General features: G+C 70.9%; 236 protein-coding genes and 7 tRNA genes (2 of these 243 cut by a window edge). 122 read left to right on the top strand and 121 right to left on the bottom strand.

Translation table 11 applies throughout. The features are described 5' to 3' along the window. The 4 genes from ACP7BP_RS07620 to ACP7BP_RS07605 form a co-directional block, all read left to right on the top strand. On the top strand, positions 1–109 hold the 3' portion of the coding sequence (locus ACP7BP_RS07620; RefSeq protein WP_426243970.1) for a GNAT family N-acetyltransferase. Its footprint begins 368 nt before the window's first position; only the last 109 of its 477 coding nucleotides appear in the window; its start codon lies off the left edge, out of view; the stop codon is at positions 107–109. An 82-nt stretch (positions 110–191) separates the two neighbouring features. After that, on the top strand, positions 192–1382 hold the full coding sequence (locus ACP7BP_RS07615; RefSeq protein ID WP_426243969.1) for a CE1758 family FMN-dependent luciferase-like monooxygenase: 1191 nt from the start codon (positions 192–194) through the stop codon (positions 1380–1382). Next, the gene (locus ACP7BP_RS07610) at positions 1379–1843 is read left to right on the top strand and encodes a MarR family winged helix-turn-helix transcriptional regulator (RefSeq protein WP_426243968.1); all 465 of its coding nucleotides are present in this window, start codon (positions 1379–1381) and stop codon (positions 1841–1843) included. The genes ACP7BP_RS07615 and ACP7BP_RS07610 overlap by 4 nt, the downstream gene beginning before the upstream one ends. Beyond that, positions 1840–2529, top strand: coding sequence for a CE1759 family FMN reductase (locus ACP7BP_RS07605; protein ID WP_426243967.1), 690 nt, complete (start codon positions 1840–1842; stop codon positions 2527–2529). The genes ACP7BP_RS07610 and ACP7BP_RS07605 overlap by 4 nt, the downstream gene beginning before the upstream one ends. 77 nt (positions 2530–2606) lie before the next feature. Here ACP7BP_RS07605 and ACP7BP_RS07600 read toward each other — a convergent pair. From ACP7BP_RS07600 to ACP7BP_RS07575, 6 genes are all read right to left on the bottom strand, one after another. Next, a tRNA-Glu gene (locus ACP7BP_RS07600) sits at positions 2607–2679 on the bottom strand. A gap of 101 nt (positions 2680–2780) precedes the next feature. Continuing rightward, positions 2781–2852: transfer RNA gene (locus ACP7BP_RS07595), tRNA-Gln, on the bottom strand. Between the two features lie 36 nt (positions 2853–2888). Beyond that, entirely contained in the window at positions 2889–3866 is a 978-nt protein-coding gene (locus ACP7BP_RS07590; protein ID WP_426243966.1) for a CPBP family intramembrane glutamic endopeptidase, read from the bottom strand. Next, a complete protein-coding gene (gene gltX, locus ACP7BP_RS07585; protein ID WP_426243965.1) occupies positions 3863–5314 on the bottom strand; it encodes a glutamate--tRNA ligase in 1452 nt (483 codons plus the stop codon). Before gltX ends, ACP7BP_RS07590 begins: the two co-directional genes overlap by 4 nt. A gap of 52 nt (positions 5315–5366) precedes the next feature. Continuing rightward, positions 5367–6176, bottom strand: coding sequence for a fumarylacetoacetate hydrolase family protein (locus ACP7BP_RS07580; protein WP_426243964.1), 810 nt, complete (start codon positions 6174–6176; stop codon positions 5367–5369). A 9-nt stretch (positions 6177–6185) separates the two neighbouring features. Then, entirely contained in the window at positions 6186–7550 is a 1365-nt protein-coding gene (locus ACP7BP_RS07575) for a pyridoxal phosphate-dependent decarboxylase family protein (RefSeq protein ID WP_426243963.1), read from the bottom strand. A gap of 55 nt (positions 7551–7605) precedes the next feature. Between ACP7BP_RS07575 and ACP7BP_RS07570 the strand changes: the two genes are divergently transcribed. Genes ACP7BP_RS07570 through ACP7BP_RS07545 form a run of 6 tightly spaced genes read left to right on the top strand, consistent with a single transcriptional unit; the run spans position 7606 to position 10858 of the window. Beyond that, on the top strand, positions 7606–8463 hold the full coding sequence (locus tag ACP7BP_RS07570) for a 3-methyladenine DNA glycosylase (protein ID WP_426243962.1): 858 nt from the start codon (positions 7606–7608) through the stop codon (positions 8461–8463). A 10-nt stretch (positions 8464–8473) separates the two neighbouring features. Continuing rightward, complete coding sequence (locus ACP7BP_RS07565; RefSeq protein ID WP_426243961.1) at positions 8474–9022, top strand: M23 family metallopeptidase; 549 nt, start codon at positions 8474–8476, stop codon at positions 9020–9022. Further along, complete coding sequence (locus tag ACP7BP_RS07560) at positions 9019–9306, top strand: DUF2087 domain-containing protein (protein WP_426243960.1); 288 nt, start codon at positions 9019–9021, stop codon at positions 9304–9306. Before ACP7BP_RS07565 ends, ACP7BP_RS07560 begins: the two co-directional genes overlap by 4 nt. Further along, positions 9299–9913 carry a pentapeptide repeat-containing protein gene (locus ACP7BP_RS07555; RefSeq protein WP_426243959.1) on the top strand — a complete coding sequence of 205 codons (615 nt, stop codon included), beginning with the start codon at positions 9299–9301 and terminating at the stop codon, positions 9911–9913. The genes ACP7BP_RS07560 and ACP7BP_RS07555 overlap by 8 nt, the downstream gene beginning before the upstream one ends. 24 nt (positions 9914–9937) lie before the next feature. Further along, positions 9938–10081, top strand: coding sequence for a hypothetical protein (locus ACP7BP_RS07550; RefSeq protein ID WP_426243958.1), 144 nt, complete (start codon positions 9938–9940; stop codon positions 10079–10081). 21 nt (positions 10082–10102) lie between these two features. Continuing rightward, complete coding sequence (locus ACP7BP_RS07545) at positions 10103–10858, top strand: aminoglycoside phosphotransferase family protein (protein ID WP_426243957.1); 756 nt, start codon at positions 10103–10105, stop codon at positions 10856–10858. Here the strand turns inward: ACP7BP_RS07545 and ACP7BP_RS07540 are convergent. Then, positions 10833–11417 carry a TetR/AcrR family transcriptional regulator C-terminal domain-containing protein gene (locus ACP7BP_RS07540; protein ID WP_426243956.1) on the bottom strand — a complete coding sequence of 195 codons (585 nt, stop codon included), beginning with the start codon at positions 11415–11417 and terminating at the stop codon, positions 10833–10835. The two genes, ACP7BP_RS07545 and ACP7BP_RS07540, sit on opposite strands and share 26 nt — an antisense overlap. A 107-nt stretch (positions 11418–11524) precedes the next feature. Here ACP7BP_RS07540 and ACP7BP_RS07535 point away from each other — a divergent pair, with 107 nt between their 5' ends. Genes ACP7BP_RS07535 through ACP7BP_RS07525 form a run of 3 tightly spaced genes read left to right on the top strand, consistent with a single transcriptional unit; the run spans position 11525 to position 13430 of the window. Beyond that, the gene (locus tag ACP7BP_RS07535; RefSeq protein WP_426243955.1) at positions 11525–12139 is read left to right on the top strand and encodes a biotin transporter BioY; all 615 of its coding nucleotides are present in this window, start codon (positions 11525–11527) and stop codon (positions 12137–12139) included. Beyond that, positions 12136–12825 (top strand): energy-coupling factor ABC transporter ATP-binding protein, encoded by a 690-nt coding sequence (locus ACP7BP_RS07530; protein ID WP_426243954.1) that lies wholly within the window; start codon positions 12136–12138, stop codon positions 12823–12825. Before ACP7BP_RS07535 ends, ACP7BP_RS07530 begins: the two co-directional genes overlap by 4 nt. Continuing rightward, on the top strand, positions 12822–13430 hold the full coding sequence (locus ACP7BP_RS07525; protein ID WP_426243953.1) for an energy-coupling factor transporter transmembrane component T family protein: 609 nt from the start codon (positions 12822–12824) through the stop codon (positions 13428–13430). The genes ACP7BP_RS07530 and ACP7BP_RS07525 overlap by 4 nt, the downstream gene beginning before the upstream one ends. 83 nt (positions 13431–13513) lie before the next feature. On the opposite strand, the gene ACP7BP_RS07520 is transcribed toward ACP7BP_RS07525, so the two are convergent. From ACP7BP_RS07520 to ACP7BP_RS07510, 3 genes are read right to left on the bottom strand one after another with little or no spacing between them, the layout of a single operon-like run. Further along, on the bottom strand, positions 13514–13906 hold the full coding sequence (locus ACP7BP_RS07520) for a VOC family protein (RefSeq protein WP_426243952.1): 393 nt from the start codon (positions 13904–13906) through the stop codon (positions 13514–13516). Positions 13907–13916: 10 nt separating this feature from the next. Further along, positions 13917–15317: an amidase gene (locus tag ACP7BP_RS07515; protein WP_426243951.1), complete on the bottom strand. Its 1401-nt coding sequence runs from the start codon at positions 15315–15317 to the stop codon at positions 13917–13919. Between the two features lie 37 nt (positions 15318–15354). Next, positions 15355–15894, bottom strand: a complete 540-nt coding sequence (locus ACP7BP_RS07510; RefSeq protein WP_426243950.1) for an NADPH-dependent FMN reductase — start codon at positions 15892–15894, stop codon at positions 15355–15357. Between the two features lie 102 nt (positions 15895–15996). On the opposite strand from ACP7BP_RS07510, the gene ACP7BP_RS07505 reads away from it, so the two are divergent. Both ACP7BP_RS07505 and ACP7BP_RS07500 read left to right on the top strand, forming a co-directional pair. Beyond that, positions 15997–16590: a TetR/AcrR family transcriptional regulator gene (locus tag ACP7BP_RS07505; RefSeq protein ID WP_426243949.1), complete on the top strand. Its 594-nt coding sequence runs from the start codon at positions 15997–15999 to the stop codon at positions 16588–16590. Beyond that, entirely contained in the window at positions 16583–17665 is a 1083-nt protein-coding gene (locus ACP7BP_RS07500; RefSeq protein ID WP_426243948.1) for a DNA glycosylase AlkZ-like family protein, read from the top strand. The genes ACP7BP_RS07505 and ACP7BP_RS07500 overlap by 8 nt, the downstream gene beginning before the upstream one ends. 381 nt (positions 17666–18046) lie before the next feature. Here the strand turns inward: ACP7BP_RS07500 and cimA are convergent, their stop codons facing one another. The 3 genes from cimA to ACP7BP_RS07485 form a co-directional block, all read right to left on the bottom strand. Continuing rightward, positions 18047–19636: a citramalate synthase gene (gene cimA, locus ACP7BP_RS07495; protein ID WP_426243947.1), complete on the bottom strand. Its 1590-nt coding sequence runs from the start codon at positions 19634–19636 to the stop codon at positions 18047–18049. Between the two features lie 199 nt (positions 19637–19835). Next, positions 19836–21389: a serine/threonine-protein kinase gene (locus ACP7BP_RS07490; RefSeq protein WP_426243946.1), complete on the bottom strand. Its 1554-nt coding sequence runs from the start codon at positions 21387–21389 to the stop codon at positions 19836–19838. A gap of 35 nt (positions 21390–21424) precedes the next feature. Beyond that, positions 21425–22498, bottom strand: coding sequence for a branched-chain amino acid aminotransferase (locus ACP7BP_RS07485; RefSeq protein WP_426243945.1), 1074 nt, complete (start codon positions 22496–22498; stop codon positions 21425–21427). A 136-nt stretch (positions 22499–22634) separates the two neighbouring features. Here ACP7BP_RS07485 and ACP7BP_RS07480 point away from each other — a divergent pair, with 136 nt between their 5' ends. After that, positions 22635–23012, top strand: coding sequence for a hypothetical protein (locus ACP7BP_RS07480; protein ID WP_426243944.1), 378 nt, complete (start codon positions 22635–22637; stop codon positions 23010–23012). A gap of 202 nt (positions 23013–23214) precedes the next feature. On the opposite strand, the gene ACP7BP_RS07475 is transcribed toward ACP7BP_RS07480, so the two are convergent. Both ACP7BP_RS07475 and ACP7BP_RS07470 read right to left on the bottom strand, forming a co-directional pair. Then, complete coding sequence (locus ACP7BP_RS07475; protein ID WP_426243943.1) at positions 23215–24288, bottom strand: 3-isopropylmalate dehydrogenase; 1074 nt, start codon at positions 24286–24288, stop codon at positions 23215–23217. A gap of 11 nt (positions 24289–24299) precedes the next feature. Next, positions 24300–24437 carry a hypothetical protein gene (locus tag ACP7BP_RS07470; protein WP_426243942.1) on the bottom strand — a complete coding sequence of 46 codons (138 nt, stop codon included), beginning with the start codon at positions 24435–24437 and terminating at the stop codon, positions 24300–24302. A gap of 242 nt (positions 24438–24679) precedes the next feature. Here ACP7BP_RS07470 and ACP7BP_RS07465 point away from each other — a divergent pair, with 242 nt between their 5' ends. Then, positions 24680–25246 carry an O-methyltransferase gene (locus ACP7BP_RS07465; protein WP_426243941.1) on the top strand — a complete coding sequence of 189 codons (567 nt, stop codon included), beginning with the start codon at positions 24680–24682 and terminating at the stop codon, positions 25244–25246. A 6-nt stretch (positions 25247–25252) separates the two neighbouring features. Here the strand turns inward: ACP7BP_RS07465 and ACP7BP_RS07460 are convergent, their stop codons facing one another. Continuing rightward, positions 25253–25939: a YczE/YyaS/YitT family protein gene (locus tag ACP7BP_RS07460; protein ID WP_426243940.1), complete on the bottom strand. Its 687-nt coding sequence runs from the start codon at positions 25937–25939 to the stop codon at positions 25253–25255. A 61-nt stretch (positions 25940–26000) separates the two neighbouring features. Between ACP7BP_RS07460 and ACP7BP_RS07455 the strand changes: the two genes are divergently transcribed. Beyond that, complete coding sequence (locus tag ACP7BP_RS07455) at positions 26001–27440, top strand: PLP-dependent aminotransferase family protein (protein WP_426243939.1); 1440 nt, start codon at positions 26001–26003, stop codon at positions 27438–27440. A 7-nt stretch (positions 27441–27447) separates the two neighbouring features. On the opposite strand, the gene serA is transcribed toward ACP7BP_RS07455, so the two are convergent. From serA to ACP7BP_RS07400, 11 genes are all read right to left on the bottom strand, one after another. Next, a complete protein-coding gene (gene serA, locus ACP7BP_RS07450) occupies positions 27448–29049 on the bottom strand; it encodes a phosphoglycerate dehydrogenase (protein WP_426243938.1) in 1602 nt (533 codons plus the stop codon). 60 nt (positions 29050–29109) lie between these two features. Next, positions 29110–30618 (bottom strand): purine-cytosine permease family protein, encoded by a 1509-nt coding sequence (locus ACP7BP_RS07445; RefSeq protein ID WP_426243937.1) that lies wholly within the window; start codon positions 30616–30618, stop codon positions 29110–29112. A gap of 76 nt (positions 30619–30694) precedes the next feature. Then, entirely contained in the window at positions 30695–31987 is a 1293-nt protein-coding gene (gene efeB / locus ACP7BP_RS07440) for an iron uptake transporter deferrochelatase/peroxidase subunit (protein WP_426243936.1), read from the bottom strand. A 10-nt stretch (positions 31988–31997) separates the two neighbouring features. Continuing rightward, entirely contained in the window at positions 31998–33170 is a 1173-nt protein-coding gene (gene efeO / locus ACP7BP_RS07435; protein WP_426243935.1) for an iron uptake system protein EfeO, read from the bottom strand. 26 nt (positions 33171–33196) lie between these two features. After that, on the bottom strand, positions 33197–34066 hold the full coding sequence (efeU, locus tag ACP7BP_RS07430; protein ID WP_426243934.1) for an iron uptake transporter permease EfeU: 870 nt from the start codon (positions 34064–34066) through the stop codon (positions 33197–33199). 66 nt (positions 34067–34132) lie between these two features. Beyond that, positions 34133–34843 carry a DsbA family oxidoreductase gene (locus tag ACP7BP_RS07425; protein ID WP_426243933.1) on the bottom strand — a complete coding sequence of 237 codons (711 nt, stop codon included), beginning with the start codon at positions 34841–34843 and terminating at the stop codon, positions 34133–34135. Between the two features lie 63 nt (positions 34844–34906). Continuing rightward, on the bottom strand, positions 34907–35938 hold the full coding sequence (ilvC, locus tag ACP7BP_RS07420; protein WP_426243932.1) for a ketol-acid reductoisomerase: 1032 nt from the start codon (positions 35936–35938) through the stop codon (positions 34907–34909). Positions 35939–36080: 142 nt separating this feature from the next. Beyond that, the gene (gene ilvN / locus ACP7BP_RS07415; RefSeq protein WP_426243931.1) at positions 36081–36617 is read right to left on the bottom strand and encodes an acetolactate synthase small subunit; all 537 of its coding nucleotides are present in this window, start codon (positions 36615–36617) and stop codon (positions 36081–36083) included. A gap of 82 nt (positions 36618–36699) precedes the next feature. Further along, positions 36700–38466 carry an acetolactate synthase large subunit gene (locus ACP7BP_RS07410; RefSeq protein WP_426243930.1) on the bottom strand — a complete coding sequence of 589 codons (1767 nt, stop codon included), beginning with the start codon at positions 38464–38466 and terminating at the stop codon, positions 36700–36702. A gap of 231 nt (positions 38467–38697) precedes the next feature. Beyond that, the gene (locus tag ACP7BP_RS07405; protein ID WP_426243929.1) at positions 38698–39366 is read right to left on the bottom strand and encodes a 4a-hydroxytetrahydrobiopterin dehydratase; all 669 of its coding nucleotides are present in this window, start codon (positions 39364–39366) and stop codon (positions 38698–38700) included. Beyond that, on the bottom strand, positions 39363–39782 hold the full coding sequence (locus tag ACP7BP_RS07400; RefSeq protein WP_426243928.1) for a VOC family protein: 420 nt from the start codon (positions 39780–39782) through the stop codon (positions 39363–39365). The genes ACP7BP_RS07405 and ACP7BP_RS07400 overlap by 4 nt, the downstream gene beginning before the upstream one ends. A gap of 79 nt (positions 39783–39861) precedes the next feature. Between ACP7BP_RS07400 and ACP7BP_RS07395 the strand changes: the two genes are divergently transcribed. Beyond that, complete coding sequence (locus tag ACP7BP_RS07395; RefSeq protein WP_426243927.1) at positions 39862–40308, top strand: DUF6973 domain-containing protein; 447 nt, start codon at positions 39862–39864, stop codon at positions 40306–40308. Here ACP7BP_RS07395 and ACP7BP_RS07390 read toward each other — a convergent pair. The 8 genes from ACP7BP_RS07390 to ACP7BP_RS07355 form a co-directional block, all read right to left on the bottom strand. Continuing rightward, positions 40280–40990: a GNAT family N-acetyltransferase gene (locus ACP7BP_RS07390; protein WP_426243926.1), complete on the bottom strand. Its 711-nt coding sequence runs from the start codon at positions 40988–40990 to the stop codon at positions 40280–40282. The two genes, ACP7BP_RS07395 and ACP7BP_RS07390, sit on opposite strands and share 29 nt — an antisense overlap. Continuing rightward, a complete protein-coding gene (locus tag ACP7BP_RS07385) occupies positions 40987–42003 on the bottom strand; it encodes a S66 family peptidase (protein WP_426243925.1) in 1017 nt (338 codons plus the stop codon). The genes ACP7BP_RS07390 and ACP7BP_RS07385 overlap by 4 nt, the downstream gene beginning before the upstream one ends. 53 nt (positions 42004–42056) lie before the next feature. After that, positions 42057–43298 carry a kynureninase gene (locus ACP7BP_RS07380; RefSeq protein ID WP_426243924.1) on the bottom strand — a complete coding sequence of 414 codons (1242 nt, stop codon included), beginning with the start codon at positions 43296–43298 and terminating at the stop codon, positions 42057–42059. Continuing rightward, the gene (locus tag ACP7BP_RS07375; protein WP_426243923.1) at positions 43295–44257 is read right to left on the bottom strand and encodes a hypothetical protein; all 963 of its coding nucleotides are present in this window, start codon (positions 44255–44257) and stop codon (positions 43295–43297) included. The genes ACP7BP_RS07380 and ACP7BP_RS07375 overlap by 4 nt, the downstream gene beginning before the upstream one ends. A 51-nt stretch (positions 44258–44308) precedes the next feature. Next, a complete protein-coding gene (locus ACP7BP_RS07370) occupies positions 44309–44872 on the bottom strand; it encodes a pyridoxamine 5'-phosphate oxidase family protein (protein WP_426243922.1) in 564 nt (187 codons plus the stop codon). A 13-nt stretch (positions 44873–44885) separates the two neighbouring features. Continuing rightward, a complete protein-coding gene (gene ilvD / locus ACP7BP_RS07365) occupies positions 44886–46586 on the bottom strand; it encodes a dihydroxy-acid dehydratase (RefSeq protein ID WP_426243921.1) in 1701 nt (566 codons plus the stop codon). 82 nt (positions 46587–46668) lie between these two features. After that, the gene (locus ACP7BP_RS07360; RefSeq protein WP_426243920.1) at positions 46669–47121 is read right to left on the bottom strand and encodes an SRPBCC family protein; all 453 of its coding nucleotides are present in this window, start codon (positions 47119–47121) and stop codon (positions 46669–46671) included. Positions 47122–47167: 46 nt separating this feature from the next. Next, positions 47168–48259 carry a WD40/YVTN/BNR-like repeat-containing protein gene (locus tag ACP7BP_RS07355; RefSeq protein ID WP_426243919.1) on the bottom strand — a complete coding sequence of 364 codons (1092 nt, stop codon included), beginning with the start codon at positions 48257–48259 and terminating at the stop codon, positions 47168–47170. Between the two features lie 63 nt (positions 48260–48322). Between ACP7BP_RS07355 and ACP7BP_RS07350 the strand changes: the two genes are divergently transcribed. The 3 genes from ACP7BP_RS07350 to ACP7BP_RS07340 all read left to right on the top strand — a co-directional run bounded on the left by ACP7BP_RS07350 (position 48323) and on the right by ACP7BP_RS07340 (position 51108). Beyond that, entirely contained in the window at positions 48323–48871 is a 549-nt protein-coding gene (locus ACP7BP_RS07350; protein WP_426243918.1) for a PadR family transcriptional regulator, read from the top strand. Then, complete coding sequence (locus tag ACP7BP_RS07345) at positions 48868–49716, top strand: EamA family transporter (RefSeq protein ID WP_426243917.1); 849 nt, start codon at positions 48868–48870, stop codon at positions 49714–49716. The genes ACP7BP_RS07350 and ACP7BP_RS07345 overlap by 4 nt, the downstream gene beginning before the upstream one ends. Positions 49717–49965: 249 nt before the next feature. Next, entirely contained in the window at positions 49966–51108 is a 1143-nt protein-coding gene (locus ACP7BP_RS07340; RefSeq protein WP_426243916.1) for a PQQ-dependent sugar dehydrogenase, read from the top strand. A 106-nt stretch (positions 51109–51214) separates the two neighbouring features. Here ACP7BP_RS07340 and ACP7BP_RS07335 read toward each other — a convergent pair whose 3' ends face one another. The 9 genes from ACP7BP_RS07335 to ACP7BP_RS07295 form a co-directional block, all read right to left on the bottom strand. After that, complete coding sequence (locus ACP7BP_RS07335) at positions 51215–52021, bottom strand: ECF transporter S component (RefSeq protein WP_426243915.1); 807 nt, start codon at positions 52019–52021, stop codon at positions 51215–51217. Further along, positions 52014–53624: an ABC transporter ATP-binding protein gene (locus ACP7BP_RS07330; protein ID WP_426243914.1), complete on the bottom strand. Its 1611-nt coding sequence runs from the start codon at positions 53622–53624 to the stop codon at positions 52014–52016. The genes ACP7BP_RS07335 and ACP7BP_RS07330 overlap by 8 nt, the downstream gene beginning before the upstream one ends. After that, positions 53621–54685, bottom strand: coding sequence for an energy-coupling factor transporter transmembrane component T (locus ACP7BP_RS07325; protein ID WP_426243913.1), 1065 nt, complete (start codon positions 54683–54685; stop codon positions 53621–53623). Before ACP7BP_RS07325 ends, ACP7BP_RS07330 begins: the two co-directional genes overlap by 4 nt. A 7-nt stretch (positions 54686–54692) precedes the next feature. Continuing rightward, complete coding sequence (locus tag ACP7BP_RS07320; protein WP_426243912.1) at positions 54693–55607, bottom strand: hypothetical protein; 915 nt, start codon at positions 55605–55607, stop codon at positions 54693–54695. A 6-nt stretch (positions 55608–55613) separates the two neighbouring features. Then, complete coding sequence (locus tag ACP7BP_RS07315) at positions 55614–56975, bottom strand: hypothetical protein (RefSeq protein WP_426243911.1); 1362 nt, start codon at positions 56973–56975, stop codon at positions 55614–55616. Between the two features lie 271 nt (positions 56976–57246). Then, complete coding sequence (gatB, locus tag ACP7BP_RS07310) at positions 57247–58740, bottom strand: Asp-tRNA(Asn)/Glu-tRNA(Gln) amidotransferase subunit GatB (RefSeq protein ID WP_426243910.1); 1494 nt, start codon at positions 58738–58740, stop codon at positions 57247–57249. Then, positions 58737–60257, bottom strand: a complete 1521-nt coding sequence (gene gatA, locus ACP7BP_RS07305; protein ID WP_426243909.1) for an Asp-tRNA(Asn)/Glu-tRNA(Gln) amidotransferase subunit GatA — start codon at positions 60255–60257, stop codon at positions 58737–58739. The genes gatB and gatA overlap by 4 nt, the downstream gene beginning before the upstream one ends. Continuing rightward, the gene (gene gatC, locus ACP7BP_RS07300; RefSeq protein WP_426243908.1) at positions 60257–60568 is read right to left on the bottom strand and encodes an Asp-tRNA(Asn)/Glu-tRNA(Gln) amidotransferase subunit GatC; all 312 of its coding nucleotides are present in this window, start codon (positions 60566–60568) and stop codon (positions 60257–60259) included. Before gatC ends, gatA begins: the two co-directional genes overlap by 1 nt. A gap of 183 nt (positions 60569–60751) precedes the next feature. Next, positions 60752–60946 carry a hypothetical protein gene (locus ACP7BP_RS07295; RefSeq protein WP_426243907.1) on the bottom strand — a complete coding sequence of 65 codons (195 nt, stop codon included), beginning with the start codon at positions 60944–60946 and terminating at the stop codon, positions 60752–60754. Positions 60947–61099: 153 nt separating this feature from the next. Between ACP7BP_RS07295 and ACP7BP_RS07290 the strand changes: the two genes are divergently transcribed. Beyond that, the gene (locus tag ACP7BP_RS07290; protein WP_426243906.1) at positions 61100–62008 is read left to right on the top strand and encodes an SGNH/GDSL hydrolase family protein; all 909 of its coding nucleotides are present in this window, start codon (positions 61100–61102) and stop codon (positions 62006–62008) included. 48 nt (positions 62009–62056) lie between these two features. On the opposite strand, the gene ligA is transcribed toward ACP7BP_RS07290, so the two are convergent. After that, complete coding sequence (gene ligA, locus ACP7BP_RS07285; protein WP_426243905.1) at positions 62057–64168, bottom strand: NAD-dependent DNA ligase LigA; 2112 nt, start codon at positions 64166–64168, stop codon at positions 62057–62059. Positions 64169–64372: 204 nt separating this feature from the next. Here ligA and ACP7BP_RS07280 point away from each other — a divergent pair, with 204 nt between their 5' ends. The 3 genes from ACP7BP_RS07280 (at position 64373) to ACP7BP_RS07270 (ending at position 67968) form a co-directional block, all read left to right on the top strand. Beyond that, positions 64373–65026, top strand: a complete 654-nt coding sequence (locus ACP7BP_RS07280) for a TetR/AcrR family transcriptional regulator C-terminal ligand-binding domain-containing protein (RefSeq protein WP_426243904.1) — start codon at positions 64373–64375, stop codon at positions 65024–65026. Beyond that, positions 65023–66681: an MFS transporter gene (locus ACP7BP_RS07275; RefSeq protein ID WP_426243903.1), complete on the top strand. Its 1659-nt coding sequence runs from the start codon at positions 65023–65025 to the stop codon at positions 66679–66681. Before ACP7BP_RS07280 ends, ACP7BP_RS07275 begins: the two co-directional genes overlap by 4 nt. Positions 66682–66891: 210 nt before the next feature. Next, on the top strand, positions 66892–67968 hold the full coding sequence (locus tag ACP7BP_RS07270; protein WP_426243902.1) for a M57 family metalloprotease: 1077 nt from the start codon (positions 66892–66894) through the stop codon (positions 67966–67968). Positions 67969–67993: 25 nt separating this feature from the next. On the opposite strand, the gene ACP7BP_RS07265 is transcribed toward ACP7BP_RS07270, so the two are convergent. The 11 genes from ACP7BP_RS07265 to ACP7BP_RS07215 all read right to left on the bottom strand — a co-directional run bounded on the left by ACP7BP_RS07265 (position 67994) and on the right by ACP7BP_RS07215 (position 81469). Continuing rightward, positions 67994–68986: a methionine synthase gene (locus tag ACP7BP_RS07265; protein WP_426243901.1), complete on the bottom strand. Its 993-nt coding sequence runs from the start codon at positions 68984–68986 to the stop codon at positions 67994–67996. After that, a complete protein-coding gene (gene mnmA / locus ACP7BP_RS07260) occupies positions 68983–70083 on the bottom strand; it encodes a tRNA 2-thiouridine(34) synthase MnmA (protein WP_426243900.1) in 1101 nt (366 codons plus the stop codon). Before mnmA ends, ACP7BP_RS07265 begins: the two co-directional genes overlap by 4 nt. Further along, positions 70080–71252 carry a cysteine desulfurase family protein gene (locus ACP7BP_RS07255; RefSeq protein WP_426243899.1) on the bottom strand — a complete coding sequence of 391 codons (1173 nt, stop codon included), beginning with the start codon at positions 71250–71252 and terminating at the stop codon, positions 70080–70082. Before ACP7BP_RS07255 ends, mnmA begins: the two co-directional genes overlap by 4 nt. A gap of 150 nt (positions 71253–71402) precedes the next feature. Next, positions 71403–72377, bottom strand: coding sequence for an endonuclease/exonuclease/phosphatase family protein (locus tag ACP7BP_RS07250; RefSeq protein WP_426243898.1), 975 nt, complete (start codon positions 72375–72377; stop codon positions 71403–71405). A 23-nt stretch (positions 72378–72400) separates the two neighbouring features. Next, complete coding sequence (locus tag ACP7BP_RS07245; protein WP_426243897.1) at positions 72401–73402, bottom strand: matrixin family metalloprotease; 1002 nt, start codon at positions 73400–73402, stop codon at positions 72401–72403. A gap of 101 nt (positions 73403–73503) precedes the next feature. Then, positions 73504–74619, bottom strand: coding sequence for a glutamate 5-kinase (gene proB / locus ACP7BP_RS07240; protein ID WP_426243896.1), 1116 nt, complete (start codon positions 74617–74619; stop codon positions 73504–73506). Then, a complete protein-coding gene (gene obgE / locus ACP7BP_RS07235) occupies positions 74616–76151 on the bottom strand; it encodes a GTPase ObgE (RefSeq protein ID WP_426243895.1) in 1536 nt (511 codons plus the stop codon). The genes proB and obgE overlap by 4 nt, the downstream gene beginning before the upstream one ends. A gap of 198 nt (positions 76152–76349) precedes the next feature. Beyond that, the gene (gene rpmA, locus ACP7BP_RS07230; RefSeq protein WP_426243894.1) at positions 76350–76604 is read right to left on the bottom strand and encodes a 50S ribosomal protein L27; all 255 of its coding nucleotides are present in this window, start codon (positions 76602–76604) and stop codon (positions 76350–76352) included. Between the two features lie 57 nt (positions 76605–76661). Continuing rightward, the gene (rplU, locus tag ACP7BP_RS07225; RefSeq protein WP_248582491.1) at positions 76662–76964 is read right to left on the bottom strand and encodes a 50S ribosomal protein L21; all 303 of its coding nucleotides are present in this window, start codon (positions 76962–76964) and stop codon (positions 76662–76664) included. Positions 76965–77170: 206 nt separating this feature from the next. After that, positions 77171–80365, bottom strand: coding sequence for an Rne/Rng family ribonuclease (locus ACP7BP_RS07220; protein ID WP_426243893.1), 3195 nt, complete (start codon positions 80363–80365; stop codon positions 77171–77173). Between the two features lie 390 nt (positions 80366–80755). After that, a complete protein-coding gene (locus ACP7BP_RS07215) occupies positions 80756–81469 on the bottom strand; it encodes a TIGR03936 family radical SAM-associated protein (RefSeq protein WP_426243892.1) in 714 nt (237 codons plus the stop codon). A 66-nt stretch (positions 81470–81535) separates the two neighbouring features. Between ACP7BP_RS07215 and ACP7BP_RS07210 the strand changes: the two genes are divergently transcribed. After that, the gene (locus tag ACP7BP_RS07210) at positions 81536–82219 is read left to right on the top strand and encodes a VOC family protein (protein WP_426243891.1); all 684 of its coding nucleotides are present in this window, start codon (positions 81536–81538) and stop codon (positions 82217–82219) included. A gap of 10 nt (positions 82220–82229) precedes the next feature. Here the strand turns inward: ACP7BP_RS07210 and ACP7BP_RS07205 are convergent, their stop codons facing one another. Together ACP7BP_RS07205 and ACP7BP_RS07200 are read right to left on the bottom strand one after the other, a co-directional pair. Next, complete coding sequence (locus tag ACP7BP_RS07205) at positions 82230–83417, bottom strand: winged helix DNA-binding domain-containing protein (RefSeq protein ID WP_426243890.1); 1188 nt, start codon at positions 83415–83417, stop codon at positions 82230–82232. Positions 83418–83463: 46 nt separating this feature from the next. Continuing rightward, complete coding sequence (locus ACP7BP_RS07200; RefSeq protein WP_426243889.1) at positions 83464–85443, bottom strand: TIGR03960 family B12-binding radical SAM protein; 1980 nt, start codon at positions 85441–85443, stop codon at positions 83464–83466. 165 nt (positions 85444–85608) lie between these two features. Here ACP7BP_RS07200 and ACP7BP_RS07195 point away from each other — a divergent pair, with 165 nt between their 5' ends. Beyond that, positions 85609–87696 carry an ATP-binding protein gene (locus tag ACP7BP_RS07195; protein ID WP_426243888.1) on the top strand — a complete coding sequence of 696 codons (2088 nt, stop codon included), beginning with the start codon at positions 85609–85611 and terminating at the stop codon, positions 87694–87696. Between the two features lie 25 nt (positions 87697–87721). Then, entirely contained in the window at positions 87722–88837 is a 1116-nt protein-coding gene (locus ACP7BP_RS07190; RefSeq protein WP_426243887.1) for a calcium:proton antiporter, read from the top strand. A gap of 23 nt (positions 88838–88860) precedes the next feature. Here ACP7BP_RS07190 and rodA read toward each other — a convergent pair whose 3' ends face one another. From rodA to ACP7BP_RS07140, 10 genes are all read right to left on the bottom strand, one after another. Beyond that, the gene (gene rodA, locus ACP7BP_RS07185) at positions 88861–90045 is read right to left on the bottom strand and encodes a rod shape-determining protein RodA (RefSeq protein WP_426243886.1); all 1185 of its coding nucleotides are present in this window, start codon (positions 90043–90045) and stop codon (positions 88861–88863) included. Beyond that, on the bottom strand, positions 90042–92174 hold the full coding sequence (mrdA, locus tag ACP7BP_RS07180) for a penicillin-binding protein 2 (RefSeq protein WP_426243885.1): 2133 nt from the start codon (positions 92172–92174) through the stop codon (positions 90042–90044). Before mrdA ends, rodA begins: the two co-directional genes overlap by 4 nt. Beyond that, positions 92174–92698, bottom strand: a complete 525-nt coding sequence (gene mreD / locus ACP7BP_RS07175; protein ID WP_426243884.1) for a rod shape-determining protein MreD — start codon at positions 92696–92698, stop codon at positions 92174–92176. The genes mrdA and mreD overlap by 1 nt, the downstream gene beginning before the upstream one ends. Next, positions 92695–93642, bottom strand: coding sequence for a rod shape-determining protein MreC (gene mreC / locus ACP7BP_RS07170; protein WP_426243883.1), 948 nt, complete (start codon positions 93640–93642; stop codon positions 92695–92697). Before mreC ends, mreD begins: the two co-directional genes overlap by 4 nt. Then, positions 93642–94670 carry a rod shape-determining protein gene (locus ACP7BP_RS07165; protein WP_426243882.1) on the bottom strand — a complete coding sequence of 343 codons (1029 nt, stop codon included), beginning with the start codon at positions 94668–94670 and terminating at the stop codon, positions 93642–93644. Before ACP7BP_RS07165 ends, mreC begins: the two co-directional genes overlap by 1 nt. 175 nt (positions 94671–94845) lie before the next feature. After that, positions 94846–95271, bottom strand: coding sequence for a nucleoside-diphosphate kinase (ndk, locus tag ACP7BP_RS07160; protein WP_426243881.1), 426 nt, complete (start codon positions 95269–95271; stop codon positions 94846–94848). A gap of 43 nt (positions 95272–95314) precedes the next feature. Next, positions 95315–95707, bottom strand: a complete 393-nt coding sequence (locus tag ACP7BP_RS07155) for a DUF4233 domain-containing protein (RefSeq protein WP_426243880.1) — start codon at positions 95705–95707, stop codon at positions 95315–95317. Continuing rightward, positions 95704–97074 (bottom strand): bifunctional folylpolyglutamate synthase/dihydrofolate synthase, encoded by a 1371-nt coding sequence (locus tag ACP7BP_RS07150; RefSeq protein WP_426243879.1) that lies wholly within the window; start codon positions 97072–97074, stop codon positions 95704–95706. Before ACP7BP_RS07150 ends, ACP7BP_RS07155 begins: the two co-directional genes overlap by 4 nt. 12 nt (positions 97075–97086) lie before the next feature. Continuing rightward, complete coding sequence (locus ACP7BP_RS07145; RefSeq protein WP_426243878.1) at positions 97087–97455, bottom strand: carboxymuconolactone decarboxylase family protein; 369 nt, start codon at positions 97453–97455, stop codon at positions 97087–97089. Between the two features lie 27 nt (positions 97456–97482). Further along, positions 97483–98385 carry a GNAT family N-acetyltransferase gene (locus tag ACP7BP_RS07140; RefSeq protein ID WP_426243877.1) on the bottom strand — a complete coding sequence of 301 codons (903 nt, stop codon included), beginning with the start codon at positions 98383–98385 and terminating at the stop codon, positions 97483–97485. Positions 98386–98469: 84 nt separating this feature from the next. Between ACP7BP_RS07140 and valS the strand changes: the two genes are divergently transcribed. Then, positions 98470–101091 (top strand): valine--tRNA ligase, encoded by a 2622-nt coding sequence (gene valS, locus ACP7BP_RS07135; RefSeq protein WP_426243876.1) that lies wholly within the window; start codon positions 98470–98472, stop codon positions 101089–101091. 13 nt (positions 101092–101104) lie between these two features. Here valS and ACP7BP_RS07130 read toward each other — a convergent pair whose 3' ends face one another. From ACP7BP_RS07130 to ACP7BP_RS07115, 4 genes are all read right to left on the bottom strand, one after another. After that, positions 101105–101881 (bottom strand): hypothetical protein, encoded by a 777-nt coding sequence (locus tag ACP7BP_RS07130; RefSeq protein ID WP_426243875.1) that lies wholly within the window; start codon positions 101879–101881, stop codon positions 101105–101107. Between the two features lie 128 nt (positions 101882–102009). Then, on the bottom strand, positions 102010–103293 hold the full coding sequence (gene clpX, locus ACP7BP_RS07125; protein WP_426243874.1) for an ATP-dependent Clp protease ATP-binding subunit ClpX: 1284 nt from the start codon (positions 103291–103293) through the stop codon (positions 102010–102012). A 149-nt stretch (positions 103294–103442) separates the two neighbouring features. Beyond that, positions 103443–104051: an ATP-dependent Clp protease proteolytic subunit gene (locus ACP7BP_RS07120; protein WP_426243873.1), complete on the bottom strand. Its 609-nt coding sequence runs from the start codon at positions 104049–104051 to the stop codon at positions 103443–103445. Positions 104052–104053: 2 nt separating this feature from the next. After that, entirely contained in the window at positions 104054–104683 is a 630-nt protein-coding gene (locus ACP7BP_RS07115; protein ID WP_426244775.1) for an ATP-dependent Clp protease proteolytic subunit, read from the bottom strand. A gap of 148 nt (positions 104684–104831) precedes the next feature. On the opposite strand from ACP7BP_RS07115, the gene ACP7BP_RS07110 reads away from it, so the two are divergent. After that, the gene (locus tag ACP7BP_RS07110) at positions 104832–105668 is read left to right on the top strand and encodes an aldo/keto reductase (RefSeq protein ID WP_426243872.1); all 837 of its coding nucleotides are present in this window, start codon (positions 104832–104834) and stop codon (positions 105666–105668) included. Between the two features lie 29 nt (positions 105669–105697). Next, positions 105698–106807, top strand: a complete 1110-nt coding sequence (locus ACP7BP_RS07105) for a sulfite oxidase (protein WP_426243871.1) — start codon at positions 105698–105700, stop codon at positions 106805–106807. A 63-nt stretch (positions 106808–106870) separates the two neighbouring features. On the opposite strand, the gene tig is transcribed toward ACP7BP_RS07105, so the two are convergent. The 8 genes from tig to ACP7BP_RS07065 all read right to left on the bottom strand — a co-directional run bounded on the left by tig (position 106871) and on the right by ACP7BP_RS07065 (position 112455). Further along, positions 106871–108265 carry a trigger factor gene (gene tig, locus ACP7BP_RS07100; protein ID WP_426243870.1) on the bottom strand — a complete coding sequence of 465 codons (1395 nt, stop codon included), beginning with the start codon at positions 108263–108265 and terminating at the stop codon, positions 106871–106873. A 57-nt stretch (positions 108266–108322) separates the two neighbouring features. Next, positions 108323–108395, bottom strand: a tRNA-Pro gene (locus ACP7BP_RS07095). Between the two features lie 33 nt (positions 108396–108428). Further along, positions 108429–108502, bottom strand: a tRNA-Gly gene (locus ACP7BP_RS07090). Positions 108503–108620: 118 nt separating this feature from the next. Continuing rightward, positions 108621–109712, bottom strand: coding sequence for a PP2C family protein-serine/threonine phosphatase (locus ACP7BP_RS07085; protein WP_426243869.1), 1092 nt, complete (start codon positions 109710–109712; stop codon positions 108621–108623). Then, complete coding sequence (locus ACP7BP_RS07080) at positions 109709–110572, bottom strand: Fpg/Nei family DNA glycosylase (protein WP_426243868.1); 864 nt, start codon at positions 110570–110572, stop codon at positions 109709–109711. Before ACP7BP_RS07080 ends, ACP7BP_RS07085 begins: the two co-directional genes overlap by 4 nt. Next, positions 110565–111080, bottom strand: a complete 516-nt coding sequence (locus ACP7BP_RS07075; RefSeq protein ID WP_426244774.1) for a ribose-5-phosphate isomerase — start codon at positions 111078–111080, stop codon at positions 110565–110567. The genes ACP7BP_RS07080 and ACP7BP_RS07075 overlap by 8 nt, the downstream gene beginning before the upstream one ends. Before the next feature lie 22 nt (positions 111081–111102). Next, positions 111103–111882 (bottom strand): MBL fold metallo-hydrolase, encoded by a 780-nt coding sequence (locus ACP7BP_RS07070; RefSeq protein ID WP_426243866.1) that lies wholly within the window; start codon positions 111880–111882, stop codon positions 111103–111105. A gap of 3 nt (positions 111883–111885) precedes the next feature. Continuing rightward, positions 111886–112455, bottom strand: coding sequence for a hypothetical protein (locus ACP7BP_RS07065; protein ID WP_426243864.1), 570 nt, complete (start codon positions 112453–112455; stop codon positions 111886–111888). A gap of 27 nt (positions 112456–112482) precedes the next feature. Here ACP7BP_RS07065 and ACP7BP_RS07060 point away from each other — a divergent pair, with 27 nt between their 5' ends. Next, positions 112483–112839 carry a DUF2568 domain-containing protein gene (locus ACP7BP_RS07060; protein WP_426243862.1) on the top strand — a complete coding sequence of 119 codons (357 nt, stop codon included), beginning with the start codon at positions 112483–112485 and terminating at the stop codon, positions 112837–112839. A 57-nt stretch (positions 112840–112896) separates the two neighbouring features. On the opposite strand, the gene ACP7BP_RS07055 is transcribed toward ACP7BP_RS07060, so the two are convergent. Together ACP7BP_RS07055 and metG are read right to left on the bottom strand one after the other, a co-directional pair. Further along, complete coding sequence (locus ACP7BP_RS07055) at positions 112897–113661, bottom strand: DUF3626 domain-containing protein (RefSeq protein ID WP_426243860.1); 765 nt, start codon at positions 113659–113661, stop codon at positions 112897–112899. Between the two features lie 3 nt (positions 113662–113664). Continuing rightward, a complete protein-coding gene (metG, locus tag ACP7BP_RS07050) occupies positions 113665–115458 on the bottom strand; it encodes a methionine--tRNA ligase (RefSeq protein ID WP_426243858.1) in 1794 nt (597 codons plus the stop codon). Between the two features lie 52 nt (positions 115459–115510). Between metG and ACP7BP_RS07045 the strand changes: the two genes are divergently transcribed. Beyond that, entirely contained in the window at positions 115511–116191 is a 681-nt protein-coding gene (locus tag ACP7BP_RS07045) for a GOLPH3/VPS74 family protein (protein ID WP_426243856.1), read from the top strand. Positions 116192–116278: 87 nt separating this feature from the next. Here the strand turns inward: ACP7BP_RS07045 and ACP7BP_RS07040 are convergent, their stop codons facing one another. Then, positions 116279–116878: a DsbA family protein gene (locus ACP7BP_RS07040; RefSeq protein WP_426243854.1), complete on the bottom strand. Its 600-nt coding sequence runs from the start codon at positions 116876–116878 to the stop codon at positions 116279–116281. A gap of 147 nt (positions 116879–117025) precedes the next feature. On the opposite strand from ACP7BP_RS07040, the gene pepN reads away from it, so the two are divergent. Next, on the top strand, positions 117026–119569 hold the full coding sequence (gene pepN, locus ACP7BP_RS07035) for an aminopeptidase N (protein WP_426243852.1): 2544 nt from the start codon (positions 117026–117028) through the stop codon (positions 119567–119569). Positions 119570–119572: 3 nt separating this feature from the next. Here pepN and ACP7BP_RS07030 read toward each other — a convergent pair whose 3' ends face one another. After that, positions 119573–119956, bottom strand: coding sequence for a DUF5130 family protein (locus ACP7BP_RS07030; RefSeq protein WP_426243850.1), 384 nt, complete (start codon positions 119954–119956; stop codon positions 119573–119575). Further along, the gene (locus ACP7BP_RS07025; protein ID WP_426243848.1) at positions 119943–120326 is read right to left on the bottom strand and encodes a hypothetical protein; all 384 of its coding nucleotides are present in this window, start codon (positions 120324–120326) and stop codon (positions 119943–119945) included. The genes ACP7BP_RS07030 and ACP7BP_RS07025 overlap by 14 nt, the downstream gene beginning before the upstream one ends. Before the next feature lie 130 nt (positions 120327–120456). On the opposite strand from ACP7BP_RS07025, the gene ACP7BP_RS07020 reads away from it, so the two are divergent. Both ACP7BP_RS07020 and ACP7BP_RS07015 read left to right on the top strand, forming a co-directional pair. Next, positions 120457–121512 (top strand): mechanosensitive ion channel family protein, encoded by a 1056-nt coding sequence (locus tag ACP7BP_RS07020; protein WP_426243846.1) that lies wholly within the window; start codon positions 120457–120459, stop codon positions 121510–121512. 27 nt (positions 121513–121539) lie between these two features. Then, positions 121540–121935, top strand: coding sequence for a globin (locus tag ACP7BP_RS07015; protein WP_426243844.1), 396 nt, complete (start codon positions 121540–121542; stop codon positions 121933–121935). Here ACP7BP_RS07015 and ACP7BP_RS07010 read toward each other — a convergent pair. After that, positions 121919–122761, bottom strand: coding sequence for an acyl-CoA thioesterase (locus ACP7BP_RS07010; RefSeq protein WP_426243842.1), 843 nt, complete (start codon positions 122759–122761; stop codon positions 121919–121921). The genes ACP7BP_RS07015 and ACP7BP_RS07010 overlap by 17 nt on opposite strands. A 166-nt stretch (positions 122762–122927) precedes the next feature. Here ACP7BP_RS07010 and ACP7BP_RS07005 point away from each other — a divergent pair, with 166 nt between their 5' ends. Both ACP7BP_RS07005 and ACP7BP_RS07000 read left to right on the top strand, forming a co-directional pair. After that, positions 122928–124142, top strand: a complete 1215-nt coding sequence (locus ACP7BP_RS07005; protein ID WP_426243840.1) for an acetyl-CoA C-acetyltransferase — start codon at positions 122928–122930, stop codon at positions 124140–124142. A 12-nt stretch (positions 124143–124154) separates the two neighbouring features. Beyond that, positions 124155–124700: a MarR family winged helix-turn-helix transcriptional regulator gene (locus tag ACP7BP_RS07000; RefSeq protein ID WP_426243838.1), complete on the top strand. Its 546-nt coding sequence runs from the start codon at positions 124155–124157 to the stop codon at positions 124698–124700. 94 nt (positions 124701–124794) lie between these two features. Here ACP7BP_RS07000 and ettA read toward each other — a convergent pair whose 3' ends face one another. Together ettA and ACP7BP_RS06990 are read right to left on the bottom strand one after the other, a co-directional pair. Continuing rightward, entirely contained in the window at positions 124795–126477 is a 1683-nt protein-coding gene (gene ettA / locus ACP7BP_RS06995) for an energy-dependent translational throttle protein EttA (protein ID WP_426243836.1), read from the bottom strand. A 51-nt stretch (positions 126478–126528) separates the two neighbouring features. Beyond that, complete coding sequence (locus ACP7BP_RS06990; protein ID WP_426243834.1) at positions 126529–128154, bottom strand: ABC-F family ATP-binding cassette domain-containing protein; 1626 nt, start codon at positions 128152–128154, stop codon at positions 126529–126531. 143 nt (positions 128155–128297) lie between these two features. On the opposite strand from ACP7BP_RS06990, the gene ACP7BP_RS06985 reads away from it, so the two are divergent. Next, positions 128298–128426: a hypothetical protein gene (locus ACP7BP_RS06985; RefSeq protein ID WP_426243832.1), complete on the top strand. Its 129-nt coding sequence runs from the start codon at positions 128298–128300 to the stop codon at positions 128424–128426. A 6-nt stretch (positions 128427–128432) separates the two neighbouring features. Here the strand turns inward: ACP7BP_RS06985 and ACP7BP_RS06980 are convergent, their stop codons facing one another. The 4 genes from ACP7BP_RS06980 to ACP7BP_RS06965 all read right to left on the bottom strand — a co-directional run bounded on the left by ACP7BP_RS06980 (position 128433) and on the right by ACP7BP_RS06965 (position 133637). Then, a complete protein-coding gene (locus ACP7BP_RS06980; RefSeq protein ID WP_426243830.1) occupies positions 128433–128831 on the bottom strand; it encodes a single-stranded DNA-binding protein in 399 nt (132 codons plus the stop codon). A 157-nt stretch (positions 128832–128988) separates the two neighbouring features. Beyond that, positions 128989–130644, bottom strand: a complete 1656-nt coding sequence (locus ACP7BP_RS06975) for a YfjP family GTPase (protein WP_426243828.1) — start codon at positions 130642–130644, stop codon at positions 128989–128991. Positions 130645–130734: 90 nt separating this feature from the next. Then, positions 130735–132507 carry a dynamin family protein gene (locus ACP7BP_RS06970; protein WP_426243826.1) on the bottom strand — a complete coding sequence of 591 codons (1773 nt, stop codon included), beginning with the start codon at positions 132505–132507 and terminating at the stop codon, positions 130735–130737. Then, positions 132504–133637 (bottom strand): PrsW family intramembrane metalloprotease, encoded by a 1134-nt coding sequence (locus ACP7BP_RS06965; RefSeq protein WP_426243824.1) that lies wholly within the window; start codon positions 133635–133637, stop codon positions 132504–132506. Before ACP7BP_RS06965 ends, ACP7BP_RS06970 begins: the two co-directional genes overlap by 4 nt. A gap of 49 nt (positions 133638–133686) precedes the next feature. Here ACP7BP_RS06965 and ACP7BP_RS06960 point away from each other — a divergent pair, with 49 nt between their 5' ends. From ACP7BP_RS06960 to ACP7BP_RS06950, 3 genes are all read left to right on the top strand, one after another. Continuing rightward, the gene (locus tag ACP7BP_RS06960; RefSeq protein WP_426243822.1) at positions 133687–135144 is read left to right on the top strand and encodes an aminopeptidase P family protein; all 1458 of its coding nucleotides are present in this window, start codon (positions 133687–133689) and stop codon (positions 135142–135144) included. A 3-nt stretch (positions 135145–135147) separates the two neighbouring features. After that, positions 135148–136266 (top strand): 23S rRNA (uracil(747)-C(5))-methyltransferase RlmC, encoded by a 1119-nt coding sequence (gene rlmC / locus ACP7BP_RS06955; protein WP_426243820.1) that lies wholly within the window; start codon positions 135148–135150, stop codon positions 136264–136266. A 224-nt stretch (positions 136267–136490) separates the two neighbouring features. Beyond that, on the top strand, positions 136491–137093 hold the full coding sequence (locus ACP7BP_RS06950; RefSeq protein ID WP_426243818.1) for a hypothetical protein: 603 nt from the start codon (positions 136491–136493) through the stop codon (positions 137091–137093). A gap of 192 nt (positions 137094–137285) precedes the next feature. Here the strand turns inward: ACP7BP_RS06950 and ACP7BP_RS06945 are convergent, their stop codons facing one another. Then, on the bottom strand, positions 137286–137702 hold the full coding sequence (locus tag ACP7BP_RS06945; protein WP_426243816.1) for a winged helix-turn-helix transcriptional regulator: 417 nt from the start codon (positions 137700–137702) through the stop codon (positions 137286–137288). Positions 137703–137796: 94 nt separating this feature from the next. On the opposite strand from ACP7BP_RS06945, the gene ACP7BP_RS06940 reads away from it, so the two are divergent. Continuing rightward, positions 137797–138513, top strand: coding sequence for a DsbA family oxidoreductase (locus tag ACP7BP_RS06940; RefSeq protein ID WP_426243814.1), 717 nt, complete (start codon positions 137797–137799; stop codon positions 138511–138513). Positions 138514–138733: 220 nt separating this feature from the next. On the opposite strand, the gene ACP7BP_RS06935 is transcribed toward ACP7BP_RS06940, so the two are convergent. The 6 genes from ACP7BP_RS06935 to ACP7BP_RS06910 form a co-directional block, all read right to left on the bottom strand. Continuing rightward, positions 138734–141544 carry an alkaline phosphatase family protein gene (locus ACP7BP_RS06935; RefSeq protein ID WP_426243812.1) on the bottom strand — a complete coding sequence of 937 codons (2811 nt, stop codon included), beginning with the start codon at positions 141542–141544 and terminating at the stop codon, positions 138734–138736. Positions 141545–141547: 3 nt separating this feature from the next. Beyond that, positions 141548–142903 (bottom strand): ABC transporter permease, encoded by a 1356-nt coding sequence (locus ACP7BP_RS06930; RefSeq protein WP_426243810.1) that lies wholly within the window; start codon positions 142901–142903, stop codon positions 141548–141550. After that, on the bottom strand, positions 142900–143862 hold the full coding sequence (locus ACP7BP_RS06925; RefSeq protein ID WP_426243808.1) for an ABC transporter ATP-binding protein: 963 nt from the start codon (positions 143860–143862) through the stop codon (positions 142900–142902). Before ACP7BP_RS06925 ends, ACP7BP_RS06930 begins: the two co-directional genes overlap by 4 nt. A 345-nt stretch (positions 143863–144207) precedes the next feature. Next, positions 144208–145365, bottom strand: a complete 1158-nt coding sequence (locus tag ACP7BP_RS06920) for a hypothetical protein (protein WP_426243806.1) — start codon at positions 145363–145365, stop codon at positions 144208–144210. Between the two features lie 71 nt (positions 145366–145436). Beyond that, positions 145437–145994: a tetratricopeptide repeat protein gene (locus tag ACP7BP_RS06915; RefSeq protein ID WP_426243804.1), complete on the bottom strand. Its 558-nt coding sequence runs from the start codon at positions 145992–145994 to the stop codon at positions 145437–145439. 5 nt (positions 145995–145999) lie between these two features. Continuing rightward, a complete protein-coding gene (locus ACP7BP_RS06910; protein ID WP_426243802.1) occupies positions 146000–147109 on the bottom strand; it encodes a glycosyltransferase in 1110 nt (369 codons plus the stop codon). A gap of 259 nt (positions 147110–147368) precedes the next feature. Between ACP7BP_RS06910 and ACP7BP_RS06905 the strand changes: the two genes are divergently transcribed. Continuing rightward, positions 147369–147445, top strand: a tRNA-Arg gene (locus ACP7BP_RS06905). A 395-nt stretch (positions 147446–147840) separates the two neighbouring features. On the opposite strand, the gene ACP7BP_RS06900 is transcribed toward ACP7BP_RS06905, so the two are convergent. Beyond that, positions 147841–148068, bottom strand: coding sequence for a hypothetical protein (locus ACP7BP_RS06900; RefSeq protein ID WP_426243800.1), 228 nt, complete (start codon positions 148066–148068; stop codon positions 147841–147843). Between the two features lie 57 nt (positions 148069–148125). Here ACP7BP_RS06900 and ACP7BP_RS06895 point away from each other — a divergent pair, with 57 nt between their 5' ends. Continuing rightward, positions 148126–148332 carry a hypothetical protein gene (locus tag ACP7BP_RS06895; RefSeq protein ID WP_426243798.1) on the top strand — a complete coding sequence of 69 codons (207 nt, stop codon included), beginning with the start codon at positions 148126–148128 and terminating at the stop codon, positions 148330–148332. Between the two features lie 12 nt (positions 148333–148344). Here the strand turns inward: ACP7BP_RS06895 and ACP7BP_RS06890 are convergent, their stop codons facing one another. Beyond that, the gene (locus ACP7BP_RS06890) at positions 148345–148623 is read right to left on the bottom strand and encodes a DUF6221 family protein (RefSeq protein ID WP_426243795.1); all 279 of its coding nucleotides are present in this window, start codon (positions 148621–148623) and stop codon (positions 148345–148347) included. A 250-nt stretch (positions 148624–148873) separates the two neighbouring features. Next, the gene (locus ACP7BP_RS06885) at positions 148874–149161 is read right to left on the bottom strand and encodes a hypothetical protein (RefSeq protein WP_426243793.1); all 288 of its coding nucleotides are present in this window, start codon (positions 149159–149161) and stop codon (positions 148874–148876) included. 296 nt (positions 149162–149457) lie between these two features. Between ACP7BP_RS06885 and ACP7BP_RS06880 the strand changes: the two genes are divergently transcribed. After that, positions 149458–150177: an ANTAR domain-containing protein gene (locus tag ACP7BP_RS06880; RefSeq protein WP_426243791.1), complete on the top strand. Its 720-nt coding sequence runs from the start codon at positions 149458–149460 to the stop codon at positions 150175–150177. Positions 150178–150186: 9 nt separating this feature from the next. On the opposite strand, the gene ACP7BP_RS06875 is transcribed toward ACP7BP_RS06880, so the two are convergent. Then, entirely contained in the window at positions 150187–150600 is a 414-nt protein-coding gene (locus ACP7BP_RS06875; RefSeq protein WP_426243789.1) for an ArsI/CadI family heavy metal resistance metalloenzyme, read from the bottom strand. A 75-nt stretch (positions 150601–150675) separates the two neighbouring features. Here ACP7BP_RS06875 and ACP7BP_RS06870 point away from each other — a divergent pair, with 75 nt between their 5' ends. From ACP7BP_RS06870 to ACP7BP_RS06850, 5 genes are all read left to right on the top strand, one after another. Then, complete coding sequence (locus tag ACP7BP_RS06870; protein ID WP_426243787.1) at positions 150676–151035, top strand: metalloregulator ArsR/SmtB family transcription factor; 360 nt, start codon at positions 150676–150678, stop codon at positions 151033–151035. Beyond that, a complete protein-coding gene (locus ACP7BP_RS06865; protein ID WP_426243785.1) occupies positions 151032–151727 on the top strand; it encodes an aquaporin in 696 nt (231 codons plus the stop codon). Before ACP7BP_RS06870 ends, ACP7BP_RS06865 begins: the two co-directional genes overlap by 4 nt. Next, positions 151724–152134, top strand: a complete 411-nt coding sequence (locus ACP7BP_RS06860) for an arsenate reductase ArsC (RefSeq protein WP_426243783.1) — start codon at positions 151724–151726, stop codon at positions 152132–152134. The genes ACP7BP_RS06865 and ACP7BP_RS06860 overlap by 4 nt, the downstream gene beginning before the upstream one ends. 343 nt (positions 152135–152477) lie before the next feature. Next, positions 152478–153722 (top strand): tyrosine-type recombinase/integrase, encoded by a 1245-nt coding sequence (locus ACP7BP_RS06855; protein WP_426243781.1) that lies wholly within the window; start codon positions 152478–152480, stop codon positions 153720–153722. 46 nt (positions 153723–153768) lie between these two features. Beyond that, positions 153769–154179, top strand: a complete 411-nt coding sequence (locus ACP7BP_RS06850; protein WP_426243779.1) for a hypothetical protein — start codon at positions 153769–153771, stop codon at positions 154177–154179. Between the two features lie 8 nt (positions 154180–154187). On the opposite strand, the gene ACP7BP_RS06845 is transcribed toward ACP7BP_RS06850, so the two are convergent. The 3 genes from ACP7BP_RS06845 to ACP7BP_RS06835 all read right to left on the bottom strand — a co-directional run bounded on the left by ACP7BP_RS06845 (position 154188) and on the right by ACP7BP_RS06835 (position 155564). Then, positions 154188–154700, bottom strand: coding sequence for a hypothetical protein (locus ACP7BP_RS06845; RefSeq protein WP_426243777.1), 513 nt, complete (start codon positions 154698–154700; stop codon positions 154188–154190). Between the two features lie 33 nt (positions 154701–154733). After that, positions 154734–155123 (bottom strand): hypothetical protein, encoded by a 390-nt coding sequence (locus ACP7BP_RS06840; protein WP_426243775.1) that lies wholly within the window; start codon positions 155121–155123, stop codon positions 154734–154736. A gap of 123 nt (positions 155124–155246) precedes the next feature. Next, complete coding sequence (locus ACP7BP_RS06835) at positions 155247–155564, bottom strand: hypothetical protein (protein WP_426243773.1); 318 nt, start codon at positions 155562–155564, stop codon at positions 155247–155249. A 254-nt stretch (positions 155565–155818) separates the two neighbouring features. On the opposite strand from ACP7BP_RS06835, the gene ACP7BP_RS06830 reads away from it, so the two are divergent. From ACP7BP_RS06830 to ACP7BP_RS06725, 22 genes are all read left to right on the top strand, one after another. Further along, positions 155819–156070 (top strand): helix-turn-helix domain-containing protein, encoded by a 252-nt coding sequence (locus ACP7BP_RS06830; RefSeq protein ID WP_426243771.1) that lies wholly within the window; start codon positions 155819–155821, stop codon positions 156068–156070. Next, entirely contained in the window at positions 156067–156279 is a 213-nt protein-coding gene (locus tag ACP7BP_RS06825) for a helix-turn-helix transcriptional regulator (RefSeq protein WP_426243769.1), read from the top strand. Before ACP7BP_RS06830 ends, ACP7BP_RS06825 begins: the two co-directional genes overlap by 4 nt. Positions 156280–156524: 245 nt before the next feature. After that, complete coding sequence (locus ACP7BP_RS06820) at positions 156525–156923, top strand: hypothetical protein (protein WP_426243767.1); 399 nt, start codon at positions 156525–156527, stop codon at positions 156921–156923. A gap of 84 nt (positions 156924–157007) precedes the next feature. Beyond that, complete coding sequence (locus tag ACP7BP_RS06815) at positions 157008–157340, top strand: hypothetical protein (protein WP_426243765.1); 333 nt, start codon at positions 157008–157010, stop codon at positions 157338–157340. Continuing rightward, positions 157337–157609, top strand: coding sequence for a hypothetical protein (locus ACP7BP_RS06810; RefSeq protein ID WP_426243763.1), 273 nt, complete (start codon positions 157337–157339; stop codon positions 157607–157609). Before ACP7BP_RS06815 ends, ACP7BP_RS06810 begins: the two co-directional genes overlap by 4 nt. Further along, positions 157606–157890 (top strand): hypothetical protein, encoded by a 285-nt coding sequence (locus ACP7BP_RS06805; protein WP_426243761.1) that lies wholly within the window; start codon positions 157606–157608, stop codon positions 157888–157890. The genes ACP7BP_RS06810 and ACP7BP_RS06805 overlap by 4 nt, the downstream gene beginning before the upstream one ends. A gap of 280 nt (positions 157891–158170) precedes the next feature. Further along, positions 158171–158533, top strand: a complete 363-nt coding sequence (locus ACP7BP_RS06800; RefSeq protein ID WP_426243759.1) for a hypothetical protein — start codon at positions 158171–158173, stop codon at positions 158531–158533. Further along, positions 158530–159981 (top strand): ParB/RepB/Spo0J family partition protein, encoded by a 1452-nt coding sequence (locus ACP7BP_RS06795; protein ID WP_426243757.1) that lies wholly within the window; start codon positions 158530–158532, stop codon positions 159979–159981. Before ACP7BP_RS06800 ends, ACP7BP_RS06795 begins: the two co-directional genes overlap by 4 nt. Continuing rightward, positions 159978–160235 carry a hypothetical protein gene (locus tag ACP7BP_RS06790; protein WP_426243755.1) on the top strand — a complete coding sequence of 86 codons (258 nt, stop codon included), beginning with the start codon at positions 159978–159980 and terminating at the stop codon, positions 160233–160235. Before ACP7BP_RS06795 ends, ACP7BP_RS06790 begins: the two co-directional genes overlap by 4 nt. Beyond that, a complete protein-coding gene (locus ACP7BP_RS06785) occupies positions 160222–160536 on the top strand; it encodes a hypothetical protein (protein ID WP_426243753.1) in 315 nt (104 codons plus the stop codon). The genes ACP7BP_RS06790 and ACP7BP_RS06785 overlap by 14 nt, the downstream gene beginning before the upstream one ends. After that, the gene (locus ACP7BP_RS06780; protein WP_426243752.1) at positions 160536–160922 is read left to right on the top strand and encodes a hypothetical protein; all 387 of its coding nucleotides are present in this window, start codon (positions 160536–160538) and stop codon (positions 160920–160922) included. Before ACP7BP_RS06785 ends, ACP7BP_RS06780 begins: the two co-directional genes overlap by 1 nt. 4 nt (positions 160923–160926) lie before the next feature. Then, complete coding sequence (locus ACP7BP_RS06775; protein WP_426243750.1) at positions 160927–161829, top strand: DUF2303 family protein; 903 nt, start codon at positions 160927–160929, stop codon at positions 161827–161829. A gap of 2 nt (positions 161830–161831) precedes the next feature. Then, entirely contained in the window at positions 161832–161981 is a 150-nt protein-coding gene (locus ACP7BP_RS06770) for a hypothetical protein (protein WP_426243748.1), read from the top strand. Continuing rightward, entirely contained in the window at positions 161974–162348 is a 375-nt protein-coding gene (locus ACP7BP_RS06765; RefSeq protein WP_426243746.1) for a hypothetical protein, read from the top strand. The genes ACP7BP_RS06770 and ACP7BP_RS06765 overlap by 8 nt, the downstream gene beginning before the upstream one ends. A gap of 174 nt (positions 162349–162522) precedes the next feature. Beyond that, positions 162523–164283 (top strand): ATP-binding protein, encoded by a 1761-nt coding sequence (locus ACP7BP_RS06760; RefSeq protein ID WP_426243744.1) that lies wholly within the window; start codon positions 162523–162525, stop codon positions 164281–164283. Further along, a complete protein-coding gene (locus ACP7BP_RS06755) occupies positions 164280–164552 on the top strand; it encodes a hypothetical protein (RefSeq protein ID WP_426243742.1) in 273 nt (90 codons plus the stop codon). Before ACP7BP_RS06760 ends, ACP7BP_RS06755 begins: the two co-directional genes overlap by 4 nt. Then, positions 164549–164947: a hypothetical protein gene (locus ACP7BP_RS06750; protein WP_426243740.1), complete on the top strand. Its 399-nt coding sequence runs from the start codon at positions 164549–164551 to the stop codon at positions 164945–164947. The genes ACP7BP_RS06755 and ACP7BP_RS06750 overlap by 4 nt, the downstream gene beginning before the upstream one ends. Next, complete coding sequence (locus tag ACP7BP_RS06745) at positions 164944–165435, top strand: hypothetical protein (RefSeq protein ID WP_426243738.1); 492 nt, start codon at positions 164944–164946, stop codon at positions 165433–165435. The genes ACP7BP_RS06750 and ACP7BP_RS06745 overlap by 4 nt, the downstream gene beginning before the upstream one ends. Positions 165436–165447: 12 nt before the next feature. Continuing rightward, positions 165448–165753, top strand: a complete 306-nt coding sequence (locus ACP7BP_RS06740; RefSeq protein WP_426243736.1) for a hypothetical protein — start codon at positions 165448–165450, stop codon at positions 165751–165753. 561 nt (positions 165754–166314) lie between these two features. After that, a complete protein-coding gene (locus ACP7BP_RS06735; RefSeq protein ID WP_426243735.1) occupies positions 166315–167082 on the top strand; it encodes a hypothetical protein in 768 nt (255 codons plus the stop codon). Then, positions 167079–167441, top strand: coding sequence for a hypothetical protein (locus ACP7BP_RS06730; protein WP_426243733.1), 363 nt, complete (start codon positions 167079–167081; stop codon positions 167439–167441). The genes ACP7BP_RS06735 and ACP7BP_RS06730 overlap by 4 nt, the downstream gene beginning before the upstream one ends. After that, complete coding sequence (locus tag ACP7BP_RS06725; RefSeq protein WP_426243731.1) at positions 167438–168241, top strand: hypothetical protein; 804 nt, start codon at positions 167438–167440, stop codon at positions 168239–168241. The genes ACP7BP_RS06730 and ACP7BP_RS06725 overlap by 4 nt, the downstream gene beginning before the upstream one ends. A 16-nt stretch (positions 168242–168257) precedes the next feature. Here the strand turns inward: ACP7BP_RS06725 and ACP7BP_RS06720 are convergent, their stop codons facing one another. Further along, on the bottom strand, positions 168258–168770 hold the full coding sequence (locus ACP7BP_RS06720) for a hypothetical protein (protein WP_426243730.1): 513 nt from the start codon (positions 168768–168770) through the stop codon (positions 168258–168260). A 59-nt stretch (positions 168771–168829) separates the two neighbouring features. On the opposite strand from ACP7BP_RS06720, the gene ACP7BP_RS06715 reads away from it, so the two are divergent. Genes ACP7BP_RS06715 through ACP7BP_RS06690 form a run of 6 tightly spaced genes read left to right on the top strand, consistent with a single transcriptional unit; the run spans position 168830 to position 172217 of the window. Further along, positions 168830–169129 (top strand): DUF4031 domain-containing protein, encoded by a 300-nt coding sequence (locus tag ACP7BP_RS06715; RefSeq protein ID WP_426243728.1) that lies wholly within the window; start codon positions 168830–168832, stop codon positions 169127–169129. 31 nt (positions 169130–169160) lie between these two features. After that, a complete protein-coding gene (locus ACP7BP_RS06710) occupies positions 169161–169550 on the top strand; it encodes a hypothetical protein (protein ID WP_426243727.1) in 390 nt (129 codons plus the stop codon). A gap of 36 nt (positions 169551–169586) precedes the next feature. Beyond that, positions 169587–170087, top strand: a complete 501-nt coding sequence (locus ACP7BP_RS06705) for a hypothetical protein (RefSeq protein WP_426243725.1) — start codon at positions 169587–169589, stop codon at positions 170085–170087. After that, entirely contained in the window at positions 170084–170506 is a 423-nt protein-coding gene (locus ACP7BP_RS06700) for a hypothetical protein (RefSeq protein ID WP_426243723.1), read from the top strand. Before ACP7BP_RS06705 ends, ACP7BP_RS06700 begins: the two co-directional genes overlap by 4 nt. Then, entirely contained in the window at positions 170506–171960 is a 1455-nt protein-coding gene (locus tag ACP7BP_RS06695; protein WP_426243721.1) for an RtcB family protein, read from the top strand. Before ACP7BP_RS06700 ends, ACP7BP_RS06695 begins: the two co-directional genes overlap by 1 nt. Before the next feature lie 41 nt (positions 171961–172001). Next, on the top strand, positions 172002–172217 hold the full coding sequence (locus tag ACP7BP_RS06690; RefSeq protein WP_426243719.1) for a hypothetical protein: 216 nt from the start codon (positions 172002–172004) through the stop codon (positions 172215–172217). Here ACP7BP_RS06690 and ACP7BP_RS06685 read toward each other — a convergent pair. After that, entirely contained in the window at positions 172214–172801 is a 588-nt protein-coding gene (locus tag ACP7BP_RS06685) for a hypothetical protein (RefSeq protein ID WP_426243717.1), read from the bottom strand. The genes ACP7BP_RS06690 and ACP7BP_RS06685 overlap by 4 nt on opposite strands. 214 nt (positions 172802–173015) lie before the next feature. Here ACP7BP_RS06685 and ACP7BP_RS06680 point away from each other — a divergent pair, with 214 nt between their 5' ends. From ACP7BP_RS06680 to ACP7BP_RS06505, 36 genes are all read left to right on the top strand, one after another. After that, positions 173016–173369, top strand: a complete 354-nt coding sequence (locus ACP7BP_RS06680; RefSeq protein ID WP_426243715.1) for a hypothetical protein — start codon at positions 173016–173018, stop codon at positions 173367–173369. A gap of 492 nt (positions 173370–173861) precedes the next feature. Then, positions 173862–174305: a hypothetical protein gene (locus tag ACP7BP_RS06675; protein WP_426243713.1), complete on the top strand. Its 444-nt coding sequence runs from the start codon at positions 173862–173864 to the stop codon at positions 174303–174305. Positions 174306–174308: 3 nt separating this feature from the next. Beyond that, positions 174309–175967: a hypothetical protein gene (locus ACP7BP_RS06670; protein ID WP_426243711.1), complete on the top strand. Its 1659-nt coding sequence runs from the start codon at positions 174309–174311 to the stop codon at positions 175965–175967. A 20-nt stretch (positions 175968–175987) separates the two neighbouring features. After that, on the top strand, positions 175988–176458 hold the full coding sequence (locus ACP7BP_RS06665; protein WP_426243709.1) for a hypothetical protein: 471 nt from the start codon (positions 175988–175990) through the stop codon (positions 176456–176458). A 269-nt stretch (positions 176459–176727) separates the two neighbouring features. Continuing rightward, entirely contained in the window at positions 176728–177423 is a 696-nt protein-coding gene (locus ACP7BP_RS06660; protein WP_426243708.1) for a hypothetical protein, read from the top strand. Further along, a complete protein-coding gene (locus ACP7BP_RS06655) occupies positions 177392–178954 on the top strand; it encodes a hypothetical protein (protein WP_426243707.1) in 1563 nt (520 codons plus the stop codon). The genes ACP7BP_RS06660 and ACP7BP_RS06655 overlap by 32 nt, the downstream gene beginning before the upstream one ends. A 4-nt stretch (positions 178955–178958) precedes the next feature. Then, a complete protein-coding gene (locus ACP7BP_RS06650) occupies positions 178959–179156 on the top strand; it encodes a hypothetical protein (protein ID WP_426243705.1) in 198 nt (65 codons plus the stop codon). 129 nt (positions 179157–179285) lie between these two features. Next, a complete protein-coding gene (locus tag ACP7BP_RS06645) occupies positions 179286–180086 on the top strand; it encodes a hypothetical protein (RefSeq protein WP_426243703.1) in 801 nt (266 codons plus the stop codon). 76 nt (positions 180087–180162) lie between these two features. Then, positions 180163–180849, top strand: coding sequence for a hypothetical protein (locus ACP7BP_RS06640; RefSeq protein WP_426243701.1), 687 nt, complete (start codon positions 180163–180165; stop codon positions 180847–180849). Positions 180850–180865: 16 nt separating this feature from the next. Continuing rightward, on the top strand, positions 180866–181888 hold the full coding sequence (locus ACP7BP_RS06635; RefSeq protein WP_426243699.1) for a major capsid protein: 1023 nt from the start codon (positions 180866–180868) through the stop codon (positions 181886–181888). Continuing rightward, complete coding sequence (locus ACP7BP_RS06630; RefSeq protein WP_426243697.1) at positions 181888–182292, top strand: hypothetical protein; 405 nt, start codon at positions 181888–181890, stop codon at positions 182290–182292. Before ACP7BP_RS06635 ends, ACP7BP_RS06630 begins: the two co-directional genes overlap by 1 nt. A gap of 2 nt (positions 182293–182294) precedes the next feature. After that, positions 182295–182666 (top strand): hypothetical protein, encoded by a 372-nt coding sequence (locus ACP7BP_RS06625; protein ID WP_426243695.1) that lies wholly within the window; start codon positions 182295–182297, stop codon positions 182664–182666. After that, complete coding sequence (locus ACP7BP_RS06620) at positions 182666–183076, top strand: DUF6093 family protein (protein ID WP_426243693.1); 411 nt, start codon at positions 182666–182668, stop codon at positions 183074–183076. Before ACP7BP_RS06625 ends, ACP7BP_RS06620 begins: the two co-directional genes overlap by 1 nt. 15 nt (positions 183077–183091) lie before the next feature. Continuing rightward, positions 183092–183487 (top strand): hypothetical protein, encoded by a 396-nt coding sequence (locus ACP7BP_RS06615; RefSeq protein WP_426243691.1) that lies wholly within the window; start codon positions 183092–183094, stop codon positions 183485–183487. Continuing rightward, positions 183484–183894 carry a hypothetical protein gene (locus ACP7BP_RS06610; protein WP_426243689.1) on the top strand — a complete coding sequence of 137 codons (411 nt, stop codon included), beginning with the start codon at positions 183484–183486 and terminating at the stop codon, positions 183892–183894. Before ACP7BP_RS06615 ends, ACP7BP_RS06610 begins: the two co-directional genes overlap by 4 nt. A 16-nt stretch (positions 183895–183910) precedes the next feature. Further along, the gene (locus tag ACP7BP_RS06605; protein WP_426243687.1) at positions 183911–184228 is read left to right on the top strand and encodes an SAP domain-containing protein; all 318 of its coding nucleotides are present in this window, start codon (positions 183911–183913) and stop codon (positions 184226–184228) included. Further along, entirely contained in the window at positions 184225–184761 is a 537-nt protein-coding gene (locus ACP7BP_RS06600; protein WP_426243686.1) for a hypothetical protein, read from the top strand. The genes ACP7BP_RS06605 and ACP7BP_RS06600 overlap by 4 nt, the downstream gene beginning before the upstream one ends. Positions 184762–184838: 77 nt before the next feature. Continuing rightward, positions 184839–185543 carry a hypothetical protein gene (locus ACP7BP_RS06595; protein WP_426243684.1) on the top strand — a complete coding sequence of 235 codons (705 nt, stop codon included), beginning with the start codon at positions 184839–184841 and terminating at the stop codon, positions 185541–185543. A gap of 86 nt (positions 185544–185629) precedes the next feature. Further along, positions 185630–186052, top strand: a complete 423-nt coding sequence (locus ACP7BP_RS06590; RefSeq protein ID WP_426243682.1) for a hypothetical protein — start codon at positions 185630–185632, stop codon at positions 186050–186052. A 55-nt stretch (positions 186053–186107) separates the two neighbouring features. Next, positions 186108–189872 (top strand): hypothetical protein, encoded by a 3765-nt coding sequence (locus tag ACP7BP_RS06585; RefSeq protein ID WP_426243680.1) that lies wholly within the window; start codon positions 186108–186110, stop codon positions 189870–189872. A 35-nt stretch (positions 189873–189907) separates the two neighbouring features. Further along, positions 189908–190726 (top strand): phage distal tail protein, encoded by an 819-nt coding sequence (locus ACP7BP_RS06580; RefSeq protein ID WP_426243679.1) that lies wholly within the window; start codon positions 189908–189910, stop codon positions 190724–190726. Positions 190727–190800: 74 nt separating this feature from the next. Beyond that, positions 190801–191832 (top strand): hypothetical protein, encoded by a 1032-nt coding sequence (locus ACP7BP_RS06575; RefSeq protein WP_426243677.1) that lies wholly within the window; start codon positions 190801–190803, stop codon positions 191830–191832. Next, a complete protein-coding gene (locus ACP7BP_RS06570; protein ID WP_426243675.1) occupies positions 191832–192449 on the top strand; it encodes a hypothetical protein in 618 nt (205 codons plus the stop codon). Before ACP7BP_RS06575 ends, ACP7BP_RS06570 begins: the two co-directional genes overlap by 1 nt. A 12-nt stretch (positions 192450–192461) precedes the next feature. Continuing rightward, positions 192462–192713 (top strand): hypothetical protein, encoded by a 252-nt coding sequence (locus tag ACP7BP_RS06565; protein WP_426243673.1) that lies wholly within the window; start codon positions 192462–192464, stop codon positions 192711–192713. Further along, a complete protein-coding gene (locus ACP7BP_RS06560) occupies positions 192713–193723 on the top strand; it encodes a hypothetical protein (RefSeq protein ID WP_426243672.1) in 1011 nt (336 codons plus the stop codon). The genes ACP7BP_RS06565 and ACP7BP_RS06560 overlap by 1 nt, the downstream gene beginning before the upstream one ends. A 170-nt stretch (positions 193724–193893) precedes the next feature. Further along, positions 193894–194157, top strand: a complete 264-nt coding sequence (locus ACP7BP_RS06555) for a hypothetical protein (protein ID WP_426243671.1) — start codon at positions 193894–193896, stop codon at positions 194155–194157. Then, positions 194154–194834, top strand: a complete 681-nt coding sequence (locus ACP7BP_RS06550) for a hypothetical protein (RefSeq protein WP_426243669.1) — start codon at positions 194154–194156, stop codon at positions 194832–194834. Before ACP7BP_RS06555 ends, ACP7BP_RS06550 begins: the two co-directional genes overlap by 4 nt. Positions 194835–195250: 416 nt before the next feature. Then, on the top strand, positions 195251–196048 hold the full coding sequence (locus ACP7BP_RS06545) for a hypothetical protein (protein ID WP_426243668.1): 798 nt from the start codon (positions 195251–195253) through the stop codon (positions 196046–196048). Between the two features lie 115 nt (positions 196049–196163). Next, positions 196164–196355, top strand: a complete 192-nt coding sequence (locus ACP7BP_RS06540) for a hypothetical protein (RefSeq protein WP_426243666.1) — start codon at positions 196164–196166, stop codon at positions 196353–196355. A gap of 3 nt (positions 196356–196358) precedes the next feature. Beyond that, complete coding sequence (locus ACP7BP_RS06535; protein ID WP_426243664.1) at positions 196359–197024, top strand: hypothetical protein; 666 nt, start codon at positions 196359–196361, stop codon at positions 197022–197024. Next, the gene (locus ACP7BP_RS06530) at positions 197021–198190 is read left to right on the top strand and encodes a hypothetical protein (protein ID WP_426243663.1); all 1170 of its coding nucleotides are present in this window, start codon (positions 197021–197023) and stop codon (positions 198188–198190) included. The genes ACP7BP_RS06535 and ACP7BP_RS06530 overlap by 4 nt, the downstream gene beginning before the upstream one ends. Before the next feature lie 107 nt (positions 198191–198297). Further along, entirely contained in the window at positions 198298–198726 is a 429-nt protein-coding gene (locus ACP7BP_RS06525) for a hypothetical protein (RefSeq protein WP_426243662.1), read from the top strand. A gap of 1 nt (position 198727) precedes the next feature. Then, positions 198728–199066 (top strand): hypothetical protein, encoded by a 339-nt coding sequence (locus ACP7BP_RS06520; RefSeq protein WP_426243660.1) that lies wholly within the window; start codon positions 198728–198730, stop codon positions 199064–199066. A gap of 35 nt (positions 199067–199101) precedes the next feature. Then, positions 199102–201930 carry a N,N-dimethylformamidase beta subunit family domain-containing protein gene (locus tag ACP7BP_RS06515; RefSeq protein ID WP_426243658.1) on the top strand — a complete coding sequence of 943 codons (2829 nt, stop codon included), beginning with the start codon at positions 199102–199104 and terminating at the stop codon, positions 201928–201930. After that, on the top strand, positions 201927–202229 hold the full coding sequence (locus tag ACP7BP_RS06510; RefSeq protein WP_426243656.1) for a hypothetical protein: 303 nt from the start codon (positions 201927–201929) through the stop codon (positions 202227–202229). Before ACP7BP_RS06515 ends, ACP7BP_RS06510 begins: the two co-directional genes overlap by 4 nt. A 232-nt stretch (positions 202230–202461) precedes the next feature. Further along, a complete protein-coding gene (locus tag ACP7BP_RS06505; protein ID WP_426243654.1) occupies positions 202462–202668 on the top strand; it encodes a hypothetical protein in 207 nt (68 codons plus the stop codon). 25 nt (positions 202669–202693) lie between these two features. On the opposite strand, the gene ACP7BP_RS06500 is transcribed toward ACP7BP_RS06505, so the two are convergent. The 3 genes from ACP7BP_RS06500 to ACP7BP_RS06490 all read right to left on the bottom strand — a co-directional run bounded on the left by ACP7BP_RS06500 (position 202694) and on the right by ACP7BP_RS06490 (position 204657). Further along, a complete protein-coding gene (locus ACP7BP_RS06500) occupies positions 202694–203044 on the bottom strand; it encodes a DUF3263 domain-containing protein (RefSeq protein WP_426243652.1) in 351 nt (116 codons plus the stop codon). 301 nt (positions 203045–203345) lie between these two features. Beyond that, positions 203346–204380, bottom strand: coding sequence for an adenosine deaminase (locus ACP7BP_RS06495; protein WP_426243651.1), 1035 nt, complete (start codon positions 204378–204380; stop codon positions 203346–203348). Between the two features lie 22 nt (positions 204381–204402). Next, complete coding sequence (locus ACP7BP_RS06490; RefSeq protein WP_426243649.1) at positions 204403–204657, bottom strand: hypothetical protein; 255 nt, start codon at positions 204655–204657, stop codon at positions 204403–204405. A 76-nt stretch (positions 204658–204733) separates the two neighbouring features. Between ACP7BP_RS06490 and orn the strand changes: the two genes are divergently transcribed. After that, positions 204734–205366, top strand: coding sequence for an oligoribonuclease (orn, locus tag ACP7BP_RS06485; RefSeq protein ID WP_426243648.1), 633 nt, complete (start codon positions 204734–204736; stop codon positions 205364–205366). Between the two features lie 47 nt (positions 205367–205413). Next, positions 205414–205489, top strand: a tRNA-His gene (locus tag ACP7BP_RS06480). Here the strand turns inward: ACP7BP_RS06480 and ACP7BP_RS06475 are convergent. Further along, a complete protein-coding gene (locus ACP7BP_RS06475; protein WP_426243646.1) occupies positions 205482–207626 on the bottom strand; it encodes an ATP-binding protein in 2145 nt (714 codons plus the stop codon). The two genes, ACP7BP_RS06480 and ACP7BP_RS06475, sit on opposite strands and share 8 nt — an antisense overlap. A 125-nt stretch (positions 207627–207751) precedes the next feature. Between ACP7BP_RS06475 and ACP7BP_RS06470 the strand changes: the two genes are divergently transcribed. Both ACP7BP_RS06470 and ACP7BP_RS06465 read left to right on the top strand, forming a co-directional pair. Continuing rightward, on the top strand, positions 207752–209326 hold the full coding sequence (locus ACP7BP_RS06470; RefSeq protein WP_426243644.1) for a phytoene desaturase family protein: 1575 nt from the start codon (positions 207752–207754) through the stop codon (positions 209324–209326). Between the two features lie 61 nt (positions 209327–209387). Then, positions 209388–209463: transfer RNA gene (locus ACP7BP_RS06465), tRNA-Lys, on the top strand. Between the two features lie 31 nt (positions 209464–209494). On the opposite strand, the gene ACP7BP_RS06460 is transcribed toward ACP7BP_RS06465, so the two are convergent. Continuing rightward, the gene (locus ACP7BP_RS06460) at positions 209495–210508 is read right to left on the bottom strand and encodes a class I SAM-dependent methyltransferase (RefSeq protein ID WP_426243642.1); all 1014 of its coding nucleotides are present in this window, start codon (positions 210506–210508) and stop codon (positions 209495–209497) included. 265 nt (positions 210509–210773) lie between these two features. On the opposite strand from ACP7BP_RS06460, the gene ACP7BP_RS06455 reads away from it, so the two are divergent. Then, entirely contained in the window at positions 210774–212867 is a 2094-nt protein-coding gene (locus ACP7BP_RS06455; RefSeq protein WP_426243640.1) for an ice-binding family protein, read from the top strand. 116 nt (positions 212868–212983) lie between these two features. After that, on the top strand, positions 212984–213886 hold the full coding sequence (locus ACP7BP_RS06450) for a LysR family transcriptional regulator (RefSeq protein ID WP_426243638.1): 903 nt from the start codon (positions 212984–212986) through the stop codon (positions 213884–213886). A 15-nt stretch (positions 213887–213901) separates the two neighbouring features. Here ACP7BP_RS06450 and ACP7BP_RS06445 read toward each other — a convergent pair whose 3' ends face one another. The 8 genes in view from ACP7BP_RS06445 to ACP7BP_RS06410 are tightly spaced (at most 21 nt apart) and all read right to left on the bottom strand, a layout consistent with a single transcriptional unit that may run on beyond the window. Next, on the bottom strand, positions 213902–214516 hold the full coding sequence (locus tag ACP7BP_RS06445; RefSeq protein ID WP_426243636.1) for a thiamine pyrophosphate-dependent enzyme: 615 nt from the start codon (positions 214514–214516) through the stop codon (positions 213902–213904). Next, the gene (locus tag ACP7BP_RS06440) at positions 214513–215061 is read right to left on the bottom strand and encodes a hypothetical protein (RefSeq protein ID WP_426243634.1); all 549 of its coding nucleotides are present in this window, start codon (positions 215059–215061) and stop codon (positions 214513–214515) included. Before ACP7BP_RS06440 ends, ACP7BP_RS06445 begins: the two co-directional genes overlap by 4 nt. Next, positions 215058–217439, bottom strand: a complete 2382-nt coding sequence (locus ACP7BP_RS06435; RefSeq protein ID WP_426243632.1) for a xanthine dehydrogenase family protein molybdopterin-binding subunit — start codon at positions 217437–217439, stop codon at positions 215058–215060. Before ACP7BP_RS06435 ends, ACP7BP_RS06440 begins: the two co-directional genes overlap by 4 nt. Further along, positions 217429–217911 (bottom strand): (2Fe-2S)-binding protein, encoded by a 483-nt coding sequence (locus tag ACP7BP_RS06430; protein ID WP_426243630.1) that lies wholly within the window; start codon positions 217909–217911, stop codon positions 217429–217431. The genes ACP7BP_RS06435 and ACP7BP_RS06430 overlap by 11 nt, the downstream gene beginning before the upstream one ends. Beyond that, entirely contained in the window at positions 217908–218780 is an 873-nt protein-coding gene (locus ACP7BP_RS06425) for an FAD binding domain-containing protein (protein WP_426243628.1), read from the bottom strand. Before ACP7BP_RS06425 ends, ACP7BP_RS06430 begins: the two co-directional genes overlap by 4 nt. Beyond that, positions 218777–219049: a hypothetical protein gene (locus ACP7BP_RS06420; RefSeq protein WP_426243626.1), complete on the bottom strand. Its 273-nt coding sequence runs from the start codon at positions 219047–219049 to the stop codon at positions 218777–218779. Before ACP7BP_RS06420 ends, ACP7BP_RS06425 begins: the two co-directional genes overlap by 4 nt. 21 nt (positions 219050–219070) lie before the next feature. Beyond that, positions 219071–219583: an aromatic-ring-hydroxylating dioxygenase subunit beta gene (locus ACP7BP_RS06415; protein ID WP_426243624.1), complete on the bottom strand. Its 513-nt coding sequence runs from the start codon at positions 219581–219583 to the stop codon at positions 219071–219073. A 1-nt stretch (position 219584) separates the two neighbouring features. Continuing rightward, positions 219585–219622 carry the 3' end of an aromatic ring-hydroxylating oxygenase subunit alpha gene (locus ACP7BP_RS06410; RefSeq protein ID WP_426243622.1) on the bottom strand. It continues 1309 nt past the right edge of the window, so only the last 38 of its 1347 coding nucleotides appear in the window; the start codon falls outside the window, past its right edge; it ends in the stop codon at positions 219585–219587.

The raw sequence follows: 219622 nt of genomic DNA, 5'->3' as shown, positions 1-219622 counted from the left end.
GCGAGCGATCGCGGCCTACGAGCGCGCGGGCTTCGTTGACCTCGGCGTCCCGGAGGGCCACGACGGACCGCCCGAGCACCGGATGGTCCATCGCGGGACCGCGGGATAGCACCAGGCCAGGGAATACTTGCGCAGTCAAGTTGTTTCACTCTTCGCGGCGTCCGTTCGACGCCCCACAGAGAGGAACGTCCATGCAGTTCGGAGTCTTCACCGTCGGTGACATCGCCCCCGACCCCACGACCGGCTACACCTACAGCGAGGCCGAGCGGATCCGAAACATGATCCAGGTCGCCCGGCGTGCCGACGAGGTAGGGCTCGACGTGTTCGCGCTGGGCGAGCACCACAACCCGCCGTTCGTCCCGTCGTCCCCGACGACCCTTCTCGGCCACATCGCGGCGCTGACGGACCGGATCATGCTGAGCACGTCGGTCACGCTGATGACCACCAACGACCCCGTCAAGGTGGCGGAGGACTACGCCATGCTGCAGCACGTGGCCGACGGCCGGCTGGACCTGATGGTGGGCCGGGGCAACACGGTTCCGGTCTACCCGTGGTTCGGCAAGGACATCCGCGACGGTGTCGCTCTGGCGTTGGAGAACTACAACCTGCTGCACCGGCTGTGGCGGGAGGACGTGGTCGACTGGGAGGGCCGTTTCAGGACCCCCCTCCAAGGCTTCACGTCCACCCCGCGACCGCTCGACGACGTGCCGCCGTTCGTCTGGCACGGCTCGATCCGCACGCCCGAGATCGCCGAGCAGGCCGCGTTCTACGGCAACGGCTTCTTCGCCAACCACATCCTGGCGCCCAACTTCCACTTCAAGCCGTTGGTCGACCTGTACCGGCAGCGGTTCGAGCACTACGGCCACGGCACCGCGGACCAGGCGATCGTGGGTCTGGGCGGCATGTCCTTCATCGCCAAGCGCTCCCAGGACGCCGTCGACGCGTTCCGGCCGTACTTCGAGAGCTACCCCGTGTTCCGGGGCATGCGGCTGGAGGACTACATGGCCGCCACCCCGCTGACGGTCGGCAGCCCACAGCAGGTGATCGACAAGGTGCTCACCTTCCAGGAGGGGTTCGGCGACTACCAACGGCAGCTGTTCGCCGTGGACGGTCTCGCCCTGCCCGTCGACGTCGCCCTGGAGCAGGTCGAGCTGCTCGGCACGGAGGTGGTGCCGGTCCTGCGCGCGGAGCTGGAGTCCCGGCGCGCCCCGAACGTGCCCGACGCCCCCACGCACGCCACGCTGGTCACCGCCAAGTACGGCGACGCCGAGCCGCGCCAGCCACGACCCAACCCGAACCGCGGCGACAACCTGTCGGGCACCTCGCCGTACCAGGACAGCGACCCGAGCGTCGAGGCCCGGCTCCCGACGGCGCTGCGATGAGCACGCCGAACGTCCGACTCGCCAACGAGGCGTGGGAGGTCTTCTTCCGGGCGCAGGCGACCCTGGCCCTGGAGTTCGAGCGAGACGGCGACTGGGGCGACCTGCTTCCGCGTGAGTACGGCGTTCTCTACGCCCTGTCCGGAGCCCCCGAGGGGCTGCGGATGTGCGACCTGCGTGACGACGTCCTGCTGACCCAGGCCGGGATCTCCCGCCTGGTGACGAGACTCGAGACCCGAGGCCTGGTGGAGCGCAGCGAAGACCCCGACGATGCACGGGCACAGCGGATCCGTCTGACCCCTCGGGGGGCCGACGAGCAGCGCAGGCGAGGCCACGCGCACGCCCGCCACGTCGCAACCGCCATGTCCCGGGCACTGGATCCAGCGCAGCTCGAGACCCTCGCCACGCTCAGCCGGGCACTCCTCGCCGGCAGTCCCGGCACCGCCGAGAGGACCAGATCATGAACGCCGTCACCCCCCTGTCCGCTGCAAGCCTGGTGGTGGTCAGCGCCGGCGTCAGCGACCCCTCGTCGACGCGGCTGCTCGCGGACCGCATCGCCCAGCAGGCCGTCGACACCCTCCGGGACTCCGGCGTCGAGACGACCCTGGGCGTGATCGACCTCAGCCCCATCGCCGTGGACATCGCCCGGTCCCTCGTCTCGGGCTTCCCCACCGAGAAGGTCCAAGAAGCGATCGAGCGGCTCGCATCCGCCGACGCGATCATCGCCAGCACGCCCGTCTACAAGGCAGGGATCAGCGGACTCTTCAAGTCGTTCGCCGACCTGATCGACGACGACCTGCTCATCGCCAAGCCGGTGATCCTCGCCGCGACCGGCGGGACCGCTCGGCACGCCATGGTGGTGGACGAGCAGCTGCGCCCCCTCTTCGCCTTCCTCCGTGCCATCGCGACCCCGACCTCGCTCTACGCCGCCCCCGAGGACTGGGGATCCGCGGACCTGGGCAAGCGCATCGCTCGCGCCGCCACCGAGCTCGCCCTGCTCCTGCGCAGCGGCGCACCTCGCGACATCGCCGCCGACAACTGGGACGGGTACCAGCACCGATTCGGCGGCAACGCGACGCGGGCACAGCGTTCAGTCGACGGCGTCGACTTCAGCAGCGAGCTGATGCGACTCGCCGCCGGCGGTTCGTGACGGACCGACCGGACGGTCCATCGCGGCACCGCGAGATGACGAAAGGCCCGGTCTGGTGACCGGGCCTTCGTGGTGCGTACCCCCGACCGGATTCGAACCGGCGCTACCGCCTTGAGAGGGCGGCGTGCTAGGCCGCTACACAACGGGGGCTTGCTGGTGGAGCAGTGCTGCAGACAGCGGACGAAACTCTAGCGAGAGCGGGAGTTTCGCACCAAATCCCGCCGCTGTGGCGGGACTGCGCTGGTAATTCGCTGGGATACAAGGACTCGAACCTTGACTAACTGGACCAGAACCAGTCGTGCTGCCAATTACACCATATCCCAATGGGGAGGCCTGTTCTGAGCGTCTTCGACGCGTGCTCAGGGGCCCTCCGGACGCAGGGGTGAACGATACACGCGGGGTCCGGGGGCCTCCAAAACGCCCCCCTCGGTGGTGCGTCGGAGCCCCATCCGCCTGGCGGCCGAGAGTGCCAGCGCGAGGTAGACGAGCGACTGCGTGAGGGTGCCCGGCAGGCTCCACCAGCTGCCGCCTGTGGGGTTGAGCGCGCTGCCCATGTCGCTGAACGCCAACGCCAGGCCGAACGCCAGGAAGTTGTTCAGGACGTGCATGGCGATGGCCGCCTCCAGTCCGCCGGTGAGGATCACCAGGGTGCCCGCCACCAGCCCGAACGCGAACCGGTCGACGAAGACCGGCAGGCTCTGCCCCACGCCGTGCGCGAGGCCGAACAGCAGCGCGGGCGCCACGACCGCGACCACCCGCGAGCCGAAGAGCCCACCGAACGCCTGGGTGAGGTAGCCGCGGAAGGCGTACTCCTCCCCCGCTGCCTGCAGCGGCGTCAGCAGGAGTACGACGAGCAGGAAGTCCCGCGTCGTCGACGTGAAGTCGTTGACCGTGCTGCTCACCTCCGTGCCGCCCTCCTGGGGCAGCACCGCCGTGACCGCGATGGTCGCGAACAACGCCAGTACCGAGAGGCCCAGGCACGCGAGGAAGAAGCGCCACCTGATCCGCGGGAGCACCGACGAGAGCCACCGCGGGCGCAGTCCGTGCAGCACCCGGCTCAGGAACCACGCGACCGGGATGGCCGAGGCCAGCACCACGTTGAGGAACGCCAGCGACATCGGCGTCGGGTCGCCGGTGTCGAGCAGCCGCTCCAGCGACGAGGCCACGGGCTCGCCCGCCGCGGCGTACCCGAGGGCGAAGAGCACCTGCCAGAGGAGCGGCGCGAGCAGGAAGACCCCGGCGAACAGCACCACGACGCCGAGCAGCGGACGCCACGCTCCGGAGCGCCCGCCGCGGTGCAGCTCGTGGTAGCCGAGCGGCTCCCCGCTCGGGCTCATTCGAAGAGGGCGTCGTGGAGCCGGGTCATGGAGCGCTCGCGGCCGAGCAGCTCCATCGACTCGAAGAGGGGCGGCGAGACCTTGCGGCCGGTGATGGCGATGCGCACCGGCCCGAACGCGTGCCGGGGCTTGAGGCCGCGCTCCTCGATCAGCTTGCCGCGCAACGCCTCCTCGATCGCGGCGGTGCTCCACTGCGGCAGCGCACCGAGGGCGTCGTACGCCGCCTGGACGACCTCGCGGCCGGCCCCGTCGAGGTCGTCGGTGCGGGCGAAGGAGGCCTCGTCGACGAACAGGAAGCCGAGCATGTCGACGGCCTCGGTCAGCTTGTTGATGCGCTCGCCGACCAGCGGCATGGCCAGCTCGAGCAGCTGCGCGTCGGCGTCGGACACCGGGTCGGAGACCACGCCGGCCTGCTTGAGGAACGGCAGCGCGCGGTGGGTGATGTCCTCGATCGACAGCATCCGCATGTGCGAGGCGTTGATGGCATCGGCCTTCTTGAGGTCGAAGCGCGCCGGGTTGGGGTTGACGTCCTTGATGTCGAACGCCGCCACCATCTCCTCGAGAGTGAACACGTCGCGGTCGGGCGCGATCGCCCAGCCGAGGAGCGCCAGGTAGTTGAGCAGCCCCTCGGGGAGGAAGCCCTGCTCGCGGTAGGCGAGCGCGTGCGCCTCGGGATCGCGCTTCGACAGCTTCTTGTTGCCCTGGCCCATGACGTAGGGCAGGTGGCCGTAGATCGGCGCTCCGGTGCCGATGCCGACATCCGCCAGCGCGGTGCACAGGGCGATCTGCCGCGGGGTGCTGGACAGCAGGTCCTCGCCGCGCAGCACGTGGGTGATCTCCATGAGCGCGTCGTCGACGGGGTTCACGAGGGTGTAGAGCGGGTCGCCGTTGGCCCGCGCCAGCGCGTAGTCGGGCACGTGGTCGCTGTGGAAGCTGACCCGGCCGCGGACGAGGTCGTCGAAGGCGATCTCGCCGTCAGGCATCCGGAACCGGATGACGGGGGTGCGGCCCTCGGCGACGAACGCCTCGACCTGCGCGTCGGTCAGGTCGCGGCAGAACCGGTCGTAGCCCATGTCCTTGGAGCCGCTCGCCTGGCGGCGCGCCGCGACCTCGTCGGTCGTGCAGTAGCACCGGTAGCTGTGCCCGCCCTCGGCCAGGCGGGCGAGGGCGTCGCGGTAGACGTCGCCGCGCTCCGACTGGCGGTACGGCGCGTGCGGGCCGCCGACGTCAGGGCCCTCGTCCCAGTCGAGCCCCAGCCAGTGGAAGAGGTCGAAGAGGCTGTCGTAGGACTCCTGGGTGTTGCGCGCCGTGTCGGTGTCCTCGATGCGGAGGACCAGGGTGCCGCCGTGGTGGCGCGCGAACGCCCAGTTGAAGAGGAACGAGCGGACGAGGCCGACGTGCGGGCTGCCGGTCGGGGACGGAGGGAAGCGGACGCGGACGTTGCTCATTCGGGGTCCCCGTTCGAAGCGGAGCGGAGCGAGCATTCGGATGGGGTGAGGATCAACGGGTTGCCACCTTGTTCGTGAGGGTGCCGATGCCGGCGATCGAGATCTCGACCTCGTCGTCGACCTGCATGGGGCCGACACCCTCGGGGGTGCCGGTGAGGATGACGTCGCCGGGGAGCAACGTCATCACGCTGGAGACGTAGGCAACAAGGGTCGGGATGTCGAAGATCAGGTCGGCGGTCGACCCGTCCTGCTTGAGGTCGCCGTTGAGGTGGGTCTGGAGGCGCACCCCGTCGGCGAACGCCTGCGGGTCGAGGTCGGTCTCGATCCACGGACCGAGCGGGCAGAAGGAGTCGAAGCCCTTGGCACGGGTGAACTGCACGTCGGACCTCTGCAGGTCGCGGGCCGTCACGTCGTTGGCGATCGTGTAGCCGTAGATGACGTCGGTCGCCTGCTCGGGGGGCACGTCGCGACAGATGCGGCCGATCACCAGGGCGAGCTCGCCCTCGTACTGGAGGTCCTGGGTCTGCGGCGGGTAGAAGATCGGGTCGCCCGGGCCGACCACCGACGTGTTGGGCTTGAGGAACATCAATGGCTCGGTCGGCAGGTCGTTGCCGAGCTCGGCGGCGTGAGCCGCGTAGTTGCGGCCGATGCCGACCACCTTGCTGCGCGGCAGCACCGGCGCAAGCAGGCGTACGTCGGCGAGCTGGTGCTCCTGCTGGAGCAGCTTGACCCCGACGTAGAGGGGGTCGCCGGCGAGCGCCACGATCACCGTGTCGTCGGCGGGCTGGCCGAACTCGTCGACGTCGCCGGTCACGACGCCGTAGAGGGGCTCTTCTCCTGTGGTGAATCTGGCGATGCGCACCGGCCGAGCCTATCCGGCGGCCACCGCCCGCAGCGCGGTGAGGCTGCGCTCCACGTCAGCCTCGGTGGTGGACCAGTTGCTCACCGAGACCCGGAGCACGGCGCGCTCGTGCCACCTCGATCCGCTCATCCAGGCCGTCCCGTCGTCGAGCAGCCCCGACACGACGCCGCGGGTGCGCTCGTCGTCGCCGAACGTCGCGCAGACCTGGGTGAACACCACGTCGTTGAGCACCTCGGATCCGTCGATCTCGCCGATCCCCTTCGCCATCGCCGCGGCGTGGGTGCAGAGCCGGTCGACCAGCTCGGCGACACCGTCGCGCCCCAGTGCGCGCAGCACCGCCCAGACGGGGATGGCCCGGCCCCGCCGGCTGATCTCCGGCACCTTGTCGAACGGCTCGCCCGCGGCGTCGTGGATCAGGTAGTCGCCGTGCATGCCCATCGCGGCGCGCAGTGCGCTGCGGTCACGGACGATCGCCAGGCCGCAGTCGTAGGGCACGTTGAGCGTCTTGTGCGCGTCGGTCGCCCACGAGTCGGCGAGCTCGTAGCCGGCCACGAGGTGCCGGCGTGCCGGGGAGGCTGCCGCGAAGAGGCCGAAGGCGCCGTCCACGTGCACCCACGCACCGTGCTTGTGCGCGAGTGGTATCGCCTCCTGGAAGGGGTCGAACGCCCCGGAGTGGACGTTGCCCGCCTGCAGCACGACCATCGTCGGCCGTCCGTCGCCCGACTCCAGCGCTGCCCGGAGAGCGTCGGTGACGACTCGCCCCTGCTCGTCGGCCGCGACGGCCTCGGGGCTGCCCAGACCGAGGTAACGCAGGGCCAGGTCGACCGTGTCGTGGCGCTCGGCGCCCACCAGGACCCGCACTCCGGGCGAGCCGACCAGCCCGTCGGCGGCGACGTCCCAGCCGGCGCGGCGGAGGACCTCGTCGCGACCGGCGGCGAGGCCGGTGAAGTTGGCCATCGTGCCGCCGGTGACGAAGCCGACTGCGCTGCCGATCGGCAGTCCCAGCAGGTCGACGAGCCAGGACTCGGTGACGTCCTCGACCGCACTGTGCGCCGGAGTGACCAGCCGCAGCCCGGCGTTCTGGTCCCAGGCGCTGGTGAGCCAGTCCGCGGCTAGGGCGGCGGGGTGAGTCCCGCCGATCACGAACCCGAAGAACCGACCCGACGGCATCGCCGTCAGGCCCGGCTCGCAGGCGGTCGCGAGCAGGTCGATCACGTCGACGGCGTCCTCGGGGCCGTCGGGGAGCGCCGTACCGAGCCTCGCCACGACGTCCTCGATCGACGCGGTCGCCGGCACCGCTCGCTCCCCGAGCGACGCCAGCCAGGCGAGGGCTTGTGCGTGGGCCCGGTCGAGGGCCGCCTCGTGATCGTCCATCCCTGCAGTGTGGCCGCACCCGGCCGTCCCGACCAGTGCTCGTAGGCTCGGGTTCGTGGATATCGACGTGCTCGACGAGGCGACGTGGCGGGCGCGCTCGCGGGCGCACGCCGACCGCGTCGACGCGTTCGTGGCCCCGCACCTCGCTAGGCGGGGGTCGCGCGTCAAGCATCCGGTCCACGACTTCCTGTTCACCTACTACTCTCAGCGGCCGGCCCAGCTGCGGCGCTGGCATCCGGGCTTCGGGGTCGCGCTGGACGGCGCGGACGAGTACGTCGGGCTGAAGGGCTACCGGGGCTCCCCCGCCGCCGTGTCCGCGGAGTACGTCGCGGCGCAGCGCCCGCTCGTCGAGTCGCTGCACGCGCTGCTCCTCGCCACCACCGGGCGCCCGGCCAACTTCGGCTGCTTCGGGCTGCACGAGTGGGCGATGGTCTACCGGCTCGGCGAGGACGAGACCCGGCACGCCGACTGGCCGCTGCGCCTCGGCGCGGGCGGCACCGACGCGGTCGTGGAGTCGCACCGGATCGGCTGCTCGCACTTCGACGCCTACCGGTTCTTCACCCCTCCCGCGCGGCCGCTCAACGTGCTGTCCCCCGGCCGCGACGACCGGGCGGCGTACGAGCAGCCGGCCTGCCTGCACGGCAACATGGACCTCTACAAGCACGCCTTCCGGCTCACCCCGATGATCAGCAGCGACCTGGTCGCCGACTGCTTCGAGCTCGCCCGCGACATCCGCGAGCTCGACATGCGCGCGGCGCCGTACGACCTGGCGGACCTGGGGTTCGAGCCGGTGCCCATCGAGACGCCCGAGGGCAAGCAGGCGTACGCCGCGTCGCAGCGCGCTTTCGCCGGGCGGGCCGCACCGTTGCGCGAGCGGCTTATCGACGAGTGCTCGAGGCTGCTCGCGATCTAGGGTGGGTCGCATGATGCGGATGCTCGGGCCGGTGGTGGCGCTGCTGCTCTCGGCGTCGCCGGTCGCGGCCGCCGAGGCCGACCCGCGCTGGGTGTTCTACTCGCGGGACACGACGGCCTACACCTCGCCGTGGTACCCGGGGGCGCACCGGACGATGATCGGCTACGGCTGCACACGCGCTCCCTACTACCCGCCCGACGGCCGGTGCGGTGGCGGGCACGGCTTCCACCACGGCATCGACGTCGCGCTGCCGTGCGGGACGCCGATCCGGGCCGGCAGGCGCGGCCGGGTGGTCAGCAGCGCTGCCTACGGACCGGCGTACGGCGTACGGCCGCTCGTGATCCGCAACCAACGGCTCGGCGTCGACATCCTCATCGCGCACGCGCGCACCCTCCTCGTCGAGGTGGGCGACCGCGTCGGCCGTGGCACGACCCTGGCGCTCGCGTCGGACTCGGGCGCACCCGACGGCTGCCACCTGCACTTCGAGGTGCGAGACGCCGGTGGCGGTCTCGACGACGCCCGTCGGCCTCTCGCGCTGCTCGACCGGGAGCCGGCATGAGCTCCCCCCTGAGCCCCGACGAGCAGCGGGTCGTCGCCAACTTCACCGGTGCCGACGGTCGCCTGCACACGATCCCGACCAAGCAGTCGAAGCTGATGGTGGTGCTCGACCATCTCGCCCAGCAGTTCGAGCCCGGCCGGACCTACCCCGAGGTCGAGGTCAACGAGATCCTGCAGCGCTTCCATCCCGACTTCGCCGCGCTGCGCCGCTACCTGGTGGAGGCGTTGTTCCTGGAGCGCGAGGACGGCGTCTACTGGCGCATCGGCGGCACGGTCGATGTCTGAAGCTGCCCCCTCGGTACGGCACGGCGAGTCGATCACCGGCGAGGACTGGTACGGCGACGACCTGGGCGCGGCGCGCTTCGTCGACTGCACCTTCTCCGACGTCGACCTGTCGGAGACGAGCACATCGGGAGCGAGCTTCGAGAGCTGCACGTTCCACGGGGGCCGGTTCAACGCGTCGACGCACGTAGCGACCGCATTCGTGGCGTGCGACTTCCGGCGTACGAACTTCTTCGACGCGACGCTCGACGGGTGCAAGCTCGTCGGATCGGTCTTCGCCGGGTGCACGCTGCGACCTGTCCGGGTGATCGGCGGCCGCTGGTCGGGGGTGACGATGCGGGGCGCCAACCTCAGCGGCCTCGACCTGAGCGGCGTCGACCTCAGCGAGGCCGACCTGTCGCTGGCGAACCTCACCGGCACCGTGCTCCGGGACGCGAACCTCGCCGGCGCCACCCTGCGCGAGACCGACCTGACGCGGACCGACCTGCGCGGCGCGTCACTCGACCGGGTCGACCTGACCGTGGCGACCCTCAAGGACACCAGGCTCGACCTGGCCGGGGGCGTGCTCCTCGCCGAGCTCGCCGGAGCCTTGGTCGACGTCGGCCGTTGAGCATGGGCAGCAGGGGGCGCGCCGGTGAGTGACGCACCTGATCTCGGTCCGGTGCCGGAGCGCGTGAGCGTCGATGCGGAGATGGTCCGGCGGCTCGTGGCCGAGCAGTTTCCCCGGTGGTCAGCCCTGGAGGTGCGGCCCGTGACCCACGGCGGCTGGGACAACTGAACCTTCCACCTCGGTTCGGAGATGTCGGCACGGCTGCCCAGCGCCTCGGCGTACGCCCTGGCGGTCGACAAGGAGCACCGGTGGCTGCCGGTGCTCGCTCCCCAGCTCCCACTACCCGTCCCGACGCCCCTGGGCAAGGGGGAGCCGGGCGCGGGATACCCGCATCCATGGTCGGTCTACACCTGGCTCGAGGGCCGCACGGCGAGTGCGGAGGAGATCGCCGACCCGGTCCGGTTCGCGGTCGCGCTGGCGGGCTTCCTGTCCGCGTTGCAAGGCATCGACCCCACCGGCGGCCCGACTCCGGGTCTGCACAACTGGTACCGGGGTGGGACGTTGCGCACCTACGACGCGCAGACCCGCGACGCCCTCGAGGCGTTGCGAAGCCATGTCGACGTCGACCTGGCCACAGAGATCTGGGAGCACGCCCTGACCGCGCGCTGGGACGGGACGGAGGTCTGGTTCCACGGCGACATGGCCCGGGGAAATCTGCTGCTGGAGGGCGGGGAGCTGGCCGCCGTGCTGGACTTCGGCACGTGCGGGGTCGGGGACCCCGCCTGCGACATGGCGGTCGCCTGGACCCTGTTGACCGACGCCGGTCGTGAGGCGTTCCGTGACCGGCTGTCCGTGGATGCGGCGACCTGGGCGCGCGGACGAGGCTGGGCTCTCTGGAAGGCGCTGGTCACCTGCTGGCGGGCCCTGGGCGACGACGACGAGGAGGTCGCGGCCCAGCTGCGCGTCCTGGACCAGATCCTCAGCGACCACCTGCGAGACGGCTGACGTCCTCGGCGGGGAGGTGCGTGCGGAGACCGTCGAGGATGAGACCGAGGCCGAGCCCGAAGTCGGCGGTGTCGCGGGGTCGACGGTCGATCGCCCCGGCGCTGTTGGCCTGCAGCGTCATCTGCTCGTCGTGGGCGTGGCCGAAGACGTAGTGCAACAGGGTGCGGGTGGCGACGGCGGCCAGACCCGGGTCGAGCCCGGCCTCGAGCAGGACCTCGTCGAGCTCCTCGGCCGGCCCAGCTGCGCCGAGGCCGAAGGCGTGCACCGTGGCGACGACGTCGGCCCCGTCGCGGTAGGCCAGCATCGCGTCGCGCAGCTCGGCGCATACCTCGCCGACCCGGCCGTCCCAGGTGGCCGCGCGGCGTGGCCTTCGGCCGCGGACCAGGATCGCGTCGGCGACCGCGGCCAGCAGGGTCTGCTTGTTGGCGACGTGGTGGTAGAGCGCGCTCGGCGCGACTCCCATGTCGGCCGCGAGCCGGCGCATGGACAGGTCGGCGAGTCCGTAGCGGTCGAGTACGTCGAGCGCGCGCTCGACGACGTCGCTGCGGTGATAGCGCACTGCACACCTCCGTTGACCGGCCCGGACCCATAACCTAACCTGAACACCGTTCACCTGGCCACCGTTCAGGTCGACGTGTCCCCCGCACCGAGCTGAGAGTCAGGCCCATGAGCATCCGCGCCTCCCGCAGCACCGCCACCGATGTCGCCCTGATCGCGGGCTTCGCCGCCCTGATCGCCGTCTGCGCGATCCTGCCCGCGCTCAACGTCGGCACACCGGTGCCGATCACCCTCCAGACGTTCGGGGTGCTGCTCAGCGGCGCCGTGCTGGGCATGCGCCGCGGCTTCCTGGCCGTGCTGCTCTACCTCGTCGTCGGGGCGGCCGGGCTGCCGGTCTTCTCCGGCGGCGCGTCGGGCCTGGCCGTCTTCAGCGGCCCGTCGGTCGGCTACCTCGTCGGCTTCCCGCTGGCCGCGGCGCTGTGCGGCTTCATCGTCGAGCGACTGCCGCGCCGGACCATCCAGACCAGCGTGCCGGTGATCACCGTCGCAGGGCTGGTGAGCAGCGCGGTGTTCATCCACACGTTCGGCATGGCCGGCATGGTGTGGCGCATCCCCACCGACTGGGCCGGCGCCTTCGACATCGACAAGGTCTTCTGGATCGGTGACGTCGTCAAGAACGTCGCGATGGCCCTGGTCGCCACCGCCGTGCACCGGGCCTTCCCCGACCTGCTCGACCGCCGCACCCCGGTCGCGGCGACCCGCGAGGAGACCGTCACCGCGTGAGCCGGATCGAGCTCCGGCAGGTCTCGGTCAGGGTGCCCGCCACCGACGGCGAGCACGAGATCCTGCACGAGACCACGCTGACCCTCACCGAGTCGCGCATCGCCCTGATCGGCGCCAACGGCTCCGGCAAGTCCACCCTCGCGCGCCTGGTCAACGGCCTGGTCGAGGCCAGCTCCGGGCGGGTGCTCGTCGACGGGCTCGACGTCGCCGAGGACGGTGCGGCGGTGCGCCGCCGGGTGGGGTTCGTCTTCACCGACCCCAGCGCCCAGCTGGTGATGCCCACGGTCGTGGAGGACGTCGCGCTGTCGCTGCGTCGTACGCACAAGGACAAGGGCGTACGCCGGGCGGCGGCCATGGCCGTGCTCGAGCGCCACGGACTCGCCGAGCTGGCCGACCGCAGTGTGCACACGCTGTCGGGGGGCCAGCGGCAGCTGCTCGCCCTGGCGGGGGTGCTGGCCACCGATCCCGACGTGCTGGTCGCCGACGAGCCGACCACGCTGCTGGACCTGCGCAACAGCCGGCTGATCGGCGACCTGCTCTGCGCCCTGCCCCAGCAGCTCGTCCTCGTCACGCACGACCTCGACCTGGCCGAGCGCTGCGAGCGCGGGATCGTGGTCGACGACGGCGCCGTGGTCTACGACGGGCCGGCCGCCGACGCGGTCGCGCACTACCGGGCGACCGTGTGAGCGCCTCGCTCCTGGGGATCTACCGCCCCGGCCACACGGTGCTCCACCGGCTGCCGGCCGGAGCCAAGCTGCTCACCCTGATGGCGGTCGCGATCGTGGTCGTGGTGGTCCGCGGACCCGTGAGCGCCGCCGCGTTCGTCGCCGCGGCGCTGACGCTGGCGGGCTGGTCGGGCATGGGCGTCCGTGCGACCCTGCGGGCCCTGCGGGGCATCCTGGTCGTGGCCGTCCTGATGGCGGCCTACCTCACCTGGCAGCAGACCTGGCAGCGCGCCGTCGAGTCGGTGCTCGACCTGGTCGCGCTGGTGCTGATGGCGACCGTGCTGACCGTGACGACGCCGATCGACCAGATGCTCGACACGATCACCCGGGCGCTGGGCCCGCTGCGCCGCGTCGGGGTCAACCCGGAGATGGTGGCGCTGGCGTTCTCGCTGATGATCCGTGCGGTGCCGACCACGATCGAGATCGCCGGCGAGACGCGGGACGCCGCCGTCGCCCGCGGGCTCCAGCGCGACCCCCGCGCGCGGCTCACGCCGCTGGTGGTCAGGGTGGTGGCCCATGCCCGCTCCACCGGGGAGGCGCTGCATGCCCGCGGGATCACCGACTGACGCCGTACTCGCGCGTCCATTGGGGTGGTAGTCCGGTGCAGAATCGGGCTCATTTGCCGGAATAACCCCTGAAATGCACCGGACTACCCCTCCGGCAGCGGGGTGTTGAGGAACCAGCGATGCCCGAAGGGGTCGCGGAAGACGGCCACCCGGCCAGCGGGGGGCGAGTCCTCCGGGCCGCGATCGATGCGCACACCGGTGGCGACCACCCGCTCGCACACGGCGTCCACGTCGGCGACCTGCAGGTGGAGCGAGACCGGGGAGCCCCGCGTCGTGTCGGGCGCGGCGACGCCGGCCGCCTCGAACTCGTCGGCCATCATCCAGCGCGCCCCGTCGACGGCGAGCTCCACGTGGCCGACCCGGCCGTCCTCCATCCGGATCGGCGGGTAGACCACCTCGGCGCCGAGCGCGTCGACGTACCAGGTGATCGCGCGGTCGGCCCCCGCGACACAGAGGTACGGCGTCAGCTCGGTCATGCTGTCCACTTCACCACACAGGCGGCTTGCGGTGAACCCACGGCGTCGCTTCCTCGACCCGTGCGGACACCGCCAGCAGCAGTTCCTCCTCGGCCGGGCGCGCGGCCAGCATCACCCCCACGGGCAGCCCGTCGTCGGTCCAGTGCAGTGGCAGCGAGATGGCCGGCATGCCGGTGACGTTCCAGGCCGAGGTCCACGGCGTGAACGCCTTCTGTGCCTCGAAGTCGGCAGCCGGGTCGTTGTCGTCGCGCAGCGCGCCGACGGGCAGCGGCGGGGCGGCGAGGGTGGGCGTCAGCACCAGGTCGTACGGCGCCAGCGCGGCGAGCGCGCCCGCGGCCAACCGGCGCATCTCGCCGATGGCCAGGCCGAACTCCGGCCCCGAGACCGCGTGGCCGCGCTCGCTGAGCCAGCGGGTGAGCGGCCGGAGATCGCCCTCGCGGCCGGGCGGGGCGGCGGAGAGCGCCGTGAGCACGGCCCAGCAGATCTCGAAGACGGGCACCGCCTCCGGAGGGAGCGGGACCGGCACGTCCTCCACGTCGTGGCCCATCGACTCGAGCAGCCGCGAGGCGTCGTCCCACGCCTGCACGCACGCCGGGTCGACCGGGCTGTCGGCGATGACGGGGGTGATGAAGCGAGCGACCCGGAGACGCCCCGGGTCCCGGTCGCAGGCGGCGAGGAACGAGCCCGTGGGAGACGGTGCCCACGACGGGTCACCCACGCTACGGCCGGCGAGCACGTCGAGGAAGGCGGCCGCGTCGCGCACGGTGCGCGCGAGCGGTCCGGACACGCTCAGCCCCACCGGGTCGCCGTACATCGGGGCGTCGGACACGCGACCCCGTGTCGGCTTGAGGCCGACGAGGCCGCAGCACGAGGCCGGGATGCGGATCGAACCACCGCCGTCGGAGCCGTGGGCGACCGGCACCAGCCCGGCGGCCACCGCCGCGCCGGCGCCGCCCGAGGAGCCGCCCGCCATCCGGGTGGTGTCCCAGGGGGTGACGGCCGGCGGGGCGACGTCGGGCTCGGTGTAGCAGGGCGAGCCGAACTCCGGCGTGCTCGTCTTCCCCAGGCTCACCATCCCGGCGGCCTCGATGGCCAGCGTCACCGCGTCCGACGCCTCCGGCACGTAGTCGGCGAAGGACGCCGAGCCGAACGTGGTGCGCACACCCGCGGTCAGGTTCAGGTCCTTGATGGCGGTCGGCACGCCGAACAGCGGTCCGAGCCCTGGTGAGCCGTCGTCCGGGGACGGCAGCGCCCGAGCTCGCTCCAGGGCGAGCTCGGGCGTGCGGGTGATGAAGGCGCCCACGCGGTCGGCCCGGGCCAGGTAGTGCCCGGCCAGCTCGGCCGGCGACACCTCGCCACGTCGTACGGCATCGCCCTGCTCGAGCGCGGTCAGGTCATGGAGTTCGGCCACGGCCTGACGCTAGCGGGTGCCGCAGCGGGACCTCGCGTCAGGCAGCGACCGGCTCGGCGACCAGGGCGGAGAGGGCGCCGACCAGGGTGGCCACGATCTGCTCGTCGGCGAGGATGTCGCCCCCCAGCGCGGGCTGCGACACGACGATGTCGTCACGCACCGCGGCGCCCGCGATCCCGGCCGAGCGCCGGGCGTCGTCGTGCGACCACTTGCCGCCGTACGGCGTCGGCGTGGCACCGACCACGGCGAACTGCTTGCCGGTGATGGCCCCGACGCCGTACGGGCGGGAGAGCCAGTCGATCGCGTTGTTCAGCACGGCGGGCATCGTGCCGTTGTACTCCGGGGTGACGGCCAGGACGCGGTCGGCGCCGGCGACCAGCTCGCGCAGCGACTGGGCGGCGGCGGGCACCTCGTGACCGTCGAGCTCCTCGTTGTAGAACGGGATGTCACCGAGACCCTCGGCGATCTCCACGGTGACTCCGACAGGCGCCTGGGCGCGCAGCGTCTCGGCGATCCGACGGTTCAGGGAGTCGGCGCGCAGGCTGCCGACGAGGACGACGACACGGGTGTCGGACACGGTGGGCTCCTCAAGCTGGGTGATGGTCATGCTCGGAGTAACCGGACCGCGGTCCGTTTAATTCCACTGAGAGCGGAGAACGTTGCGCCCTAGGCTGGGCCGGTGCCCATCAACCTGCCGCTGGCCGACGAGCCCGCACCCGAGCGCGCCGACGCGGCGCGCAACCGGGAGGCTCTCCTCGCCGCGGCCCAGCGCCTGGTCGACCTCTGCGGCGTCGACCACGTCACCATGGATGCGGTGGCCGCCGAGGCCCGCGTCGGCAAGGGCACCGTCTTCCGGAGGTTCGAGAGCCGCGAGGGACTCATGGGCGCACTGCTCAACCGGTCGGAGATAGCGTGGCAGGCCGCGGTGCTCTCCGGCCCCCCACCCCTGGGCCCGGGAGCGGCGCCGATGGACCGGCTGCTGGCCTTCGGGCGCTCGCGCATCGAGCTCAACCTCACCCACGCACGGCTGATCCGGGCGGCCGGCAGGTCGGGCGCACGGGCGTACGCCGCGGTCTCGTTCACCGCGATGCACGTGCGACACCTCCTCGACCAGCTGGGCGTCCGCGGTGACATCCCGATGCTCGCCACGGCGCTGATCGCGCCGCTGGAGGTCACGATCCTGACCCAGCAGACCGAGATCGAGCATGTCTCCGTCGGCCGGATCCAGGCCGGCTGGGACGACCTCGTACGTCGCGTGGTCGGGGATGCCTGACCGGGGCGTCGGTCGCGCGCACGTGCTTCGCTACCGCGTACACGCGCAGGGCCTCGACGCGAAGCAGGCCCGCCCGGACGCGTCGGTCCTCGACCTCGGAGTGCAGGACACCGGGCCGGACGGCTCGGCCTGGGCACTCGAGCTGCGCCGCTGCTCGCTCCCGGCAGACGACCTGTTCCTCGCCTGGACCCTGCGCGGCGCGCCCCATGCCTACCGTCGGTCGGAGGCTGCGGGAGTCGCGGCCGCGACCTGGCCGTGGAGCGACACCGACGCCGCCAAGCGGATCTTCGACGCGGCCACCCCGCTGCGCACGGCGGGGATCGGCATCCTCGACGCACTGAGCACGGTGGCCGGCGAGATGCGCGATGTCGTCCGGTCCCCCACGGTGAAGGGCGAGCTGTCGGCGGCGCTGACGGAGCGGCTGGAGGCGCCGTACCTGCGCTACTGCCGGGCCTGCGAGGCGACACACACCTACGAGCAGCCCTTCCGGATCGCCGGGCTGCACGCCGGCCTGGAGCTCGAGGCCGGCACGTCTCCCCCGGTGCTGCGGCGCCTCCCCGGCTGGCGCGGCCCGGCGAAGAAGGTGCCCGCCCATCTCGACCCGGTGCGTGCGACGCTGCACCTGCTGGGGCCGGCCACGCCGAAGCTCGTCGCCGGCTACCTCGACACCACCGTGAGAGAGGTCGCCGCCCACTGGCCCGACGACGTCGTGCCCGTGATCGTGGACGGCCAGGAGCTGCAGGTGCTGGCCGCCGACGAGCCGGCCCTGCGGGACCCGCCGGCCGCCGAGGGCGTCCTGCTGCTCGGCCCGTTCGACCTGTTCCTGCAGGGTCGCGACCGCGAGCTCGTCGTCCCCGACCCGGCCGCCCGCAAGGACCTCTGGCGCACCCTCGGCCGGCCCGGTGCGATCCTCGACGGCCACGACCTGGTCGGGTCGTGGCGGCCGCGCACCTTCGGAGCCAGGCTCAAGATCGAGGTGCGGATGTGGTCGGGCGGTGAGCCGCCGTCCGGTCTGGCGGAGCAGGCCGAGCGACTGGCCGACTTCCGTGGGAAGACCTTCGCCGGGCTCGCATGACGTGCTCGCCCGCCGGATCCTCTCCGCCTCGCCTGCAGGGAATGCACGTCGGCCCGGCCACGACGAGGAGGTCGGCCACGATGTGACCTGACCGGGCGCCACGACTTCGTGGAGCGAGGCCGTCGGCCCACCAGGCGCTCGAAGGCCGGGTTCGCGGCGAGGATCGTGCCGTCCTGGGCCACGAACGCGGCCGACACCGAGTCGCTCTCGGCCAGGAAGCCGTCCAGGGCGTCGTTGCCCGGCTGGGGTCAGGGGCGACTGCCCAGGGTGCGGCCATATCTCAGCATGCGCCCCTCCCGAAGATCCCGCTGGCTCCTTGGAGGAGGGCCGCACCCCAGCCGCAGCCGGGCGTCGCACCCGAGACGTGCCTCCCGCGCTCGCTCAGCCGCCGTCGGCGGCCTGGCGACGCAGGCCGAACGTGAGGCCGTCGACCAGCGCGTCCCACGACGCCTCGATGACGTTGTGCCCGACTCCGACGGTGACCCAGGTCGACTCGCCGTCCGAGGTCTCGATGAGCACCCGGGTGATCGCGTCGGTGCCGTGACCCTGGTCGAGGATGCGCACCTTGTAGTCGATCAGCTCGAACTTCGCGACCTCGGGGAACGCCTGCCCGATCGCCTCGCGCAGGGCGGCGTCGAGGGCGTTGACCGGACCGTTCCCCTCGCCGGTGACGACGTAGCGCACGCCGGCGGCGCGCAGCTTGACCGTCGCCTCCGAGGCCGCCTCCTCGCCGGGGCGGGTCTCGGTGATGACGCGCCAGGACTCGACGTCGAAGTACGCCGGCCGCTCGCCCTCGACCTCCTCGACGAGCAGCAGCTCGAACGAGGCGTCCGCCGCCTCGAACGTGTAGCCGCGCTGCTCGAGCCGCTTGACCCGGTCGGTCACGCGGGTCACGAGCTCCCGGTCACCTGAGAGGTCGAAGCCCAGCTCCCTGCCCTTGAGCTCGATCGAGGCGCGGCCGGCCATGTCGGAGACCAGCAGCCTCATGTCGTTGCCCACGCCGACGGGATCCATGTGCTGGTAGAGATCGGGGTCGACCTTGATCGCGCTGGCATGCAGCCCGGCCTTGTGGGTGAAGGCCGACGTGCCGACGTACGGCTGTCGCGACGCCGGCGGGAAGTTGGTGACCTCGGCGACCGCGTGCGCGATGCGGGTGGCGTCGCGCAGCAGGCCCGCGGGCAGCACCCGCCGGTCGAGCTTGAGCTCGAGGTTGGCCACGACGCTGACCAGGTCGGCGTTCCCCGTGCGCTCGCCGTAGCCGTTGATGGTGCCCTGCACGTGCGTCGCGCCGGCGTCGACTGCGGCCAGCGTGTTGGCGACGGCACAGCCGGTGTCGTTGTGGCAGTGGATGCCGACGCGCACGCCCGTGGTGTCGACGACGTCGTGGACCACGTCGGCCACCCAGCCGGGGAGCATCCCGCCGTTGGTGTCGCACAGCGCGATGACCTCGGCGCCCGCGTCGTACGCCGTCCGCAGCACCTCGAGTGCGTAGTCGCGGTTGTCGCGGTAGCCGTCGAAGAAGTGCTCGGCGTCGAGGAAGACGGTCTGCCCCTCCGCGCGCAGGTGGCTCACGGTGTCGCGGACCATCGCGAGGTTCTCCTGCAGGGTGGTGCGCAGCGCGAGGTCGACGTGCCGGTCGTGCGACTTGGCGACCAGCGTCACGACGCTCGCCCCGCTCTCGCGCAGGGCCGCGATGCCCGGGTCGTCGGCTGCCTTGACGCCCGCGCGGCGGGTGGCGCCGAAGGCCGTCAGGCGCGCGTTGGCGAGGTCGAGCTCGGTGCGCGCGCGCCGGAAGAACTCGGTGTCCTTCGGGTTGGCCCCCGGCCAGCCGCCCTCGATGTAGCCGACCCCCAGCCCGTCGAGGTGGCGGGCGATCGAGAGCTTGTCGGCGACGGAGAGGTTGAGCCCCTCCTGCTGGGCGCCGTCTCGCAGCGTCGTGTCGTAGACGTGGAAGTCACCTTGCAGGTCCATGGTCGTTCTCTCGTGTCGGGCTGGCAGGGGGTGTGTCCGGGCAACAAAAAGACCTCCCGTGGAACGAGAGGTCGGCGCGACGGGGTGTCCCGTCGCGCTAGCGAATGATGATGCTGGTGGTGAGGGGGTGCTGCATGTCGCCCATGCTGCCAGAGAGCGGGGCGGCGTTGGGCCGGGTCTCGTGATCCGGTCCGACGAGTCAGCCCAGGAACGAGAACGGCGCACCCGAGGCCGGCGCCCAGGCGCTGCCCCGGCTGGCCGCAAGCGACGCGAGGCCGGCGGCGAGGGCGAGCACGACGGCGGTCGCGACGAGCCAGCTGACCGGTCGCGCAGCGATCGGGTGTACGACGCGGCGGAGCGGCCGGCGTACGCGCGAGCCACCCGGGCCGAACCACAGCCCGAACGCGAACGCGGCCCCGCACAGGCCCAGCGCCAGGGCGGGTGAGGTGCCGGCGGCGAAGCACAGCAAGGCGACCGAGGCCGCGATGCCTCCCGCCCAGAGCGACAGCAGGAGCGTGCCGGGCACGCCGGCCATGACGTGCCACGGCGTGGCGAGCACGGTCTGCGGGCCGTCGTACCACCTGGCGCCGCGGAGCCGGCGCCGGTCACCCGCCGCCGACGCGGCCAGCGAGGCACTGCGCACGACCCAGGTGAGAAGCAGGAGGGCCAGCAAGGACAGGTACGGCGCGAACGCCACCGCGCCACCGCCGACAGCGGCCAGCGCCGCGAGGACGACGAAGCGGCGCAGGCGCTCGGCGAGCGGGGGCCGGCCCTGCACGGGGACCGGGTCGTCGGCCAGCCAGGCCGTCCCGCCCTCGGGAGGCTCGTGCTCGGTCGGGGTGTCGATCCGGGCCGAGGCGGCGACGGCCAGGGGCAGGGTGAACGGGTCTGCCTCGACCAGCCGGAGGGGTTCGGTGACCGGCTCGACGATGTCGCGGCTGCGCGGGTCCTCGAACCACGACACCAGCGCCGGCAGCGTCGGCCGTCCTGCCGGGTCGGGGTCGAGAGCGGCGACGAGCACCTCGCGCAGCGGGTCGTCGAGGTGGGCGAGGTCGTGCTCGCCGCGGCGGACGCGGTCCATGATCGCCATCGAGGGTCCGCGCCCGAACGGCGCCCGGCCAAGCCCCGCGAACGCGACGGTCGCCGCCCACGAGTGCACGTCCGACGCCGTGGTCGCGTCGTCGCCGTACAGGATCTCGGGCGCCAGGTATCCCGGCGTGCCGAGCAGCCACCCGGTGTGGGTGATCCTCGGGTCGTCGGCGACGCGGGCGAGGCCGAAGTCGATGAGGATCGGGGTACGGCCCTCCATCAGCACGTTGGAGGGCTTGATGTCGCGGTGCAGCACGCCCACGGCGTGCACGGCGGTCAGTGCCTCCGCCAAGCAGCGGCCCAGCCAAGTGAGGTCCTGCCCGCGGATCGGCCCGGACTCGTGGATCTCGTCGTGGAGCGAGAGTCCCGGAACGTAGCGGGTGGCGACGTAGGGGATGTCGCCCCACGGGTCGGCGTCGACGATCTCCGCCACTCGCCTGCTGCGGATCCGCGAGAGCGAGCCGACCTCGCGGGCCAGCCGCGCGCGGGACTCGTCGTCGCCGATGATGTGCGGCCGCAGGACCTTGAGCGCGACCCGGTCGCCACCGGGACGCTGGGCCAGGTGGACGACACCCATGCCACCCTCCCCCAGCCGGGTGAGGAGCGTGTAGCCGCCGACCGTCAGGCCCGACGGTGGCGTCTGCGGACGCGGGGAGGTCGTCACGAGCCGAGATTACCCGCGCATGGCCTCTCCGGCGGTCACGCCGAGCGGTGCATCCAGCCGAAGGTGTCCTCGGAGCGCCCGAACTGCACGTCGACCAGGTTCTGGCGGATCTGCATCGTGATGTCGGTGGAGGCCGGCGCGGGCACGTCGCCCTCGGCGGACTGGAGCGTGCCGACCGGGGTCACCACCGCGGCGGTGCCGCAAGCGAAGATCTCGGTGATCGCGCCGCTCGTCACGCCGTCGCGCCACTCGTCGATGGAGAACTTCCGCTCCTCGACCTGATGGCCGAGCTTGCCTGCGAGCTCGATGATCGAGGCGCGGGTGATGCCCTCGAGGATGGTGCCGGTCTCAGGGGTGACGATGTGTCCGTCGTCGAAGACGAAGTACATGTTCATGCCGCCCAGCTCCTCGACGTACCGCCCCTCCTGGGCGTCGAGGAAGACCACCTGGTCGCAGCCGTGACTGGTCGCCTCCTGCTGGGCGACGAGCGAGCTGGCGTAGTTGCCGCCGGTCTTGGCCGCACCCATGCCGCCCCGGCCGGCGCGGGTGTAGTCGCGGGTCAGCCACAGGGACACGGGCGTCACGCCGCCCTTGAAGTAGGCGCCCGCCGGCGACGCGATCACCATGAATGTGACGTGCCGGGCCGGGCGCACGCCCAGGAACGCCTCGGAGGCGAACATGAACGGCCGCAGGTAGAGGCTCTTCTCCCCCGCGCTCTCCGGCACCCAGCGCCGGTCGACCTCGACGAGGGCGTCGACGGCCTGGACGAAGTCGTCGACCGGCAGCTCGGGCAGTGCCAGCCGGGCACTGGAGCGGACCATCCGCTTGGCGTTCTCCTCGGGGCGGAAGGTCCACACCGAGCCGTCGGCGTGCCGGTAGGCCTTCATCCCCTCGAAGGTCTCCTGCGCGTAGTGCAGCGCCGCGGTCGCCGGGTCGAGCGAGAGCGGGCCGTACGGCGTGATCCGGGCGTGGTGCCAGCCCTCGTCGGGGGTCCACTCGATCGTGACCATGTGGTCGGTGAAGTGCTGGCCGAAGCCCGGGTTGGCGAGGATCTCCGCGAGCCGGGAGTCGTCGACCGGTGCCGTCGCGAGAGTGGTGCTGATGTCCATGTGGGCCACGGTATCCAACCCTTCTGGGAGTGCGGTCATGGAGCGGACTTTTGATTGGCCGAAACCGCCCTCGAAGTGATAGCAAGGTGGTCTCATCGGGGAGGGCTGGATGTCGGGAACGACGGAGAAGTGGTCAGTGTCGGACGTGACAGCGATGCAGGCCGAGATCGAGCGTCTGCGCCGCGAGAATGCCGACCTCCAGACCCGTCTCGGCCACGGCGACCGGCACGCCGCGATGCTGATGGCCGAGGCTCAGGAGGTCGCCGACAGCCTCATCGAGGAGTCGGTGCACCGCGTCGAGCGGATGATCAAGAACGCGCGCGCCACCCCGCCCTACGACGGCATCGACGAGATCCTGCAATTGAGCAAGAAGGCGCACGAGCAGCTCTCCAGCGCGACCGCGACCCTGGGCCGGCTGATCGAGAAGATCGAGCACCCCATGCACTACACCGAGCCTCGGCCCGACCCGCTGACCGACCGGGTGCCGTTCCAGAGGTTCCGCTCAGCGCGCTGAGGCAGGTGTCCATGCGGTTGTTGGAACGTTCGCACAAAGGTGTTTGCGCGAACGTTCCAACAACGGCGTGATCTCTGGTGCGAACGTTCCAGCAACGCCCGTTGCGCGAACGTTCCAACAACGGCCAGGCCTTCCCCCAGGGATGCCCGAACGCATGGACCATCCGTGCGTGGTCCAGCCGCGAGACGCCCGAGAGCCTCGCTCAGCTGAGCCGGGCCGCGACCGCGTCGCCCACAGCCGTCGTCGTCCGCGACTCCCCGGGCACCCGCGCGGCCAGCTCGGCGATGACCGCCTCCTCGACCGCGGCCGCGGCGTCGGCGTACCCGAGGTGGTCGAGCAGGAGGGCGGCCGACAGGATCGCTGCCGTGGGGTCCGCCTTCTGCTGACCTGCGATGTCGGGCGCCGAGCCGTGCACGGGCTCGAACATCGACGGGGCCGTGCGGTCGGGGTTGATGTTCCCCGAGGCAGCGAGCCCGATGCCGCCGGTGATGGCCGCGGCGAGGTCGGTGACGATGTCGCCGAAGAGGTTGTCGGTGACGATCACGTCGAAGCGCGCCGGGTCGGTCGCCAGGAAGATCATCGCCGCGTCGACGTGCATGTAGTCGACGGTGACGCCGGGGAAGTCGGCGGCGACCTTCTGGGTCAGCCGCCACCAGAGCGAGCCGGCGTGCACGAGCACGTTGGTCTTGTGGACCACGGTGAGCTTGCGGCGCGGACGCCGGTCGGCCCGTGCGAAGGCGTCGCGCAGCACCCGCTCCACGCCGTACGCCGTGTTGACGCTGACCTCGGTGGCGATCTCGGCAGGCGTGCCGACCCGCAGGGCGCCGCCGTTGCCCGTGTAGGGCCCCTCGGTGCCCTCACGGACCACCACGAAGTCGACCTCGCCGGGATCGGCCAGCGGTGAACTGGCCCCCGGGAAGATCCGGCTCGGTCGCAGGTTGACGTAGTGGTCGAGCTCGAAGCGCAGCCGCAGCAGCAGCCCGCGCTCCAGCAGTCCGGGCGGCAGGTTCGGGTCGTTCGGCTTCCCCCCGACGGCACCGAGCAGGATGGCGTCGTGCTCGCGGATCTCACCGAGCACGGAGTCGGGCAGCACCTCGCCTGTCGCGAGGTAGTGCTCGGCGCCCAGGTCGTAGCGGTTGGCCTCGACCTTGGCCGGCGCCACCGCCTCGAGCACCTTGAGGGCCTCAGCGGTGACCTCCGGCCCGATGCCGTCTCCGGCGATGACGGCGAGCCGGATGCTGGGTGCTGGGTCCGTGGGGCCCTGTGGTGTGCTCATGGACGGCGAGGCTAGTTGTCCTCGGGCGCCTGGCCGCCGTTGTCTCGCAGGTCAAGAGCAGCCTGGACGGCGCGGGTCGCTGCCTCGGCGCTGTAGGGGTTCTCGGGGCTGTGGCTGGCCGGTCCCCAGTCGGGGTACATGTCGTACATGGGAGTTCCTCGGAATCGCTCGGCGGGAGTCTGGAAGAGATCCGGGACCGCAACGCCGAACACCGCGGCGAGGTGGCCCCGGTGACAGCTCAGATCTGTCAGGCCTCGCCGCGGCAGCCGATAAGTACGAACACGCTCCGCATGATGGGTAGAACGCTACGCCGAGCCGACCCGGCCGTGCAGACAGATTCCCGAACCGGTCATATGTCGAGACACTCGTACCAAGATGAAAGACTCACCTCATGAGTGCTCCCCCTGAGCTGCCGGAGATCGTCGGCCGCGCGTTCGATGTCTGTCGCAAGGCGGGCTACGTGTCGTTCTGCCGCAACGAGACAGGCCGGCTGCTGGCCACCCTGGCCGCGACCCGGGGCGGCACGATGGCCGAGTTCGGCACCGGCTGCGGCGTCGGCACGGCCTGGCTGCGCTCCGGCGTCCGCGACGACGCGCGCATCGTCACCGCCGAGCTCGATCCGAGGCTGGCGACCGCGGCGGCCGAGATCTTCCAGAACGACCCCTCGGTCGACGTCCTCGCCGCCGACTGGTCGACGCTGCGCGACCAGGGGCCCTTCTCGCTGCTCTTCCTCGACTCCGGCGAACCCGACAGCGTCCAGGTGGACGTCGTCGCCGACCTCGTCGAGCCCGGCGGCCTGGTCGTGCTCGACGACTTCACCCCGTGCGAGATCTGGCCCCCGATCCACCGCGGCCGGGTCGACACCCTGCGCGAGGGCTGGCTGACCGACGAGCGGTTCACCGCGGTCGAGGTGATGGTCGCCTCCGACGCGGCCGCGATCATCGCCACCCGTCGCTAGCCACCTTCAGCTGGCGATCGGCCGGTCGACGTCGGGGTCCAGCACGCGCTCGTCGCCGGCGCCGATGTCGACCGTGCACCACGGCAGCATCGTGTGCACGAGCGGACCGATGGCCAGCGCGTAGACGACCGTGCCCAGCCCTACGGCTCCGCCGAGCAGCCAGCCGACGCTGAGCACGATCAGCTCCAGCGACGTGCGCACCAGCCGGACCGAGAGTCCCGTCCGACGTACCAGCCCGGTCATCAGCCCGTCTCGGGGTCCGGGGCCGAGCTGGGAGCCGATGTAGAGGGCGCCCGCCAGCCCGTTGAGCGCGACGCCGCCGAGCACCATGGCCAGCCGCGGCGCGAGCGCGTCGGGCGGCGTGATCAGCGCCAGCGACGCGTCGGTCGCCACGCCGATGACCACCGCGTTGGCGACGGTGCCGAGTCCGGGCATCTGCCGCAGCGGGATCCACAGGAGCAGCACGCCCAGGCCGACGACGATGACGATGGTCCCGAAGCTCCACCCGGTCTGCTCGACGAGCCCGGCGTGCAGGACGTCCCAGGGGTCGAGGCCGAGAGTGGCCTCGATCATCATGGCCATCGAGAACCCGTAGAGCAGCAGGCCGATCATCAGCTGCACCAGCCGTCGCGGGAGGCGCGGTGCCCGCAGCTGCTCGAGCGGGGTCAACTGGGCCAACGGAGTACGAGTCACGAGAATATTGTGGCCATCATTGGCCTTGGAATGAATAGCCAATCCTGGGATAGTGGCCTGCATGACCGCCGCGATCAGCTCTCAGCGCGTCGCCACTCTCGTCGGCGACTTCGACCGCTCCCCCGCGTACGCCGGACTGGCGGAGTCCCTGCGCCTGCTCATCGGCGACGGCCGGATCGCCCTGGGCACCAGGCTGCCCAGCGAGCGCGAGCTCACGGGCGCCCTCGCGGTCTCCCGCACCACCGTCACCCGGGCCTACGCCGCCCTGCGCGAGGTCGGCTATGCCGAGGCTCGGGTCGGTGCCGGCACGTTCACCCGCGTCCCGAGCGGCCGGACGCGCGCCCTCGACAGGACCCTGTTCCCCCGACCCGGTGACGCCGCAGCCATCGACCTGAGCTGCGCGGCCACCTCCGCCCCGGCGGGCGTCGGAGCGGCGTACGCCGCCGCAGCGGCAGAGCTGCCGGCGTACCTCTCCGGGCCGGGCTACTACGTGGCCGGCGTGCCCGAGCTCCAGCAGGCCATCGCCGAGACGTACGACGAGCGCGGGCTGCCCACCGACCCCGACCAGATCCTCGTGACGCCCGGCGCCCTGAGCGCCGCCTCCATCGTCGCGCAGGCGTTCACCGGGCCGGGAGACCGGGCGCTCGTGGAGTCGCCGTGCTATCCCAACGCGGTCGCCGCGATCCGGCACAGTGGAGCCCGGGTCGTGCCGTCACCTGTGGACCCGAGCGGCTGGGACCTCGACGCCACCGGCGCCGTGCTGCGGCAGACGTCACCGCGGCTCGCCTACCTGATCCCGGACTTCCAGAACCCCACCGGGCACCTGATGAGCGACGAGCAGCGGTCCACGCTGGCGCGGCACCTCGCCCGCACCCACACGATCGCCGTGGTCGACGAGGCCCACCAGGCGCTCTCGTTGGAGGGCCAGGAGATGCCGCTGCCCCTGGCGCACCACGCCCCCGGCGCGATCACCATCGGCAGTGCCAGCAAGACGTTCTGGGGTGGCCTGCGGCTGGGCTGGCTGCGGGCCCCGCACGAGCACGTCGAACGGCTCATCGAGGCCAGGCTCGGCCTCGATCTCGGCTCGCCGGTGCTGGAGCAGCTGGTGCTGGGCCGGCTGCTCGCAGATCGCTCGGCCGTCGTCGACGAGCACCGTGCCCAGCTGCGCGACCAGCGTGACGCGCTGGTCGCGGCGCTGCGCCGCGAGCTGCCCGAGTGGTCGTTCCACCTGCCGACCGGAGGGCTGGCGCTGTGGTGCCAGCTGCCCCGGTCGGGCGGCACCGACCTCGCCGTCGAGGCCGAGCGGCACGGCGTGATCGTCGCGCCGGGCCCGGTGTTCGCCGCCGAGGGCGGCCTCGACCGGTTCGTCCGGATCCCCTGGACCCGCCCCGCCGACGAGCTCGAGGAGGCGGTCCGCCGGTTGGCGGTCGCCTGGGAGATCGTGGTTTCCCACGCCGGCAGCGAGCCGGGCTCGCGCCGGGGCCGGGTGATGGTGGCCTGACCCCGGGTCAGGCCAGGTTGACCGCGCGCACCTTCACGGCGTCGATGGCGCTCTCGATGTCGGCCAGCGTCTCCGTCGGGATCGCCGAGTCGACCGACAGCGCCACCAGGGCGGAGCCGCCCTTGGCGTCCCGGGCGACCTGCATGCCCGCGATGTTGACGCCGGCGTCGCCGAGGATGCCGCCGACGGTGCCGACCATGCCCGGGCGGTCCTCGTAGTTGAAGAACGCCAGGTGGTCGGTGGGCTCGATGTCGACGTCGAAGCCGTTGACCTCGACCAGCCGCTCGCGCTGCCCGAGGCCCACGAGCGTGCCGCTGACCGACACCTGCGACCCGTCGGCGAGGGTGCCGCGGATGGTGATCAGGTTGCGGTGGTCGGGGCTCTCGGGGTCGGCGATGAGCCGCACCGACGTACCCCGCTCGGCGGCGAGCAGCGGCGCGTTGACGTAGGAGACCTGGTCCTCGACGACGTCGGTGAAGACGCCCTTGAGGGCGGCCAGTTCCAGCACCTTGACGTCGAACTCCGTGATCTCGCCGCGCACCTCCACGTCGATCTGCTGGGCGACCTCGCCGGCCAGGGCGGTGAAGACCCGGCCGAGCTTCTCGGTGAGCGGGATGCCGGGACGGACGTCCTCGGCGATGACGCCACCCTGGACGTTGACGGCGTCGGGCACGAGCTCACCGGAGAGCGCGAGTCGGACCGAGCGGGCGACGGCGATGCCGGCCTTCTCCTGCGCCTCGTCGGTCGACGCGCCGAGGTGCGGCGTGGCCACGACGTTCTCGAGCTCGAAGAGCGGGCTGTCGGTGCAGGGCTCCTTGGCGAAGACGTCGAGGCCGGCGGCGGCGATGCGGCCGGTCTTGAGGGCGTCGTACAGCGCGGCCTCGTCGACGATGCCGCCGCGGGCCGCGTTCACGAGCACCAGCTGCGGCCGGGCCTTGGCGAGCTCGTCGGCGCCGATGAGGCCGACGGTCTCGGGGGTCTTCGGCAGGTGGACGCTCATGAAGTCGGCCTCGGCGAGCAGGGTGTCGAGGTCGACGAGGCGCACGCCCATCTGTGCGGCCCGGCCGGCCTGCACATAGGGGTCGTAGGCGATGACCTTCATGCCGAACGCGCTCAGCCGCTGCGCGACGAGTACGCCGATCCGGCCGAGCCCGACGATGCCGACCGTCTTCTCGTAGAGCTCGATGCCGGTGTAGCGGGAGCGCTTCCACTCGCCGTTCTTGAGGGCGGCGTGCGCCGGGCTCACGTGGCGGGCGGCGGCGAGCATCAGCGCGACGGCGAGCTCGGCGGCCGAGACGATGTTGGAGGTCGGCGCGTTGACGACCATCACGCCGCTCTGGGTGGCGGCCTTCACGTCGACGTTGTCGAGGCCCACGCCGGCCCGGGCGACGACCTTGAGCCGCTTCGCCGCGGCCAGTGCCTCCGCGTCGACCTTGGTGGCGGAGCGCACCAAGATGGCGTCGGCGTCAGCGATGGCCGGCAGCAGCTCAGCGCGGTCGGCTCCGTTGCAGTGCCGAATCTCGAAGTCGGGGCCGAGCGCGTCGACGGTGGCGGGGCTGAGCTCCTCGGCGATGAGCACGACGGGCTTGCCAGAGTTGGGTGCAGTCACAGCGATCCTCAGGACAGGTATGGGAAACGGTCGAGGTGCACCACGCTGTGCGTGATCAGCCTACCCCTGCCGCGCCGGTCGGCCCGAGCCGGTCTCAGGGACCGGTTCGTCCCAGGCCTCCTGGCGGGCGACCGTCCCGCGCCTGGCGACATAGGTCACCACGAAGCCGATGAGCAGCGCGAGCAGCACGCCGAGGTTGGCGAAGGCCCAGTCGCCCTCCTTGCCGCCGAGGCCGAGCGGGCCCAGCAGGTAGCCCTGCCAGTTGTTCCACGAGGCGTCGTCCGGGAACGTGTTGATCACCAGCCCCCAGCCGACCACCGAGGCGCCGACCATCGTGCCGATCGAGACCCAGTCGAAGGCGCCGTACCGGCCCGCGGGGTCGAAGAGCGCCGCGTCGTCGTAGTCGCGCCGCCGCAGCGCGATGTCGGCGATCATCACCCCTGCCCACGCGGCGAGCGGGACGCCGAGGGTGATGAGGAAGCTCTGGAAGGGCGCGATGAAGGTGTCGGCGAAGAACACGACGTAGATCGTGCCCAGGGTCAGCAGCACCCCGTCGATGAACGCCGCGTGCGGCCGCGCCAGGCGTACGCCGAGCGAGAGCAGCGTCAGTCCGGAGGAGTAGATCCCGAGGACCGCGCCGCTCACCAGCGCGAGGATGGCCGCGAGCAGGAAGGGCACCAGGACCCAGGTGGGCAGCAGGGTGGCGAGCGTCCCGATCGGGTCGACCGCGATCCCGTCGAGGACCTCCTGCGACGAGCCCGCCAGGGCCAGGCCGAAGACCACGAGGATCACCGGGGCGAGCGCGCCACCGAAGGTGTTCCAGCCGACGATCGATGCGCTGGAGGCGCTGCGGGACTGGTAGCGCGACCAGTCGGCGGCGATGTTGATCCAGCCCAGGCCGAAGCCGGTCATCACCATGACCAGCGCGCCCACCACCGCCTGGTTGGAGCCGCCCGGGATGTCCTGCACCGCCGACCAGTCGATGTCGCCGATCGTCATCGCCATGTAGAGCACCGAGACGACGCCGGTGATCCACGTCAGCACCGACTGCATGCGCATGATGATGTGGTAGCCCGCGACGCTGGCGCTGACGATCAGCGCCGCGACGACGGCGGTCGCGACCACCTTGGTGCCGGTGCCACCGCCCCAGCCGAGCCGGTCGAAGATCGTCGCGGTGGCGAGCACGGCGAGGATGGACAGGAAGGTCTCCCAGCCGATCGAGACCAGCCACGAGATGACGCCGGGCACCTTCTGCCCGGTGACCCCGAAGGCCGCCCGGCTGAGCACCATCGTCGGCGCCGAGCCGCGCTTCCCCGCGATCGCGATCACCCCGCAGAGCAGGAACGACACCACGATCCCGACGACGCTCACGAGAACGCCCTGCCAGAAGGAGATCCCGAAGTACAGGACGAATGCCGCGTAGCTGAGCCCGAAGACGCTCACGTTCGCCGCGAACCACGGCCAGAACAGGTCACTGGGCCTTGCCGTCCGGGCGGCCTCGTCGATGATCTCGATCCCGGTCCGCTCGACCCCGAGGCGGCGGGTCTCGTCCAGCGTGTGATCACTCATGCGCTCATCGTCGCGCACGCGGCCTCTCGTCCGGTAGCGGCCCGGCGCGAGTCGGCAGGTCGGTACGGCGACCGATTCACGCGAACAGCGACTGGCCGACGTACTCCCCCGGCCGCGCGCCCGGCGGCACCGCGAAGATCGCCGAGGACGTGAACTTGAGGTACTCCATCAGCGCGTCCTGCTCGGCCATCGCGAGCTGGGCGGGGATGAAGTGGGTGCGCGGGTCGCGGACGTAGGCGATGAAGAAGAGCCCGGCGTCGAGGCCGCCCAGCGGGTCGCTGCCGTCGACGAAGTTGTAGCCGCGGCGCAGCATCCGCGCGCCGTCGTTGGCGTCGGGGTGCACGATCCGCACGTGCGCGTCGACCGGGATGATCGGCTGATCGTTGCTGCCGCCCATCTCGAAGTCGGGCTCGGTGAACTCCTTGCCGCCCGACAGCGGCGCGCCCTCGCCCTTGGTGCGGCCGACGAACATCTCCTGGTCGCCGAGCGGCTGGCGGTCCCAGGTCTCGATGCGCATGTTGATGCGGCGCGCCACGAGGTAGGAGCCGCCGGCGAGCCAGGCCTGGTCGTCGCTGTCGCTCACCCACACGTGCGCGTCGAGGGCGGCCTCCTCCTCTGCCTTCACGTTGGCTGTGCCGCCCTTGAAGCCGAAGAGGTTGCGCGGCGTCGACTGCGACGTCGAGGTCGTGGAGGTGCGCCCGAAGCCGAGCTGCGACCACCGCACACTGACGGTGCCGAAGCCGAGGCGGGCCAGGTTGCGGATCGCATGGACGGCGACCTGCGGGTCGTCGGCGCACGCCTGGACGCAGAGGTCGCCCCGCGACCGCGCCTCGTCGATCGCGTCGGCCGGGAAGTGCGGCAGCTCCTCGAGGGCCTCGGGTCGCCGGTCGGCGAGGCCGAAGCGGTCCAAGCCGTCGGCGTCGCGGAAGAGCGAGGGCCCGAACCCGAAGGTGATCGTCAGCCCGCTCGCCGGCAGGCCGATCGCCTCGCCGGTGTCGTCGGGAGGCAGGTTGGTCACCCCCTCGACCGGCCCGATCTCCCCCGCCGGCTCGCCCCGGGTCATCCGCTCGGCCGCGTCGGTCCAGGCCCGCAGCAGGGCCACCAGGTCGTCGCGGTCGGCCGTGGCGAGCACGTCGAAGGCAGCGAAGTGGAGCCGGTCCTGCGCGGGAGTGACGATGCCCGCCTGGTGCGCACCACGGAAGGCGTACGACGCGGCACGCGATGCCGCGTGCGCCTCGTCGCCGGACGTCAGCCTGCCGGCGGCGAAGGCGACCGCCCCAGTGGCGGCCCCGGCCGCGGCGACGCCGCCGCCGAGGAGCCGCCGCCGCGACACCCGGGGCGGGCTCGGCTGTGGGACAGGCTCGGTCATCTCAGCCCGGTCAGGCCAGCACAGCCGCGGTCAGCCGCGACAGTGGCTCGGAGAGGGCGTTGACGGCGTCGGACAGCCCCTTGATCTCGTCCTGGGCCAGGTCGTCGTAGAGCACGAAGCCGTCGCCCTCGCGCTGCTCGTCGAGCAGCACCTGCAGCTCGTCGAAGCGGGTCTGCAGCTGCTCGGCGAGGTCGGCGTCCTTCTGCTCCAGGATGGGCTTGACGCCTTCGAAGCCCACCTTGGCGCCGTCGACGTTGGCCTGGAAGTCGTAGAGGTCGGTGCGCGACCAGTACTCCTCCTCGCCGGTCACCTTGCCGCTGGCGACCTCCTCGAGCAGGCCGCGCGAGCCGTTGGCGATCTCGTCGATCGTGTAGGTCAGCTTCTGGATGCGGCTGTCCAGGGTCTTGGTGTTGGCGAGCAGGTCGTCGGCGTACGCCGCCCGCTGCTTGGTCGTCAGTGGCTGGTAGCCCTCGGCGCGCTGGGGCCAGAGGTCCTTCTCGATGAGGTGCCAGCCGGTCCACTTCTCACCGGGCGCCAGGTCGGCCTCGCGGGCGTCCATCTTGGGGTCGAGGTCACCGAACGACTCGGCGACCGTCTCGATGCGCTCCCAGTGGGTGCGAGCGTCGGCGTACAGGTCGCGGGCCGCGTCGTCGTCACCCGCCCGGTAGCGGTCGACGAACTGCTGAGTCTTCGCGAGCAGCTGTGCGGACTGGTCCTCGACGTACGCCGCGTAGTTGTCCTGCGCCTGGTCGATGAGCTCCTGGTCGTCGGCGCTGACGGCGGCCGCCTCGGCGGACTCGGTCACGGTGAAGTCGGCGCGGATGCCCTCGCCCTTCATGCCCGGCTTGCAGGCGGTGATGTACCGGCCGGCAGGCACCTGGGTGGTCAGCGGCTTGGTGCTCTGCGGGCCGACGTTCTCGACCTCGGCGACGATCTGCAGGCCGTCCTCGGCCAGGAGGTAGAACTCCGTCACGTCGCTGCCGGAGTTGGCCACGTTGAAGGTCAGGGGCCCGGCCGGCGCCTCGGTGCCCGACAGGGCGCAGGCGTCGTCGGAGGAGTCGACCGCGACCGTGCGCGCGTCGGCGCTACCGCTCTCGCCTTCGGACTGCTTGGTGCTCTCGGTGCCGCAGGCGGCCAGGACGGGGAGGGCGACGAGCAACGTCGCGACGAGGGTGCGCTTCACGGGTGTCCTTCGGTGTCTTGTGCGGATCAGGCGACGGGAACGGACTCGGGGGCCGGTCGCGGCGCTGCCGAGCGGTGGTTGATCATCCAGAGGAACAGGGCCAGCACGGGCACGACGTAGAGAACCCACACGGACGCCTCGAGGTAGGTCGGGCTGGGCGTGAAGTTGAACAGCCCCGCCAGCAGCGAGCCGTACCAGGAGCTGGCGTTGAGGTAGCCGGAGATGTCGAAGAGGTGGTGGCCGCTGCCGGGCAGGGCGCCAGTCTCCTGGAGGTCGTGAACGCCGTACGAGAGCACGCCCGCGGCCACCAGGATGAGCAGTGCGCCGGTCCAGGCGAAGAAGCGGCTGAGGTTGACGGTGATCGCGCCGCGGTAGATGAACCAGCCGACGACCATGGCCACGAGGATGCCCAGGATCGCCGCGACCAGCGGCCCGGAGGTGGTCTCGAAGCCCTCGGGCATGTCGCGACCGGTGGCGTTGCGGGTGTTGGTCCACAAGATGCCCGCGGTCTCCATGCCTTCGCGGCCGACGGCCAGGAAGGCGATGACGACGAGGGAGAGCGGGCTGTCGGCGGCGTCGTCGATGCGCCCGCGGAGGTTGCGAGCGATGGTCTTGGCGGCGCCCGCCATCCAGAAGACCATCCACGTCACGAAGGCCGCGGCGAGCAGCGACATCGTGCCGCCGAGGAGCTCCTGGGAGCGGAAGTCGAGCTGGCGGGACTGGAAGCCGAGCAGCAGCGTGCACGCGACACTCAACCCGATCGCGGAGGCCACCCCGAGCCAGATCCAGCGGAGCAGGTGACGACGATCAGACTTGACCAGGTAGGCCACGAGGATGCTGACGACCAGCGAGGCCTCGAGCCCCTCACGCAGTCCGATGAGGAAGTTGGCGAACACGGAGCCGATGCTACGGTGTTCCTTAGGTATGCCTAACCTATGTTCGACGTGGCGTCGGCCACACTCTCAGATCGCGCAGCCGTCGGGGCCGCAGGTCTCGGCGTCCCCGCCACCGACCATGCTCAGTCGCGGCTGCGAGTCGGCCCACGCCTGCTCGAGCACCCGGCCGAAGACCTCGGCCGGCTGGGCGCCGGACACGCCGTACTTCGCGTCGACGACGTAGAACGGCACTCCGGTGGCGCCGTAGGCCTGGGCCCGGGCGACGTCGGCCCGCACGTCCTCGGCGTACTCGTCGGAGGCCAGCACCTCCTCGACGCGCGCGGGATCAAGTCCGGCAGCGGTCGCGGCGGCGCGCAGCACGTCGTGGTCGCCGATGTTCTCGGCGCGCACGAAGTACGCCGCCAGCAGCGCCTCCTTGAGCTCGGCCTGCACCGCGGGACCGCCGGTCGCCAGCGCCAGGTGCAGCACCCGGTGGGCGTCGAGGGTGTTGGTGTGGACGGTGTCGAAGAGCCGGAGCTCCAGACCCTCCGCCGCCCCGGCCTCGATGAGCTGCTGCTTCATCTGCCGCGTCTCGGCCTCACTGAGACCGTACTTGCGGGCGGTCACCCCCAGGGTCGGCTCGTGCCCGTGGTGCGGGGCACTGGGGTCGAGCTCGAACGAGCGGTAGACGACCTCGACCTCGTCGCGGTGGGCGAACCCGGCGAGCGCGGACTCCAGCCGGCGCTTCCCGACGTAGCACCACGGACAGACGACGTCGGACCAGATCTCGATTTGCATGACTGGTCCAACGTCGTCGCTGCCGCTTCTCTTCCCGCCCGCCCCGCTGCCGGGCCGGGGTGCTCAGCTCCGGGCGGATGTGCCCTCGACGTAGTCGGAGTCGTGGCTCTTGACCCAGGCCATCAGCTTGCGCAGCTCGCGGCCGGTGGCCTCGATCGGGTGCGCCTCCGACTCCTCGCGGAACTTCTTGAACTCCGGAGCGCCGGCGTCCTGGTCGTCGATGAAGCGCTGCGCGAACGAGCCGTTCTTGATGTCCTCGAGGACGGCGAGCATGTTCTGCTTCACATCGGGGGTGATGACGCGCGGGCCAGACACGTAGTCGCCGTACTCGGCGGTGTCGGATACCGACCAGCGCTGCTTGGCGATGCCGCCCTCGTACATGAGGTCGACGATCAGCTTGAGCTCGTGCAGGCACTCGAAGTAGGCGACCTCGGGCTGGTAGCCGGCCTCGGTGAGGACCTCGAAGCCGTACTGCACCAGCTGGCTCGCGCCGCCGCAGAGCACGGCCTGCTCGCCGAAGAGGTCGGTCTCGGTCTCCTCGGTGAACGTCGTCTTGATGCCGCCGGCGCGCAGGCCACCGATCGCCTTGGCGTAGGAGAGCGCGAGCGGCCAGGTCTGGCCCGAGGTGTCCGCCTCCACGGCGACGAGCACGGGCACGCCGCGGCCGTCGACGTACTCGCGGCGCACGAGGTGGCCGGGGCCCTTGGGGGCGACCATGAACACGTCGACGCCCTCGGGCGGGGTGATGTAGCCGAAGCGGATGTTGAAGCCGTGGCCGAACACCAGGGTGTCGCCGGGCGTCAGGTTGGGCTCGACGTCGTTCTTGTAGAGGTCCCGCTGCTTGTGGTCGGGCGCGAGGATGACGATGACGTCGGCCTCCTCGACCGCCTCGGCGGGCGTCAGCACGCGCAGGCCCTCGGCCTCCGCCTTGGCACGGCTCTTCGAGCCCTCGGGCAGGCCGATGCGGACGTCGACACCGGAGTCGCGCAGGCTCAGGGAGTGGGCGTGGCCCTGGCTCCCGTAGCCGAGCACGGCCACGTTCTTGCCCTGGATCAGGGACAGGTCGGCGTCGTCGTCGTAGTACATCTCAGCCACTGTGCGGCTCTCCTTGTGTCGGGGACTGCGTCGGACTTGCGTTGGGATGGTGGGGGGTTCGTGGGCGTGTCGTGAGGTTTGTGGCCCGGGTGAGGGCCACGAACCCCTGGAGTCACCGGATATCCGGTGACTCCGAAGCCGGTCAGCCGGCCCGCGCCGGCGCGATCGGCACGGGTCGGACGGTGCGTTCGGTGATGGATCGGCTGCCGCGGCCGATCGCGACCATGCCGGACTGCACCAGCTCGCGGATGCCGAAGGGCTGGAGTACGGCGAGGCACGCGGCCAGCTTGTCGGTGTTGCCGGTGACCTCGATGGTGACGGCGTCGAGCGTCACGTCGACGACCTTCGCCTCGAAGAGCTGGACGGCGTCGAGCACCTGCCCGCGGGTGTCGGCGTTCGCCTTCACCTTCACGAGCAGCAGCTCCCGGTTGACCGATGCCGTGCCGTCGAGCTCGACGATCTTGATGACCTCGACGAGCTTGTTGAGCTGCTTGGTCACCTGCTCGAGCGGGGACTCCTCGACCGCGACCACGATCGTCATCCGGGAGACCTCGGGGTCCTCGGTCGGCCCCACGGCGAGGCTGTCGATGTTGTAGCCGCGGCGGCTGAAGAGGCCGGCGATGCGGGCCAGGACGCCCGGCTTGTTCTCCACCAGGACGCTCAGGGTGTGCTTGCTCATCGCTCCTCCTCGTTCGCTCGCGGCGCGAGCGCCGGCGCCGTGCTCCCGGCCGGCCCGCGCTGCTCGCGCGCTCTCGCGCCGCTCACAGGTCGTCCTGGTCGAACTCGGGTGCCAGGTCGCGGGCGTACTTGATCTCGTCGTTGCTCGTGCCGGCAGCCACCATCGGCCACACCATCGCGTCGCGGTGGACCCGGAAGTCGACGACGACGGGCTGGTCGTCGATCGCCATCGCCTTCTCGATCGTGGCGTCCACGTCGTCGGGGGTGTCACAGGACAGGCCGACGCAGCCGTAGGCCTCGGCGAGCTTGACGAAGTCGGGGATGCGCACGGCGCCCCCACCACGCTGCAGGTTCGTGTTGGAGTAGCGCTCGTTGTAGAAGAGCGTCTGCCACTGCCGGACCATGCCGAGGGCCTCGTTGTTGATGATCGCCACCTTGATCGGGATGCCCTCGATGGCGCAGGTGGCCAGCTCCTGGTTGGTCATCTGGAAGCACCCGTCACCGTCGATCGACCACACGGTCGCGTCGGGACGGCCCACCTTGGCACCCATGGCGGCCGGCACGGAGAAGCCCATCGTGCCGAGGCCGCCGGAGTTGATCCAGGTGCGGGGGTTCTCGTAGCCGACGAAGTGCGCCGCCCACATCTGGTGCTGCCCCACCCCGGAGCAGTAGATCGCCTCCGGACCGGCGATGGCGCCGAGCCGCTCGAGGACGTACTGCGGAGCCAGGCTGCCGTCGGCGGGAGTGTCGTAGCCGAGCGGGTAGGTCTTCTTGACGCCTGCGACGAAGTCGACCCACTGCTCGTAGTCACCGACGCGTCCGGCCTCGGCCTCGGCCCGCAGCGCCACGACCAGGTCGCCGATGACCTCGCGGCAGTCGCCCACGATCGGGACGTCGACGTGCCGGTTCTTGCCGATCTCGGCCGGGTCGATGTCGGCATGGATCACCCGGGCGAGCGGCGCGAACGAGTCGAGGTTGCCGGTCACTCGGTCGTCGAAGCGGGCACCCAGGCTGATGATCAGGTCGCTGCGCTGCAGCCCGGCCACCGCGGCGACCGTGCCGTGCATGCCGGGCATGCCGAGGTGCTGCGGGTGGCTGTCGGGGAACGCGCCGCGCGCCATCAGCGTCGTGACCACGGGGATGCCGGTGAGCTCGGCCAGCTCGCGCAGCTCCCGGGACGCGGCCGCGCGGATCACGCCGCCGCCGACGTAGAGCACGGGGCGCTTCGCCTCGAGCATCAGCCGGCTCGCCTCACGGATCTGCTTGCTGTGCGGGCGGGTCACCGGCCGGTAGCCGGGCAGCGACAGCTCACTGGGCCACGTGAACGTGGTCATCGACTGCAGCGCCGACTTCGCGATGTCGACCAGCACCGGACCGGGTCGACCGGTCGAGGCGATGTGGAACGCCTCGGCGATCGTGCGCGGGATGTCGGCCGGGTCCGTCACCAGGAAGTTGTGCTTGGTGACGGGCATGGTGATGCCCCGGATGTCGGCCTCCTGGAAGGCGTCGGTCCCGATCATGGCGGCCCCGACCTGACCGGTCACCGCCACCAGCGGCACGGAGTCCATGTGGGCGTCGGCCAGGGGCGTGACGAGGTTGGTGGCTCCCGGCCCGGAGGTGGCCATGCAGACCCCCACGCGGCCCGTCGCCGCGGCGTACCCCTGGGCGGCGTGCCCCGCGCCCTGCTCGTGGCGTACGAGGATGTGCCGGATCTGGGTGGAGTCCATCAGCGGGTCGTACGCCGGCAGGATGGCGCCGCCCGGGATGCCGAAGATCGTGTCCGTGCCTGCGCACTCCAGCGCCGTGACCAGGCTCTGCGCGCCGGTCATCTCCGCGCCCTGCTCGCTCATCTCGGTTCCTCATCGTGGTTGCTCGGCCAACAAAAAACCCCTCGACCCGGTGGGCAACGAGGGGTGACGCGTGAGTTAGCTGGGGCCAAGGCCTCAGCTCACGCGTCGCGTGCGTACAAGAATCTCAGTGCGCATGCGCTTACCGTCCTCGTCGACGCCTCTCGTCGTCAAGTCAGTGTGCCACGCGTCTCGAATGCTGGACTTTGGGTCCCACGATGTGGTCGTGGTGCGCTACCGGCCCGCCGGCGTGCAGATGCAGGACCGGTTGCCGTCGGCGTCCTGGACGACCCAGAACGCCGGCGCCTCGGCGTCGCTGACCAGGCGGCCGCCCGCCTCCAGCACCGCCTGGAGACGCTGCTCGCCCTGGTCGCGGGGCACCCACACGTCCAGGTGGAAGCGCTGCTCGACCTCGTCCTCGGCCCGCTGGTAGTCGGGGTCGGCGTCCTGGAACCAGACCGGCGGCAGCTGACCGCTCGGGTCGACGACCTCGTTCTGCTTGGCCTCACCCCCGATGAGCGCCGCCCAGAAGGGAGCGAGCCGGCCGCCGTCGCTCGCGTCGAGCCCCAGCTCGACGCGTGCCAGCCCGGCCGGATCGGCCGGCACCCCCGCCTCGGCGGCGTAGCCGCTGATCAGCCGCGCGAGCTCGATGTCGCGCGAGGTGATGCCTCCCACGTCGTGACTGGCCAGGGTGACGGCCACCGACGGGTAGGTCAGCGTGATGTCGGGATGGTGATCGGCGTCCTCGGCGGCCGCACCGATGCGGTCGACGAGTGCCAGGCCGGTGGCGAAGTCGCCGGTGAGGAAGCGGGCGGCGATGACGCCCGGGAGCTCCCGCCAGTCGTCGAGGCCGGCAGCGGCCACCTCGTCGTGGGTCAGCCTCAGCTGGGGGTCGTCGCTCATGGCAGCACTTCCTGTCCGATGGGTCCGGGGTTGTAGGCGACTTCCCAGCGGAAGCCGTCGGGGTCGGCGAAGTAGCCGGAGTAGCCGCCCCACTCGCGCTGCTCCCCCGGCTGCACCGGGTCGGCGCCCGCCACCCGGGCCGCCGCGAGGACCCGGTCGACGCCCTCGGTGGTCGCGCAGTTGTGAGCCAGCGTGATCGGCGCGATCCCGCCGCCGCGGTTGATCGGCTGGCCGACCTCGGCCTCGAACGCCGTCTCGTCCCACAAGGACAGCACGACCCTGTCGGCGACCTTGAACATCAGCACCTCGCCCGGCACGTCGAGCGCGGGCTCCCAGGCCAGGCCGTCGGCGTAGAACGCTCGGCTGGCAGCCAGGTCGCGCACGGCGAGCGTGATGAAGCTGACGCGTTGGTCCATGTGCCTCACCCTGCCACGGGCCGCAGACAGTCGTCACCGACTCACGGTGCGCGGTTCGACCGGGTGGAAGACTTCGGGCATGTCCCTCCGCAACGCGATCCGCTCGGCGACCAGCGGGGTGCCGCGCCTGTACGCCGCGGCGCGTGGCAGCGGAGCCGGGCACCGCGAGTCGGTCGGCATGGTGGCCGCGTCGGCGGCCGCCCTGGTCATCGCCGCCCGGCGGCACCCCGCCGAGTGGCGGCAGCAGAACGCCGTACGCCACTTCTCCTGGCAGGCACTGCTAACTGCCCGCTACGGGCTGGCTGCAGCCGACGCGCTGGCGCAGGCGCACGAGCGGCGCTCCAGGGACGCCGCGGACTCGGCGGTCGACCGGGCCAACAACGTCGCCGGCCAGGAGTACGCCGCGGCCCGTGCCGACGAGCTGCGGCGCGGGAGCGTGTGGGCGACCCTGACCCGGCTCGCCGAGGTGGCCGAGGCGGAGTGGGCCGCCGGCCGGCTCAGCGGCGACCGTCCCCCCGGGCCGTGAGGTCGGACAGCGCCTGACGCTGACGACCGCCGACGTCGAAGTTGGCGTCGTCGAGCCAGCTGTCGAACGCCCGGGCGAGCCCCGGCCACTCGACGTCGGTGATCGAGAACCAGTCGGTGTCGCGGTTGCGGCCCTTGTAGACGAGCGCGTTGCGGAAGCGTCCCTCCCAGACGAAGCCCAGACGCAGGGCGGCGCGGCGCGACGGCCCGTTGAGGCTGTCGCACTTCCACTCGTAGCGCCGGTAGCCGAGGTCGTCGAAGACGTGCCGCGCGAAGAGCACCATCGCCTCCGTGGCCGACCGCGTCTGCTGGAGCGGCCGGCCGAGGATGATGCCGCCGATCTCGACCGAGCCGTTGGCGGCGTCGATCCGCGTCAGGGACGCCATGCCCGCCGGGCCGGCGTCGGTGAGGATGGTGAAGGTCACCTGGCCGGGGAGGGTCTCGCGCTGGGCGATCCGCTCGCCCAGCTCCTCGACGGAGGCCGGCTGCTCCTCGGCCCGGTAGGTCCACAGCGCGGCGTCGTCGGGCCCGCACAGGACGTCGTACAGCCCGTCGCGGTGGGCCTGCGACACGGGTTCGATCCGCACGTGCTTGCCGGTCAGGGTCACCGGACCGGGCGCGGGCCGCGCCGACCAGTCGACAAGGTCGCCGATCTTCTGGCCGTGGGCGTTGGTGCGGCTCATCTCAGCTCCTGCGTGATCTGCCGGGTGTCGCCGGACACGGTGACATGCGCGAGTGCGCCGTTGACCAGCGGGAGGTACGGCGGGACGTGCCCGCACTCGACGTCGAAGACGATCGGCAGGTCGAGCATGCCGAGGGCGTCGACCACCGCGTCGCGCTGGCTGAACTCCCCCGACGCCGGGGCGCTGGTGCGCCCGATCAGGATCGCGTCCGCGTCGTCGAACCAGCCCGCGAGCCGCAGGCCGTGCAGGTTGCGGCAGATCTCCAGCGCCGGGTCCTCGGCGGCCTCGAGGTAGACGATCAGGCCCTCGTCGGCGTGATCGCGTCCGAACCCCGCGACATCGCCGTACGGCGTCCCGGTGAGGTTGCTGGCCGTCTCGATGCAGCCGCCGACGAGCCGGCCGGTGACGTCGAGCCCGCCGCCCCCGTGCACCTCCCAGGTGCCCTCGCCGTCGAGCCGGTAGGCGTGGTCGGCGGGGTCGACCTCCCAGTCGCCGTAGCCGTTGCCCCCGAAGACACCGGTGGCGTGCTGGGTGATCGGTCCGCTGGCGGTCGCGACGTCGGTCCAGTGCACGATGCCCTCGACCGCGGTGTAGGGGGTGTCCATCAGGTTGGTGCCGTGCAGGGTCGCCCAGCCCAGGCGCAGGGTCAGCGGCAGCATCCAGGTGGTCGTGTCGGAGAAGCCGACCACCCACGTCGGCTCGGCGTCCGCGAGCGCGTCCCAGTCGATCCGGTCGACCAGGTCGATCGCGGTCTCCCCTCCCCACGGCGGCACGACGGCCCTGATCGCGGGGTCGAGCAGCATCCGGTTGAGCTCGGCCGCACGTTCCTCGACCGGCCCGCTGACGTGGCTCGGCTGCCCCATGCACTGGCCGACCTCGACGTCGTACCCACGCTCGCGCAGCCACCCCACCGCGTGGTCGAGACGCGGCTTCAGGGAGTCAGGGACCCCGCTCGACGGGCTGGTGACGCCGATGCGGTCACCGGGGCGCAACGGTCTCGGGAAGCGGAGCATGCCGCCATCCTCGCACCGTCGCCGCTCGCGGCTCACCCGGTTAACGGGCGCGCTCAGGAGAGCCGGGCCCGCACCTGCGCGAGCCCCTCGTGCACCTCGGCGAAGGACGTCGACAGCGGCGACAGCCCGATCCGGATGCCGTCGGGCTCGCGGTAGTCGGGGATGACGTCGAGCCCCCACAGGGCCGTGACGACCTGGCGCGAGCGCGGGTGCCCGAGCGTGACGTGCCCGCCCCGGCGCGCGCCGTCGCGGGGCGAGCCGACGGTGACGCCCAGCGGCACGAGCCAGGCGTCGGCCAGCGCGAGGGCGTACGACGTCAGGGCGAGCGACTTGGCCCGGACCGCGTCGATGCCGGCCTCCTCGGTCAGGTCGAGCATGTCCTGCATGGCGAGCATCCCGACGATCGCCGGGGTGCCTGAGAGGAAGCGACGGATGCCCGGGGCGGCGTCGTAGCGCGGCCCCATGGTGAAGGGGTCGGCAGCGCCCATCCAGCCCTGGATCGGCTGCGCCAGCACGCCCTGGAGCCGCGTGGCCACGTAGCCGAACGCCGGAGCGCCGGGGCCACCGTTGAGGTACTTGTACGTGCACCCGACCGCCAGGTCGGCGTCCCACCCGTCGAGGTCGACCGGCACCGCCCCGGCCGAGTGGCAGAGGTCCCACAGGACCAGGGCGCCGGCGTCGTGGGCCAACCGGGTGAGCCCGGGGCCGTCGGCCAGCCACGCCGACTTGTAGGCGACGTGGCTCAGCACCACCAGCGCGGTGTTCACGCCGAGCACAGCGGCCAGCTGCTCGGCGGTCACGCCCCCGTCGGGATCGGGCTCGATCCAGCGCAGGGTGAGGCCGCGCTCGGCGGCGACGCCCTCGGCCAGGTAGCGGTCGGTCGGGAAGTTGTCGGTGTCGACGACGATCTCGGTGCGCGCCGGGTCGGAGCGCTGCTGGTGGTCGACCGCGGCCCGCATCAGCTTGTAGAGCCAGACCGTGGTGGAGTCACCGATGGCCACCTGTCCGGGGCCGGCGCCCAGCAGCACCCGGCCCAGGCGGTCGCCCAGCGTGGTGGGCATCTCCATCCAGGTCTCCTCCCAGGCCCGGATCAGCCGGCCGCCCCACTCGTCGCGGACGAACCTGCTCAGCCGCTCGGCCGTGGCCGCCACCGGCCTGCCCAGCGAGTTGCCGTCGAAGTAGACGATCGGGCTGCTCGCACCCACGAACCGGTCGCGGAAGTGCGCCAGCTCGTCGGCTGCGTCGAGCTCGGCGGGGTCGGTGGGCGGCGCCGTGCGACCACCGATGCCGGTCACTGGAAGCTCACGAAGGACACCCCGGGCCGGATCCTGCGAACGGCCTCGGCCCTCATCCGGGGCTGGTCCTCGTCGTAGAAGAGCTTGAACCCCATCGAGAACCGCTTCGGCTTCGCCACCCGGGCGTACGTCGCCAGCTTCTGCGCTGGGGTGCCGAAGCCGTCGACGTGCAGCACCTCGGCGAGGTCGCTGCGCCGCTTGACCGAGTCGATCCCCGAGATCATGCCCGACTGGAACTGGTGCATCAGGAACAGCTTCTCCGGCAGGTCGTTGCGCTCGGTCAGGCTGTTGAGCCAGCCGGACACCTGGTTGATCTCGGCGGCACCGACCTGGCCGATGGTCTGGCCGGGCAGCTCGTCGGCGTCCATCCGCCACTCGGGGTCCAGCGCGAGGCCGACCCACGGGTCCTCCAGGGCCCATTCCCACCGCTTGGCGACGGTGAGGAAGTCGGTGCGGCCGGGCTGGAGGTCGAGCACCAACAGGGCGTTGTTGCGGTGGGCGGCGTCGATGTAGGACTGCACCAGGCTGGGCGAGATGTCGTGGCTGTAGTCGCCGTCGGTGCCCGGCGAGGTCGCCGGGTCGGCCACGGTGACGATCAGCTCGTAGACGGGCTGGAGCCGCTCGCCCTTCTGCTTGAAAGGCTTGGCAGCGCGCTTCAGCCGCGCGTGCATCGTGTCGGGATCGGTCTCGCCCAGCACGCCGAGACTGCCGGTGTTGGCGGTGCCGTAGTAGGCCACGAGGAAGCGGTCGCGACCGAACACCTCGCGTCCGCCGCCCGGCAGCGTGATCGCGCTGGTCGCCGGGGTCGCCTTGCCCGCCTGCGCGAGGACGCCTGCTGCGGCGTACGACGGCGCCTCGGCGGCAGCCGACGTCGGCGCCGTGGCGGCGAGGCCGGCGGCGGCGGTGAGCGCGAGTGTCGTCAGTGCGGCGAGTGCGGCCTCGCGAGTCCCCCGAATCATGACGCGCAGCCTAGACGTTCGAGCCCTCGTGGTGCCGACGCTCGGGCCCGGTCAGGCTGGTGCCGGGTCGTCGTCGAAGGCGGGCAGCCCGTCGATGCTGACGGCGTTCTTCTTCCGCCGGTAGGCGGCGACGCCTGCTGGCCCACGGCGCTCCATGTTCGGGGTGAGCAGGTCCCGCTCGGACTCCAGCGTCATCAGCGGGAGTGCGTAGCCGCACGAGTCGCTGACCCGATCCACCTCGACGACGATGACGGCCCGGGCCGCCGGGTTGGCCGGGAAGCGGGCCGCCCAGTCGGCCCAGTCGTCGTCGTACAGCCCGATCACCCGGGCACGACCGTGCAGCCGTACGACGTTGGGTGACCGGTCGAACGAGCAGAACATCAGGGTGATCCGGCCGTTCTGGCGGACGTGCGCGATGGTCTCGGCGCCACTGGCCGTCAGGTCGAGGTAGGCGACGGTGTGCGGGTCGACGACGACCAGCGTGTCAGCGAGCCCCTTGGGCGAGACGTTCACGTGTCCGTCCGCCTCCGACGGCGCGGTGGCGACGAAGAAGACAGGCTGCTGCTCGACGAAGGACCGCACGCGGCCATCGATCGCGTCGTACGTCTGACCCATGTGGGACGACCCCTCAGCCGCAGACCGCGCCGTGCGCCGCGCTCTGCACGACCTTGGCGTACTTGCCGAGCACCCCGCGCGTGTACTTCGGCGGGTTCGGTGCCCAGCCCTCCTGGCGGGCCTCCCAGGAGTCCGAGGAGTCGGCGAGCTCGACATCCAGGGTGCGGCCGGAGACGTCCAGGGTGATCTGGTCGCCGTCGCGCACGAAGGCGATCGGCCCGCCGTCGGCGGCCTCGGGCGCGATGTGGCCGACGCACAGGCCGGTGGTGCCTCCCGAGAACCGGCCGTCGGTGATGAGCAGGACGTCCTTGCCGAGCCCGGCGCCCTTGATCGCGCCGGTGATGGCGAGCATCTCGCGCATGCCCGGCCCGCCCTTGGGCCCCTCGTAGCGGATGACGACCACGTCGCCGGCGGTGATGGTGCCCTGCTCGAGGGCGTCCATGGCGGCCCGCTCCCCGTCGAAGACCCGGGCGGTGCCGGTGAAGGTCGACTCGTCGAAGCCTGCGCTCTTCACCACAGCCCCCTCGGGAGCCAGCGACCCCTTGAGGATCGTCAGGCCACCCGTCTTGTGGATCGGCCGGTCGAGGGGCCGGAGCACGTCGCCGTCCAGTCCGGGCGGGGCGAGGTCGGCGAGGTTCTCGGCCATGGTCTTCCCGGTGACGGTGAGGCAGTCACCGTGCATGAGCCCGGCGTCGAGGAGCGCCTTCATCACGACCGGGATGCCGCCGACCTTGTCGACGTCGTTCATGACGTACCTGCCGAACGGCTTGAGGTCGCCGAGGTGCGGGACCTTGTCGCCGACGCGGTTGAAGTCGTCGAGCGTCAGGTCGACCTCGGCCTCGCGGGCGATCGCGAGCAGGTGGAGCACGGCGTTGGTGGAGCCGCCGAGCGCCATGACCACCGTGATGGCGTTCTCGAACGCCTCCTTCGTCATGATCTGGCGGGCGGTGATGCCCCGGCGCAGCATCTCGACGACGGCCTCGCCCGACCTGTGCGCGAAGCCGTCGCGCCGGCGGTCGACCGCGGGCGGGGCGGCCGAGCCGGGCAGGCTCATGCCGAGGGCCTCGCCGACGGCGGCCATCGTGTTGGCGGTGTACATGCCGCCGCACGCGCCCTCCCCGGGACAGATCGCCCGCTCGATCCGGTCGACCTCCTCCCGCGTGATCTTTCCCGCCAGACAGGCTCCGACCGCCTCGAACGCATCGATGACCGTCACGTCGTTGCCGTCGACCTGGCCCGGCATGGTCGAGCCGGCGTAGAGGAAGACGCTGGCCAGGTCGAGGCGGGCGGCGGCCATCATCATGCCCGGCAGCGACTTGTCGCAGCCGGCCAGCAGCACCGAGCCGTCCAGCCGCTCGGCCATCATCACGGTCTCGACGGAGTCGGCGATGACCTCACGCGAGACCAGTGAGAAGTGCATGCCCTCGTGGCCCATGGAGATGCCGTCGGAGACCGAGATGGTGCCGAACTCCAGCGGGTAGCCCCCGGCGGCGTGCACGCCGTTCTTCACGGCCTTGGCGAGCCGGTCCAGGGAAAGGTTGCACGGGGTGATCTCGTTCCACGAGGACGCGACGCCGATCTGCGACTTGCCCCAGTCGTCGTCGCCCATGCCCACCGCGCGCAGCATCCCGCGCGCGGCGGTCTTCTCGAGGCCGTCGGTGACGTCGCGCGAGCGGGGCTTGATGTCGGGACCGCCATCGGAGGTAAGCGTCATGGCACCGAGGCTAGCGGCCCCGCGTGACGGCGCAGTCGCCGTCTCGCCGGGCCGGCGCGAGCACCGTCGTACGGCGAGGCGCTCAGGACTCGGCGGCGGCCTTGAGCCGGGCGAGTCCCCTGTCGAAGTCCTTGGCGACCGCCTTGTCGAAGTAGACCTTGCCGAGGAACGACATCAGGGCGTTGCGCTCACCGCCCATGGACCACGTGACGACCGTGCCGCTGGCGGTGGGGGCGAGCGTGAACGTCGTGAGGTAGGCGGCCTTGAACGGCTTCAGGAAGGACAGGTCGATGGCGATGCGCGCGGGGCTCGACTCGGTGATCTCCATGTCGCCGGACCCCGCCTTGGAGTTGCCCTGCCAGTGGTAGTGGGCGCCGACGCCCCGGTCGCGCCCGGTGTAGCTGCGCTGCATGTCAGGGTCGACGTCCTCCCACGGCGACCAGGCCGGCCACTCGCGGAAGTCGTCGATCAGTGCGTGCACCCGGCCCGGGTCGGCGTCGATCCGGGCCGACCGGGAGAGCTCGAAGGTGGCCATGTCGGTGATCCTCTGCCCGACGGGTCCGCCGTGCAACCCCCACCCGTCAGTCGAGGACCGCGGCCCGGACCACCATCACGTCGGGCAGCTCGGCGTGGATCTGCCGCCACGACTCGCCCTCGTCGGCCGAGGCCCACAGGCCGCCGTTGCGGCCCCCGAAGTAGAGCCCGACCTGCTCGTGGTCGTCGGTGCACATCGCGTCGCGCATGACGGCCGTGTAGTACTCGTCGGGCAACCACCCCTCCCCGAGCGGCTCCCACGACGAGCCGGCGTCGCGGGTGCGGTAGACCCGGGCCTTCGCGTCGACCGGCCAGCGGGCGCCGGCGTCGGCGATCGGGAAGGAGAAGGCCGTGTCCGGCTGGTGCGGGTGCACGACCATGGCGAACCCGAACTCGGTGGGCAGCCCGGGCGCGATGTCCTGCCAGGAGCCGCCGCCGTCGTCGGAGTGGTAGACGCCGCCGTGGTTCTGGAGGAAGAGGCGGTCCGGCGCCGAAGGATGGCGGGCCACCTTGTGCACGCACTGACCGAACTCCGGGTAACTGCGCTCCCCCGGCATGAACTCGGCCTTGACGCCTGTGTTGGAGGGCGCCCACGTCTCCCCGCCGTCGTGGGTGCGGTAGACGCCGCCGGTCGAGATCGCGGCGAGCACCGCGTCTCCGTCGGTGGGGTGCGGCAGGATCGTGTGGAACGCTTGGCCGCCGTACCCCGCGCCCCACTCCGTGCGGTGGGGGTGGTCCCAGAGGCCGCGCACGAGGTCGAAGCGCTCGCCGCCGTCGGTGGACTTGAAGATCGCGCCCGGCTCGGTGCCGGCCCACACGACGCCGTCCTCGGCGCCGGGCGTCAACTGCCAGATGCGGGCAAGGGTCGCACCGGAGTCCTCGGGGAAGCGGATCGCGCCGTTCGGGGTCTCGTCCCACTTCTCGCCGAGGTCGTCGGAGCGCCAGACCTGCGGTCCGAGCCAGCTCGACGAGGCCCCGGCCAGCAACCGTGGCTTGTCGCCGCGCCGGTCGACCAGGACGGAGTAGACCTCCTCCATGGGGAAGTGCGGGCCGGTCCAGGACCACTCCTGCCTGGCCTCGTCGGACCTGCCGATCCACATGCCCTTGCGCGTACCCACCATCAACAACGTCGTGCTCATCAGTCCCTCTCCAGCCGTGAGATCGACCCCGCCTATTCCTAAAAGGAACAGTAGTCTGGGTGAGTGCCGCGTCAAGACCTCCCGGTCACTTCCTACGCCCTTCTGGGGCTGCTCACCTTCGGCGACGAGCTGACCGGCTACGAGCTCAAGCAGCGCGCGGACATGACGCTGCGCTTCTACTGGGTCTCGCCCGCGATGAGCCAGGTCTACAGCGAGCTGCGCCGGCTGACCGAGGCCGGGCTGGTCCGCCCGACCGGGGAAGGCCGCGGCACGACATACCGCATCACCGCGCGCGGCCGGCGCGACCTGGCCCGGTGGATGAAGGAGACGCCGGCGGGCTTCCCGGTGCTGAAGCACCCGGTGGCGCTGCGGCTGCTGCTCGGCCACCTCGTCGACACCGAGGACACCCTCGCGATGCTGCGCGCGCACCTCGCGGCGCTCGAGGAGGAGCTGTCCGCACTGCGAGGGGTGCGCGAGTCGCTGCGCGGCGCAGACCATGATGGTGAGGTGTTCCGCCATCCCGCACTCGTCGCCGACTGGGGCCTCGACTACCTCGACGCCGAGCGAGAGATCGTCGCGGGGCTCGTACGCCGCGTCGAGGCCGGCGAGTGAGCCGGGCGGTCTGGCTGGTCATCGCGGGGATCGTCTCGGTGCAGCTCGGCGCGTCGTTCGCCAAGGACCTCTTCGGGACCATCTCGCCGACCGCCCTGGTCTGGCTGCGGCTGGCGACGAGCGCGCTCATCCTCGCGGCGATCGCGCGGCCGCGGCTGCGGGGGCGCAGCGGGCGCGACTGGCAGGTGGCGGTCGCCTTCGGGCTCTGCCTCGGCCTGATGAACTGGGCGATCTACCAGTCGTTCTCCCGCATCCCGCTCGGGATCGCGGTGACCCTGGAGTTCATCGGCCCCCTCGCCCTCGCCGTCGTCGGGAGCCGCCGTGCCCGCGACCTCGTCTGGGTGGGGCTGGCACTTGTCGGCGTTGCGCTGCTGGGTGCCGAGCGCGCCGAGCTCGACCTGGTCGGCGTGCTGTTCGCGCTCGTCGCCGGCGCCGCGTGGGCGGCGTACATCCTGCTCAGCGCGAGCACGGGTCGCCGCTGGCCCGGCTTCGACGGGTTGGCGGTCGCCTCGGTCATCGCCGCGGTGGTGCTGGCGCCGGCAGCGATCGTGGCCGGGGGTACGACGCTGCTGGAGGCGCACGTGCTCCTGATCGGCACCGTCATCGGCGTGCTCAGCTCGGTGATCCCCTACAGCTTCGAGCTGGTCGCCCTGCGCACCCTGCGCCCGTCGGTCTTCGGCATCCTGATGAGCCTGGAGCCGGCCGCCGCCGCCTTGGCCGCGGCGGCCGTGCTCGGCGAGCTGCTCTCGGCGTGGCAGTGTCTCGCGATCGCCTGCGTCGTCGTCGCGAGCATCGGCGCGACCCGGACCGGTGGCCCGGTGCATCACGAACCAGCGCCCGACTGACCCCCGCCGATGTTGTTGAGTCGCGCCGTCGTACCCGTTGAGTTGCGCGTTCGTGCCCGTTGAGTGGCGCCGTTGTACCCGTTGAGACGCGGCCGTGTTGCTCGTTGGTGCGGGAGGCGCAACTCGACGGTGCGGGAGGCGCAACTCAACGAATCAGGTGGGCGCCGGCCTGAGCCGTACGGCGCCCCCGCTGGGGCACAATCTGCACATGCCCGCTCCTGTGACCGCCGACACACTCGCTCCCGGCTGATGCGCCGTCGCGGCGCTGCGCTCCTCGCCGGCCTGGCGAGTACGACGCTGATCGTGTCGGCCTGCTCCGACGACCCCAACACCGGCGACCCGACCGTCACCGCTAGTCCCAGCGCGGAGGAGCCCTCGACCCCGGCCTCGGAGTCGGCCACGGGCTCGCCGTCGCCGGTATCGGGCCCGCCGAAGGTCACCGCCACGATCGCGGAGGGACTCGCGGTGCCCTGGGGCATCGCCTTCCTTCCAGATGGCAGCGCCCTGGTCACCGAGCGCGACACCGAGCGCGTGCTCCGCGTGCCCGGGGACGGCACGATCAAGGAGGTCGGCGTCATCGACTCGGCCGCCCCGGAGGGCGAGGGCGGGCTGATGGGCGTGGCGGTGTCCCCCGACTACTCCCAGGACCAGCGCGTCTTCTTCTACCTCACGACGGCCGAGGACAACCGCATCGTGCGAGCGACGTACGACGGCGTCCGCCTGGCCGAGGTCGAGCCCATCCTGACGGGGATCCCGAAGGGCTTCATCCACGACGGCGGGCGGCTGGCGTTCGGGCCGGACGGCTTCCTGTACGCGTCCACCGGCGAGACCGGCGACGGGCCGCTCGCGCAGGATCGGGGCTCGCTGGGCGGGAAGATCCTGCGCATCACCCCCGACGGCGACCCGGCACCTGGCAACCCCGGGGGCACGGCGGTGTGGAGCCTGGGGCATCGCAACGTGCAGGGGCTCGCGTTCGACGACGGCGACCGGCTGTGGGCGAGCGAGTTCGGCGACTCCACGTGGGACGAGCTCAACCTGATCCGGCGGAGCGCCAACTACGGCTGGCCCGAGGTCGAGGGCCGGGCCGGCTCCGGCGGCACCGGCTTCGTCGACCCGCAGGTGGTGTGGCGCACGAGCGAGGCGTCACCCTCCGGCCTGGCCTGGCTCGACGGCTCGCTGTGGCTCGGGGCGCTGCGCGGGACGCGACTGTGGCGAGTGCCGGTCGACGGCGACCGGGCCGGCCGGCCGCAGGACTTCTTCGTGGGCGACTACGGCCGGCTGCGCACCGTCGTCGCGGCGCCCGACGGGACGCTGTGGGTCACCACCTCCAACCACGACGGCCGGGGCGAGCCGGCTTCGGAGGACGACCGGATCCTGCGGGTGACGCCGTAAGGGGGTGTCGTGAGGCTGTCGCGATACCCGGGTAGCCGGGTATCCCGACGCCTACCGGGCGTTGCAACCCCCAAGAAGCGCAGGGAAGCCCCGTGAGGCTTCGACCTCAGCGCCGCTCCACGACCACGCGGCGCGCCGCCCGCCGCAGGGTGGCCAGGATCGCCGGCCCCAGCACCGCCAGCATCAGGGCGGTGGTGATGGCGCGGCCGGTGTCCCAGCTGCCGGTCGAGGTCAGCAACGTGTAGACGCCGAACCGCTGCAGGTTCTCCAGCAGCGGCGCGCCGGCCACGAACGACAGCGAGCCCTCGTGGCCGGGCAGCACGATGCCCAGCGCGAAGGGCCAGCTGGAGAGGTTCATCAGCAGGCCGAAGGCGTACGCCGACACGACGCCGTACGCGATCAGCATCGCGATCTCCCGGCGACCGGTGAAGCGGCGCGGCAGGAGTCCGGCACCCATCCCGACCCACGCCGACACCAGCATCTGGAAGGGCAGCCACGGGCCGACGCCGGCCGTCATCAGTGCGCTCGCGAACAGCGACGTGCAGCCCAGCGCGAACCCGAAACCCGGCCCGAACACCCGCCCGGCCAGGATCAGCAGGAAGAAGACCAGCTCGATGCCGGCGGTGCCAGCGCCCAGTCCGCGCAGGATCGCGTTGACCGCGCTGAGGACGCCGAGGATCGCCAGCACCCGTGCGTCCATGCCGCCCTCGGAGAACTCGGCCAGCACGAGCACGATGACCAACGGCAGCAGCGCCAGGAAGATGAACGGCGGGTCGAATCGCTGCTGCTCCGGCACGCGCACCAGCAGTGGCCAGGCCAGCATCATCAGCCCGGCGACCGACGCGACGGAGAGTACGACGACCGAGCGGGCCCGCAGCGGCACGGCTCGGAGCGCAGCCGTCGACTCAGCCATCGACGAGCCCCAGGGCGTGGGCCACCTCGTCGACGCGCAGCCACGGCGCGCCGAGGATCTTGGTGACCTGGGGCGCGAAGGCCGGCGACTGGGCCAGCACGGTGCGCGCCGCCCCGGCCGAGACGACCTCGCCCGACGCCATCACGACCACCCGGTCGGCGACCCGGGCTGCGAACTCGACGTCGTGCGTGGAGACGAGCACGGCGTGGGCCGCGTCGGCGAGGTCGCGCAGGATCCGCGCGAGCGTCTCCTTCGCGGGGTAGTCCAGGCCACGGGTCGGCTCGTCGAGCAGCAGCACCCGCGGCCGCGCCGTGAGGACGATCGCCAGCACCAGCGCCAGCCGCTGGCCCTCGGAGAGGTCGCGCGGGTGGGCACCCCGGTCGATGCCGGGCACCAGACGGTCGAGCAGGTCTCCGCAGGTGCCGGGCTCGGCGTCCGCACCCGCGTCGGCGGCCTGGCACTCCTCCCGCACGGACTCGAGGTAGAGCAGGTCGGCGGCCGTCTGCGGCACCAGCCCGACCGCCGCACGGCGCGCGGCTGCGTCGAGCCGCGCCGGGTCGTGGCCACTCACGTCGACGGACCCCGCGCTCCGGCGCCCCGAGCCCTGGAGCGCCCACAGCAGCGACGACTTGCCGGCGCCGTTGCGACCCATCAGGGCCGTCACGCCGCCGGCGTCCAGGTCGAGGTCGACGCTCACGACCGCGCGCGTCCGGCCGTGCGTGACCGCCACCCCGCGGGCGGTGAGCAGCGCGTCTCCACGCACCTCCGCGTCGTACGGCGTCGCGGCCGCGAGCCGGGTGGTGAGCGTGGTCGCGTGTCGGCGCGCGTCGCGCACGCTCAGCGGCAGCGGGTCCCATCGGGCCAGCCGGCCGAGCTCGACGATCGGCGGCACCACCGGCGAGGACACCAGCACCCGGGCCGGTTCGTCGACGTGGAGGCGGCCGTCGCCGGTGAGGAGCACCATTCGGTCGGCGAACGGCACCACCCGCTCGAGTCGGTGCTCGGCGAGCAGCACGGTGAGCCCGAGGTCGTGCACGAGGCGGGTGAGCGTGGCGAGCACCTCCTCGGCCGCGGTCGGGTCGAGGGCCGAGGTGGGCTCGTCGAGCACCAGCACCCGGGGATGGGTGGTCAGCACCGCCCCGATCGCCACCCGCTGCTGCTGGCCACCCGAGAGGCTGCGCAGGTCGCGCTCGCGCACGTCGGCGAGCCCGAGCAGGTCGAGCGTCTCCTCGACGCGGCGGCGCATGGTGTCGCCCGGCAGGCCGAGCTGCTCCATGCCGTAGGCAAGCTCCTCCTCGACCGTGTCGGTGACGAACCCGGCGAGTGGGTCCTGCCCGACGAAGCCGATGACGTGCGCCCGTTCGCGCGGCGGCTGGTGGAGCACGCTGTGGCCGTCGAGGAGTACGTCGCCGCTGAGCCGGCCACCGCTGAACCGCGGCACGAGCCCGGTCAGCACCCCCAGCAACGTGGACTTGCCGACCCCGGTGCGGCCGGAGACGACCACCAGCTCGGCGGCCTCGAGGGTGAGGTCGACGTGGTCGAGCACCGGCGGCGACGTGCCGTCGGCGTCGTAGGAGAAGACGATGTCGCGCAGCTCGATCATGCGGTCGTCCGCGGAGGTGGGGCGAGGACGCCGGCGAGCGCTCCCGCGCCGACTCCGGCCAGCGCGAGCACGCTCACGACCGGCCAGTCGACGACACCGGGATGGGCGACCAGCGGCTGCTGTCGCGCCAGCAGCCAGCCGGCGTACCCGGTGAGGAGGCCGGTGAGGGCCACCAGCACCTCCGGCACCAGCCAGCGGTCGGGCCGGTAGCGGGTGCGCTGCACGCGGCGACCCGCCGAGGCGAGCCCGGCGACGGCCGCGACCACACCGGCCACGAGCATCGGGACCGCCAGGACCTGCGGTGCGGTGCGGTCGAGGACGGCGTAGACCCCGACGCAGATGCCGCTCAGGGCGACGAGCAGCAGGGCCCCGGTGACGAGGCGCTGGCGCCGCGAGATCCCGGGCGCACGGCCGTAGCCGCGCAGGTCCATGCCGGCGGCCAGGGTGAGCGAGCGTTCGAGGGCGTCCTCCAGGACGGGCACCAGGAAGCGGCGGAGGCGGCCGACCCGACCTGTGCTGCCGCCGCGCAGCGCCTGCGCGGCCCGCACCCGGCGGGCGCTGTCGGCCAACTGCGGGAAGATCGTCACCGCCACCACCAGGGAGGTGCCAATCTCGTAGAGAGCCGGCGGCACCGACTTGAGCAGCCGCTTGGGGTTGGCGAGCGCGTTGGCCGCGCCGACGCACACCACGATCGCGGCCAGCCGGAGCCCGTCGTAGAGGCCGGCGAGCAGTCCCTCCCGCGTCAGCGGCCCGAGCAGGTGCAGGCCGCCCGGCAGCGAGATGGCGGGCAGGTCGAGGAGCACGTGACCACCCTCGACGCCGCCGAACACGATCCGGAACAGCACCCTGACCACCACGATCGCCACCCCCAGCCAGACGTAGAGCCGGAACGACCGCGACCACGGATGGTCGCCCCGGCGCAGCGCCACGACCAGCGCGGCGACCGCCACCAGCAACAGCAAGATCAGCGGGTTGGTGGTGAACGACGCGGCCGCGGCCAGCCCGATCGCCCACAGCCACCACGCCACCGGGTGCAGGTCTCGGGCGAGCCGTGGTTTCACGGCCGACTCATCGGGGCGTTCCGCGCCGTCGTACGACGATCGCGGCGCCGCCTGCGGCCACCAGCGCTGCCAGCACGGCGAGCACGAGCCAGGTGGGGACCGCGGACGCGGCGGGCGAGTCGTCGTCGCTGCGAGCCGACACGGGAGACGGCGAATCCGTGGATGCGGGGGCCGACGTGGGGGTCGCTGAGGGGGTCGACGAGGGTGCCGAGCTGGGCGGTGCCGTGGGCGTCCGCTTCGGCGTCGGTGACGGTGCGCGGGTCGGCGACGTGGTGGCCGACGGTGCCGACGACGCGGTCGACGCCGTGGGACTCGATGCCGGTGGCTGGGTCGGCGACGGCGGCTTGCTGGAAGGCTTGGTGGAAGGCTTGCTGGAAGGCTTGCTGGAAGGCTTGCTGGTCGGCTTGCTCGACGGCTTGGCGGTCGGGCTCGGCTCCGACCGCACGGCCGCGGGCACGCCCGGGACCCGGCGGCCGCCGGACTGCCAGGCGAGGCCGACGTACCCGCCGTCGGGCACCCGGAGCCCGCCGGCCGCGATGCTGGAGTAGACCCACTCGCCGTTCGTGCCGTCGGACCAGAAGAGTCCCCAGTAGGCGTCGTCCGGCGGCGTGTTGACGCACGGGTCGTCGGCGGGCACGCCGTCGACCCGGCAGACGAAGCCGGGGAACCGCTGCACGTAGGCCAGCTCGTGACCGGCGGAGGTGAACGCCTCAGCAGCGTTCTTGGCCGCTCCCCCGGCGTCGCACGAGGTGTGTACGCCGCCGCCGAGCGCGCCGAAGTCGACCACGACGCTCACGCCGGACGACGTGGCGCAGGTCGCGGCGGAGGCGGGCGCCGATCCGGCGAGGAGGCCGGCGCTGACGCCCGTCGCCGCGGTGAGGACCACCGCGGCGACGAGGCGTGCAGGCAGGTGACGCGTCATGCTCGTCTAGTTGCGGACGAGGACGAACGCCTTGGCGACGGCGTCGGCCGTCTTGAGCTTCACCTTGCGCTTGGCGTTGCCGTTCGGCATCTCCAGCTTGGCCGCGATCTTGCCGCCGGTCGCCTTGCCGACGACCCGCTTGAAGTCACCCTGCACGGACACGCACGCGCGCTCGCCCGGGGCCAGGCCGAAGTTGCTGAAGCGCACCTTGGTGCGGGCCTCGGCGCGGGCGGTGTTGCCCACGACCCTGAGCTTGTCGGGAGAGGCCGGCGCCCACTGCAGCACCGGCAGCGCCTGGGCGGTCGCCCGGCGCCACTGGTCGGTGGTCTCGGCCGTGACGCCGGCAGTCCGGGCCGACCGGACCGCGATGTCGTCGTACGCGACGGCGCCCAGGCTCTTCGACAGGGCGCTGAAGCAGCGGTTCTTGTCGACCGGCTGGCGCTTGCGGACCCACACCGCGGCGTCGGCCGCGGCCTGCTTGTTGTTCAGCGAGCCCAGCGCCCAGCCGGCCAGGCCGGTGCTGTTGGTGTTGGGCTTGCCCGTGGCACCGACCACCCCGAAGGCGCCGCTGGACGCCTGGCGGGCCGCGAGCCACGCACCGGCCTTGGCCAGGGCGGCCGCGACCTCGGGCGTGGTGTCACCCGACGCGGCCAGGTTGACGACGACGAGCGACGTGGCGTCGAGGTCGGCGGCGCTGTCCGCCGCTCCGTCGACGCAGCCCTGGGAGGCGTTGGCCTTGTCCTTGGTGAAGTCGAGGCGGAAGTAGCCGCCCGCGCACTGCTGCTGGAGCAGGAACTTCACGGCGTCGGCGGCGCGTGCCGACTTGGCCTCGACGAGCGCGCGCGCGGCGAACGACTGCCCGACGACGTTGGCGAAGTCGCCGAAGGTCGACTTGTCCTCGATGCGACCGGTGATCGGCGCGGCGGTGGCCACGCGCGATTCCAGTCGGGTGACCAGGTTGACCCCGCCGTACGACGTCGGGTTGCCGCCGGCGATCCGCGCGAGCGTGGCCGCCTTGGCGGTCGCGCCGGCGTAGGTGCTGTCGGGGTCGCTCGTGCCGCCGGAGATGTAGGACTCGATCTTCGAGGCGACGGCACCGCTGATGGTGCGCACGGCCGAGTCGTTCCCGGTCTGGTCGAGGCCGAGCGCGATGTCGATGCTCAGCCCGAAGTCGGGGCCGAACTTGCCGACCGCGAGGCCGCTTGTGAGCTGGCCCTTGATCCAGGTGGACGCCAGAGCGGCGGCCGAGTCGTCGGTCTTGGCCGGGACCGGGGCCGATGCCTGGGCGGCGGGGGTGCCGGCCAGGGTGGTGACGGTGATTGCCGCGGAGGCCACGAGGGCTCCGGCGGTGCGCATGATGCGCGCCATGTTGATCCTTCCCGCTGCGCGCGGGCAGCCCCCAGGATCTCGGGGCGAACCCGCCGTTGTTCCACGACAGCGATGTTCGGGACGCTCACAGCGGTGGTCCGGCTCGCCACGACCGGTCAGGAGCTGGCCGGTCCAGGCCTACGGTTGCGGGTCAGCGCCGGGTTCGGACCGGCTTCCCTCCGCGAGCGAAGTTGATGTTGTCTCGGACGGCCACCCTACCGGTCGCGAGCTCCGACCGAGCCCCTGGTTCGGCGTGGCGCGGGACCGGCTCTCAGGTGAGCTTCTCGAGGATGAGCTCGCGGACCCGGCCGGCGTCGGCCTGCCCGCGCATCTCCTTCATGACCGCCCCGATGAGGGCCCCGGCCGCGGCCACCTTGCCGTCACGGATCTTCTCGGCGACGTCGGGGTTGGCCGCGATGGCGGTGTCCACGGCGGCGCCGAGCGCACCCTCGTCGGAGACGATGGCCAGCCCGCGGGCGGCCACGATCTCCTCGGGCGTCCCCTCGCCGGCGTACAGGCCCTCGAATACCTGCCGGGCCAGCTTGTCGTTGATGGAGCCGGCGTCGACGAGCTTCTGTACGGCGGCTACGTCGGTCGGCGTGACGCCCAGCTCCGCGATGTCGACTCCCGTGTCGTTGGCGCGCCGGGCCAGCTCGGAGAGCCACCACTTGCGGGCCGTCGGCGGGGTCGCGCCGGCCGCGATCGTCTCCTCCACGAGGAGGAGCGCACCGGCGCCGACGGTGTCGCGCATCTCGAGGTCAGAGAAGCCCCACTCGGCCTGGAGCCGAGCGCGCCGCTCCTGCGGCGGCTCGGGCAGGGTCGCCCGAAGCTCCTCGACCCACTCGCGGCTCGGGGCCACGGGCACCAGGTCGGGCTCCGGGAAGTAGCGGTAGTCCTCGGCGTCGGACTTCTCCCGGCCGCTCGTGGTCACGCCGGTGTCCTCGTGCCAGTGCCGGGTCTCCTGGAGGATCGACCCGCCGCCGTCGAGGATCGCGGCGTGTCGGCGCATCTCGTAGCGCACCGCCCGCTCGACGCTGCGCAGCGAGTTGACGTTCTTGGTCTCCGTGCGGGTCCCGAGCGCGCCGGTGCCGGCCGGTGCGAGCGACAGGTTGACGTCGGCGCGGATCGAGCCCTGGTCCATCCGCGCGTCGGAGACGCCGAGGGCCACGATCAGGTCGCGCAGCTGCGAGACGTAGGCCCGGGCCACGGCGGGGGCCTTCTCGCGCGCGCCCATGATCGGCTTGGTGACGATCTCGATGAGCGGGATGCCGGCCCGGTTGTAGTCGACGAGGGAGTGGTCGGCGCCGTGGATGCGGCCCGTGGCGCCGCCGACGTGCAGCGACTTCCCCGTGTCCTCCTCCATGTGCGCGCGCTCGATCTCGATGCGGTAGGTCTCACCGTCGACCTCCACCTCGGTCCAGCCCTCGAACGCGATCGGCTCGTCGTACTGGGAGGTCTGGAAGTTCTTCGGCATGTCCGGGTAGAAGTAGTTCTTCCGCGCGAACCGGCACCACTCCGCGATCTCGCAGTTGAGGGCGAGCCCGATGCGCATCGCCGACTCGACGGCGACCCGGTTGACGACCGGCATGGCGCCTGGCAGGCCCAAGCAGGTGGGGCAGGTCTGCGTGTTGGGCGGCGCGCCGAACTCGGTCGGGCACCCGCAGAACATCTTCGACACGGTGTTCAGCTCGACGTGGACCTCGAGGCCCATGGCCGGGTCGAACTTCTCCAGCGACTCCTCGAACGTCAGCAGTGCGTCGCTCATCGCGAGGCTCCTTCCAGGGCCGGGGCCCGGTCGAGCAGCGGGCCGCCCCACGCCTTCTCCAGCAGCGCCTCGGCGGCCGCGCCGACACGGTAGACGCGGTCGTCGGCCAGCGCGGGGGCCAGGATCTGCAGCCCGGAGGGCAGGCCGTCCTCGGCCGCGAGGCCGTTGGGCACCGAGATGCCCGGCACTCCCGCCAGGTTGGCAGGGATGGTGGCGAGGTCGTTGAGGTACATCGCCAGCGGGTCGTCGAGCTTCTCCCCCAGCTTGAACGCCGTCGTCGGCGCCGTGGGCGACACCAGGACGTCGGCCTTCGCGAAGGCAGCCTCGAAGTCGCGCGTGATCAGGGTGCGCACCTTCTGGGCCTGGCCGTAGTAGGCGTCGTAGTAGCCGCTCGAGAGGGCGTAGGTGCCCAGGATGATGCGGCGCTTCACCTCGTCGCCGAAGCCGGCGTCGCGGGTGGCCCGCATGACCTCCTCGGCCGAGGGTGATGGGTTGCCGTCGGGCAGCACGCGCAGCCCGTAGCGCATCGCGTCGAACTTGGCGAGGTTGCTCGACGCCTCCGCCGGCAGGATCAGGTAGTACGTCGCCAGGGCGTGCACGAAGTGCGAGCAGCTGACCTCCACGACCTTGGCGCCGGCGGCCACCATCAGGTCGACGGACTCCTGGAAGCGCGCGAGCACGCCGTCCTGGTAGCCCTCGCCGCCGAGCTCCTTCACCACACCGATGCGGACGCCGGTGAGGTCTCCGGTGGCGCCCTGGCGGGCAGCCTCGACGAGAGAGGGCATCGGCTGGTCGACGCTGGTGGAGTCGAGCGGGTCGTGGCCGCCGATGATCTCGTGCAGCAGCGCCGCGTCCATCACGGTGCGGGTGACCGGGCCGGCCTGGTCGAGCGAGTTGGCCAGCGCCACGAGGCCGTAGCGCGAGACGCCGCCGTAGGTCGGCTTCACGCCGACGGTTCCGGTCACGGCGCCGGGCTGCCGGATCGAGCCGCCGGTGTCGGTGCCGATGGCCAGTGGCGCCTCGAAGGCGGCCACGGCCGCGGCGGACCCGCCGCCCGAGCCGCCGGGGATGCGGTCGAGGTCCCACGGGTTGTGCGTGGCGCCGTACGCGGAGTGCTCGGTGGAGGAGCCCATCGCGAACTCGTCCATGTTGGTCTTGCCGAGGATCGGCAGGCCCGCGGTGCGCAGCCGCGCGACCACGGTGGCGTCGTACGGCGGGACCCAGCCCTCCAGGATCTTCGAGCCGCACGTCGTGGGCATCCCGCGGGTCGCCATCACGTCCTTGACGGCGATCGGCACGCCGTCGAGGACGCTGGCGGGCTTGCCGGCAGCGCGGCGCTCGTCGGACGCGGCGGCCTGCTCGAGGGCGCCCTCACGGTCGACGTGCAGGAACGCGTGTACGGCGCCGTCGACGGCGTCGATGCGCTCGAGGTGCGCCTCGGTGAGCTGCACCGACGTGACGCTTCCCTCGGCGAGCGCGTCGGCCATCCGGGCGGCGGTGTCACGGGTCGGGGTCATCAGGCCTCCTCACCCAGGATGCGCGGCACGCTGAACCGCTGCTGCTCCGACTCGGGCGCCCCGGCGAGCGCCTCCTCGGCGCTCAGGCAGGGGGCCACCACGTCGTCGCGGAACACGTTGGTCAGCGGCAGGGCGTGCGACGTCGGCGGGACGTCGGCGCTCGCCACCTCGTTGATGGAGGCGACGGACTCGAGGATCACCGACAGCTGCGGTGCGAGGTGGTCGAGCTCGGCGTCGGAGAGGTCGATGCGGGCCAGGTCGGCCAAGTGCGCGACCTCGTCCCGGGTGATCTCGACTTTGGTCTGAGGCATGCGGTCATCCTAGGAGCGGCGCCACCCCGCCCGTGCGGCGGCTTCCCCCGGGTGAACCGGATCAGGAGCGGACGGCCAGGACGAACGCACCCAGCTCGGCCAACCCGGCCACGAGGACGACCGGCCACAGCACGCGGTCGCGCCAGCGCCGTCGCCAGCCGGTCACGACCACCGCCGCGCCCGTTACCCCACGAGGACCGCCACCGGCCGTGCCGGCCCGGCCGCCTCCAGCAAGCCCGCGAGCACGGCGACGAGGCCGAGCAGCACCACGCCGACCGCGGTCTGGTCGACCAGGACGCCCTGGACGAGCCGCGCCATCTCTCGCACCGCACCGCCGGCTCGTCGCTCCGGTTGCGTCGCCGGGGGCTCGTGTCTCATGCCTGCAGCCGTGCCCGCCCCAGGTCCGCGTCAAACCCGGGCCCGACAGGCTCGACAGCCGACACCTGGCAGTCCTCGAGCGGGTCGCTGCGCCGTCCGGCGTCGCAGTCTCCGGACTCGTCAGCGCGCCCCTCACGTGAGACCGTGCCCCGCATGCCCGCTTTGCTGCGCCCGCTGACGCTCGCGGTCCTGCTGGCGATGCTCGGGATCGTCGCCGCAGCCTCACCGCTGACGATGCGGGTGCCCGACGGCTCCTCCCCGTCCCTGGGTGACACCTCTACGGGCGACATCTCCCTGCGCTACGTCGCGCTGGGTGACAGCTACACCGCCGCGCCCCTGGTGCCCCCGATGTCCATGGCCGGTGGGTGCCTGCGCTCGGAGCGCAACTACCCCTCGCTCGTGGCCGCCGCCCTGCCCGGCGTCCGGCTCGCCGACCGGAGCTGCAGCCAGGCCGACAGCAGCCACCTCAGCTCACCGCAGGACACCGGCAGGGCGGTCGTGCCGCCCCAGCTCGACGCCGTCGGCCCGGACACCGACCTGGTGACGCTTGCCATGGGAGGCAACGACTTCGACCTCTTCGGCAACCTGATGGGCCATTGCACCGCCCTGCGCGACCGGGACCCGGCGGGCCGGCCGTGCCGCGACGCTGCCCAGCAGCCGGGAGGCGGCGACGTCTACCTCGAGGTGCTTCCCAGGATCCGCACCCACCTGGTCAGCGCCGTGCGCGAGATCCGGCGCCGCGCGCCCGACGCCGAGGTCATCGTCGTGGGCTACCCGCAGATCGTCCCGGCCCACAGCCGGTGCGCCGCGCTCCCGTTCGCCGCGGGCGACGTCGCCTACGCCCGGATGGTGAACCGGCGGCTGGTCACCACGGTCGAGGAGGCCGCGCGCCGCGCCCACGCGACGTACGTCGATGTCTGGAAGGCCACCGCCGGGCACGACATCTGCGCGGACGACCCGTGGATCAACGGCGCGCGGACGGTCTTCGAGAAGGCGCTGGCCTACCACCCGTTCGCCGCGGAGCAGGAGGCCGTCGCGGAGCTCGTGCTGGCCGAGCTCTGAGCGTCCACCTGGTTGTCCTCGCGGCGAGGACACCGACACCCTCGGCCGTCAGAGCCCGGACGGGCCACGCTCCAACAGCACCTTGAAGGCGGCCTCGTCGAGGACGGGTACGCCGAGCGACTCCGCCTTGTCGGCCTTGGACCCGGCGTTCTCGCCGACCACGACGTAGTCGGTCTTCTTCGACACCGAGCCCGAGGCCTTCCCGCCGCGGGCGATGATCGCCTCCTTCACCGAGTCACGGGTGAAGTCCTCCAGCGAGCCCGTGGCGACGATGGTGAGGCCCTCGAGGGTGCGCGGCACCGACTCGTCGCGCTCGTCGGCCATGGTCACCCCGGCCTTCGCCCACTTGTCGACGATGGCGACGTGCCAGTCGACCCGGAACCACTCGATGACGGCCTCGGCGATGGTGGGTCCGACACCCTCGGCTGCGGCCAGCTGCTCCTGGGCGGCGGCCCGGATCGTCTCCATCGAGCCGAACTCCTGGGCCAGCGCGCGCGCCGCGGTGGGGCCGACGTGCCGGACGGACAGGGCGACCAGCACGCGCCACAGGGGCGCCTGCTTGCGGGTGCCGAGGTTGGCGAGGAGTCGCTGCCCGTTGGCGCTGAGCTGGGGACCCTCCTCGCCCTTCTTGGGGGCGCGCGTGAACAGCGGCACCCGCCGCAGCCGCTCCTCGTCGAGGTGGAACACGTCGCCCTCGTCGTCGACGACGCCGGACTCGACCAGGGCGATCGCCGCCTCGTAGCCCAGCCCCTCGATGTCGAAGGCGCCGCGGCTGGCCACGTGGAAGAGCCGCTCACGCACCTGGGCAGGGCAGAACTGGTGGTTGGGGCAGCGCAGGTCCTTGTCGCCGGCCTTCTGCTGCGCGAGCTCGGTGCCGCACTCGGGGCAGTGGGTCGGCATCTCCCACTCTGCGAGGCCTTCGGGCCGCAGGCCCAGGACGGGCCCGACGATCTCCGGGATGACGTCGCCCGCCTTGCGCAGCACCACGGTGTCTCCGGGCCGGACGTCCTTGCGCCGCACCTCGTGGGCGTTGTGCAGCGTGGCGTTCTCGACCGTGGAGCCGGCGACCTTGGTCGGGACCATCACGCCGTAGGGCGTGACGCGGCCGGTGCGACCGACGTTGACCCGGATCTCGAGGAGCTCGGTGTTGACCTCCTCGGGCGGGTACTTGAACGCGATCGCCCACCGCGGGGCCCGGCTGGTCGAGCCGAGCCGGCGCTGCAGCGAGACCGCGTCTACCTTGACGACGACGCCGTCGATCTCGTGCTCGACGTCGTGGCGGTGCTCGCCGTAGTGCTCGATGTAGGCCTGTACGTCGGCGAGCGTGGGCACCACCTTCACCCGGCCGCTCGTCGGCAGCCCCCAGGTGCGCAGCGCGTCGTACGCCGTGGACTGCGAGGTCGGCTCGAAGCCCTCGCGGGCACCGATGCCGTGGCAGACCATGCCGAGGTCGCGGGTGGCCGTGACACGCGGGTCCTTCTGCCGCAGTGAGCCGGCCGCGGCGTTGCGAGGGTTGGCGAACAACGGCCGGCCGGCGTCGGCCATGGCGGAGTTGAGCCGCTCGAAGGCGTCTCCGGGCAGGAACACCTCGCCGCGCACCTCGACCACGGCCGGCACCGGGAACTCGTCGGAGCCGGTGAGCCGGTGCGGCACCGACGCGATGGTCTTGACGTTGGGCGTGACGTCCTCGCCGGTGCGGCCGTCGCCGCGGGTCAGGGCGCGCACCAGCCGGCCCTGCTCGTAGAGGAGGTTGATCGCCAGGCCGTCGACCTTGAGCTCGCACAGCAGGGCCGGGTCGGTCACCCCGTCGCGCACGAGGCGGGCGTGCCACGACGCCAGCTCGTCGTAGGAGAAGGCGTTGTCGAGCGACTCCATCCGCTGCAGGTGGTCGACGGCGGTGAAGTCGGTCGAGACCGCACCGCCGACCTTCTGGGTCGGCGAGTCGGGCGTGCGAAGCTCGGGGTAGTCGTCCTCGAGCGCCTCCAGCTCACGCAGCCGGACGTCGAAGTCGGCGTCCGAGAGGGTCGGGTCGTCGAGCACGTAGTAGCGCCAGCGGGCGTCCTCGACCTCCTGTGAGATCTGCTGGTGGCGGTCGCGGGCCTCGGCAGGCGCTGAGGCCGTCGCAGGGGCCGTCGCAGGGGCGGGTACGGCGTCGCTCATGGCCGCATTCTGCCCCGTCCCGCCGACATCGGCCCGGCCGCACCCGACCGGCCCGTCCGTGCGTGCGACGCGGTCCGCGTGCGCCCGCTGGAGCCACTGGTCTAGACCGCGTCGAAATATTCACTGGGGAGGAATGCCTCGGCCTGCCTAGTCCGTTGATGAAACGAAACTGTTTCGTTTCAATCCTCCCGACAGGACACCCGAATGACCCCTCAGACTCCCCCACCGCCCGCGACCGACGGCGGCGTCGCCCGACCGCGCGTCGAGGGCGACCGCGAGCGGGAGATCTTCGAGGCGACCCTGGCGGTGCTCTCCGAAGTCGGGTACGACCGGCTCACGATGGACGCCGTCGCCACCGCGGCGAAGGCCTCCAAGGCCACGCTCTACCGTCGCTGGAACAGCAAGGTCGCGCTCGTCATCGAGGCGCTCACCGCCCAGAAGCCCCAGCCGGAGCCGCCCGACACCGGCACCCTGCGCGGCGACCTGCTGGCGTCGTTCTGCGGCCTGGGCGGCATGACGGACCCTCAACAGCTGGCGACCTTCTCGAGCGTGCTGACCGCCATGGTCCGCGACCAGGAGTTCGCGGCGGCCTACCGGCGCGACGTGCTCGGCCCGAAGGTCGCCGCCACGGAGAAGATCTACCAGCGCGCGGCCGAGCGCGGGGAGCTCAGCCTCGACGTCGACCTCGCGGTCGTCGCCCCCGCCCTCGCCGGCATCCTCCTCCACCGCTTCTTCGTGCTCGGCGAGCCACCGGACGAGGAGTCCATCGCCCGCGTCATCGACCACGTGATCCTGCCGGCCGCCATCCGGCCGGCCGCCCCCACCACAGACCCGTCAACACCGAAGGACCTGTCATGACCAACATCACCGCACCCCCGCCCGAGGTGACGCCCGACGAGCGGCGCCGGCTGCGCTGGGCCCTCGTGATCATCTCGATCGCCCAGCTGATGGTGGTGCTCGACAGCACCATCGCCAACATCGCGCTGCCATTCATCGGCCGCGACCTCGAGATCAGCGCCGGCAACCTCCAGTGGATCGTCACCGGCTACGCACTGGCCTTCGGTGGCCTGCTGCTGCTGGGTGGTCGCCTCGGCGACCTCTACGGGCGCCGGCTCGTCTTCATCGTCGGCATCCTCGTCTTCGTCACAGCGTCCTTCCTCGGGGGCATCTCGCAGTCGGAGCTCACGCTGCTCGGCGCCCGGGGCTTCCAGGGCCTCGGTGCCGCACTGGCCTCCCCGGCCGCCCTGGCGCTGATCACCACGACCTTCCCGGCCGGGCCCGAGCGCAACCGCGCCTTCGCCGTGTACGCCGCCATGTCGGGCGCCGGCGCCGCCGTCGGCCTCATCCTCGGCGGCTGGCTGACCGGGCTCGACCAGCCTCTCGGCATGAGCGGATGGCGCCTGACGTTCCTCATCGTGATCCCGATCGGCCTGGTCGCGGCGTTCCTCGCCCCGCGCTTCTTCAAGGAGTCGGTGCGACACCACGGCGAGCTCGACATCCCGGGCGCGATCACCGGCACCCTGGGCCTGCTCGGCATCGTCTACGGCCTCTCGCGGGCCGGCGACAGCCAGCACGGCTGGGGCGACAGCTGGACCCTCACCAGCCTCGCCGCGGGCGCCGTACTCCTGCTGCTCTTCGCTGTCATCGAGTCCCGGGTGAAGCACCCGCTGCTGCCGTTCCGGATCTTCGCCAGCCAGACCCGCGCGGCGAGCTTCCTCGCGATGATGCTGATGCCGGCCGCGATGTTCGCGATGTTCTTCTTCCTGAGCCTGTTCGTGCAGAACGTGATGGGCTACAGCCCGCTCAAGGCCGGCTTCGCGTTCATGCCGTTCTCGGTGGCGATCGTGGTGAGCGCGACCATCGTGTCCAGCCTGGTCGCCCGCATCGACGCCCGCTACATCGCCGGGGTCGGCACCCTGATGGCCGCCACCGCCCTGTTCGGCTTCTCGCGGCTCTCCGTGCCCGACGGCGCCGACGACGTGCTCGGCTCGCTGAGCTCGGGCCAGCCGCTGGGCACCGGCGTCAACTACTGGACCGACATCCTGCCGTTCGTGGTGCTGATGGCGCTGGGCATGGGCGCGGTGTTCGTGCCCCTCACCCTGACCGCGGTCCACCACCTGCGCTCCGAGGACTCCGGCATCGGGTCGGGTGTCCTCAACACCATGCAGCAGATCGGTGGCGCGCTCGGCCTGGCGACCCTCAGCACGGTCGCCACCCACAGCATGACCAACCGCGCCGAGGACATCGCACCGCAGATCGGCGAGGGCCTCCACCAGGCCGCCCAGCAGGACCCGGGGCTCCTCGACCGGCTGATGGGCGTCTTCGGCGTCGACTCGGTCGACCAGGTCGTCCAGCAGGTCACCGCCCTCGGAACGTTCCCCAGCGCCGCCACCAGCGCGTTCTTCGTCGGCACGTTCATGATGGTCGCCGGCTCGTTGGTCGTGTGGCTGTTCCTCGACGTCAAGCACGAGGAGCTCGCCACGGACGGGCCGGAGGGCGTGCACGTGGGGTGACGTCCCACGGCCGGTCGCCCAGCAGAGATGAACCGAGAAGCACCTGATCCCTCCCGGATCAGGTGCTTCTCGCGTCACGGGTGCCTCCACGGCCGCGCGGGGACGCTGCTTCGAGCGGTCCCCGACATCGGTGATGCCGCAGCCCGTCCGCCGGTCCTACGGTGACGGGGCCCCTGCAGGACCGGCAGGCGCCGAGGAGGGGAGGCCGACATGACCCGACTGCACAGGTTGGTCGGCTTCCTCGGCGCCGTCGTCCTCGGCCTCACGACGGTTGCGGTCACCGCGCCCGCCCAGGCCGGGCGTCACACGTGGCCCCGCGGCCAGGTCACCTACTTCGACGCCACCAAGGACAAGGGGGCCGTCGCCGCGGCCGCGGCCATGTGGAACGACTCCGGCGTCAAGGTGCACTTCCGCAAGATCGGCAACCGCAGGAAGGCCGACATCCTCATCAGGAACACCCACAACGTCCCGATGGGCTGCGGATCCGGCTATGCCACGGTCGGCTACCTCGGCGGCCGGCAGGGCTACGTCAACATCCTGCACGGATCGGCGAAGGACGGCCAGATCTGCGCCTGGCCCGGCCAGACCCTCGTGATGGCCCACGAGCTCGGCCACGTGCTCGGGCTGAACCACACAGACCGGCGCTGCTCGATCATGAACACCTCCCACACCAACGGCGTCGCCCCCACCGGCTGCCTGGGCGACGACCTCGGCCGGCCCGGCCGGTGGTGGTGCCGCGGACCTGCCCAGAAGGACCTCGCCGTGCTCCAGAAGATGTACGGCGGCAAGGCGAAGCCGGTCCGCGCCGACCCGTGGTGCGACGCCGTACCCCGGATTCCGGCGAGCGGCCCGGTCACAGCGGTGATCGACGAGTACGGCGGCGGCCTGACGCTCGCCCTCAGCCGGGCCCCGGAGCCGGCACTGCCGGCCTGGTTGCCCGAGTGGGGCTTCGGCGCGCCGGGCTACGAGGTGCACGTGACGCCCGGTGCCTGCAGCGCCACCCAGGGCGAGGACAGCACCACCGTCGTCGACGCCAACGTCTGGACCGTGCCGGTCGGCGGGGTGGAGACCGTGACCACCTACGCCGAGCTGCCACCGGGCGTCAGCTGTGTGACCGTGTGGCAGTTCGACCGGGCCGCCAACTACGCGCTCGCCCCCGCCACCACGCTCGTCACCTACACCCCGGAGCCTCTCGTGCGGCTGGCCCAGCCCTGGGCCGATGCCGCCTCGCAGCCGGCCCAGCGCCTCAACGGCGTCCGGCCCGCGGTGGTCCGTTTCGACCGGTGACCAGGTCGGGTCGGGTCGGGTCAGGTCAGGGCAGGTGCGTCGCTGCCTGGTTGCACGTCTCGAGCGCCTGTCGTGCCCAGCCGGGCGTGGCGCCGGCGAGCCCGCAGGCGGGCGTGATGACGAGCTGCTCGCCGACGCCGGCGGGGTCGATGCCGAGCATGTCGAGCCAGCGCAGGACTCGCTCGACCAGGGCCGTGTCAGTCAACGACGGATCGGGTTCCGAGGTAGGTACGACGCCGAGGGCGACGGTCTCCCCTGCCTCGAGCGCCTCGGCAAGCTGGTCGTGACCGGCGGCCGAGACCTGGTCGAGGTCGACGGCGAGGCCACGAGCGCCGGCACCGCGCAGCAGGTCCAGCGGCGTGCCCGGCGCGCACGAGTGCACCCACGGCACTCCCCCGCTGTCTGCGATCGCGTCGAGCACCCAGCCCAGCGCTGCCGACGCCTCGGGCGGATGGACCGTGCGGTGCCGGCCGAACCCGCTGGCGGTCGGCACGCCACCGGTGAGCACGGCGGCCAGCGCGGGCTCGTCGACCTGGACGATCAGGCGGTCGGCGCCGGAGATCCGGCGGCGTACGTCGGCGATGTGGGAGCGCACCCCTTCGGCCAGCGACTGGGCGAGATCGCGGCGCGCACCGTGGTCGGAGAGCACCTTGTCGCCGCGCGGCTTCTCGACCGTGGCCGCGAGCGTCCACGGTCCGACGACCTGGATCTTGAACGGGCCGATGTAGCCCTGGGTCTGCTCCTCGAGGACGTCGAGGTCCTGGGCGAGCAGCGAACGGGCCCGCCGCAGGTCGGCGCCCGCTGCGTCGGTGAGGCGCCACCCGGCCGGCTGGACGTCGGCGCCCAGCCCCTCGGCGATCGCGAGCCCGCGGCCGGTCATGTGCCCCGCGGCACCCCGGGCCGGCAGCTCGGGGAGGAACGGCAGGCCCGGCAGCTCACCGAGTACGACGCGGACGGTGTCGTCGTACGCGCGCGCGTCGTCGCCGGGCATCGAGCCGATGCCGGTGGCCAGCGTCACGCGGTCACCTCGGTGCGCGCCGTCGCACTGATCGTCGCGGACCCGACCACCCGGCTGCCGTCGTAGATCACGGCGGCCTGACCCGGTGCGATGCCCTCGGCGGGATCGAGCAACGCGATGTGGACGTGGTCGTCGTCGACGCGCACCCGCGCCCGGTGCTCGCCGCCGTGGGCGCGCAGCTGCACCGTCGCGTCGAGCTCGGTGGGCACGGTGCCGCACCAGCGCGGCTTGATCCCGGTGATCGTGTCGATGGCGAGCCTCTCGCGCGGGCCGACGCGGACGGTGCCGGAGACCGGCTCGATGTCGAGCACGAAGCGCGGCCTGCCGTCGGCGGCAGGCGTGCCGAGGTGCAGGCCCCGGCGCTGGCCGATGGTGAAGGCGTAGGTGCCCTCGTGGCTGCCGACCACCTCACCGGCGTCGTCGACGATGTCGCCGCCGTGGTTGGGAGCCCGCTCGCCGAGCTTCTCGCGCAGCCAGCCGGCGTTGTCACCGTCGGCGACGAAGCAGATGTCGTGGCTGTCGGGCTTGTCGGCCACCAGCAGCCCGCGCGCAGCGGCCTCGCGGCGTACGTCGGGCTTCGTGGTGTCGCCGAGCGGGAACATCGCGTGCGCGAGCTGGTCCTGGGTGAGCACGCCCAGGACGTAGGACTGGTCCTTGGCGTGGTCCTCGGCCCGGTGCATCTCGATGAGCCCGTCGTCGCCCCGCCGCAGCTGCGCGTAGTGGCCGGTCGCCACCGCGTCGAAGCCCAGACCGAGCGCGCGGTCGAGCACGGCGGCGAACTTGATCTTCTCGTTGCAGCGCAGGCACGGGTTGGGCGTGCGGCCTGCGGCGTACTCGTCCATGAAGTCCTCGACGACGTCCTCGTGGAACCGCTCGCTGAGGTCCCAGACGTAGAACGGGATGCCGATGATGTCGGCCGCGCGGCGGGCGTCGTTGCTGTCCTCGATGGTGCAACAACCGCGCGCCCCGGATCGGTACGACGCCGGGTTGCGCGACAGCGCGAGGTGGACCCCGGTGACGTCGTGGCCGGCCTCGGCGGCGCGCGCGGCGGCGACCGCGGAGTCGACCCCGCCGGACATGGCCGCGAGCACCTTCATGCTCGCCGGGCCTGCCTGGCCCGCTCGACGACGGGCCCGATGGCCGCCACCAGCGCGTCGACGTCGGCCTCGGTCGAGGTGTGGCCGAGGGTGAAGCGGAGCGAGTGGCGGGCCTGCTCGTCACTGCAGCCCATGGCCAGCAGGACGTGCGACGGCTGGGGCACCCCCGCCGAGCACGCCGATCCGGTGGAGCACTCGATGCCGCGGGCGTCGAGGAGCATGAGCAGCGAGTCGCCCTCACAGCCCGGGAAGCCGATGTGGGCGTTGCCCGGCAGCCGGTCGAGGGGGTCGCCGTGCAGGTGTGCCTCGGGCACCTCCGCGATCACCCTCGCCACCAGGTCGTCGCGCAGCGCGGAGACCCGCGACGCATAAGCGCTCTGCTCCTTGACCGCGGTCTCGATGGCCGCGGCGAACGCGGCGACGGCGGGCACGTCGAGCGTGCCGCTGCGGATGTCGCGCTCCTGGCCACCGCCGTGGGCCAGCGGGGTGACGACGACCTCGCGACGCACGATGAGCGCGCCGACGCCGTAGGGTCCGCCGAGCTTGTGGCCGGTCAGGGTGAGCGCGTCGACTCCGGAGGCCGCGAAGTCGACCGGCACGGCTCCGACCGCCTGGACGGCGTCGGTGTGGACCGGGATGCCGTACTCGGCCGCGAGCGCCACGACCTCGTCGATGGGCTGGAGGGTACCCACCTCGTTGTTGGCCCACATGATCGAGATCAGCGCGACGTCGTCGGGGGCGCGCTCGACCGCGGCACGCAGCGCGTCGAGGTCGAGGACGGCACGCTTGCAGACGGGCACCAGCTCGACGTCGGCGTCCTCGTGCTCGGCCAGCCAGTCCAGCGGGTCGAGCACGGCGTGGTGCTCGATCGCCGAGGACAGGATGCGCAGACGCTTCCGGTCGGACTGCCGCGCCCAGTAGATGCCCTTGAGCGCCAGGTTGTCGGCCTCGGTCCCGCCGGAGGTGAAGACGACCTCCCCCGGCCGGCACCCGATCGCCCGGGCCACGGTCTCCCGCGACTCCTCGATCACCCGCCGGGCAGCGCGCCCGGAGGCGTGGAGCGAGCTGGGGTTGCCGACCTCGCGCAGGTGAGCCGTCATGGCCTCGATCGCCACCGGCAGCATGGGTGTGGTGGCGGCGTGGTCGAGGTAGACAGTGGGCTGGTTCATCGCCCTCCCAGCCTACGGCGTGTCCCGCGTCACCCCTCCGTCGAGTTGCGCCTTGGTACCCGTTGAGTCGCGCTCATGTACCCGTTGACTCGCGCCGTCGTGCTGCTCGAACATCCGGGAGGCGCAACTCAACGGGGACGGGGGCGCAACTCAACGGGCTACCTCCGCCACGAGCGCCGCATGGTCCCCGCCACCGAAGTCCACGACGTCGCTCCCGATCGCGGCCAGTCTCCCACCCACGAGCACGTGGTCTATCGCGATCAGGCGCGGCGACGGCAGGTCGGAGACCGGCTCGACGCCGTCGGCCGGCCAGGTGGGCTGCCAGCCCTGGTTGGCCAGCTCCCCCACGTCCCGCCAGCCCGCGTCGCCGAGCGCCAGCAGCGGCTCATGGTCGCGGGTCGCGTTGAGGTCGCCGACGACCAGGTCCGCGTCGACGGTGCGGGCGGCCTCCAGCACGAGCCTGAGGTCCTCGCGCCAGCCGCGGGTCGAGTCGATGGGCGTGCGCGGGTGCGCGACCACGATCCGCAGGGGCTCGTCCCCGACCGTGACCGACGCCGTGAAGCCCGAGAAGCCCGTCGCCAGGGGTACGACGTCGTCGACAGGTGTCCGCGAGAACAGCATGGTCCCCTCGGCGCCCGTGCCGGTCTCGCCGGCGCGGTAGCCGAAGAGCTCGTCGGCTCCGGCCTCCTCCATGAGGGCCAGCGCGTCCGGGGTGACCTCCTGCACGGCCAGCAGGTCCGCGCCGCGACGAGCCGCCTCGCGCACGACGGACGCGGAGTCGGCATGGCCCCCGTTCAGGTTGGCGGTCATCACCGTGAGCGGCTCGGCGCCGGCAGCCGGGGGCGGGTTGGCGCCGAGGTACAGCGGCGCGAGCCAGTAGGCGTGCAAGGCCAGGCCGGCGAGCGGCACCAGCACCAGCGCCGTGCCGCGCCGGCCACCCGCGACGCCCCGCAGCACGAGGAGCACCAGTGCGACGGCGTACGCCGGGAGGGCCAGCGGGGTGAACGCCACCCCGCGCACCCACCACCCGCCGTCGGCCTGCACGAGTCGCAGCAGGGTCAGCACCATCGCGGGCCCGAGGAACCCGGCGACGACGAGCCAGAAGAGGACCGCCCTGGCGCGCATGCCGGAAACCTACGACACGGCGCTCAGCTGGGTGCGTACAACGCCTCGATGCCCATGTAGTCGCCCAGGCCCAGCGTGCGCTGGTCGTCGGAGCAGGAGATCAGGAGCGGCGGCATCGTGAGATTGCGGTTGACGGCGCTGACGTGGCCGAGACCGAAGGCGTGACCCCACTCGTGGGTGGCGATGGCCTGGAGGTCGAAGCGGCTCCGGCAGCCCTTGGGCACCCGGCTGACCACGGCCGGCGAGTTCGAGACGCGCATGTCGGCGGCGACCATTTGGCCGTCGCTGTTCCACCAGAAGCAGGTCCAGCCGTAGATGCCGCGCGGGAGCCGCCCGAAGTCCACGGCGTTAGCGGTGTTGTAGTCGCCGCAGCTGATGTTGTTGCCCACGACATGGATGTCGGGGCTCTGGTTCGAGGCCCCGGCGTACGACGACCCGACGGTGGCGACCCGGGCCAGCCCGCAGTCGTTGCGGGCGGCGGAGATGTTCGCCGCTCCCGCCTTGAGGTCGCGCAGGGCGCGGGCCTTGCGCAGGTGGGAAGGGGTGGACTTGGCCCTGAAGGTCCAGGTCAGCGGGGCGGCCCACGCGTGGCCACCACTGTTGAACTGGGCGTCCTTGCAGGCATCGACGTTGCGGCGGCGGGCGGCGGGGACCGACTCGATCTCCTCGACCTCGGCGCTGACCTCACCTGACAGCGAGGTGGTGACGGTGAGGTCCAGCGCGCCCGTGCCGGTCTCGTCGCGGGCGGCGGCGGCGCCGACCCCCATGCCGGCCGGCGGGATGGTGACGGCGGCGTTGCCGGAGAAGACGACGCGGCCGACGAGGGAGCACGAGGGATCAGGGGTGGCCTGCAGGACCTCGAGCGGGATGTCGCCCTGCCAGCGGCAGGCGTCGACGACCGGGTCGGGTGACTGGGCGACCGCGCCCATCAGCTGCACCAGGGGCCACATGACGAGGACGACCAGGATCGGGTCCAGCCACCGGCGGACACCGCGGGTCTTCTTCACTGGGGTGCTGTCGTCCATGACGTTGGCCTTCTCTTCACCGGGGTGGGGGCGCCCTTCCTTGGACGGGTCCTCGATGCTTTCCCCAATTTAGGGTAGGAGGAGGCTGCGTGTACGCGTTTTCAGAGAACTACCAGATCGTCGCGGTGCACGACCTCGCGCTCGTAGGCCGCACCGAGCGCCCGAGTGAGCTCCGAGGTGCTCCGGCCGAGCAGCTGGGGGATCTCCGCGGCGTCGAAGTTGACGAGTCCGCGGGCGACCGGCCGGCCGTCCGGAGCCACCAGGTCGACGGGGTCGCCGGCGTCGAAGCTGCCCTCGACGCCGGTCAGGCCGGCGGCCAGCAGGGAGGCTCGGCGTACGGTCACGGCCGTCACCGCTCCGGCATCGAGCACCAGGCGTCCGCGTGGCTCGGTGGCGTGTGCCAGCCACAGCAGCCGGGTCGGCCTGCGCTTGCCGGTGGCGTGGAAGAGCGTGCCCACGGAGCCACCCGCGAGCGCCGCCTCGGCGTCGTCGGCCGAGGCGAGCACGACGGGGATGCCGGCGCCGGTCGCGATGCGGGCGGAGGCCAGCTTGGTGACCATGCCACCGGTGCCCACCCCCGACGCGCCCGCAGAACCGGTCTGGATGTGTGCGAGGTCGTCGTCGGAGCGCACCTCGGGGACCAGCCGGCTGCCCGCGCGGCTCGGCGGACCGTCGTACAGACCGTCGACGTCCGAGAGCAGGACCAGCAGGTCGGCGTGCACGAGGTGCGCCACCAGCGCGGCCAGCCGGTCGTTGTCACCGAAGCGGATCTCGGTGGTCGCCACCGTGTCGTTCTCGTTGACGATCGGGAGCGCACCGAGCTCGAGGAGCTTGGCGAAGGTGCGGTAGGCGTTGCGGTAGTGCGCGCGCCGGGTCACGTCGTCGACGGTCAGTAGCACCTGCCCCGTCACGAGGCCGTGACGGGCGAACTCCTCCTGGTAGCGATGGGCGAGCAGCCCCTGCCCCACCGACGCGGCCGCCTGCTGTACGGCGAGCGCCCGAGGCCGCCGGGCCAGACCGAGGGGCGCCAGGCCTGCGGCGATCGCTCCCGAGGACACCAGCACCACCTCGACGCCGGCCGCGCGGGCGACGGCCAGCACGTCGACCAGCCGACGCATCCGCGCCGGGTCGATGCCTCCGGTGCCGGTGGTGAGTGAGGAGGACCCGACCTTGACCACGATGCGGCGGGCCGCGGTCACCTCCTCGCGCGCGGTCATGCGTCGGAGTCGTCGGCGACCCGGTCGGGGTCGTCGGCCGAGCCGATCTCGTACGACGTGGGGCCGGCCGTCTCGGGGCGGTCGAGTCGTCGCGCGACGTCGGCGCGAGTCTCGGTCTCCGAGCGGTCGTCCATGGCGGCATCGATGTCGCGCCGGCGACGGTGGGCGGGCCGCTGCTCCTCGAAGCGGTGGTCCTCGCCGCGCCGGCCGAGCATCTCGGCACCGGCCTCCATGGCGGGCTTGAAGTCGAAGACGACGGAGTTGTCTGGGTGCCCGATCAGCACGGTGTCACCCTCCTCCGCGCCCAGTCGGCTCAGCTTGGCCTCGACCCCGAGCCGGTTGAGCCGGTCGGCGAGGAAGCCGACTGCCTCGTCGTTGCTGAAGTCGGTCTGGCGGACCCAGCGCTCGGGCTTGGTGCCGCGCACCCGCCAGCCCTCGCCCTCACGGGTGATCTCGAAGTCCCCGCCGCCGTCGACCGAGGGCGGCCGGATCACGATGCGGGTCGTCGTGCTGCTGGGCTTGGCCGCCCGGGCGCGCTGGACGATCTCGGCCATCGCGTAGGTCAGCTCGGACAGGCCGGCACCCGACGCGGCGGAGACGGGGAAGACGAGCAGCCCGCGCTCGCGCAGGTCGTCGACGACCATGTCGGAGATGTCGCTGCCGTCGGGGACGTCGATCTTGTTGAGCGCCACCAGCCGCGGGCGATCCTCCAGACCGCCGTACCTCGCCAGCTCGCTCTCGATCACGTCGAGGTCGTCGAGCGGGTTGCGCCCCGGCTCGATCGTCGCGGTGTCGATCACGTGGACGAGGGCGGCGCAGCGCTCGATGTGTCGCAGGAAGTCGTGGCCGAGACCGCGGCCCTCGGCGGCACCCTCGATCAGGCCGGGCACGTCGGCGACGGTGAAGGTGACCTCGCCCGCACGTACGACGCCCAGGTTGGGCACCAGCGTCGTGAAGGGGTAGTCGGCGATCTTGGGGCGGGCGCGGGAGATGGCCGCGATGAGGGAGGACTTGCCGGCGCTCGGGAAGCCGACCAGCCCGATGTCGGCGACGACCTTGAGCTCCAGCACGATGTCCAGCTCGTCGCCGGGCTCCCCCAGCAGGGCGAACCCGGGCGCCTTGCGCTTGGACGACGCCAGCGCCGCGTTGCCGAGACCGCCGCGGCCGCCGGTGGCGATCACCATCTCGGTGCCGGGGCCGACCATGTCGCCGAGGAGGTTCCCCTCGGAGTCGGTGACGACCGTGCCGTCGGGCACGGGCAGCACCAGGTCGGCCCCGTGACCGCCGTTGCGGTGGGCGCCCGCTCCGTGACCGCCGTGCTCAGCGGTGCGCTTGGGGCTGTGGTGGTAGTCGATCAGCGTGGTCACGTCGGTGTCGACGCGCAGGATCACCGAGCCGCCGGGACCGCCGTTGCCGCCGTCGGGGCCACCGAGGGGCTTGAACTTCTCGCGGTGCACCGATGCGACGCCGTTGCCACCCCGACCCGCGGCGATGTGCAGCCGTACCTGGTCGACGAACGTCGGGACTGCCATGGTGCCTTCTCTCGGTGGTGGAGGCGGGTGCCGGGCAACCGTCTCGAAATGCCGAAGGGCGCCCCGTGACCGGGACGCCCAACAGTTGAAGCTTCAGTCGACGAGCGTCAGGTCACTCGCCAGGGCGGACTCGATGGGTTCCCTCGCACGTCGCCCGGAGGCGCACCGTGCGCTGTGAACCCACTGACCGCCCCGCGCTCAGGCTTCGGGAACGATGTTGACGACCTTGCGGCCGCGACGTACGCCGAACTCCACGGCACCGTCGGTGAGCGCGAAGAGGGTGTCGTCGCCGCCACGGCCCACACCGGTACCCGGGTGGAAGTGGGTGCCACGCTGGCGGACGATGATCTCGCCGGCGTTGACGACCTGCCCGCCGAAGCGCTTGACGCCGAGGCGCTGGGAGTTTGAGTCGCGGCCGTTCTTGGTGGACGCCGCACCCTTCTTGTGTGCCATGAGTTCAGTCCTTCGCTGGAGTCAGTAGCCGAGAGCCCGGAGGCTCACAGTGCGGTTTCACAGGGAGATGTCGGTGACCTTGACCTGGGTGTACTTCTGACGGTGACCCTGGCGCTTCTTGTAGCCGGTCTTGTTCTTGTACTTCTGGATGACGATCTTCGGACCCTTGGTCCGACCGAGAACCTCGACGGTCACGGCTGCCTTGTCGAGGCCGGTCACGGTGACGTTCTCACCGTCGACGACCATGACCACGGGCAGGCTCACGGACTCGCCGGCGGCGGTCTCGACCTTGTCGATCTCGATGACGTCGCCCACAGCAACCTTCTGCTGCTTGCTGCCACTGCGCACGATCGCGTACACCGCGACTCACTCTCCTCGTCGGACTCGGGAAGTCCCATCAACCATTGCCAGAACATTCATCGGCCTGGGGACGGCCCCGACCCCGCGACAGTGCGCCGGGAAGGTCTGGGGTGGTGTCCACACAGGAACGGCACGCAGGAGCGCACCGAGGTTCAATACTACGGACCTGGCAGGCTCACAGCAATTCGCGGTGAGCCCGCCGGGTCTCAGCGCTTGCGAGTGCCCTTCTTCTTGACCGGCACGTGCTCCACCTGCGAGGCCTCGGAGCCCTCGCCGCTCTCGAGGTGGGCCGTACCCGGCTCCACGAGACCGGAGTCCGCAGGCGAGCCGACGCCGCCCATGGGCGGGACGTCGCCGACTGACGGCACGGCGGTGTCGACGTCGCTGCGGTCGGGTGTCCCGGCCGAGCGGCGGGCCCGCCCCCGCAGCGTCCGGGTCACGACCCGGGGCGGAGCGGGCTCGCTGGCCGCGGCGGGCTGAGCCGGCTCCCCCTGGTCGGGTGCGGCGGCTGCCGGGGCCTCGACCGCAGGTTCCGGCATGGGTACGACGTCGGGTGCGGCCGACTCGGCCGACTCGACGGGCGCACCCGGGCCAGCGGGCCGGCTGGCACTGCGCCGGCGGGTCCGCGTCACGACCTTGGGCGGGGCGGGCTCGGACGGGGTCACCTGAGCGGGCTCGGCCACGACGTCCGGCTGGGTGTCCGGCTGGGTGTCCTGCCGAGAGTCCTGCCGAGAGTCCTGCTGGGTGTCGGGCGGGACCTCCGACCCGGTCTCGACAGGCTCGCTCTCCGGCTGCTCCAGCGGGCCCTCGTCGGCCGACGACGCCCTCTCAGCGCGCGCCATGGCGGCGATGTCCTTGGGCGAGGGCAGCTTCGGCTCGGGCGTGACGACCGGCCCGCCGTTCTCACCGCGGCTGCGGCCTCCCCGGCCTCGGCGGCCACCGGTGCTGCCGGTGCCCCCGGTGCCAGAGTTGCCACCGCGACGCCCATCGTCGTCCGCGCCCTTGGGCTCGATCGGCTCGGCGTGCACGATGACCCCACGGCCGTGGCAGTGCTCGCAGTCGGTGGCGAAGGCCTCCAGGAGACCGGTGCCGATCCGCTTGCGGGTCATCTGCACCAGGCCCAGGGAGGTGACCTCCGCGACCTGGTGACGGGTGCGGTCGCGGCCCAGGCACTCCACGAGCCGGCGTACGACCAGGTCGCGGTTGGACTCCAGGACCATGTCGATGAAGTCGACGACGATGATGCCGCCGATGTCGCGCAGCCGGAGCTGGCGCACGATCTCCTCGGCCGCCTCGAGGTTGTTCTTGGTGACGGTCTCCTCGAGGTTGCCGCCGGAGCCGGTGAACTTGCCGGTGTTGACGTCGACGACCGTCATCGCCTCGGTGCGGTCGATGACCAGCGAGCCGCCCGAGGGCAGCCACACCTTGCGGTCGAGGCCCTTGTTGATCTGCTCCTCGATGCGGTAGGTCGCGAAGACGTCCCTACCGTTCGTGCTGCCGTTGTTGTCGGCGCCGGGCTCGAAGCGCTCGAGGCGGTCCTGCAGGTCGGGCGCCACGTGGGCGACGTAGTCCTGGACGGTGTCCCACGCGTCGGAGCCCTGGATGACGAGGCGGGCGAAGTCCTCGGTGAACAGGTCGCGGACGACCTTCAAGGTGAGGTCCGGCTCGCCGTACAGCAGCTGCGGCGCCTTGCCCTTGGCCTTGGTGGCGATGTCCTCCCAGCGGGCCTTGAGGCGCTCGACGTCCTGGGTCAACTCCTCCTCCGAGGCGCCCTCCGCGGCGGTCCGGACGATGACGCCGGCCTCGTCGGGGACGATCTCCTTGAGCAGGGTCTTGAGCCGGTTGCGCTCGGTGTCGGGGAGCTTGCGGGAGATGCCGCTCGTGGTGCCGTCGGGCACGTAGACCAGGAACCGGCCGGCCAGGCTGACCTGGCTCGTCAGGCGGGCGCCCTTGTGGCCGACGGGGTCCTTGGTGACCTGCACCAGCACGCTCTGCCCCGAGGACAGCACCGACTCGATCTTGCGCGGCTGGCCGTCCTTGTGGCCCAGTGCCGACCAGTTGACCTCACCGGCGTAGAGCACGGCGTTGCGGCCCTTGCCGATGTCGACGAAGGCGGCCTCCATCGAGGGCAGGACGTTCTGCACCCGCCCGAGGTAGACGTTGCCGATCAGCGAGGTCTGCGACTCCCGGGCGACGTAGTGCTCGACGAGGACCTTGTCCTCGAGCACCGCGATCTGGGTGAGGTCGTCGCGCTGCCGGATGACCATCGTCCGGTCGACCGACTCGCGACGGGCGAGGAACTCGGCCTCGCTGACGATGGGTGCGCGGCGTCGGCCGGCCTCGCGACCCTCGCGCCGGCGCTGCTTCTTGGCCTCGAGCCGGGTCGAGCCCGCCAGTGCGGTGATCTGGTCCTCGGCGGCCCGGCGGCTGCGGACCCGGGTGGTGGTGTTCTCGGGGTCGTCGGAGCCCTGGTCGCCGTTGTCGTCGCCCGTACGGCGGCGCCGCCGCCGCCGGCGGGACGTGCCCGCGCCCTCGCCCGAGCCGTCAGCGGTGCCGGCCTCGGCGTCGTCGGCGTCCTCGGACTCCTCCTCGGCGGAGTCGGACTCGTCGGTGTCGCCGCCCTCACCGGACTTGCGGCGGCGGCGGCCACCGCGACGGCGGCGGCGGCGGGCCGGGGTGCCCTCGCCGTCCTCCTGGTCCTCGTCGACCCCGACGTCGTCGGTCTCGACAGGCGTCTCGCCAGCCTCGTCACCAGCCTCGTCACCTGCCTCCTCGTCCTCGTCCTCGTCCTCGGGCGCGATCACCGGGGCGGCCTTCTTCGCCGACCTGCGGGTGCGAGTGGACTTCCGCGTCGGCGCGGCGACCTCGTCCTCGGTCTGGGCGGTCTCCACAGTCTCGTCGGCCGCCTCCTCGACGGGAGCGGGGGCTGCCTTCGCGCGAGTACGCCGGGCGGGCCTGGTCGGCTCGGGCGCCTGGAAGAGCACCGCCGCGCCGGTGGTGGCCGGCCCTGCCTCCTCGGCCGGGGCCTCGGGAGCTTCCGGGTCGGGCAACGGCATCTCGCCGGCTGCCTTCTTGGTCGTGCGCTTGGCGGCCTTCTTGGCGGGCGCGCGCTTGGCGGCCTTCTTGGCGACCGGCGCCGGGTCCTCGGACTCCGCCCCTGCCCCTGATTCCGCCCCTGCCACTGCCTCTGCCTCGCCCAGGAGCCCGGGAGCCTCCGGGTCGATGACCGGCGCCTGGGCGGCGGCCTTCTTGGTCGTCCGCTTCGCGGCCGTCTTCTTGGCGGGCGCGCGCTTGGCGGCCTTCTTCGCCGGCGGCGTGTCGCTCGCCGTCTCAGTTGCTTCGGCGGGGGCTTCAGCGGGGGCGGTCTCGGTGGTGGCCGATTCGTCGCGTTCGTCGAGCATGGTGCTCTCCTCGTCCGGCGCAGAGCGGCCGGAAAACGTCAGTACGCCAGCGGGAGGAGGGCCGATTTCAAGCCGGCCCGGAACCGTGACGCAAAGCCTGGTCGGGTGGCGGCGACACCCTCCGCGAGAGCGTCGACACGGCGTCGTCGCACACCTGCCGCGGTCGACCAGCCAGTGTGGACACCCACTCACGTGTCCGACATGGTTTCGTCGCTGTCACCGACTCACCCTGGCCGCGTCGCGGTCTGGTGACGACTTCGTGTGTCGTGCCGGCCGTGGCCATCTAGCAAAGGCCACGTACGGCGAGAACGTCGTCGGGTCGCACGGTGCGGCGAGCCGCTCGAACAACCGTGGCGAGTATCGCACACCGGCCACAGATCGCTCCCATGCCTAGACGGCCAGCGGGTCGCCGACCGTGCCCTGGTGCTCGTCAAGGGGGCCCTGGGCGACCCGGGTCAGCAGCGCCGTCTGGGCGGGGATCAGGCCGGCCTGCCGCTCCAGCCCCGCGAGCACGTCGTCGGGACGGACCGCGGGGACGGTGTGCCGGAGCACGACGTCGATGGTGCTGCCACCGGCCTCTCGCGGCACGACTGCCGCGGTGACCACGGCCGCGCGGCAGTCGAACTCGCGCAGGCCCTTCTTGGTCATCCGCTCCACCAGCACGGACTCGGTGGCCAGGAACGACTCGACGGCTGCGGCGACGGTCTCGGCGTCGTCGGCGAGGTCGATCCGCCAGTGCGAGGCCTCGAGGTGCTCGGCCAGTGAGCCGCCGGCGGAGACGACCACCTCCAGCACGTCGAGCCCCTCGGGCAGGGCCTCGTCGAGCAGCGCGTGCACCTGAGCGGGGTCGACGACCTCCGCGAGGCCGATCTCGAGGTACTCCGCCTCGCTGGCCGACCCGGTCGGCGCCGCACCGGCGTACGAGATCCGGGGATGGGGATTGAAGCCCGATGAGTACGCCATCGGGACGCGGGCCCGGAAGACGGCGCGCTCGAAGGCCCGGCTGAAGTCCCGGTGGCTGGTGAAGCGGAGCCGGCCACGCTTGGCGTACCGGATCCGGAGTCGCTGGACCGGCGGGGCTTGTTGTTCGGGCTGCTCACGCACCCGGCAAGGCTAGGCCAGCCGCCGTCGTGGGGTGAATCCCGGCAGCCGCTGTGGCACGCTCGAAGGATGGCGCTCGCGACGTACCAGTCCCTGTGCATCGACGCCCGTGACGCCGAGGCGGCTGCCCGCTTCTGGGGCGCTCAGCTCGGGCTCGAGCCCGGTCCGCGCGGCCACGGCGTCTGGAGCCTCGACGATCCCGACGGCGAGCCTCGGGTGTGGCTCAACCCGGTGCCCGAGCCGGTCACCGTCAAGAACCGCATCCACCTCGACGTCAACGCCGAGTCGCTGCGCACGGCGCTGGACGCCGGGGCCACGACGGTCGACGACAGCCAGCGGTGGACCGTGCTGCGAGATCCGGACGGACAGGAGTTCTGCGTCTTCGTGCGCACGGAGCCGGTGACCCGCCGCCTCTACGAGCTGGTCTGGGACGCAGGCGACTCCGCCGACGACTCCCACCGCATCGCCGCGTGGTGGGCCGAGGCGCTCGGCGGCCGGTTGGACCGCGACCAGGCGGAGGGCTACTCCTGGGTGGAGGACATCGTCGACGCGCCGTTCGAGTCACTGGTCTTCCAGCCGGTGCCGGAGCCGAAGACGACCAAGAACCGCGTCCACATCGACGTCGACACGACCGACCTGGACACGCTTCTCGCCCACGGTGCCCGAGTGCTGCGCGAGAAGGACGACGAGATCGGCTGGCACGTGCTGGCCGACCCGGACGGCAACGAGTTCTGCGCCTTCACCCCGGCGTGACGACGGGCGCTCAGGGCAGCGGAAGCTCCTTCATCTGCAACGACTTGTAGACGCTGCTGATCACCTGGCCGTCGAGCCACCGGGTGAGCCGGTCCGCCTCGGCATCGAGCAGAGCCCCGGCGTCACGCCCGACGTCCTCCCGGAGTACGACGCGCACGGCGCCGTCGTCGCCCTGCACCCAGCAGCCGACGACCCGGCCGTCGACCCAGGCCGTGGTGCCGCCGTTGCCGAGCGTGTCGAACAGGAAGGGCGCGTGCTGCGGGTCGAGGTAGAAGTCCCTCTGCTTCCAGCCCATCGTGGTGGGGTCGAGCACCGGCAGCAGGGCCGCCCACGGCTCCACCTCCGGCTCGGGCTCGAGGTCGTCGGGGAGCACCCACCCGGTCATCCCGCCATCGAGCGACACCTCCACGGCTCCGATCCCGGCCAGGGCGCGACGGACGACCGTCTTCGTCGAGCCCAGCCACCACACGAGGTCGGTCTCCGTGCCCGGGCCGAAGGTGCGCAGCCAGCGACGCACCAGCTCGGCGTAGCCGTCGTCCTCGGCCAGCGGGGCCGGGCACGCGCCCAGCCAGGCCTCCATCGACGTCCACCGGGGCCGGGAGGTGCGCCAGTGCCCGGCGTTGACGCCCCGCACGATCTCGCCCCGGGCGCCCAGCCAGGTCAGCACCCGCGGGGCGACCGGCACGTCCGCACCCCACTTGGTGCCACGCGCGATCGCGACCTTGCCGGCCAGTGCCGGCACGAGGGCCCGGAGCTCCGCCGCGCCCACCCCGCCCGGGGCGTCACCCAGGAGGTCCAGGACGGCGCGGCGGGCCTCGGCGAGCCAGCAATCGGGGTCGGTGGTCCAGCCGGCCGCGACGACGTCCTTACCGACCTTGCGGCGCTCCGACTCGGCGACCCGCGCCGAGGCGCTCCCCCACGTCGCCGGCAGCAGGTCCCGTGGAGCGACGAACATGGTGCGCCGCATGGCTAGCTGCTTGACCAGCGACCGGTCGGCGTACAGCGCGTGGTCGATGCCCGCCGGGTCGATGCCGTCGACGCGTGCCGCGATCGAGAGGTACACGGTGGCTGCCTCGGTCGCGTGGAGGACCGTCATGGACCGCGTGGCCTCGACCGGGTCGGCCGCCCGGTGGGCCGGGGAGAAGGCGTGCCGCCGGACCAGCCTGGCTCGGCGTTCGGCGTTCGAGACGTGGCGCACGGCCACATCCTGCCAAGGGGCACACGGGGCCCGCTGCCAGGACCGGCTAGACCACCGCGAGCGGGAGCAGCTGGCGCCCGGTGGGACCGATCTGGATCTCGGTGTCCATCTCGGGGCAGACACCGCAGTCGTAGCAGGGCGTCCAGCGGCAGTCCTCGACGTCGACGGAGCCCGGGTCGAGCGCATCCTCCCAGTCGGCCCACAGCCAGTCCTTGTCGAGGCCGGAGTCGAGGTGGTCCCACGGCAGCACCTCGTCGTAGCCGCGCTCGCGGGTGGTGAACCAGTCGAGGTCGACGCCGCTGCCGGCCAGGGCGGTGGTCGCACTGGCCAGCCAGCGGTCGTAGGAGAAGTGCTCGCTCCAGCCGTCGAAGCGGCCCCCGTCGCGCCACACCTGCTCGATGATCGCGCCGACCCGGCGGTCGCCACGCGAGAGCAGTCCCTCGACGATGCCGGGCTTGCCGTCGTGGTAGCGGAAGCCGATCGCCCGGCCGTAGCGCTTGTCCTCGCGCACCGTGTCGCGCAGCTTCTTGAGCCGCTCGTCGGTCGTCTCGTGGTCGAGCTGTGCCGCCCACTGGAACGGCGTGTGCGGCTTGGGCACGAAGCCGCCGATCGAGACGGTGCACCGGATGTCGTTGCGCCCGGTGACCTCGCGGCCCTTGGCGATGACCTTCTTGGCCAGGTCGGCGATGGCGAGCACGTCGTCGTCGGTCTCGGTCGGCAGGCCGCACATGAAGTAGAGCTTCACCTGCCGCCAGCCGTGGGAGTACGCCGTTGCGACGGTGCGGATGAGGTCGTCCTCGCTCACCATCTTGTTGATCACCTTGCGCAGCCGCTCGCTGCCGCCCTCCGGGGCGAAAGTCAGGCCGGAGCGACGGCCGTTGCGGGAAAACTCGTTGGCCAGGGTGATGTTGAACGCGTCGACGCGGGTCGAGGGCAGCGACAGCGAGACGTTGGAGCCGGCGTACCGGTCTGCCAGTCCCTTGGCGACCTCGCCGATCTCGGAGTGGTCGGCGCTGGACAGCGACAGCAGCCCGACCTCCTCGAAGCCGGTCGTGCGGATGCCGTTCTCCACCATCGCGCCGATGGTCTCGATCGAGCGCTCGCGGACCGGACGGGTGATCATGCCGGCCTGGCAGAAGCGGCAGCCCCGGGTGCAGCCGCGGAAGATCTCGACGGAGAAGCGCTCGTGCACCGTCTCTGCGAGCGGCACCAGCGGCTTGGCGGGGTAGGGCCAGGCGTCGAGGTCCATCAGGGTGTGCTTGCGCACCCGGGCCGGGATGCCCGGCCGGTTGGGTACGACGGCCCGGATGGTGCCGTCGGCGGCGTACGTGACGTCGTAGAACTTCGGGACGTACACGCCACCGCTGACCGCGAGCCGGCGCAGCAGCTCGTTGCGGCCGCTCTCCATCGCGCCTGACGGCTCGCCCTCGGCCTTCCACTCGCGGACCACCTCGGAGATCGCCAGCACGACCTCCTCGCCGTCACCGAGCACGGCCGCGTCGAGGAAGTCGGCGACCGGCTCCGGGTTGAACGCCGCGTGTCCCCCGGCCAGCACGATCGGGTCGTCGGCCCCGCGGTCGGCCGCGTGCAGCGGGATGCCGGCGAGGTCGAGGGCGTTGAGCATGTTGGTGTAGCCGAGCTCGGTCGAGAACGAGAGCCCGAACACGTCGAAGGCGCGCACCGGCCGGTGCCCGTCGACGGTGAACTGCGGGATGGCGCCCTGGCTGTCACCCGCACGCATGACCGCCTCCATGTCCGGCCACACGGAGTAGGTGCGCTCGGCCAGGATCCAGTCACGCTCGTTGAGCACCTCGTAGAGGATCTGCACGCCCTGGTTGGGCAGGCCCACCTCGTAGGCGTCGGGGTACATCAGCGCCCAGCGGACCGTCGGTCCCGCGGATCCCGCGCAGTCCCAGTCCTTCACGGTGGAGTTCAGCTCGCCGCCGACGTACTGGATGGGCTTCTGTACCGAGGGCAGACGGCCCTCCAGGCGGGGGAAGACCGACTCGGCGACGGCGCTGGGCATGCGTACCTCACTGGGCGTTTTGGTGGATCAGTCCAGCGTACGCGGGATCCGGGACTTCCGCCCAACCACGCGACGACCAGCAATATGCTGACTCACCTGGGCCCGCGCAGGGGGTGCTGACCCAGGAGACGACGGGCGCGGGGGCGCCTGGGGGAAGGTTGTCCCTTGCTGGGTCCTGGGCCGGTGGGCTTCGAGTACGACGCAGGCGCGCGTCGCACCCTGCTGTGCCTGTGGTGGACGCTCGCGGGCTGCTTCTTCGTCTCGGTCGTCGTCGGCGGCGACGTCACTCCCCACGGTCAGCCCACGCTGTGGCTGGCCTCGACCCTCGCGTTCGTCTGGCTCACCTGCACGTGGCGCGGCGCGGTCCCCGCCCTCGAGAGCGGCCTCGTGCTGACGGGGGCGAGCATCGTGGCGCTGGCCACGCTCGGCCACCTCGTGGCCGGGCACTCCCCCGCCGAGTCCCTGCGTGCCGCCATCGGGGTGGGCGTGCAGGCCTCGCTCATCTGCCTGTTCTACCGGGGTGCCCGCGGAATGCTCTCCCACGTCGCGCCGCTGGCGGCCGAGACCCGGCTCGGACGCGGAGCGGCGTGGCGTCGTGAGTGGGCGCCCACCGAGGTCCGGGACCTGGTCATGCTGTTCCTCGCCAGCGTGCTCGCGACGGTCCTGGCCCTGCCGATCGGGGCCTACCCCCACATCTGGGTCGGCGACGCCGCCACGTCCGTCCTGACGCGCTGGACGGCCCAGGTGGTGGTGTCCTGCTTCGTCGGAGGCGCCTGCCTGCTGCTCGCGGCGCAGATCCCGCGCACGTGGAGGCGGGACACGCGCACCGCGCTGATCCCGGTGATGGTGGCCGTCTCCTTCGCGTGCCTGTGGGTGGTGCTCGAGGCGAGCCAGTGGCCGATCGCCTGGCTGCTGCTGCTGCCCAGCCTGTACGTCGGCGTCGTATTCCCTCCCTGGAGCACGGCGCTCCACTCGCTCGCCCTCGCGGTCGGCGCCGCCCTGGCGGCGTCCCTGGGGCGGTTCGACGCCACCTTCGACGACGCCTTCCCCGCGGAGATCGTCGTCCACCTGCTGGTGTGCGTGGCCACCTTCACTGCGCTCGCGCTGTCTTTGCTCAGCCAGGCGCGACGCGAGGCGCTGGTGCAGCTCGACACCCAGCGCGACGCCCTGGCCAAGCAGGCCGACCTCTTCAACGTGGTCTTCAACGCGATGAGCGACGGGCTGCTCCTCATCAACGACCGCGGCGGCATCAGCCTCTACAACACGGCCGCCAAGACGCTCCTCGGCAAGCCGGTGCCCAGGAGCCGGCTCGCCGACTGGAGCGAGTACTTCGGCCTCCGCAAGCTCGACGGGACGCCCATGGTGGACGTGCCGGGGACACCCGGCCACGAGACGGGCGACGCGACCGTCGTCGTCACCACGCCGACGAGCACGCGGGTCCTCAACGCCCGCGCCCGCGCCGTCGACACCGCCGGCGGCAACGTGTCGGTGGTGCTGTTCTCGGACAAGACCGCCGAGCAGGAGCGCCTCAGCGAGCTGACCGGCTTCGCCGCGACCGTCGCCCACGACCTGCGCGCCCCGCTCACCGGGCTGGAGGGCTGGCTCGAGCTGGCCCGCGAGGCGCTGGAGGACGGCGATCCCGCGGAGGCAGCCCGGATGCTGGCCCGCACCAGCGTGGGCGCGGCCCGGATGCGTCAGGTGGTCCAGGACTGGCTCGACTACGCCGTGAGCCGCGACGGCGTGCTCGCGCCGGGCGTCGTACCCCTCCACGACATGGCGCTGGAGGTGGTCTCGACGTTCGTCGGCAGCGGCTACGACCCGGAGCCCGAGTTCGTCATCGACGCGCCGCACATCGTCGAGGCCGACCCGGCGATGGCGCGCCAGGTGCTGGCGAACCTGATCAACAACTCCGTCAAGTACGCCGTGCCGGGCGAGCCCGCCCGGGTCTGGATCACCTCGAGGCTCGATGACGACGAGAGCTGGGTGCGGGTGAACGTCGCCGATCGCGGACAGGGCATCCCGGCCGGCGAGGAGCACCTCATCTTCGAGGAGTTCCACCGGGCCGACAACCACCACGGGGTGATCACCGGCACCGGTCTCGGGCTCGCCCTGTGCCGTCGGATCGTCACCCGGCACGGCGGCGTCATCGCGGCCCACAACAACCCCGACGGCGGTGCCACCTTCTCGTTCACCCTGCCGAGCGGCGGGCGGCGTACCGACGAGCTTGCGGTGCGGGTGCTCCCGGGGGGCTAGCGGGATCCTCAGTAGGGTTCCGCGCATGAGCGCATCGACCGTCCGCGGCCGCGTCAGCTGGACCGTCGCAGCGCCGATCCTCGGCATGGTCCTGCTCGCGGCCACCTGGGGCCGCCACCTCGACGGACTCCTTGTGCCGGTCGTCGCGGTCTTCCTCATCGCTGCCGTGCTCGCCGCGGTGCACCATGCCGAGGTGGTCGCCCACAAGGTCGGTGAGCCGTTCGGATCGCTCATCCTGGCCGTCGCGGTGACCGTGATCGAGGTCGCGCTCATCGTCACGCTGATGATCACCGGCTCGGCCGACGGGACCGACACCTCCGGGCTGGCCCGCGACACCGTCTTCGCGGCCATCATGATCAGCATCAACGGCATCGTCGGCGTCTCCCTCCTCGTCGGGGCGCTGCGCCACCACCTGGCGGTGTTCAACCCCGAGGGCACGGGCTCCGCGCTGGCCACGGTGATCGCGCTGGCGGGCATCACCCTCGTCCTGCCGCGCTTCACGACGTCCGAGGCGGGCCCGGAGTTCGCCCCCGGCCAGCTCGCGTTCGCGGCGGTCGCGTCCCTCGCGCTCTACGGCATGTTCGTCTTCACCCAGACCGTCCGGCACCGGGACTTCTTCCTCCCCGTGGACGCCGGCGGTGAGCTGCTCGACGAGGACGGCGACGGGCACGCCGACCCGCCCAGCGGGCGGCAGGCGCTGCAGAGTCTCGCCCTCCTCACGGTGGCCCTCGTCGCCGTCGTCGGGCTGGCCAAGGTCGAGTCCCCCGCCATCGAGGACGCCGTCGAGTCGGCCGGTCTCCCGCACGCGGTGGTGGGCGTCGTCATCGCCCTGCTCGTGCTGCTGCCCGAGTCGATCGCCGCGGTGCGCGCCGCGGCCGGCGGTCGCGCCCAGACCAGCCTCAACCTCGCCTACGGCTCGGCGATGGCCTCGATCGGCCTCACCATCCCCACCATCGCCGTCGCCTCGATCTGGCTCGAAGGCCCGCTCGCGCTCGGACTGGAGCCGATGCAGATCGTGCTGCTGTTCCTCTCGGTGATCGTGTCGCTCCTGACCGTGGTGCCCGGGCGGGCCAAGCCGCTCCAGGGCGGGGTGCACCTCGTGCTGCTCGCGGCGTTCCTGGCCGTGACCATCGCGCCCTGACGACGGCTCGCGCCGGCGAGGAGTCAGCGGCGGACGAGCACCTGGCTCGGGGCGAGGAAGCGGGTGGGCAGGGCGGCGTGGGACCGCAGGTGGATGTTCTGCAGCAGCCCGATCGCGAGCATCCCGGCGAACATCGAGGACCCGCCGTACGACACGAAGGGCAGGGGCACGCCGGTGACGGGCATGATCCCGAGGCACATGCCGATGTTCTGGAAGGCCTGGAAGCCGAACCAGCAGGCGATCCCGGCGGCGGCCACCCGGCCGAAGAGGTCGTCGGTGGCCGTGGCGATGGCGAGGGCGCGCCACACCACGATCCCGAGCAGCACGATCACCAGACCGGCCCCCAGCAGCCCGAGCTCCTCGCCGGCCACGGTGAAGATGAAGTCGGTGTGCTGCTCCGGCACGAAGCCCGACTGGGTCTGGGAGCCGTCGAAGAGGCCCTGGCCGAAGGCTCCTCCGTTGCCGACCGCGATGCGGGCCTGCTCGACGTTGTAGCCGGCCCCGCGGGGGTCGAGGCCTGGGTTGGTGAACGCCATGAAGCGGGCCACCTGGTAGTCCTTGAGGACGCCGACCGACACCGCGACCGCGGCCGCCGCGACCCCGGCCACGAACAGTCCGGCCAGCCAGCGCCGCGGGGCGCCCGCGACGGCGAGGACGCCGAACACCGTGGCCGCGAGCACCAGCATGGTGCCCAGGTCGGGTTGGACCAGGATCAGCACGGCCGGCACCGCGGCGATGGCGAGCATGCCGACGACGTCGACGGAGCCGATCGCGCGGCGCCACTTGCCCTCGGCTCGCTCGGCGACGAAGAGCGCCATCCCGATCGCCACCGCGAGCTTCGCGAACTCCGACGGCTGGACCGACATCCCGCCGAGCTGGACCCACGAGCGCGAGCCGTTGATCGTCGTACCGGCCACGAGCACGAACACCAGCCCGCCGATGGACGCGAGATAGACGAGCGGCGCCAGGATGCGCACCCAGCGGTGGTCGGTGGCCATCACCATCACCATCAGCACGAGGCCGATGGCGACGTTGACCAGCTCCTTCGTGAGGTACGCCGCGGGGTCACCGCCGGTGAGGGCGTCGCGGGCCGACGTCGCCGACCACACCAGCAGGGTGCCGAGCGCGACCAGGGCCAGGACCGCGCCGAGCAGGAGCCGGTCGAGCCCGGGCCCCCGCAGGGTCGCCGAGCGGGTGCGGGCGGTCATGAGCGACCGTCCTCGGGCTCGAGCGCGGGCGGGAGGATCGAGCCGTCGGCGCCGAAGTTGGGCAGCTGCTCGGGCGAGAGCGTGCCGGGGATGGCTGCCTTGGCGGGGACGACCTTGTCGCCCTCGACGCCGTAGAGAGCCTCCCAGATCCCGCGGATGCCGTCGCCGACGCTGCCCGACCCGGTGCCGCCCTGGCTGATCATCATGACCACGACGTAGTCCTTGTTGTAGGAGGCCACCCAGCCGGTCGTCTGCTTGCCGTAGACCTCCGCGGAGCCGGTCTTGGACCTGATGTGCACGTCGTCGAGCGGGAAGCCGACCAGCTTCCAGCTCATGGTGCCGACGCGGGAGACGTTCTGGAGGGCGTCGTCGATGAAGGAGAGGGTCTTCTGCGGGACGTCGACCTGGGCGGCCTTCTTGGTCGGGATGCGGCGCACCACCTCGCCGGTGGGGCTGACGACGGCCTTCCCGATCCGCGGCTCCCACAGCGTGCCGCCGTTGGCCAGCGCTGCGTAGGCTCGCGCGAGCTGCAGCGGGGTGACGATGGTGTCGCCCTGGCCGATCGCGAAGTTGACGGCGTCGCCGGCGCGGTAGGCATAGCCCTCGATGCAGAACTCCCGGGCGTACCGGTAGACGAAGTCGCTGACGTCGGGGGTCTGGGGCTTGTCGGCGATGCCGCAGTAGTAGTCCTTCTGCGACTCGAAGTAGGAGCGCTTCCAGGCGCGGTCGGCGATCCGGCCCGGGGCCTCCCCCGGGATGTCGATGCCGGTCTCCTTGCCGAAGCCGAACTCCTTGGCCTCCTCGACGAGCGGGTCCCTGGCGTGCACGTCGGCGACGTCGGTGCCGTAGCGCCGCCAGAAGTCGTAGCCGACCCGGTAGAAGAACGTGTTGCACGAGACCTCGAGCGCCTTCGCGAAGCCGATCGAGCCGTAGGCGCCGGACTCGTAGTTCTTGAACACCCGGTTGCCGACCTGGAAGCCCGACGAGCACTCCAGGCGGGTGTCCTGGCTGTAGCCGTTGGTCAGCGCGCCGGCCGTCATGAACGGCTTCCACGTCGAGCCGGGCGCGAACTGGCCCTGGGTGGCTCGGGAGAGCAGTGGCGTGCCGGCCTCGGTGGAGTAGAGCCGCTTGAGCTCCTTCTCGGAGATCCCGCCGGTCCAGACGTCCGGGTTGTACGTCGGCTGGCTCGCCATGGCGACGATGCGGCCAGTGCGTGCCTCCATGACCACGGCCGCACCCGAGTCGGCGGCGTAGCGGCGACCGGTGACCGGGTCGGTCTGGGTGCGCTGGAAGGCGATCCGGTCGGCGAGCTGCTTCTCCACCACGGCCTGCACCTTGGCGTCGATCGAGGTGACCAGAGTGTCGCCCGGCTCGCTCTCGACGGTCGAGTCGTCGCCGAGAACGCGGCCCATCGAGTCGACCGCGACCCGGCGGTAGCCCGGCATGCCGCGCAGCCACGCGTCGTACTCCTTCTCGACCCCGGCCCGGCCGACGGAGGAGGCACCGTTGAGGGAGATGTCGTCGACGTCGCGGGCCTGGTCGAACTCCGTCTCGGTGATGGGGCTGAGATAGCCCAGGACGTGCGCCAGGTTGACGCCGAAGGGGCGCGGGTAGGCACGCACGCTCTGCTGCTCGGCGAGCACGCCGGGGTAGTCCTCGGGCTGCTCGAGCACGCGCAGCGCGACGGCCTGGTCGACGTCGGCGGCGACCGGGACCGGCTGGTAGGGCGAGCCGTTCCAGCAGACGCCCTCGACGCTGCCGTCGGCGCCGCAGTCGACGAGCCGCTTGGCGACCTCGTCGGGGCCCTGGCCCACCACCTCGCCGACCCGGGCGAGGAGCTGGTCCCGCTCGTCGGAGGCGAGCTTCCCGACCAGGGTGCGGTCGACCGAGATCACCCACGACATCCGGTTGGCCACGAGCGGACGGCCCTGGTCGTCCACGATCAGGCCCCGCTGCGGCTGGACGACGATGTCGCGCACCGACTGGTCGGCCGCCTTGGCCTGGTAGTCCTCGCCGCCCACGACCTGGAGGTAGTAGAGCCGGACGAAGAGGGTGGCGAAGAGCGAGAACACCAGCGCCTGGACGACGATCAGCCGCAGCCTGCTCTTGTGCGAGCCCGAGACCGCCATCAGACGGCGGCCCTCTCCGGCGTGACCGCGTCGAACATCCGCATCATCACCGGGAGGACGAACGGCGTGAGCAGCACGTCCCACACGAGCGCGACCAGGATGACCTGCAGCAGGTCGGGCACGGACATGACCGGGTCGCGCAGCAGCAGGCCGGAGAGCGCGAAGAGCGAGGTGCCGACGAACGACGAGGCGGCGACCGTGCCGATGACCGCGACGGTCGACGGCCGGCTGTCGGTGCGCACCCGCGAGGCGACGTACGCGACCACCACGAGCGCCAGCGCCCACCGGCCGGCGAGGTGGTCGGCGGGCGGTGCGAGGTCGAGCGCCACGCCGCCGACGAAGCCGAGCAGCATGCCGAACGCCGCGCCTCGGGTCAGCGATGCGGCCCCGACGACGAGCAGCACCAGGTTGGGGACGATGCCGTGCCCCATCACCGGCAGGGCGAAGTGCGGGAAGAGCGAGACCTGGAGGACCAGGGCCACGACGACGGCGGCGACTCCGGTGACCGCACCGAGGAGCTTCATCCGATGCTCCCGTCGGCCCCGACGACGGCCCGGTCGCTGGCGCTTCCGATCGGTACGACGACGCCGACGACGTCGAGGGCGCTGAAGTCGACGTACGGCTCGATCACCGCTCGCTGCGAGGAGTCGCGCAGGCTGGCGAAGACCTCGGTGACGGTGCCGATGGGTACGCCGGAGATGTAGGGCCCGGCCCCGTCGCTGCCCCACGTCACCACGGGCTCGCCCTGTGCGGGGACGCTCGCCTCGTCGACCAGCTCGAGGTCCAGGCGCTCGTCGCTGCCGATCTCGCCGCGGCCGTGGAGGAAGCCGAGCTCCATGCTCTCGCCCAGCCGGCCGCCGACCACCGACTCGGCGTCGAGGACCAGCAGCACCGTCGCCGTCGATCGGGTCACCCGCAGCACCCGGCCGACGAGGCCGTCGTTGTTGACGACGGTCATGTCGGGGTGGACGCCGGCCGCCGACCCGGCGTCGATGGTCACCGTGTTGCTGAACGACTGTGAGGAGCCGTAGGCCACGACCCGGGCCGGAACCAGCGAGCGACCCAGGTCGTCGGCGGTGCGGGTGAGCCCCTCGAACTCGGCAAGTCGGTTGCGGTCGAAGCCGGACGTGGCGACCTGCTCCCGCAGGTCGGCGTTCTCGGCCTCGAGGTCGCGGATGTCGTCGCGCAGCGACGTCTTGGAGTGGAACCAGCTCGGCACGGACGTGAACGGGCGTACGACGTCGCTCGTGAGCGACTCGACCGGACCGAACGCCTCGCCGACCGCCCGCCTCGCCGACTCGACCGGTGACCCGTCGTCGACCTGGTGGTCGAGGGTCGTCAGGGTCACCGAGGCCAGCACCAGCGCGAGCAGCAGCGAGCGCGGCGGCCGGGAACGGTCGTCGAGCCGGTCGAGCCCGCGCCAGCGACGCTCGCCGCGGGTCCCCCCGCCTCCAGGGTGGCGCCGCATCAGAACCGCCGCGGATCCGACACGAGCACCTGCTGCAGCGCCTCGAACTCCTCGACGCAGCGGCCGGCGCCGAAGGCGACCGACGACAGCGGCTCGTCGGCCACGTGCACCGGCATGCCCGTCTCGTGCCGCAGCCGCTCGTCGAGCCCGCGGAGCAGGGCACCGCCGCCGGTGAGCACGATGCCCCGGTCCATGATGTCCCCGGCCAGCTCGGGAGGAGTTTGGTCGAGGGTGGCGCGGACCGCGTCGACGATGCTGTGGAGCGGCTCCTCGATCGCCTTGCGCAGCTCGGCACTGGACACCACGACCGTGCGTGGCAGACCGGAGACCATGTCGCGTCCGCGGATCTCGGCCTCGGGCTCGGTGGGCAGCGGGAAGGCGGAGCCGAGGGTCATCTTCATCTCCTCGGCGGTGCGCTCCCCCAGCATCAGGGAGTACTCCTTCTTCATCCACGCGATGATCGCCTGGTCGATGTCATCGCCGGCGGTGCGCACCGACAGGCTGGTGACGATGCCGCCCAGCGAGATGACCGCGACCTCGGTGGTGCCGCCCCCGACGTCGACCACCATGTTGCCGGTCGCCTCGTGCACGGGCAGCCCGGCGCCGATGGCCGCGGCCATCGGCTCCTCGACGATGTAGACCCGGCGGGCGCCGGCCTGGTAGCCGGCCTCCTTGACGGCGCGCTGCTCGACGGCCGTGATGCCGCTCGGGACGCAGATGACCATCCGCGGCTTGGCGAAGTAGCGGCGCCGGTGCACCTGCTGGATGAAGTAGCGGAGCATCTGCTCGGTCGCGTCGAAGTCGGCGATGACGCCGTCCTTGAGCGGCCGGATGGCCGTGATGTTGTCAGGCGTGCGCCCGATCATCCGCTTCGCCTCGTGACCGACCGCGAGCACCTCGCCGGTGCTCTCGTTGATCGCCACGACGCTCGGCTCGTCGAGCACGATGCCCTTGCCCCGGACGTAGACGAGCGTGTTGGCGGTACCGAGGTCCACGGCCATGTCGCGGCCGATGAAGCTGTTCGCCATGCGCTGCTGCCTCGCTGGTCGGGCCCCGGTGGGCGGCGCCGCCAGGGAGGAGGGGAAGAGTGGGCCGACGCCACTCCTCGACCCACGACCAGCGTAGGTAGCCGACTGCCTGCTTCAGGGGAGACACGCCCCAGCGACCGGTCCTACGTTGGGACGTCGGGCGTCACTGTCCGGCTCAGGCGAGTTCGGGGAACCACAGCGCGATCTCGCGCTCGGCCGACTCGGGGCTGTCGGAGCCGTGGACCAGGTTCTCGCGGTTGGAGAGGCTCAGGTCCCCGCGGATGGTGCCGGGCGCGGCCTTGCGACCGTCGGTCGCACCGTTGACGGCGCGGACCACGTCGACCGCCTCGTCGCCCTCGAGCACGACCGCCACGAGCGGGCCGCTGGTGACGAAGGCGCGCAGCGGCGGGTAGAAGTCCCGCTCGACGTGCTCGGCGTAGTGCTTGTCGGCCTGCGCCTCGTCGATCGTGCGGTGCTCCATGGCCGCGATGGTCAGGCCCTTGGCCTCGAACCGACCGAGGACGTTGCCCACGAGCCCGCGCCTGACGGCGTCGGGCTTGAGCAGGACGAGCGTGCGCTGGACCGGTGATGACTGGCTCATGGCGCGGAGCCTAGGCCATGGCATCGGACCGTCGGGGCACAGGTCAGCCGTGCTGCTCGCGTTCGGCGAACGCGGCGTACGCCGCCGCGCGCTCGCGCTCGATCTTGCGGCCCAACAGGTCGGCGGCACCCCACAGCAGCGCGAAGACGGCACCGAGGAAGAACATCATCGGCACCGCGAAGCCCAGCGCGACGGCACCCACCTGGATGACCCAGCCGAGGCCGTAGGCCCACGGCGCCCGCAGCATGCCGGCCAGCAAGAGGCAGGCCACCGCGAGGCCGAGGCCGAGCAGCAGTGCGTTGCGCACAGACACCCCGGCCACGGAGATCAGCACCGGGGTGCTGAGCCCGAGGGCGATCCCCTCCAGGCAGAGCACCGCCGCGCACATCCCGCGCCGCGGGGAGCGCTCGGTGTTGTGGGGGGCCGCGGTGCTCACCGCGCGCCTCCGCCTGGACGGCGCAGCATCGAGCGCGCCTCGCCGACCGTGACGACCGAGCCGGTGACGAGCACGGCGCCGGCGCCGAGCGCGTCGCCGAACGCCTCGCCGGCCTCCGCCATCGCCGCGGCCTGGTCGATGGCGTCTGCCAGCCGGGGCACGACGGTCACCCGGTCGTCGCCGAACACCGCGCGTGCGGCCCGGCCGAGCTCCGCGGCGGGCATCGCCCGGGGCGTGGAGTTCTGGGTGCAGAAGAGGTGGGCCAGGTGCGGTTCGAAGGCGCCGAGCAGGCCCTCGTAGTCCTTGTCGGCCATCACGCCCATCACGCCGATCAGCGGGTCGAACGTGAAGGAGTCCTCGAGGGCGGCGGCGGTGGCCTCGGCGCCGTGCGGGTTGTGGGCCGCGTCGAGCACGATCGTGGGGCTCCGCCGGATCACCTCGAGCCGGCCGGGCGAGGTGACCTCGCCGAAGGCCGCGCGGACGATGTCCTCGTCGAGGACTGCCTCGCCTGCGAACGCCTCGACCGCGGCGAGTGCGACGGCGGCGTTCTGAGCCTGGTGCGCGCCGTAGAGCGGCAGGAAGACGTCGTCGTACGTCGCGCGGAGGCCCTGCAGCGAGAGCATCTGGCCGCCGACGGCGGGCACCCGCGAGACCACCCCGAACTCCGCGCCCTCGCGGGCCATGGTCGCGCCGACCTCCAGGGCACGGCGCACCAGCACCTCCGCCACCTCCGGTGACTGCTGGGCGGCGACCACGATCGAGCCCGGCTTGATGATGCCGGCCTTCTCCACGGCGATCGCGCCCGGCGTCTCGCCGAGGTACTTCGCGTGGTCGACCGCGACGGGGAGCACGACTGCGACGTCGGCGTCGGCGACGTTGGTGGCGTCCCAGGCACCGCCGAGGCCGACCTCGACGACGGCGACGTCGACGGGCGCGTCGGCGAAGGCGCCGTAGGCCATGCCCACCATGGTCTCGAAGAAGGAGAGCGGGTGGGCCTGGTCGGCGTCGACCAGGTGGGTGAACGGCGCGACGTCATTGAAGGCCCGGACGAAGGCGACGTCGTCGAGAGGCTCGCCGTCGATGCTGATCCGCTCGGACATCTTCTCGAGGTGCGGGCTCGTGAACCGGCCCGTGCGCAGGTCGAGCGCCCGCAGGAGGGTGTCGATCATCCGCGACGTGGACGTCTTGCCGTTGGTGCCCGTCAGGTGGATGACGCGGAACGAGCGCTGCGGGTCGCCCAGCAGCTCGGTGAACGCCTCGATCCGGTCGAGCGACGGCTCGAGCCTGGACTCGGGCCATCGAGACAGGAGGGCGTCCTCGACCTCGGCGTAGGTCTCGGACAGGCGCGGTGCGGGGGTCTCACTCATGTTGGGGCGAGTCTAGGACTCGGTGGACTGCTCCTTGAACTCGCGGAAGGCGGCGAGCGCCCGCGGGCCGTAGACCGTGCCGGGACCGCCGTTCATCATGATGGCGACCCCGATGGCCTCGGCGACCTCGGCATCGGTGGCCCCGGCCTTCACCAGACCCCGCGCGTGCGCTGCCATGCAGCCGTCGCACTGCTTGCTGATGGCGATGGCCAGGGCGATCAGCTCCTTGGCCCGGACGTCGAGTGCGCCGTCGGCCATAGCCGCCCCCGACATCGCGACATACCCGGCGTAGACGTCGGGGATCAAGCGGCGCAGGTCGGCTGACGGCTGCTTCAGATCGTCGAGCACCTCGGGCCCGTGGGAGTGGTCGTGCTTGGTCATGCGGCGCCTCCGGCGGCAGGGATCGGCTCAGCGGGGTTGGATCAGCATGTTCACCATGTCCACCACCGGACGGTAGCCCAGAGCCAGGTAGATCGCGTTGGAGGTCGGGTTCGCCTGGTCGGTGAACAGGCACGGCCGGCTGTCGTGGGCGAGGATCCTCCGCGAGACCTCCGCCACCGCGGCGCTGGCGTAGCCGTGGCCCCGGTGCTCGACGGGTGTGTAGACCGGCCCCACCCGCGCCGCGCCGTACGCCGGCGGGTTGGCGCCGGTCATGTGCACCCGCTCCCCCGACCCGTCCGTCCAGAACCACAGTCGCTCCAGCTCGATGCGCCGCAGGATGCCCTCGATCGTCTCCACCTGGTCGTGGGCGCTGCCGGGCGCCCGGCCGGCCTGCTCGTCGGCCGCGAGCAGGAACTCGTGGAACCACGTCAGGGCGAGCTCGGCGTCGTCGGGGGTGGCGAGACGCAGCGCACCATCCACCGGCCGGGGCGGGATCAGCTCCTCGAGCTCGAAGAGCCGCGTGTGGATAGCGACCTCCGGGGTGCCGCCCGAGAGCCGCGCCGACTCCTCGGCGCACAGCCGGGCGCCGGGGAGGGCGCCGTTGATCCCCGCCATCGGCTCGCCGCGCTCGTGCAGCACGCGGGCCAGCTCGACCGCCGCCTCGTCGGGCATCGCGAGCAGGAAGGGCGGGTGCGGCCGGAACGGCGCGGTCCGCATCGCGGCCCCGACGACCTCGCCCGCCGCGTCGGTGACCACGAGCCACCAGCGCGGGTGGTCGACCTCGGCCTCGTAGACGCCGTCCTCGATCTCGGCGGCCAGCCGCTCGGTGTACGTCGCCACGACGGTGTTGAGCACCGGGTTGCGACGCAGGTGCCCGTCGGCGCGAGCGAGGAAGTCTCGCGGGTCGTCGTAGAACGTCAGCGTCGCCATGAGCCGGACGCTAGTGCGACAGCCTCGAGCCAGCCAGTGAATACCCGTTTAGGGGCGGGGCACCAGCCGCCATAAACTGCGGCCATGACGCAGACCCAGGGCTCCGACCTGTCCCAGACGACGACGCCACCAGGACAGACCGTTCTGGGCGACGTCGTCGTACCGGACAAGCCGGCCCTCGAGGGCCTGGAGGACAAGTGGTCGGCACGCTGGAAGGCCGACGACACCTACGCGTTCGACCGCACCCAGCCGCGCGAGAACGTCTACTCCATCGACACGCCGCCCCCGACCGTGAGCGGCAGCCTGCACGTCGGGCACGTCTTCTCCTACACCCACCCCGACCTGATCGCGCGCTACCGGCGGATGACCGGCAAGAGCGTGTTCTACCCGATGGGCTGGGACGACAACGGCCTGCCGACCGAGCGCCGCGTCCAGAACTACTACGGCGTGCGCTGCGACCCGTCCCTGCCGTACGACGCCGACTTCACCCCGCCCGAGAAGCCGGACGCCAAGAAGCAGGTCCCGATCAGCCGGCCCAACTTCGTCGAGCTGTGCGAGCAGCTCGTCCTCGAGGACGAGAAGGTCTTCGAGACGCTGTGGCGCCGCCTCGGCCTGTCCGTCGACTGGTCGCAGCACTACACGACGATCGGCCCGAAGGCGCAGGCCGTGAGCCAGCGCGCCTTCCTGCGCAACTTCGCCCGTGGCGAGGCCTACCTGCAGGAGGCGCCGACCCTGTGGGACGTCACGTTCCAGTCGGCCGTCGCCCAGGCCGAGCTCGAGGCTCGCGAGTACCCCGGCGCCTACCACCGGATCGCCTTCCACCGACCCGACGGCGAGCCGGTCTTCATCGAGACGACGCGTCCTGAGCTGATCCCGGCCGTCGTCGCACTGATCGCGCACCCCGACGACGAGCGCTACCAGCCACTGTTCGGCACCACGGTCACCTCGCCGATCTTCGGCGTCGAGATCCCGGTGCACCCCCACCCGCTGGCCGAGCCCGACAAGGGCGCCGGCATCGCGATGTGCTGCACGTTCGGCGACCTGACCGACGTCACCTGGTGGCGTGAGCTCCAGCTCCCCGTGCGCACGATCATCGGCCGCGACGGCCGGCTGCACCGGGAGACGCCCGAGTGGCTCACCGGCGAGTCCGCGGCCGACGACTGGGCCGACCTGGGGGGCAAGACGACCTTCAGCGCCCGCGAGGCGATGGTCGAGAAGGTGCGCGCGTCCGGCGACTTGGACGGCGAGCCGACGCCCACCCAGCGGATGGCGAACTTCTACGAGAAGGGCGACAAGCCCCTCGAGATCGTCTCGACCCGGCAGTGGTACCTCGCCAACGGTGGCCGCGACGCCGGCGTCCGCCAGGAGATGCTCGAACGCGGTGCCGAGATCACCTGGGTGCCCACCCACATGAAGCACCGCTACGACAACTGGGTGGGTGGCCTCAACGGCGACTGGCTGATCTCGCGCCAGCGCTTCTTCGGCGTCCCGTTCCCGGTCTGGTACCCCCTCGACGACCAGGGCGAGCCGGACTACGCACATCCGCTCCTGCCGCGCGAGGACCAGCTGCCGGTCGACCCCTCGACCGACGCGCCCGGCGGGTACGACGAGGGTCGACGCGGCCGGCCCGGCGGCTTCATCGGCGACCCCGACGTGATGGACACCTGGGCGACGTCGTCCCTCTCCCCGCAGATCGCCGGCGGCTGGACGACCGACGACGACCTCTTCGCCCGGGTCTTCCCGATGGACCTGTGCACCCAGGCGCACGACATCATCCGCACCTGGCTGTTCTCCCGCGTGGTCCGCTCGCACCTCGAGAGCCAGACCGCACCGTGGACCCACGCCCTCATCTCCGGGTTCATCCTCGACCCCGACCGCAAGAAGATGTCGAAGTCCAAGGGCAACGTCGTCGTGCCCACCGAGATCCTCGAGAAGTTCGGCGCCGACGCCGTGCGCTGGCGTGCGGCGCTGGCCCGCCCCGGCATGGACTCGCCGTTCGACGAGACCCAGATGAAGGTCGGGCGCCGGCTGGCCATGAAGGTGCTCAACGTCAGCAAGTACGTCCTCAACGTCGGGGCCACCTCCCGCGAGACGTTCGCCGTGAGCGAGCCCATCGACTGCGCACTGCTCGGCCGGCTCGCCAACGTCGTCACGAGGGCGACTGAGGCGTTCGAGGCCTACGACTACACGACAGCGCTCGAGGTCACCGAGAAGTTCTTCTGGGAGTTCTGCGACGACTACGTCGAGCTGGTCAAGGAGCGTGCCTACGCCGACGACAGCCCGGCGACCGCCTCCGCCAAGGCCACCCTGGCGATCGCCCTGCACACCCAGCTCCGGCTGCTCGCTCCGTTCCTGCCCTACGTCACCGAAGAGGTGTGGTCGTGGTGGCAGGAGGGATCGATCCACACGCAGGCGTGGCCGACGGTCGCCGAGCTCGGCGCGGCGGCCGCCGCCGACGCCGGCCTGGTCGACGCGGTCGCGACCGCACTGACCGGCATCCGCGGTGCGAAGTCGCAGGCCAAGGTGTCGATGCGCGCCGAGCTGGCCCGCGTCGAGATCTCCGGACCAGAGGCTCTCGTGCGGGCCGCGGAGCAGGCCGAGGGTGACCTGCGCAGGACCGGCAGGATCGTCGGCGACCTGGTCTTCACCGTCGACGGACAGGCGACCGAGCTCTCGGTGGCCGCCGAGCTGGCACCCACCGACTGAGCGCCGACGCCGGCTACGGCAGCCAGGCGTCCTTCGGCTCGGCCACGTCGGGCGGCCCGGCCGTGCGCAGGTCGTCGTCCTGGGCTGCCTTCTCTGCAGTCTTCTCTGCAGCCTTTTGGGCTGCCTTCTCTGCTGTCTCCTGGGCGGCGATCTCGGCGTCCTCGGCGGCCTTGGCGGCGTCCGCGGCGTTCCTCGCCATGTCCTTGGCGGCCTTCTCAACAGCCTTTTGGGCGGCCTTGTCAGTGACAGCCCCGACGTCCTCAGCAGTCGTCGTGGGGCGGTTGGCGACCCAATCCTTGGGTGCCTTGGGCGCCTTGGGCGCCTTCACGGGCTTGTCAGCCCGCGTGGCCGCCGGGTCCACCGGGTCGGGGATCGTGACCACCGGGGGCTGCGTTGGGACGGGCTCCTCGCTCGGGACCGTCACCGGGGGGTCCGCGTCACCGGTGGTGTCGCCGGGCGGGTCCGTGGGCGGGGGCGCGTCCGTCGACGGACCGCGGCGGTCGTCGGAGCGGCCGGTGCCGCCTCCGCTCCGGCCATGCTGGTCAGCGGTCCGGGCGGGTGGGTGCGTTGCCTCGGGTGCCCGGCGGGCGGCTTCCCCGGCCGGCGGCGCCGAGAGGGCCAGCGCGGGCTCCTCGATCAGGCGGCTCGCAGGAGCGGCGGGCGCCGCGGCCACGACGGTCTGGAAGACGCCGACGAGGGCGTCGGAGCGCAGGGCGTGGCCCAGGAAGATGCCACACACGATGGCGAGTACGGCGAACGCGTACAACGGCCGCTTGTGCTCGACGCTCATTCGAATGCCCCCCTCCCGGACTGGACCAGTGTCCAGGGGTCGGGGCGCCGACGCGAGGCGATCCGGGCGAAATGACTAGAAGTGACTAGGCGGTGCTGGCCGACAGGCAGGCACCGGCCGGGGTCGGGTCAGGCCGACTTCTTCTTCTTGGCCTCGGACTCGCGCGGCACCAGCGTCGGCGCCACGTCGTCCTCGACGACCTCACGGGTCACGATCACCTTGGCGACGTCCCCGCGCGAGGGGACGTCGTACATCACGTGGAGCAGCACCTCCTCGATGATCGCCCGGAGGCCACGGGCACCGGTGCCCCGCTCGAGCGCCTTGTCGGCGATGGAGGCGATGGCCCCCTCGGTGAACTCGAGCTCGACGCCGTCCATGTCGAAGAGGCGCTGGTACTGCTTCACGAGCGCGTTGCGCGGCTCGGTGAGGATCTGGACCAGCGCCTGGTTGTCGAGCTTGCTCACGCTCGCGATCAGCGGCAGCCGGCCGATGAACTCGGGGATCAGGCCGAACTTGGTGAGGTCCTCGGGGCGCACCAGGGCCATCATGTCCTCGGCGTCGCGCTCGGCCTGGCCGCGGACCTCGGCGGTGAAGCCGAGCGACTTCTTGCCGACGCGCTGCTCGACGATGTGCTCGAGCCCGGCGAAGGCGCCGCCCACGATGAACAGGATGTTCGTCGTGTCGATCTGGATGAACTCCTGGTGCGGGTGCTTGCGACCGCCCTGGGGCGGGACCGAGGCGGTGGTGCCCTCGAGCATCTTCAGCAGCGCCTGCTGGACACCCTCACCGGAGACGTCGCGGGTGATGGAGGGGTTCTCGGCCTTCCGGGCGACCTTGTCGATCTCGTCGATGTAGATGATGCCCGTCTCGGCCTTCTTGACGTCGTAGTCGGCGGCCTGGATGAGCTTGAGCAGGATGTTCTCGACGTCCTCACCGACGTAGCCGGCCTCCGTGAGGGCGGTGGCGTCGGCGATCGCGAACGGCACGTTCAACATCCGCGCCAGCGTCTGGGCGAGGTAGGTCTTGCCGCAGCCGGTGGGACCGATGACCAGGATGTTGGACTTGGAGACCTCGACCGCGTCGTCCTTGGTGTGCTTGCCGCTGGCCAGGGTGAGCCCCGCCTGCACGCGCTTGTAGTGGTTGTAGACCGCCACCGCCAGCGACTTCTTGGCGTGCTCCTGGCCGATGACGTAGGAGTTGAGGAACTCGAAGATCTCGCGTGGCTTGGGGAGCTCCTCGAGGCCGAGCTCGGTGCCCTCGGCGAGCTCCTCCTCGATGATCTCGTTGCAGAGCTCGATGCACTCGTCGCAGATGTAGACGTTGGGTCCGGCGATGAGCTTCTTGACCTGCTTCTGGCTCTTCCCGCAGAAGTTGCACTTCAGCAGGTCGCCGCCGTCACCGATTCGAGCCACGGGCGATCATCCTCCGGTCCGGCCGGGGAAGACCCGGCAGTCGTGCTGCAAACTCCTAGACGGTACCCCGAGCCGGCCCCGGAGCGGGGCCGGACACGAGGCGGCTTCCAACTGGTGCTGCGATGCTGTCTTGTGCACTTGTGCTGCGCTCAGGAGAGCGCGGCGACCCCGGCTCGGGGCTCGAGCACGGCGTCGATCAGGCCGTAGTCGACCGCCTGCTCGGCCGTCAGGATCTTGTCGCGCTCGATGTCGCGGCTGACCTGGTCGATATCCTTGCCGCTGTGCTCGGCGATCATCTTCTCCAGCAGCTCGCGCATCCGGAGGATCTCGTTGGCCTGGATCTCGATGTCGGAGGTCTGGCCGAACGTGCCCTCGGTGTAGGGCTGGTGGATCAGGATCCGGCTGTTGGGCAGCGCCAGCCGCTTGCCGGGGGTGCCGGCCGCCAGCAGGATCGCGGCCGCCGAGGCCGCCTGGCCCAGGCACACGGTCTGCACGTCGGGCTTGATGAAGCGCATCGTGTCGTAGATCGCCGTCAGCGCGGTGAACGAGCCGCCGGGGCTGTTGATGTAGATGCTGATGTCCTGGTCGGGATTCATCGTCTCCAGGCACAGCAGCTGCGCCATCACGGCGTTCGCCACGTCGTCGGAGATGGGCGACCCGAGGAAGATGATGCGCTCCTCGAAGAGCTTGGCGTAGGGGTCGATGCGGCGGAAGCCGTAGGACGTCCGCTCCTCCCACTGGGGGATGTAGTAGTTCATGCTCAGTCCTTCTTGGCAGCGGGGTCGGCGTCGGAGTTGCGGGCCGGGCGGCCCTGGTCGGCGGCCTCGCGGGCGCTGGTGATCACCTTGTCCACCAGGCCGTACTCGAGGGCCTGGTCGGCGGTGAACCAACGGTCGCGGTCGGCGTCGGCGACGACCTGGTCGAGCTCCTGGCCGGTGTGCTGGGCGATGAGCTCGAGCAGCACCTTCTTGATGTGCAGCGACTGCTGCGCCTGGATCTTGATGTCGGAGGCGGAGCCACCCATGCCGGACGACGGCTGGTGCATCATGATCCGCGCGTGCGGCAGGGCGTAGCGCTTGCCCTTGGTGCCGGCGCAGAGCAGGAACTGGCCCATCGAGGCCGCCAGCCCCATGCCGACGGTCGCGACGTCGTTGGGGATGTAGTTCATGGTGTCGTAGATCGCCATGCCGGCATCCACGGAGCCACCGGGCGAGTTGATGTGCAGGAAGATGTCGGCGTCGGGATCCTCGGCCGAGAGCAGCAGCAGCTGGGCGCAGATGGCGTTCGCGTTCTGCTCGCGGACCTCGGAGCCGAGGAACACGATCCGCTCGCGCAGCAGTCGCTGGTAGATGTGGTCGTCGAGGCCGTACGACGCCTGGCCGCCATTCATCGCAGGGGAGCTGGGGTTCTGGTTCACGCCTGTGACCCTAGCCCGAAGGAAGGACACTTCCACGCGATGGGAGCCTGTGTTCGCCGACAGCGCACAAGGCGGCCCGGGGCCGGGCGCAGGGGTCACGCCGTGCTCTAGCGTGGCCGACATGGACATCCCCACCCACGAGCTCAACGACGGCCAGTCCCTGCCCGCCATCGGATTCGGCACCTACCCGCTCAGGGGCGACGACGGCATCGCCGCGATCGTCTCCGCGCTCGAGGTCGGCTACCGCCTCATCGACACCGCGGTGAACTACGAGAACGAGCGCGAGGTCGGCGAGGCCATCCGCCGCGCCGGCGTCCCCCGTGACGAGCTCGTGGTGTGCAGCAAGATCCCGGGCCGCCACCACGGCTACGACGACGCCATCAGCTCGACGCACGAGTCCCTCGAGCGGCTCGGCCTCGATCACCTCGACCTGCACCTCATCCACTGGCCGAACCCCGGTCAGGGCAGGTACGCCGAGGCCTGGCGTGCCCTGGTCGACCTCCAGCGCGAGGGCCTCGTGCGCAGCATCGGCGTCTCCAACTTCACCGCGGACCACCTGCGCCGGGTCTTCGACGAGACCGGGGTCGCTCCCGCGGTCAACCAGATCGAGCTGCACCCCTACTTCCCCCAGCAGGAGATGCGCGCGGTCAACGAGGGGCTCGGCATCCGCACGGAGTCGTGGAGCCCGCTGGGCAAGCGGCAGGCTCCCTTCGCCGAGCCGCCGGTGGCCGACGCGGCCGAGGCGCACGGCGTGCAGCCGGGCCAGGTGATCCTGCGCTGGCAGGTCCAGCTCGGCGCCGTACCCATCCCGAAGTCCGCCACCCCGGCCCGCCAGCGCGAGAACCTGGACGTCTTCGGCTTCGAGCTCACCAAGGACGAGATGGACGCCATCACCGCGCTCGGCCGGCCCGACGGCCGGCTCTTCGGCGGCGACCCCGAGACCCACGAGGAGATGTAGGGGCCCACCTCGGGTGGGATGCTGGCGTGATGAGCGACGGACTCGACAGCCTGCGGGCTCCCGGCCGCGTGGCCGCGCCCGACGAGGGCATCACGATCGACGAGCTGAGGCTGGCCTCCCGCAACCACGCCCTGCCGATGGAGCTCCTGCGGCACGATGTCACCCCCACGGGCTCCCACTACGTGCTGACGCACTACGACATCCCCGACGTCGACCCCTCGACCTGGCGGCTCGACGTCGACGGTGCGGTCGAGCGACCACTGAAGCTCGACCTGGCTGCCCTCCGGGCGATGCCGGCGCAGACGGTGCGCGTCACGATGGAGTGCGCCGGCAACGGCCGGGCCGCCCTGATCCCCCGGCCACTCAGCCAGCCGTGGCTCAACGGCGCCGTCGGCACCGCCGACTGGACCGGCGTCCCGCTCGCGCTGCTCCTCGAACGGGCCGGGGTCGCCGAGGAGGCCACGGACCTCGTCCTGACCGGTCTCGACCATGGCATCGAGCGGGGCACGGAGCAGGACTACCAGCGCGGCCTCTCGCTGGCTGACGCCGCGGCGTCGGACGCTCTGGTGGTGCACGAGATGAACGGCGTTCCCCTGCCGCCCCAGCACGGGTTCCCGGTGCGCTTGGTCGTGCCCGGCTGGTACGGCATGGGCAACGTGAAGTGGCTGCACCGCATCACCGTGGCGACCGAGCCCTTCGCCGGCTTCCAGAACCGGGCCTACCGGTTGAGGCAGGAGGCGGGCGACGAAGGCGAGCCGGTCAGCCGCATCGAGCCCCGGGCGCTGGTCGAGCCGCCGGGCTTCCCCGACTTCATGACCCGCACCCGCGTCGTACGCCCCGGACCCACGACGTTGCGTGGCCGGGCGTGGTCGGGCTGGGCGCCGGTGGAGCGCGTCGAGGTGAGCACCGACGACGGCACGACCTGGCGCGAGGCCGGGCTCGGACCCGACCTCGGCCGCTGGGCCTGGCGGGCGTTCGACATCCCGTGGGAGGCCGAGCCGGGCGAGCACAGCCTCCGCGCCCGCGCGTACGACGGCTCCGGCCGGGTGCAGCGCCTGGACCCCGCGTGGAACCGGGGCGGGTTCGCCAACAACGCCGACCAGCCGGTGCTCGTCGTGGTGCCCGGGCGAGGGAGCTGAGACGACACCGACCCGCCGCACTGCGTGCGACGGGTCGGTGGTGGCCGTGGGGGTTCGCGGCGGTCAGGACTCGGTAGGCTCCTCCGCCGGCTCCTCAGCGGCCAGGTCGGCCGTATCGGCCTCCGGCTCGCCGATGGTGCCGTCCGGGCGCAGGTTCTTGAGCTCGACCACGTTGCCCGAGGCGTCGGTGACGCGCGCCGACTCGACGATGGTCGCCAGCGCCTTGCCGCGCAGGATCTCCTGCACGAGCTCGGGGATGTGGTTGTGCTCGAACATGTGGTTGGCGAACTCCTGCGGGTCCTGCCCGGACTGCTGGGCGCGACGCACCAGGTGCTGGGAGAGGTCGTCCTGCTCGACGCCGAGCTCCTCCTTCTTCGCCACCTCGTCGAGGATGAACTGAGCAGCGACGGCCTCGCGGACCCGGCGCTCGAGGTCGGCCTCGAACTCCTCGGTGGTCTGGCCCTCGTCCTCGAGGTACTTCTCCATGGTCATGCCGGAGTAGACGAGCTGCTGCTCGACGTTCTCCCGGCGCGCGTTGAGCTCGTCGGCGACCAGGGTCTCCGGCAGCGGGATCTCGGTCTTCTCGAGCAGCGCCTCCAAGACGGCGTCCCGGGCGGCCGCGGCCTGCTCGAGGCGCTTGCCCCGGCCGAGCCGCTCGCGCACGTCGGCGGTGAGCTCCTCGGCGGTGTCGAACTCGGAGGCCAGCTGGGCGAACTCGTCGTCGACCTCGGGCAGCTCCTGCTGCTGCACGGCGGACACGGTGACGGTCACGTCGACGTCCTGGCCCACCAGGTCGCCGCCGACGAGCTGCGAGGGGAACGTCTTGGAGTCGCCGGCGGCCATGCCGACCAGCGCCTCGTCGAGGCCGTCGAGCATGCCCCCGCGACCGACCTTGTAGGACATGCCGGAGACCTCACCGCCCTCGACGGTCTCGCCGTCGACGGACGCGACGAGGTCGATCGTCACGAAGTCGCCGTCGGCGGCTGCGCGCTCGACATCCAGGAGGGTGCCGAAGCGCTCACGCAGCGCCTGGACCTGCTCCTCGACATCGGCGTCGGTGACCTCGACGTCCTCGACCTGGGCCTCGATGCCGTCGTAGGCCGGCACGTCGAACTCGGGCTTCACATCGACCTCGGCGGTGAACTCGAGGGTCTCGTTGTCCTCGAGCTTGGTCACCTCGATCTCGGGCTGGGCCAGCGGCTCGAGGGAGTTCTCCTTGAGCGCCTCGATGTACTTCTCGGGAAGCACCTGGTTGATCGCCTCGTCGAGGACCGCGCCGCGGCCGACCTGGCGGTCGATCACGGCCGGGGGCACCTTGCCGCGGCGGAACCCGGGCACGTTGATCTGCCCGGCGATCTTCTTGTACGCCGCGTCGAGGCTCGGCTTGAGCTCCTCGAAGGGCACCTCGACGGTCAGCTTGGCCCGGGTCGGGCTCAAGGTCTCGACGGCGCTCTTCACAGGTTGTCTCCTTCTGAATGGGTGGTGCATGAAGTCGGTGCAGCTGTTGGGCAACTGTCGGGGCGACAGGACTCGAACCTGCGATCTCCTGCTCCCAAAGCAGGCGCGCTAGCCACTACGCTACGCCCCGCCAAGTCGGGTCCGACGTGCGTCGGACCAGCCTTGGAGCGGATGACGGGAATCGAACCCGCGTAGTCAGTTTGGAAGACTGAAGCTCTACCATTGAGCTACATCCGCGCGCACCGGCCCGCCCTCGTCCGAGCGGGAATTTGTGCGCTGTCATGGTGCCACATCGACCGGCGCGGACCCCAACCGAGGCGGTCGGCCCGGCCCGCCGCCCGCTGCGAGGCGGAGCTCAGCGCCGGTGCACCAAGAGCAGAGCCCGGTCGTCGTCGGGCGAGCCCAGGGTGTCGATCAGCCTGGCGGCCCCGTTGCGGAAGTCGCCGCGCAGCACGCGCTCGGCCTGTCCGATCATCTTGTCGATGCCCGAGGAGATGTCGCGCCCCCGCGACTCGACCAGGCCGTCGGTGTAGAGCAGGATCACGTCGCCGCGGGCCATGGAGCCGGCCACCGACTCGAACTCGGCCTGGTCGATCAGGCCCAGGAGCGGACCCGAGCTCGGCAGGACCGACCACCTCCCGGTGCCGGCGGCCAGCCAGACGGCCGGCGGGTGGCCGGCCGAGCGGATCACGAAGTCGCCCGTGCGCAGGTCGAGCGAGAAGTGGATGGCGCTGGCGAAGCCCTCGTCCCAGTCCTGCCGGAGCAGGTAGGTGTTGGCGGACGGCAGGAACTCGTCGGGCGGCAGCGCTCCCATCAGCCCCCCGAAGGCGCCCGACAGCAGCAGGGCCCGGGTGCCGGCCTGCTCCCCCTTCCCGGACACGTCGACCACGGCGATCTCGAGACGGTCCCCCGCGGCGGAGCGCGACGCCACCACGAAGTCCCCGGCGAACGCCGTACCGCCGGCCGACCGGAGCTCGCTGCCGACGTACCAGTCGGCGGGCAGGGGCGGGATGCGGCCCTGCTTGAGGATGCGGTCGCGCAGGTCCACCAGCATGGCCTCGCCCATCAGGCCCGCGACGCCAAGCCGCGACCGGCGGAACGAGCCGAGCAGCACGATCAGGGCGAGCCCGAAGATCACGACGACGCCGACCACGACCCGGATGTTGAGCGTCGGCTGGTTGACCAGCGCGACCACCAGGAAGAACAGCACGAAGACCACGAACCACGGCAGGTGCCGAGGGCCGAGAAGGATGCTGGAGAGGACGAGCGGGACGACGAGCAGCAGGAGCGGCGCGTAGTCCGGGAAGCTCACGATCACCGCGGTGAGGAGGAGCGTGACGACGACCAGCCAGCCGAGGTGGTGAGCGCCCTCGGCCCGCGTCAGGGCCCGCCAGCGCCTGCGCGCCGATCGGGGCGGCATCAGCCGGCCGGAGCGGTTGTCAGTCATCTCGTCCCTCGTTCCACCTGCGCGGAGCCTACGGCCCGCGACCGGAACGTGCGCTGACATTGCGGGCACCAGAAGAGGTTGCGCCCGACGAGCACCTCGGTGCGGATGGCGGTGCCGCAGACCAGGCACGGCTGCCCGGTCCGCCGGTAGACGTAGACCTCGCCGCCGTGGTCGTCCCTGCGCGCCGGGCGACCCATCGCCTCGGGGGTGTGCTCGGGTCGGACGGTGTCGATGCGACCGGTGCGGACCCCTTCGGCCATCAGCTCCACGAGGTCGTCCCAGATCGCCTGGAACTGGCCTCGGCGCAGGGTCCGGCCGGGACGCAGCGGGTGGATGCGGTGCCGGAACAGCACCTCGGCGCGGTAGACGTTGCCGACGCCCGCCAGCACCTCCTGGTCCATGAGCAGGTCCCCGACGGGGCGACCGCTCCTGCTGATGCGCTGCCAGGCCCGCCCGGGATTGGCGTCGGCGCGCAGCGGGTCGGGGCCGAGGCGCCCGACGATCTCGTCGCGCCGGGCGAGGCCGACCAGGTCGCACTGGGTGGCGCCGCGCAGGTCGGCGTACGCCGTGGGCCGCTCGATCCGCAGCCGCACCTGCCCGACCGGTGCGCCGACCACATCGACACCGGTGCGCACGTCGAACGAGCCGATCAGGCCGAGATGGACGTGCACGAAGCGCTCCCCCGCGAACTCCACGAAAAGGTGCTTGCCGGCCGAGTCGGCTCCGACGAGCAGGGCGCCGTCGAGGGCGGCGGCGTCGGCGGCGAACCGGCCCTGCGGGCTGCTGACGCGCACCAGCGAGCCGGCGAACGCGCTGGTGAGGTCGTTCGCCAGCTTCCTGAGGGTGTGCCCCTCAGGCATCGCTGTCCTGGCCCGCACCGAGTGCGGTCTCGGGGAGGCTGGGCAGCTCGCCACTCGTCTCGTACGTCGTGAGCTGACCGATGCGGCGTACGTGCCGCTCGTCGCCGCTGAAGGAGGTCTCGAGGAAGACCTGGACGAAGCGGGTCAGGTCGTCGACGGAGTGCATCCGCCCGCCGACGCTGACGACGTTGGCGTCGTTGTGCTCGCGGGCGAGAGCGGCGGTCTCCTCCGACCAGACCAGCGCAGCGCGTACCCCCGCCACCTTGTTGGCGGCCATCTGCTCGCCGTTGCCGGAGCCGCCGATGACGACCCCGAGGGCGTCGCCACCGTCGGCGCGCTCGCGGGCCACGCCCTCGGCCGCGCGCAGGCAGAACACCGGGTAGTCGTCGACGGCGTCGTAGACGAAGGGGCCGTAGTCGACCGGCTCGTAGCCGTGGTCGTGGAGCCACCCCTTGAGGTGCTCCTTGAGCTCGAGGCCGGCGTGGTCGGAACCCAGGTGGACGCGCATGGCGGACATCTTCGCATCCACCTCAGAGGGCGATGACCATGCCTTCGGAGGCGACCAGCACCTCGCCGTCGTAGGTCTGCGCGACCTCGCGCGCTGTCCGCTCGCGGTCGACCCCCGGCCAGAAGTGGGTGAGGAGGAGGCGCTTCGCCCCGGCGTCGCGGGCCGCCTCCGCCGCCGTGCGGGCGTTGAGGTGCAGCTGCTCCTTCTTCGGCTCGGCGAGCTGCGTGTAGTCGGTGCACTCGACGACGAAGAGGTCGGCGTCGCGGCCGAGCTCGGCCAGCGCGGGGGACGGCCCCGTGTCGCCGGTGTAGGCCACGACCAGGTCGTCGGAGACCAGGCGGACGCCCGCGTTGGTGACGTAGTGCGGCAGGCCCGCCGACTCCAGCCGCCAGGGCCCCACCGGGTACGCCGCGGACGGCAGCTGGTGCCAGGTGAAGACCCGGTCCATGGCACCGTCGTCGGGACCGTCGATGGACTGGACCTCCCACAGCTGGTCGCGCACCTGCTGGGGGGCGTACGTCGGGATGGCGGGCGCCGCCGGGGCGCCGAAGTGCCGCGCCCGGAAGAAGGCGTGCAGGTCCCCCATGTGGTCGGCGTGCGCGTGGCTGATCACGACCGCGTCGACGCCGTCGCCGGCGTGCGATCCGAGGTGGTCCAGCAGGCGCACGGCGGTGCCGTAGCCGAGGTCGAGCACGACCCGGAAGCCCTGGTGCTCCAGGACGTAGCCGCTACACGCGTGCCCTGCGCCGGGCCAGGCCCCGCTGGAGCCGAGCACGACCAGGCGGCTGCTCCCTTCGGCCATGGCTCAGCGCGCCATCAGGGCGTCCATGGCGACCGCGACCGCCGCCGCCACCCGGAAGTCGACTCGCGGGTCGGGCACGTCGACGGTGTAGCGGTCGCCGATGCTCATCTGCCTGCTGACGGAGATCAGTGGGGCTCCGTCGCTCGAGACGTAGTCGAAGTGGATCGGCAGGAAGTCGACATCGGTGAAGCGCCGGATCAGCGCGATGGCCATGTTCCGCTCCTGGCCGGTGCCGGCGTAGCCGGGACCCTCGACGTGGAACGTCGACCGCAGCAGGCTGGCGCCGAAGTCCTTGCGGAAGAACCCCAGCGACGCGCCCGTCTCGTCGGTGACGTCGTAGCCCGCGTTGAGGTCCATCACCGCGCGTGCCTTGAACCCGAAGACCGGCCGAGTGCGGGTCGAGTCGGCGTAGAAGGTGACCTGCTCCTTGAAGGCGAAGCGCTTCTGCTCCGCGAACGCCATCAGCTGTCCGTAGCCGCCGCCCGGCGCCGGCGCGAAGACCTCGTAGCGGTTCACCATCATGGTGAGCTTCTGCTTCACGAAGAACTGGGGCAGGTGCATCTGTGCGGTCATGCGGCACAGCCTAGGCAGACTGGTGCCATGAGCTCCCTCGGCTGGTCGGTCCTCGTCCTCGTCTTCCTAGACGAGGTCCTCGCCGCCGTCGCGGCCGGCATCTGGGGTGCGCACGCCCACGGCGTTGCCAGTGCCGTCCTCGCGCCGACACTGGTCGTCGTCGTCTGGTGGGCCTTCGCCTCCCCGAAGGCGCCGTACGGCGGCCGGGTGGTGCGGCCGGTCGTGAAGGTGCTGGTCTTCGGGTCTGCGTCGTGGGGCCTGTGGGTGGCCGACCATCACGGCTGGGCGGTCGCCCTGCTGGCCTTCTCGGTCGTCATCAACGCAGTGGCTCAGCTGTCGTCGATCCGGACCCTCGCCGAGGACACCGTGAGCCGGCGGGACTAGGGCACCCTCCCGGCGATCAACATGACTTGCCTACACGGGTTGGTAGCAGAGCCCAGGTCAGCCGTCGGGGTCCTGCCGCCGGCCGAAGCGGGCCAGCAGGTGCCAGACCTTCTTCAACGCCTGGGGGTCGTGCTCCCCCGCCCGGGCAGCACTCCCGATGATGTCGGGCGTCAGTGCCTCGCCCAGCGACCTGGCCAGCGCGACGTGCTCAGGCCCGCGGTAGGCATCATCCAGCCCAGCCGTGAGCACCGAGTAGCCCGGGTGCCACTCCACCGGGCAGCCCGCCCTCTCGGCGGCCTCGGAGACGGCGGTGCCGCGGAAGCAGGGGTCCAGCACGAGCGCCTCCACATCCATGCCGAGCCGCAGACCACCGTGCACGTGGGCCTCGACGTAGTCGTCGAGCGCGTCGTGCCCGGCAGCGTCGCGCATGGCGACCAGGTCCGTGATCCGCTCAGGGCCGGCCACTGCATCGGGCTCGAAGACGGAGTCCGGGAAGCAGAACGACGTCCGCCCGGTGACCTCGGGACGCAGTCGGAGGTACGCCGACCCGAAGCGCGGGCTGGCTCCGTAAGGGTCGCGTCGGTCATCGAGCGCGCCGTACACCGGGCGGGCGTCGGACGCGGCTGTGTCATACCGGCCGCCGAAGAGCCGGCACTCCCAGCGCCATCGGTCGCCGCCGGGGTGCGCCGTCAGACCGCCGTTGGAGGAGCCGGTGGCGAACTGGCTGAGGTAGACACCGTCGCGAGCCAGCGCGTCCAGGACCAGACCGCCCCGGAACGGCCAGTCGGGGTGGAACGCGACGGTGATCCGGGGGCCGTCCACGACTCACTCCGCGAGCCGGGCCAGCTCCTCGTCGACGACGGCCGGGTCGAGCTTGGTGAACACCGGGGTCGGTGGCTGGATCGGGGTGCCCGCCACGAGGGGGGTACGACGCCACGCGCGCGCCGCGGCGTACTCGCCGGTGATGATCGGGTAGCCCGGTCCGCCGTCGAGGTCGTCGACCTCCTGGATGCGCGGCAGCGGCTGCACGTCACCCGCGCCGCCCAGCGTCCGGTCGACGGCGTTCGCCGAGAAGGGCAGGAACGGCGAGAGCACCGTGTTGAGGTCGCTGACGCACTGCGCGGTGACCGCGAGAATCGTGCCGAGCCGCTCCCGGTCGGCCGGCTCCTTGAGCTTCCACGGCTCGGAGTCGGAGACGTACTTGTTGACCTCTCCGACCGTGCGCATCGCCTCGGTGATCGCCTGGCGCATGCGGTTGCGGCCGATGAGGTCGCCGACCGTGCCGAACGCGGCCTCGGTGGCGGCGAGCACGGCCTCGTCGTCGCCCGTGAGCGCCCCGGTGGCCGGGATCTCGCCGAAGTTCCGCGAGATCAAGGTGGCGGTGCGGTTGACGAGGTTGCCCCAGCCGGCGACCAGCTCGGAGTTGGTGCGCTGCACGAACTCCGCCCAGGTGAAGTCGGCGTCCTGGCTCTCCGGGCCGGCCGCCGCCACGAAGTAGCGGAAGGCGTCGGCCTGGTAGCGCTCGAGGAGGTCGCGAACGTAGATCACGACCTTCTTCGACGACGAGAACTTCCGGCCCTCCATCGTGAGGAACTCCGAGCTCACCACCTCGCTCGGCAGGTTGAGCGTGCCGAGCACGTGCGGGGTGCCGCCCTTGCTGCCCCTGCCGTTGTAGGCCAGCAGCTCGGCCGGCCAGATCTGGCTGTGGAAGGTGATGTTGTCCTTGCCCATGAAGTAGTAGGACAACGCCTCGGGGTCGTTCCACCACTCGCGCCAGGCGTCGGGGTCGCCGCTGCGGCGCGCCCACTCGATCGACGCCGAGAGGTAGCCGATGACGGCGTCGAACCAGACGTAGAGCCGTTTCGTCGGGTTGTCGCGCCAGCCGTCCAGGGGCACCGAGATGCCCCAGTCGATGTCGCGCGTCATCGCCCGCGGCCGGATCTCCTTGAGGATGTTCTGGCTGAACTTGATGACGTTGGGCCGCCAGGTGCCGGTCGCCTCGCGCTCGTCGAGCCACTCCCCCAGCGCCTCGGCCAGCGCCGGCAGGTCGAGGAAGAAGTGCTGGGTCTCCACGAACTCCGGCGTCTCGCCGTTGATGCGTGAGACGGGGTTCTTCAGGTCCTGCGGGTCGAGCTGGTTGCCGCAGTTGTCGCACTGGTCGCCGCGAGCGCCGTCGTACCCGCAGATCGGGCAGGTGCCCTCGATGTAGCGATCGGGCAGGGTGCGACCCGTCGAGGGCGAGACCGCGCCGTACGTCGTCTGCTCGAGGAAGTAGCCGTTCTCGTAGACGCCGGTGAACATCGCCTGCACGACCGCGTGGTGGTTGCGCGTGGTGGTGCGGGTGTAGAGGTCGTAGCTGCACCCGAGCCCGACCAGGTCCTCGACGATCAGCCGGTGGTTGCGGTCGGCGAGCTCCTGCGGCGGCACCCCCGCCTCGTCGGCGGCGATCAGGATCGGGGTGCCGTGCTCGTCGGTGCCCGAGACCATGAGCACGTCGTGGCCGGCCATCCGCATGTAGCGGCTGAAGACGTCGGAGGGCACGCCGAAGCCGGCCACGTGGCCGATGTGGCGCGGGCCGTTGGCGTACGGCCAGGCGACGGCTGACAAGACCTTGCTCATGCGGGGGATCCTATGGCGACGGGGCCACCCGCTCGTTGCCTAGGGTGGCGCCATGAGCACTCTCATCGCCGAGGACCTCCTGCTGCTCCTGCTCGACGACGACAAGGGCAGCATGACGGCCGGCTCCCACGCCCAGACGATCCTGGGCGGTGGCCTGCTCATCGAGCTCGCCCTCGCCGACGCCGTCGAGGTCGGTGACAAGGAGGGGTTCTGGCACAGCGCGAAGGTGCGGGTGCGACCCGGTGCCACCCTCAGCGACCCGGTGCTGGCCGACGCCCTCAGCCTGGTCGCGGAGAAGGAGCGTTCCGCCCAGGAGGCCGTCAACCGGCTCGGCAAGGGTGTCAAGGAGGCGCTGCTCATGCGCCTCGAGCAGCGCGGGATCCTCGAGCGCCGCGAGGGGCGGATCCTGGGCCTGTTCCCGCACACGACCTGGCCGAGCGCCGACTCGACGCACGAGCAGGCCGTCCGCCGCGCGATCGAGGCCTCTCTTCTCCAGGGCGTGACGCCCGACGAGCGCACCGGCGCGCTGATCGCCCTGCTGCACGCCATCGGGCAGGCGCACAGGATCATCGACCGCCGGGGCATGCCGGCCGGCGAGGTGAAGGCGCGCGCAAAGCAGATCTCGGAGGGGGCCTGGGCGGCGAAGGCCGTCAAGGACGCCATCGCCGCGTCGGTCGCCGCCACCAGCGCAGCCGTCACCGCCGCCACGTCGGCGGCGGTGATCAGCTCGTGAGCCGGCTCAGCCGGCGGCACAGCCAGGCGTTTCGCGCGCTGGTTGAGGTGTGAGGAGCGCCAGCGACGAGCCTCGAAGCCGAGCGCCTCAGCTGAAGTCGAGGTCGCCCGTGCGCGAGCGCTTGAGCTCGTAGAAGTAGGGCACCTTGGCCACGGCCACGCAGCCGTCCCAGAGCTGGCCGGCCTCCTCGCCGCGCGGGATCTTGCTCAGCACCGGGCCGAAGAAGGCAGCTCCCTCGATCGCGATCGTCGGGGTGCCCACGTCGTCACCGACCTGGTCCATGCCCTCGTGGTGCGACTTGGCCACGGCGTCGTCGTACGACGGGTCGTCCATCGCGTCGACGAGCTCGGGCTCCAGGCCGGCCTCGGCCAGCGCGCCCGCGATCATGTCGCGGTCGAGCGATTCGCCGCCCTTGTGGATGCGGTTGCCCATGGCGGTGTAGAGCGGGAGCAGCACCTCCCGACCGTGCTTCTGCTCGGCGGCGATGCAGACCCGCACCGGGCCCCAGGCGGGCTTCAGCATCTCGCGGTACTCGTCGGGGATGTCCTTGTCGCGGTTGAGGTAGGCGAGGCTCATCACGTGCCAGGTCACGGAGATGTCGCGGACCTGCTCGACCTCGAGGATCCACCGCGAGGAGATCCAGGCGAACGGGCACAGCGGGTCGAACCAGAAGTCGGCATTCGTCATGGTTCCAAGTGAACCACCAGGCCCACAGACCGCTGTCGGCGGAACGGAACCGGGCCGGTCGGCGGTGTCGTGCGACACGTCAGGACCCCCGACATTTCACTCGCGACCGATTCGCTGTCCCTGATGACAGATGAGAGGATGCGCCGCATGGCAGGCACGAATCTCCACCGCGACGAGGCCGCTGCTCGGGCTGAGCTCCTCGAGGTCGAGTCCTACACGATCGATCTGGACCTGACGACGAGTGAGACGACGTTCTCGTCGGCCACGACGATCCGGTTCACCGCTGGCGGAGCCGGATCGTCGACGTTCGTCGACCTGGTCGGCGCGAGGGTCCACGAGATCACCCTCAACGGACGGTCGCTGGACCCGGACACGGTCTACGCCGACAGCCGCATCCAGCTCGACGACCTGGCCCGCGACAACACGCTGGTGGTCCGGGCCGACTGCCCCTACAGCCGCACCGGCGAGGGACTGCACCGCTTCGTCGACCCAGCGGACCAGCGGGTCTACCTCTACAGCCAGTTCGAGGTCCCCGACGCGCGCCGCGTCTACGCCACGTTCGAGCAGCCCGACCTGAAGTCCTGCTTCACGTTCAACGTCACCGCCCCGGCGCACTGGAAGGTCGTCTCCAACGCACCGACGCCCGAGCCGGTCCCGCTCCCCGACGGCAACGCCGTGTGGAACTTCCCACCCACGGAGCGGATGTCGACCTACATCACCGCCCTCGTCGCCGGTGAGTACCACGAGGTCCTCGACACCTATTCCGGCAAGTTCGGGGACATCGCCCTCGGCCACTACTGCCGCCAGTCGCTCAAGCAGCACCTCGACATCGACGAGCTGCTCGAGGTCACCCGGCTGGGCTTCGACTACTTCGAGACGGCCTTCGACTTCCCCTACCCGTTCGGCAAGTACGACCAGCTCTACGTTCCCGAATACAACATGGGAGCGATGGAGAACGCCGGTTGCGTGACGTTCCGCGACGAGTACCTCCCCCGCTCCCGCCAGGTCCACGCCTTCTACGAGCAGCGCGCCAACACGATCCTGCACGAGATGGCCCACATGTGGTTCGGCGACCTCGTGACCATGAAGTGGTGGGACGACCTCTGGCTCAACGAGTCGTTCGCCGAGTGGGCCTCCCACCACGCCATGGCCGTCGGTTCCAAGTACGCCGAGGCCTGGACCGGCTTCACCAACGCCCGCAAGAACTGGGCCTACCGCCAGGACCAGCTGCCCTCGACGCACCCGATCGCCGCCGACAACTACGACCTCGAGGCGGTCGAGGTCAACTTCGACGGCATCACCTACGCCAAGGGCGCCTCCACCCTCAAGCAGCTCGTCGCCTGGGTGGGCCTGGACCCCTTCATGGAGGGCCTGCGCGCCTACTTCAAGGCACACGCCTTCGGGAACTCCGAGTTCTCCGACCTGCTGACGTCGCTCGAGCAGGCCTCCGGCCGCGAGCTCGACTCCTGGGCCAAGGAGTGGCTGCAGACCTCCGGGGTCAACACGCTGGCCCCGGTGTTCGAGGTCGACGACCAGGGCGCCTTCACGGCCTTCAAGGTCGCCCAGTGCGCGGCGCCGGAGTTCCCCACCATCCGCCGCCACCGCATCGGCATCGGCCTGTACGACGTCGTCGAGGGCTCCCTTGCCCTGCGCCACCGGGTGGAGGTCGACGTGGAGGGCGAGTCGACCGAGGTCCCCGAGCTCGTCGGTCATGCCCAGCCCGACCTTGTGCTCCTCAACGACGGCGACCTCACCTACGCCAAGATCCGCCTCGACGAGCGATCGCTCGCGACCGCGGTCGCCTACATCGACAAGGTCGAGGACTCGTTGGCCCGTGCCCTGCTCTGGGGCGCCACCTGGGACATGACGCGCGATGCCGAGACGCGCGCCACCGACTTCGTCGCTCTCGTGCTGCGGGGCATCGGCACCGAGACGGACCTCACCGCCGTCAGCCGGCTGCCGGTCTACGCCCGGACCGCTGTGCACTACTACGCGGCACCCGAGCACCGCGACCAGCTCAGGGCCACCTGGGAGCAAGGCTTGCGCGGCCTGCTCGAGCGCGCTCAGCCGGGCTCCGACCACCAGCTGGCCTTCGTCCGGGCCTACGCGTCGGCCGCCCACTCCGAGGACGCGGTCGACTTCATCGAAGGCCTGTTCGACGGCTCGGTCGTGGTGCCGGGCCTGGAGGTCGACGCCGACCTGCGCTGGACCCTCCTCACCAGCCTGTCGGCCAACGGCCGCGCCGACGCCGACCGGATCCAGGACGAGCTGACCCGCGACACCACGATCTCCGGCCAGGAGCACGCGGCGATGGCGCTGACCGTCCGGCCGACCCCGGAGGCCAAGGCGCAGGCCTGGCACGACGCGATCGAGCGTGACGACGTGCCCAACGAGACGCAGCGCCAGATCGCCGCCGCCTTCCCGGTCGCCAGCCAGGCCCACCTGCTCGAGCCCTACCTCGAGAAGTACCTCGCGATCGCCGACACGATCTGGGAGGAGAAGGGCGTGCAGCGGGCGTCCACGGCACTGGAGCTGATGTTCCCGATGCCCCTGATCTCCCCGGAGACCCTGGCCAGGATCGACGAGTGGCTGGAGAGCTCCTCGGCCAACCCGGCGGCCAAGCGCTACGTCAGGGAGGGCCGGGCCGACATGGCACGTGCCCTGGTCGCGCGGGCGAAGGATGCCGGCTGAGGCTCAGGCCTCCGCGTGCAGGGTCTGCTGGGGGACGGCGTGCTCGGCGAGCATCGCGATGCCGCGCTTGAGCCCACCGACCTCGTCACCCTCCGCGAACGCGGACTGCATGGCCAGGACCGCGAGCTCGACCTCGCGGTCGGGGAGGTGCCGGCGTACGTCGGCTCCGGTGACGACCTCCAGGGCGCGCACCGTCGGGTCGACCAGGATCAGCACGCTGTGCGAGGGAGCCACCAGCGCCGCGTGCAGCGCCCGAGCGTATCCAGCGGGGTCTCCCTGGGCGATGCCGCGGAAGACTGAGAACTCGAAGCGGCAGGTCTGCTCCGCCGAGCGGATCGCCCTGTCGATCTCGGCGCGCTGACGCGCGGTCAGCTCACCAGCTGCCACTGGCCCCACCGGTCTCCGTCTCGCGGGGCCTGTCGCCGGCCGCGTCGTGTGTGGGGCCGGTCAGCTCGGCGGTCCCGGGCCGGGGGCCACCGAACCACTCGTCGTCGATGGGTGCGGCTCCGGGTGCGAGCCGCTCGCCCCGGGCGAGCGCCGGCACGTAGACCGCGAGCACGATCAGCAGGAACAGGACCAGCGGCACCCCGCCCAGGAGCAGCAGCGCGTGCAGCGGTGAGACGGGTTCCACCTCGGACCATCCCTCGGGCACGTCGGCGACGGCCGGCTGAGCGGTCAGCGCGACCGCGGCGAGACCGCCGACGAGTACGCAGGCGCGGCGGACGGTCCGGCGGGTGGGAGAGGTGTGCATGGTCACGGGGAGAGGATATCGGCTCCTGTGCCCGGACCTGGCACCTGACCGGGTCGACTCGGTCACCTGTCTCGTGGTCGCCATACTGGGCGCCATGTCCGTGCTGTTCCAGTCCGTGTCCCATTCGCCTCCCCAGTTGGTCCCACAGTCAGGGCACCTGCCCACGTCTCTGCTCCCCTCCGGCGACTGCCAGAGCGGGGAGATCGTCTGCGGATGGGTGCGCCAGGCGACCGGCAGCGAGCAGGCCGCCGACACCGCCGACATCCTGATCGGGGCTCCACTGGCCATCCTCGGCCTGATCCTGCTCGGACTGTTCGTGCGCTGGCTGCTGCACCGCCTGGTCGACCGGGTGGTCCGGCGGGCGGAGGAGGGCATGGTGCCCGACCGGCTCTCGCGGGTGGTCGGCGGTCGCGCCCGGCTGGGGCGGAGCAACGAGCGGTCGCACGACCTGGTGACCTCCACCCGGCGCGTGCAGCGCTCCAAGACCATGGGCAGCCTGCTGAACAGCATCATCAGCGGCGTCGTCTTCGCGGTGTTCGGCACGATGGTGCTCAGCGAGCTGAACGTCGACATCGCGCCGATCATCGCCAGCGCCGGCATCCTCGGTGTCGCCTTCGGCTTCGGTGCCCAGAGCCTGGTCAAGGACTTCCTGTCGGGCATCTTCATGATCGTCGAGGACCAGTACGGCGTCGGCGACGTCGTCGACCTGGGCGAGGCCAACGGCACCGTCGAGGCGGTGAGCCTGCGGGTGACGCGGCTGCGCGACGTGAACGGCACTGTCTGGTACGTCCGGAACGGCGAGATCGTCCGGGTCGGCAACATGAGCCAGAACTGGGCGCGCACGGTGCTCGACGTGGCCGTCGGATACGGCGAGGACCTCACCAAGGTGCGTCAGGTGCTCAAGGAGGTCGCTCACGACCTCTGGGACGACGAGGAGTTCCGCGGGCTGATCATCGAGGAGCCCGAGGTGTGGGGGGTTGAGTCGATGACAGCCGACTCGGTCAACGTGCGAGTCACGCTGAAGACCGCGCCCATGGAGCAGTGGGCCGTCGCCCGCGCCATGCGCGAGCGGATCAAGGCCAGGTTCGACCACGAGGGCATCGAGATGCCGCACCGACTCGTCTCGCGCCTCGACATGCCGCTCAACCCGGTCGCGGCGGACCCGGTGCCCCCGGCCGACGAGAAGCAGTGACCGGCGACCGGGCACAATGGAGGCACCATGTCCTCCTCCCCTGAGCCAGCCGCCAGCTTCTACGACGAGATCGGCGGCGAACCCACCTTCCGGACGATCGTCGACACGTTCTACGCCGGGGTCGCCGAGGACGACGTGCTGCGTCCCCTCTACCCCGAAGCGGACCTGGGACCGGCCAACGACCGCTTCCGCCTCTTCCTCATGCAGTACTGGGGCGGGCCGACGGTCTACTCAGAGACGCGGGGCCACCCGCGGCTCCGCATGCGACACGCGCCCTTCGCCGTGACGCCCCTGGCCAGGGACCGCTGGCTGCTGCACTTCCGCGCCGGCCTCGACGCCGCGGCCCTCACGCCCGAGCAGGACTCGAGGTTCTGGGACTACGTCACGCACGCCGCGCAGTTCATGGTCAACTCGCTCGAGTGAGCAGGGCGCGGTACTCCTCGGACGGCTCGACCGACCGCTGAGCCCGAGGGTCGAACCACACCAGGACCATGCGTGCCCGCGAGAGCAGGGACTCGCCGTCACGGATCTCCGACTCGACGGTGAACGACCGGCTGCCGACGTGGGAGACGTGCGACCACACGTCGTACGCCTGCTCCCGGAAGAGGATCGGCATGCGGTAGTCGACGTCGGTCTGCGCCACGACGACCGCCGGGCGCCCGTCGGGGTCGGGCAGCCCGCCGGTGAGCTCGGACATCAGCCGGAAGCGGGACTCCTGGAAGTACTCGAAGTACTTCACGTTGTTGACGTGACCGTAGACGTCGACGTCGGAGAAGCGCACGTGCAGCGGATAGTGCCGGCGGGTCTCCTCGGGAGGCGAGGCGACGCGGATGCGCTGTCGCTTCTCGGTCGGCTCCAGGAAGCGCGACAGGATCTCGCCTTCTGACTCACTGAGCCGACGGGGACGCTCGGTCGCGAAGACGTAGGGCGTCAGCACCGTGGTGGCCCGCACATAGGTCGTACGCCGGCCGTCGTCGTCCTGGTCGAAGACCTCGTAGCCGACGGTGAACGAGGCGGCCCGGATCTCGGTGACCCAGCACTCGATGCGGATGGGGCGGAAGCGGAACGTCAGTGGAGCGAGGTAGGTGACCTCGTGCCGCACCACGACGACGCCCTCCGCGAGCTGGGTGCCCTCCGGGCGGCTCGCGGGCACGTGGGTGCGGATCATGTCGACCCGCGCCTCCTGGAGGTAGTCGACGTAGACGACGTTGTTGACGTGGCCGAGCTGGTCCAGATCGGCCCACCGCATCGGGCACTCGTAGACATGACGCACGCCACGATGTTGCCAGACGCCGGTGCCCGGCCGGTCGGCAGTGGTGGCCTTCCAGCCGAGGGGCCCGCCTCACTCCCACCGACGCTGTCGGGGACCGTCTAGGGTGACGAGGGCAGTCATCGCCCCCCAGATCGGAGTTGCCATGACCGAGGCAGTCATCGTTTCCGCGGCCCGCACGCCGATCGGCCGCGCGAACAAGGGGTCCCTCCGGGACCTGCGTCCCGACGACCTCAGTGCGTTCATCGTGAAGACGGCACTGGACAAGGTGGAGGGCCTCGACCCGCACACGGTCGACGACCTCTACCTCGGCTGCGGACTGCCCGGCGGTGAGGCCGGCAACAACATGGGCCGGGTCGTCAACGTCCTCAACGGCATGGACGACGTGCCCGCCGCGACCATCACCCGCTACTGCGCCTCGTCGGTGCAGACCACGCGGATGGCCTTCCACGCGATCAAGGCCGGCGAGGGGGACGTGTTCGTCTCCGCCGGCGTGGAGACGGTGTCGAGGTTCGCCAAGGGCACCCCCGACCACTGGCCCGACACGCACAACACGCGCTTCGAGGAGGCCGAGGAGCGCACCACGAAGACCGCCGCAGGCGGGGTCGACTGGCACGACCCCCGGGACGACGGGACGCCGCCGGACGTCTACATCGCCATGGGCCAGACCGCCGAGAACGTGGCCCGGATGCGCGGCCTGTCGCGCAAGGAGCTCGACGAGTTCGGCGTGCGCTCGCAGAACCTCGCCGAGAAGGCGATCAACGACGGATTCTGGGCGCGCGAGATCACCCCGGTCACGACTCCCGACGGCACGGTCGTCAGCACCGACGACGGCCCGCGCGCGGGGGTCACCTACGACGCCGTCTCGCAGCTGCAGCCGGTCTTCCGTCCCGACGGTGTGGTGACCGCGGGCAACTGCTGCGCCCTCAACGACGGCGCGGCAGCGGTCGTGATCATGTCCGACAGCAGGGCCGCCGAGCTCGGGGTCACTCCCCTGGCCCGCATCGTGTCGACCGGCGTCTCGGCGCTGTCCCCCGAGATCATGGGGCTCGGACCGGTCGAGGCGACCAGGCGTGCGCTGGCCAACGCCAAGATGAGCATCGGTGACATCGACCTCGTGGAGATCAACGAGGCCTTCGCGGCGCAGGTCGTGCCGTCGTACCAGGACCTCGGCATCGACCTCGACCGCCTCAACGTCAATGGCGGCGCGATCGCGGTCGGGCACCCGTTCGGCATGACCGGCGCGCGGTTGCAGAACACCATGCTCAACAGCCTGGACTGGCACGACAAGACAACCGGCCTGATCACGATGTGCGTCGGGGGCGGTCAGGGCATGGCCCTGATCCTCGAGCGTCTCTGAGGAGTGGTCGAGATGTCGGACGCACCATCGGGCGCCGAGCCTGGCGAGACCCGCTGGCTCGACGAGGCCCAACAGCGGACGTGGCGGGCGTGGATACTGGGCAACACCCTGCTGGTGGGGCGGCTCGACGACGACTTGCGCCGCAGCCACAACCTGTCGCTCGTGGAGTACGAGATCCTCGTTCGGCTCTCGGAGCGACCGGGCCGGCAGATGCGGATGGCACATCTCGCCGACGCCCTGGCCCACAGCCGCAGCCGGGTGACGCACACCATCGACCGGATGCAGAAGGCGGGGTACGTCGTCCGGGAGCAGTCGCCGGACGACGGTCGCGGCATCGTCGCCACGATGACCGACAGCGGCTTCGCCCTGCTCGAGACGGCGGCGCACACCCACGTCGCCGGCGTGCGGGAGCACCTCGTCGACCTCGCCGCTCCCGAGGACTTCGAGGCCATCGGGCGCGTGCTGAACGCCGTCGCCGACCATCTCATCGCCGCCCACCCGGAGATGGAGCTCAGGTGGTTACGCCAGTCCGCGCCGTCCACGGGTAGCGGTGCCTGAGCCACAGTCTCACCCGCCACGAACGTGGGTAGCGCACCGCCACGTGCGCGCAGGCCTCAGAGGTCGCGGTGCACCGCCGGAGCAGCGACCGCCTCTAGTCGCGCGTCAGGCGGCGGTGCGTGACACGGTGCGGGCGGGCGGCCTCGGCGCCGAGGCGCTCGATCTTGTTCTCCTCGTACGCCGCGTAGTTGCCCTCGAACCAGAACCACCGGGCGGGATCCTCGTCATCGCCCTCCCAGGCGAGGATGTGGGTCGCGACCCGGTCGAGGAACCACCGGTCGTGAGAGGTGACCACGGCACAGCCCGGGAAGTCGAGCAGCGCGTCCTCGAGGGACGACAGCGTCTCGACGTCGAGGTCGTTGGTGGGCTCGTCGAGCAGCAGCAGGTTGCCGCCCATCTTCAGCGTCAGCGCGAGGTTGAGACGGTTGCGCTCACCTCCCGACAGGACACCGGACTTCTTCTGCTGGTCCGGGCCCTTGAAGCCGAACGAGGCGACGTACGCGCGTGAGTTCATCTCGAAGTTGGCGACCTTGATGAAGTCCAGCCCGTCGGAGACGACCTCCCAGACGTTCTTCTGCGGGTCGATGCCCCCGCGGCTCTGATCGACGTAGGAGATCTTCACGGTCTGGCCGACCTTGAGCTCGCCCTCGTCGGGCTTCTCCTGGCCGGTGATCATCCGGAAGAGCGTGGTCTTGCCCACGCCGTTGGGGCCGATGACCCCGACGATGCCGGCACGCGGCAGCTTGAAGTCGAGGTCGTGGATGAGGGTGCGGCCCTCGAAGCCCTTGTCGAGGTCGTCGGCCTCGAGCACGATGTCGCCGAGCCGCGGGCCCGCCGGGATGTTGATCTCGGAGGTGTCGATCTTGCGCATCCGGTCGGCCTCTGCCGCCATCTCCTCGTAGCGCGCCAGCCGCGACTTGCTCTTGGTCTGCCGGGCCTTCGCGTTGGAGCGCACCCACTCGAGCTCGCGCTCGAGCATCTTGGCGCGCTTGGCGTCCTTCTGGCCCTCGATCTTGAGCCGGCTCTGCTTGGTCTCGAGGTAGGTGGAGTAGTTGCCCTGGTAGCCGTGCACCTGGCCGCGGTCGACCTCGGCGATCCACTCGGCGACGTTGTCGAGGAAGTACCGGTCGTGGGTGACGGCGAGTACGGCGCCCGGGTAGCTCTTGAGGTGACCCTCGAGCCACTGCACCGACTCGGCGTCGAGGTGGTTGGTGGGCTCGTCGAGGAGCAGCAGGTCAGGCTGCTGCAGCAGCAGCTTGCACAGGGCCACGCGGCGGCGCTCACCGCCGGACAGGTTGTCGACGAGCACCTCGGGCGGCGGGCAGCGCAGCGCGTCCATGGCCTGGTCGAGGCGACTGTCGAGGTCCCACGCGTTGGCGTGGTCGAGGTCGGTCTGCAGGTCGCCCATCTCGGCGAGAAGCGTGTCGAAGTCGGCGTCGGGGTCGGCCATCAGCTCGGAGATCTCGTTGTAGCGGTCGAGCTTGCCCTTGATCTCGCCGACCGCCTCCTCGACGTTCTCCAGGACCGTCTTGCCCTCGCTGAGGGGAGGCTCCTGCTGCAGCATCCCGACGGTGGCGTCGGGGTCCAGGATCGCGTCGCCGTTGTTGGCGTGGTCGAGCCCCGCCATGATCTTCAGCATCGAGGACTTGCCGGCTCCGTTGGGGCCGACGACCCCGATCTTGGCGCCGTGCAGGAAGGAGAGGGTGACGTTGTCGAGGACGACCTTGTCTCCATGGGCTTTGCGCACATTGCGCAAGGTGAATACGTACTCAGCCATGACCGAAACCCTACCCGCGCGGGGGCTCCCGACTCGCATCGCTCGGACCGCTCACAGCGCGACGACCTCGACCCGGCCCGCAGCCAGGCGCCACTCGTGGGTGAGCCCGACCGCCTCCCGGAAGCGCTCGTCGTGGCTCACGACGAGCAGCGTGCCGTCGTAGGCCGCGACCGCCGCCTCCAGCTGCTCGATGCCTGCCACGTCGAGGTGGTTGGTGGGCTCGTCGAGCACGAGGGTGTTGACCTGGCGCGCCTGGAACACGGCCATCAGGGCACGGGTGCGCTCCCCCATGCTGAGGCTGGCCGCCGGCCGGTCGACGTGCTCGGCACCCAGGCCGAACTTGGCCAGCAGGGTGCGCACGTCGCTCGGGTCGGTGTCGCCGAGCTCGCGCCGGACCACCTCGACGACCCGTTCGGCGGAGTCGAGCGGCCGGCGCTCCTGGTCGAGCACGCCGACCGTGACCCTCGCCCCCAGTGACCGCCGGCCATCGTCGAGCGGCACCTCCCCCAGCATCGCCGCCAGGAGGGTGGACTTGCCGCTGCCGTTGTCGCCCATCAGGGCCACCCGGTCGCCGCGACCGACGGCGAGGGAGACCGGACCGAGCGTGAACGCGCCACGACGTACGACGGCGTCGGCGAGGGTGGCCACCACGTCGGTCGACGGCGGGCCGGCAGCCAGCGAGTACCTCAGCTGCCACTCCTTGCGGGGCTGCTCGACCACATCGAGGCGCTCGGCCGCGAGCCGCAGCCGACCGGCCTTCGCGCCCTGACGGTCGGCGCGCGCCTGGTCGCGCTCGCGCAGGTGCTTGTCGGGCTCGTCGCCCCGCTTGACGGCGAGCGTGCCCTTCTCGGCCCAGGCGCGGCGCTGCTGCGACTGCGCGGCCAGGGAGTCGCGCGCGTCGGCGTACCGCTCGTACGCCGACCTGGCCTGCGCACGTGCCAGCTCCCTCGCGGCGACGTAGTCGGACCAGCCGCCCGGATGGTGGGCGATCGACTGCTGGTGGAGGTCGAGCTCGACCACCGACGTGACCACGCGGTCGAGGAACGCTCGGTCGTGGCTGGCGATCAGCACCGGGCCGGCGTGCGAGGTCACGAAGCCGGCCATCAGGTCGAGGCCCCGGCTGTCGAGGTTGTTGGTGGGCTCGTCGAGCAGCAGCACGTCGTACTGGCTGAGCAGCACCGCGACCAGGCAGGCGCGGGCGACCTGGCCGCCGGACAGCGTACCCAGCGGGCGGCCGGCCTCGACGTCGAGGCCGACCCTGCTCGCGGCCGCGGGCAGCCGGTCGACCAGGTCGGCGGCGCCCAGGGCGAGCCAGCGCTCGAGCGCATCGGCATACGCGTCGTCGGCGCCCTCGACGCCCTCGCCCAGAGCAGAGGCGGTCGCCTCGAGGCGCTCGTCGGCCGCGGCAACCCCTGTGCGCCTGCGGACGTAGTCGAGCAGCGACTCCTCGCGATCGGGCACCACCTGTGGCAGCCACGCCATCGTCGCGTCGGCGGGCGCCACCCTGACGATGCCCGAGTCGGCGGGCAGATCGCCGGTGATGACCCGCATCAGCGTGGACTTGCCGGAGCCGTTGACACCGACGACGGCCGTGACGTCGCCGGGAGCCAGCACCAGGTCGAGGCCGGCGAAGAGGGTCCGCCCGCCGAAGGCGACCCCGAGGTCGTGCAGGGTCACGGTGGCGGCGGAGTGTGAAGTGGGAGTCGAAGACATGGGTGTCCTGGGCAGTCGGACGGACCGCTCGCGGCGGCTGGTCGGCTCAGGAGGTCTTCACGGCCTTCACGGTACGCGGCCGACGAGCACGAGCCAACCGAATAACGATGAGCCCCCTCGGCCACCCGCCGCATCCCCCGGTCACCGCCGCGCGGCCCCCGCTGAACCTCGAGCAGGTGCGCGAGATCGCCGAGAGTCCCACGCGGCAGCACTGGACTCCCCCGGGCGCGGACTGACCCACCTCACGCGGCCGCCTCCGGGCGCGCCTCCTGGACGTTCTCGGGGCTGGCCGGCCGGCTGAACTCGGCCCGCCCCCGGGACAGGTCGTGGCCGATCGCGGTGGCGAGCACGACGTGACGCGTCGCAGTAGACCCGTCGGCGCGTTCCCAGGTCTCGGCGACCAGCCGGCCGGAGACCAGCACGGGCTGGCCGCGGTGGACACTGGCGGCGACGTTCTCCGCGAGGGTGCGCCAGGCCTTCACGGAGTACCAGACGGTCTCCTGGTCCTCCCACGTGCCGTCCTTGAGCCGGCGAGGCGTGCTGCCGACGCGCAGGTTGGCGAAGGAGGTGCCCGTCGCGGTGCGGCCCAGCTCGACGTTGCCGCCGACCCAGCCGGAGAAGGTGATCATCGTGTCGTTCATCGTGGTGTCCTCAGTCGTCGGATCGCGGTCGTGCGACGCGGCTGCGTCGCGACAACCAGCGTCCGCGCGACCACCGACGAGCACGGCGACCTCCGGGACGGCCTGTGGAGAACGCGCCGCGAGGGCTGGCTGTGGACGGGTTGCGGCCCGAGACGACTCAGTGCATGGCCGCTGCCAGGCCCGACCGCGCTGAGGAGTACGCCGCGAGCTCGGCCTCGACCGGCTCCACCACCAGCTCACGGGACACCTCTGAGATCGCCCCACGCAGCCTCTTGTCGGCCGTCCGCGCCCGGCTGCGGGCGGTGAGGCCCACCAGCACCCGGCACACCAGCCCGAGCAGCACCCCCAGCAGCACCCCACCGACCAGCATCAGCGTCGGAGCGGCGAAGCCAACCACCTCGGGAGTCGGCACGTTGTCGATGCGCAGGTAGGCACCGAAGGCCAGCAGCCCGAGCCAGACCGCCCCCGCCACGGCGGCGAGGATGAGTGCCCACTGCAGCACGCGCACTAGGCCCGCCCAGACCGGGATCCTGGCAACGCCGAGATCGGATCCGGCCAGCGCCTTGTCGAGGCGGTCGCCGAGGTCGTCGAGACGTCCGGTCGACGCGCGGCGCACGGCGTTGGCCCACGGCCGCGCGAGGCCCTCCGACACCTGGTCGGCGAGTGCACGCACCTCCGTGTCGACCCTCGCGCGCTGCACCTGCGTGGCCTGGGGCACCGATGTGCGGGCCGTGCCGGCCAGTGCCTTGCCGGCGCTGCCGAGGTCGAGGTGGAGCCGCTTGAGCGGGTCGGGCTTCAGCTTCGAGAGCCACGAGGTGACGGGCCAGCCCGTGGCACGGTTGGCGCGCATCCTGGTGGACTCCTCGACGGCCTTCACCACGGTGGGTACGCCGGCGGCCTCCGCGAACGCGTCGTCCAGCGCGGCGATCCGGTCCTTGGCCAGCCCGCGTGCCTTGCCGTCGCCGGTGACCTCCTGCAGACGCGACGCCGCGCCCTTGATGTCCGCCTCGAGGCGCTGCTTGGTGGCCTTCTTCGCCGCGACGCGCTTGGCGATCTCGGCACGGAGCTCGTCGATCCCCCAGCCCTCGCGGGCGCTCACGGCGAGCACGGGCACCCCGGCCAGGCCGTCAGCGGCGAGCAGTCGGCGTACGTCGTCGAGCATCGCCTCGCGACGTCCCTCGGGCACCTGGTCGATCTGGTTGAGCACGACCAGGACGACCTCCTGGTGGTTCGCCAGCGGCGCGAGGTAGCGGTCGTGGACCGCCGCGTCGGCGTACTTCTGCGGGTCCAGCACCCACACGAGCGTGTCGGCGAGCTGGACCAGCCGGTCGACCTCCAGGTGGTGGGAGACCTCGGTGGAGTCGTGGTCGGGCAGGTCGAGCAGCACCACCCCTTGAAGGAGGTTGTCCTCGCGCCCGGTGGAGAGCAGCGAGTCGCGGGTCACCTGGTGGCGCGAGGGGATGCCGAGCCACTCGAGCAGCTCTGCGGCACCTGCGCTCCCCCAGACGCACGCGGTCGCCCACGACGTCGTGGGGCGGCGTACGCCGACGGCCGAGAGCTCGAGCTCGGTGAGCGCGTTGAAGGTCGACGACTTGCCGGAGCCCGTGGCGCCGGCGATCGCCACGACGGTGTGGTCGGCGGAGAGTCGCAGCCGGCCGGCGGCGCGCTCGGCGACGGCGCTCGCATCGTCGACCACCTGGTCGTCGACGCGACCTCGCGAGGCCGTCACGGCCTGCTCGAGGCCGGCGATGCGCGCACCGATGTCGGAGCCGCGGCTCACCAGCTTCTTGGCTCCCTCGAGCACGGACGTCATGGTCTCCCTCGCGGCGGTCCGGTATTGACGGGCAAGCCTATTGTGTCCGGGCCGATCCGCCCGATTCCGGCTTCTCGGTGGGTCGTTCGGCTATTCCTTGCGCTGCGCCGCGAACCTCAGGTCGTCGACGCGTCGCGACGCCTGCCTCAGCGCGTCGGGCCCGTCGACGGTCACGGCGAGAGCATCGAGGAGGTCGAGGTAGCGACGCCGTTCGGAGTCCAGCAGCTCCCGCACGCGTCGCTCGAGGTCCTTGCGGGCCCGCTCGGCGAGCGTGCGGACGGCCTGGTCGCCGAAGACCGCCTCGAGCAGCTTCTGCCCGAGCACCGCCGAGCCACCCGCGATGCCGGCCTCGGCGCCGGTGAGGCCTGCGGTGTGTGCGAAGACGACGACCATCAGCGCCACCGACAGGCCGTTGACGCCGAAGGCCAGGAACCTTGCGGTGGATCGCTTGTCCGCGCCCTCGGTGCGGACCATGTCAAGCACGTCGGCCTGCCAGTCGCGGACGGCGCGCTCCGCCTTGCGCCGGAAGTCGCGCGAGGCCCGGCCCAGGTCCTCACCGGCGTCGGTCAGCAGCGCCTGCCCGGACGCCATCGACTGCCACGATCCCTCGGCGCGCTCGGCCGCCGTCTCGGCGTGCTCGAGGATCAGCGTCTCCAGCCCCGACTCCACGGCCACGGTCACCCGCTCGGCCTGCTGCGGCTTGCCGCGCACGGCGTTGACGATCCGGTCCCGGATCCAGCCGACGCGATTCTCCAGCGACCTCAGCAGCTCGCCGGTGCCGACGAACTCCTGCCAGCGCGCGAGCACCTCGCCGCGCAGCAGGGTGCCGTCGGCCGACGCCTCCACGATCTCGTCGACGCTGGCGTCGTAGGCCTTGTTGGCGTCCTCGCGCAGCCGGCGTACGGCGTCGACCTGCTCGGTCGCGGCGTCCGCCACCGAGTGGGTGCGGCGGGTTATGGTGCGGATCGCGCCGTCGAGGGTCTGCTTGACCACCGCCGTACGCGCCTCGGCGTCGGCGGCGAGCGACTCGAGCCAGCCCCGGATGTCGGCGACGGATGAGGCCGGCAGCAGGCCCTCGTCGTTGACACCGCCCTCGGTGACGGTGAAGAGCGGGGAGTCCTTGAGGCCGCGGCTGGCGAGCATCCGGGCCAGGTGGGTCGACACGGTCTCGACGGCGTCGGGCGGCGTGCGGTCGAGCACGATCGCCACGGCGGCCGACCGCTCGGCGGCCTGGCGGAGGAACTCCCACGGCACCTGGTCGGCGTAGCGCGCCGCCGAGGTGACGAAGAGCCACAGGTCGGCGGCCGCGAGCAGCTGGGCGGCCAGGGTCCGGTTGCGCTCCTCGACCGAGTCGATGTCGGGGGCGTCGAGGATCGCCAGACCGGCCGGCACCTCCTGGGAGGCGACGAGCTGCAGCGCCTCAGGGTCGTTGGTCGAGCGGGTGACCCGCTCGAGGTCGGGCAGCAGGCGGTCCTGGCCGAACCAGTGGGCGTCGGCGGGGTTGTGCACCAGCACCGGTGAGCGGGTCGTCGGACGAAGCACGCCCGGCTCGGTGACGCGGCGACCCACGAGGGAGTTGACCAGCGTCGACTTGCCGGCACCCGTGGAGCCGCCGACCACCGCGAGCATCGGGGCCTCGATGGTCATCAGTCGCGGGATGACGTAGTCCTCGAGCTGGTCGACCATCTCGCGCTGCGCCTGGCGCTGCGTCACCACCCCGGGGATCTCCAGGGGCAGGGCGACCTCTTGCAGCGATCCGCGCAGCCGGACCAGCGCCGTGAGCATGCGCGTGCTGTCGGCGTCGCCGCCGGTCTTCTCGGCGGCCCCGGCAGCTGCGGATTCGGTGGGAGGAGTCTCGCTCATCGGGTGGGTACCACCTGTCCGGGAAAGGAGATGTAGGGACGAACGGCGCCGAGCCGGTCGACATATTGCTGTCCGCGCACCGAGAAGTCGGGGGGCGGCGTGCCTCGAAGGTACCGATGATGCAGGAAGCCGAGCTCCACGGCGGCCTGTTGGTAGTCGCGCATGGCGCGCTCGCCCTCGTCGCCCGCGACCTGACGGGCGTGGGCACGGCCCGCCCGACGGGCGCCGAGGTCGACCAGCCAGGGGATGTCGGTCGCCGGCAGGAGTCCGCGCCGGGCGGCGTCACCGAGCGCGGCGGCGAGCATGCGCTTCTCGGAGCGGCGCCGCCAGACGGCGAAGGCCGTCACCGCCACGAAGGCGGGCGCCATCATCGTGACGTAGACGGTGGCGAACCCGTCGGCGCCGCCCAGGGTCGCGGAGTTCCACAACCCGTGGGCGAGTACGGCGACGGCATAGCCCGCCAGGGGCAGGAACCAGCGGCCGAGGCCGGTGCGGCTGGCGACGGCGAGCCCGACCCCTATCCCGGTGAAGGCGGTGAAGAGCGGGTGCGCGAAGGGACTGACCAGGCAGCGCACCACGAAGCTGTCGGTCAGCGCCTCGGTGCCGCCCGGGCCGATGCCACCGGTGCCGTTGTAGGCCGCGGCGAGGTAGAGGATGTTCTCGGTGAACGCGAAGCCGATGCCGACCAGGCCCGCGTAGACGATGCCGTCGAGCACACCGTCGAGCTCGTGGCGGCGCCACCACAGCAGCAACAGGAGGAAGAGCCCCTTGGTGGCCTCCTCGGTCACCGGCGCGACCACCGCCAGCATCTGCATGTCGTCGAAGCCGCCGACCCAGCCGCCCACCCCCTGCAGGAGCAGCGCCGCCGCGGTCGCGACGACGGCGCCCCACACGAGCCCGGCGCCCAGCAGGCTGCGCGGCTCGGGCTCGTAGCGGTCGAGCCACAGGTAGCAGCCGACGAGCGGACCCACCGGGAGGGCCGCCAGAGCGGTGGCCACCAACAGCGAGTCGGGAGCCCCCGACAGCGCGATGATCAGGCCCATCGCGAGCGCCCCGAGCAGCGAGAGCACCGTGACGACGACGGTGAAGCCGACACCGTCTCGACGGGTCTCTCGACGGTACGCGACCATGCGCCGCAGCCTATCCGAGCAGCGCCGCAGCGGGCGTAGAGTGCCTTTCGTGACCGACCAGACACCTCAGGCCGCCAGCGAGCCCACCAGCGAGACCGGTGCCGCCGTCACCGACGAGCTGCACACGGAGTCGCACGACCCGGCCGTGCCGGCGGCCTACGCCGCCTTCATGCGCACCGGGTGGGGCGATCGAGAGCTCGACCTGCCGCCGCATCCGATCACGTCGTACGCCGAGGCGCGCCGAGCCAGCCTGGCCGAGGCCTTCCCGGGCGAGCGCCTGGTGCTGCCTGCGGGGTCCTTCAAGGTACGGGCCAACGACACCGACTACCGCTTCCGGTCAGACACAGCGCACACCTACTTCAGCGGCAACCAGACCAGCGACGCCGTGCTGGTCATCGACGGCGGCGAGTCCACGCTCTACGCCCGGCCGCGGTCGTCGCGCGACACCGACGAGTTCTTCCGCGACCGGCAGTACGGCGAGCTGTGGGCGGGCCGCCGCCCCTCGCTCAAGGAGATCTCCGACTCGCTCGGCCTGACCGTCAAGCACATCGACGACCTGCCCGAGGCGTTGTCGGGGTCGGGCAAGACCCGCGTGCACCGGGGCCTCGATGCACGCGTGGACGGCCTTGTCGGCGCCGACTCCTCGCGCGACGACGAGCTCGCGCGGGTGGCCTCCGAGCTGCGACTCCTTAAGGACGACTGGGAGGTCGCCGAGCTGCAGGAGGCCTGCGACGTCACCACCCTGGGCTTCGAGGACTCCGTGCGCGAGTGGGACCGCGTCCTCGAGTTCGGCGAGCGGTGGCTCGAGGGCACCTTCTTCCGGCGCGCCCGCGCCATGGGCAACGACATCGGCTACGACTCCATCGTCGGCGGCGGCAGGCACGCCACCACGCTGCACTGGATCGACAACACCGGACCCATCACGCCCGGTGAGCTGGTGCTGCTCGACATGGGCGTCGAGGGGCGCAACCTCTACACCGCCGACGTCACGCGCACGCTTCCGGTCGACGGCAGGTTCACCCCGGTGCAACGCGACCTCTACGACCTCGTCCACGCCGCGCAGCAGGCCGGCATCGACGCGGTGCGCCCCGGCGTGCCCTTCCTCGCCGCCCACAACGCCGCCATGGACGTGCTCGCCCACGGCCTCGACGACCTGGGCCTGCTGCCGGTCTCGGCGGAGGAGGCGCTCGACCCGGACTCGAAGGTCTACGCGCGCTGGACCCTGCACGGCACCTCCCACATGCTCGGCATGGACGTGCACGACTGTGGCCGCGCCTCCGCCGACGTCTATCCCAAGGGCGACCTCGCGGAGGGCATGGTGCTCACGGTCGAGCCGGGGCTCTACTTCCAGGAGGACGACCTGCTCGTGCCCGAGGAGCTGCGCGGCATCGGCATCCGCATCGAGGACGACATCCTGGTGACGGCCGACGGCTCGCGGAACCTCTCCGCGTCGCTGCCGCGCACCTCCGCCGAGGTCGAGGAGTGGATGGGCCGCCTCCGCGGCTGATCCATGCAGTGCCATCATCACGACGCCCACCGGTGTGGTTCGTGCACCCTGCTGCAGGTCGCGTACGCCGACCAGGTGAGCGACAAGGAGGCCCACTGTCGCTCACTGGTGGCTGCGCCCGGGCTGACCTGGCTGCCCCCGGTGACCGGCCCGGAGTCGGCGTTCCGCAACAAGGCCAAGATGGTCGTCGCGGGCACCGTCGACGAGCCGACGATCGGCATCCTCGACGCCGCGGGTGAGGGAGTCGACCTGCGCGACTGCGGGCTGCACTCCCCCGGCCTGCAGGCGGCGCTGCCCGTGCTCTCTTCGTTCGTCACGACCGCCCGGCTGACGCCGTACGACATCGCGGAGCGGCGCGGCGAGCTCAAGCACCTGCTCGTGACCGAGGCGCCCTCCGGTGGCCTGATGGTGCGGCTCGTGCTGCGCTCGCAGGAGCCGGTGACGCGGATCCGCAAGCACCTGCCCGCCTTGCAGGCCGCCCTCCCACGGCTCTGCGTGGTGTCGGTGAACCTGCAGCCCGAGCACAAGGCGGTGCTCGAAGGCCCGGACGAGATCGTGCTGACCCCGGCGGAGACCTTGACGATGCGGATCGGGGACCTCGACCTCCACCTGCGTCCCCAGTCGTTCTTCCAGACCAACACCGAGGTCGCCACCGCGCTCTACCGCCAGGCGCGCACCTGGGTCGACGCCGTCGCGCCGGCCTCCCTGTGGGACCTCTACTGCGGCGTCGGCGGCTTCGCCCTCCACTGCGCCGCGCCCGGTCGGACAGTGACGGGCATCGAGGTGAGCGCGCCGGCGGTCGAGTCGGCTGGGCTGTCCGCTCGCCAAGCCCGGCTGCCCGGGGTCTCGTTCGTCGCGGCGGACGCCACGGCGTACGCCCTGGGAGTCTCGAGAGCCCCGGAGCTGGTGATCGTGAACCCGCCACGCAGGGGCATCGGCGCCGACCTGGCGACGTGGCTCGAGGCCTCAGAGGTGGGGCACGTCGTCTACTCGAGCTGCAACGCCGAGTCGCTGGCCCGCGACCTCGCACTGATGCCGTCGTTGCGGCCGGTGGAGGCCGTGCTGCTCGACATGTTCCCGCAGACGCGGCACTACGAGGTGATGGTGCTGCTCTCGCGCTGAGCGCCGGCGTGCACGTGTACGTGCAGGTTGCTTGGAGTCCTGGTAGCGGCCGAGGTCGGTGAGCACCGCCGCCCCGTCGTGCCCGAGCTTCACCATCCCCGCCCCTGGTCCCGGTGTGAGGAACGCCAGCGACGAGCCTCGAAGGCGAGGCCTCGCGCCCGGCCCTACCGCTTCCACCAGCCGCAAGTGAACGCCGGCACTCGCGGCCAGATAGGTTTCGCAGCGTGGATGAAGTCGCCTGGATCGAGGCCCGCACGCTCGACATCGACACCACCCGGGAGACGTGGGCTCTGGCCGCCCGCCACGTCCTGGCCGACACGGCCGGCGACTATCACGCGGTCATCACCGTCGCCGACCTGGCCGAGGCTGTGCAGCAGCGCACGCGCATCCGTACCCGCCACGCGGCCTCCCTCTGGCTCGGAGACGTGCTCTACCGGGTCGCGAGGGCGTGCCACGGCCGCGGCGAGCCGCTCCTGGGTGCGCTCTGCGTGGGACCGGACGGGCGGATGAGCGACTGGTACTCCGACACCGTGGCCACCGTCCGCGGTGACGCCATCGCCGACCCGGAGCAGCACGCGGCCGAGGAGCGACTGGACTGCTATCGATTCCACGGGGCCGAGCTGCCACCCGGGGGCGGCGTGCCCTCACTCCCACCTCGACGGGAGCCCGTACGACGGGCACCCGACACGAGCCGCGCCACCCGCTCCGCTGCACCGGCCGCCCGGCGTACGACGACCGCCCGCAAGCCCGAGCCGGCACCCGCACCTCTCTGCCCCACCTGTTTCATGGTGCTGCCCTCGACCGGGGTCTGCGACAACTGCGACTGAGCCCGTGGCGTCGCGGTCTCCGCTCGGGACACGTCCACGGGGTGGGTGGTGGGGCCGTCGGCGCTCGTGCTCCCCTCACCCGACGACGACCGCCCGAAGTGGACCGTCGACCTCCAGCGCAACACGATCAGGATCCCGCGATCCCGTTGAGCCGTTCGGCGGGCGATCAGCCAGGTGTGTGCGATCCGGGTATCAGGACCCGGCTGGCACCCGGCCGTCGCGCCGGCCGCGACGGCCCTTGATCTCGCCATGGTGCTCGACGGACCAGGCGGCGAGCTCCAGGACGCTCGAGAGCAACGACTCCCCGAGGGCGGTCAAGGTGTACTCGACGCGTGGCGGCACCTCCGCATAGGCGGTCCGGGTGACCAGGCCGTCCCGCTCCAGCTTGCGCAGCGTGAGGGTGAGCATGCGCTGGGAGATGCCGGGGATGCCGTAGGCGAGATCGGAATAGCGCCTCGGCCCGGCCTCGAGAGTGCCGATCACCAGAACCGTCCACTTGTCTCCGATGAGATCCAGGATCTCGCGGATGAAGTCGGCATCAAGGTCGCCCCACTTGGCGCACGGGCCAGGAACCTCGCGAACGTTCCTGCGGACATTCTTCGCCGCCATCTCGTCTCCTCCACGCACATCAAGGTGCCTTTTGTAGCGGCCTCGATTCTGACACATCATGTGGTTACGAACAATTAGTAACCAAGGAGCTGTCATGAAAGTCGAGTTCTGGTCCGACATCATCTGCCCGTGGTGCGGGCTGACCGAGCACCGCCTCGGTGCTGCACTCGAGAGATTCCCCCACCGCGACCAGGTGGAGGTCGTTCATCGCTCGTTCCCCCTCCACCCCGACCTGCCACGGGAGGGAGTCACCCAGCGCGAGCTCTCGCGGAGGTACGGCATGACCCCCGCGAGCACCGAGCAGGCCCTCCGGCCGATCGAGGTGCTGGCCGAGCGTGAGGGCCTGAAGCCCTACGCCGCCCTCGACCGCACGCTGGGGCCCACCGACTACCTGCACGAGCTGCTCGCTTTCGCCACGGAGAAGGGCATGCACGCCACCGCCTGGCGCGCCGCCTTCCGAGCCCACTTCGGAGAGGGACGCGACCTGTGGACGATCGACCAGGTCGTCTCGTTCGCAGAGGAGATCGGGCTCGACCCCGTCGAGGCTCGTGAAGCCGTCGAGAGTCGTCGCTACCGCCCCTGGGTGGAGCGGGACCAGAAGGAGGCCCAGGACGTGGGCGCGCGTGGGACACCCTTCCTGGTCGTGGACGGCCGACGCACCCTGTCGGGTGCCCGGGACACAGACGGGATCCTCGCCCTGCTGCACGAAGCCTGGGCGAGCAGGACGCCGTCCGAGGTCACCGACGAGGCCGGCGGCATGTGCCTTCCGGAGGACGGCGTCTGCCTGCCCGACCGAAGGGCCACCTCATGATCTCCGTCAAGAGCCTCGTAGGCCATCTGCGTGCCGGATCGGAGAGGCGGCAGGTGACCTCGCCTCGGCGGATGTCGGCATCGTCAACGTCGAGGGCTCGAGCACCTCGCGTTCTACAACGCGGACGCTGATCGGAGGACGGCGAAGACGACGAGCGGCCCGCCGGTGTCTCCGGCGGGCCGTCCGTGTCGGGGCCGACGTCACGCGTCAGCCGTTGTGATCAGCCGTCGTGGTCAGCCGAGGGGATCGACGCTCCGGGGACCTCGGCGGGACCGTAGACCTCCGGGTCACCGGGGTAGGGGGTCGTCCAGCTGTGCGTCTCGTACCACGTCCAGCGGTTCATCTGCTCGGGGTGGGCGTAGTCCGCGATGGCGCCGTTGCCGGTCAGGTGCTGCTGAGCGATCCACTTCTCCCACGCCTTGGCCAGACCCTTCTCAGGCCCGGGTACGACGGCCCTCTTCGCCTCGGCGGCGTTCAGGTCCTTGGCGGCCTGGCCGGAGAGGCCCAGGGTGTCCAGGCCGCAGGCCGGGGGTGTGGCGATGCTCTCGGTCAGCGGGACCTGGTTCGGCACCGCCGTGAACGGCGTGTAGTCGGGCTTGTGCTGGAACGCGTCGAACATCGGCGTGGCCGCGGCGAGCTTCTGGTTCAGCGGCTGGGCGCCGAGGATCTGCTCGATCGTGCGCACCAGGGTGATCTGCGAGTAGAAGGTGCTGTCGACGGTGCGGTGGTTGGCCCAGGGACTGATGATCTGGACCGGGGCGCGGTGGCCGTCGACGTGGTCGGCGCCGTTCTGGCTGTCGTCCTCGACGACGAAGATCGCGGAGTCCTTCCAGTACTTGCTGTGCGAGATCTTGTCCACGATCTTGCCCACCGCGAGGTCACCGTCGGCGACCTGCGCCCGGGGGCTGACCGGTCCCCCGGTGTGGTCGCTGGAGAGCCAGAACATGTTGAGGTTGGCGGGACCGTTCTGCTCGAAGTCCTGCTTCCAGATCTGGTAGCGGTAGAGGTCCGGGACCGATGTGTCGAACATGGGCGAGTCGTGGTTCGAGATCGCGTTGAGCGACGGGATCGGCGACTGGGTGTTCACCCGGATCTTGGGATCGAGCAGCTGGGCCGGAGCGCCGCCGTCCTCCACGCTCGTGCTGGCGCAGTAGTACTGCTGCCAGGTCGCGCCGGCCGGCTTGTTCTCGAACATCATGAACTCGCCGAAGTTGCGCGCGCTCCCCCCGGCGGCCTGAGCCGCCGTCCACAGGAAGCCCGAGCGCTGGTGCCCCAGCGCGTCGTCCTCGGTGTCGTAGCTGCGCGTGTACTCGCCGGCGCTGGACTCGGTGTACTCGGGGTTGTCGCCCTGCATCAGCCAGTTGTGGCCCTCGGCGGAGTTGGTGCCGATGTCGTAGAGGTTGTCGTAGAGGCCGAACTGCTTGGCGAGGGCGTGCTGGTTGGGGGTGACCGTCGCGCCGAACTGGGCCAGCGAGGGGTCGCCGTTGCCGCGCTGGTCGTCGCCGTACACCTGGTCGTAGGTGCGGTTCTCCTTGACGATGAGGAAGACGTGCTTGATGGTCGACGGGTCGCCGACCCGCTTCGGGACAGGGACGGCGTGGGCCTTCTTGCCCTTGGCCTCCTTGACGTCGTTCTTGCCCCAACCGTTCTGGGAGAAGACCGTGGCGACGCTGTCAGCGATCTCCTGGTCGCTGGGCAGCGTGAAGCGGGTCAGCGAGGCGGTGGTGCTGTGCGTGCCATGGCCCTTGGCCGGCGTGGTTCCCGTGCCTGCGTTGAAGGTGATCTCCGGGCCCCGAGCGTCGATGCCGCGGGTGTTGGTGACGACGACCTGGTCACCGACGGTCGCGACGCCCGACGGGTAGTAGTCCGTCGGAAGCAGGCCGATGTAGCTGACCGGCTCCTGGGGGTCGCCGTAGTAGCGGTAGACGGCGACTGCGTTCGCTCGGCCGAGGGTCACCAGCAGATGGCCGTCCTCGGTCAGGGCGACGCTGTTCGGCGCATAGCCCACGGTCGACGACGGCCACGGCTTGGTCTCGATCGTCTGGACGACCCTGTCGCTCTCGGTGTCCACCACGGAGACGGTGTCGTCGAAGGTGTTGGTGACGAAGAGCGCGCCCTTGGTGACCATCATCGACGTCGGATGGAGACCGACGTCGATGGAGGTCACGGCCGCGGAAGGCTGCGCCGTGTCGACGACGCTCAGCGTCCCTGTCGTCGACGCGCCGGTCACCGGGTCGGCCGGCACCTGGGTGCCGTAGGAGTTGATCGTGGTCTCGCCCGGCTGGGCGGGGCGGCCACCCTCGTTGCTGACGTAGAGCTTGTTTCCCACCAGGGCGAGGTCGCGGGGCGCGGTGCCGACGTTCCAGCTCTGCTTGATGGCACCGGAGGCGGGGTCGAGCGAGACAACGCGGTTCTGGCCGTTGACGGCGACGTAGAGCGTCGAGCCGTCGGCGGAGTAGATCGACTTCCCCGTCAGCGCGGACCGGCCCTGCACCGCCGCGATCGGAACGGTGGTGGGGGCGCCCAAGGAACCGTCCGGGCTCACCGGAAAGCGGGTCAGTCCGTTCTTCTGGGGCAGCCAGAGGAACTTGCCGTCGGGCGAGTACGTCGGGCCCTCCTGACCGACACTGGCGTCGGTGAGCCGCTGGTTGACCCCGGCGGCGGTGCCGACTCGCCAGATGAGCCGGTAGGTCGACAGGTCGAAGATCTGCAGTACGACGGAGCGGTCCGTGCTGGTCGCGGCGAGGAACCGCCCGTCCGGGCTGACCGTCGAGCCCATGAACTTGCCGTACTCCGTCATGAGGCGCTCGCCGATCGGCTTGATGACTTGGTCGGCCGACACCTGGATCCCGTCGGCGTACTCGGTGCCGACCTGGTGCTCGCCGAAGATCGCGGTGTTGGCGTAGGCCACTCCTCCGCCGGCGACGGCGAAGGCCGACACTGCGGTGACCAGGAGGCGGACTCGCCGCCGGTGGCCGAGAGGCGCCAGACGGCGCCGCGTGACGCCTCTGCGTTGACGCGTGACGTTCATGGATCAGTCCTTCCAAGAGGTGGTGAGCAGGTCGATGGTTCCGTCGAGCTGCCAGAGGGGGTTGGGGGCGTCGCCGTACGGAGCCCGGATCTGAAAGAGGCCGTTCACCTCCTTGGGTCCGTCGCCGTCGGCGACGTACCGCCCGTCGGCGGTGACGTCGAGCTGGTAGCTCGCGGACCCGACGGCGGTGGCGCCGGGGAGATGCCAGGACACGACGCACCGCCAGTCGTTGCCGGGACCCTCGTCGGTCACCCGGCCGCCGCCCTTGTCGCAGGTGGCACTCGTGCGCAGCTGTGCCTCCGTGACCGCCGGCCGGTTCAGCTCCTGGGCCTGGAGCTTGTAGAGGTGGGCGTACGCCGTCGCCAGCGACCGCTCCAGCTTCGGCCTCTCGATCCCCGATCCGGTGGCCGGCGTGGCGATCGCGACCACGAGCACGGACACCGCGGTGAGAGCCACGAGTGGAAGCACTCCGCCCACGACGAGCCGCCGGCCCGAGCCGTCGTTCGCCTGGCCGGTGAAGTCTCGGCGTACGAAGAGCAGGAAGGCCAACGCGGTGGCCGCGGCGGCCCACGTCAGGGCGACGATGATGCCGACCACCAACGGACCGGTCTGTGCGGGCGCCGTGAAGAGACCCCGCCAGGCGATGAACCCCTGGCTCGGCAGAGCGAGCCGCACCACGACCGGCAGCGGCAGCAGCTGCGCGACCGCCAGCAGCACGGCGAGCACCGCAGGCATCAGGAGCCCCATCGGCGACCGCCCCATCGCCACCGAACCCAGCAGGCCGACCCCGGCGAAGGCCAGCGTCGGCGCCAGCACGCACAGCCAGGCCAGCAGAACTCGGCCCGCTGCCTCCGAGCCGCTCAGCACGTGCCCGTCCAGACCGACCAGCGGCCGGTTCCCGGCCGAGGCGAGCCCGCCCACGACGCCCGAGACGGCCAGGCCGACGACGAGCAGCATGATCACCGACGCACTGGCAAGCGCCTTCGCGAGGAAGATGCGCCGTGGCGATCGGACCGTGACCAAGAGGTGTCGCCACGTGCCGAGCCGGTCCTCCACGGCGAAGACGTCGCCCGCGACCAGGGACGTCAGCAACGGAAGGGCCCAGCTGCAGGAGAAGGCGAGCACGACGAGCGCTCCTGACCAGCCCGTCGCGTTCATCCACCGGCCGAAGACCGTGTCGGCGGGGAGCGAGCTCTGCTGACTGACCACGGCGATGAACGTCCCGGGCGCGATCCAGCAGGCCAGCAGCAGGATGCGCAGCCGCCACTCCGACAGCAGCTTGAGGAGCTCGAAGCGGTAGCCCTGCAGCATCGGCGCTGGGCGTACGGCGACCCCGGGCTGCGCGGTGGCCACACTCATCGGAGATCCTCCTCGCTCGTGGTGAGCTCCGCGTGGCTGCCCGTCAGCGCCAGGAACGCCGCCTCGAGCGGTGCCATGACCGGTGCGAGCCCGCGGACCGCTACGCCGGCGCCGACGAGGCGGACGACCAGCTCGTCCAGTGCCGGGACGGGGCCGCGGACGACGAGCGTGTCCGGAGCCTGTGGCAGATGCGTGTCACCACCGGTCGCGAGGCGGATCCCCGGCGTCTCGCTCGCCACCCGCCGAGCGGCGCTGGGATCTGAGGTCCGCACCCGGTAGTCGAGCTCCGCGCCCTCCGCCTCGAGCTTGCTCATCGGGCCGGAGAAGACCACCCTCCCCGTCGCGAGGATCGTCACCTCGGAGCACAGCGCTGCGAGGTCGTCCATCCGGTGGCTGGAGAGGACGACCGCGCTGCCGGCGGCGGCAAGGGCTGTGATCACCTCGTGCACGCGGCGGCTGCCTGCGGGGTCGAGGCCGTTGGCCGGCTCGTCGAGCACCAGCAGCCGGGGGCGCGTGATCAGCGCCGCCGCGAGGCCGAGACGCTGCCGCATGCCGAGCGAGAACCCACGGACCCGGTCGTCGGCGACCTCGGTGAGACCGACCTCCTCCAGCGCCTCGGCGACGCTCGCCGCGCCGTACCCGCGAAGCGAGGCCACCGCGGAGAGGTTCTGCCGCGGCGTGAGCGACGGATACAGGTCGGGCCCGTCCACGAAGCCCGCGACCCCGTCCGGCACCGCGAGGATCCGGCTCACTCGCGTCCCCAGGACCTCCAGGTCACCGTTGTCGGCGACCGCGAGGCCGAGGAGCAGTCCGAGCAGGGTCGTCTTCCCTGCTCCGTTAGGACCGATCAGCCCGTGTGCCTGACCCACGGCGATGTCGAGGTCGACGTTGTCAAGTGCGACGACGTCGCCGAAGGACTTGCTGATCCCGCGAGCCCGGACTGCGGGGGTGTGGTCCATGTGCTCCCCAGGAGGTTGTGAACGCTGCCAGAAGCAACGTAGGGACCTCGTCTTTACTTTGCTGCTGCCGAAGGCGAACGTTCGGCGAACGGGATCCGACCGGTAGGCACGCGTGCAGACGGCACAGCCCCGGAGCGCAGCCGGAGCTCGGCGGGCGCGACGGATCGCGAGCTCTCACCTGCGTTGAGAGGCGCTAGCACCCGCTACATGACCGTCGACCCGGCATGTTCGACCCGGTGCGCGAGAACGCTCCGTCGCATGCGACCACCGCGCCGACGGGCTGCCGCCGAGCCTCTCCGCGCTGCTCTACGCCGGTGCGCGGCCTGCTCTGACGCGGGGCCTCCGTCAGGACAGGGTCAGGCCGGCGGACCAGTAGCCGTTGAGGGTCGACGTCGTGTCGAGGCCCGCGATCACGTCCGAGCGCACGACGAGGATGGCCTGGGTCTGGTTCGTGATCGGAATGGCCAGACCGTTGGTCGTGCAGTTCGTGACCGTTCCGATGGCGAGGATGCCGGTGAGGGCGGGCGCCAACGTGCACGATGCTCCCGGGACCGGGGTGAAGACGTTGTCCGGGGTCGATGAGGTCCAGAGCTCGACCCGGAGGCTGAGCGTGGAGCCGACCAGGCTCATCGCGCTGGTGTTGGTGAAGTAGCCGTCGAGGCTGGTCAGGGTGTGGTCGCCGGTGATCGGCTGGGCCAAGCCCGCGATGTCGCTGTTGGTCGCGTCGATCGTCCCGCCGACGATGGAGACGTTGCTGACCGAGCCGGCGCCGCTGATCGGCAGCACCGCCACGGTGTTGAGGTTCCCGCCGAGGACGGTCCTCGTGGTCGCCACCTGGCCGCTGCTGCTCGACAGCATGACCCCAGAGCCAGCCGCGCCCGTGGCGCCCGTGGCGCCGGCGGGGCCTGTGGCACCGGCGGGGCCCGTCGCACCCGTCGCACCCGTGGCGCCGCTCGGCCCGGCGGGTCCGGTGGCGCCGGTCGGTCCGATGTCTCCGGCCGTGCCCGTCGTGCCGGCCGCACCCGTGGATCCGGTGGCGCCGGTCGCACCGGTCGGGCCGGCGGGCCCGGTCGGGCCGGCGGGCCCGATGCCACCGGTCGCACCGGTCGCCCCAGCGGCGCCGGTCGCACCGGTCGCCCCAGCGGCGCCGGTCGCACCGGTCGCTCCGGCGGCGCCGGTCGCACCCGTGGCGCCGGTCGCACCCGTGACGCCGGCGGGTCCTGCCGGACCGGTGGCACCCGTCGCGCCCTTCGAGCCGCGCTTGCCCTCGGTGCGGTCCTTGCCGCGGACCCAGCGGATGTGGTCCTCGCCGGACCGGCACTCCGTGACCTGGTGGACGATCCGGACCTTGCCGGTCTCGACGCTGAAGCAGGCGCGGATGACCCGGACGTCCTGCTTCGTCCTGTCGGCGGCGCCGGCCGGCCCACCAGTTCCGACGAGGGTGGCCAGGGCCAAGGTGGCGAGGGACAGGGAGGCGAGGGCACGGGGCCGGGAGGTGGGCACCGGATGACGCTAGTGGATCCGCGGGCGACCTGTGCCGAATCGGGAGAACTTGAGCCCGGGCGGTCGGGTGCTCAGTCGTAGGACGGGGCCGGGACGTCCGCCATCGACGGGTCCAGCTCGACGCCGGTGGAGAGGTGCCCCTCGGCCTCGTCGGTCTCGCCCAGGTGTAGGAGGGCGAAGCCGAGACGCATGTGGGCGGCCGCCAGGTCAGGGTCGATCGCGAGGGCGCGCCGGTAGAGCTCGACCGCGGCCTCAAGATCGCTCGCCTCGAGGACGATGCCCTTGTTGTAGAGCGCCGAGGTGAACTCGGGGTCGGCCGTCAGTGTGGCGTCGTACTGCCTGAGCGCGAGCGCGTCGTTCCCGGCGTCCTGGGCCAACAGACCGAGGTTGTAGTGGGCGTAGACGTTGTCCGGGTCGAGCTCCAGCACGTTCTCGAAGGTGGCCCGGGCCTTCGCGTCCTCGCCCGTGTCGAGCTGCTGCAGGGCAGTCTGGACCAGGGTGTCCGCGGCCGACAGGCTGGCCGAGGCCGAAGCTGCCTGCGATGGCCCCTCGTCGGTGTCGTCCCCGCTGCACCCGGTGACGGCGAGGAGGCTCAGCAGCGCGAGCACGGCGAGGGTGGGACGAGGCACGCCGGTCAGTGTAGGGCGGTGCGCTCGCGCGCGAAGGCGAGGTTCTGCTCGACGCGACGTCGTTCCTCCGGCGGCAGCTCCGGGTCCGTCAGCACGGTCTGGGCGAGGGCGGCGGACTCGGCGTACCTGCCCACCCAGTAGCTCGAGATCGACAGCTCGTCGCGGGCGCGCCAGCCGTAGCAGGCGGGCACCACGAAGAGGATGTCGTCCGTCGGCGCCAGCTGGACCGCCCTGGTCGCGAAGACGTGGGCGAGCTCGTGACGGCCGCGCTCGCGGAGATGGCGGGCCAGCTCTACGAGGGTCTCGGCGCGACCGGGTCGGCGCTCGAACGCGGCCAGATAGGCCGTGAGCACGTCACGGTCGCTGTCCGCGAGCCGCTCGCGCAGCACCGCCACCTGCAGGAGCGAGTACCAGACCTCCTCCTCCCAGCCACCCAGGGATGCTCGGTGTTCGTAGGCTGACACGGCCTGCCGGTCCCGTCCGAGGTCGCGCAGCGTCTGGGCTCGGTAGAAGACATAGCGTGCGTTGCCGGGCTCGGCGGTGAGGCCGCGCTCCAGCAGCGCGAGATCGCGCTCGAACTTGCCCCGGCGGCTGGAGCCCTCCGCATGATCGCGGAACCAGGCCCCGTCGAGGGTCGGTCGGGCGGCCGAGCCGACGTCGAGGTACTCATGGGTGACGCCCACGTAGCGCGTCGGTGCGTCGACTCGCAGGAGCCTCAGGTTCGCGTAATGGAGGCCGCTGGCCCGCTGGCCGAGGAGGTAGGCGTCCGCGGTCAGCGAATTGCGGAAGGCGGGGTCCTCGACCACGAGCTCCATGTCGGCGTCGCACAGCAGGAGGTAGTCGACGTCGTACGCCGCGGCGGTGTCACGCGCCGCGGCGAGGGAGTCGTTGCGGGCCTGGGCGAAGTCGTCGAAGCGGCCGTGGGTCACCCTGCCGGGCACACCGTGCCGCTCGAAGAACGACCGGACGATCTCTGCCGTGCCGTCGGACGAGCCGGTGTCGTGGATCGCGTAGGCGTCGATCCAGGGAGCCGCGGCCGCCAGGCAGCGTTCGATGATGGCGGCCTCGTCCCTGACGATCATGGTCAGGCAGAGCCTGGCTCGGTTATCGGCCACGGCCATGGAGTCTAGGGAAGGCGCACCGGAGGAGACATGGCCCAGGGTGGCGCTGTGTCTCGGGTGCCGATGGTTGAGACGACCTGGACGTGCGCGACCGGATCGCACTGCGCCGGCTTGTGCAGATCGGCCTCGGCGAGTCGGCGCGCGAAGGCGGGCCACGTCGAGACGTCACTATGCTGTCGGTCGGATTGGAACTGCACGTCGAACCGCAACTCAGTCGTCCCGGGGTTTCTCCCGACTGCAGTTCCGGTCCTCCGCCCCCGTAGCTCAGCTGGATAGAGCAGCGGCCTTCTAATCCGCCGGTCGGTGGTTCGAATCCACCCGGGGGCACCAGCCTTTTCGGCGGCGTTGGCCCCGTCCGGCAGCTCCGCATCCCCGTGCACGACCTCGAGCGCGGCCGCCACCGGCTGTACCTCGAGGTGCCCGGCTAAAACGACCTCGACCTCGGCGAGGTCCTCGTCGAAGACCGCACCTGACCCGGCACTCCGCCTCCTTCCCTGGTGGGGTCGAACAGGCCTACCCTGATCCCTGTACACGGCACCCCGTCACCCCCCGGGTGGCGGGGCGCTTTCGTGTGTCCGTGGGCGGTGACTAGACCGGCGAATGGCGGCCCGCAAACGTGGGTACCGCGCGGTGGCGGGTGCCAGAACAGCGGTGGCAAGCACCTGCTGGCCCCCGGGTTCAGGGGAAAGCCCCCGGGGGTCGTCTCGGGAGACGCCCCGCTCGAGTTACGTCGGCGATGGTCCCAGCCACCCCTGTGGATCCTCTGTACTTCGGAGCGCCTTCTCCTCGTCTATCGGGACCCACCGCCCGGACGAGACGTCTACTGCGACGCCTTCGTCGAGGAGCCACGTGCCGGACTCCCAGTCGTAGACCTCGCCCACCGCAGCCACTGGATCGACGAACGGGTCGACCCGGAATCGAGCGATCCGCTTGTCGTCCTGCCAGTACTCCACGCAGGGACGCTACAACGCGAACGCTGATTTGTCGGCCCGCCCTGGCACCCTGTCTCCATGCGTGAACCGCAGGTCTACAGCGGCTGGGAACGGCCCCTGGTCGAGGTTCTGGTCGACGGCATCTGGTACCCCGGCGGGCTCCGAGCGTGGCTCCCCGTAGGCGAGGACGAGTGGGCGGCCAACGTCTCCTGGACTCGCTCACCCGGCTCGGCGTTCCTCGACACCGTCACTGCCGACCGAGTGCACCCAGTGGACGAGACCTGACTGGCACTCTGGTTACTGGCGCCACTCGTCCCGGAAGTTCGGGTGGTCTGCGTACACGCTGGCCATACTGCGGAGCGCGGTGTCGCCCAGCGGGGTAAGCGGCGCGGCTTCGTCGCCCATGTCGCGGAGTTCTTCGATGCCCATCGCCCACTGGATCATGTTGCGGTCGGCCTCGCACGCGGCCAGCACCCCGGGAGGCCAGCCCTCGTCGCGCTCCTCGAGCGCCTCGTTCTCCCGCTCGGTGATTCTGGCCAGCAGGAAATCCACCATCGGATGCGTCAAGTAGGTCATGTTCCTGCCCCCGATTCCGTCGCCCCCATCGCGATGATGCGCGCGATAGGCGAGCCGGGGCAACCCCCGCGCGACCTGTGGGTGAGCGCGGCCCTCATGTCGGCGAGAGCACGGCAGGGGCGCGCCGCGACGGCCGGGGAGCCCGGACCGGGCTTCTCGTCCGCCGGTCGGTGGTTCGAATCCGCCCGGGGGCACCAGCCTGTCCGCGTCGCTCTCGCAGGCGCGTCGTACAGCAGCGGCTACGCCGTCCTCACCCCTCCTGGGGGTGTACGACGGAAGCCGTCGACGGTGCGTCCCCGGTCGGCGCGGGAGGACAGTCCGCCTCGGCGGCGGAGGGGCCCAGCCACCCCTGAGGGGCCTCGGTGAGCAGCAGCTCCTTCTCCTCGGTGATGGAGATCCAGTCGCCCAAGGGCCGGATGCCCTCCCCCACACCGGCGTCGGGTAGCCAGGTTCCGGAGTCCCAGTCGTAGACCTCGCCAGGTGCGACGCCGGCGTCGCTGAGGCGAGCGATCCGCTTGTCGTCCTGCCAGTACTCCACGCGGCGACCCTACAAGCCGGACTACTTAAGTCGCCCCGGTCGACGGTGGTCATACCGGAGCCACGATTGGTGCGCTGCCGAACGGGTACCTCGCAGGTGCGGGCACGGCCTCCGCGGGGGCTTGGAAGCGCTCGTAGGCCCTCGGGGTCCGGCAGAGGGCCTCGGGGGCTGCTTCCAGACGCCCGGAAAATCGTAGAGTTTCGTCGACCACCCCGACTGAGATGGGGATGTCTTCGGTCGCCTCGTGTGCAGCACGCAGGCCCCTGGATCCACCCCATGACGAGTGGAGCGCAGGCATGACCGAACCGAACCACGACCTCGCGACGTCGCTGGCCGACTCGGCGCGCATCATCAACTCCCCGCGCTCGGTCGAGGACACCCTCGACGCGATCGTTCGGGCCGCGAGACAGTCGGTGCCCGGCGTCGACGAGGTGGGGATCAGCGTCGTCCACCGCGACGGGACCATCGAGACCAAGGCTGCCACCGGGTCGCTGGTCTGGGACCTCGACGAGCTCCAGTACAAGCTCAACGAGGGCCCATGCGTGGAAGCGATCCGCGAGGGACCGATCGTCGCCACCGAGGACGTGCTCAGCGACAGCCGCTGGCCACGCTACGCAGAGCTGGCTGCCGAAGCCGGGCTGGGCGCGCAGCTGGGTGTGCAGCTGTGGGCGGATGACAAGACGCTGGGCGGGCTGAACCTGTACTCCCTGAACAGCAACTCCATCGGCGCCGACTCCGTCGCCGCCGCGGAGCTCTTCGCCACGCATGCCGCCATCGCGCTCGGTCGCGCCCGGATCGTCGAGCAGCTGCACGAGGGCATGGAGAACCGCGGCGTCATCGGCATGGCGATCGGCATCATCATGGAGCGCCACCGGGTCGACGAGCACCGCGCCTTCCAATACCTCACGCGGGTCTCGTCCACCACCAACTTCCGGATCAGGACCGTGGCGCAGGAGATCGTCGACCAGGTCGGCGCCGGCCGACGGCCGTCGAGCACCCCCGCGCCACGCACCTGAGCGCGGCGCTCACGCGCAGCAGGGCTGCCCGTCGGCGGCCGGCTCGGCAGCAGCAGGAGCGTCGGCAAGCACGGTGTAGACCTCCCAGGGCTCACCGTCGGGCGTGCCCTCGACCCAGAACTTGTCCTGCTTCGCGTAGCAGCACGTGACGCCACGCTCGTCGACCGAGGCGAGGCCGTCGGCAGCCAGTCGGGACTGGATCGCGTCGACCGCGTCGACGTCGCCGACCTCGACGCCGAGGTGGTTGAGGGAGCCGCCGTGGCCGGGGTTCTCGATGAGAACGAGCTTGAGCGGCGGCTCGGCGATGGCGAAGTTGGCGTAGCCAGGTCGGACTTTCGCCGGTGCGGCGTCGAAGAGCTTGCCGTAGAAGGCGATCGATGACTCGAGGTCGTCGACGTTGAGCGCGAGCTGGATGCGGTTCATGAACTTCTCCAATACATAGATATCTGTCGATATCCGATGTTGCAACGAGACATCGACGTCTGTCAACATAGACGCATGTCGAAGTCCGTTCTCGAGCTCACCCCGGTCCAGGCCGTCGCCTGCTGCTCCCCGCTGGCCAAGGAGCCGCTCTCTGCGGAGGGCGCCGAGCGGATCGCCCCGCTACTCAAGGCCCTGGCCGACCCGGTTCGCCTGCGGCTCCTCTCACTGGTCGCATCCCATGCCGACGGCGAGGCCTGCGTGTGCGATCTCAACGACGCCTTCGATCTCTCCCAGCCCACCATCAGCCATCACCTCAAGGTGCTCCACGAAGTCGGCCTCCTCGACCGGAGCAAGCGCGGGGTGTGGGTCTACTACCGCATCCGTGGGGAGGCGCTGGCCGACGTCGGGGCGCTGCTCGGCGGGGTGGCCCGGTGACCGTCGTACTCGCTCGTCGGGCCGTCGCGGAGCTGATCGGCACGGCCTTCCTGGTGATGGCCGTGGTCGGGTCGGGGATCGCGGCGACCCGGCTCTCCCCCGACGACGTCGGCCTCCAGCTTCTCGAGAACAGTCTCGTGACCGGGGCCGTCCTCGTCGCCCTCATCCTCGCGCTGCAGCCGGTCTCCGCGAGCTTCAACCCGGTCGTGACGGTGATCGAACGGGCGCTCGGCGTCATCGACGGCCGTACGACGACCGCCCTGGTCGCAGCGCAGGTCGTCGGCGGCGTGGTCGGCGTCGTGATCGCGAACCTGATGTTCGACCTCGATGCGGTGGCCCTCTCGACCCACGACCGCACGGGTGGCGACCTGTGGCTCGCCGAGGTGGTCGCCACCTTCGGCCTGGTGCTGGTCGTCTTCGGCTGCCTGCGCACCGGCCGCGCCGACACGGTGGCGCTGGCCGTCGGCGGCTACATCACTGCGGCCTACTGGTTCACCAGCTCGACCAGCTTCGCCAACCCCGCCGTGACCGTGGCCCGCACCCTCTCCGACACCTTCGCCGGCATCCAGCCGTCGGCCGCACCCGCCTTCGTCGCCTGCCAGCTCGTCGGCGGTGCGCTCGGTCTCGTCGCCGTGCGTTTCCTCTTCCCCACCCCCGTCGCCGTCGCCGCAGACCAGGAGCCAGCCCGATGACCGCCAAGCCAAGCGTCCTGTTCGTGTGCGTCCACAACGCGGGTCGCTCGCAGATGGCCGCCGGCTACCTCATGCACCTGGGGGCCGGTCGGGTCGACGTGCTCTCGGCAGGCAGCGAGCCCGCCGACCACGTCAACCCGGTGGCCGTCGAGGTCATGCGGGAGGAGGGCATCGACCTCACCGCCGAGCAGCCGAAGGTGCTGACGACCGAGGCGGTGCAGGGCTCCGACGTCGTGGTCACGATGGGCTGCGGCGACGCGTGCCCGTTCTTCCCCGGTAAGCGCTACGAGGACTGGCAGCTCGACGACCCCGCGGGCCAGGACCTCGACGCCGTACGGCGGATCCGCGACGACATCCGCGGCCGGGTCGAGCGACTGCTGGCCGAGCTGCTCCCCGAGAAGGCGTAGCCGCGACACGCTCGGCCAATCCCCCGATTGCGTCGCGGGGCGCGGTCCAATGGACTCGGCCCCGCGATGTATGAGATCGCGGGGCCTGCGCATTCCCTGACGAGGGTCGACGCGACCCCCGAAATAGGTGGAACCCCGGCAAGTATGAGTTGCCGGAATGGGTGTGCAGTGGATCCCGAAATGGCCCGGATCACGCTCAACCACGCCTGATGGAGTGCAGGAGTGCCGCACCTGTTGAGCATCGCGTTGCTATCCGCGTTGCTACATGGAGCCGAACTGTCGGCGTAACCTGAGAGGGTGCGACGCACAGTTGCACAGCCGGTCCGGCAAGTACGGAGAGCACGTGAGCAAGCAGCGCAACGACGGAGACGGGTCCGTCTACCAGGTCCACGTCAAGGACTGCCCGCGGCCGAAGGGCCCGCGGGGCAAGTCGACGTGCGCGTGCAAGTGGCGAGGCGCCGTGGTCGTCGGCTACAAGCGCAACGCGAAGGGCGCTGCGATCGCTGTGCGCAAGACCCGCACGGCCAACACCGAGTCGGGGTGCGCCGCGAAGGTCCGCGACCTGCGTGCCGAGCTGGCCAAGGTGACGCTTCCGGTCGGGAAGTCACCCACGGTCGAGCAGTGGCTGAACCACTGCCACGCCACCGTGCTCCCCCGGCAGAAGAAGAAGCCGCGCGAGTCGACCCTGGCCAAGTACCGCTACTGCTTCGACCAGTACCTCATCCCGCTCCTCGGTCACATCCGCCTGGACAAGCTCGACCCCGACGACATCGAAGCCGCCTGGCACCACCTCGCCGAGATCGGCAATCCGATGAAGGGCCCGGACGCCACGCCGCTGGATCCCACGACCGTGCACTGGGCACACACGATCCTGTCTCGGATGCTGCGCCTGGCCATGCAGAAGAGGATGCTCGCGGCTAACCCCGCCGGGCCTGACGCGATGGACGCGCCCGCCAAGAGCGACAAGGAGGTCGTGCCGCTCCCGACCGAGGACTGGCGCAAGGTGCTCGCCGCGGCCGTGGGCACCTGGAACGCCGCACGCTGGACCGTCGCGCTCGCCATGGGCCTGCGCCAGGGCGAGGCGCTCGCGCTGCGCTGGGAGGACATCGACCTCGACGGCGGTTCCCTGCGAGTCCGGCAGACCGTGTTTCGGCTCAAGGGCAAAGGCCTGGTCTTCGGCCCGCCCAAGACCGAGCGGTCGAAGCGCGAGGTCGCGCTGCCCGCGCCCCTGGTCGCCGAGCTCCGCAAGCACCGCCGCGAGCAGAACGAACGCAAGCTCCTGGTAGGCGACAAGTGGCGCAACGACCTCGACCTGGTCTTCACATACCGTGACGGCGGCGTGATCGACGGCCGCGAGGACCGCAAGGCCTGGCATGCCCTCCTTGAGAAGGCCGGTGTCGCCCCGTTGAAGCTGCACGCTGCTCGCCATACCGCCGCCACGATGATGCTCCTGCAGGGCATCGACCCGCGGGTGGTCATGGACATCATGGGCTGGTCGCAGGTCAGTACCGCGTCCAACTACCGCCACGCTGTCGACGAGGCGAAGCGCACCGCAGCCGACAAGATCGGCGCCGCGGTCTGGGGATGATCAGAACTGGTTCGGCCGAGCCGAGAGCGAGTACTAGCCTGACGTCGTGATCCAGCGTTCATGCGTCGCCTGCGAGAGGGAGCCCGCCGCCAGCGGCCTCCTCTTCTGTGCCCTGTGCACGCCTCCGTCACAGCTGCAGCAGAGCGTGACCATCCGGATGACGAAACCCAATCAGGGCATCACCGACGTGCGTGCGAAGGTCAGGCCGGATCCGACGCGGAGGCCGGTTCGCGAGGCGAAGTCCGTGGAGGCGTGGAACCACGACCGGCAACGGCTCGAGCTGAAGACCATCTACACCGATCGCGACCGCGACCTCTTCGTCGAGGTGTGGCAGGACCCGGAGACGGGCGAGATCGCGTGGGCGAAGCGCGAGAAACTCAGCGACCAGGACCACCACGGCGAACGCACGAAGGCCGCCCAGAGGAACCAGACCGGCGGGAGCGACTCAGCCGGGTAGGTGGTCCGCTAGAACGTGAGGTCGACCTCGACTGTCGGCGCTCCACCCTCGACCTGAGTCGACGTGGTGAAGTCGCCCTGCTCGAGCGTGACCTTGTAGAACTCGCTGACATCGATGCCTGAGAACGACACCTCCCAAGTGCAACCAGAGCCCTTGTCGAACGCCCCGCCGGTCGCAGGCAGCTCTTCCAACCCGAGGGTGGTCCCGCTCTCATCGGCCACGATGACCTTCGTCTTGGGCAGCAGCTCCAGCAGGTCCTTCGGTGACAGTTTCGGGTTCTCCATCGCCAGGTCGAATGCGTCCGCGAGGTTAGCGGTCGTGCACGTGGGCCCGTTGCCGTGGAACAACGCGTCGAGCTTGCCCAGATCCTGCAGCGTCACCGTCACATCGGCCGAGGCCGGCTTGGTGGACTCCGCCGCCGAGCCTTCAGGCTTGTCGTCGCCCGCGTCGCTGTCACCGCCACCACACGCGCTGAGCGCGACCAGGCACGGTACTAACGCGAGTGCGGCTCGGATCTTCATGGTGACTCTCCCCCTTGATGATGGATCTGGTGCTCAGTGGTCAACGGTCAGCAGCTCGACGTCAGCCAGTCGACGGTGCAGGTAGCCGCGCTCCAGCGGCCGCAGGCTGCCGAGTCGGCTCTCCAAGGTCCACGGGTCGACCCACATCTCCTCGGAGACGGCCTCGAGGTCGCCGTGGTGCCAGATGAGTGAATCGGCAAGCGTTCGGACCGAGGGCAGCAGCAGTCGGCCACAGCGGAGATCTACGGCGTACTCCTCCCTCAGTTCGCGGCAACGCGACACCGGCCCGCGGAGTACGTGCTCGACCTCGTGGGTGATCGTGCAGCGGCGCTCCTCGAAGCTCATACCGGTCCGCAGCGTGATCAGGCGCTTGGCGTAGTCCGTGTGCCCGTAGAGGTCCACGGGCAGGCTGTCGCTCCACACGAGTCGCCACGATGGCCCGAGAGCTCGCAGCCGTCGCCATGGATGAAACCTGTCCCCCAGCACGAGGCGCGACGCTAGGGGTAGCCACCGACAGTGCAGCCTTGAATGAGGCTCTCCTGCACATCAGTCCGCCTGCTGCTCGCGCGGCCCTTGCGGAGGACGCTTCGGGCTCCGCCGTGCGGCTACCGCGATCTGTACGTGGGGTGAGTCCTCCCGGACAGCTTGAGCGAGGACCTCGAACGCGATCCCGGTGGCCTCGCTCACTCGGAGCATGTCGTCGGTTTGCATGGCCGACTCCATGTACTTCCAGTTGCTCAGCAGGGAGTCCGACACACCGAAGAGGTGGGCGAGCTGGCGCTGGTTGGGATCGAGCGGGTGGTTGCTCGCCCACTCCTCGAGCAGGCGCCACAAGGCACCCGTGGGCTTGCTCGAAGGTCGCATAGAGGGATGTTCCTGAGTGTGGTCTAGGCCGCGCAACCAGGGCGGACACGCCGATCCGTCGAGAGTTTCACGCGTGTGGACACCAAAGAGTACCGAACTACAACGCTGTTATTGCAGGTCAGGCGGGGCGACACCACATTAGGAGTTGACCGGTGGACACCTTCGTCGGAAACTATGTCCTACGACGCTGGACACTGACACCGACCGGGAGTACGTTGATGCCATCCAAGAGGACCCCTCCATCGGAGCTCTACATGATCCTGAAAGACCGCAAGCAGCTGGCCAAGCTGATGGTCATCCAGGGCGTGTCAGCACGGCGCCTATCCAAGATCGCCGGATGGAGGTCGCACTCGTACATGAACCGATTGCTCTCAGGCGAGGTCCGGACGCTCTCTACCGAGCCCGCCCTACGGATCGCCAACCACCTGGGAGTCGGCGTGGACGATCTCTTCTTGGTCCGAGTTTCCGACGACGCAGGACACAACATCCGACAGGGGGCGGCGTGACCGCGAAGAAGAAGGCCATCGACCCACGCACTCCACGGCGGCTGCTCGGGTACGACGAGATCGCCTGGTACCTCAACTGCAGCGTCCGGCGCGCGAAGCAGCTCGCGGCCGAAGGCGAGTTCGGCCCCAAGGTCGACGTTGGCGCAAGGGTCACGTTCGACGCCCGCGACATCGACGCATACGTCGATCGCAAGAAGGCGGCGGCCTGATGTCCTCTCCCCTGCAGCTGCTCCGCGCCGCTGGCGACCACGCGCAGTTCGTCGCCCGCCCCAGCGGGGTCACCCACGTCTACGTGGGCCCCTTGACTCCGTCCGGCCGCTTTGTCCCCCGCAGCGGCCGGACGGCCTGTCGTGCACGCACCCGACGGCTCACGGTCCTCGAGCGCTCCGGAACGGCTCTCGACCCGTCTTCCTGCCGCCGCGTGTGTGCACGCTGCTCGGCCCGCCTGGCGAAAGTGGACGTCGCCTCGCGGGCCGAGCACCCCATCGCCCGGGACGAATGGCTGGCGGCGTACGTCGACGTCACGCCGTTCGACCTGGCCGTCGACGCCTTCATGGCCGCGACCGTCGAAGAGGTCGAGCGGGTCGAGTTCCTCGCGCTGCTCCTAGTCGGCTTCCCCGCCATGCACCGGACACCGGTGCTCTCGCCCGCCGGCAAGACCAGCGGCCCTCTCGCCCAGCACCTGCAACGGGCACGCGGCCGCATCGGCGCACACCACGACTCCGGCCTCGCCGAGAAATTCGAGGCCCACCGCGAGCACGCCGACGCAGCACGCAAGGCCGACAAGGACGCCCTCTGGCGAGAGCGCGAGGAGCGGATCCGCCGCCTCGGGTTCATCAAGGCCACCGCCTGACGCACGCGCACACCACCGAAATAGCCGGAGCCCCGGCGCCTAGCAGGGCAAGAACCGGGGCTCACGAACTGGAAGGAGTCTCCCATGACGGAGACCGCGAGTACCACCACCACACCGACCATCCACATCCCGGGCGACGCGTTCCAGGAGCCGATCCTCGAGTTCGTCCGGCAGTCCGCGCTGACGCTCTGCACGTCGGGCGGTCGGCCCGGGGACACCGACACCCGCGGCGACGACTCCATCGCCATCACAGCCCTCTGGGACGTCGCCACCTTCTCCGCCGGCGAGGCCGCCCAGTGGCGGATCCTCGAGTCCTTGACCACTGGTGACCTCCGCACCGTCCTCGACCGATGCGACACCCGCAACGTCCGCGCCCTGATCAACGTCATCACTCACTGCGCGGCGGTGAAGCGATGATCGAGAACTTCATCACGGGCGTCGTCGCCCTGTGGCCGCTCCTGGCCCTCGCCGGTGCCGTGCTCATGGCCGCGTGGGCTGTCGACCTGCACGACCGGCTGAACCGCACCGCGATGCGACTCAACCGCACCGTCGAGCGGGCCCTGGTCGCACAGCAGGAGAACGAGCAGCTCCGCGCCGATCTCCGCGCCGTCACCAGCCTCCGCGCACGGATCATCGCCCTCCCACCGGTCACCAGAACCCGCGACCTCGAGAGGCGGGCCCGGTGACGATCTCCAACATCCCGGGCGGCGTACCCCAGCCGCGTCTCGAGGCGACGCACTTCGACGGTGAGGTCCTCATCCGGACCAACCCCGCCACCGCCCGGCTGGTCGCCCAGGCCTGGGCCCTGCTCAACAAGGACCAGACCGAGGTCAACGAGGAGTGGGGGCACGAGGTCGTCGACATGATGCGCGCCGCTGCGATGGCCGACGCACAGCTGCGCACCACCCTCCCGGCTGCCGTTCGCGTGCGCCCTCTCCGACTCCTGGACAGGGAGGCGGACCAGTGACGGCGCAGCCGTGGCAGTCCCACGCCACCCAGATCGCCCATGCCGCGGCGACGCGGCCAGAGCAGTCCCTGAGTCATCACCGCCACGACGGCGTACGACGGGCTATCGCGCTCCTGGCGTCAGGCGAGCGGCGTCCCCGGACGCGTGGCCGCGCAGCGGCGGCGATGGCCGACAGCGTCGAGCGGCAGGCACGCATCAGCGGTCTCGGCTCGGTTCGCCTGCCGATGTGCCGGGTGTGTGGATCCACGGTCTGCCGTGTCCACGTGTCGGAGGCCGGGTCGTGAGCCGCCCGATCGTCGCCGCGCCGGTGTCGGACGAGGTCCGTGCCCTGGTCTCCGCTGGGTGGGCCGAGTACCACGCCGCGGTTGCAGAGCACGGCCCCCGGGACGAGTGGGACCGCCGGGTCATTGACCAGGCGATCCGGGCGTTCGTCGGCCAGGGCAAGCCGTTCTCGGCAAACGACCTCCGCCCGCTGCTGCCGGAGGTGCGGAAGTGCCTGATCTCCCGGCGCCTCATCGCCGCCCAGCACGACGGGCTCATCCGATACGTCGGCGTGACCCCTTCCACCCTCAAGTCCACCAAGGCCGCCCGCGTGAACGTCTACGCGCCGATGGCCGGAGCCCTCCAGGGAGCCCCCGCATGACCACCACCACCGAGCAGCCCTCCCGCACCGCACCTGTCCCGCTCGACAGGATCCACATCCACCCCTCCAACCCGCGTCGGCGTGCGGTCGCAGACGAGGAGATGGTCGCATCGGTCCGCTCTGTCGGGATCATGACCGCGGTCACCGTCGCGCCCCACCCCGACCTCCCGGGCGACTACGTGCTCCTCGGAGGCCACCGCCGCCACAACGCCGCCACGCGTGCAGGACTGTCCGAGGTCCCCGCCTTCATCCGCGATGACCTCGTCACCGACGCGCAGCAGCTCGAGGCCATGCTCGTGGAGAACCTCCACCGCCAGGACCTCACCGCCGTCGAGGAAGCCGACGCGTACGTACAGCTCCAGCTCTTCGGCATGGACGCCAAGGCCATCGCCGCCGCGACCGGCCGCGCCCAGTCGACCGTCAAGGCACGCATCAAGCTCGCCGGACTCCCCGCTGCCGCGTCCGACCGGTTGCACGCCGGCGACATCACCATCGCCGACGCCGAGGCGCTGCTCCAGTTCAGTGACGACCCCGAGGCTCTCGCGGAGCTCGAGGAGCACATCGGCACCCACAACTTCGCGTGGAAGCTCCGCCAGGCCCAAGACCGACGCACACGCATCGCCCGCAACACCGCAGCCGCCGAACGGCTCAACAGCGACCTGGGCGCGGCGAAGGTCGACTCCGCCACCGAGTACTGGAGCCTCACCCGGTTCACGGACGCGGACCTCCGCACGCACGAGGGTCACCCCGAGTGCCTCGGCTACGTCCTCCACTCCCCCGACTCCTTCCAAGAGCCCTTCCTGGTGTGCCTCGACCCCGACCAGCACCAGCCGGCCGAGAAGAGCGCCGCGTCCACCGCGCGAACGACCCAGGAAGCCGAGAGAGCAGAGATGGCCGTCCGCCAGGCCGAGCTCGACCGGCAGCACGAGGAGCGGCAGGCCGCCGCCGCGGCGGCCAAGGCCGCCACCAAGGTCCGCATCGGGTGGCTCGCCGAGCACTTCCGCAGCTTGCTCCCCAGCAAGGGCAAGCCGGCCGAGCAGCTCGGCACCGCCGTCCGTGCGCTGCTGCCGGCCGTGGTGGCCGACTCCTACATCTTCGACGGTGTCATGGACGACCGGACGTTCCTCACCGCTGCCGGTGTCGAACTCGACGACACCGTCCCGACGTGGCAGGCCACGATCGCCGCCCGCGAGTCGTACGCCGCCGAGCTCCAGGCCGACCGCCCGGCTCGGGCACTCGACGCGTTCGGGGTCTTCCTCGCCGTGATGACCGACGCCCAGCTCGACGCCGCGCCCGACAACGACGCCGACGCCCTGCAGCGACAGCTCGCCCTGTGGGACTGGATCACCGCCGCCGGCTACCAGCTGGGCGACCCCGACCGGGAGATCCGATCCCGCACCGAGCAGGCACTCGCCGCCCTAGACGACGGTGGGGGTGACGACGAGTGACCATCAAGCCGACCGCCTGCGCCAGTGACCCGGTGCTGTTCGACTCGATCGACGTCATCGACCACCGGGAAGCCGCGCGGCACTGCGCCGCATGCCCGGCACTGGACTGGTGCCAGGGGCAGCTGAGCGAGGCGCTCGACAAGACCGGCCACGACGCATGGGAACGACGTGTCGCCCCGCGGGGCACATGGGCCGGGCAGCTCCTCGTCAACGGTCGCCTCAAGGCAAGGAGACCTGCCGATGCGCCCGTCTGAGCCCCGCACCTGCAACCGCTGCGCCGAGCGGGTCATCCTCGCCCGCCGGTGGCCCACCGGTGCGTGGCGGGCCTACGAAGCGAAGGACCGGCCCCCGTTCACCCAGGAAGCCACCGGCGCGCACGTCCTCATCGCCGGCCAGGCCTGGACCGTGGCCGACCTCATCGAGGACTACATGGTCCGCCACGAGCTCACCGAGGACGCCGCGAAGGAGATCGTCTCCGGCTTCCCGTTCCACCGCCCCCACTACGACGACCCGCCACACACCCAGACCGACGACAGCACAGGAGGCACCACCTGATGAGCAGCACCCACCAGCGGCCAGCGCTCGACATGATCGCCGAGCTCCGACGCGGCAAGACCGCACATGACCTCACCCAGAAGATCCACGACCTGGTCGCGGCGTGCGTCGACACGGGCAAGAAGGGCGACATCGTCCTCAAGCTCACCTTCGAGCCCGACGCCGACGACGACACCCGCATGAAGGTCACCGACCAGATCGCCGTCAAGGCACCGACGCGCAACCAGAAGCCGTCGCTCTTCTTCCTCACCGACGACCTGTCGCTCACGCGGACCGATCCCTCCCAGCACACCATCCCGGGCACCAGCGACGACGCCGCCCAGGACGAAGAGATCGACGAGCCGGACGCAGGGTCCGTCTCCCCCATCAACCGAAAGGCCCGCTGACCTCATGAACACCGAAGCCACCCCAGAGACGACCCGCCGCCTGCACAACCCAACGTGCGACACCGACTCCGCGGTCCAGGCCGGCATCGCCCTGGCCGAACCCCACAGGGTCACCGACGACCTGCACACCGTGGTCACCCCGGCCGGTGCGCAGCTGCACCAGATCGACCTCCGCGCGATCGAGGACCGGTACGCCGCCCACCCGCGCCGCAAGACCGGGACCGTGCACGTCCAGGACGCGTCGTCGTTCATCGACTACATCGCCAAGCACGGCCTCCGGGAGACCGAGATCTGGGCCGACCCCGCCCGCCAGGCCCTCGTCGGCATCATCAATGCCCACGCCGGCACCGGCACCCAGACCCCCGCCGAGGACTCCTCCCGCGTGGAGGCCGCGGCCGGGCACGGCGACCACCGCATCCTGCTCGAGCTCATCCCCACCGACTCCTGGACGGCCTGGCTCGGCAACGACAAGAAGTGGATGGACCAGCAGGCCTTCGCCGAGCACCTCGAGGACAACTTCCTCGACATCACCGTCCCCGACGCCGCCACCATGCTCGAGATCGCCCAGTCGTTCCACGCCTCCACCGGCGTGAACTTCAAGTCGGCTCAGCGGCTGCATTCCGGCGAGGTCACTCTCCGCTACGAGGAGAGCATCACGGCGAAGGCGGGCCAGTCCGGCGACCTCGACATCCCCACCGAGTTCAACCTCTCGATCCAGCCGTACTGGGGTCAGAACGAGGCCTGTGACATCAACGTCCGGTTCCGGTACCGCATCCGTGACGGCCGCCTGTCCCTGTCGTACGCCATGTCGTACCCGAAGGAAGCCGCCAAGGCGGTGTTCGACGCCATCGTCGAGAACGTCAACGCCCAGGTCGAGCAGCCCGTCTTCACCGGTCGGCCGGCGTGACCATGTCTCTCTCCAAGCTCAGCATCGTGACGGCGGTCGTGGTCGCCGCCGTCACGGTGCTCGTGCTCGTGCTCGCGGGATTCACGCCGCTGGAGATCCTCGTCATCGCGATCTGTGTCGCCTGCCTGGTGGGCGGTGGACGCCGTGGCTGAGAAGGACGTCGACCGCCTGACGAAGGCGGCCGAGCTGATCCGCGAGCGTGCGACCAAGGTTCCTGCGAGCCCCTGGGGCTCAGTTAAGGGAGTGATCGGTCGAATCGGGATGGCCACCGTGGTCTACGGAGCCAAGCCCGACGGAAGCGACACGCACCCGCCCGTGGCGTTCGACATCGGCCTCGACATGGGACCAGCCGCGGCGTACGTCGTCGGGTGCCACCCCGACTTCACGCTCGCAGTCGCCGACCTCCTGGTCGAGACCGCACGTGTCATGGGCCTCAGCGGCGGACAGGCGCACACGCCCGCAGACCACGCCGCCCTCGCGATCGCCGACACATACCTCGGAGGTGAGGATCGTGGCTGATTCGGTCTCTGTAGCTGAGCAGGTGCAGCGCAGCATGCTGGCAGGCCGCGTTCGTGCGCTCCGTCTGGCTGATCGCATGGACGACTATCTCCGTCGCACTGCCGCCAACCCGCTGGCAGCCGATGCCTCCGTGCGTCGCGCCGCAGATCGGCTTCGCAGCCTCGGAGATGCACCATGACCGGCCTCCGCATCGCACCCAACCTGCAGCTGCCGCTAGACATGGTGACCGAGCCCATCGGGATCCTCGCCAACCGCGGCCGCGGCAAGTCCTACTCCACCCACGTCCTCGTCGAGGAGATCCACAACGCTGACGTCCCCGTCGTCGTCCTCGACGTCAAGGGCGACTGGTGGGGCCTCCGCTCGTCGGCCGACGGGAAGTCCGACGGGCTGCCGTTCTACATCTTCGGCGGCGACCACGCCGACCTCCCCCTCGAACCCACCGCCGGCGAGCTCCTGGCCGACCTGGTCGTCGACGAACGCGTCTCCGTCGTGCTCGACCTCTCGCACATGTCGAAAACGAAGGCCCGGTCCTTCACCGTCGCGTTCGCCGAGCGGCTCTACCACCGCAACCGCGACCCGCTGTTCGTCGTCGTCGACGAGGCCGACGTCCTCATCCCCCAGCGCGCCACCGCCGAGACCGCGCGGCTGCTCGGTGCGATGGAGGACATCGCGAAGCGCGGTCGCGGCCGCGGGATCGGGATGGCGGTCGTCACCCAGCGACCGCAGGAGGTCGCGAAGTCCGTGCTCGACCTGATGGACACGCTGATCCTGCTCGGCATGACCGGCCCCAGGTCGCTCAAGTCGATCAGCGAGTGGATCTCCACCCACGTCGACGAGGACACCACCGCAGCCGAGGTCATGGCCACCCTGCCGTCGCTGCCCGTCGGCAACGCCTGGGTGTGGTCGCCCATGCAGGGGCTGCTCCAGCGGGTCGGCGTACGACGGATCCGCACGTTCGACTCCCACGTCACCCCGAAGCCCGGGCAGAAGCGCACCACCCCCGGAGCCCGCGCCGCCCTGGACCTGGACGCGCTCGGCGAGCGCATCACCGCCACTGTGGAGCGTGCCAAGGCCGACGACCCGAAGGCCCTGCGCAAGCGCATCACCGAGCTGGAGCGCGAGCTCGACACCGAGCGCGTCAAGCCGGGCCCCCAGACCACCGTCGAACGCGTCGAGATCCCGGCGATCACCGGCGAGATGTTCAACGACTTCACCGGGACCGCCTCCCAGTTGCACGACACGCTCGCGTCGATCCAGCAGCGCCTCCAGGCCATCATGACCACCACCGAACCGCCCATGGAGGGTAAGCAGGGCCAGCCCACGACGCGGAGTAGCGCACCGCGGGCGAATCAGGCGAGCGGCACCACCGGCAGGGCTCCGGTTGCTCGTCCCTCCACCACACAGAAGCCCTCGCCCCGGCACCAGCGGGAGACGCGCCCTGCCACGGACCTCGGCGAGGCACCCCGTCTAGGCAGGACCGAGCGGAGCATCCTCTCGGTCCTCGCCCAGCACGGTCCCCGCACCCACGACCAGGTCGCGCTCCTCACCGGGTACTCCCGCAAGGCCTCGACCATCGGTGTTGCCCTCGGGAAGCTCCGGAAGCTCGACTTCGTCGAGCCTGGGCAGCCGATCACCGCCACTCAGGCGGGCATCGACTGGCTGGGCGACGACTACGAGCAGCTCCCTGAGGGCCAGGCGCTCATCGACTACTGGCGCTCGAAGTTCGGTCTCACCGAGCAGCGCGTCCTCGACGCCGTGCTCGACGCCTACCCGCACGACACCAGCCAGGCCGAGATCGCCGAGGTCACCGGCTACTCGCCGACCGCCTCGACGATCGGCGTCGCCCTGGGCCGTCTCCGGAAGGTCGGCGTGATCGATCGGTGGCGCATCAGCGACGACTTCGCCGCCTCTGCAGGACTGGCAGGTGCGTCATGAGCACCGACGGCGCGGGTACGGCCTACTGGCCCGTTGTGCTCTCGGACTGGAAGCGCGCAGGGGCCGATGTGACCATCACGTTGCGCTCAGGTGCCACCGTCGGCCCCGGCAAGGTCACTGACCCCGGCTCCGTGGCGATGGGTGCATGCGTCCTACACGACGACGGCTACCGCGACCGAGGGCTCGGCTCTGGGTGGGAACGCAAGCCCGAGAAGAAGTGGAACGTCGACCTCGCTGAGATCGCCGCTGTCGAGGCGATGAACCGATGAGCGCCACCGACCCCACACCCGCCGAGCGCCCGTGTGTGATCTGCCGACGCACGGAGAGCGAGCACCGCGACCGCAACGGCCACGGGTTCGCGCCCGCCGTGCCGGACACCGGAGACGTGGAGGCGCTGCTGGTGGAGTGGCGCGAGTCGTCCGCGTCGGGCCACCCGAACTGCGCCTACGACGCGGACTGCGTGGCGTGCGCGGCAGACGAGATGGAACGGCGTCTCGCCGCCCACGATGCCGAGGTGCGCCGCGCCACCGCCGAACGGATCGCGCAAGCCATCCGCGAGCGCCGTCGTGAGTTCAGCCGCCTCCGGGCCGATGCGCAGTACCTCGCCGCGCTGGACGACGCCTACGGACTCGCCCGCAATGCCCGTGAGGACGGTGCCCGATGAGCGCCACCGAGCCCACACCCACCGAGGACGATGCGGACCGCGTGTACGTCCATGACCACGAGTTCCGGCCGGTCGCCGGGCACCCCGATGACGACGAATGCACTCACCGATCCGACGACACGGACGCTACCTACTGCGGTCGTTCGCGGGACCGACACCTAACTGATCTGGACATCGCGCACATCGCGGACGACCTCGGAGTCCGCCTGATTGAGGACCCTCGCTTCCCGCCCGCCGTGCCGGACACCGGAGACGTGGATGCGCTGGCGGGGGTGCTCGGTGAGGCCGACCGTCACTACGACTGGCCCAGCGAGAAGGCACGTCACGTTCTCGCTTCCGACTGGCTCGCCGCCCACGACGCCGAGGTGCGCCGAGGTGCGCCGCGCCACCGCCGAACAGATCGCGCAGGCCATCGAGGCCGATCGTTCCGGGCCGTGGAACGCGATGCATCACGAAGCCTTGCGTGCCGCCGCCCGCATCGCCCGTGAGGCCGGTGCCCGATGAACGGCCTGACCGACGACGAGCGCGAGGACATCCACTCTGCCATTCAGCTGCGCCTGACCTGGGCCTCTCTCCACTGGGGCACCGAGGACGTCCACCCGGACGCCTGGCGTCACATCACGAAGGCCGCTGCTGACGAGGCTGAGCGGATCGTGCAGCAGCGGGTAGACGCCGCCCTCGCACCCATCGAGGCACTGCGCCACGAGTTCGCAAGTCGAGGCGACCGCCTGCTGACTGAGACAGGTGCGTCCGTGGCCGGGATGCTCGACGTCGCGATGCGTGGCGTGCGAGGCGGTGCCCTATGACCGCCTGCGCCGAGTGCGGGTCGCCGATGGTGCAGCCCGTGGCGTTGCTCAACGTGGACGGCCGCTGTGAGCGCATGTCGCTGGGGGAGCCGGTCTGCTCTGGTGAGGCGTGCACTGCTCGGCGACGAGCTGAGGACCGAGCTGACCAGGCCGCCCGGGACGACGCGGCCATGGCGAAGGCGATCGCCGCGGGGGTGATCGACCCATGAGCGTTTCTGCGCGCCTCCGCACCCTGGTGCTGGAGCGGGATCTCTACAGCTGCGTCCGGTGTGGCGTGTACACCGGCCCCTTCGGCGTCTACTCGATCCACCACCGACGTCCTCGCGGGATGGGCGGCACCAAGACCCGTGAGTCGCCGGCGAACCTCCTGCTCCTGTGCGGTTCCGGCACGACGGGCTGTCACGGCTACGTCGAGTCCCACCGATCCGAGGCGGAGACCAACGGGTACATCGTCCGTCACTCGATCGCGCAGGTTGAAGACGTCCCGGTTGCGACTCACGCCGGGCTCAGGGTCTTCACCGCGGACGGCACCTCATCTGAGACGTGGAGGGCTGGCACCGCGTGGAGTTCGTGAAGGTCAAGACCGACTACTACCTCGAAGGTGCGCTGCTGCGCGCCGGCGAGGCAGCGGAGGTCCTCTACAACCGCGGCATGGCGTACGCCGGTGCACGGGAGACGGATGGGTTCATCCCGACCGAGGCGCTCTCGCTCATCACGCCTAACCGCGGGAAGGCCAGGGCGGCGGCGCTCGTACGCGAGGGCATCTGGGAGACCACCGACGGTGGATGGCGCATCGTCTACGGCTGGCAGGACGGAGACCAGATCACCAAGGAGCAGCTCGAGCAGAACCGTGAGGCCGGCCGTCGACGTCAGCAGACCTACCGGCAACGCCACAAGACCCCGCGTAACGGCGTGCGTAACGGCGTTACTAACGGCGAAGTGACGGGAACAGAGGTAGAGGAAGAGGTAGATGCTGCTGCGGCAGCACCGCACGAGCCGCTGCCGCCGCCGCTCGAGATCCTCAAGGCCAAGCTCGAAGCCGCCCGCCTCGCCGTTCGCTGGGATCGGCTCACGCCGGCCCAGCACACCGAGATCGTCGAGCTCATCGACGTCCACGGCGACGGGCCACTCGTGAAGTCCGCCGTCGCAGAGTTCCGCCCAGACTCCCCCGCCGCGTTCGCCCAAGCCTGGCTACCACGGTGGCGCGCCCTCACCCCACCCGGCACCGGCCTCCGAGCCGCACCCGAACCGCCGTGCACCCTCCCAGGCCACCAAGGCACCACCCGCCGCTGCAACCAGTGCGCGGCCGAGCAGAAAGCAGCCCGATGACCCGCCGCACCCAGCACGTCGCCACCGGATTCGAGGAGATCGTCGCCGCCGCGGTCGAGCAGACCCGCCGGGCGGGCGCGAAGTCGTTCGAGCTGGAGTACGACGCAGCCGACCGGCGCCTCCGCCCAGACGAGGAGCCGCTACCTGACGAGGCCGTCCGGTGGTCCGCCACCGCCACGTTCCCCGGCAGGTTCGGAGACCTGGAGGACCGCATCGTCACTGGTACCGCGGTCGCCCGGCCCGGTGAATGTGGCCACAACCGGGCCATCAGCTACGCCGTCGTCCGGATGCTCGAGGCCGCCGGCGCCAACACCGTCGTCGTCGACACCTGCGACCACACCATGGAGCCGCCACGATGAGCCCGAACGCAGTCGACGCCCACCTCGCCGACTACCGCGCACGTGTCGGTGACGCCTCTGACCTCCAGGCTCTCCTCCTGGCCGACCTGGGCGCGATCCACGAGCTCATCCCCGTGCTGCGCCACCTCGTCGACACCCGACAGGCCGGTCTCGGGTTCCTCTCCGTCGAAGCCGCGAAGGTCCAAGACGACCTCATCCGCAAGGAGCGCCGCGACCGCGTACGTCACGCCCAGGACCGCGTCACCACCACCGGTGTCGTCCCCGCACCCGGGTCGATCAACGCGTTCTCGCTCCTCGCCGACTGGACGTTCCTCCTCGTCGACATCGAGCAGACCATCACCCGCCACCTCCTGCACGTCGGCATCTGCCACATCAAGACCAGGCCGAGCAGCACCCAACCCTCCGACACCGAACGGCTCCACGTCGCCGAGGGCCTTGCCCGCGTCACCACCCGCCGGCCACTCCTCGAGCGGCTCCACCGCGACGCCGCTGACCTCCACGAACGCATCGACCGGGCGATCGAAGGCACCCAGGTCAAGGCCATGCCTGACCCGTGCCCCTGGTGCGGCCGCCACACCCTGGTCGCGGACCTCACCGCCGGCGTCATCACCTGCGGCAGGGACCCAGACACCGGCGAGCACGAGACCTGCCTCTGCTCCGACTCCTACTGCGCCTGCAAGACCAGTCCACGCCGACACCGCCACACCTGGCACCGCGACCAGCCCGGCCACAAGTCCACCAGCTGGCACGGCCTCCGCCACGCCATCAACGCCGCACCCAGGAAGGACGCCGACCGATGAGCCCAGCCACTAGGGACTACGGATCCGTCGGTGACGTCGACATCCGGAAGTCGCCTTGTACCTGGGGCAGCGTGCCGCCGAGCTCGACACTCGCCACCGCCCTGTCCTGCTCCCGCACGTCCTTCGACCGCAGCCCGAACCAGTTGATCAGGGCCACGATCACGGCGCTGGCGCCGCCAATGAAGACGCTGTCCCACAGCCCCACATCCCCTTCTCGCAACGCATTCACGATCGTCCATAGGCAGAACGCGAACGCGGCAAGTGCGAAAGCGTTGAGGAGCATCAAGAGCCGCCGGTACAACACCACCCTGGGGTCTGGTTCGTACTGCTCGAGTAGCACCTCGAGGCGCTTACGCATCCGACCCTGCGTCTGCGGGTGGTCGTTCAGTAAGCCCAGCAGCTCGAGCTCCTCCCGGATCTCACGGCGCCTACGCCGCCGGACTCCGCCTTGCTGCAACTGCCACAGCAACCAGCCGCCCAAGAGCGTGACCACGCCAGTGATGAGCTTTCCGATCCAGTCGTCCCCCATTCACCGGACGGTAGTCGCTTCTGGCGGCTCGCGCTCCAGCAGCCGCAGGCCGTGATCAGGTGACCGTCTACGTCGACGACATGCTCCGCCCGGCGAGGGTCGGCCGGATCTGGTCGCGGTGGTCGCACCTGCTGGCGGACACGCACGACGAGCTCGTCGTGTTCGCAGTGGACCAGCTCGGGATGCGGGCCGAGTGGATCCAGCGCGAGGGCACGCACCGCGAGCACTTCGACCTGACCGAGCGCCGGCGTACGGCCGCCCTCCGGGCAGGTGCCGTCCCGATCAGCTACCCCCGCGAGACGGGTGAACTGCTAGCTCGCAAGCGGACCAACCACTTCCACCCCCAGGAGACCCGATGACGAGGACCGAACCGACGGGTATCGTGCCCGCATGCCAGACCGGGCTGAGAGGCCGCCCCGCGATCGCACCGCGGACGAGCGCGACCGCATCGCCGACGAACGGGACGGCATCGCGGACCGCCGCGATGTCCTGGCTGGCCGTCGCGAACAGGCAGCCGACCACCGCGAGCACGGGCTCGACGACCTGGCCGACGACCTCCGCGGACACGCCCGCCGGAGCTCGGTGCCTGTCGCACCCGATGGGGAGCACCAGCGGCAGACGTTCGACCGCTCTGAGGACCATCTCGAGCGGTCGTACAAGGCGATCGACCGCAATCGCGCCAAGCTGTCACGCGACGAAGCGACTGAGGCCCGCGGGCAAGGCGACGTGGACCGGCAAGCGCCTGGTTCCGAGGCTGACACGGTGGTCGACGGGGTGTAGTCGGCGACGCTGCGGGGAGTCGGCCCGATGAGGGCCTTGACGGTGCAGCAGCCGTGGGCGTGGGCGATCGTGCACGGCGGGAAGGACGTCGAGAACCGCACCCGCAACCTCGCCGGCGGCTACCGCGGACCTGTCGCGATCCACGCCGGCCTGACGGTCAGCCGGGAAGGCATCGATCACGATCTGCTGCGGCCTGAGTGGGCGATGGGCCGCGGCTACGTTCATGTCGAAGATCGTCTCGCCGAGATCTCCTATTCGGTGAGCCGCAAGCGTGATGCCGCCAATCGTCTCGCCGCCCTCATGCCGCTTGGGGCCGTCACCGGTGTGGTCGACCTCGTCGATGTGCATCTCGAGACCCCGCGTTGCTGCGAGTCAGAGTGGGCAGAGCGAGTCACCCGGTACGACGACAACCCGATTCACCATCTGGTGGTCGAGAACCCGCGTCCGCTCGCTGACCCGATTCCCTGCCGGGGCCGCCTCGGTCTCTGGACTCCTTCGCGCGACGTCCTCGCGCAGCTCGCGGCGGCGCTGCTGTGAGCGGCGACCTGCTGACGATGCTCCGCGTGCACGACCTGCCGCCCACGTGGGACGGCCTCGCTGTGCTCTGGAGCGGCTGGGAGTACGCATCACCTGGGCTCTTCATCTGCCCGCCGCCGCTCCGTGAGGTATGCGAGGGCTGTGGCCTGCCCACGACTGAGCGAGGGTTCCCCGCCTGGTCGACCAACCGCGGCCTCGTCGCGGTCAGCGCCGTCCTGACCCACGACGACCTGCGCTACGAGGAGGAAAACCGCGCGCGACTCGGAGCCCTGGCCCACAGACGGAAGCCGCGGGCCCTGTTCCGCCTGCACGCGTTCCGCTGCCACTCGTGCTCCCTCGACGACATCTGGGACACCGACACCGACGAGTGGTGGACCCTCGACCACACCGACTACGGCGACGACGGGTCGACCGGCTGATGTTCATCTGCCCCGACGCCCAGAAGGTCGCCTACGAGTCCACGATGCTCGCCGGCAACGCCGTCACCCTCCACGAGATCCAGACCGCCTGCGGCGGCTGCCACTACTACCCGTGCGTCGGGAGCCAGCCCCGGCACTGGCACATCGGGCACAAGCATCACGCCCAGGGCGAGCAGTGCAAGGCCGCGAACCCGTTCCACCCCACCGCTGAGAGCGGCCCGGACATGACTGAGCTCTCGGAAAACCACGCGACCAATCCCCTATCGGCAATGGAGTCTGGACCCATGGAGCAGATCAGCAAGCGATTCATGAACTGGGCCTCGATCCTCGAGGACAACACCCGCCAGCAGGCCGAGACGGCATCGCAGATGCCGTTCATCCACCCGCACCTGGCGCTGATGCCCGACGCCCACCTCGGCAAGGGCGCCACCGTCGGATCCGTCATCCCGACGCTCGGCGCCATCATGCCCGCGGCCGTCGGCGTGGACATCGGCTGCGGCATGATCGCCGTCCGCACCCAGTTCAGCCTCGACCAGCTGCCCGCCGACCGGCGCGCACTACGCGAGGCGATCGAGGCCGCGATCCCGCTCTCGGCCGGCAAGTACAACCAGCAGGTCAGCCGCGGCCACACCCAGGACCGGGTCGACTACCTCGACGACCTCGCCGTCGATTCGGACTTCGACCCGGCAACCTACGCCAGCAACTGGGCTCTCCAGCTCGGCACGCTCGGGTCGGGCAACCACTTCATCGAGATCTCCCTCGACGAGCAGGACCGCGTCTGGCTCTTCCTGCACTCGGGGTCACGAGGCGTGGGCAACAAGATCGCCCAGCACCACATCAAGGTCGCCCAGGACTACTGCGCCCGGCACTTCATCCCCCTCCCCGACCGCGACCTGGCCTACCTCGTCGAGGGCACCACCGAGTTCGACCGCTACATCGCCGAGCTCCAGTGGGCGCAGCAGTTCGCCTACGAGAACCGCGCCGAGATGATGGACCGCGTCGTCACCTCCTTCGAGGAGTGGACCGGCCAGCCGGTCACCCGCGAGCAGGAGGTGAACTGCCACCACAACTACACCCTTCGCGAGAACCACTTCGGCAAGAACGTGTGGCTGTCCCGCAAGGGCGCGATCTCGGCACGCGAGGGCCAGTGGGGGCTCATCCCCGGGTCGATGGGCACGCGGTCCTACGTCGTCACCGGCAAGGGCAACCGCTTGGCGCTGAACAGCGCCCCACACGGCGCCGGCCGCGTGCACTCCCGCTCCTCAGCCCGCCGCACCTTCACCGCCGCCGACCTGAAGACGGCCATGGGCGACATCGAGTACCGCGACACCGACGCGTTCATCGACGAGATCCCGGCCGCGTACAAGGACATCGACCAGGTGATGGAAGACGCTCGCGACCTGGTGAAGATCGAGCACGAGCTGCGCCAGATCATCAACGTCAAGGGCGACTGAGGACTCGTGACGGAGGCGCAGCTGCCTGTCAGGACGCCGGCTTGACCAGGCGCGACGATGCCACACTGGTCGACACCACCGAGGCCGCCGACATCCTCGCCGTCCCCAGAGACCTCATCGCGAAGTGGAAACACCGCGGCCTTGTCACACCCGTTGGCCTCATCCCGGGCCGCGGCAAAGGTGTCCCGCTGTACGACCTCCGCGAGCTCCTGCCATTGGCAGAGAGGTACCACCAGCGTCGCCTGGGCGCGCTCTAGTTGAGCCGGTCTATCGCACCTTCAGAGCCTCGGCGCCACTCACGTCCTGCGGAGTCAGTGAACTCGACGATCAGCTGGAGATCCTCAGGGGTTTCCTGGACCAGTTCGTCTGAGCCTGAGCGATGGATCGCCCGCAGGGGGAGATCGTTCGGAAGCGGACGACGCTTCGGGCCTGGAGGCAGCACACGGAAGGAGCTGACGCCCCGCTCGGGATCCAGAGTGGCGTAGCTGACGTACGTGACCTTCACGTTGTACACCGGAAGGAGACTCCCGTTGAGAAGGTGCAACGTCCAACGATCGGCGTAACTGAGGTTGTTCGGTTGGCTGGAGACTCGGGTGGCCTCGATCCACGCGCCAATCAGGTCTGCCTGCGCGGCCTGGTCGTCCGCCCTCTGTCGCTCGAGCTCGCGTCGCTCCGCCCTGTTCTCGCGTGTCTGCTCCAGTTCGAGCATCCCCTGAGAGGCCTTCCACGCCTTGGCCGCAAAGAACAGAGCCACGGCGGCGATGAGGACGGTCGCCCACTCAGCTGCGTTACCCACTGCGAACTCCCACACCACACCTCCACCGACGTCCCACCAGGCCATGCCCTCACCAGACACGTCTCGACACATCAACGCGTCACGCACCTGCTCACACACAGGGGGCAGCGTAGGGCCAAGGACGCCCGCGACGACGCGCCGAAGGGACGGAGTAGCGCGAACGACCAGTCGTAGTGGAAGATGAAGCCAGCAGGACAGCTATACCCAGAGCCCGGAGCCGACATGGCCCCGGGCTTTCGTGCGTCCCGGGGGTGCCGGCATGAAGCGTCACCACCTCCTCGACATCTACGGCGTCGAGCTGCACCTCGCAACGACGCGACGTGACTGGGCCGGGCTGCGTCGGAGCTTCGACTTCCTCGACCGTGACACTCCGAAGGAGTCCTTCGGTCACACGACCTACGCCACGCGGCGAGGCGGTGAACGTCACCTGATCTTCTGGATCGACGCGACCCGGGTCGGGGGCGATCTCGTGGATACCTGCGCACACGAGGCAAGCCACGGTGCGGGCAGGATCCTCGAGTGCGTGGGCCACCGCGTGCCTGGCACTGACGAGCCACACGCCTACCTGGTGGGCTGGCTCACTCGCTGGCTCTGGGAAGCCGCAAGCGCATGACCAAGCGCGTGTGCGCCGAGCCAGGGTGCCCGAAGCTGCAGGCTGAGTCACGCTGCCCGAAGCACCGACGCGCACGTGATCGAGCACGAGGGACACGACAGCAGCGCGGCTACGACGCGAAGCACGACCGACTGGGCCGCGACTACCAACGACGCATGGACGACGGCGAGAGGTTCACCTGCTGGCGCTGTGGCCGGCCGCTCGGGACCCGCCGCGGCATCGACTGGCACCTGGGACACGACGACCACGACCGGACGAAGCACCGCGGGCCAGAATGTCCCGCGTGCAACCTCGCCACGGCGGGTCGTCGTATCTCACCAGACGCATAGGGGGTGGGGGTAACCCCTCCGACCTCTCCACCGCGGAGGACCGCGGGGGAGGTGCCTCGCAGTTCCCAGACCTGAGTTTTCCCAGTGACCGACCAGCAGATCTCACCAGGCGGGTAGCGCGATGCTCCCGGCCGCCAGTGGCGCGATGCCCAAGAGGTGACCCATGAGCAATCCCCGCCCCCCCGTTGGTCTCGACGCCGGCGGTCGCCAACTCTGGCGCGACGTCGTGAAGGACAACGTCCTCAGCCGAGTCCAGCAGGTCCAGCTGCATGAGGCCTGCCGGATGAAGGACCGCTGCGACAAGCTCGACGAGCTCCTCCGCGGCGAGGTCGACGCCTGGGCGACCATCCTCCCGGTCGATCTCGAGGGCGGGGAGTTCAAGCTTCAGATCGTCGGCGCGCTGAGCAAGGCCAACGAGACCGCCAACTCCATGAAGCAGTTGCTCGCTGCCCTGCGCCTCCCCGACGATGCCACCGGGCAGCGGCCCCAGAGGCGCGGTCCCCGTGGAGCCCAGAAGCCTTCCCAGCCCGGCGGCGCCGCCGAGCAGGGCAACGTCTCGTCCATGGACCGGGCTCGGGCCCGAGCGGAAGCCAAGACCGGGGCCTGAGCGGTGCCCTGGTCGGGCCCGCTGTACGACGGCCACATCTGCTCGCTCGGGTACGGCGTCGTCGACTGGCTCCAGGCGTACGCCTGCCACGGGCCGGGCGACGTCATGGGTCAGCCGCTCGACTTCGCATCCGACCCCGAGGTCGAGGACTTCATCATCCAGGCCTACGAGCTCGACCCCGAGACCGGGCGGCGCAAGAAGCGGCGCGCCGTCTTCTCGGCGCCGAAGGGCAGGTCGAAGTCGGAGAAGGCCGGTCTCATCGGCGTGGCTGAGTCGCTCGCTGAGGTCCGGTTCGACGGCTGGGACGCCAACGGTCAGCCTGTCGGTCGACCCGTGGTGTCACCGTTCATCCGGTGCCTCGCCACCGAGGAGAAGCAGGCCGGCAACACGTTCCAGAACATCGCCTACATCATGGGCGAGTGGGGACCGGACGCCCACCCCGAGATCTACGGCGGCATCACTGGCGTACGTGACTACCGGCGCGCGACAGCGCTGAGCCTCCCCGACGGCGGAGAGGCTGTGCTCTCAACAGCCGGCGCCGCGTCGAAGGACGGCGGCAAGGAGACGTTCCTCGTCCCCGACGAGATCCACCTGTACGTCACCCAAGAGTTGCGCGACATGTACGCGACCGCGCTACGCAACACCGGAAAGCGGAAGCACGCAGAGCCGTGGGCGCTGCTGACCACGACGGCGTGCCGGCTCGGTGAGCAGTCAGTGTGGGAGGTCCTCGAGAAGAGGTTCCGACTCGGCCAGCTCGGCGACGACTGGCTGGTGTTCCACCGCGAGGCCAAGGGCCGCATCGACATCAACGACCGCGAGCGGACCCTGCGCCAGCTGCGCGAGGTCTACGGCGTGGCGATGGACCCCGAGACCGGGTGGATGCTCGCCGAGGACGTCTACAGCGACATGCACGATCCGACGATCTGCCGCGACGAGGCCGAGGCCGCCCGCTACTTCCTCAACCGCTCGATGTCCGGGTCGGACGCCTGGATCGCGAAGGCCGTGCACGAGCGCCAGACCCGGCCCCGGAAGGACAAGGACGGGGAGCTCGCCGAGTCCGCGCAACCGTGGACCGTCACTCACGGCACTCCGATCGCGGTCGGCTTCGACGGGGCCCTCAACGAGGACACCACGGTCTTGCGAGGCTGCCGCATGTCGGACGGGTTCCTCTTCAAGCTCGGCACCTGGGCCAAGCCCGCCGGCGCCCTCGGTGACGGCTGGTCCGTGCCCCGGCGTGAGGTTCTCACCCGGATCCGCGAGGTGCACCGCCAGTACCAGGTGATCCGCGGCTACTACGACCCCCACGAGTGGCGATCCGACGTCGAGGGCCTAGCCCAGGAGCTCGGCGAAGAGATAGTCATCCCCTGGGAGACCCGCCGCGACACCGCGATGGGCGCGGCCCTCAACCGTCTCCACACCGACCTCACCAACGGCGAGGTCTGCCACGACGACGACCCTGAGGCCGCCGACCACTACGGCAACGCCTACGTGCACTACAGCCGCGGGCAGCGCCTGGTGCGCAAGGAGAACCCCAACTCGGCGCGCAAGATCGACTCCGTCGTCGGTGACGCGATCGCGCTCGAGGCCAGAGCCGACGCCATCGCCGACGGGTGGGTCGAAAACCCCGAGCCTGAGCTCCCACCGCTCGTCTTCAGCATGTGACCCGATCAGGAGGTGATGGCGTGCCGACCATCATCGAATGGGTCCGCAAGCTCGAGCAGCAGATCGAGGACGAGAAGCGGTACGCCGAGATCTACGAGCTGCGGTACCGCAACGAGTACGTGCTCCCCTTCATCGCCCAGGAGTACCGCGAGGTCTACGGCGCCCAGGCGGACACGCTGCTCGTGTCGCTGCTCGAGGCACCCCGCACCGGCTCAGCCGCGATCGGCATCGACGCCCTAGTGGAGCGACTCACCGTGCTCGGCGGCAGCTCCGAGGACAGCGCGACGTCGCGCGCGCTGGAAGCGGCGTGGGAGGACAACGACCTCGACGTCATGCACCGCGAGGCGCACCGTGAGGCCCTCGTGCGTCGACGGGCGTACGGCGCCGTGTCCCGGAGCATCGACGGGCGCGCGATCATGACGATCGAGTCCTCCGAGCAGGCCGCCGTGCACCGAATGACCGCACCCCCTACGACGTCGACGCCTACCTGAAGATCTGGGTCGATGAGTGGACCGGGAAGCGATCTGGCCTGCTGCAGCAGCCCGACTGGGACATCGACCTGACCGAGGGCGAGGAGGTCATCGACGACCCGCAGGGCAGCCAGTTCACGTCACGGTGGAAGGCAGCTGAGCCGAGGTCGCGGCCCGGACCAGTGCCGATAGTCGAGTTCAGGCACTCCGCTCGTCTTCTCCTCGAGCCGCAGTCCGAGATCGAGCCCGTCGTCACTCTCGTTGATGAGGTGGACCTCGTCGAGGGACTGATGGTTTTCGCTGGCCACTTCGGCGCCGTTCCGATCCGGTACGCCGAGGGGTTCCAGATCCCTCGAGACCCGAAGGACGAGACGAAGCCGCTGCTCGGGTCAAACGGCAAGCCGATGGTCGGCTTCAACCCGCGCGCGGACCACATGTGGTTCGGTGGGCCGGGCGTGAAGTTCGGGCAGCTCACGCCGGCGACGCTCGACACGTTCGTGACGTGGGGGCAGCACGCGTCCAGCCGTCTCCGAGCGAAGACAAGGGTCGCGTCGACGTACTACAACCTCGACCTCAAGTCGCACATGTCGGCCGAGCTCCTGAAGACCGATGAGGCGCCCATGGTCCGCCGGGTCAACGGCATCGGCCGCGACGGCACCTTCAACCAGGCGTGGCGTCGATACATGACGATCGCGATGCAGCTCGAGGGGCACCGCGGCCGCGTGAAGCCGCGCTGGGCCGACCCGCAGACCCGCATGGAGTCCCAGGCCGTCGACGCGTTCGGCAAGGCCGTCACTGCCGGCATCGGAGTGAAGGTCGCCGCCGAGCAGTTCCTCGGCTGGACGCCCGAGCTCGCCGAGAAGGCGGTCGCGGAAGCGCAAGAGGCAGCCGAGGCCGAAGACGAGTTCTCGCTGCTCGACCCCGACACCCGCGCGAACCTGAAGCTGGTCCCGGGTGCCGACCCCGAGCCTGCGGCAAGCGCGTAGCCACCACGCCCGCCAGCTCGACATCGCCGCAAAGGCCGTCGCAGCGGTCCGGGGCCTGGTCAACGGCGGCCGCGGCTGGTCCGAGATCCTCAACACGGTCGCCCAGTACCAGCTGGCCTCAGCCACCCGTGCCGTCCGGACCATGGCAGCCTGGTCCGACAGCGACACCCCGCTGATCAATCCGAGGCCCTTCGCCGGGGTCTCCTCGGCCGGTTTCGGAATCGCGGAGCCGATCATCGCGACCATCGACCAGGTCATCCCGGCGCCGGTCGAAGCACTCCCACCGCCATGGTGGGAGGAGACGGCAGGCTTCCTCAAGCGGCTCGAGCAGCTCATCGAGTCCGAGGTCCAGGACGCCGGTCGCTCGGCCGCCCAGGCCGAGATGGTGATGCGGCCCGGCTGGGACAGCTACGTGCGGCTCCTCGTCCCACCATCGTGCAAGCGGTGCGTCCAGCTGGCCGGCAAGATCTACCGCGACCTCGACGGGTTCGACCGACACCCCGGTGACGACTGCGTCCACGTGCCCGTCGGGTCCTGGGAAGAGGCCCACGACATCGGACTGGTCTCCTCACCCATGGAGGCCTTCGAGAAGGGCTACATCCGCGACCTGACCGCCGCGGAGCAGGCCGCGATCGAGGACGGCGCCGACATCAGCCAGGTCATCAACGCCAGCAGCGGCATCTACACCGCCGACCTGTTCGGCCGGCGCGTGAAGGGCACCCGGTACGGCTCCACCGCTCGCGCGGGCTGGCGCAAGCGCAACCCGTCGAAGCGTGTCCGGCTGCGCCCCGAAACGATCTACAAGATCGCTGACGGTGATCGCACCGAGGTCCAGCGACTGCTCCGGCTCTACGGCTACATGCGTGCCGACGACACCAACCTCGCCGGTATAGGCCAGTCCGGCGGCGGATCGGCCGGTCGACCCCCTGGCGGCATAGGGGCCGGTGTGAACACTCCAGACGATGACGACCAGGTCGCGCGCACCGCCCGAGAACTGATCAGCCGGGCGGCCGCAACAGAGCCAGAGGTCACAGCCGCAGTCCGTGTCGAAGCCGCCGCGGTAGGCGCGGCCCTCAGCCGCCTCGATTCCCGCCTCAAGACCGTCGACTCCCTCACGCGCAAGCTGCGCACCGAGTCGGCCGACGGTGCGGCCCTCTCAGTCGTGGCCGCCGACATGAAGGACGTCCTCCGCTACACCGCGGTCGCCTCCGAGGCGGACTACTGGCGGAGCGTCGACGACCTGATCCGGCGCATGGTCGCACGCGGCTACCGCCTCATGAAGGACCCCGGCGGGTGGCGCCGCCACGGCTACCGAGGGCTGAACCTGGCCTTCGAGCTGCCCGACGGGTTCACCTTCGAACTCCAAGTCCACACCCATGCCAGCCTCGCGGCAGCCGAGTCCGCCCATCTCCTCTACGAGGAAGCCCGCGCCGACGACACCACCGCGCAGCGAGCAGAGGAACTCGACCGAGCGATGCAGGAGCTCTTCGAGTCAGTCACGATGCCAGCGCCACCGCGGTGGGTAGACTGAGCCCATGAGGTACTGGCAGGAAGGTCACCGGATCGCTCGCCTGAGCGATCCCGAGGCGATCTCCGGCGAGCTCTTCAACTGGACCTCCGGCACCTGGCAGCCCGCGAAGACCATCGGCATCGACATCCGCTTCTCCGGCGACTGGACCGCCATCAGCGAGGCTGAAGCCTCCCGACTCACCAGTGCCGCCGTAGCCGGCTAACAGCCCTCCCCAAGCAACGCCCCGCGACCCACCGGTCCGGGGCGTTTTGCATGCCCAGACTTCCCGCCTCGCGACGAGCGGAAGGCGTACGGCGCCGCGCAACAAGCGCGCCACCACCGAGGAGACGCGATGTCCCGCAACCCGTTCACCGTGCCGGCCAAGCCCGCGCACATCACCCTCGACACGCTGCCGCAGCTGTTCGCCCACCACCGGGCACGCTTCGGCGGTGTCACGATGAGCCAGGGCAGCACCGAGCCCCCTCCCCCGGGCAACCAGCCCGGCGCCGGCGACCCGCCGCCCGCCAACGACCCGCCAACCCGCCCCGACGGGGTGTCCGAAGACGAGTGGAACGGCCTCGGCGAAACCGGACGCACCGCACTGACCCGAGAGCGCGACGCCCGGCAGGCCGCCGAGCGTGCCCTCGCCGCGGCCCGCGCACGGCCGGCACCACCGAAGGCCGACCCGCCCAAGGCAGATCCGCCGAAGGCCGACCCGCCGAAGACGGACCCGCCCAAGGCAGGCGAGGTCGACATCGAAGCGATCGTGACCCGCGCCGTCGCCGCCGCGGTCAAGCCCTTCCAGGACCGCGATGAGCAGCGCGAGGCCGAGCAGGCAGCCGGTCGCATCCAAACCGCCGTGCTCGCCGCAGCCAAGGACAAGTTCCACGACGCCACCGACGCGCTGACGAACATCGACCTCACCCAGGTCACCGACGGCAACGGCAACGTCGACCACACCAAGGTCGCAGCCCAGTTCGACGACCTCATCAAGCGCAAGCCGCACCTGGCCAAGGTCGTCGACGACCGCCGCTTCGCGGCCCAGCCCGGTGCTGGAGCCACCCCCGGCGGATCCACCGCCCCGCTCGACACCCGCGTGAAGGAGACCCTCGCGCGGATGCAGGCCGCCGCCGGCCTCAAGGTCGGCGACTGACACAGATCCACCCCGGAGACGTAGGCGCGAGGCCGCGACACCGGACCAGGACACCCACCAATCGAAGGAGACCATCGTGTCCACCAACTTCGCGCCCAAGCGCACCAACTACGACACCGGCGACACCCGCTGGCTGCGCGACGCCCTGCGCGCGGAGCAGCACGGTGTCACCGTCGACGGGAACCTGTTCCCGGCGTCCGACTTCCCCGACGGCCTCGTGCTGTCGGGCACCCACATCTCCACCCTGGGGGGGCCGTACAACGGCACGTCCGAGGAGATCCAGACGATCACCGAGGGTGGCGCCGGCCTCACGTCGTTCACGCTGACCTTCAGCGGGCAGACGACCGCCCCGATCGACGCCGACGCCACCGCCGGACAGGTGGCCGACGCCCTCGAGGCGCTCTCCACCATCGGCGAGGGCAACGTGCAGGTCACCGGTGGCCCTCTCGGCACCGGTCCGATGACGGTCCGGTTCGTGGGGGACCTGGCCAACGCCAACGTGGCACAGATGACGGCCACCCCGACCGGCGGCACCGGCACCGTCACCATCGCCACCGGGACCGCCGGCGGCGCCGCGACCGACACCCCGACCGGATCGGGCAAGAGCCAGGGCCACCTGCGCAACAACCTGGTCATCAAGCCCGGCGAGAAGCACCTCGTCGCGGTCGTCCACGCGGGCACCGTCGACCGGCGCTACCTGCCGCCCGGCACCCACGACCCCAGCGCGGAGGCGGACCTGACCGCCATCGCGTACATCAACTGAGCCGAGAGGACTCCCCATGCAGAACATCGATCTCGTCTCCGACCTGCGCCCCGTGATCCTCGCGGCACGCCAGGTCCGGGACCAGCGCAACACGCTCGCCCGGTTCCTGCCGAACCGGAATGTTCAGGCTGTCTCGTACCGCCTCGGAAGGCGCAAGCGCGTCGACCAGACGGTGCCCGTCCGGGCCATCGACGCCCCGGCGACGCCCATCAAGCGTCCCGGTGTGCTCGACGTCCGCGGGGACCTGCCCGCGGTCACCCCGATCGTGGACCTCTCCGAGCAGGACCTGACCAACGAGATGGTCCTCGCCCAGCAGCTCGCCGGCCTCCAGGTCGACTGGGAGCCGTGGGTCGTGTCAGCCGCGGCCGAGGTCGCGCTGGCCACCGACAACACGTTCGAGGTGATGCGCGGCCAGCTGCTCGCCACCACGAAGATCATGCTGATCGCCGAAGACGGCGCCACCCACGAGGTGGACTTCGGCGTCTCCCACGACCGGATCATCACCGCCGGCGCGCCGTGGGACTTCGAGGATCCGGTCGCGGTGTTCGCCGACTACTCGGCGGCTCACGAGGCACACCTCGACGGCGGATCCGGCCAGCCGGCCGGCGCCGTGCTCACCTCGTCGAAGATGAAGGGGCTGCTGCTCAACGCAGTGCAGAAGCTCTTCCCCCAGGCGCCCATCGGCATCGACGCGCTGAACGCCTACCTCTCCACGCGTGACCTGCCGCCGGTCGTGACCTACGACCGGCGACTCAAGGACGCGGCCGGCGTGAAGCGTCGGGTCTACCCCGAGGGCAGCATGACGTTCCTGCCCGGCGCGGACGACCCGGTCGGTGCGACCGAGCTCGGCGTCACGCAGGAGTCGGTGCAGCAGGTACAGCGGCGCATCCTCAGCCGTGAGCAGGCGCCCGGCATGACCATCGTGACCCTCGGCCAGGACAACCCCGTCCAGCGGTCCGTGAAGGGCGCCTCGATCGGCATGCCGGTGCTGTCCGACAACGATGAGATCACCGTCCTCAACGGCCTCATCGCCGAGTGATGCGTCGTCTCAGCAAGACCGTCGTCGCCGGCGGGGTCGTGTACCCCGCCGGCACGCCGGCCACCATCGAGCTCGAACAGATCATCCGCAACCCGGACAACTGGACGGGCGACGAGCCGGCGCGGTCGGCAGCCGACGAGCTCGAGGACCCCGACCACCCGAACACCCTCCTGCTGCGCGAGGTGGCTGAGTACCTCATCGAGCGCCACCTCGCGGACCGTGAAGAGCCCATCAGCGCTCTTCTCACGGGAGCGGTCGAAGTGTTCGGCGAGCCGGAGCCCGAGCCCGACCCGGAGCCCGAGCCCGACCCGGAGCCCGACCCGGAGCCCGACCCGGAGCCCGAGCAGGAGCCCGAGCAGGAGCTGGCTACGCCGAAGCGGACCCGCAAGCGCACCGGAGGCTGATCATGGAGAACCCCGCCACGTCTCGTGATCTCGCGGACCGCGACTACAGCGGCCCCGCGAGCGAAACGGCCCAGCAGGTCCGTCTCGACGAGGCGTGGCGGGCTCTCCAGCTCGAGTCCCCCGGTATCGCCGCACGCGTGGAGGCTGGTGAGCTTCCGCCTGAGGCCGTCGTCGACATTGTCTGCGCGGCCACGCTGCGCGTCCTCCGCAACCCGGACGGCCACGAATCGGGGGCGGCGGCGATCGACGACTACACGGAGTCGTGGAAGCTCCGCGACGCCACCGAAGATCTCTACTTCACCGCGGCCGAACTCCGTCGCCTGGCGCCGGCCTACTCCTCAGCGGCGTTCATCGGCTCGATGAAGTACCTCTGATGGGGCTGCCGGAGACACTCGCCCGCGGCCGGGCCATGGCCGAGGCGCGTATGACCGACACGTGTCGGATCACCCGGGCGGGCGAGGGCGAGCGCGTTCTGAACCCGGAGACCGCGCAGTACGAGGATCCCCCGCCGGTGGTCGTCTACGAGGGCCGGTGCCACATCCCCAAGCGCGCCGGCTCCACCAGCCAGTCGGCCGGCGGTGACGCGTCCTGGCGGGTAGGTGAAGTCCCCTTCGAGCTGCCCATCGACGGTTCGGAGGCGGTCAGAGTCGGCATGACCGTCACCTACCTGACCGCGGCGTACGACCCGGAGCTGCCCGGCCACGTCTTCGGCATCACCGAGGTCGCCTTCCAGTCGCAGGCAACGAAGCGCCGGCTGGTCATGAAGACCATCACCGGCTCCTGAGGTCAGGAGGTCACCGTGGGACGTCACATCGACGCGTCCGAGGTCGACTCGCTCGCGGTCGACATGTCGAAGGCGCCCAAGCGGCTGCAGTTCCGGGCCCGCCGCACCATGAAGCGGGGCGCCGTCAACATCAAGCGGTACATGCAGGACGAGCTGTCGGGCCACCGGTACGCCGGCGGGGTGCCGTTCTCGCTCGAGTTCGAGCAGCGCGATGCCGACGGTCTGCACTTCGAGATCGGCGAGCTCGACTCCGCCGGCCGGCAGTGGGGCATCGCGGCGATCCTGGTCTACGGCACCGCGAACAACGCACCGGTGGCCGATCACCGCAAGGCCCTGACTCGAGAGACACCGATGCTGCTGTCGCAGCTCGGTGCCGACGCCGAAGACTCCGTGCTCGGTGGCGCCGAGTGAGCGCCGCAGACAAGGTCCTCGACCTCCTGAGAGGCACACCCATCCGGGTCCACGACGGGCACGTCATGGACTCCGACAACGTGGCCAAGACCATCTCGGCGCCGTTGCCCTACGTCGTGTTCTTCTCCACCCCTGGTGCTCCCACGGGCCGCCGCCGGATGTCTGGGAGTGCCGGTCGTGGCCAGGAGTTCATGGTCAACGCCGTCGGTGAGACCCGCGAGCAGGCCTCGTTGACCGGGGACATCGCCGAGGCCGCACTCGACGGAAAGCGGATCCCGCTCGGCCAGAGGCAGTACTTGCACCGCGCCGACGAAGACGCATTCGTGCGCCGCGACGACACGTGGACCCGTCCTGACGGCGGGCCGCTGTTCACCGATTCACGCCGCTACGCCATCAAGACCCGCTAACCGGAAGGACACCACCATGCACGACTTCGTTCGAGTCGAGCTCGAGAACGGCGCCAGGGCATCTGTACCTGCCGGTTTCGCTGCCCGGCACAACCTTCAGGCCCTCAAGGACGCCCGCGCCACAGACGGCCGGGGCCGCGCGCTGCCGGCGACCCCGCCCGCACCGGTGGCCGCCGGCGCGTACGACGACCACACGGTCGATCAGCTGCGCGCCGAGATCAAGCGGCGCAACGGCGAGCGTCCCGACGCCGCCGACCACATCCCCGCCAGCGGCAACAAGGCCGACCTGGTCAAGGCCCTCGAGGCCGATGACACCTCCGAGGAGGACCAGTGAGCATCACCATCCCCGAGGGCACCCCCACCCTCGCCAACCGCAAGGTCAAGGCGGTCCTGTCCGTCGTCGACCGGCTCGCGCCGAAGCTGGCCACGGAGTACAACGCCGCGACCTCGGTCGACGTCACCGCACACCTCTTCAACGACGGGTGGAACCCGACCGGGGCCCAGGCCAAGGGCGAGCGGAAGAAGCGGCTCGCGAGCCGGAAGGGCGTCGAGTCGCTCAACGCCACCACCTTCACCCTCGCGGCCCTCCAGTACTCCCACCTGCCGCAGGAGGACGACTCCGCGCCGGGCAACGAGGCCCGCGAGCTGTTCGTCGAGGGGCTCAAGATCGACCTCATCGAGCTGCAGGGCATCGACGGGGAGACCGGCGTCGCCGCCGTCGGCGACCGCACCATCGACCACTGGGTCGAGCTCGGCACCCAGATCTACATGGGTGACCCCGCCGACGAGAACGGCGAGTTCTTCATCTACCAGGAGCTCGTCTACGTGCTTCCGTCCGGCCCGATCCACGGGGTCATGGCCACCTGATCCCCCCCGAACGACGGACCGCCGATTCACCGGGAGTCGGCGGTCCGTCTCATCCCGGCATCCCGGCGAGGAGCAGCATGAGCACCCCACCCAGCACCACGAGCGCCGTTGAGGCGACCCCGCGCCTGTCGATGGACGACCTGATGAAGTCCGACGAGATCGGGCTGCCGCGCGCGACGCACGACCTGTGCTTCGCCGGCAAGCTCACGGACGCCTACATGGCCGCCACCGAGCGGTTCGTCGAGCTCGAGCAGGAGGTCGCGCAGCTGGAGGACCGCGAGCAGCGCAGGCGGTCCCAGGCCGAGGACGGTAACGGAACCGGCCGACGACGGATGACCTCGAAGGGGTCCCCCGAGTTGGCCGCGAAGAGGCAGGCCGCCCAGGAAGCTGCCGAGGAAGCAGACGCCATCCGGGAACGGATGCTCAAGCACACCAAGACGGTGCTGCTGGTCGCCAAGCAAGACCACGAGTGGGCCAGCTTCTGCGAGAAGAACCCGCCCCGTGAACGTGAAGAGGACCCCACGGGGTACACCCGAGACCTCCGCATGGGGAACCTGACCTGCAACATCGACGTCCTGGCCCAGTGCGGTGACTGGATCACCCAGTACGACGACGAGCCCGCGAAGCCCGAGCATTGGCAGAAGGCGCTCGAGGTCACCGCGTTCGGCGACCGATGCGCCATGGCGTCGAAGATCATCGGTCTCCAGACCCAGACGGTCGACCTGGGAAAATCGCGGCGCGACTGGCTCGCGACCCGCAGAAGCGCCAGCAGCTCGAAGTAGCGGAAGCCTTCGGTGTTTCCCCGCGGGTTCTCCGTGGCTGGACGCCGGCTTTCGAGACGATCTATGAGTACGACGATGCCGGCCGCATGATTCGGTCGCTCACCAGGCAACTCGAGCCGGAGTGGGACGAGACCTCTCGTCTCGAGGCTGAGGCCCTGGCCCGATACCGCACCGAGGTGCACTCCGACGGCTGTGGTCTCCACCCCGCGATCCTCGATCGGTCGGACGTCTACAAGTTCGAGTACGTCGAGGAGAAGTGCCCGGCGTGTGCCTCCCGCGACAAGTACCGCCGCATGCTCGCGGAGCGGGACAAGAAGGACGCTGAGGTCTCCAAGGACATGCCCGCGCGGTCGCCGCGGCGCAGCGACGGACGCCGCATCCTCCTCCGGCCGGTCGGTGCCGACGACGCGACGACTCCCAGGAATGCGGCTGTCGCCGATGCGCCGTCCTCGGGTCCCGCCAAGAAGTCGCCTGCCAGGGCACGCATGACGAAGAAGAAGGGAGGCTGACGTGGTCGGTAACCGTCGTGTGAGCGTGGACGTCGACGCCAACATTTCCCCGTTCGTGCGTTCGATGCAGACCGGTGTCGGGTCGGCCAAGTCCTTCGCCCGCGAGCTGGAGTCGGCCGACAGCCGGATGGCGAACCTCGTCCAGTCCGGGCTCGCCCTGGCACCCGCACTGACCCCGCTAGGCGCCGCGGCGACGCCGGCCATCGCTGGCATCACCACGGCCCTCGGGTTCACCGTCGCGGCCGCGGGGACCGCCGTGCTGGCCTTCCAGGGCGTCGGCGACACGCTGAAGGCGCTCAACGACTTCCAGATCGACCCCAGCAGCGAGAACCTCGAGAAGCTCAACGAGAAGCTCGACGCTCTCGGCCCGGCCGGTGAGGTGTTCGTCCGCCAGCTCCAGGCCATGCGCCCCGAGCTCCAGGACCTCCAAGACATCGCCCAGCAGGAGCTCTTCCCCGGCATGACCGACGGGCTGCAGGAACTGCTCGAGCTCGGCCCGCAGGCCGAGGACGTCATCGGCAGTCTGGCCTCCACCATGGGTGATCTGTTCGCCGAGGCGGGCGACAACCTGAACGACGAGCGGTGGATCGAGTTCTTCGAGTACCTCGATCGCGAGGCCCGGCCGGTCCTGACCGCCACCGCTAAGTCGGTCGGCAACTTCGCCGAAGGCATCACCAACCTCGTGATGGCCACCGACCCGATGTCCGACGACTTCCTGTCCGGGCTGCTCGACCGCAGCCGCGAGTTCGTGGAGTGGTCGGACCGCCTCGACTCCACCGAGGGCTTCCAGAACTTCCTCGACTACGTGAGCGACAACGGGCCCCAGGCCATGGACACGCTCGGTGCGCTCGGCGGGGCCCTGGTCTCCGTCGTGCAGGCCACCGCCCCCGTGGGCGCCGTCGTGCTGCCGATCCTCGAGGATCTCGCCGACGTCTTCGCCGCGTTCATGGGCACCCCGGTGGGACCGGTCATTGTGGCCGCGGCGGCAGCCGTGGGCACCCTCGGCAGGTCGATGGCGCTGCTGAGCGCTGTCGGGCTGCGCGGCGAGAAGGGTGGCCTGAACAGCGACTCGATGATCGGTCGGGCGCTGGGACTTGCGGAGCTCAAGAGCGTTCCCGAGACCTACCGGCAGGTCGCAGCTGCCCAGACGCAGCTCAAGGCGTCGCAGGACGCTCTGGCCACCAGCGCGGTGAAGGCCAGGGACGCCCAGTTCGCGCTGATTCCTACCGCGGACAAGCGCTCCGCCATCACCGAGTACAGCGCCGCCCAGCGGAAGGTCGCCGCCGCCTCCGAGGAAGTCGCGAAGGCTGAGGCTAAGCGCACCGCAGCACTGCGAGCCAGCGCCGCGCAGATGGGCAAGTCCCTCGCCGTCGCCGGCGGTTTCGCAGCGGTGACCTCCGGCCTGACCGACGACCTCGGCCTCAGCAACGCTGCCCTAGGCGCAATGGCCGGGTCGATGCTCGGCGGTTGGGGTGCCGCGGTCGGTGGCGGCGTCGGACTGCTCGTCGACTTCGGGAACGCCGGCGACGACGTCGCGGAGATGATGAAGCGCCTCGACAAGAGCGTGGACGGCAACGTCGCCACGCTGGAGCAGCAGCGCGCGAACCTCAAGGAGACCCGCGCGCAACTCGTGGCCTTGCAGGACGCGGCGTACAACCCAAGCTTCGGCCAAGGCCTCAAGAACGCCTTCTCGCCTGACTTCTGGGCCGAGCTGGTGCAGCACGCCCATGACGGCTCCGAGCTGTTCGGTGACGAGCTGGAGGCCTGGAACGAGCAGACCAACCAGCTGGTGGAGTCCGAGGACGCCCTCTACGGACTCGGTCGCGCGCTCGACATGGTCTTCCAGAAGAACGACAACGGCTCGGTCGCCTTCGCCATCGAAGACCTCGAGGCAGTGGCCAACCGGGCCCAGCCAGCCCTCGACGCCCTCGGGCTCTCGATCGACGAGATCTCCAAGATGGACCCTGCCGGCCAGCAGGCCGCGGCTGACGCGATCCGCGACTGGCTCCTGAACGCTGATACGGCCCGGGGACGCACCGAAGCGCTCGCCGGCGCCTTCCGCGGGCTCGACGACGAGATGCTCTCGACCTCTGAAGCGGCGTTCGACATGAAGAACTCGCTCGACGCGCTACTCGGCCCCGGTCTCAACGTGTCCGCGGCCACCGACGAGTGGCGCGCCGGATTGAGGCACCTGAACGCTGACCTTGAGAAGAACACGGGCTCCCTCTTTGCCAACACCGACGCCGCGGACCAGAACCGCGAGGTCATCCGCGACAAGGTGGGCAATCTTCGCGACATGCTGGTCGCGGAGGCTGAGGCAGGGGCTGGTTCGGCGCGGCTTGCGAGGCTGCTGAAGGAAGGGCGGGCGGCCCTCATCGATGTTGGCGCCGCCGCAGGGTTGTCGCGACGCGAGTTGAACGCCTACGCCAACCAGCTCGGGCTGACCCCGAAGATGGTCCACACAATCATCGAGGCCCAGACAGCGAACGCCGAGGCCGACGTCGAGCGGGTCCGGGCCCGCCTCGACAAGCTCAACGCGATGAAGCCGTCCCCGAAGGTCGACGCGCAGATCGAGGCCGCGGAAGCCAAGCTCAAGCGTCTCCTCGCGCTCCTAGACGCCGCCGACAACGACCGTGAGACCACCATCACCACCCGCATGCAGACGATCTACACCTCATCCGGCGGGGGCGGCACCGTCGGCCGCGGAGAGTCGAAGGCCGAGGGTGGAAAAATCACCGGCCCCGGTTCCGGAACCTCCGACGACGTCCCGATCTGGGCATCGAACGGCGAACACATGTGGACCGCCCGTGAAGTCGCCAACGCCGGAGGACACGCGGCAGTCGAGGCCATCCGAGCCAAGTACCGGTACGCCAACGGTGGCCGCGTCGGCGCAACCCCGAACGCGGGGAACGCCGACGAGCGCCTTGCCGTCCTGCAAGCCGAGCAGCGGATCCGCGAGCTGGTCAAGTCGCTCAACGCCGACGGGAAGGACCGCCTCAAGGGGCTAAACCGCCAGGTCGCGGAGGCGGAGCTGAAGGCGGCCAAGGCCGCTCTCCGCACCGCCGAAGAAGGTCTGGGCGCCACTGCGGCGGCGAAGGCTGACGAAGCAGCCCAGGCGGAGCGAGACAGGCGCCAAGGGATCGAGGACGGGCGGGCCACAGCGCACGAGAAGCGGCGCCAGGACGAGACCGATGCCTTCGTCGCGATGCTCGACGGCCAGCAGAAGGCCGTCGACCAGTTCATCCACGCGGCCGAAGAGCAGAAGTCCGCCGCGGAGGCAATCCGCGACGGTGTCCTGCAGAGCATGAAGCAACTCGGTGAGGCAGCCACCCGCGGCTTTCAGTCCGAGCTGTTTCCTGCACGAACCGGGAATCTGTGGTCTCCCGGCGGCGGCGGGACGGGCTGGCGTGGAGCGCTTGGGCGGGACAACGCCGGCCTCGAGGAACGCCAACAGCTGATCGCCCAGCTCAGCGGCTCCGGGATGTCCAAGGAAGCCATCGCGGCACTCCTCACCGAGGGCAACAACGCCAACATCGCTGACATCCTCAAGCGGGGCGAGGGCGCCGAGTTCAGTGCCATGTTCACCCGGCGGCAGGAGCTCATCGCAGAGACCGCCTCTCAGGCGGGGCAGTTGGTCTACGGCGGCGAGCTCGCGGCAGCCAACGCCGACGTTGGGCGGATCGAAGCTCAACTGGTGATTCTCAACCAGCAGATGGAGCTGCTCAACGGGCTGCGACCCATCACGGTCAACGAGGCCATCAGCGCGCGGGCCACTGCCGACGAGGTCAGCCGGCGCCTGGCGATGGCGGGGGGTGTGTGACGGTGTATCCGGCGACAGGGGCCGTGCTGGGCTCAGTGAAACTCTTCGCCTACGACGACCAGCCCGCTGACGACTTCGGTGTGATGTGGGGGCTCACACAGCTCGATGGCTGGGATGACGGCTGGGAAGGGTCCGGCGCGACCGACCAGAGGTCGCAGGCCGACGGAGCATGGATCTCGCCGCAGTACGCATCGCCTCGCATCATCCACCTCGGCGGGTCGATTGACGCCGACTCATGGGATGCGGTGACCCACGCCTGGAACCGATGGTTGGCGGAGATCCCTTTCCGCAGCCTCGCGCCGCTGCTCGTCTCTGTCGGCGAGGGGACCGTTCCGGAGCAGACGGCACTGGTCCGCCAACACGAAAAGCCAATCTTGTCCCGCTTCGACAACCGAGCCGACTTCTCGCTGTCCTTGCTGGCCCCGGATCCCCGCAAGTACGCCACCTCAGTGCAGTCGGTACCGCTGGTGCTGCCGATTCTGTCCGGTGGCATCGCCCCGCCGCTGACGCCGCCGATCACCATCACGGGTTCCACCTCGCTGTCGCAGGCGACGCTGACCAACGATGGCACTGTGACCACCTACCCGGTGTTCACGCTGACCGGCCCGTGCCCCCCTGCGACCATCCTGAACCTGACGACGTCGGAGGCGATCCGTGTCGTCGACGCAGTGCCCGCCGGCCAGACGCTGGTCATCGACGTTCTCGCAGGGACGGCAGTCACCGGTGGCCAGTCGAGACGCGTCCTCGGCTCGTGGTGGGGGCTCGAGCCTGGCCCCAACGAGATCGCGTTTCGTGCCGACGGGTACGACGCAGCGGCGGGTCTGACCATCTCCTACAGGTCGGCGTGGAAGTGAACGTCGAATGGTGGTCGGTGGACTTCAAGACCGGGACGCGTGGGTCACAACTCCATGTCGACAGGGCCGGACAGGTGAGCCGCATCATCGGCGCATCAACCGACGCCACGAAGAAGGTTCGTTGCTCCAGTGACGGCGTCCCGATCCCGGGATGGGACGAGGGAAGCGCAGGGGCCCGTACGCTCATGGTCGCGGTCGATGCAGACGGCGACCAGATCATCTGGGGCGGCCTCGTGCGCGATCGCGATTCGACGCCCGGCCCATGGGTCGACGTGTCAGCGAACACCCTCGAGGCGTACCTGTCGCGGCGCTACATCAACACGCCCCTGTCGTGGGATGAGGCCGACCCCGCACAGATCGCGGTCGACGTTCTGGCAGGCGTGGTCGCAGACCTTACGCCGCTGACCGTCTCGGCGACTATGACCGGCAACGAGAGTGTCGGCGGCGCCTACACCCCGACCGACAACAAGCGCGTCGGAGACATCCTTTCCGACCTGTCCGGTCTCGCCGGTGGGATCGAGTGGACCGTTGACCTCGAGTGGGCCGACGCCGACCACACCCAGATGCGGTACGTCGTTCGGATCGCGCCCCGCCTCGGCACACCCGGAGGTGTGTCCGCCACCCAGTGGACGATGCCGGGCTGCGTGCGGTCCTTCCGGCTCAAGGAGAGCTTCGGCGAAGAGAACTTCGCCAATGATGTGCTGGCTTACTCCTCTGGCGAGGGCGGTTCACAACCCTGGTCCACTCGCTACGAGGACACGCCCCTGCTGGCTTCGTTTGCCCGGTTCGAGCGCCGGTTTCCCCCCGCCACGTCGATCACTTCGACGACGACACTCGACCAGTACGCCGAGGCTGAGCTCGCCCGGGTCCGCCTGGGGGTGACGCAGCTGAACATTGAGGCCAACCTCGACGCCGCGCCGCAGGTCAACCGCGACTGGTGGCTCGGCGACGACATCGATGTGGCGCTGACCTGCGACCGGTTCCCCCGCCGGTTGGACGCCGAGGGCTTCTGGCAGCCGGGATACACGCGCCGTCTGCGCACGGTCGGCTGGGACCTCGACTTCGACACCGGGACCATCGTCCCCCGGATCCTGGAGGCCGCCTGATGGACAACCGCGGGATCATCGCCGGCCCCGACTGGATCAACCACCAGCTGCAGGACATGCGCCGCGACATCGAGGCCCTGCGGTCCGAGCGGCGAGCGGCCGCGACCACCATCACCGACGGCAGCCTCGTCGTCTCCGGTGGTGGCGGTGTCGAGATCCACGACGGCGGCGACCTGGTCATCCTCGACGCCAGTGAGAACGTCGTGTTCTCCGCGGCCGACGGTCCCGTGCGAACGGCGTTCAAGCAGGTCGACCTCAACAGCGTCGACCTCGCCGTGGGGTTCACCACGTACTGCGCCACCACCGTCCCCGTCCCGGACGGCTACACCCGCGCGATCGTGCAGATGGCCACCTCCGCCGGCACGAGCCTCTCGGGGGTCGGCGCGGGGAACATCGGCGTCCAGCCCGTCGTCGCCGGCAATGCCGGGCCCGGCCTGTCCCAGGGCAAGACCGGCGGCGGAGCCGTGTCGATCTCCTCGTCCATGGCGATCCAGGTGCCAGTGACCGGCGGCGGAACCCTCGCGCTGCACGCCCTGGCGTACTCCAACGGCGACCCCAAGATCGCCGGCTCGGGGAACGTCCACCTGTCCGCCACCGTCATCTTCACCCGCAGCTGAGAGGCGACCCGGATGCCCGACCTTCCGACCATCACCGTGACCCCCGACCAGGCCACCCGGCTACTCGCCGCGTTCGCCGACACCACCGACCCCGTCACCGGCGAGCCCCTGACCCCAGCACAGGCGTACAAGCTGTGGCTCCGCGACCAGCTCGTGCGCTACGTCCTCGCCCAGGAGGGCGTCCGGCTCGACCAGGCGGCCGCCGTCATCCGGCGCCAGACCCTCGACCAACTCGCCGCCGACCTGTCTCCGAGGAGCACCTGATGCCCACCATCGTCACTGTCGACGCCGCCTGGGACACCGGGGTCACCCTCGACGCCACCGAGCTGCGCCGCGTCGACACCGCGATGTTCCTCGGCGACGGCACCGCCAACGGTGTCCGGGGCGGCATCGTCCGCCACGGCGACACCTCGCTCGCCGTGACGGTGAACGGCTCCGACCAGATCACCGTGCAGCCGGGCGCATTCGTCGTCCCTGCCGCGACCGGTCTCGGTGTCTATCGCGGGGCACTCTCCGCAGCCACCGCCCCGACCGGGATCGCCGCGCGCAACGGCACCAACCCCCGCATCGACCTGGTCGTCATCCAAGTCGGCACCGGGTCCGTCGCCACCGTCAAGACGATCGAGGGGAACCCTTCGGCGACACCCTCCGCGCCCGCTCTGCCCGCGCAGCACATCGAACTCGGCCGCCTCAACGTCCCGAAGGTCGGTGGTGGTGCCGTCACCGTCGACTCGACATGGCGGGCCTACGCAACCGCCCTCGGTGGCACGGTGCCCGTCGAGACCTCCGCGCGGCTACCCGGTTCGGGCAACCAGAAGGGGCAGCGCGCCATCGCGCTGGACACGGGGCGCACGTGGGAGTGGTCGGGCACCAGTTGGACCGAAGTCGGCGGATGGGTCGACGTGACCAACGTGAACTTCCCCAACCTGCCGCTCAACGGAGCCGGCAGCGCCGGCCGGTATGTGGTTCACGGCCGTACTGTTCATGCCCGCATCCGAGGGGCGGTAGCCGGCGCAGCCGGGCCGATCTTCATGGACCTTCCCGTTCCTGCGTCAACAGCCATGGGAACCGGCCTGGCCACTTTTCTCGATGGGAGTGCCGTGGCGCTGAACAACGGAACGGGGACCACGGCAGGGATTCCGACTCTGGTCAACGCCAACCAGGTCCAGTTCGTGTCCGTGGCAAGCCCAGGGCCCCTGTGGGCGGCCACCGTGCCCCACACGTGGAAGAACCTGGACTCCATCACGGTGAACCTCACCTACGAACGCGCCTGATGGGCACGTCGAGGAGGACGCCTTGTGGCTGACAGCCGCCCGGCCCGCCTCTTCGTCCTCGCCATGACCTTCGTCGGGCACCCGATGGTCGAGCACATCTCGGGAGGCAACAAGTGAGCGAACCAACCCTGGGTGAAGTCCTCCGCCGACTGGACGAAGTCTCCCGCCAGATGACGCTCCTTGCTGGCGAGATGCGTGCCGAACGAGCTGAGAACGCCCAGACCTACCTACGCCGTGACGTGTTCGAAGCGCGCGACAAGGCCACCCTCCAGCGACTGGAGGACGTTGAGCGCGACAACGCCGACAAGGAGAAGGCCGCCGAGCTGTTCCGACGCCAGATCATCGTCGGCCTGATCCTCGCCGCCGTGCCCGCCGTCCTGGCGATGGTGCTGGCCGTGAACAACTTCATCGCCTCAGGAGGCCAGACCCCATGAAGAGGCTCCCCGTCCCGTCCCGACGCACCGTCCGGACATCCGTTGTCGTGTTCATCCTCGTGGTCACCGTCGCCCTTGGGTGGCTGCTGTGGCAGGTCCTCACGCTCGGGTCCAGCAGCGTCGCGACCCAGCGCGAGCTCGAGCAGGCGAGGGAAGAGCGGGTCACCCTGCTGGAGGCCAACACCCGGCAGGACGCCGCGCTCGACGAAGCCAACAGGCGCCTGACGCGCGCCGGCGAGAACCCAGTGGTTACCCCGCCGGCACCGCCGGTCCTCACAGGCGACGTTGGCCCGGCCGGGCCGCGTGGGTTCCAGGGCGTCCCGGGCGCGCGCGGTGTCGACGGTCCTCCCGGGCCGATAGGCCCTGACGGTGCGGATGGTGAGGACGGGGCACCGGGCGCTTCCGGAGAGGATGGCGCCGACGGCGAGGACGGGGCCCGTGGTGAGCCCGGCGCGAAGGGCGACAAGGGCGAGCCGGGCGAACGCGGTCCAGCTGGTGCCGAAGGACCCCCTGGACCTCAAGGCCCAGCCGGGGTCGACGGGCCGGTGGGACCACAGGGACCGCCCGGCCCGACGTGCCCCGATGGCTACTCGGGCCAGGTCCTAACCGTCCTGACGACCGACGGCGGCACGAAGGACGTCTACGCCTGCGTCGCCAACCCATCTCCGTCGCCCTGACGCTGCTGCTGCGCCTCCGACGCGCGATCGCCCGGCTCATCAGCTGAACTCGTCTATTCGTCGAGACCTGTCAGCGCGATGAGCGTTCCATCGGCTTGGTCCACCTCGCACGAGTACTCGAACTGCTCGTCGCGGGTATCGACCGTTCCGTAGGTGATCCAACGGCTATTGCGCCCGGCTGACTCCCCGCGTTCTTGGGAGAACGAAACGGCTGGCGTCGGAGCAAGGGACGCGCGGACGTAGTCACGGCACGCGTTCCTCCACCCGCCCGGGTGCTGGCCGTCGTCGGTTGCGGCGCAGCCGCTCAATACGAGAGCAGCGAACAGCACACCACCGCATAGCCCCCGCATGGCCCGCAGATTAGCGCAGCGGGATTCCTGCCCCGCCATCCGCCTGACCCAACCCGGAGGTGAGCCGTGCCGAAGCGTCCCCAGCCCGCCCCGGACTTCGTCGTCGGCCACGCCGCCGGCCTCTGGAACGCCAACCCCGACGCCTGGCGCCGGCTCGTCCGCAGCGTCATCGACCAGGACGTCGCTGGTGTGCCGGTCTCCGTGCTGGTGCTCACCGAGACGACGCAGCTCACCCCGTGGAAGCCCGGCGACTGGAACATCTTCCACGACGGGCCGAAGGGCGACACCGGACGCGACGAGTGCGCGATCACGTGGGACACCGCCGTCTGGGAGGCCGTAGACAAGGGGTGGGCCGAGCCGCTCACCGCGCGGACGTTCCGCCTCGACGACGGCCGACCCCGCCCCCGGGTGCACGGCATCATCCAGCCGCTCCGGCACCGAGCGCTCGGCCGCGTGGTCCCGGTCATCGGGCTCCACCCACCCTCGGGCACCGACGGCGGCAACGCCCTGAAGACCAACGACCGGGCACGGATCGCCGTCGACGTCCTGGTCGGTCGACGCCGGCTCAAGAAGCGGCTCCGCAAGCAGTACCCCGGCTGCCAGATCGTCGAGACCGCCGACGAGAACGTCAACCAGTTCAAGGCCTGGGCCCGGCAGCTGCTCGAGAAGGCCGGCGGCGTCGCCGTCTGGACCGCGAAGCGCCTCCCCGGGCGCGGCACCCACCGAGGCGGCCGACTCATCGACGGCATGCGGTTCACCCGCGGCCTGCGACTCATCAAGGCCCGCGTGCTCGATCGGGTTAAGCCGTTCGACCACAACCCAATCGCGGCCGCCTTCCGGTTCCGCCGGCGCCGGAAGTCGTGACCTGGCTCCGTCGCCTCGTCGAGTGGCTAAGGGAGCCGCTGTGCCCGTACTGCCGCCAGCCCCTCGACCAGTGCCGCCGCGAGTGGTGGCTCCACCAATGACTCAGGAGGACGCGATGAGCAAGATCCGGCCGGGCAATTGCGCCGACCCAGGACCCTACGAGGCGCACTGCACGGGCGACCCCGGGCACCGGTACTCCTGCTACGACGCCTCAGAGGACGTGTCGTTCAACGATCGCCAGGACTTCGAGCACGACTGCTCAGACCCAGCGTGTCCGACGCCGCACTTCGTCAATGAGGGGGACTGACCCGTGGCCAGCGCCTCGCTCGCCACCGTCTCGACGGTAACCCTGGGCGGCCGCACCTTCCGCGCCTGCGCCTACTGCACCGCCCACCTCGAGTGGACCATCGAGGAGCTCGCGAAGAAGCACCCCGGCGCCCGCCTCATCGTCATCCAGCCGCCGTGGAACACCGGCGTACCGCAGTCGGCCGGCACCCACGACATGTGCTCAGCGTTCGACGTCCAGATCGTCGGCCTCGGCTGGTGGGAAGCCCAGCGGTTCCTCCGCGCTCACCGCTGGGCCGCGTTCTACCGCTGGTTCACCCCGCGGCTCTGGTCCGACCACATCCACATGCTCTCCCTCGGCTGCCCCGCCCCGAAGGGCGACCTCGTCGCCGGCCAGATCGCCGACTACCAGGCCAAGCCGCCCCGCAACGGCATGAAGGGCCACGCGCTCGACGACTCGTGGCACCCCGCAGACACCCGGAAGACCTTCAACTACGACCGCTGGAAGCGGTCACAGGAGGACGACATGTTCACCGAGGCAGACCGCAAGCTGCTCCAGCAGACCCACGATGCCGCCGACCGGGCCCGGAAGGGCTCCTACAAGCGCGACCTCCGCCTCATCGAGGAGGCGCGAAAGTCCAGCGAGGACGTCGACGCGATCCTCGCCAAGGTCGACGAGGGCGAGTCATGAACTCGACTCGGTGGACCATCCGTGTCACCACGTCGGTCCTGATCGGAGCGGTCGCCCTCATGGTCGTGGGCGCCATCGTGGTTCAGCCCGCCCAGTCCGACACCCCGCCGGCCGAATCGACGTGCGCCTACCCCACGGGCACGATCACGCAGGCCAAGGCGCTCGCGTACAACCGCTGCCGCTTCGACGAGCTCGCAGGGATCACCGCACCGACGCCGACCCCCGCACCGACGCCCAGTGAGAGCCCGACGCCCACGGTCACGCCCACACCGTCGCCGAGCTCCACGCCCACGGCCACCCCGCCCACGGCAGAGCCCAAGGCTCTGCGCGGCTGGGAGCTCAACGACCGCAACGTCGGCCTCGCACCCCACGGCCTCACCTGCGCAGCGCTCCCGGCGTACACCGGCCCAGCACGCCCCGCCCGCGGCGCCCTCATCCGCGGCGTCCGCGTCACCGTGCCGCTCGACCTGTCCGCCGGTGACATCACCGTCGAGAAGACCTGCATCCAGCCCCGCAGCACCGGCTACCACAACAGCTTCCTCGTCACCACGACCACGTGCGCGACCAGCTGCACCGCGACCGCCGTCGGGAACGTGGTCATCCGCGACTCCGAGATCGACGCCTCCATGATGTCCGCCGCGGCGATCGCCAGGTCCTGCGCGTTCCTCGGCGTCGGCACCCTGCAGCGCAACTACATGCACGGCATGGGCTCCGGGATCTGCTTCTTCGAGACCGGCACCGTGCACAACGCGCTGGCCGAGGGCAACTACGTGACCGGGCTGCGGTCCTCGGGCGACTCGCACAACGAGGCCGCGACCGTGCGGGACTTCCGGAAGAACGCCGCCGACACTCGGACCGTCCGATTCGTTGACAACCGGCTCGACTGCTCGAGCGGCAACGCCACCGGGGGCCTGTTCATCCAGCCGACCTGGGTGTCGATCTACAACCTCACCCTGCGCGGGAACTACTTCGAGGGCGAGGGCTACAACCTCTACCTCGAGACCAAGGGCGGCACCTACGGCAACGTCCGCGCCGTCGACAACCGCTTCCGCCCCACCGGCTGGGGGCCGTCGTCGACGTCCGGCCCGGGCTGGGCCGAGTGGTCCGGCAACTACCGGTACGACGCGACCAGGGCCGAGGCCCGAGGCGCCGTCGTCAACCCGTGACCCGCCATGGCCCGACTCACCGTCGTACTTCGTCTCTGCGTCGTGGCCAACGTCCTCGGTCGGCTGCTCGGCCGCGTCATATCCAACCGCAATCTGAAGGAGATCTCGTGAACAGCATCCCGGGCCCCGTGCCCACCCAGGTGCGCAACCCGTTGCGCACCGCCCTCCGCACCGCCGTGCAGGTCGGCATCCCGGCGCTCCTGGCGCTCGGACTCGTCGTCCCGCAGATCGTCGACATCATCCTTGAGGAGTCCGGCGAGAGTCTTCCCGGCTCGGTCCGAGCAGTACTCCTTGCCACTGCCGGCATCGTGACCGCGATCGCTGCGATCCTTGCGCGGATCATGGCCATCCCACAGGTAGAGGTCCTGCTGCGAACCTCGAAGCTCCTGTCTGGCTTCGCGGCCGCACCGATCCCTCCCGCCCTCCGCGGCGAGCGCGGTGCCAGCGACGTCCGGCTCAGCTTCGGCGTCGTCGTGCTCCTGGCCATCGCTGTGCTCGCACTCGCCCTCCTCACCTTCGCCCTGATCGGAGCCTGACATGTTCAACGACGCCGGCACAGTCATCGCCGCCAACGCGCTCGACACCGCCATCACGCACATCCAGGCTCACTCCGGTGCCCGCGGAGCAGCGGGGACCAGCAACGTGATCGGCAGCCGGGTGGCCGTCAACGGGACCGTCGACGCCGACGGCGACATCATCTGGGTAGTCCCGTTCACCGGTCTCGGCGCCACCGTCAGCGTCGCCGAGTTCTCCTACTGGACCGCATCGGCCGCGGGCACCTGCGTCGGTGGCTCTGTCCGCACCACGGGCGACGCCACGAGCAACGCCGCCGGCGAGTACACCGCCACCATCGTGGAGACCAGCACCGCGTCCTGACCGCCTCCTCCCAACCCGAGAGGGGGTGACCCCCGATGACGCTGCTCCGCCTCTGGCCGGCCACCAACGGTCCCGCGGCCACCACAACGGACACCGACAACTACACGATGGGTGTGGAGTTCGGCGTCTCGGCCGCGGCCACCGCAAAGGCGGTGTACCTCTGGCGACCCGCCACGTCGCCCGCCACCACACTGGCGGTCGGGATCTACCAGGTCACCGGCGCCGGGACGACCGGCACTCTGCTCGGCTCCGTCACCGGCGTCTCGGTGCCGGCCAACCTGGGCGCCTGGCACCGGGTGCAGCTCACGATCCCGGTCGCGCTGAACAGCGGGATCTCGTACAAGGCTGTCGTCCAGAGCTCGACGGACAACTTCTACGCCTCCACGGCCGCGTACTGGTCGACCGGGCCCGGCGCCGCGGGCATCAGCAACGGGATCCTGAGCGCCCCGAACGCCGACAACGCCGCCAACGGCCAGGGCACGTTCGTCGCCTCGACGACACTGACCTACCCGACCGGCTCCTTCAACGCCTCGAACTACTGGATCGACGTCGAGGTCGACGACGGTGTCTCCGTGGTCCCGTCCGGCGGTGCGGCGGGGACCCTCGCTTGGGCAGGAACGGCGGGCGGAGCCGTGGCGCGCAGCGGCGGAGCCACAGGCGTCCTCGCATGGGCCGGCACAGCCGGCGGGGCGACGGTGCGCAGCGGCGCCGCCGCCGGCGCCCTGGCCTGGGCTGGCAGCGCCTCGGGCGAAGCCCCCGTGGTCGGAGCGGCCGAGGGCGGCGCTTCCGGGACCCTGGCGTGGACCGGCGCAGCTGGTGGGTCGCGCGCGTCCTCCGGCTCGGCCGCCGGCGTCCTGGCCTGGTCGGGCGAAGCGACCGGTACGAACGGGGACGCGCTCTCGATCGCCGACGAGAACGCCCTCACCGACGACGTGCACCCACCGGCCTACTGGATGGACTACCCAGCCGAGGAGATCCCGGCGTTCGTCCGGTCGTCGTACTACACCCCCGGCCAGACGGCACAGTTCTCCGTCGACTACGCCGCGGCGTACACCGTCGAGATCTGGCGCCTGGGCTGGTACGGCGGCGACGGTGCGCGGCGCATCGCGTCCTTCGCCGGCGACCCGGCGAGCCAGCCCGCGCCCGCCACCATCCCCGGCTCCAACGGCGCCGTCACGTGCTCGGCCTGGTCGGTCAACGACGAGTGGGAGATCCCCACCGACGTCACCCCCGGTGCCTACTGGGCCTTCTTCAAGGACGCCCCGAACGACAACTGGGCCGGCGTCCCGTTCTTCGTCTCCGACGCCAACAACAAGAAGCCGATCCTCGTCGTCGCCTCCGACTCCACCTGGTGCGGCGCCTACAACTACTTCGGCGCCGCGGGCAAGTCGGTCTACGGATCCGGCGGCCCGCTGGCCGGCACCGGCGGGGCCACCACGCGGGCGCTGTGCGGGTCCTACGACCGCCCCATGCGGACCCGCGATGGCGTGCCGCAGACCAACTTCCTCAACGGCGAGCTGCCCCAGCTGCGGTTCCTCGAGCGGTTCGGCTTCGAGGTCGGCTACGCCACCAACGAGCAGATCAACAACGACCCGTCGATCATGGACGGCCGCAGCCTGGTCGTGTTCTCCGGGCACAACGAGTACACCTCTCAGCGCGTACGCGACAAGACGGTCGAGCTCATCGCCGCCGGCGTGAACGTGGCCAACTTCGCCGGCAACGACTTCTTCTGGCGCGTGGCCTACGGCGACGAGATCGGCTTCCCTACCGGGCAGACCGACACCTCTACCGGCCGCGTCATGTGGTGCCGCAAGGACACCATGGCCGGGCCCTCCACCCATGTCGCCGGCGCCGCGTTCACCACCGCCGATGACTGGACCGGCACCTGGCAGGACACCCGCTGGCCCGGCCGGCAACCCTCGAGCGAGCTCCTCGGCGACCGATTCATCGCCAACGGCGTCCGCAACGACGAGGTCAAGGTCCCGTTCGCGCTCAAGACCGCACCGATCTGGCGCGACTGCGACGCCATCGGCGCGCTGACCGCCGGCCAGACGTTCACCTTCGGCGCGGGCACGGCGGGCATGGAGTGGGACATCCCCGCCGACGACCTCCCGTCCACCGCGCTCTCGGCGTCGACGGTCAACCTCGAGTACAACGCCTCCGACATCAACGGCGAGGACTACAACCAGGACGGCACCTACACCCACGCCTTCCAGATGGTCGCCAGCGGCGCGGCGTACGTCTTCAACGCCAACACCACCCAGTGGGGCTGGGCCCTCGACGACCTCCACGACCGCGGCGGCAACGTCGCCACCGACGAGGCCGTGCAGGCCACCCTCAACGTGCTCTACGACCTGGGCGCCGAGGCCACCGGTTCGCTGGTCGCCGGCGACGGGTTCGTCGAGCCGACCCCGGTCGTCGACCTGGCCACCGCCTACGCGCTGCCCGGCCCGCCGCCCGGCGAAGGCGCAGCCTCCGGCACCCTCGCCTGGACCGGCTCAGCCTCCGGAGCCACCGCCCGGTCCGGCCAGGCGGCCGGCACCCTCAGCTGGTCCGGCACCGCCGAGGGAGCGTCAGGGCCTAGCGGGACCGCGACCGGCACCCTCGCCTGGCTCGGCACCGCGTCCGGCCGCCGAGAGTCCCGTGGCGGCGCCACTGGCACCCTGCAGATCGCCGGGACCGCCAGTGGCACCACGACCCGCTCGGGCGCCGCTGGAGGCACGCTGGCTTGGGTCGGCACCGCCACCGGTGGCAACCCGAGCCCCGGCCGCGACATCTCACTGACCGTCACCCTGGCACCACCGCGCCTCGCGGCGGCCGCCCTCGCACCAGCCCGCTTCACCACCCGACTGGAGGCCCCGTGAGAACCATCGACGTCACAGCTGGCGCCAAGGAGTTCGTCACCGCCGCCTTGGCAGAGAAGAACGACGCGTCGCTCGCGGGTGCCACGTTCGAGGTCAGCCTGGGCAGCTCGACGACCAAGGCCCCGGACGACGGCTGGCAGGCCCCGGACGAACAAGAAGTGACTGGGTCAACGGCCAGCGTCTCCCTGCTCATCGACAACGCCGACCAGATCGGCCGCTGGTACCTGTGGGTCAAGTTGACCGACTCACCCGAGGTCATCCTGCTCGCATGTCGCAACGACAGCATCTCCGTCGTCTGACTCAGCCCCACGACGCCCCCGCCACCCCTCACCCGGGTGGCGGGGCGCTTTCGTGCGTCCGCAGGCAGCGACTAGACCAGCGGAATGGTGACCGTCAACGTGGGTACCACGCGGGTGGCGGGTGCCAGAACAGCGGTGGCAGCACCCGCTGGCCCCCGGGACCAGGGGAAGCCCCCGGGGGTCGTCTCGGGATTCGCTCGGCGGTGTCGGCTCCGCCTGTCACGCTGGGAGGGTGAAGCAGCGCATCGTCTACCAGGGCTGGGAGCGGCCACTGATCGCCGTCCTCATCGACCGCACCTGGTACCCAGGCGAACTCCGCATGTGGACCCAGCACGACGACGACACCTGGACCGCGGACGTCTCCTACACCGACGAGCACCACATGAACCACCTGACCAGCGTCGCGTCCGACCAGGTGCGACCTGTCGAGGAGCACTGAACTGCGGTCCGCGCGTGAAATGGACCTACACGAGCCCCAGCCCGGCAGCGGGCCGGAGGCCACGGACGTCGGGCCTCGTCGCCATGCCCTTCGATCCGGTCCGCCTGCGCTCCTGGCGTTGCTCGCGTAGACGCTGCAGCCGCCGGATGGTCTGAGCGTCGTACGCCAGCGCCTCTGGTCGGTCGAGAAGGGCAACCTCGACCTGCGCGTAGCGGGTGGGGCTCCACCCGAAGAGGGTGCGGATGGCTTCGTCGCGCCGCCCGTCGTTGCGCATGTTGATCCGAGCGAACTCGATGACCATGCGCTCGATGTCAGTGAGAGGGCCGGTAGCAGTTGTGGGGTGGTGCTGGGTGTCGTCGTTCATGTCTTCCGGCACCACTGCTCTCCTTTGCGGCTGGTGATCGCGATCCGAGCCGGACCGTACGCGGCCGCACCGACATGACCCTGGAGCCTGCAAATGGAGGAGTTGCTACTTTGCTGCTACATCGAGCCGGTCAGATGGGCTGATTCAGACTCAAAAATGGGTGGAACCCCGGCAAGTATGAGTTGCCGGGGTTCCGGTGTCTTCGGGACCGAAGTCCTTCCGACAGGCCCAGTTCTACCGCCCTGGGCCCGGCCCGATCAAGGGGTCTGCGCGAGGAGTTTGCGTCGTCCGGCGTGTCCTGCGGGACACGCCGTCAGAGGCGCGTCGCGGCGGCGTACTCGTCGATCTCGGAGAGCAGGCGCGCCTTCACGTCCTCCGGTGCGTACGACGCCCGGACGGCCACGCGCGACAGCTCGGCGACGCCCGCTTGGTCGAGTCCGAGGAGGTCGGCGGCGATCTCGTACTCGCGGTTGAGGGTGGTGCCGAACATCGGCGGGTCGTCGGAGTTGACGGTGACGGTCACGCCCGCGTCGCGGAACGCCACGATCGGGTGCTCGGCCAGGGCGGCCACGGCACGCGTCGCGATGTTGGACGACGGGCACACCTCCAGCACGATCCCGGTCTCGGCCAGGTGGGTGAGCAGCGCCGGGTCCAGCGCGGCCGACGTGCCGTGCCCGATGCGCTCGGCCCCGAGAAGGTTGATGGCATCCCACACCGTCTCCGGGCCGGTGGTCTCGCCGGCGTGCGGCACCGAGTGCAGGCCGGCCGCGCGCGCTGCGGTGAAGTGCGGCTCGAACTGCGGCCGCGGCACGCCGATCTCGGGTCCGCCCAGGCCGAAGCCGACGAGCCCCTCCGGCCGGTGGTTGAGCGCCCAGTCGAGGGTGGCGTCGGCCGAGGGGATCCCGGCCTCACCCGGGATGTCGTAGATCCACCGGAGCACCAGGCCGAAGTCGCGCTCCGCGGCCACGCGCGCGTCCTCGATCGCCTCTGTGTAGGCCTCGATGGGCATGCCGCGACCCTCCTCGTGCGGCCGGACCGACGTGTACGGCGTGCAGGTGAGCTCGGCGTACCGGACGTGCTGCTCCGTGGCCATCTCCCGGGCGACCTCGTAGGTCAGCATCCGCACGTCCTCGGGGGTACGGACCAGGTCGACGACGGCCAGGTAGACCTCGATGAAGTGCCCGAAGTCTCGGAACTCGTAGAAGCGGCGCAGCTCGTCGGGATCAGTCGGGACCGTGCCGGGGTGCCGCTCGGCGAGCTCGCGCACGATCCGCTCGGAGGCCGACCCGACGTGATGGACGTGGAGCTCGGTCTTGGGCAGACCTGCGATGAAGGCGGCGATGCTCATTCGCCGGAGTCTGGCAGCGAGATCAGGAGAAGTAGAAACCGACGGCGACCGGAATCCCCGCGAAGAGCAGCCACGGCGTCAGGATCGAGCGCTGGTTGATGACACGGACGCCGACGATGGCGAGCACGCAGACCACGGTGGCGATGACGAGCAGCACCGGGAAGGCACCGGGGCGGTCGACGGTGTTGGCCAGGATCACCAGGCCCGCAGCGAAGTGCGCGGCGGTCGTCAGCACCAGGGCGGAGATGATCCACTTCTGCACGCGTTCGACCTGCACTCTCGAATCGTAGGCGTGCGGTGCCGGGCGCGGGCGATCGACCCGGCGGCGTACGCCGTGGGTAGGGTGGTCGACCGTGAACGAACGACTCGTCTGGATCGACTGTGAGATGACCGGGCTCGACCTGCGGGCCGACGCCCTGATCGAGGTCGCGGCGCTGGTCACCGACTTCGACCTCAACGTCATCGGCGACGGTGTCGACGTGATCATCAAGCCGCCTCCCGAGGCGCTCGAGCAGATGATCGAGTTCGTGCGCACGATGCACGAGACGTCCGGGCTGCTGCTCGAGCTCGAGAATGGCCTGACGATGGCCGAGGCCGAGAAGCAGGTGCTCGACTACATCAGGGAGCACTGTCCCGAAGGCAGCCGCCCGCCGCTCGCCGGCAACACCGTGGCGACCGACCGGTCGTTCCTGGCCCGGGACATGCCGACGCTCGAGAGCTCCCTGCACTACCGCAACGTGGACGTCTCCTCCATCAAGGAGCTGTCGCGCCGGTGGTTCCCCCGCGCCTACTTCTCCTCGCCCGCCAAGCGCGGCAACCATCGCGCCCTGGCCGACATCCAGGAGAGCATCGAGGAGCTGCGCTACTACCGCGAGGCCGTCTTCGTACCCTCGCCCGGGCCCGAGAGCGCTGTCGCCAAGGAGATCGCGGCACGGCACGGCGGAGCGATCACCGGGCTGCGGCCCGATGCGGAGAACCCCGCCTGATACCCCTATACTTCTCGTCGCGGCCCCGGCTATGTCGGGGCTTCGTGGTGGGCGTAGCTCAGCTGGTAGAGCGCCGCGTTGTGGTCGCGGATGTCGCGGGTTCAAGTCCCGTCGTTCACCCCAATCCAGCAGGTCGAAGACCTGGTCCTGGCACTGCCCCCGAGCCGTCGAGGCTGGGGGCAGTCGCCGTCTCGACCGCGTGTTCCCCGACCGGGTCAGTCACCGGGGTGGGCGCCTGCGGCTCCCGGTCGTCACCGGTGGGCTGCGGGAAGACGAGCCTGAACTCGCTGCCCTCTCCTGAGGTCGACTCGAACTCGACCCGGCCGGCGTGGCTCGCGGCGATCGCCTGGGTGATCGAGAGGCCGAGCCCACTGCCTTGGATGGCCAGCTCGGAGGCCACGGACGATCGGAAGAACCTGGTGAAGACCTGCGGCTGCTCGTCCTCGGGGATGCCGACCCCGGTGTCGCGTACGGCGATGACCGCGGCCCCGGCATCGGTCCGCAGCGAGACGTCGATCCGCCCGCCAGGGTTGGTGAACTTCACTGCGTTGCTCAGCAGGTTGGTGACCGCCCGCTCGAGCTGACCACGATCGCCCTTGAACGGCGTCCGCGCCGCCGGCACATGGATGTCGAAGGACTTGCCGGAGCCCTCGCAGGATGGGGCCACGACGTTGGTGGCCGCGAGCACGACGGCGCCGAGGTCGAGCTCGGAGGTCTTGGACGCCAGGCACCCGTCCTGCATCTCGCTGAGCAGCAGCAGGTCGTCGATGAGCGCCAACAGCCGCTCGCTGTTGCCCGCGACACGCCTGAGTGCATCGGTCTGCGCCGAGTTGAGCTCGCCGAACCCGCCGTCCACGAGGACCTCGAGGTAGCCCAGGATGCTGGTGATCGGCGTACGCAGCTCATGGCTGACGCTCGAGACGAAGATGTCCTTGAGCTGGTCGATCTGGCGCATGCGCTCGACGGCCTCGCGCTCGGTGTCCAGCGCCTCCGTGAGGGTGCCGTGTGCGCGGACGCGCTCGGTGACGTCCTCGGCCGTGCACACGTGGCCGGTCACCTCGCCGTGGACGTCGCGGATCCTGGCCAGCGTCAAGGAGTGCATCCGCCGGCTGCCGTCCTTCGTGACGAACTCGACGTCGGTGCCGGCGTGCTCGGGCTCGCGCAGCGCGAGTGAGACGGCGGTGTGCGTCGGCTCGGTGCCCAGCAGCAGTCCGAGGCGCTGGATCTCCTCCGTACGGTGGAACATCGTCGGTGACGTCCCGAGCACCTCCTCGGCCGCGTAGCCGAGCTGACGCTCCGCGCCGGGGTTGAACAGGTCGATCAGGCCATCGGGGCCCGTGCCGATGATCGCGATGCCACGGGTGCTGTTCAGCAGGCTGTGAAGCCGATCGCGCTCGGAGGCCGCACCGCGGCTGACCTCGCGTTGCCTCGCCATGGTGATCGCACTCGGGAGGAAGGAGACGGCACACGCCAGCACGAACAGGTTGAGAAAGATCATGGCGTGGTCGGGACGATGCGACTGCTCGACCTGGGTGAACGGGCCGACTCCCGACAGGGTGAGGGTGGTGGCCACGACGGCGAAGACGAGGAGCTGGACGAGGGTCGCCCGCATCGAGCTGCGCAGGGCACACCAGGAGAGCACGGGCGCGAGCAGCAGGACCGTCAGCGGGACGTTGGCGAAGACTCCGAAGACGAGCACCACCGCGATCGCGAGGGCAGCCCACTGGAGCGTCTGCTCGCTACGCGGGGCATTGCCACCCTGCCGCGAGACGGCCATGAAGAACGGCAGCACGATCGCGTAGGCGTTCAGGTGGGCCAGGGTCGTGGCGAGCGCCATCGGACCCGGGTAGGGGCCGTCGACGAGCAGCTCCGTCACGCCGGTGCTCGCGCCTGCCACGAGCGACCCCGCGAGAATCGCGACGAGGAAGAGGACGACGTCCTGGTGGTCGAGCAGCCGGGCACGCCGCGTCCCGCGCCGGGTGACCACCTCGGCGACCACGAAGGCGCTGGCGACGACACCGAGGGACCAGCCGGAGGCCTCCAGGAGCTCACGACCCGCCAGTGTCATCGTGGCGACGCTCACCAGGAGGACCAGGGCGCCCACCTCGACCCGCCGCGCGCGCCCGCCCAGCAGGAGCAGGCCGGCGGCGAGCCCGGTCGGCCAGATCGCCCCCGTGTGACTGCCCGTCGGCATGACGGTGATCGCGAGGAAGCCTGTGCCTGCCATCAACCCGAGCAGGCCGACCCCCCAGGACTTCACGTACACGACACTCCTTGTCCCGACCCGACGTTGGGCGCGGCCCCTCCTGACCGAGACGAGGTTATGGCCTCCCAGCCCCCCGTGCGGAAGAACCGACCAAGTTTCACCTGCACTACGTTGTCCCGGTGACTTCCGAGCAGAGCAGGTACGACGTGGTCGTGGTCGGCGGCGGCCACAACGGGCTGGTGGCGGCGACGTACCTCGCCCAGGCCGGGCTGTCCGTCGTCGTGCTCGAGCGGCTCGGGCACCCGGGCGGCGCAGCCGTGTCGGCACAGGCCTTCCCGGGACAGCCGGCGCGGCTGTCGCGCTACTCCTACCTCGTCTCGCTGATGCCCGAGCAGCTGGTGCGCGAGCTCGGCCTCGACATCTCCCTGGCGCCGCGAACGACCGCCTCCTACACGCCGTACGTCCGGAACGGTCGCGACGGTGGGCTCCTCGTGGAGCGCCCCGAGGGCAGCCGCACCCGTGAGTCGTTCGCCGCGCTCACCGGCAGTGACGAGGAGTACGACGCGTGGCAGGCGTTCTACGGCGAGGTGGCCGAGCTCGCGCAGGCGGTCGCGCCCACCCTCATGCAGCCGCTGCCGACCGAGCGCGTCCTCGCCTCCGAGGTCGACGAGCGCATCTGGCGCGACATCGTGCAGCGGCCCCTCGGCGAGGCGATCGAGCGACGGTTCGGCGACGACACGGTGCGCGGCGTGGTCGCCACCGACGCGCTCATCGGCACCTTCGCCTCGATGCACGACCAGTCGCTGGCGCAGAACCGCTGCTTCCTCTACCACCTGATCGGCAACGGCACCGGCGAGTGGCGGGTGCCGGTCGGCGGGATGGGCGCAGTCACCGACGCCCTGGCCCGAGCCGCCGTCGCAGCCGGCGTGGAGATCATCACCTCGGCGGGGGTCAGCACGATCGCGCCGGGCGACGACGAGGCCGAGGTCACCTGGCACGACGGCAGCCGCGACCACACCGTCGTCGGACGCCACGTCCTGGCGAACGTCGCGCCCTGGGTGCTGCAGATCCTTCTCGGGGAGCCCGAGGACCCCGTGACCAAGCCCGAGGGCTCACAGCTCAAGGTCAACTTCCTCCTCGACCGGCTGCCGGGACTCAAGTCCGGGCTGGATCCTCGATTGGCCTTCGCCGGCACCCTGCACCTCGACGAGGACTACACGCAGCTTGAGGCGGCGTACGCCGACGCGGCTGCCGGCCGGCTGCCCGCCGTACTCCCTGGCGAGGTCTACTGCCACTCCCTCACCGACCCGTCGATCCTCGGTGAGCTCGCCGGCACCGGCGCGCACACCCTGACCTACTTCGGGCTGCACACCCCCGCGTCGCTCTTCGAGGGCGACACGTCCGCGGCGCGGGCACTGGCCGTCGAACGCGCGCTCACCTCCATCGACGCCCACCTCACCGAGCCTCTCGCGGCGTGCGTGGCGACCGACGCGCAGGGCCGGCCCTGCATCGAGGCCAAGATCCCCCAAGACGTCGAGGCCGACCTCGCCATGCCCGGCGGGCACATCTTCCACGGCGACCTGGACTGGCCGTGGGCGCCCAACCGTGCACGCCTCGACACCCCGGCCAGGCAGTGGGGCGTCCAGACCGGCTCGCCGTCGGTGCTCCTCTGCGGATCCGGCGCCCGCCGCGGCGGGGCCGTGTCCGGGCTCGGTGGCCACAACGCCGCTCAGGCCGTGCTGGCCTCCCGCTGAGCAGCCCTCGATTTTCCCCCGCTGGTCGGCCGCTGGTACCGTTGCGGTCGCTTCACAGCACGCGCCATTAGCTCAATTGGCAGAGCAGCTGACTCTTAATCAGCGGGTTCGGGGTTCGAGTCCCTGATGGCGTACCAGCAAGACCCCCTGACCGGCGGACACCGCGGGTCAGGGGGTCTTCGTGTCTTCCGTCTTCCTCGGGCCGAACACCGGCCTGTCCACTCGGCGCTCCGCGTCGGCCAGCGCGAGCAGCTCCTCGCGGGTCAGCTTTGGGCCGGGGCCGTCGACCTTGAGGTTCAGGAAGAACTCGTGGCCGATGGTCTCGTGGAAGAAGCACTCCCGCAGCGTGATGTAGCCGAGGTCGTGGAGGTCCTTGAGCATCAGCCGGAGATGGTTCGGCGAGAAGATCCAGTTGTGGACGTCGACGTACTCCTCGCCCTCGGCCATCGCGGCGTGCTCCCTGACCTGGTCGAGGTCGTGGATCAGCCGGTACCTGCCCTTGTGGCCCGCGGACCACGATCCCGTGCCACGGTGCCGGACCGCGTTGATCGCGAACTCGGTGAGGGTGCCGACGGTGTGCACCCGGGGCGGGTTGAGCGAGGTGTCGATGACACGGCCGAGTGACGACCGCTCACGGAACCGGTCGAAGCAGTAGCGGTGGTCCGGGACCACCAGCGCGAGCACCCCGTCGCCGGCGAGCAGCGGCGTGCACTCGTTGAGGAAGTCGATCAGCGAGGTGGTGTGCTCCAGGACGTGCGAGGCCAGGACGAGGTCGAACCGCTCGTCGATCTCCTTGAGCATCGAGCCGTCGGGTGGGAGGACGTGGTCGACCTCCTCGATGCTCTCCGGGTCGTAGTGCGCGAACTCGCTGTACTTGTCGACGAGTCCGGCGCGGTCGAGGTAGTCCACGGTCTGGGTGTTGAAGCCGTCGCGCTTCGGCAGGATCGCGTTGTGCGCCGGTCCGATCTCCAGGAAGAGGCCGTCTCGCTTCGCGCTGGCGAACACCATGTCGCGACGGGTCTCGAGGCGAGACCGCTGCGGCGGCTCCGGCGTGACCACCGCCGGCGACGGCTCGGGGGCCGGCGGCCCCGGCTGGCGGAGCACGCGCCGCTTGACCTTCCCGAGGCGGCGCCGCACCGAGGTGGGCAGCCTGGACCTGAGCGTCTCCGTGATGTCAGCCACGGGGCCTGAGGCTACGGCAGACCGACCGCGCGCAGTGGCGGGAGCGCGGCAGGCAGCGGGTACGGCGATCGAGTGCTGCACGTTCCTGAGCGGCCCGTTTCGGCGAAGCCAGTACGCATGGCACATCGGTGCGTATGGTCGAAATGCCGGCAACCGTCGAGACTCGCTCATCCGGATGACCAGATGAACGATCGCGGTGCCTCCACTGAAGGCCTCCCCCATGAGTCGAGCCCAACGTCCACGCAGGATCGTCACACCGACCAGGATGGCGCGCCTGGCGGTCGGAGCATCGGCGTTGCTTGTCGCCGGTCAGCTCGCGACTGTCCCCGGTGCCGGGGCCGCCCTGCCTGCGGCTCCCTTGGCCGGGGCCTCGTTCGTGGATCTGGGCTCCGCCGCGACGTACTCGGTGCTCGGTGGCACCGGCGTCGCGAACACCGGCGCCGGCACCGCGCTGTCCGGTGACCTCGGGCTCAGCCCCACCGGCGCCATCTCGGGCTTCCCGCTGGGCACGTACGCCGGCGAGCTGCACGACAAGGACGCCGCGGCCGAGGCGGCGCAGTCCGCCCGGGCCGCGGCGTACGAGGACGCCAGGACCCAGACCAGCACCGCCACGATCGCCGGTGACCTGGCCGGCACGACCTTCCTCCCTGGCGTCTACACCTCCACGGCCGCCTCCTCCAACACGGGCACGATCACCCTCGACGCCGACGGCGACTCGTCCGCCGTCTTCGTCTTCCAGATCGGTGCGGCGCTCTCCCCCGCAGCCGGCAGCAAGGTGGTGCTGTCCGACGGTGCCCTGGCCAACAACGTCTTCTGGCAGGTGGCGGGGGCCGTCACGCTCGCCGCCGGCGCCACGTACGTCGGGACCCTGCTCGGGGCAGGCCCGATCACCCTCGGCGACGGCGCCTCACTGAAGGGTCGCGCCCTCAGTCCCGGCACGGTCACCATGACGAACAGCCCCTTCACCCAGCCCATCGACGACCTGGTCGCCCCCGCCGTGACCATCGGTGACGGACCCACCCGGTCCACGAACGACACGACCCCGTCGATCCAGGGCACGACCGACGAGCCGGCCGGCACGGCGGTCCACGTGACCGTCGACGGGCAGACCCTGGGCTCGACGGTCGGGGTCGGCGGGGGCTGGAGCGTCAGCGCCGGGCCGCTGCCCACAGGAGCACACGACGTGGTGGCCTCTGTCACCGACGCGTCCCGCAACGTCGGCACCGCCAGCCAGGTCCTGACCGTGGACGTGACAGCGCCCGCCGTGACGATCGACGGAGGCGCGCGGCGAGCCACCAACGACACGACGCCCACGATCTCCGGAACGACGGACGAAGCAGCCGGAAGCGTGGTGACCGTCGCCGCCGACGGACAGACTCTGACCACGTCGGTCGCAGCCGGGGGCAGCTGGAGAGTGGACGCCGCCGCGATGGCGGAGGCACCCCACAGCGTGTCGGCATCTGTCACCGACGCGGCGCAGAACACCGCTACGGCGCACCAGGTCCTGAGCGTGGACGTGACCGTGCCCGTCGTGACGATCGACGGCGGCGCGACCCGGGCCACGGACGACACGTCACCGTGGACGTACGGCACCACCGCCGAACAGGCCGGTACGACGGTTCGCGTCAGCATCGGCGCTCAGAATCTGGAGGCCACCGTGCTCAGCGGCGGCGCGTGGGGGGTCAGCGCAAGCACGCTCGCGGCGGGCTCCTACACGGTGGTGGCCTCGGTCACCGACGCCGCTCAGAACACCGGCACGGCGACGCAGACGCTCACCGTCGGTCAAGTGGCTCCGGAGCCGCCCGCTCCACCGGTCCCGCCCACTCCCGTGCCACCCTCGCCCGTCCCGCCACTTCCTCCTGCCCCGCCGGTGCCCCCGGCCGCACCCCAACCGCGCTACCAGCCGGACGCCGCGATCCGTCGGCTCCCGGGAGGCTTCGTGGGCGCCGGGAGCTACGTCGCCTCCGAGCAGCGGGTGACCAGGAAGCTGCGGCGCACCGCCCGTGGCGCCACGTTCGAGGTCCGCGTCACCAACCGGGGTGACACGGCCGACCGGCTGGAGCTGCGCGGTACGCCGAGGAGCCGGGACTTCACGGTGACCTACACGGCCGGGGGCGAGAACGTGACCTCCGCAGTCACCGCCGGCACCTACCTGACCGACCTGTTGGGGCCTGGAGCGGCTGCCGTGCTGGTCGTCAGGGTCACCAGGACCAAGGCGGCCGGCGCCGGCGACCGGCGTACCTTCGAGGTCCGCGCCACCTCCTCCCACGCCCAGGCGACGAGGGACACGGTGGCCGCCGTCGTGCGGATGGCCGGCCGCACGGCCCGACCGCCCAGCCACCTCGGCACCGGAGACTGAGGCTGGTCCTGGCTGTCACTCGCTTCCGCAGAGGACGACGAGCAGGGCACTAGGATCTGCGTGGTCATGAACGCCGTCCCCGTAGCCTCAGCGTCCTCCAGGTCGAGGTGGCCGAGGTGAACCTCAGCAGCGTCGATCTCAACCTGCTCGTGGCCCTCGAGGCACTGCTGTCCGAGAAGAGTGTCACGCGGGCGGCCGCCAGGCTGTCGGTGGGCCAGCCCGCCATGAGCGCCACGCTCAACCGGCTCCGGAAGCTGTTCGACGACCCACTGCTGGTGCGGGCCGGAGGGGAGCTGACTCCGACCGCGCTCGGACAGTCCCTCGTCCAGCCGGTCGAGGAGGCGATCCGGGCGATCGAGGCGGTGCTCTCGGCCCCGCAGACCTTCGATCCCGGCACCGATCGGCGCACCCTCACGATCATGGCCAGCGACTACGTGGGACTCATCCTGCTCCGGCCGCTCGTGCAGCGCCTCTCGGTGAGCGCCCCCGACCTGCGGGTCGTCGTCCGTCCGGTCACCCCCGACTTCGAGGCTCTGCTGCGACAGGACCAGGTAGACGTGGCCGTCCTGCCACGCGAGGTGGTCCCACCGGAGAGCGACCTGCAGCAGCGGCTGCTGTTCCAGGACCGCTACGTCTTCGCCGTGGACGCCGACGACACCAGCATCGGGGACCACCTCACCTTGGAGCAGCTGGCTCGTCACCGGCGGCTCGCGACGGGCGACCGCGAGCTGCCCGCCCTGGGTGACCGTCAGCTGACCGGCCTGAGCCATCCCCCCGCGGCGGAGCTGAGCACCCAGACGGCTCTGCTGGCGCCCTTCTTCGTCGCGGGCACCGGCCTCATCATGCTCACCCTCGAACGCCTGGTCCGCGAGCTCCGGTGGGCCAGGATCCGGATGGTCGAGCCGCCCCTGCCCCTGCAAACGATCGACGAGTGCCTGTTCTGGAGCCCGCGTCGCGAGGCGGACCCGAGCATCCGCTGGCTAAGGCAGGAGATCTACGCCGTCGCCGACGCGCTCTGACCGGCCGCCGCCCTGTCACACGTGCGGTGCACCGCCGTGGATCCGACGGCCCTCGAGCTTCTCGACGTACCGGACGAACCGGTACTTGTCCTCGACGCCGTCGGTGTACCTGCGCTGCTCCGGCGGCCACGACTCCATGCCGGGCTCGATGCGTGCGACGACGTACCCGAGGTCCTCCGCGTCCAGGGACGTGGCGACCTCGCGTCCCAGCTCGGCCTCGTCATGCACCGCCACCGCGTGCGCACAGCCCGCCCCGGCGGCGATGGCCGCCAGGTCGACGCCTGCACTCGTGAGGGTCGGGGCCGATCCGATGCACTCATAGAGCCCGTTGTCGAGGACGACGACGGTCAGGTTGGGAGGCCGCCGGGTCGCCAGGGTCGCGACCGCGCCCAGGTTCATGAGCACCGATCCGTCGGTCTCCAGGGCGACGACCCGGCGATGCGGCAGGGCCAGGGCGAGACCGAGAGCGGTGGAGCTCACGGAGCCGAGGATGCTGAGGGACATCGTGTTGTCCACCTGGCCGGGCCGGACGTTCCACCAGTCGTCGATGAGCCCTCCCACCGACGAGATGAACAGGTCCTCGGGCGTCGTGAGACCAGCGATCACCCGCAGCGCGTCGATGCGCTTCATGCGGCACCACCTTCCGTGCACTCGCCGGTCAGGACCAGGCAGACGGGCCACTGGCTCGCGCCCGCGTGGTCGAAGGCCTTGCGCACCATCGGCTTGAGGTCGTCGATCCGGTCCACTACCCGCATCGGGATGCGCAGCGCCTCCAGCAGGGGGCCCATGACCTGTGCATGGTTGTGGCCCCACCAGTTCGGCTCGCCGAAGTCGCCCCGATAGCTCACCACTATCACCAGCGGCACGTGGTGGGCGAACGCGAACCGCGCGATCGGCTCGCACGCCTGCCGCAGGCCGGAGTTCTCCATGATCATCAGGGCGCGTACGCCGCCGAGGTAGGCGCCGGCGACGATGCCCGGCAGGTCCGCCTCGTTGCTGACCCGGACCAGGTCGATGGCCGGGTCGCGGTCGATCGCGACGTAGACCGACTTGAGGTGGGACTCGGGCAGGGTGCCGACCAGCGACACGCCTGCCTCTCTCAGGGCTTCCACGAACTCCTCGGCGTAGCGAGGAACCGCATCGGTTCCTACTGACTGCTCGTGCGACATCGTCACGCTCTCTCGTTGTCTCTCGGGTGTGGGCTCGACCCCGCCAGGGGCGGCGCCTCGGACAGTTCGGGGACGAGGTCCCAGGGCCGGACAGGCACCCTCACCAGCTCGCGGCCGGAGGCCTCGCGGAGGGCGGCCACGACGGCCGGGGTCGACGAGATGGTCGCCGGCTCCCCGGCTCCCTTGATGCCGTACGGCGCGGCAGGGTCCGGGAACTCCAGGATCTTCAGCCGCATCGGGGGGACGTCGAGCACCGTCGGGATCAGGTAGTCGGTGAAGGAGGGGTTCAGCAGCCGTCCCTCGGAGAGCTGCATCTCCTCCATCATCGCCAGGCCGATGCCCTGCGCACTCCCACCCTCCATCTGGCCCTCCACCGCCTGCGGGTTGATCGCCCGCCCCACGTCCTGGGCGACCGCGAGCTCGACGAGCCTGCTCAGCCCGCTCTCGCGGTCGACGTCGGCCACAGCGCGGTGCGCCGCGAAGATGAACTGCACGTGGGGGTCGCCCTGGCCGTCGGCGTCGAGCCCGGTCGTCGGCTGGTGCTCGAAGCGTCGCTCCTCCTCGACCACGGTGTCCTCGAGCAGCTCCGCCAGGGAGCACAGCCGCTCGGCATGCTCGTCGACGAGCGCTCCCTCCTCGAATGAGACGCCGTGGCCGAACTCGAGCAGCTCGGGGAACCGGTGGCCCAAGCGGTCGTGGGCCAGCTCCAGGAGCTCGAGTCGTACGGCGTCGCACGCCGCCTTGACCGCTCCGCCGGTCATGTACGTCTGGCGGGAGGCCGAGGAGGAGCCCGCCGATCCCACCGTCGAGTCGGCGCCCAGCACGAGCACGTCGTCGATGCCGAGCTCGGTGCGGACGATCTGGGCGACCACGGTGACCAGTCCCTGCCCGACCTCCGACGCGGCGGTCTTCACCTCGGCGACGACTCCCTCGGCGAGCCGTGACACCCGGACCCGGGCGGTGGAGAAGTCACGGACGCCCTCCGGCATGCCGCCCGCCTTGAAGCCGATGCCGTAGCCGACGCCGCGGACGACCGACTCTCCCCGGGTGACGTTGCCGGCGCCTCCGGGCCGCTCTGAGCCGGAGTCGTGCGAGTCACGTTCCGGCGGCATGGGCAGGTCGCGCAGCTCCTCCAGCAGGCGCCGGGCCGGCACCGGGCCGGGCACCCGCTGGCCCGTGGGCATGAGGCCGTCGTCGTCCAGCACGTTCAGCAGCCGCAGCTCGAGGGGGTCCATGCCGAGCTCGCGGGCCAGGCGGTCCATCTGTGCCTCGTGCCCGATCGCCGCCTGCACCGCCCCGAAGCCCCGCATCGCACCGCAGGGCGGGTTGTTGGTGTAGACGACGGTCGCCTGGATGTCGACCGTGGGGCACGCGTAGGGCCCCACGGCGAAGGCAGCGGTGTTGGACACCACGGGGGCCGAGGTCGAGGCGTAGGCGCCTCCGTCCAGCTCGATCGAGCACCGGACGTATCGGAGCCTCCCGTCGAGGTCCGCGCCGTGCTCGTAGCGGAGCACGCCCGGGTGGCGGTGCACGTGGCCGTAGAACGACTCCTCACGCGAGTAGACCATCTTCACCGGCCGGCCCGTGCGGAGCGCCAGGAGGCACAGGTGCGCCTGGAGGGACAGGTCCTCCCGGGCACCGAAGGCCCCGCCGATGCCGGCGAGCCGGACCTGGATCTGCGACGGTGGCAACGCCAGGACCGACGCCAGCTGGTTGCGGTCGGCGTGCAGCCACTGGGTGTTGGCGAAGAGCTCGACACCGCCGTCCGGCAAGCATTGTGCGAGACCGGACTCGGTGCCCAGCGGCGCCTGGTCCTGCATGCCGATCTGGTACTCGCCCCGCACGACCACCGGCGCCGACAGCTCCCGCTCGCCGCGCCGGATCCGCAGGTCGCGGACGACGTTGCCCTGGGGATGGACCAGGACGTCGCCCGCCAGGGCGTCGCGCACCCGGTGGACCACCGGCAGCGGCTCGTAGGAGACGTCCACTGCGGCGGCCGCCCGACGGGCCTGCTCCGGTGTGTCGGCCGCGACGAGCGCGACCGCCTCCCCCTCGAAGCGCACGACGTCGTCTGCCAGGACGGGCTGGTCGGGCACGATCAGCCCGAACGAGTTCGCGCCCGGGATGTCGTCGGCGCGCAGCACGGCGCGCACCCCCTCCATCGCCTGGGCCCGCGCGATGTCGATCCCGAGGATGCGGGCGTGCGGATGCGGGCTCCGCACGGTGACGCCCCAGAGCATCCCCTCGACCCACAGGTCGCTCGAGAACGCGAAGCGTCCGCGCACCTTGAGGTCCCCGTCGGGCCGCGGGACGGAGGCCCCGATCCCGGCGGCGGAGCTCCGGAGGTCCGGACCGGCGGCGGGAGGAGCGATGTCAACGCTCACAGGAGCCTCCCCCGGCGACATGGCACCGCTGGGCGGTCCCGATGGCCTCGAGGATCTTGCGATAGCCGGTGCAGCGGCAGAGGTTGCCCGAGAGCCCCTCGGCCAGGTCGGCGGGACTGGCGTCCGGGTCTCGACGGAGCAGTGCGGTCGCCGACACGACGAAGCCCGGCGTGCAGAACCCGCACTGGACGGCGCCGCCGTCGCGCATGGCTCCCCGGATGGAGGTGGCCAGCGCGTCGTCGTCGAGGCCCTCCACCGTCGTCACCTCGCGGCCCGTGGCCCGCGCGGCCGGCACGAGGCAGGAGCAGACCAGCACGTCGTCGAGGAAGATGCTGCACGAGCCGCACTCACCCTGCTCGCAGGCATTCTTCGAGCCGTAGAGACCGAGTCGCTCGCGGAGGACGAAGAGCAGGCTCTCCCACGGCTCCACGCCGCCGACATCCTCGGACTGCCCGTTGACGTTGAACCTCACGCGTCCTCCCGTGATCGTCGTTCCTGGATGGCCCAGGTGAGGGTGCGGCGCGCCATCACCCGCACCGTGTGCCGGCGGTAGTCAGCCGTGCCGCGTACGTCGTCGATGGGCGTGGCGGCCGCGCCCGTCAGCTCGGCGAACTCGTCGATGTCCGAGGTGGAGACCTCGGGTCGACCGGCACCCTCCGGCCACAGCACCCGCTGGAGGAACTCCTCGGCGACGGGCGCCCTGGTCGGCCGCGGGCCTACGGACCCCAGGCCCACGCCGACCCGTCGGCGACCCCAGTCGACGACCAGTCCGACCGATGCCACGGCGATCACCATCGCGTTCCTGGATCCGACCTTGCTGAAGTGCTGGCTGGAGGCGTCGCTGACGGGCAGGTGCGCGGACCAGATGACCTCGTCGGCCTCCAGCACGCTGTGACCCGGCGAGACGAAGAAGTCGGCGTACGGCACCTCACGCCGGCCCCGCACCGAGCACACCTCCACGACGGCGTCGCCGGCCAGCAGGATCGGGTGCGCGTCGCCCGCGGGCGATGCCGTGGCCATGTTGCCCCCGAGCGTCGCCACCGATCTGATCTGCGGTGACGCCACAGCGCGCGCCGCCGTCGCCAGGCCGGCGAGCTGGCTCCGTGGGTCGCGTTCGAGCCGGGCGAAGGTCACCCCGGCGCCGATCCGGACACCGTCGGAGTCACACACGAGCGCGTCGAGACCGTCGACCGCGCTCACGTCGATGAGCCCGGCGGGCCGCGACCGCCCGAAGTTCACCTCGACCATCAGGTCGGTGCCGCCGGCGACGATCCGCCAGTCCGGGTGCCGGGCCCGCAGCTCCAGCAGCTCGTCCACCGAGCCGGGGCGGGCGTGGCTCATGGCGCCTGGTCGCCGTCGGCGTCCGGCGACTCCTCCGGCGGGAGGGCCGAGCCTGCCGAGCCCGTCTCGCTGAACGCCTCGACGAGGCGGCTCAGCGAGCGGCGGTCCAGCGAGGCCAGGGCCTCCAGGACGACCGGGTCGAGGGCGACCTGATCGCCGGTGCGCTCTGCCTGCAGCAGCAGGCGCGGACCGGCGGACGCCCGGTCGAGCCGCACCGTGACCGCCGCGTACTCGTTGACCAGCTGCGCGATGACGTCGCTCTCGTTCACACGGATTCCTTCGAGTCGGGTCTAGAAGAGGAGGGCGATCTGCGCGAGGTCGGGGCGGTCCACGTCGAGGAAGACCGTGCGACGCGCCAGCCGCAGGTCCCCGCCGACGCGCTGGACGACGTCCTCGCGCAGGGCCGAGACCAGCTGCGGCGGCTCGGGCGTGCGTGATCGCGCCACGAGCTCGTCGCACGAGACGTTCCAGGTCTCTCCGTCGGCGAGGGCCTCGACGCGCACGGCGGTGAGGTGGCGCCGGTGGAAGGCCGGCGGCCGGTCCGCCCACGCGAACTCGCTCGCCAGCCGGTCGAAGCGGAGCCGGAGCGAGTGGATCGACTCCCACGACAGCAGCGACTTGTCGCTGTACGGCGCGGCGCGCGGGTCGTCGCGGAGCTGCGGGTTGGGCATGCGGTACTCGAACTCCTCACCGAGGAGCTGGATCCACTCGGCGTAGCGGTCGGAGTTGAGCAGGTGGGTCTCGTGGTAGATGAACTCGACCACCGCGCCCTCCGGCGAGGAAGGGTCCACGAAGGCAGTCATGTCAGCCCTCCATCAGGTCGAGGTAGTGCTGGTAGAACC

Origin of the sequence: Nocardioides sp. LHG3406-4 (assembly GCF_049897745.1) — a bacterium.
Classification (GTDB): domain Bacteria; phylum Actinomycetota; class Actinomycetes; order Propionibacteriales; family Nocardioidaceae; genus Nocardioides.
This window is presented reverse-complemented; position numbering and strand designations above follow the sequence as displayed.

What these genes read in the sequence shown, in the direction of transcription:
- ACP7BP_RS07615 (WP_426243969.1), top strand. Translation starts at nt 192, where the DNA reads ATGCAGTTCGGAGTCTTCACCGTCGGTGACATCGCCCCCGACCCCACG.
- ACP7BP_RS07610 (WP_426243968.1), top strand. Translation starts at nt 1,379, where the DNA reads ATGAGCACGCCGAACGTCCGACTCGCCAACGAGGCGTGGGAGGTCTTC.
- ACP7BP_RS07605 (WP_426243967.1), top strand. Translation starts at nt 1,840, where the DNA reads ATGAACGCCGTCACCCCCCTGTCCGCTGCAAGCCTGGTGGTGGTCAGC.
- ACP7BP_RS07590 (WP_426243966.1), bottom strand. Translation starts at nt 3,866, where the DNA reads ATGAGCCCGAGCGGGGAGCCGCTCGGCTACCACGAGCTGCACCGCGGC.
- gltX (WP_426243965.1), bottom strand. Translation starts at nt 5,314, where the DNA reads ATGAGCAACGTCCGCGTCCGCTTCCCTCCGTCCCCGACCGGCAGCCCG.
- ACP7BP_RS07575 (WP_426243963.1), bottom strand. Translation starts at nt 7,550, where the DNA reads ATGGACGATCACGAGGCGGCCCTCGACCGGGCCCACGCACAAGCCCTC.
- ACP7BP_RS07565 (WP_426243961.1), top strand. Translation starts at nt 8,474, where the DNA reads ATGATGCGGATGCTCGGGCCGGTGGTGGCGCTGCTGCTCTCGGCGTCG.
- ACP7BP_RS07560 (WP_426243960.1), top strand. Translation starts at nt 9,019, where the DNA reads ATGAGCTCCCCCCTGAGCCCCGACGAGCAGCGGGTCGTCGCCAACTTC.
- ACP7BP_RS07555 (WP_426243959.1), top strand. Translation starts at nt 9,299, where the DNA reads ATGTCTGAAGCTGCCCCCTCGGTACGGCACGGCGAGTCGATCACCGGC.
- ACP7BP_RS07545 (WP_426243957.1), top strand. Translation starts at nt 10,103, where the DNA reads ATGTCGGCACGGCTGCCCAGCGCCTCGGCGTACGCCCTGGCGGTCGAC.
- ACP7BP_RS07535 (WP_426243955.1), top strand. Translation starts at nt 11,525, where the DNA reads ATGAGCATCCGCGCCTCCCGCAGCACCGCCACCGATGTCGCCCTGATC.
- ACP7BP_RS07520 (WP_426243952.1), bottom strand. Translation starts at nt 13,906, where the DNA reads ATGACCGAGCTGACGCCGTACCTCTGTGTCGCGGGGGCCGACCGCGCG.
- ACP7BP_RS07500 (WP_426243948.1), top strand. Translation starts at nt 16,583, where the DNA reads ATGCCTGACCGGGGCGTCGGTCGCGCGCACGTGCTTCGCTACCGCGTA.
- cimA (WP_426243947.1), bottom strand. Translation starts at nt 19,636, where the DNA reads ATGGACCTGCAAGGTGACTTCCACGTCTACGACACGACGCTGCGAGAC.
- ACP7BP_RS07485 (WP_426243945.1), bottom strand. Translation starts at nt 22,498, where the DNA reads ATGGACATCAGCACCACTCTCGCGACGGCACCGGTCGACGACTCCCGG.
- ACP7BP_RS07475 (WP_426243943.1), bottom strand. Translation starts at nt 24,288, where the DNA reads ATGAGCACACCACAGGGCCCCACGGACCCAGCACCCAGCATCCGGCTC.
- ACP7BP_RS07470 (WP_426243942.1), bottom strand. Translation starts at nt 24,437, where the DNA reads ATGTACGACATGTACCCCGACTGGGGACCGGCCAGCCACAGCCCCGAG.
- ACP7BP_RS07465 (WP_426243941.1), top strand. Translation starts at nt 24,680, where the DNA reads ATGAGTGCTCCCCCTGAGCTGCCGGAGATCGTCGGCCGCGCGTTCGAT.
- ACP7BP_RS07455 (WP_426243939.1), top strand. Translation starts at nt 26,001, where the DNA reads ATGACCGCCGCGATCAGCTCTCAGCGCGTCGCCACTCTCGTCGGCGAC.
- ACP7BP_RS07445 (WP_426243937.1), bottom strand. Translation starts at nt 30,618, where the DNA reads ATGAGTGATCACACGCTGGACGAGACCCGCCGCCTCGGGGTCGAGCGG.
- efeB (WP_426243936.1), bottom strand. Translation starts at nt 31,987, where the DNA reads ATGACCGAGCCTGTCCCACAGCCGAGCCCGCCCCGGGTGTCGCGGCGG.
- ACP7BP_RS07425 (WP_426243933.1), bottom strand. Translation starts at nt 34,843, where the DNA reads ATGCAAATCGAGATCTGGTCCGACGTCGTCTGTCCGTGGTGCTACGTC.
- ilvN (WP_426243931.1), bottom strand. Translation starts at nt 36,617, where the DNA reads ATGAGCAAGCACACCCTGAGCGTCCTGGTGGAGAACAAGCCGGGCGTC.
- ACP7BP_RS07410 (WP_426243930.1), bottom strand. Translation starts at nt 38,466, where the DNA reads ATGAGCGAGCAGGGCGCGGAGATGACCGGCGCGCAGAGCCTGGTCACG.
- ACP7BP_RS07405 (WP_426243929.1), bottom strand. Translation starts at nt 39,366, where the DNA reads ATGAGCGACGACCCCCAGCTGAGGCTGACCCACGACGAGGTGGCCGCT.
- ACP7BP_RS07400 (WP_426243928.1), bottom strand. Translation starts at nt 39,782, where the DNA reads ATGGACCAACGCGTCAGCTTCATCACGCTCGCCGTGCGCGACCTGGCT.
- ACP7BP_RS07395 (WP_426243927.1), top strand. Translation starts at nt 39,862, where the DNA reads ATGTCCCTCCGCAACGCGATCCGCTCGGCGACCAGCGGGGTGCCGCGC.
- ACP7BP_RS07390 (WP_426243926.1), bottom strand. Translation starts at nt 40,990, where the DNA reads ATGAGCCGCACCAACGCCCACGGCCAGAAGATCGGCGACCTTGTCGAC.
- ACP7BP_RS07385 (WP_426243925.1), bottom strand. Translation starts at nt 42,003, where the DNA reads ATGCTCCGCTTCCCGAGACCGTTGCGCCCCGGTGACCGCATCGGCGTC.
- ACP7BP_RS07375 (WP_426243923.1), bottom strand. Translation starts at nt 44,257, where the DNA reads ATGATTCGGGGGACTCGCGAGGCCGCACTCGCCGCACTGACGACACTC.
- ACP7BP_RS07370 (WP_426243922.1), bottom strand. Translation starts at nt 44,872, where the DNA reads ATGGGTCAGACGTACGACGCGATCGATGGCCGCGTGCGGTCCTTCGTC.
- ilvD (WP_426243921.1), bottom strand. Translation starts at nt 46,586, where the DNA reads ATGACGCTTACCTCCGATGGCGGTCCCGACATCAAGCCCCGCTCGCGC.
- ACP7BP_RS07360 (WP_426243920.1), bottom strand. Translation starts at nt 47,121, where the DNA reads ATGGCCACCTTCGAGCTCTCCCGGTCGGCCCGGATCGACGCCGACCCG.
- ACP7BP_RS07355 (WP_426243919.1), bottom strand. Translation starts at nt 48,259, where the DNA reads ATGAGCACGACGTTGTTGATGGTGGGTACGCGCAAGGGCATGTGGATC.
- ACP7BP_RS07340 (WP_426243916.1), top strand. Translation starts at nt 49,966, where the DNA reads ATGCGCCGTCGCGGCGCTGCGCTCCTCGCCGGCCTGGCGAGTACGACG.
- ACP7BP_RS07335 (WP_426243915.1), bottom strand. Translation starts at nt 52,021, where the DNA reads ATGGCTGAGTCGACGGCTGCGCTCCGAGCCGTGCCGCTGCGGGCCCGC.
- ACP7BP_RS07330 (WP_426243914.1), bottom strand. Translation starts at nt 53,624, where the DNA reads ATGATCGAGCTGCGCGACATCGTCTTCTCCTACGACGCCGACGGCACG.
- ACP7BP_RS07320 (WP_426243912.1), bottom strand. Translation starts at nt 55,607, where the DNA reads ATGACGCGTCACCTGCCTGCACGCCTCGTCGCCGCGGTGGTCCTCACC.
- ACP7BP_RS07315 (WP_426243911.1), bottom strand. Translation starts at nt 56,975, where the DNA reads ATGGCGCGCATCATGCGCACCGCCGGAGCCCTCGTGGCCTCCGCGGCA.
- gatB (WP_426243910.1), bottom strand. Translation starts at nt 58,740, where the DNA reads ATGAGCGACGCACTGCTGACGTTCGAGGAGTCGCTGGAGAAGTTCGAC.
- gatA (WP_426243909.1), bottom strand. Translation starts at nt 60,257, where the DNA reads ATGACCCCGACCCGTGACACCGCCGCCCGGATGGCCGACGCGCTCGCC.
- gatC (WP_426243908.1), bottom strand. Translation starts at nt 60,568, where the DNA reads ATGCCTCAGACCAAAGTCGAGATCACCCGGGACGAGGTCGCGCACTTG.
- ACP7BP_RS07295 (WP_426243907.1), bottom strand. Translation starts at nt 60,946, where the DNA reads ATGAGACACGAGCCCCCGGCGACGCAACCGGAGCGACGAGCCGGCGGT.
- ACP7BP_RS07290 (WP_426243906.1), top strand. Translation starts at nt 61,100, where the DNA reads ATGCCCGCTTTGCTGCGCCCGCTGACGCTCGCGGTCCTGCTGGCGATG.
- ligA (WP_426243905.1), bottom strand. Translation starts at nt 64,168, where the DNA reads ATGAGCGACGCCGTACCCGCCCCTGCGACGGCCCCTGCGACGGCCTCA.
- ACP7BP_RS07280 (WP_426243904.1), top strand. Translation starts at nt 64,373, where the DNA reads ATGACCCCTCAGACTCCCCCACCGCCCGCGACCGACGGCGGCGTCGCC.
- ACP7BP_RS07275 (WP_426243903.1), top strand. Translation starts at nt 65,023, where the DNA reads ATGACCAACATCACCGCACCCCCGCCCGAGGTGACGCCCGACGAGCGG.
- ACP7BP_RS07270 (WP_426243902.1), top strand. Translation starts at nt 66,892, where the DNA reads ATGACCCGACTGCACAGGTTGGTCGGCTTCCTCGGCGCCGTCGTCCTC.
- mnmA (WP_426243900.1), bottom strand. Translation starts at nt 70,083, where the DNA reads ATGAAGGTGCTCGCGGCCATGTCCGGCGGGGTCGACTCCGCGGTCGCC.
- ACP7BP_RS07255 (WP_426243899.1), bottom strand. Translation starts at nt 71,252, where the DNA reads ATGAACCAGCCCACTGTCTACCTCGACCACGCCGCCACCACACCCATG.
- ACP7BP_RS07250 (WP_426243898.1), bottom strand. Translation starts at nt 72,377, where the DNA reads ATGCGCGCCAGGGCGGTCCTCTTCTGGCTCGTCGTCGCCGGGTTCCTC.
- ACP7BP_RS07245 (WP_426243897.1), bottom strand. Translation starts at nt 73,402, where the DNA reads ATGGACGACAGCACCCCAGTGAAGAAGACCCGCGGTGTCCGCCGGTGG.
- proB (WP_426243896.1), bottom strand. Translation starts at nt 74,619, where the DNA reads ATGACCGCGCGCGAGGAGGTGACCGCGGCCCGCCGCATCGTGGTCAAG.
- obgE (WP_426243895.1), bottom strand. Translation starts at nt 76,151, where the DNA reads ATGGCAGTCCCGACGTTCGTCGACCAGGTACGGCTGCACATCGCCGCG.
- rpmA (WP_426243894.1), bottom strand. Translation starts at nt 76,604, where the DNA reads ATGGCACACAAGAAGGGTGCGGCGTCCACCAAGAACGGCCGCGACTCA.
- ACP7BP_RS07220 (WP_426243893.1), bottom strand. Translation starts at nt 80,365, where the DNA reads ATGCTCGACGAACGCGACGAATCGGCCACCACCGAGACCGCCCCCGCT.
- ACP7BP_RS07210 (WP_426243891.1), top strand. Translation starts at nt 81,536, where the DNA reads ATGGCGCTCGCGACGTACCAGTCCCTGTGCATCGACGCCCGTGACGCC.
- ACP7BP_RS07200 (WP_426243889.1), bottom strand. Translation starts at nt 85,443, where the DNA reads ATGCCCAGCGCCGTCGCCGAGTCGGTCTTCCCCCGCCTGGAGGGCCGT.
- ACP7BP_RS07190 (WP_426243887.1), top strand. Translation starts at nt 87,722, where the DNA reads ATGAGCGCATCGACCGTCCGCGGCCGCGTCAGCTGGACCGTCGCAGCG.
- rodA (WP_426243886.1), bottom strand. Translation starts at nt 90,045, where the DNA reads ATGACCGCCCGCACCCGCTCGGCGACCCTGCGGGGGCCCGGGCTCGAC.
- mrdA (WP_426243885.1), bottom strand. Translation starts at nt 92,174, where the DNA reads ATGGCGGTCTCGGGCTCGCACAAGAGCAGGCTGCGGCTGATCGTCGTC.
- mreD (WP_426243884.1), bottom strand. Translation starts at nt 92,698, where the DNA reads ATGAAGCTCCTCGGTGCGGTCACCGGAGTCGCCGCCGTCGTCGTGGCC.
- mreC (WP_426243883.1), bottom strand. Translation starts at nt 93,642, where the DNA reads ATGCGGCGCCACCCTGGAGGCGGGGGGACCCGCGGCGAGCGTCGCTGG.
- ACP7BP_RS07165 (WP_426243882.1), bottom strand. Translation starts at nt 94,670, where the DNA reads ATGGCGAACAGCTTCATCGGCCGCGACATGGCCGTGGACCTCGGTACC.
- ndk (WP_426243881.1), bottom strand. Translation starts at nt 95,271, where the DNA reads ATGAGCCAGTCATCACCGGTCCAGCGCACGCTCGTCCTGCTCAAGCCC.
- ACP7BP_RS07150 (WP_426243879.1), bottom strand. Translation starts at nt 97,074, where the DNA reads ATGAGTGAGACCCCCGCACCGCGCCTGTCCGAGACCTACGCCGAGGTC.
- ACP7BP_RS07145 (WP_426243878.1), bottom strand. Translation starts at nt 97,455, where the DNA reads ATGACCAAGCACGACCACTCCCACGGGCCCGAGGTGCTCGACGATCTG.
- ACP7BP_RS07140 (WP_426243877.1), bottom strand. Translation starts at nt 98,385, where the DNA reads ATGGCGACGCTGACGTTCTACGACGACCCGCGAGACTTCCTCGCTCGC.
- valS (WP_426243876.1), top strand. Translation starts at nt 98,470, where the DNA reads ATGACGCAGACCCAGGGCTCCGACCTGTCCCAGACGACGACGCCACCA.
- ACP7BP_RS07130 (WP_426243875.1), bottom strand. Translation starts at nt 101,881, where the DNA reads ATGAGCGTCGAGCACAAGCGGCCGTTGTACGCGTTCGCCGTACTCGCC.
- ACP7BP_RS07120 (WP_426243873.1), bottom strand. Translation starts at nt 104,051, where the DNA reads ATGAACTACTACATCCCCCAGTGGGAGGAGCGGACGTCCTACGGCTTC.
- ACP7BP_RS07115 (WP_426244775.1), bottom strand. Translation starts at nt 104,683, where the DNA reads ATGAATGGCGGCCAGGCGTCGTACGGCCTCGACGACCACATCTACCAG.
- ACP7BP_RS07110 (WP_426243872.1), top strand. Translation starts at nt 104,832, where the DNA reads ATGGACATCCCCACCCACGAGCTCAACGACGGCCAGTCCCTGCCCGCC.
- ACP7BP_RS07105 (WP_426243871.1), top strand. Translation starts at nt 105,698, where the DNA reads ATGAGCGACGGACTCGACAGCCTGCGGGCTCCCGGCCGCGTGGCCGCG.
- ACP7BP_RS07085 (WP_426243869.1), bottom strand. Translation starts at nt 109,712, where the DNA reads ATGACTGACAACCGCTCCGGCCGGCTGATGCCGCCCCGATCGGCGCGC.
- ACP7BP_RS07080 (WP_426243868.1), bottom strand. Translation starts at nt 110,572, where the DNA reads ATGCCTGAGGGGCACACCCTCAGGAAGCTGGCGAACGACCTCACCAGC.
- ACP7BP_RS07075 (WP_426244774.1), bottom strand. Translation starts at nt 111,080, where the DNA reads ATGCGCGTCCACCTGGGTTCCGACCACGCCGGCCTCGAGCTCAAGGAG.
- ACP7BP_RS07070 (WP_426243866.1), bottom strand. Translation starts at nt 111,882, where the DNA reads ATGGCCGAAGGGAGCAGCCGCCTGGTCGTGCTCGGCTCCAGCGGGGCC.
- ACP7BP_RS07065 (WP_426243864.1), bottom strand. Translation starts at nt 112,455, where the DNA reads ATGACCGCACAGATGCACCTGCCCCAGTTCTTCGTGAAGCAGAAGCTC.
- ACP7BP_RS07060 (WP_426243862.1), top strand. Translation starts at nt 112,483, where the DNA reads ATGAGCTCCCTCGGCTGGTCGGTCCTCGTCCTCGTCTTCCTAGACGAG.
- metG (WP_426243858.1), bottom strand. Translation starts at nt 115,458, where the DNA reads ATGAGCAAGGTCTTGTCAGCCGTCGCCTGGCCGTACGCCAACGGCCCG.
- ACP7BP_RS07045 (WP_426243856.1), top strand. Translation starts at nt 115,511, where the DNA reads ATGAGCACTCTCATCGCCGAGGACCTCCTGCTGCTCCTGCTCGACGAC.
- ACP7BP_RS07040 (WP_426243854.1), bottom strand. Translation starts at nt 116,878, where the DNA reads ATGACGAATGCCGACTTCTGGTTCGACCCGCTGTGCCCGTTCGCCTGG.
- pepN (WP_426243852.1), top strand. Translation starts at nt 117,026, where the DNA reads ATGGCAGGCACGAATCTCCACCGCGACGAGGCCGCTGCTCGGGCTGAG.
- ACP7BP_RS07015 (WP_426243844.1), top strand. Translation starts at nt 121,540, where the DNA reads ATGTCCTCCTCCCCTGAGCCAGCCGCCAGCTTCTACGACGAGATCGGC.
- ACP7BP_RS07010 (WP_426243842.1), bottom strand. Translation starts at nt 122,761, where the DNA reads ATGCGGTGGGCCGATCTGGACCAGCTCGGCCACGTCAACAACGTCGTC.
- ACP7BP_RS07005 (WP_426243840.1), top strand. Translation starts at nt 122,928, where the DNA reads ATGACCGAGGCAGTCATCGTTTCCGCGGCCCGCACGCCGATCGGCCGC.
- ACP7BP_RS07000 (WP_426243838.1), top strand. Translation starts at nt 124,155, where the DNA reads ATGTCGGACGCACCATCGGGCGCCGAGCCTGGCGAGACCCGCTGGCTC.
- ettA (WP_426243836.1), bottom strand. Translation starts at nt 126,477, where the DNA reads ATGGCTGAGTACGTATTCACCTTGCGCAATGTGCGCAAAGCCCATGGA.
- ACP7BP_RS06985 (WP_426243832.1), top strand. Translation starts at nt 128,298, where the DNA reads ATGAGCCCCCTCGGCCACCCGCCGCATCCCCCGGTCACCGCCGCGCGG.
- ACP7BP_RS06980 (WP_426243830.1), bottom strand. Translation starts at nt 128,831, where the DNA reads ATGAACGACACGATGATCACCTTCTCCGGCTGGGTCGGCGGCAACGTC.
- ACP7BP_RS06975 (WP_426243828.1), bottom strand. Translation starts at nt 130,644, where the DNA reads ATGACGTCCGTGCTCGAGGGAGCCAAGAAGCTGGTGAGCCGCGGCTCC.
- ACP7BP_RS06970 (WP_426243826.1), bottom strand. Translation starts at nt 132,507, where the DNA reads ATGAGCGAGACTCCTCCCACCGAATCCGCAGCTGCCGGGGCCGCCGAG.
- ACP7BP_RS06965 (WP_426243824.1), bottom strand. Translation starts at nt 133,637, where the DNA reads ATGGTCGCGTACCGTCGAGAGACCCGTCGAGACGGTGTCGGCTTCACC.
- rlmC (WP_426243820.1), top strand. Translation starts at nt 135,148, where the DNA reads ATGCAGTGCCATCATCACGACGCCCACCGGTGTGGTTCGTGCACCCTG.
- ACP7BP_RS06945 (WP_426243816.1), bottom strand. Translation starts at nt 137,702, where the DNA reads ATGGCGGCGAAGAATGTCCGCAGGAACGTTCGCGAGGTTCCTGGCCCG.
- ACP7BP_RS06940 (WP_426243814.1), top strand. Translation starts at nt 137,797, where the DNA reads ATGAAAGTCGAGTTCTGGTCCGACATCATCTGCCCGTGGTGCGGGCTG.
- ACP7BP_RS06935 (WP_426243812.1), bottom strand. Translation starts at nt 141,544, where the DNA reads ATGAACGTCACGCGTCAACGCAGAGGCGTCACGCGGCGCCGTCTGGCG.
- ACP7BP_RS06930 (WP_426243810.1), bottom strand. Translation starts at nt 142,903, where the DNA reads ATGAGTGTGGCCACCGCGCAGCCCGGGGTCGCCGTACGCCCAGCGCCG.
- ACP7BP_RS06925 (WP_426243808.1), bottom strand. Translation starts at nt 143,862, where the DNA reads ATGGACCACACCCCCGCAGTCCGGGCTCGCGGGATCAGCAAGTCCTTC.
- ACP7BP_RS06895 (WP_426243798.1), top strand. Translation starts at nt 148,126, where the DNA reads ATGCGTGAACCGCAGGTCTACAGCGGCTGGGAACGGCCCCTGGTCGAG.
- ACP7BP_RS06890 (WP_426243795.1), bottom strand. Translation starts at nt 148,623, where the DNA reads ATGACCTACTTGACGCATCCGATGGTGGATTTCCTGCTGGCCAGAATC.
- ACP7BP_RS06880 (WP_426243791.1), top strand. Translation starts at nt 149,458, where the DNA reads ATGACCGAACCGAACCACGACCTCGCGACGTCGCTGGCCGACTCGGCG.
- ACP7BP_RS06875 (WP_426243789.1), bottom strand. Translation starts at nt 150,600, where the DNA reads ATGAACCGCATCCAGCTCGCGCTCAACGTCGACGACCTCGAGTCATCG.
- ACP7BP_RS06870 (WP_426243787.1), top strand. Translation starts at nt 150,676, where the DNA reads ATGTCGAAGTCCGTTCTCGAGCTCACCCCGGTCCAGGCCGTCGCCTGC.
- ACP7BP_RS06860 (WP_426243783.1), top strand. Translation starts at nt 151,724, where the DNA reads ATGACCGCCAAGCCAAGCGTCCTGTTCGTGTGCGTCCACAACGCGGGT.
- ACP7BP_RS06845 (WP_426243777.1), bottom strand. Translation starts at nt 154,700, where the DNA reads ATGAAGATCCGAGCCGCACTCGCGTTAGTACCGTGCCTGGTCGCGCTC.
- ACP7BP_RS06835 (WP_426243773.1), bottom strand. Translation starts at nt 155,564, where the DNA reads ATGCGACCTTCGAGCAAGCCCACGGGTGCCTTGTGGCGCCTGCTCGAG.
- ACP7BP_RS06830 (WP_426243771.1), top strand. Translation starts at nt 155,819, where the DNA reads ATGATCCTGAAAGACCGCAAGCAGCTGGCCAAGCTGATGGTCATCCAG.
- ACP7BP_RS06815 (WP_426243765.1), top strand. Translation starts at nt 157,008, where the DNA reads ATGACGGAGACCGCGAGTACCACCACCACACCGACCATCCACATCCCG.
- ACP7BP_RS06810 (WP_426243763.1), top strand. Translation starts at nt 157,337, where the DNA reads ATGATCGAGAACTTCATCACGGGCGTCGTCGCCCTGTGGCCGCTCCTG.
- ACP7BP_RS06795 (WP_426243757.1), top strand. Translation starts at nt 158,530, where the DNA reads ATGACCACCACCACCGAGCAGCCCTCCCGCACCGCACCTGTCCCGCTC.
- ACP7BP_RS06785 (WP_426243753.1), top strand. Translation starts at nt 160,222, where the DNA reads ATGCGCCCGTCTGAGCCCCGCACCTGCAACCGCTGCGCCGAGCGGGTC.
- ACP7BP_RS06780 (WP_426243752.1), top strand. Translation starts at nt 160,536, where the DNA reads ATGAGCAGCACCCACCAGCGGCCAGCGCTCGACATGATCGCCGAGCTC.
- ACP7BP_RS06775 (WP_426243750.1), top strand. Translation starts at nt 160,927, where the DNA reads ATGAACACCGAAGCCACCCCAGAGACGACCCGCCGCCTGCACAACCCA.
- ACP7BP_RS06770 (WP_426243748.1), top strand. Translation starts at nt 161,832, where the DNA reads ATGTCTCTCTCCAAGCTCAGCATCGTGACGGCGGTCGTGGTCGCCGCC.
- ACP7BP_RS06760 (WP_426243744.1), top strand. Translation starts at nt 162,523, where the DNA reads ATGACCGGCCTCCGCATCGCACCCAACCTGCAGCTGCCGCTAGACATG.
- ACP7BP_RS06755 (WP_426243742.1), top strand. Translation starts at nt 164,280, where the DNA reads ATGAGCACCGACGGCGCGGGTACGGCCTACTGGCCCGTTGTGCTCTCG.
- ACP7BP_RS06750 (WP_426243740.1), top strand. Translation starts at nt 164,549, where the DNA reads ATGAGCGCCACCGACCCCACACCCGCCGAGCGCCCGTGTGTGATCTGC.
- ACP7BP_RS06745 (WP_426243738.1), top strand. Translation starts at nt 164,944, where the DNA reads ATGAGCGCCACCGAGCCCACACCCACCGAGGACGATGCGGACCGCGTG.
- ACP7BP_RS06740 (WP_426243736.1), top strand. Translation starts at nt 165,448, where the DNA reads ATGAACGGCCTGACCGACGACGAGCGCGAGGACATCCACTCTGCCATT.
- ACP7BP_RS06730 (WP_426243733.1), top strand. Translation starts at nt 167,079, where the DNA reads ATGACCCGCCGCACCCAGCACGTCGCCACCGGATTCGAGGAGATCGTC.
- ACP7BP_RS06725 (WP_426243731.1), top strand. Translation starts at nt 167,438, where the DNA reads ATGAGCCCGAACGCAGTCGACGCCCACCTCGCCGACTACCGCGCACGT.
- ACP7BP_RS06720 (WP_426243730.1), bottom strand. Translation starts at nt 168,770, where the DNA reads ATGGGGGACGACTGGATCGGAAAGCTCATCACTGGCGTGGTCACGCTC.
- ACP7BP_RS06710 (WP_426243727.1), top strand. Translation starts at nt 169,161, where the DNA reads ATGCCAGACCGGGCTGAGAGGCCGCCCCGCGATCGCACCGCGGACGAG.
- ACP7BP_RS06695 (WP_426243721.1), top strand. Translation starts at nt 170,506, where the DNA reads ATGTTCATCTGCCCCGACGCCCAGAAGGTCGCCTACGAGTCCACGATG.
- ACP7BP_RS06685 (WP_426243717.1), bottom strand. Translation starts at nt 172,801, where the DNA reads ATGGCCTGGTGGGACGTCGGTGGAGGTGTGGTGTGGGAGTTCGCAGTG.
- ACP7BP_RS06680 (WP_426243715.1), top strand. Translation starts at nt 173,016, where the DNA reads ATGAAGCGTCACCACCTCCTCGACATCTACGGCGTCGAGCTGCACCTC.
- ACP7BP_RS06675 (WP_426243713.1), top strand. Translation starts at nt 173,862, where the DNA reads ATGAGCAATCCCCGCCCCCCCGTTGGTCTCGACGCCGGCGGTCGCCAA.
- ACP7BP_RS06660 (WP_426243708.1), top strand. Translation starts at nt 176,728, where the DNA reads ATGGTTTTCGCTGGCCACTTCGGCGCCGTTCCGATCCGGTACGCCGAG.
- ACP7BP_RS06650 (WP_426243705.1), top strand. Translation starts at nt 178,959, where the DNA reads ATGAGGTACTGGCAGGAAGGTCACCGGATCGCTCGCCTGAGCGATCCC.
- ACP7BP_RS06645 (WP_426243703.1), top strand. Translation starts at nt 179,286, where the DNA reads ATGTCCCGCAACCCGTTCACCGTGCCGGCCAAGCCCGCGCACATCACC.
- ACP7BP_RS06635 (WP_426243699.1), top strand. Translation starts at nt 180,866, where the DNA reads ATGCAGAACATCGATCTCGTCTCCGACCTGCGCCCCGTGATCCTCGCG.
- ACP7BP_RS06630 (WP_426243697.1), top strand. Translation starts at nt 181,888, where the DNA reads ATGCGTCGTCTCAGCAAGACCGTCGTCGCCGGCGGGGTCGTGTACCCC.
- ACP7BP_RS06625 (WP_426243695.1), top strand. Translation starts at nt 182,295, where the DNA reads ATGGAGAACCCCGCCACGTCTCGTGATCTCGCGGACCGCGACTACAGC.
- ACP7BP_RS06620 (WP_426243693.1), top strand. Translation starts at nt 182,666, where the DNA reads ATGGGGCTGCCGGAGACACTCGCCCGCGGCCGGGCCATGGCCGAGGCG.
- ACP7BP_RS06605 (WP_426243687.1), top strand. Translation starts at nt 183,911, where the DNA reads ATGCACGACTTCGTTCGAGTCGAGCTCGAGAACGGCGCCAGGGCATCT.
- ACP7BP_RS06595 (WP_426243684.1), top strand. Translation starts at nt 184,839, where the DNA reads ATGAGCACCCCACCCAGCACCACGAGCGCCGTTGAGGCGACCCCGCGC.
- ACP7BP_RS06590 (WP_426243682.1), top strand. Translation starts at nt 185,630, where the DNA reads ATGATTCGGTCGCTCACCAGGCAACTCGAGCCGGAGTGGGACGAGACC.
- ACP7BP_RS06570 (WP_426243675.1), top strand. Translation starts at nt 191,832, where the DNA reads ATGGACAACCGCGGGATCATCGCCGGCCCCGACTGGATCAACCACCAG.
- ACP7BP_RS06565 (WP_426243673.1), top strand. Translation starts at nt 192,462, where the DNA reads ATGCCCGACCTTCCGACCATCACCGTGACCCCCGACCAGGCCACCCGG.
- ACP7BP_RS06560 (WP_426243672.1), top strand. Translation starts at nt 192,713, where the DNA reads ATGCCCACCATCGTCACTGTCGACGCCGCCTGGGACACCGGGGTCACC.
- ACP7BP_RS06555 (WP_426243671.1), top strand. Translation starts at nt 193,894, where the DNA reads ATGACGCTCCTTGCTGGCGAGATGCGTGCCGAACGAGCTGAGAACGCC.
- ACP7BP_RS06550 (WP_426243669.1), top strand. Translation starts at nt 194,154, where the DNA reads ATGAAGAGGCTCCCCGTCCCGTCCCGACGCACCGTCCGGACATCCGTT.
- ACP7BP_RS06540 (WP_426243666.1), top strand. Translation starts at nt 196,164, where the DNA reads ATGAGCAAGATCCGGCCGGGCAATTGCGCCGACCCAGGACCCTACGAG.
- ACP7BP_RS06530 (WP_426243663.1), top strand. Translation starts at nt 197,021, where the DNA reads ATGAACTCGACTCGGTGGACCATCCGTGTCACCACGTCGGTCCTGATC.
- ACP7BP_RS06520 (WP_426243660.1), top strand. Translation starts at nt 198,728, where the DNA reads ATGTTCAACGACGCCGGCACAGTCATCGCCGCCAACGCGCTCGACACC.
- ACP7BP_RS06515 (WP_426243658.1), top strand. Translation starts at nt 199,102, where the DNA reads ATGACGCTGCTCCGCCTCTGGCCGGCCACCAACGGTCCCGCGGCCACC.
- ACP7BP_RS06495 (WP_426243651.1), bottom strand. Translation starts at nt 204,380, where the DNA reads ATGAGCATCGCCGCCTTCATCGCAGGTCTGCCCAAGACCGAGCTCCAC.
- ACP7BP_RS06455 (WP_426243640.1), top strand. Translation starts at nt 210,774, where the DNA reads ATGGCGCGCCTGGCGGTCGGAGCATCGGCGTTGCTTGTCGCCGGTCAG.
- ACP7BP_RS06445 (WP_426243636.1), bottom strand. Translation starts at nt 214,516, where the DNA reads ATGAAGCGCATCGACGCGCTGCGGGTGATCGCTGGTCTCACGACGCCC.
- ACP7BP_RS06425 (WP_426243628.1), bottom strand. Translation starts at nt 218,780, where the DNA reads ATGAGCCACGCCCGCCCCGGCTCGGTGGACGAGCTGCTGGAGCTGCGG.
- ACP7BP_RS06415 (WP_426243624.1), bottom strand. Translation starts at nt 219,583, where the DNA reads ATGACTGCCTTCGTGGACCCTTCCTCGCCGGAGGGCGCGGTGGTCGAG.